We start from the raw sequence: 225640 nt of genomic DNA on the forward strand, positions 1-225640 counted from the left end.
TCTCGCTGGTCGCCACGGGAGAGCCTTTGCCACCGCCGCCCCCTGCGGACACATTGTCGTTTTCAGACGAAGCGGACGGCCGTCTGGTCGATCTGGGAAATGGCAGCTGGTCGATTCCGCTCAAATTTCTTCCGCTCGGTGACTCGATCACGTACGGGATCGAGATCGGGCCAGCACAAGCGAATGATACGAGCCTGGGCGGATATCGGGATGACCTCTGGCAAAGTTTTGTCGCACAGGGCATCCTGATCGATTATGTCGGACGTCAGGCGACCGGCCCTGACAATCTGCTGGACCAGAATCACGAAGGCACGCCGGGCATCCGGGCAGACCAGATTGCGAACTATCTGGCGGCCCAGCTGCCCAGCTTCGTACCGGACGTCGTCTTGTTGATGGCAGGCACGAATGACTCCTATCAGCAAGTGTCCAATGCGGGCGAGACCACGCCGCAGGATATCGAACGTCTCATCAACATCATTCTTGCGGAGAACCCGGATGCCCAGATCTTCGTGTCCACTCTGCTGCCGCAGGATCCGGTGAATCCGCGAAATGCAGAGGCGTTGCCCGGACTGGCGGTGGCCAATCAGGGAATTATGGATCTTGTGGCCCGGTTGAATGCGGACGGCCTGACCAACATCCACTTGGCGGACATGAGCGACCTGTCCCTCGACCTGATCAGCGATGTCGGCCCGGACAACCGGAACGATGATGGTCTGCATCCGACCGATGAGGGTTATACGGAAATCGCGAGCCGTTGGTATGACGCGATCAATCAAGCCTTTGCAGACCTGGGGCTTGTCCTGGAAGGGGATGGCAACGCTATTGATTCCATCATCCAAAATGTCATTGGGTCAACCGGGAACGACTATCTTATCGGAGATGCACGGGACAATGATCTCAACGGCCTGGCCGGCAATGACATCCTCGATGGCGGGGCAGGGAATGATTCATTGACCGGCAGTTTCGGCCGGGACCTGTTCCGCGTATCCGAAGGGAATGATGTGATCACCGATTTTGATCCCTCGTCTGACTTTATCGATCTGAAAGGTACAGGTTTTACCTCTTTTTCGGAGATTTTGGCCGCCGCCGAACAGCAAGGCTCAGATGTTGTTTTGTTTGGTGACGTTGCAGAGATGGGTATGTTGACACTGCAAGGCGTTCTGCTGGCGGATTTGTCAGAAGATCATTTTCTGTACGATTCCGGCGACACGGCAACCAGCGCAGTGACAATGGCGTCATCCTCAGGCAACACCATGACTGCCGTGTCCCATTCGGGCGAGGCGGAAGCGCATGGAGAGATTGTCGCTCTGTACAGTGATGCGGATTGGTTCGATTCCGACGGTGGCTCGCGCGAGTCCATGATGGATGACCGTGATTCAGGGGATTGGTCAGACAATGGAGTGGATGACTATTCCCAACCGCCGATCTGGGACGCCTGGACCTGACGAGCCCCTGCTTCGCTTGATGGAAGCTGGGTGGCCGTCAGTCACAAATCCAAGCTATATGGACGGTTCGTTCGTGTAGTGAATGGTGTAGTAGTGATGACAGAATGAAGGTGTGTCTTCGAAGCAGTCTTAGGCGCATCGGCGATAGTGCGCCGAACACGGTGCCCAAATCTCCCTGTATGTGGATCTTTCCGTGATCCATTCAGACCGCCGGACCGAAATGTCCGGGGTTTTTTCGTTTTCGGGCGCGGGCACCAAAGAAACTGTCATGCTGCGCAGGTAGGCGAGGGGCGGTTCGCACTCTCACCCGCGCCGGAGACACTTCATGATTCGTCTGCCCCGATCTATTCGCCTGCCAGCGGCGGCTTTTCTTGCCTCTTCAGCCATCTTGCTGTCCGCCTGCAGCGCGCCTGCGCCAGCCGAGCGGGTTACCGTCGCGACGCCGCCGGCGGAGCAGGTTGCCAATGCCGGGGCCGAGCAGGATTCTGGGTTCACGATTGCCGTTCTGCCGGATACTCAGAATTATCTGGACTACACCCATCAGATGGCAGAGGGCTTTCCGTTCGACGCCAATGAGCTGTTCCTGGAGCAAATGCAGTACATTGCCGACAATCTGGAAAGCGAGGGCGGTGATATCGCCTTTGTCACCTCTTTGGGTGATGTGTGGCAGCATCAGACACTGGCGATGGACCCGGAGCATGCGGCGCGGGGCTTCAAGTCTGTTCCCAACCCGATCATGGACGCGCACCTCGCCCCCAGTGACAAGACACTGACCGTGGAAATGCCGAAAGCCCATGAAGGCTTCAGCCTGATCGCGGGAAAGACACCCTTTTCTGTCGTTCCGGGCAACCATGATTACGACGCGATGTGGACCGATGCGAAGTTTCCGCCGAAGGCAACGAGCCCTGCAGAAGTCGACATGAATGATCTGGCGGGCTCGCTGGGAGTGCTTCATCCGGGCGGGTTGGAGAATTTCCGGTCCGTATTCGGGGCCGAAACCGAATTCTTCAAAGACAAGCCCTGGTACGTTTCCAGCCATGATGGCGGGGCCGACAGCGCACAGGTCTTCGAGGCGGGCGGGTATCGCTTCCTGCATATCGGCCTTCAGTTCGATCCCCCCAACGATACGCTGGCATGGGCTGCGTCCGTGATGGAGGCCTATCCCGGCTTGCCGACGATCATTTCTACGCATGACTATCTGAGACAGGATGGCGAGCGCGCACCGAACGCCATCGTGGACGGGCATGCGGTCGACCCAATCCACAATTCGCCTCAGATGGTCTGGGAAAAACTGATCAGCCAGAATGAGCAGATCTTCCTCGTTCTGTGCGGGCATCAGCACGGACAGGCGTGGCGTGTGGACGACAACGCCGCCGGTCGCAAGGTCTGGCAGGTGTTGGCGGACTATCAGGACCGGGGACAGACCGCGATTGAAGCGGGTGTGCAGTCCGCCTGGCCCGTTGGAATCGGTGATGGATGGATGCGTTTGATGCGCCTTGAGTTCGATGGCGAGACTCCACTGATGCGCGTGAAGACCTATTCCACCCACTACAGGAAGCTGAGCCGCGAAACCGAGCAATATGCAGACTGGTACAAGGCCCGCGAGCAGCCGCACCTTTCGGATGAGGCGTTCCATGACGAAGATGATTTCGTCATCGAGCTTTCTGATTTTGTTGATCGATTTGGGCAAAGCGCCCGCGTGGTGGCGGACTAGAATCGCCTGCATTGCCCTGGAGGGCTTTGTTCGGTCTGCGGATGACTTTCACGGCTGCGCAGACAGGTCTTGTGGAAGTGGTTCACACACTGAAACAAATTGTTTGCCTCAAAGGTTGACAACATGTCGCAGCGTGGTTTATACGCCCAATTCCTGTCAAGCCATTCATTCGTAAGCGGATGGTTTGGTGTATTTACCGGAAGAAACGAGATGAAGCTAAATTGTAGAAATACAAGCAGCTCCTCGCAGATGCGGGGAGTGCCATCAGCGGCGCCCGCGCAGTGGCCGGTCGCCTCCTGATATCGACAGTATCTGAACTTCGATGATTCCGCGCTGAAGAGATCAGCTTACGGATCGTATGAAAGGAGGTGGATCATGGGCGCGCCCATGACCCGCGCTGGCGTCTTGCTGTTTGGCAAGCCGTCGGCAGCGACGCCCTTGCTCGGCCATGTGGCCGGGCTCCACGCTGAACGGATCGCCCGTTTCTGGCCCGCGCCACACGGAGGGTTCCTGACCCTTCCCACGGCGCGTCGCCACGCGGCGGCTATCCTGCTGGAGCGCCGCTGGAACAGTTCCGCCGATGATGGCGTGGACATTGTTCACGCGGTGGAGCGCACCCGCGACGCGGATTTGGCTCGCATCCTGATGGGTGGCGAGGCCCCCGGTGGTCTGATGAAAGCATTGGGGCGGATCGGAGAAACTCTTTGGGATGCAGCGGCGTATGCCAATCTCCTGAAGCTGTTTTCCGATCCGGAATCGGTGAAAGTCCTGCGGCATATGCCGCGGATTGAAGCGGCTCGTTTGGGCCTGATCGCACAGATTCCCGCCGCGCTTCGTGTGCCGGGCATTCTGGCGAACTTGCCACATCGACCGGAGGCTGTGGAGGATCTGGCGGAAGCTTATGCTCTTGCCCTGCAGATCCATGGCAGCGGTGAAGCGGCCAGGATCGTGCAACGGTGGAGCCGGGCAACCAGCCCGCTAGCCTTGTTCGATATGGCAGCCGAAGCACTCCAGCCGGACGAGTTCGGTCTCGTGCTTGCGCCACCCGCTCTGCCGGACTGGTTCAAGCCCGTCCGGACACGCAAGGCCCTGAACGAGATCGCCCTGGAGTTTCGCAACTGTCTGCGAGACTTCTCAGCCGATCTCGCAATGGGGCGGATGGCAGTGTACGCAGTGCGAAAATCGTCCAGTCCGCCTGTGGTCATGGCCCTGCGCCAGGACGCAGCGGGCTGGCGATTGGCGGAAGCCTTGCTGCGGAACAATGATGATCTGAGTGACGCCCATTTGCGGAGCCTGGTCGATGTTGTGGTGGCATCCGGTATCCGGACAGGCGAGTCGGCCTGGAAGCTGGCGGATCGGCTGCACAATCATGTCTGTCCCGATTGTGGGCCAGCGCATGTACCACCGCGCAACACATGGCGGGAACGTCTCGCGCTCGGCTCCCTCTGGGACTAGGCGTCAGGCAAGCGTCGCAGTCGCGCCTCCGTTCCGAAAGGGCCGGGGGCGTTTCCATTTGTGACGCGCGCGTCATCGGTGTAGTCTCCGGTAAAACACAAGGGAGAGACAGACATGGCCGACGGGCACGAAATGGGCGACCGCGCGAAATTCCGGGAAATGCTGGAAGGCACGAAGGAAGACTGGGACATCATTGTTGAGCACTCGAAAAGCTTCAACAAGGGCCTCGCCAAGCGCGTGCTTGATCATCTTCGCTTGCTGGATGGGGACTTTGGCGGATTCCCGGTCGACCGGCTTGAACATTCGCTACAAACGGCGACACGCGCGCACCGCGACGGGCGGGACGAGGAATATGTCGTCTGCGCGCTGCTGCACGATATCGGCGACACGCTGGGCAGCTATAATCATCCGGATGTGGCCGCTGCGATCCTGAAGCCGTTCGTGTCAGAGGCCAATCACTGGATGGTCGCCAATCATGGTGCGTTCCAGGGCTACTACTTCTTCCACCATATCGGCCTTGACCGGAATTTGCGGGAGCATTTCAAGGACAGCCCGCACTACGAGCACTGCGCGCAATTCTGCCATCTCTATGATCAGGCCGCATTCGATCCTGACTATGAGAGCGAGCCGCTGGAGTTCTTTGTCCCAATGGTGGAGCGCGTCTTCTCGAAACCGGTAAATTCCATGTATCTCAAGGCGATGCAGGAATAAGTCCGAAACCGGATCAGGTGTTCGGGCTGGTTCCCGAGCGCTAGTCTGCCGCGGTTTCCTGCAGGCAGGGGCCCTCACTGGCGACGCTGGTCATGGCGGCGTGGGCTTCGCAGGCATTGCCATAGGTCTCGCCGTCGCAGCCGCAAACCGGGCGGTATTCGCGTGTGCACATCGGACGGACTTCGGAGCAGACGCCCGCAGCGTCCGCGATGTTACGGCAGGCACCGTCATCCATTTTGCAGAACAGGCCGTCTTCGCACGCAATGGCGGCGATGCCGCCACAGGTCTCACCGACCCCGGCGGTTTGGGGCAGGGTTGGCGCGTCATCCGGCGCTTCTGGAGCGGGAGGCGGTGCTTCCGCCTCAATGGGCGGCAGGTCTTCCGGGGGCTTCTCGAACCAGGCACAGCCGGCGAGAAGGGTCACGGACAGGACAAGAGCGATGAGGCGCATGGGAGTCTCCTTTCACGAGAGAACCCTGCGCCCCGATCGCGTATTTGGCAAGGCGTGAGCCTTAGCCTTTCATGCCAGCGGCAACGGCTGCGAAGATGTTCTGGCCGTGCTCGCCGCCAGACTGGAACGCCGGCTTCGTGGTGGCCACATCAGTGATCTGGTCCCATTTCGCGGCGACGGCTTCAGCGGACAGGCCTTCGCCCTGGCCGACAAAGACGCCTTCGGTCTCAACGATGCGAGCCATGGAGAATGCGCCGGCGCCTGCGGACAGGATCATGCCGGATGGGGCATCGTCTTTCACCAGATTCATCACGCCCGGCGTGACATATTCAGGCTTCAGCTGGGCCAGCACTTCATCTGGCATCAGGCCTTGCGTCATGCGGGTTGCAGCAATCGGGCAGACTGCGTTGATCTTGATGTTGTTTTTCGCGCCTTCGATCTTCAGCGTGTTCATCATGCCGACCACGCCGAGCTTGGCGGCGCCGTAGTTCGCCTGGCCGAAATTGCCATAGAGACCGGTCGAGGAGGTGGTGACCACGATGCGACCGAAATTCTGCTCCTTCATGATGTTCCAGGCTGCGTGAACCGGCATGAATGTGCCGCGCAGGTGAACGTCGAGCACGAGGTCGATGTCGCCCTGTGTCATCTTGGAGAAGGATTTGTCGCGCAGGATGCCGGCATTGGCGATGATGATGTCGATACGGCCCCATTTGGCCATCGTGTCATCGATCATCTTCTTTACGCCAGCTTCGTCGGAGACAGACGAGCCATTCGCGATGGCTTCGCCGCCGAGCGCTTCGATTTCCTTCACAACGGCTTCGGCCGCTTCGGAGTTGCCGCCGGTGCCGTCCAATGAGCCGCCAAGGTCATTCACGACCACTTTTGCGCCGCGGCGGGCGAGTTCCAGCGCATGACAACGGCCGAGACCGCCACCCGCACCAGTGACAATGGCGACGCGATCGTCGAAACGGATATCTGACATGGGAAGACTCCTCATTCCTTTGACTGTTTGCCCCAGTCTCTGACCAAACGCTGACGTAAACGTCAAGCATGCCCCTAGGGTCACCTCTTGCGCGCAATGACGCGGCATGATTGCGTTTCGTCAACACCAAGACGCATCCACGGAGGATACCCATGCTGGCTTATGTGACTTTAGGCTCGAACAACAAGGAACAGGCCCTGGAATTCTACGATGCCGTTCTCGGGGAACTGGGCGGGCAGCGCGTCTATGCCAATGACCGTCTGCAATTCTACGCAACGGGCCCCGGACAGCCGATGATCGGGATTGGTGGCCCCTATGATGGCGAGGCGGCGACTGTTGGAAATGGTGTCATGCCCGCGCTCTCATGCAAGGATCGCGACACGGTTGACCGGGCCTACAAGAAGGCGCTGGAATTGGGCGGCACGTGCGAAGGCGAACCGGGCGAGCGCATGCCAACCTTCTACGGTGCCTATTTCCGGGACCCGGACGGCAACAAGCTCTGCGTCTGCAAGGTGGGGTAGGTCAGCCTATCGCCGCCTGGAGTACTTCGAGCGCCTCTTTCGCAAAGAGGCGCATGTTCTTTGGGCGGTCGGTGAGGCCGGTTTCGAGTGTGGTGGAGATTTCAAACCGGTTCGGGCCAACCACCGCTACGCAGGTATGGCCCGCTGCGTCGCCATAGCCATTGCCGGTTGGGCCGGAGGCGCCGGTTTCGCACATGCCCCAATCGGCGGCGAGCTTTCCGCGGATCGTATTGGCAAGCAGGCGGGCATAGGGCTCCGTTGAGGAGCGCATGTCGCCAAGGTCTTCGCGGGTCAGGTCCAGCAAATGCTTGAAAGCCTTCGGCGTGTAGATGACGCCGCCACCGCGATAGTAGCGGGACGCGCCAGGAACGGCGAGCAGGGCGGCGGAGATCAGGCCGCCCGCCGAGGATTCCGAGACGGCGACGGTTTCGCCGCGCGTCATGAGCTTGTCGGCAATTTCGTGCGCGATGGGGATGAGCGTTTCCATGCGGGGCAGTTGAGCAGGCGCAATCGGGCGGCGCAAGCCGGACGTTGGGAGAGGGCCGGGCTCTGGTCTTCCGCGCCTGTGCTTCGACTTCGCTCGTCCTTCAACTTCGCTCAGGATGAGTCCGCACCCTGCTGCCAGATTGCAGCGCTCATCCTGAGCGAAGTCGAAGGATGGGCAGGCTCGGGGAGTTGCACCCGGTAGCGCACAAGAATGCTTCCCCTTCGGCCACGGCGCGGCTAAGCCTGAATGTGACACTTTGGGGAAAGGGAGCGGCGGATGCTTTCAATCGCGGGATATGAATGGGGTTGGGACAATGCGCGGGCGCTGATCGGCATCGTCCTGATCTATGGCGTGTGCTGGGTCTTGTCGGAGAAGCGCAAGCTGTTCCCGTTCAAGCTGGTCGTCGGCGCGACGATCATGCAATTCGTATTCGCGCTCATCCTGTTCGGCATTCCCTTCGTGCGTGCGATCCTGTTCAAGGCCAATGACGTGGTTGATGGCCTGCAGAATGCGACGCGGGCCGGCACCAGTTTTGTGTTCGGCTATGTCGGGGACAATGTGGCCGCGCAGCAATTGATGGATGGCTCGCCGCCGCCTCTGTTCTTTTTCCAGATCCTGCCGATCGTGATCGTTGTCGCTGCGCTGTCCGCCATTCTCTGGCACTGGCGTATCCTTCAATGGATCACGAATGGCTTTGCCTATATCTTCCAGCGCGCGATGGGGCTTGGCGGGGCAACGTCTCTCGCCGTATCGGCCAACGTATTCATGGGCATGACCGAAGCGCCCGTTCTGATCCGGCCCTACATCAAGGGGATGACCCGGTCTGAATTGCTGATCATGATGACGGCAGGCTTTGCGACCATCGCTGGCAGTGTGCTGGTCGTTTATGGATCATTCCTCGAAGGCAAGATGGAAAATCCGCTGGCACAATTGCTGACCGCCTCCATCATGGCAGCCCCTGCGGCAGTGGCTGTTGCACTCTGTCTGGTCCCCGAGACGACGCCCGCGACCGAGCGTATGAAAGAGCCGGATTTCAGCTATTCTTCGACTATGGATGCCTTTTCGACCGGCGCGTCTGACGGCCTGAAGATCGTTCTGAACATCACGACCATGCTGATCGCGGCGCTGGCCCTGCTTTGGCTGGTCAATGCCGGACTTGGACTGTTCCCGGATGTGGCGGGCGCGCCGCTATCCATCGAGCGGGTGCTGGGCTGGATCTTCGCGCCGCTAATGTACATGATCGGCGTGCCAATGGGAGAGGCGGCGCAGTCAGGTTCTCTCATGGGGGTGAAGACCGTGCTGACGGAGTTTGTCGCCTTCCTTCAACTGGCCGAAGTTCCGGTTGACGCAATGGATCCGCGCACACGCATGATCACGGCGCACGCCATTTGCGGCTTTGCCAATTTCGGTTCGATGGGCATCCTGATCGGCGGCCTGAGCATTGTGGAGCCAGCGCGGCGGGACGATTTCCTGGCGCTGGCATGGCGGACCCTGCTGGCGGGCACGCTGGCGACTTGTCTGTCCGGCGCAGTGGTCGGCGCATTGCCATATCAATTGTTCACGGGCGGCTGATCTTTTCCCTCGCCTGTCGCACGGTCAGGCCTAGACTTCAGGTCTGGGATTGGCACGAGTGCGAGACATGAGAATGAGACATATTTGGGCGGGCGTGTTCGCCGCGAGTGGTGCTGCCTTGGCGGCTGCAATGCCGGTAGCCGCGCAGGAGCGACTGGAGCCGGTCAATGTCTGGGGTGACCGGGCAGAGACCGATCCCGGTAGCCTGGCCGTTCTGGATAATGCCGAGATCGCGGACACGCTTGCGGACCATCCAGCCGAAATCCTGAACAAGCTGCCCGGCGTGAACATCCAGATGAATTCCGGGCAGGAGCACCTGATCGCCATCCGCAGCCCCGTCCTGACCGGCGGGGCCGGGCAGGGCAGCTTCCTGATCATGGAGAATGGCGTGCCGGTGCGCTCGCCCGCCTTCGGAAACGTCAACAGCCTGTTCGAGCCGCACCATGAAGTGGCGAGCGCCATTGAGGTCGTACGGGGGCCGGGCAGTGCGAAGTATGGCTCCAACGCCGTGCACGGACTGGTGAATGTCATCCTGCCGGACGTCGGCGCCGGCAGCGAGACCGTCGCAAGCTATGGCACGCTTGGCCGATGGCGCAGCGATGTGACGCTGGACCAGGGCGAGCATTGGCTAGCGGCAGTCTCGATCCAGAAGGATACAGGCTGGCGCGACAATACCGGTATGGACCAGCAGAAACTGACTGTGGTGGGAGACTGGGCGCTGGGCGGTTGGGACACGACAGGGTGGCTGACCGCATCCAACCTCAATCAGGAGACGGCCGGCTTCATTCAGGGCGCCGACGCCTACAAGGATGAGGACATAGCCAAATCCAATCCGAACCCGGAGGCCTATCGCGATGCCTGGTCGGCGCGCGCCGGGGCGCGGCTTTCCCGCGAAATGGGCGGCGGCACGTTGACCCTGACGCCTTATGCGCACACGCAGGCGATGATCTTTGCGCAGCACTTCCTGCCGAATGGCGGCGTCGAGAAGAATGGCTCGACCGGCGGCGGCGTCATGGCCCGCTTTCAGCGGGAGGTCTCTGAGGCGGTGACCTGGCGGGTCGGCGCGGATGTGGATGTGGCGAGTGGCTGGCTGAAGGAAATCCAGCCGGAGCCGTTCGGATTTTTCCCAGGCGACGCACGTTTTCCACAGGGCAAGCACTATGACTATACCGTCGACACGCTGACCGGCGCGCTGTGGGGCGAGCTGGACTATGCGCTTACGGATGATATGCGCCTGCTGGCGGGGCTGCGAGCGGAAACCCACGAATACGATTATTCGACGGATGTGGCCCCCGGAATCAATGGCCGGTTCAATGTGCCAGCGGACCGGACGGATAATTTTGACCTGCTGACGCCGAAGCTGGGCTTGATCTGGTCTGTGGCCGACGCAACCGATCTTTATGCGAATTATGCGCGGGGCGAGCGTGCACCTCAGGCGTCTGATCTCTATCGCCTGCAAAGCCTGCAAGTAGCCGGTGAGGTCGAGGAAGAGACGCTGGACAGTGTCGAGATCGGCGCGCGGGGCAGTGCGCTTGACGGGCGGCTGGTCTATGATGTGGCGGCCTACTGGATGGAGAAGGAGAATTTCTTCTTCCGCGATAGCGACGGGTTGAATGTTCCCAATGGATCGACCGAGCATGCGGGAATCGAAGCCTCGGCGGCTTTGGAACTGACCACCGCATTAAGTGTTTCCGGATCGACAAGCTGGTCAGACCAGACTTATACGTTCGACCGGATTACCAGTTCGGGTACGGAAACCATCCAGGACGGAAACGAGATCGACACGGCCCCGGAATGGCTGGCAAATGTCTCGCTCGACTGGAAGGCGACGGAGGCCATCAAGCTGTCCCTGAATGTGGATCATGTCGGCGAGTACTTTGTCGACCCGGCCAACACCACAGTCTATCCCGGTCACACAGTGCTCGGCGCACGCGGCGCATGGGTGTTTGCTGAGGGAACCGAAGTGTTCCTGATCGTGCGCAATCTGACTGATGAGCGCTACGCTGACCGGGCCGACCTCGCCTTTGGCAATGACAGATACTTCCCCGGCGAGCCAATCAATGCGACGCTGGGCATGAGAAAGAAATTCTAGGGAGGAAGCCAATGAAACTTTACCATACGCCAAACGCTCCGAACCCGGACCGGGTGACTTTTTTCTTGCGCGCCAAGGGCAAGCTCGATGCTGTGGAGCTGGAAGAAGTCTCCATCATGAAGCAGGAGCACAAGACGAAGGAATACCGTGACGTCTCGCCCTTCGCGCAGGTTCCGGCGCTGGTGCTGGACGATGGCACGAAGATCACCGAGAGCCGTGCGATCTGCACCTATTTCGAAAACCTCTTCCCTGAGCCTAATTTGATGGGATCAGACGCCAAGGAAAAGGCGCTGATCGAGATGTGGGATCGCCGTGTGGAGATGATGTTCTTCGTCCAGTTCGCCACATGGTTCCGGAACGCGCATGAGATGATGGCGCCGCTGGAAGTGCCGCAGAGCGCCGAGTCTGCCGCGAAGGGGGAAAAGGCCGCGCGCAAGATGGCCCAGCGAATCGACAAGCATCTGGCTCAGCATGAGTTTCTGGCGGCGGACCGCTTCTCGATTGCGGACATAACCCTGTTCATCACCTGCGGATTCTGCCGAGTGATGAAATGGGCGCCGCACAAGGAGCACGAGAATCTCGGCCGCTGGTACGACGCCATGAAAGTGCGGGGTTTTGCCAGTTAGGCGTTCTTGATCGTCAGGCCGCCATCGACCGGGATGTGCACCCCGGTCAGGAAGCTGGCGGCTGGCAGGACGAGCGACAGGGTCATGTTGGCAACTTCTTCCGGGATGCCATACCGGCGCAGCGGCACGCGGCGCTTGGCATAGATTTCCTTGTGCTCGTCCTTGATGCCTTCGGTGATGCCGGTGTGGATCGGGCCGGGGCAGATGCAGTTCACCGTGATGCCTTCGCGGCCAAGATCTACGGCAAGGCCGCGGGTCAGGCCGATGACGCCATGCTTGGCGGCGACATAGGGCGAATTGCCTGGCGTCGCGCCAAGCCCTTCGGTGGATGCAATGTTCACGATGCGGCCGAAGCCAGCCTTGCGCATGTGTGGAAGTGCTGCGCGGATGGCGCGCTGGTGTGAGGTCAGCATGACATTGATGCTCGGGCCCCAACTGTCCTCATAGCTCTCCTCGGCAATATCTGCCGGAAGGGCAAATCCGGCATTGTTGACCAGGATTTCCAGGCCGCCGAAATGCGCGGCAATTTCATCGACAACGCGTTTGATCGCGTCAGCGTCGCTCACATCCAGCGCCCAGCCATGAACATTGGAAAAGCCAGCGTCGCGGATCTCCTGAACCACGATGTCAACGTTCTCCTGTTTCAGGTCCGTGACGGCGACATTGGCCCCCTGCCGGGCAAAAAGGTGCGCGGTGGCGCGGCCCATGCCGCTGGCAGCGCCGGTGATCAGCGCGGTCTTGCCGTCGATAGAGCGGGACAGATCCTGATAGGGTAGGTTGCTCATGTCTTTTTCTTTCGCTTCTTGATCGTTCCGGAGAAATTCAGGACGGGGCGACCATTGGCCGTGATGATGCCCCGGACGAATGTCAGGGATCGGCCGCGACGCAGTACGTCTCCGCGCGCTTCCATGTATTCGCCTTCAAGGGCGCCATCGAGAAACTCGGATGTGAAAGCGACGGTCACGCCATATTCGCCCTCCATGCCGTCATGGGCGATAGCGAACAGGGAAAAGTCCGCGAACGACATCAGGCAGCCGCCATGCATGACGCCGCCCGCATTCATGTGCTTGCGTTCGGCGCGAAAGGCGGCGACGGGGCCTTGATCGTCAAACTTGAAATAGAATGGCCCTGCGGCGTCGTATTCAAAGGGCTCGTCGGGCCATGTCTGCCAGCCGGCAAATTCCCCGGATTCCACTGTATGTGCGGTCATTCCGCCTCCCTGCTGTTTTTGTGGGGCACGATACCGCACAGTCACCCTTCGACAAGCGTGCCGTTGGGGCATAGATTGGTCTGGCAAGAATATTCACCGGAGGAAATGGTATGGCATTCGATGCCGAAATCCGCGCGGCGCTGATCGAGCAGGTCCGCCGCTTTGTGACCGAAAAGTGCGTGCCGATCGAGGCCAAGGTCGGCGAGGAAGACGAAGTACCACAGGAAATCGTCGACGAGATGAAGAATCTCGGCCTGTTCGGCATCGCGGTGCCGGAAGAGTATGGCGGTCTGGCCCTGGATATGGAGACCGAGGCACTGGTTGCGATGGAACTGGGCGAGACATCCCCTGCTTTCCGGAGCGTGGCGGGCACGAATATCGGCATCGGCAGCCAGGCGCTCGTCTTGTTCGGAACGGATGCGCAGAAGGAAAGATGGCTGCCGGGTATTGCCTCTGGCGACCTGATCGCCAGCTTCGCGTTGACCGAGCCGGAAGCGGGGTCTGACGCAGGCAGCCTGACGACCAAGGCCATCCGTGATGGCGACCATTACGTGCTGAATGGCACCAAGCGCTACATCACCAATGCGAACAAGGCGGACCTTTTTACGGTCATGGCGCGGACGGATCCGGATACCCCGGGCCCGAAGGGCGTTTCGGCCTTCATCGTGGAGCGCGATACACCGGGCGTAACGGTGGGCGTCCCTGAAAAGAAAATGGGCCAGCAGGGCGCGCATATCTGTGATGTGATCTTCGAAGATGCGCGCGTGCCTGCCGAGAACATGATCGCGGGCGAGGGCGAAGGCTTCAAAGTGGCGATGAGCGTGCTGGACAAGGGACGCCTGCATATCTCCGCCGTTGCAACCGGCGTCTCCAAGCGCCTGATCCGCGAAATGGTAAACTATGCATTGGAGCGGCAGCAGTTCGGAAAGCCGATCATGCAGCATCAGATGATTCAGGCCATGATTGCCGACAGCCAGGCCGAAACCTATGCGGCCGAATGCATGATCATGGATGCAGCGCGTCGGCGCGATGCCGGTGAGGATGTCACCCTGCTCGCCTCATCGACGAAATTGTTCGCCACTGAGGCGTGTGGCCGGGTTGCAGATCGCGCAGTGCAGGTATTCGGCGGCGCGGGTTATGTCTCCGACTATGGCATCGAGCGCTTCTATCGCGATGTGCGCATCTTCCGCCTGTATGAAGGCACCAGCCAGATCCAGCAGGTGATCATCGCGCGGGAACTGGCCCGCGCCGCGAAGGCAGGGAGGCTTTAGGCCATGTTCGAACACGATCTGACAGACCCGCATGAGGTTGGACTGAATGCCGAGCGGCTGGAGGCCATTCCGGAGTATTTCCAGAGCAACTATATCGACACGGGCAAGCTGCCCTGTGTGGCGACACTGGTGTCGCGCGGCGGCGAAGTGGCGCTGGAGGATTATTCCGGCACGACCCATATCGGCGAAGGTGAGCCAATCGGTCCGCATACGATCTTCCGAATCTATTCTATGACCAAGCCGGTCACATCCCTGGCGGCGATGATGCTGTTCGAGGAAGGCAAGCTGAGGCTGGATCATGAAGTTGCCCGCTACATTCCGGAATTTGCGGACGTGCAGGTGTTCGATAGCGGCAATCGTGAGGACTACACGACGCGCGCGCCAGACCGGGCCATGACCCTGCTGGACCTGTTCACGCACACATCCGGGATTACCTATGGCTTCCTGATGCAGGATGAGCCGGACGCGATTTATCGCAAGGAAAAGATCGGCGCGCCGACCGAGACCCTGTTGGAAATGAGCCAGCGGATTGCGAAACTGCCGCTGGCCTTCTCCCCCGGAACGCAATGGGGCTATGGCCATTCGATCGATGTGCTTGGCGCGGTGGTCGAGATTGTATCCGGGCAACCACTGGACGAGTTCTTCCGGGAGCGGATTTTTGGACCGCTCGGTATGGATGACACTGATTTCTGGGTGCCTGAAAACAAGATTGACCGGCTGATGGCTTGCTACAGCAAACATCCGATCAGCGGAGAGATCACTCTGGCCGATGCGGCGGGCAAGGAGTCGAAGCTCTACAGCAAGCGCCCGAAACTGCTGAATGCGGGCGGCGGACTTGCCTCTACCGTGCGGGACTATCACCGGTTTTGCCTGATGCTGATGCGGGGCGGCACGCTGGATGGCGCGCGCATCATCAGCCCCAAGACGTGGGAGTTCATGCGCCAGAACCATTTGCCCGATGGTCAGACTATCAAGGCGATGGGTGACAAGACGTTTTCCGAGGCGCGCATGGAAGGCAACGGGTTCGGGCTTGGCGGCTCTGTACTGGTTGATCCGGTGGCAAGCATGCAGCCCTCCAGCCACGGTAATTTCAGCTGGGGTGGTCTTGCCTCCACTTTCTTCTGGATTGACCCGGTTGAAGAGATGATCGCCATTCAGGCGACCCAGATGATGCCGTCAGGCACCTATCCGATCCGGCCTCAGCTGCAACAACTTGTCTATGCGGCGGTGGACTGGTGAGTGAGGAGCATTCCAACCCAGTCCGCGACGCGATCCTGGACGTGACAGCCGCTTGTGGCGCGGGCAAGACGGTTGCGCCGGAGATTGCGGCGAAGGCCGTCAGCGAAAAGAACTTCCAGCGTGTGCTGAAGGATGTTCGGGCTGAAGCCGTACGTTTGCACAAGGCGGGCATCGTTCTGATCTATCGCAAGGGCAAGCCGGTCGAAGATCCGGATACGTTCAAGGGCGTTTATCGGTTGGGATTGCCGGCAGCCTGACCGGTCAGTTGCCGTAGCTGCGCAGCTCCGTGCGGTAGCGGCGGCCATTGGCGGTCAGTACGTAGAGCCGGTCATACTCCGTAGCTTCGACAATCGGCGCGCCGGGCTTGCCGCCCAGCGCTTTCACAAGCTCCGGCGTCGTATTGGAATGGCCGACCACAAGGATGTTGCCGGGCGTCGCGCGCAGCATGTTCGCGAACGTGTCCAGATTGCTTGCGTCGTAAGGGAGAACCGTCAGGCCGTACGCATTTGCCGTGGGCGCGGCGGTTTCGCGGGTGCGATTGGTATCTGTGGAGTAGATAGCGGAAAGGTTTGCGTCAGCCAGTTCGGCAGCCAGAATCTCCGCGCGGGCCCGGCCGACAATTGTCAGGTGAGGGTCCTGCCCGCTGGCTTTCTCTGCGTGGCGGACGAGATAAATCGTCTGGGCGTCAGGCTCCGGGGTTGAAGCGCAGGCTGCCAGCGTCGCAAAGGCGATCATGGCCAGAGCGACGCGTCGCGACAGCATCAGGCTGCTTCCGGTTTGGCTACTGGACGTTCCAGAGAGAACGCATCTTCAGTTGGGCCGTTCTGTCGGAGCGATTGCAGTCGGTCCCAGCCATCCTGCAACGTGAAGCGCTCACCCCGCTTTGCCCACCACAGGACAAAGCCCGCTCCAGCGCTCCGATCCAGTTGGCTCGACAAACGCCTCATGCCGGGGGGGTGCGTGCGGCCATCGTAGGTGAATTCGCGCAGCGCTTCGACGGACTTCCAGCCCGCCATCGTGCAGACATCAGGGGCCGCGAGTTCAGCCGGGTATGGGAACGCGAGTTCCATGCCGTACCACTCACCATTCGGGCGGCGAATACCGTGGGTGTGCCAGTGCATACCTTCGAAGGAATCTGCATCCGAAAATATGCGCGGCAAAATCGCCATGAAGACCCGAACGAACTCGTTCTCCATCGTGAACGCGCCCAGGGGGCGCGCGCAATTGAAGTGTATCAAACGATACTCGTCGGCCATCGAATTGTCCCCATCCAATGTTGACGGGATTAAGACAAAGCCGTTTCACAATTCTTAAGCGAATTCAGAATCGTCCTTAAAACCTTGTGAATTACTTGCCTTTGAACTCGGCGGGGCGCTTCTGAAGGAATGCGCTGACGCCTTCCTTGAAATCATCCGTGCGCCCCGCAGTCCTCTGCGCAATGCGTTCATCATAGATCGCTTCGTCAAAGTCGGACTCGCAGGCTTTCCAGATCAGGTCACGCGCAAGAGACAGGGCAACCGTTGGCCCCGTGGCAAGCTTTTCAGCCATTTCCATCGCTGTGGACATGAGTGCGTCATCAGCGACAATTCGGTTCACCATGCCCCATTCCAGCGCTTTTTCGGCCGGAACCTTGTCGCCAAACAAGGCCATTTCCATGGCGCGGACGCGGCCAATGGTGCGCGCCAGCAGCCAGGTTGACCCGCCATCCGGTACCAGGCCGATGCGGCGGAATGCTTGCAGGAAATAGGCGCTTTCCGCACAAAGTACGATATCACCAGCGAGCGCCAGAGAGCAGCCAACACCTGCGGCAGGCCCATTCACAGCGGAAATAACCGGGTGCGGATGTTCGCGTATGGCTTGCATAAGTGGATTGTAGTGCGTAGTCAGCGCGCGACCGGCATCTGGCTTGGACCCTTCATGGCTGAGCTGTACGCCCAATTGGCCGGGGCCGAGATTCGCGCCGGAACAGAACCCACGGCCAGCGCCTGTCAGTATGGTGCAGCGCGCCTCATCCGCCGCGACTTCAAATGCGTGCAGCATTTCCTGTGCTGTGTCGACGCCGCACGCATTCAGCGTCGACGGGTCGTTGAAACTGATGATGGCGATGTCGCCTTTCAACTCGTAGGAAATCTTCGTGTAGGCCATGCATTTCGCTCCCGGTGGATGTTTTTTGCCATCCTATGGCCTAGCCCCGCTCGCGTGAACGCCTGACCCAGCGGAAATGTTTTTTATTTTGTTCAACGCTCAATGCGCGTTACACTTTACGGAGGAAACGCCCCGGAGGAAAACAAATGGCTCTCGATAGCGCTGCCGGTTCCGGCATGAGTTCAATTCTTAGCCGCCAGAAAGCCGCGCACATTCGCGATGGCATTCCGAGCGCTGCGAAGCGGATCGAGTGGATCGACAAATCCATCGACTTGCTCGTTACCCACGGCGATGCGCTGGCGGAAGCGATGCGCGAGGATTTCGGACACCGGTCTGTCGATCAATCGGCGCTAACGGATATTGCCGGGTCCATTGGTGCGCTCAAGTTCTCGAAGAAGAATCTCGCCAAATGGATGAAGCCGGAGAAGCGCAAGGTGGAGTTCCCGCTCGGCCTGCTTGGCTCCAAAGCCTATATCCAGTACCAGCCCAAGGGTGTGATCGGGGTGATCAGTCCCTGGAATTTCCCGGTTAATCTGACCTTTGCGCCGCTAGCCGGCGTATTCGCGGCGGGTAACCGCGCAATGATCAAGCCGTCAGAGTTCACTGAGGCGACCTCTGAATTGATGAAGTCGCTCCTTGCGCAGTATTATGATGAGGAGGAAGTTGCGGTCGTAACCGGCGGGCCTGAAATTGGCGCGGAATTTTCCAAGCTCGCTTTCGACCACATGATCTTTACCGGCGCGACCTCTATAGCGCACCACGTCATGCGCGCAGCGGCGGACAATCTCGTGCCACTGACGTTGGAACTTGGCGGCAAGAGCCCAGTTGTACTTGGCCGGTCTGCGGATATGCAGAAGGCCGCCAGCCGTATCATGGCGGGCAAGACGCTGAATGCCGGACAAATCTGTCTGGCACCGGACTATGCCTTTGTGCCTCAGGAAAAAACCAAGGAATTCGTGGGCGCAGCGACCAAGGCTGTCGAAACGATGTTTCCAACCGGTCTGAAAGACAATGACGATTATACGTCCGTTGTGAACCAACGTCACTATGACCGGATCATGTCCTATATCGAGGAAGCCCGCGACAAGGGTGCTGAGGTAATAGAAATCAATCCGACTGGGGAGAATTTCTCCCAGCAGCCGCATTACAAGATCCCGCCGCACATCATTGTTGACCCAAGCGATGATCTGAAAGTGATGCAGGATGAGATCTTCGGACCCATCCTGCCGATCAAGTCCTACGGCGAAACGAAAGATGCGGTGAACTACATCAACTCACATGACCGTCCGCTAGGCCTCTACTATTTTGGCGAGGATGCCAGCGAAAAAGACTTTGTGCTGAATAATACGACCTCTGGCGGCGTGACTGTGAATGACGTGATTTTCCATGTCGCGCAGGAAGACCTGCCTTTTGGTGGCGTCGGACCATCCGGTATGGGCAGCTATCATGGTCTCGATGGCTTCATGGAGTTCAGCCACAAGAAGGCCGTCTACACGCAGACCGGCAGTGAGATGCTGGCCATGATGCGCCCCCCCTATGGCGACAAGTTCCGGGGCCAGGTCAAAGGCCGTATCAAGCGTTAGACGTCTACGAAACGACAAAAGAAAAGCCCGTCAGGAAAGACTGACGGGCTTTTTTCCGTGCGGTATTCCGGCTCTACCGCTTCAGGAAGGCCGGGATATCGTCGCCAAAGCCTTTGACGCGATCGGGCGCAGGCTCCAGGATCAAATCATCATCCTTGCGCTTGCGATCTTTTTCGCGCTTTGGCTTTGAGGCGCGCTCACGCTTTGGTTTGTCCTCTGAGCGCTCTTCTTTCTTGCGCTCCGGTTTCGGTTCGGACTTGGCCTTTTCTTCAGTGGCTTCTGTCGGAGCAACCTCTTCAACGCGATCGGTGTTTTCATCGCGGCGGCGACTGCGCGAACGGTCGCCGCGAGGTTTGTCATCGCGTCCACCGCGACGATTGCGGCCCCGGCCACGACTTTCTTCTGGTGGCAGGTTTTCGATCTCTTCGAGCAGGCCTTCCGGCATGAACTCTTCGACGTCCTGCTGGATCATCTTCAGGACGAAGCCCCACGATTTTGTATCATCCGGGGAGACGAGCGTGTACGCCTCACCCTTGCGTCCAGCGCGGCCTGTGCGACCGATGCGGTGCACATAGTCTTCGTCTTTTGGCGGTGGTGCATAGTTGAAGACGTGGGAGACATCCGGAATGTCCAGTCCCCGCGCGGCCACGTCTGAACCGACCAGCAGTTTCAATTCGCCATCACGGAATTTCTGAAGCACTTCGCTACGTACCGCCTGCGGCAGGTCGCCATGAATGGCGGCGGCGTCGTGACCGTGCTTGGAGAGCGATGCGGCTACGATGTCCACTTCGACCTTGCGGTTACAGAAGACAATGCCGTTGTTCACGTCACAAGTCTCAATCACGCGGCGCAGCGCAGTTCGCTTCGCCTTCGCGCTATCATTGGGAAGTTTGACTACGTACTGTTTGATCGTCTCGGCTGTTTGTGCCGGACGGGACACTTCGATCTTTTTGGGGTCTTTCTGGAATTTCTTTGCAAGGCTGGCGATTTCTGGCGGCATCGTTGCGGAGAAAAGCAGGGTCTGGCGACGTGGAGGAAGCAGAGCGCAGATTTTTTCGATGTCTGGAATGAAGCCCATGTCCAGCATGCGGTCGGCTTCGTCGATGATCAGGTAATCGACGCCCATGAGAAGCAGCTTGCCGCGCTCGAACTGGTCGATCAGGCGGCCCGGTGTCGCGATCAGAACGTCAACGCCGCGCTGAAGCAGGGCTTCCTGTTCCTTGAAGCTGACGCCACCAATCAGAAGTGCCATGCTGAGCTTGAGGTATTTGCCATACTTTTCGAATTGCTCCGCCACCTGAGCGGCCAGTTCGCGGGTCGGGCAAAGGATCAGGCAGCGTGGCATACGTGCACGGGCGCGACCGCGGGCGAGGCGGTGGATCATCGGCAGCACGAAGGCCGCGGTCTTTCCGGTGCCAGTTTGCGCTACGCCGGTAACGTCGCCGCCGCCAATCACATGCGGGATGGCTTCAGCCTGAATTGGGGTAGGGTGCGTGTAGCCGGATTCGGTAACGGCTTTGAGAATGTTGGGGCCGAGGCCAAGGTCGGCAAATGTAACTTCAGTCAATGTGTTCGTTCCTGGAATGGTTTCTAATCTAACCCGGCGGCCTTGATGGCCGCATTTCCCGCGTCCAGCGCCTCAGTGCGCATTCGGCGGGCCGGGCGAATCCATTGCCCGGAGCGTCGTGTTGCGCTGCACATAAGCCAAATTGTGGATAAATGGAAGAGGGCCACGCCAGCGGGCGCTTTTAGAGTTCGAATTCAATCCCGATAGCGTTTCACGTCGTCGATCAGATCCTGCAGCACGCGCTTCGAGCGCCCCCAGTCAAATGCCTGTCCGGGCACGGTGATGGTCGCCTTCAACAAGGTGCCTTCGCTCTGGCGTTCCAGCGTCACGATCATGTTGCCTTCCCAGGACAGGATGGAAGACGCCATTTTCGTATTCAGGATGCATCCGTCCCCTGCTTCGGAAATATCGACCAAGGGTTGGCTGCGGCTGGCGAGGGAGCAAAGGACGGCTGCGAGGGTCTCGCCAAACGTGTTCCGAAACCCCTGTGACATCTCCCGGTCCGTCTTCAGGCCCATGCGCGCATACATGGGCAGGGCAATGTCCTTGATAGCTCCCAGCGGAATTCCCCCGGCGCCTGCAGCAGCCATGACGGGCTCGGCATATTTGAAGAATTGCTCGGCGGTCATGCCCTGCGGCGTAGCCCCGGTGACCCGAACGATGCGGGCGCGTACGTCAGGGTGATTGACGATCTCTCCAACATTCATGGAGCTGCGCCAGTCTAGGCTTGGGTCAATTGTTTGCGGCGGAATGGATGGCGGTGTGGCGGGCGAAGCATTTGCAGCAGCTTCCGTTCCGCAATGGGCGCAGAAGCGGTGGCCATCCCCGAGCTTCTGTCCGCAATTCGTGCAATACATGGGCGGTCCCCTCGTCCATATGACGAAGGGACCATAGCCCGAATCAGGCGCCCGCGTCAGCGAGATTCTGGTTCACGAAATCCCAGTTGATGAGATTGTTGATGAAGCTGTCCATATAGTTCGGACGGCTGTTCTGGTAGTCGAGATAGTAGGCGTGCTCCCAGACATCCATGGTCAGGACTGGCGTTGCGCCCATATCGGTGACTGGCGTTTCGGCGTTTGGTGTCTTGGTGATGTGCAGTTTGCCATCCTTGTAAACGAGCCAGGCCCAGCCAGAGCCGAACTGGCCACCGCCTGCTGCCTTGAAGTCTTTCACGAACTGGTCGTAGCCGCCGAGATCGCGGTCAATCAGCTCTGCCACTTTGCCGTGCGGTTTGCCGCCGCCAGATGGCTTCATGCAGTGCCAATAAAAGGTGTGGTTCCAGACTTGGGCAGCGTTGTTGAACAGGCCTGCCTTGCCGCTATCAGCAGCGGCGGTCTTGATGATCGATTCCAGAGACTCGTTTTCGAGGTCTGTGCCTTCGATCAGGCCGTTGAGGTTGTTGACATAGGCAGCGTGGTGCTTGCCGTGGTGAAAGTTCAAGGTCTCCTCGGAGATGTGCGGCGCCAGGGCGTCGCGCTCATAAGGGAGATCAGGGAGGGAAAATGCCATTTTGGGCGTCCTTTCTTGCAGCAAAGTATCTGGCCTAATTACGCGTCTTCCCACATATGGGTTGCATGTCAAACCCGACCAACCCTCTTTCGGAAACTCAATGGGCCGCAATCGACAAGCGGATCCTTCGGGCAGACGAGGATCGCTGGATTTCAAGCCGTTATGCCGGGGCAAGTGAACGCCGTGCGCTGATCGCGCTTTATGCGCTGGCCTATGAGCTGGCGCGGGTGCGTCTGGTGGTCACCGAAGAGGGATTGGGACTGATCCGGTTCCAATGGTGGCGCGATGCCGTTTCAGAGATCGAAGCGGGCAAGGTGCGCGAGCATGATGTGGCAAAGGCGCTCAAGGAAGAGATCGACGCAGGGCGTCTGAAGCCGGGTGCGCTGCACAAGCTGATCGATGGCTATCAAGGTGCGTTCGAGGCCGAAGACCGCTCGCTTGAGCCCGAGGCGTGGCTCGCCCTGACGGCGGCAAATGTGCTAACGCCGATACATGACTGGGCCGAGGAGATTCGCGACGTTGCGCCCTATTTTTCCGCCGCGCGCCGTTCGGACTCGAAGGCGTTCGGTCCAATCCTGACGCCTGCTCCTAAACCCATCCGGCCCGCGATTGCGCACTTTCGCCTGCGTAAATTCTACATCGAAGGCAAGACACCGAACCCGCTTCAAAAGCGCCTTAGCGTTCTGCAGGCAATCCGCAGCGGGAAGGTTTAGCGCGCCTAAGTACCGCGCGTATCTCCGTAGAGATGGATGTGCAGGCGGTCGGTGAAATTGTAGCCGGCCCTCAGACAAGCCTCCGCCAACCAGCGTTCGCGCGACCGCAATTCTTGCGGCGTCCGGCCTTCCGGCATCAGCCAGACTCGCGCGGGTGGCATGCCGGAACTTGAAACCAATTCATGGACTTCTTCGAGGTCTGATGGCTCAGCGACGACAATCTTGAAATTCGCACGCGGGTCAGCGGCATAGAAGGCCAGCACGTCCGGTTTCAGGCGGATGGCGGCCGCATTGCCGGAATGGGCAAGTTTGGGGGAAACATTGAACTGATCAATCAGCTCTGCCGCGAGCCCGGCCGGTTTGATCGACCCATTTGTTTCAATCTCGATGTAGAAGTCTGGATCCGTCGCCTTCAACTGCTGGATAAGCACACCCAAGTCGCGCTGCTGCAGCAGAGGTTCGCCGCCAGTAAAGATGATGCGACGACAGGACTGCTCGATCAGGCGCGCAGCAAGCGTCTCAACGGATACATCGACCGTTTCGGCGGCGCGATCAAACTTTCGCGGCGCACCCGGTGCGTCGTCGCGGTGAATAAACTCCGTCCCCTGAAAATTCCAGGTATAGGCCGTATCGCACCAGACACAGTGAAGATTGCACTGGGAGAAGCGCACAAACACGCTCGGCTTGCCAGCCGAGATACCCTCGCCCTGCAGCGAATGAAATATTTCGGGCACGCCGGGTTCGGTAACGGCGAGGCGCATGACTATTCCGCCGGAACCAGGCTGGAAGCGGCAAGCCAGGTGTCGAAATCATTCAGAGCACGTGCGGCCTGAGCGCGTTTCTTGGCGCGGCCTTTGTCCTTGCCACGCAGGCGTTTGCCATCTGGCCCATGTTTCGGAAATTCGGTGATGTCAGGAAACAGGCCGAAATTCACGTTCATTGGCTGGAAAGTCGCCTTGCCTTCGAGGTGTCCGCCCGTGATGTGGCGGATCAGGGAGCCAAGCGCAGTCGTTTCCGGCGGCGGTGCCAAGGGGCGGCCAAGGCGCTCAGCCGCCGCAAACCGGCCTGCCAGCAATCCCATGCCAGCGCTTTCGACATAGCCTTCAACCCCGGTGACCTGACCAGCGAAACGAAGCCGTGGAAGGGACTTCATGCGCAATTGTTCATCCAGCAGCTTTGGTGAGTTCAGGAAGGTATTGCGGTGAATGCCGCCAAGGCGCGCGAACTCTGCTTTTTCAAGTCCGGGGATCATGCGGAAGATTTCGGTTTGTGCACCATATTTCAGCTTGGTCTGGAAGCCGACCATGTTCCAGAGCGTACCGTGGGCATTGTCCTGGCGCAGCTGCACAATGGCGTGCGCCTTGATGTCTGGCTGGTGGGGATTGGTCAGGCCGACAGGTTTCATCGGGCCATAGCGTAGCGTTTCGCGCCCCCGCTCCGCCATGACTTCGATGGGCAGGCAGCCTTCGAAATATGGCGTGTTCTTTTCCCATTCCTTGAACTCGGTCTTTTCGCCCGAGATCAGTGCGTCGATGAAGGCGTTGTACTGGTCTTCATCCAATGGGCAGTTGATGTAAGCGGCCGTGTCGCCTCCTGGGCCGGGCTTGTCATAGCGGCTCTGGCGCCACGCCTTGGTCATGTCGATGGAGTCAAAATAGACAATCGGTGCAATCGCATCGAAAAAGGCGAGATCGTCTTCGCCCGTGTGCGCATGGATGGCCTCGGCCAGCTTCAGCGAGGTCAGCGGTCCTGTCGCGACAATGACGCTGTCCCAGTCTTCCGGCGGAATGCCATCAATCTCTTCGCGCACGATAGTGACGTTCGGATGCGCTTCCAGCTTGGCGGTGACCGCTTCGGCGAAACCCTCCCGGTCGACGGCCAGTGCGCTGCCCGCAGGTACCTGATGGTCGTGCGCGGTGTGCATGATCAGTCCGTTCGCGCGGCGCATCTCTTCGTGCAACACGCCGACAGCGTTGGATTCATGATCATCCGAGCGGAAGGAGTTCGAACAGACGAGTTCGGCCAGCTTGTCGGTCTGGTGGGCATCGGTGCCTTTGACACCGCGCATTTCGTGCAGGATGACGGGAACGCCAGCATTTGCCGCCTGCCAGGCCGCTTCGGAACCGGCCATGCCGCCGCCAATGATATGAATAGGTTTGATGCTCATGCGCGGGATGTGCGGGGCAAGCGCGGCGGCGTCAAGATGGCGGTTGCCGTGATTCCCCGTGGCGAGGGCGCGGAGAGGCGTGTAAGGAGTCTGATATGACACGTGAACTCTCGATTCCTGCGCTCGTTTCTGAGGCTTGGTCACTGGCTGCCAAAGCTGCACGGCCCAGCCTGGTCATCATGTTGGCCTTGATCGTAGCGGGCGGGATCTACACGTTTGCCATCGGGCCGGGGTCTGCAATGGGCGATGCAGCGCCGGCGATCGCCGCGCTGGTCGTATTTTTCGTCGGCGTGGAGTTTTCGCTGGTCGTCTATCGCGCGATGCTGGAGACGCGGACCGGCGACAGGTTGCGACTGGCGCACGCCAATTTGTCGATTTATGTCGCCTTCCTGTTTGTTGGTGTCTTCATTGGTTTCTTCCTGTTGATCCTGCCCGGAATTCTACTCAAGGCCTCGGGCCGGGTGGATGTAGATGCGGAGACGCCGCCGGAAGTGGTGCAGGCCGCGCTGGTGGACATGTTGCCGACGGCCTATGGCGCCGTGCTGATCCTCGCCTGTCTGGCGGGCGCGGCGGTGTTGTTCTTCATGGCGCTCAGGCTCTTGCTCGTCGGATCAGCCACGGTTGCGACCGGGCAGACCCTTGTGTTTCGCACCTGGCCCTGGACGAAAGGGCATGCGCTGAAACTCGCTGTCGCCGGAATTGCTACGCACATCGTGCCGTTTTCTGTTGCGCTGGCGGTGAACTGGGCATTGCGGGATGTGTGGGGCGGCGGCGCTATTGGCTCATTCCTGTCAGGTGCGGTCGGAATGGCTCTGCTGGTGCCATTCCTGTTGTCAGGTCATGGACTGGCGGTGGCGGCGCTGTCCAAATTACACCCCGATATCAAAACCGACGAGTGATTGCGCCTGTCATATAAATCGCCCTATCGTGCGACAGGAATGGTCGTTCAGGGGGGTATGACACCTTATGCAAAGCCGGTTTTCGTTTGATGGGGCGCTTATGTTCGCGTTCCGCGCGCCGCATGTGCGGAGCTTTCCGTGGATCTTTTCGGCGGCGTTCGCAGGCGTGTTCACTGCGTTCTTGTTGCTCATCATGCTGCTCGCCAGCGGAGATGCGAGGGAAGTGATTTCCGCATTCGAGGCGCTGGATCAGGCTGGATTTGACGATGACGACCCGCGGGTCTTGATCTCTCTGGTTCTGGGCGCGTTCGAGCCGCTCATCGGCTGGGGCGTGTTCGCCATGCTGGGCAGTTGGGTCATCTGGGCAGTATTCGAATCGGCATCGCAGCGTCGCTATATTCGGGATGAGGGCTTTTCGCTCGGTTTTGGCGGCGATGAATTACGCATGATGGGCGTCGGTTTCTGCTGGGCCGTGTTGCAAGCCGTCTTTACCCTGTTGCCCCTTTTCATGATCTTTGGATCAATCATGGGCATTTTTGATCTGATCGATTCCGGTGCATCGGAAGACGAGATTGCGAGAAGCATCATCGGCCCGATCTTTGGCGCGCTGGGCGTCTGGTTCTTGCTCTTTCTTGTCTACATCTTTTTCGCGACCCGCCTGGCACCATGTTTTGCGCTGACCATCAAGGACCGTGAGTTCCGGTTCCTTGATGCGTGGAACGTGTCGCGTGGACGGTTTTGGCCAATCCTTGGAGCCTATGTGATTATCACGATTGTGGGCGGCATCGTGGTCAGCATCGCAGAGCAAATACTCGAGTTTGGCCTGATCGGCGTGCTGACGCCTGCGTTGGGTGATGCCGAGACGGGCGAGGATTTTCTGCGCGCTTTCATGAGCGGAGGCGTTCTGGTCGTGTTGGCGGTTTACTTCCTGATCCGCCTCTTCCTGTCTGGCCTATTGATGCACGTGGCAGGCGGGCCAGCAGCGCTGGCCGCGCGGCACGACCCACGCGGGGGTGTCGACGACGCATTGCAGGCAGACGTATTCAATTAGCGGGAGGGCAAGCTGATGAACCGATTGGAATTCTCGTTTGGAAATGCCGTGGGGCATTTTCAGAAAACTGGCGGGCCGAAAGGCTTTCTGTGGAAGTTCGCACTGACCTATGCCCTTTTCGCCATCATTGTTCAGGGGCTGAGCCTCTATCTGATGGCCCCAATCTATGCGGCGGCGTTCAATCCCATTGTGATGGAAGACCCAGACGTGATGGACCAGGTCATGCTGGAAAACATGGGGCGGGTACTTCTTGGATACCTCGTCTCGTTCGTGTTCGGCATCCTGATGTGGGTTCTGTTCGAAGCGGCCAGTCAACGGCGCTATATGCGTGCCGAAGGATTTGGCTTGAAGTTCGGTGGCGACGAGGGGCGGCTATTGGTGGTAGGCCTGTTCTGGCTGGGCCTGATAATCGCGCTCTACATCGTCATGTTCCTGCTGATGATTGTGCCGATTACGATTGGCGCGGTCCTGGGCAGTGACGGCGCGATCATAGCGGGGCTTCTGACTTTCGTTCTGTTCATCGCGTATTTTGTGGCGGCGATCTGGATCGTGGTGCGCTTCTCTCCTGCGGGCGCGATGACGATCCGCGATCGCAAGATCCGTTTCGGCAGCGCCTGGCGTGTCACAAAGGGCAAAGTCTGGACACTGATCGGCAGCTGGCTTGTTCTCGCGCTCATCATGATGGCAATCATCATGGCGCTGTATTTGGTTTTTGCGGTAATGGCGATGCTGGCGCTGATGCCTGCCTTCCAGAGCGGTTCGGATGATCCAGCGGTTGTGTTGGCGGCGTTCGCCTCACCGGCGTTTATCATTCCGGCGATCATCTTCGGTCTGGTCTACTTGGCATTCGCAGGCGGCATGATGCATGTCTTCGGCGGCCCCGCAGCACTAGCTGCGAAGACCGATCCGAATTGGGCAGATCCAAACGCGATGGACGACACGTTCGCCTAGAGGCGGCGTAAACTTACTTGGCAGGGCTCGGCGTACGCGGTTTCCGCTTGGCCGGGCTCTTTGCTTTCGCGGCTGGCTTGGCAGTCGTTTTGGCCCTTGGTTTTGCCGCTGCCTTTGCCTTGGCAGGCGTTTTGGTCGTCGCCTTCTTTGGCTTTGCAGCAGGCTTTGCTTTCGACTTTGCCGTAGGCGCTTCAGAGGCACGCAAGCGTTTGTTGCGGGCGGCGCGACGTTCATCCTGACGACGGAATGTCTCGGCCAAATGTTTGCCGGTCCAGCTGCGCTCGCAAGCGGCAATGTCTTCTGGCGTGCCCGAGGCGACGAGTTCACCGCCGCCATCACCACCTTCCGGACCAAGGTCCAGCACCCAGTCAGCGGTCTTCACCACATCCAGATTGTGCTCAATGACGACAACCGTGTTGCCCGTGTCGACGAGCGAGTGCAGGACTTCCAGCAGCTTGCGTACGTCCTCGAAATGCAGGCCCGTCGTCGGTTCGTCGAGGATGTAGAGCGTCTTGCCTGTCGCGCGTTTGGATAATTCCTTGGCGAGTTTCACGCGCTGAGCCTCACCGCCTGATAGCGTGGTGGCCTGCTGGCCAACCTTCACATAGCCGAGCCCAACCTGGTTGAGCGTTTCGAGCTTTGTCGCAATGGCAGGCACGGCAGAGAAGAATTTGGCGGCGTCTTCGACTGTCATGTCCAGCACGTCGGCGATGGACTTGCCCTTGAACAAGACTTCCAGCGTCTCGCGATTATAGCGTTTGCCTTTGCAGGTTTCGCACGTGACATACACGTCCGGCAGGAAGTGCATCTCGATCTTGATGACGCCGTCGCCCTGGCACGCTTCGCAGCGACCGCCCTTTACGTTGAAGCTGAATCGTCCGGGTGCATAACCACGCGCCTTGGCTTCCGGCAGGCCCGCGAACCAATCACGGATCGGGCCGAAGGCGCCGGTATAGGTGGCCGGGTTCGAACGCGGTGTGCGGCCGATCGGGCTCTGGTCAATGTCGATGACCTTGTCCAGGTGTTGCAACCCGTCAAGGCTTTCATAGGGCTGGGGTGGGCTGGAGGCGCCATTCAGCTTGCGGGCCAGCGCCTTGTAGAGTGTTTCGATGATGAGCGTCGACTTGCCGCCGCCGGATACGCCGGTGATGCAGGTGAAGCTGCCAAGTGGGATAGTGGCGGTGACATTCTTCAGATTGTTCCCGGTTGCTCCTTTCAGCGTAACCTTGCGCTTTGCCTTTTCGACCGGGCGGCGCGTCGGGATCGGGATTTCCTTTGTGCCGTTCAGATAATCAGCCGTCAGACTCTTCTCGTCTGCCATGACTTCATCCGGCGTACCCTGAGCAATGATCTGCCCGCCATGCACACCCGCCGCTGGGCCCATGTCGATGACATGGTCAGCGGTGAGAATGGCGTCCTCATCATGCTCCACAACGATCACGGAGTTTCCAAGATCACGCAGGCGTTTCAGTGTTTCCAGCAGGCGATCATTGTCGCGCTGATGCAGGCCAATGCTCGGCTCATCCAGAACATAGAGCACGCCGGTCAGGCCGGAGCCAATCTGGCTGGCGAGGCGGATGCGCTGGCTTTCACCGCCGGACAGCGTGCCCGAAGCGCGGCTGAGCGTCAGGTATTCGAGGCCGACATCATTGAGGAAGTCGAGCCGGTCATTGATCTCTTTCAGGATGCGCCCGGCAATTTCATTCTGTTGCTTGGTCAGCGTCTTGTGGACAGATGCGAACCATTCATGTGCCTGTTTGATGGAAAAGACCGACGTGTCAGAAATGTCGAGACTGTTGATCTTTACCGCCAGCGCTTCGGGCTTCAGGCGTTTGCCGCCACAAGCCGGGCAGGGTGCAGCTGCCTGGAATTTCGCGATCTCGTCGCGCACCCATTGGCTGTCGGTTTCGCGATAGCGGCGTTCAAGGTTCGGAATGACGCCCTCGAACGTCTTCTTCACCTCATAGCGGCGCATGCCATCATCATAGACGAAGTTGACCTCTTCCTCGCCTGTTCCGAACAGGATCATCTGGTGGATGTCTTCCGACAGCTTGTTCCAGGGCTTCTTGAGGTCAAACCGGTAGTGCGCCGACAGGGCCTGCAGCGTCTGCGTCTGGTAGGGAGAGGTTGATTTTGCCCATGGTGCGATGGCGCCATTCAGCAGGTCAAGATCCTTGTCCGGAACAACCAGGCCGACATCCACTTTCAGCTGTTCGCCAAGGCCGTCACAGGTCGGGCAGGCGCCAAAGGGATTGTTGAAAGAGAACAGGCGCGGTTCGATTTCCGGGATGGTGAATCCGGACACCGGGCAGGCAAAATTGGCGCTGTAGGTAATGCGCTTCGGTTCGGTCTCGCCCTCTTCCAGATCGGCATATTCACCGATGGCAATACCATTGGCGAGACCGATGGCAGTTTCAAAACTCTCTGCGAGGCGCTGCTCCATGCCTTCGCGCACGACGATACGGTCGACCACAACGTCGATGTCATGCTTGAATTTCTTGTCCAATTTGGGTGGGTTTTCAAGTTCGTGGAATTCGCCATCCACTTTTACCCGCTGATAGCCATTCTTCAGGAGTTCAGCGAATTCCTTGCGATACTCCCCTTTCCGGCCACGGACGATGGGCGCGAGCAGGTACAATCGCGTGCCTTCCGGCAAGTCCATCGTGCGGTCGACCATCTGGCTGACGGTCTGGCTTTCGATGGGCAGGCCGGTCGCGGGCGAATACGGAACGCCGACGCGCGCCCAGAGCAGGCGCATATAGTCGTAAATCTCTGTCACCGTGCCAACGGTGGAGCGCGGGTTGCGGCTGGTTGTTTTCTGCTCGATGGAGATGGCGGGCGAAAGGCCTTCAATACTCTCGACGTCGGGCTTCTGCATCAATTCCAGGAACTGGCGCGCATAGGCCGACAGGCTCTCAACATAGCGGCGCTGGCCCTCGGCATAGATCGTGTCGAACGCCAGCGAGGATTTGCCCGAGCCGGACAGGCCGGTCATCACGACAAGCTCGCCGCGTGGGATGTCCACGTCGACATTTTTCAGATTGTGTTCCTTGGCGCCGCGCACGCGGATGAAGGGGGACTCGGCCATTTCAGGAGCTCTCTGGCTGGGACAGTGTCTGTTTCGAACGCGAAACAGGCTTAATAGTTGCTAGGTCCTATGTGTGCCTTGAGTCCAGCTTGACGACAAGAACAAAATGTGAACATACAGCGGTCGCTGCATTTTCATGCCAAAGGCGGGGGAAATCTCACCGTCACGGGCGACAGGCCGCCTTGGGAAGAGTAAAAGCAGATTCGAATCGAAAGCGAAACAGATCGGAGCGGAGTTGGAACCATGGCAGGATCAGTGAACAAGGTCATTCTTGTCGGCAATGTCGGACAGGACCCGGAGGTCCGCCAGTTCCAGAATGGCGGCCAGGTCGCCAGTTTTTCGCTGGCCACATCTGAAACCTGGAAAGATCGCAATACGGGCGAGCGCAAGGAAAAGACCGAGTGGCACCGCATTTCTGTCTTTAGCGAAGGCCTTGTTCGCGTTGTGCAGAATTACATCAAGAAGGGCTCGAAACTCTATATTGAAGGCCAGCTCGAGACCCGCAAATGGCAGGACAAGGATGGCCAGGACCGCTACACGACGGAAGTCGTGCTGCGCGGCTTCAACTCTACCCTGACCATGCTGGATGGCCGCAATGACAGCGGCGGCGGCCGGTCTGCCGGCAATGATTTCGGCGGCTATCAAGGCCAGAGCGGCGGCGCGCGCCAGATGAGCGGCCCGCAGGAGAGCTTCAGCCAGGATCTGGACGACGAGATCCCGTTCTAGAATGGCGAAGGCAGGCTGGCATCCTGCGTATTTGCTGCTGGCGGCTTTTGCCGTCGTGTTGAGCGCTTGCCAGTCTCCTGTCGTTTCGGCGACGGGCAATCTGGATCACATTCTCGAAAACCAGGCGCTGTCGCCCGATGTCGCGGCGCTGGTGATCTATCGGCTGGAAGACGAGAGGGTTTGGACCAGCAGCGGCGACCGGCCCGCTGAGCGGTTCGTCGCGGCATCGACATCCAAGATTCCGCACACGCTGATTGCGCTGGAGACCGGCGCTGTCAGTGGGCCTGATGAATTGTTTGAGTGGGATGGCGAAGTCCGGTTTGTGCCGGGCTGGAATGAGAGCCAGGATTTCGCGACAGCCTTTCGGCGTTCCACAGTGTGGATTTACCAGACGATCACGCCGCGTATAGGCAGCGCGACACTGGGCGACTGGCTCGCCAAATTTGATTTTGGCAATGCAAATACCGGCGACGCCGACGATATCCAAACCTATTGGCTGAAAGGCCCTCTGGAGATTTCGGCGCACGAACAGATCGGATTTCTGGCAAAGCTGGCCGCGCGAACCCTGCCACTATCCGCAGAGACTTATACTCAGGCTTTGCCGATCATGTTGGAGAAATCCGGTGAAGGCTGGACGCTGTATGGCAAAACCGGCTGGACGAGTGTGAAGGGTGAGACGGATATTGGCTGGTATGTCGGTTGGCTGGAGCAGACAGCCGGTGAGGCGCCGGGAACTTATGCCTTTGCGCTGAACATGAATATGCGCGGCGACAATCCGCCCCTGCAGAAGCGCCGCGCAGCCGTGCATGAAGCGCTGATTGCGATCGGGGCGCTGGAAGCCCCTGCTGACCCCTAGGAATAGGGCGTTTTCGCCCGTAATTACTGCTATTTTGACCCTGTCGCATTTGTTTCAAGAGCGACGGGATGCTAGAGTCGTCGCTGTATCGGAACAGGTGATTCCCGCCGGTTTCACCCCAGCCAGGACGAATTCTCCATGAGCGACGAAACGACTCCTCCGGACGAGCCGGAAACGCCCGAAAATGGCGGTGAGGGCAGCGCGCCCCTGCCAGACGGCATCGAGCCGATTTCCATCGAATCCGAGCTGAAAAGCTCTTATCTCGACTATGCGATGAGCGTCATTGTCAGCCGTGCGTTGCCTGATGTGCGCGACGGCCTGAAGCCGGTTCACCGCCGTATCCTCTACGCTATGGATGTGGGCGGAAACACGCCGAGCAAGCCCTACAAGAAATCCGCCAACATCGTTGGTGCCGTGATGGGTAACTACCACCCGCACGGTGACTCCGCGATCTACGATGCGCTTGTACGTATGGCGCAGCCCTTCTCCATGGGCGTTACGTTGGTTGATGGTCAGGGCAATTTCGGCTCAATCGACAATGATCCGCCGGCCGCCATGCGTTACACTGAAAGCCGTATGACGAAGGAGGCGACTTACCTGCTCGCCGACATCGACAAGGACACGGTTGATTTCCAGGACAATTATGACGGGTCCCAGCAGGAACCGGTCGTTCTGCCTGCGCAGTTCCCGAACCTTCTGGTCAACGGCGCCGGCGGCATCGCGGTTGGTATGGCGACCAATATCCCGCCGCACAATCTGGGCGAAGTGATCGACGCCACGCTCGCCGTGATCGACGACCCGACGCTGGATGAAGATGCGTTGCTGGAGATCGTGCCGGGACCAGATTTCCCGACCGGTGGTCTGATCATGGGCATGTCCGGCAGCCGTAAGGCGCTGACCACCGGACGCGGCAGCGTCATCATGCGCGCCAAGACGGATATTGAGGAAGCGAAGAATGGCCGTCAGGCCATCATCGTGACCGAGATCCCGTATCAAGTGAACAAGGCGGCGATGATCACCAAGATCGCTGAACTCGTGCGCGAGAAGCGGATCGAAGGCATTGCCGATCTTCGCGATGAATCCGACCGGAACGGCATTCGCGTTGTTGTCGAGCTGAAAAAGGATGCCAGCGCCGAAGTCGTGCTGAACCAGCTTTACCGCTTCAGCCAGATGCAGACGAGCTTTGGTGTGAACATGCTGGCGCTGAATGGTGGCCGGCCAGAGCTGATGAATTTGCGCAAAGTGCTCGATTGCTTTGTCACGTTCCGTCAGGAAGTCGTCGTTCGTCGCACCAAATTTGAACTGAACAAGGCGCGCGACCGTGCGCACGTTCTTGTCGGCCTTGCCATGGCTGTGGCGAATATCGACGAAGTGATCCGCATCATCCGCTACTCGCCTGATCCGAATTCTGCCCGGGAAGCCTTGCTTGAGAAAGCTTGGCCGATCATGGATATGGGGCCGTTGCTTGACCTGATCGCAGACCGCCGGACTCGCAAGGGTGACGGCGATACGATCTTTCTGTCCGACGAACAGGCCCGTGCGATCCTGGCGTTGCAGCTCTCCCGCCTCACCGGCCTCGGTCGCGATGAGATCGGCAACGAAGCCAAGGGACTGTCCGAAAAGATCGAGGACTTCCTGGATATCCTGCGCTCGCGTCAACGCGTGATGGACATCATCAAGGGCGAGCTTTCCGAAGTGAAAGAGAAGTTCGCTGTACCGCGCCGCTCCGAATTTGCCTTCGGTGGCGTCGACATGGAAGACGAAGACCTGATCGAGGTCGAAGACATGGTCGTGACCGTGACGCATGGTGGCTACGTCAAGCGCACCCCGCTCTCGACCTACCGAACCCAGCATCGCGGCGGCAAGGGCCGTTCCGGCATGAACATGAAGGACGAGGATTTCGTCGTGAAAGTGTTCTCTGCCACGACACATACCGAGGTTCTGTTCTTCTCGTCGGCTGGCATGGTCTACAAGGAGAAGGTCTGGCGCCTGCCAATGGGCGGGCCGAACTCTCGCGGCAAGGCGCTGGTGAATATCTTCCCGCTGGCCGCTGATGAGCGCATAGAGAGCGTGATGCCGTTGCCGGAGGATGATGAGTCCCGTAACGAGCTCGACGTCATGTTTGCGACGCGTTCAGGCACCGTCCGCCGCAACAAGTTGCCGGATTTCGTGCGCGTAAACCGGAACGGAAAAATCGCCATGAAGCTCGATGAGGGCGATGGCATTGTGTCGGTGAAGATATGCTCCGAGAAGGATGATATCCTTCTGACCACAGCGCTCGGCCAGTGTATCCGCTTCGCGGTACCGGATGTGCGTGTGTTTGCGGGCCGTAACTCAACTGGTGTTCGCGGCATTCGCCTGGCGGATGGCGATGAGGTCATCTCGATGGGCATTCTGCGGCACATCGACGTTACGTCTGAAGAGGCGCGGGCTTATCTCAAGCACGCCGCCGCCATGCGCCGCGCGGCTACAGGTGAGGAAGAAGAAGTCTCTGACGATGATGACGAGGCCGTGGCAGAGGCCGCGCTGAGTGCCGAGCGTATTGCTGAACTGGGTGCCGCCGAAGAGTTCATCCTGACCATTGCCGATGATGGCATGGGCAAGCGATCTTCCGCCTATGACTACCGCGTCACCGGACGCGGCGGTAAAGGCCTTGTCGCCCAGAATATCTGGGGCCGCGACAAGAAGCAGGGGCCGGTCAAGAAAGTGGCCCAATCCTTCACGGTGGATGATGGTGATCAAGTCATGCTCGTCACCGATGCCGGCCAGCTGATCCGCACGCCAGTGGACCAGATCCGCATTGCGGGCCGCTCCACAGGTGGTGTCTGGGTTCTGCGCACGGCTGAGGGTGAACGGGTGGTTTCTGTCGCACGGCTTGTGGAAGACGCTGAAACCGCTATGGATGGTCCCGAAGAAGCAGCGGGAGAATAGATCCCGCGCCAGAAACACGAGCCGCTCAAGCGGGAGGACAGCTAGTGCATCGCGTCGGACTATACCCAGGAACCTTCGATCCACCCACCAATGGCCATATCGACATTATCGGTCGGGCCCGGAAACTGGTGGACACGCTGATCATCGGGGTGGCGGTCAATGAGGCGAAGAAGCCGTTGTTCAGCCTGCAGGAACGCGTCGATATGGTGCGTTCCGAGTGTGAGAAGCTGAACGGGCCTGGACTGGCTGAAATCAAGGTTATGCCGATGCATGGCTTGCTCATGAAGTTCGCTGAGGCCTGTGAAGCGCACATCATTGTGCGGGGCCTGCGAGCGGTTCAGGATTTCGAATACGAATTCCAGATGACGGCGATGAACGAGCAACTGAATCCCGACATTGAAACCGTGTTTCTGATGGCCGATGTTAAGCATCAGGCGGTCGCCTCCCGGCTCGTGAAGGAAATCGCGGCCTTGGACGGAGACATCACGCCATTTGTAACGCCCGACGTAAAACGGGCACTTTTGGAGAAGTACCAAAAATGAAGTTTGCCGCTTTTGCGCTCGCCGCTTCCGCCCTCGCCCTGACAGCAACGGCAGAGACTACAGACAGCGCAGCGCCAGCGGACGACACTGCCGTCGCGGCCTATACGGTGGAGCAGGCGAAGGCAGAGCCTGAGAATTGGCGCGCCGTGGACCCGGAGCGCCTGTTCATCTTCAATACGAACAAGGGGCGCATCCTTATCGAGGCTTTTCCGGAAGTTGCGCCAAAGCATTACGAACAGTTCGCGGCAATCGTCCGGTCTGGTGACTATAACGGCACGAAGTTTCATCGCGTGATCGAGGGGTTCATGGCCCAGGGCGGTGACATCCGCGCGATCAATGGCGTGGGCTCTGGCCTGCCGAACATTGAGGCTGAGTTCACCTTCCGTCGAAACCCGGCCGAGATGCCGCTCGATTATCCAATCGGAAACCGGGACGATGCCGATGGCGGCTTTATCAACGGGTTTCCGGTCGCGACCCGGCCACTCTGGCTTGCGCAGGATCTTGGCAACGAGACCATTCAGAGCTGGATTCCGCATTGCCCCGGCGTTGTGTCGACCGCGCGCCTTGGAAATGATGAGAATTCCGGCAACTCCCAATTCTTCCTGATGCGCGGCTATGCGGAACATCTGGATAAGGAATACACGGCCTGGGGCCGCGTGATTGATGGTCAGGATGTGGTCATGTCGATCAAGAAAGGTCCGGACGGAACCGATGGCGTGGTTGCAAAAGACCCGGACACACTGGAATCCACCGCAGTGGCGGCGGATCTGCCAGAGTCCGAGCGACCACAGGCGTGGGTGATGCGCACCGACAGCGACCTGTTCGCCAGCCAGATTACCGAGCCGGGCCGTCCACATGTTTGTGACCTGCCGGCTGTTCCGACGGTTGTGGCCAATTAGGGCAACTACCGAGGCTGGGGCCGATGGACCTTTCACAATTCCAGTTTGACTTGCCGGAAGAGCGGATCGCCTTGCGTCCGGTTGAGCCGCAGGATTCTGCGCGCCTTCTGGTCGTGCACGGAGATGGCAGGCTGGAAGATGCCCATATCCGGGACCTTCCGCGGTTTTTGTCGCCCGGGGATGTCATGGTGTTCAATGATACGCGGGTTTTGCCTGCCGCGTTGAAGGGGGTTCGTCCGGCAAGGGACGAGACGGGGCAGGATGTTGCCTGCGACGTGAATTTGACTGAGCGCATTGACGCCCGCTCATGGCGCGCGCTTGCCCGGCCGGGGCGCCGCTTGAAAGAGGGCGACCGTATTGTTTTTGCTGAAGGATTTTCCGCAGAGATTACCGGCCGCCACGAAGGCGGCGAGATCGGGCTGCTCTTTTCGCTCAGCGGCGATGAGCTGACGGCTGCGCTGGATGCGCACGGGGCCATGCCTCTGCCTCCCTACATCGCGCGTCGTCGCCCTGCAGACGCTAAAGACCGGCAAACCTACCAGACGGAGTTTGCAGGGGATGATGCCGCTTCAGTTGCGGCGCCCACGGCCGGACTGCATTTTACCCCCCGGCTGCTCGAAGAGATCGATACGGCCGGGATCGCGCGAGAGACGGTGCGCTTGCATGTGGGGCTTGGTACGTTCAAGCCGTTAGAGGCGGCGCAGTTGGAAGCCAACCGGTTGCATGAGGAGTGGCGACGCCTGACGCCGGAAGTTGCTGAGCGTCTGAACGCGGCGCGCTCTGGTGGACGGCGCGTTGTGCCGGTCGGTACGACTGCCATGCGCACACTGGAAAGCTGTGCGAATGCAGACGGCATGCTGCGCGCCGCCACGGGGCCAACTGACATTTTCCTGAAGCCGGGCGATGCTGTGCGCGCGACCGATGCTCTTGTAACAAACTTCCATTTGCCTGGATCGAGCCTGTTCATGTTGGTCTGCGCGCTTATGGGAACTGATGTGATGCAGGCCGCTTACGCCCACGCTATCGAAACCGAATACAGGTTTTACTCCTACGGTGATGCGTGTTTGTTGCTGCCATAGAAAAGCCCCCATGCTTGAAGCATGGAGGCCTCACTACTCGAATAATCAAGAATTAGCGAATTCGAACGGTTGCACGCACACCTTTCGGCTCGAACCGTTTTCCATTCTCTTTGTAGCAGAACATGGTGTCGTGGCGGACGCGCTCGCCATCTTCCCACGTGTACTGGAATGATTCGTAGCAATCATATCCGTTATAATCCGCGTACCAGCGGTGGGTACGCCGTACTTCATGGCGGGTGTGCCAATGGCCGGATTCGTAGCCATTATAGACATAGGTTTCATGCCGGTGACGAGGATGCGGATCCGCCGTGCGGACGCCCACACCAAGGTCAACATCGGCATCTACACCCAAGCCGAGCTGGGCGTATGCGGGAGCAGTTGCAAGCGCCGTCGCGAGACCAAACGCCGCAGTAGCGGCGATACATTTGACCGAGTTCAACATGGATCAACTCCTTTCAGCTAGCCAGCAAAACGGCTCGCTGAAGGCGTGGTTCCTGTTGTCCTGAAATGGCCTTATTTCGGTAGTGCGGGCTGTCCGAGTTCATCCCGCGTGCGGATTGCTTTGGCCGCGGTGATGCGAGCAAGCAGACGGCCTTTGTCGTCTTTCCAGTCAGCTTCGACGAGGCCGGTTGTTCGACCGCGGCTGACGAGGCGACCTTCAATGGTGATCAGGCCGTGACTGACTGGACGCAGGATACGGGTCTGCAATTCCATGGTCGTGAACCACTCGCCCTCTTCCAGAGCGCTGGCCATCGTGATCGAGACGATATGGTCTGAAAACCCGGCAACCCAACCGCCAAAGGCGCGGTTTTCGCTGATGTCGCGATCGCCGGTGTTTGGCCACTCGTACCGCGTATAGCCATAGTCGAATTCCTTCAGCCAAAGGTCTGGCCGAATGCCGAGATTCTTGAGGCCAATGGGGGGCTGCCAGGATCCGTCCTGCAGATTGCTGAGAAAGGTGCGAGCCTGGGGTGAGAGGGTACGTTCGGTCATGCGAGCCGAGCTCCATTGGGGACTGTGTGGTCGGGTGAGAAGAGGACAATCCTGTCTTTCTCATCCGGGAAGCCGAGGGTGAGGACTTCGGACATGAATTTACCAATCTGGCGAGGCGGGAAGTTCACCACACCAGCGACCTGCTTGCCGATCAGGTCCTCCGGCACGTAGTGATCCGTGATCTGTGCAGATGATTTCCTTGTTCCGACGCCGGGGCCAAAATCGATCAGAAGGCGAATAGAGGGTTTGCGTGCGCCTTCGAGCGGGGCAGCTTCGACGATTGTGCCGATACGGATGTCCACCTGTCGGAAAGTGTCAAAGCTGGTCTCTTCGGCGGGGGCCGAGTCCGGGGAATCTGTCAAATGCATGGATCAGGTAACCGTTGTGCCGCCATCGACAACAATCATCTGCCCGGCCATGTAGGCGCCAGCCTTCGAAGCAAGGAATACGGCTGCGCCAGCAATGTCTTCCGGATCACCTATACGGCGCATGGGGGTGCCTTTTTCGATACGCTCGGCCAGTTTCGGATTTTCCCAGAGCGCGCGGGCAAAGTCTGTCTTGATCAGGCCGGGCGCGACGCAATTCACGCGGATATTGTGCGGGCCTAGCTCAATCGCGTAGTTGCGGGCAAGTTGGAAATCTGCGGCTTTCGAAATGTTGTATGCGCCAATCGTGTCGGACCCTTTGAGACCACCGATTGACGAAATAATGACGATGGCGCCGTCGTTCCGTTCCTTCATTTCCGGGGCGACGAGCTGGATCAGCCAATGATTGGAGATGATGTTGTTGGAGAGGATTTTCTCGAAGGACTCATCGTCGATCTCCTCGATCTTTCCATAATACGGGTTCGAGGCTGCGTTGCAGACGAGGATGTCGATCTGGCCAAAGGAGTCGCGCGTCTTTTCGACAAGCGTCTTGAGCTCATCCTTGGAGGAGATGTTTGCCGGCACAGCAATCGCGGTCTCATCGCCATGCTTCGCGTTCAGGGCATCGGCGACTTCCTGGCATGGGCCGGGCTTACGAGACGAGATGACGACGCGGGCGCCCTGTTCCGCCATTTGTTCTGCGATGGCCTTGCCGATGCCGCGAGAAGATCCGGTGATAACGGCCGTTTTGCCGGAAAGGTCGAACAGGCTCATGATGGGGCTCCCTGAATTATGTTTTCCGGGAAATGGTTATCATAAGCGACCTTAGCGAACAGGGGTCACGCTAGGAAAAGCCGGATCAGGTGAGTTGCCATTCCATCATCAGGATTTCGGCCAGCCGCTCGGTGCGCTTGCGCACGACTTCTGACGTCCAGGCATCCTGATCGACGAGGTCACGCGTCAAGGCGAAGTCCTGGCCGCCACCACCATTGAAGTAGACATCCTTTTTTGCGCGGTAGTCCATCCGATCGGCTTTCTGGTTCACCTTGTTGGTGAGCAGCACGAAATTGCCCAGCGTGTCGCATTGTTCGCGTCGTTTTGCGGGGTCGGGCCAGACAATCATCCAATGGCTATCCTCGCTGATATTGCGGGGCAGCACATGCTCGACAGTCGCATCCGACTGGGGCGCAATGGTAAAACCACCATCCAGCGCCGCATTCAGGCGCAGCGCCATGGAGCGTCGTTGGCCGAACGTTGCAAACCGTCCCAGCATCCGGTCGAAGGCCCGACGGCTTTCATCCTTGGAGATGTTGAAGGGGCTGCCACGCCCATTCAGGGCGCGCTTGTTACCAATGTTCTCATTGACCTTGTTGAAGCGTTTCGTGCGCTGGTCGCGATCCGTCAATACGAGCATCACGATGTAGGACAGACGTTCGAGCTTGGTGAAAAATTCGGGGGCGTCTTCATGGTCAACGCCTTGCTCAACCAGGAATTTCAGTGCCGGCGCACGCCAACTGGTCTGATCAAGCGCGCGCATCTGGTTGAGCTTGTCACTGATCAGTTGCGCGTGGGGGCCCTCTTTCACGCGGGCCGTCGTGATGATCTTGTAGGCTTCGACATAGCGCGGCAGCAATTCGTCCAGAAAGCCGCGAGCAGTCACTTTGGGGATCACGTTCTTGAGGAAGCCGGTGATCAGTTCGCCTTTGGAGGATTTGTCGTAAATAGAGCGGATCTGGCGCAGCAAGTCATCGAAGGCGCTTCCACCCAGAACCGCCTCATGTTCGGCCCATTGTTCGGAATAGGTGGCGGCTTCCTTGGTGGTGAATTTTGACCGTTGGAACAATTCGGTCTTGATGATGTCATGTGCGCCAGGTTCTTTTCCCCGCGTATTCAACACACGGAACACTTTGAAACCCTGATCCTTGTCGTTGACGACCACACGTACGAGCGCGCAGCGGTTGATTGTGATGTCCGCCAGGGCGCGCCGGTCTTCGTCGGAAAGCTCGCGGACGCGTTTCAGCAGGGTGCGGGCGTTCTGTACCATGCGGCGCTGACTGTCGCTCTCACCGGACTCGCCATCCAGCGAAAGAGTCGCGCCGGGCGTTTGAATCATGTGCCGGAAAAACGGCCCGTCCATATGGTTGAGCTCCAGCCTCCAGCTTGCGGCTTCACCCAGCATCGGGCGGGCCTCATCCGCAATCAGAGCGTGAATTTCCTTGCTTTTCGCGGCGTCCGATTCGGTATCGCGCAGGACAGCGAGGAGAATGGTCAGGGTCGTCAGACGCTGTTGCCCGTCGACAATTTCCAACAGGCCTTCTTCGGTGCCTCGATTCAGTACGACCGCGCCGATGAAGTGTGGCGTGCCGGTCTCCGCAGCATCGAGCAGGTCCGTCAGCAATTCGCCCGCTTCGCGTTCGCCCCAGGAATAACTTCGCTGATAGGGCGGCATGCACAGCCGCTCGCTAGGGGCAAAAATGTTCTTGAGTGAGCTCTCTTGAGCACGTACGCCGAGATCCATGTTGGCATCCTCTATACAAGACTTGTGAGTAGCCCTTGCCAACAATGACCACAACGTCACATGAACCGTTTGCAAGGCGTTTCGGGAAAAAGTGTGACAGGAGAGTAACGCAATGAGGTTGGTTCGGTTCACAGGAAAAGATGGCGATCGCTACGGAATTCTTCGGGGCGAAAGCATCCGGCCAATCCCTGCAGAGACGCTGGAAGACGCACTGCAAACGACCGGGTCAGAAGCCCCTGAGATCGCGCTCGCGGATGTGGAGTTGCTTGCCCCTGTTGAGCGCCCGAGAAAAATTCTGGGGATTGGTGTGAACTACGCCGCTCATGCCGCCGAGAGCGTCAGTTTCGTGGATACGAAAGCGCCTCAGGTCCAGAAATGGTTCAACAAGCAGGCCACATCCGCCAATGCGCCCTTTGGTGAAGTGCATCTACCAAAGGTTTCGGAACAGCTGGACTATGAAGTCGAGCTCGTCGTGGTTATTGGCAAGCATGGCCGCCATGTGCCGCGCGAGCGGGCGATGGAGATTGTTGGCGGGTTTTGCGTCGGCTGCGATTACTCGGTGCGCGATTGGCAGAAGGCGAGCCAGACCATGATTATGGGCAAGGGGTTTGACACGCATGCGCCGTTCGGCCCGGCTATCGTGACACCTGACGAGATTGAGGATGTCTCGTCGCTCCAGCTTCGATCCTACATAAATGGGGAGCTGCGCCAGAGCGGGCATGTTCGGGACATGATTCACGACATTCCAGCTCAGATCGCGCATCTGACCGCCGCGTTCACGCTGGAGCCAGGTGATCTCATTTTCACCGGGACGCCTGCAGGTGTGGGGGCGGGACATACTCCGCCAAAATGGTTGAAGGCTGGCGACACGGTTCGGCTCGAGATCGACCAGATAGGCGTGATCGAAAACCAGATTATTGCTGAACCTGAGACGGCAAGAATCGGATAAGCCTCGCTGCGATGATTGTTCGGAGCTTGCTCGCTTTTGCCGCCCTTGTGAGCGCGGTAGCCTGTGGATCGGCGAATGACGCGCCGGTCGCGCCTCCGCCCGAACTTGCAATCCGTTCAACTGACTTCGCGCTTCTGCCTTGTTCCGAGCGCTTGCTGCCAGGCAAATGCGTGATCGTATTGGCGGGTGGAAAGCGTGTGATGTTCGGCGCGCCTGCAGGCGTGACCCTGGATCAGTCGAACGCAGACCTTCGAAACCTGGATGCAGTGATGCTGCTGTCGCTGCGTGGTGAAGATGTCGAGGGGCTGGATGAGTTGAGGAATGCCGCTTGGCGCGCGGGGCGTGAAAGCTCGCTACCGGTGGCCGGGCCTTCGGGCACAGGTGAATTCGCGGGCATTCTGAACAGGGCTTATGAAGTATCCGATGCGCTGATCTTTGTGGAAGAGAGACCGGCTGGGGGCTTTGATGCGGCTCTGCTTGCCGTATTGCCCGGTGAAGGTCAGGCTGAAGCGACAGTTTTCGACACAGGCGATTTGCGCGTGCGGAAATTCGAAACGGGCACAGACCGCGCGACATATATTGTCGATTATGCAGGTCACAATCTGATCCTGTCGTCATGCGGCGGGACGCCATTGCAGGAATTATCGGGCGGAGAGTTTCGTGTGCTTGATTGCGAATCGGAGTGGCCATTGGGGGCGCCGGAATTCGTATTTCGTGACGGCTCGTCTGATTGACCTCAGCATTCGCTGTTATTCCACAGCTTCCCCCGATGTCGCCGATCAGCTGTCATGGAGGCGATTATGCCGAATTGTCAGATGTCGCGCATAGCGCGCTGACACTATTCACCTTGTCCGGGAACGCGACGCCTGCCATGCTTTGAACCACTGGGATTGTGGCATGAGTGTAAACAAGCTGCGACAAGAAGGTCGCGCTTGGCAAATTCTTTCAATTCCTCGCAATTCGTTAACCAATTGGGCCTAGCTGTTAACATTCATGGGTTGTATCGGGTGCTGACGTAATGACTTTTGTTCTGTTCCTTCTCTACGCGGCAATCGGCGGGGGCGTCGGTTACGGCGTGTTCACGCTGACGGATGTCGGCATGCCCCTGTCCATCGCGGCGGGCGGTATCGCGACAGCGTTGCTCGGACAAATCCATATCCTGATCAAGTCTGACCGCTCCACCAAGGAGATCGACGAGCGCATCGACCGTGTGGAGCGCACGGTCCGTGATTCTGTTGAGCGTGTTGATGTTGTTGAGGCGCGCACCGAGGCCGTTGAGGCGACGATCAAGCATGAGCTCACCGAACGCCGTGATGCGTTGGTTACCGAAATGAAGCAGCTTGAAAGCCTCATCGACCGGCTGTCCAAGAGTTTCGAAAACAAGCTGGCCGAGACCAGCGAGAACGCAATTGTGGCACCGGAAGAAGACGCCATTCTGCGCGATGTGCGCGACGCGCTGAAAGACGGTCGCGTCGATCTGCACTTGCAGCCGATTGTCTCGCTGCCACAGCGCCGCGTATCGTTTTATGAGGGGTTCACCCGTCTGCGCCGTCCGAATGGCTCGCTGGTCCTGCCGGCCGAGTTCCTGGATGCCGCACGCCGGGCGAAGCTGATGGGGATCATCGACAACTTCACCCTGTTTCGGTGTGTCCAGATCGTGCGTCGCCTTGCGGAGCGGGATCGCCGCGTCGGCGTATTCTGCAACATCTCTGCATCCTCTTTGGAAGATTCGACATTCTTCCCATTGTTCCTTGAATTCATGACGGAAAATCGTGATCTTTCAGGCGCGGTTATTTTCGAGATCACGGCTGACCGTTTCGAGACGCGCTCTCGCACGATGCGGGACAATATGGACAAGCTGACGGCGCTTGGCTTTCGCTTCTCGATTGATCACGCAGACAGCCTTGCGCTGGATCTGCCGCGTCTTCAGTCAGCCGGTATTCGCTTTGTGAAGATGAATGGCACGCTGCTGATGGACCAGTTGCGCGATCCTGCTGGCCCGCGTCCCGTGTCGTCGATCAATCGCCGTGTGGACGGCGAAGAAGTCAGCGCTGTGTTCTCTCGCTATGGCGTTACCGTCGTAGCCGAGAAGATCGAAGACGAGGCCAGCGTGATCGAAATTCTGGAATACGATATTCCTTACGGTCAGGGTCATGTGTTCGGCGCGCCGCGTCCGATCAAGTCTTCGCTGATGGAAGAAACGGCCCCGCCACAGGAATTGGTCCAGCGCTTGTCCAATTTCGGCTGATCCCGACCACCTTCAATTTGCCTCATTGATGCAGTCCGATGCCTCCAATTGGTGGAGGACGGTATGAGATTTGTCGCGTTTTGTATTCCGGTAGTCGCCCTTTGTCGCGCAGCGGCGGCCGAGCCTCAAATGGTTCAGCGCATCACGGTGGAATTGCCGGGGCCAGCTGAGTTCGAGGCGCCGGACGCGTTGCAAGCCATGACAGAAGGTGTCGTCTTTCTGGACCTCCGCATTTCGCCGGAACTGGAACCCAACCTGCTGAACTCAGATGGCAGTGCAGCCAACCTGGAAGGGTGCGAATTCGGTGGCGTGGAAGCCGATACGGTCATGATCGGAACGGGGTCCAATCACATGATCCTGGAAGTGCTGATGGGCGATCCTGAAACCCATGCCGCAAACTTGCTGTCCTGCAACTACGCGCCAGAGCTGATTTCTGAAGACGGTTTCGGCCACATGACGCGTGTCAAAGGCTGCTTTCTTGCGCATTCCATTTCCATTCCAACGGCCGTTCATTGGCGTCTCCATCCATTGCCTGCGTCAGCCTGCGGATTTGGCGATTGACCGCCTCACTGGCCGGGCATAGGTCCATATGTATGACAGATTTGAAATTTCCGGGCGGCTTGTCCGATATCGCGGACAAGTATGATGCCGTTCTGTGCGACGTCTGGGGGGTCATTCACAATGGCCGCGCCAAATTCGACGAGGCTTGCGACGCGCTGGTGACTTATCGGTCCAAGGGCGGAAAGGTTTGCCTGATTACGAACGCACCTGTCCCGAAACAGCAGGTCATTGACTATTTCGAGCCACTGGGCGTTCCAGCGGATGCCTACGACGATTGCGTATCTTCAGGCGATGCGACCCGTGCGGAATTGAGCAAGCGCACAGACAAGGTGTTCTGGGCAATGGGGGCGAATGCCCGCTGGGAACGCGACCCATACCTGTATCAGGGACTGGACCTGAAATTCGGCGAGCCGGACGAATCGGACGTGCTGCTCTGTATCGGTTTGCGCGATTCACTGAATGACCACCCCAGCGATTATACGGACACGCTAAGACAGGGGATTGATCGCAACATTCCCATGATTTGCGCCAATCCGGACAAGCAAGTGAGAATCGGTGGACGCCTGCATTGGTGCGCCGGCGCGCTGGCGGAAATCTATGAGGATCTTGGCGGCAATGTCATCTATCCGGGCAAGCCTCACGCGGCGATATATGATCTGGCGGTTGAGCGGCTTGGCGATGCCGCGGCGAACAAATCCCGCGTGCTGTGTATAGGCGACAGCCCAACGACGGACATGCGCGGTGCGCGGCTTCAAGGCTTTCATGGCCTCTATGTTGGCACCGGCCTGAAGGAGCATGGCGACAATTTTGAAGCGGAGGTCGCAGACCTTCTGGCCGATTACGGCGAGCAGGCGACCTATGCGATGACTGGCCTCAGATGGTGACGTGTTGCGCTGCAGCGTGTAACCAAACTGCCGAAAAGCAATCAGGAGCCCAAACGGGATGAGTGAGTTCACCGGTTACAAGTACGAAGATCTCGATGTCGGCATGTCTCATGAGACGGTGCACGTGATCACCGAAAACGATATCCAGCGCTTTGCCGAAGTGTCTGGCGACTTCAACCCTCTGCACATGTCAGACGAGTTTGCCGCGAAAACGGTGTTCGGCAAGCGCATCGCGCATGGTGCGCTGACAGCGAGCTACATCTCCGGCATTCTGGGCAATAATCTGCCAGGACCAGGCGCGATCTTTGTGGGGCTCTCCATGCGGTTCAAGCGCCCGGTTCACATTGGTGACGAGGTGACGGTGCGGGCAGAAGTGGCCGAGAAGAAAGATCGCGGCAACCGCGTGACGCTGAAGGTCTCCTGTATTGTCGATGGCAAGCGCGTGATCACAGGTGAAGCGGAAGTGGTTGCGCCGCGCCGGGAGGATTGATGGGCGTTTTCGCCGACTATCGAGGCCTGCCGGAACGGGCGCGTGGTGCATCGATTGCCCTTGGCAATTTCGATGGGCTGCATGCGGGCCACAAGGCTGTGATGGCGGCGGCAAGAGAGGCGGGAGCCGGCAATTTCTCTGTGGCCACGTTCGAGCCGCCCCCGCACGCCTATTTTCGCCCGCAAGACCCTCCTTTCCGCATTTTCCGCCCGGAGCGCCGCAATGCTGCGATCTTGGCTGAAGGCGCAGACTCTGTGTTTGAACTGCCTTTCAATGGCGAAATGGCGTCCAAGACCGATGAGGAGTTCGTGCGCGAAGTTCTGGTCGATGGCCTTGGCGTGAGCCATGTGTCTGTCGGCTTTGATTACCGCTTTGGCCGGGGACGTATGGGCCATGCGCAGCGCCTGGCCAGTCTTGGGCGCGCACTTGGTTTTGGCGTGACCATTGTCGACGAAGTCCAGAACGAAGATGAGAAAGCCTCTTCAACAGCGATCCGTCAGGCATTGCGGGCCGGGGAGCCTGAACTGGCGGCGCAGATCCTGGGGCAGGTATGGGTTGCCGATGGCCCGGTTATCAAGGGCGAGCAGAATGGCCGGAAGTTCGGCTACCCGACCGCCAATACGAGCCTGGGCGAGCTGATCCATCCCAAGTACGGCGTGTACGCGGTGCGGGTTCGCATCGATCGGGCGGGTGAATGGTTGCCAGGTGTCGCCAATTTTGGACGCACGCCAACCACGGGTCTGCGCGATCCGCTGCTGGAGGCACACATCTTCGACTTTGATGGCGACATTTACGGTCGGTGGATGGAGGTTCAGATAATCTCTTACATGCGGCCAGAGCTGCATTTTGAGAGCCTGGATGCCATGGTGGTGCAGATGGGCAAGGACGTTATAGAAGCAAAGCAACGTCTGGCGGCAGCCTGATTCTACTTGGAGTGTTGCCCAGTCGCCGCCACAATCACTTTCTAGAAACTGAAGCACTGGTTTGAGGGACGACCATGTTGAAGTGTTTGATCGCCGCGGGGATTGGCCTTGCGGCTGTACCAATAGCGAGCGCGGATCCGGGGACGATGGATCCGCCTGTGCCAGAAGCCGGGACTATCGATCCGGCCTTGCTGGAGCCAATCCAGATCATCAAGACGGTGACGATGGACGATCTGCGTCTGATGCTGGATGAGGTCGGCGCGACCTTTATCGCGGCGGGGCGCACAGGCGATGGCGCACCTTTCGTGTTCGGCGAGTTCGAGGACGGTTTGACCTTCGGGGCTTATGCCGTCTGCGCGCTGCCGGATGGCAGTGATTGCCGCGGACTGGAGTTCATGGCGGTCTATGGCTCATCGGTCAGCGAGCAGGTGATTGCGGGAATAGACCGCGATTATCCCGCAATCTCCCTCTACAAATCCGACGCGCAGAAGGTGCGTGTGTCGCGCTATGTCATCCTCGATCACGGCATCGCCTGGGACAACATGATCGAGAACATGAACGTGTTCCGTACGCTTTGTGGCAAGGTGTCAGAACGCCTGGCCAATCTGGCGGAAACGCAAACCACCGCTGAATGGCAATAGTGACTCGTTAAGACGAGCCTGCTACGGAAATCGCATGGCACGGATAGACTGCATTCGAATTAGCCGCCCGGCTGCGCGCTGACCCGGAACGAACGGGGCCGCGAAGCCGGGAGCCCATGCTCTGAACGCATGAAAAAAAGCCGTGGCCATTGCCCGGCATTTCCGTAAAACACGCCAAAACTGCCATAGGCCCGACATGACCGATTCCCTGACCGACCGCGATTATCGCGACACGCTGTTTCTGCCTGCCACCGAGTTTCCGATGCGGGGCGGCCTGCCCAAGCGCGAGCCCGACTGGATCAAGCGCTGGGATGAGCTGAAGCTGTACGAAAAACTTCGCGCCGATGCGAAGGCGCGCGGGGCCAAACCGTGGATCCTGCATGATGGCCCGCCCTATGCGAATGGCCACATTCACCTCGGCACGGCGATGAACAAGATCGTCAAGGACATCATCGTGCGCTCGCACCAGATGACCGGTCTTGATGCCTCTTACCTGCCGGGATGGGACTGCCACGGCCTGCCGATCGAATGGAAGGTGGAAGAGGAGTTCCGCTCCAAGGGCAAGACCAAGGATGATGTCGCGCCTGGAGACTTCCGCGCCGCTTGCCGCGCCTATGCCGGCAAATGGGTGGACGTACAGAAGGCAGAGTTCCGCAATCTCGGCATCGAGGGTGAGTGGGACAATCCGTACCTGACGATGAAGTTCGAAAGCGAAGCCTCCATTGTGGGCGAGTTCCTGCGCATGGCGATGGGCGGCACGCTGGTGCGCGGCGCCAAGCCGATCATGTGGAGCCCGGTGGAACGCACAGCGCTGGCGGAAGCGGAAGTGGAATACCACGACCGCAAGGTGCCGGTGATCTGGGTGAAGTTTCCTTGGGCGGGCACGCATTTGGGAGATGGAGCAACGTTTCCTGATTGGGTAGCAGAAGCGAAGGGAGCATCGGTCGTTATCTGGACGACCACGCCTTGGACGATCCCAGCCAACCAAGCCGTCAGCTACAATCGTGAAATCTCATACAGCATCTACGAAGTTGAGGCTGTCATGAGTGAGGAAGAACTCGGATTTGCTCCGTATGCAAAAGTGGGCGAGCGACTTATCATCGCGGATAAGTTGGCACAAAGCGTCATGGATGGTGCGAAAGTTTCAAAGTTCCGGCCTGTCATCGCTGTCGATCCAGAAGGCTTGGTGAGTCTTCGGCACCCACTGGCTCAGGTGAGCGCATTTTTCGACAAACCCATCCCCATGCTCGCGGGCGATCATGTTACAGATGATGCCGGTACAGGCTTCGTGCATACGGCGCCGGCGCATGGTGAGGATGACTTCAATGTCTGGATCGCGTCCGGGCGCAAGGCGTCTGACATTCGCGACATCGTGAATCCGGATGGTGCTTATCAGCATCCGGAGCTTCCGGCCGCGCTGCAGGGGCTCGACATCATCCGCACGTCCGGCAAGAAGCGGGGAGAGCAGGGCAAGGCGAACCCGGAAGTCATCAAATTGCTGGCAGAGAGTGGAAACCTGCTCGCACGTGGCATGACGACGATCCGCGATGCGCATTCCTGGCGCTCCAAGGCACCGGTCATCCGCCGGGCGACGCCGCAATGGTTCATCTCGATGGACAAGCCCGGCCCGAACGGCAAGACGCTGCGCGAGAATGCGCTGAAAGCCATTGAAGATACCGAATTCTTCCCCGCTGTTGGCCGCAATCGCCTGCAGGCAATGGTGGAAGGACGCCCGGACTGGCTGATCAGCCGCCAACGCAATTGGGGCGTTCCGATCACGATTTTCGTCAACAAGGATGGACAACCTCACACGGCCACGCTGGCTGCCGAACAGGCTGAGCAACTGAACGAAGCGATCAAAGCGGCGATCGCACAGGGCGGCGTCGAAGCCTGGTTCGATACGCCTGCGGAAGACTTCCTGTCGCCCCTCGGTCTGGATGTGGGCGACTGGGACAAGGTGACGGACGTTCTGGACGTCTGGTTCGACTCCGGCACGACGCATGCCTTTGCCCTGCGCGAGCGCGGTATCATCGACCCGGAGACCGGGCAGGCGGATCTCTATATGGAAGGCTCTGACCAGCATCGCGGCTGGTTCCAGTCGTCCCTGCTGGAGAGCTGTGCAACACGCGGTATCGCGCCGTACAAGCAGGTGCTGACGCACGGCTTTATCGTGGATGCCGAAGGCAAGAAGATGTCGAAATCCATCGGCAACACGATCGAGCCGCAGGAGATCCAGAAACAGTACGGCATCGAAATCCTCCGTATCTGGACGGCCTCGGGCGACTACACTGAAGACCTGCGAATCTCTGACGAGATCATCAAGGGATCGGTCGAGACCTATCGCAAGCTGCGCAATACGGTGCGTTACCTGCTGGGCGCGCTGGATGGGTGGAGCGAGGCCGAAGCCCTGCCGCGCGACGAGATGCCGAGCCTTGAGCGCTGGGTGCTTCACCGTCTCGCCGAACTCGATGGCCAGATCCGTGCGGCTTACAATGTCTACGACTTCAAACGTGTCATGGCGCTGTTGATCAATTTCTGCGGCGTCGATCTGTCTGCGGTCTATTTCGATATTCGCAAGGATAGCCTGTACTGCGACCCGCGCTTCGATACGCAATCAGCCTGGGACAAGGACACGGCTGTCTTTGGCAATCGCCGCCGCGCCGCACGCACAGTCATGGCGGCTGTGCTGGAACGCCTGCTGACATGGCTGGCTCCGGTCATGCCGTTCACGATGGAAGAGGCGTTTCTTGAAAGCCATCTGAAGGACCGGGCTGAATCTGTGCATCTGCTGCAATTCGCAGAAACGCCGGAAGGCTGGAAGGATGACGTGCTGGCCGCGCGCTGGGCAAAGATCTTCACCGTCCGCCGCGTCGTGACCGGTGCGCTGGAAGTGGAGCGCCGCGAGAAGCGGATTGGTGCGTCTCTGGAAGCTGCGCCGAAAGTGCATATCGCGGACCAGGCTCTGATTGATGCCTTCAAGGGTGAGAGCGCCGCCGACATCTTCATCACGTCCGGCGCAGAGCTGATCCACACGTCCAACGGAAATGGCGGCGGGTTCACGCTCGACGATACCGACGGCGTGGTCGTGTACCCGGAGAAGGCAGACGGCATCAAATGTCGCCGTAGCTGGAAGTATTTCGACCCATCCACGGCTGACCCGGCCTTCCCGGACATTACGCCGCGTGACGCGCTGACCGTAAAGGCCTGGGACAAGGTTCACGGATGAGTGCGGGGAATCGCTTGATTGGCAGGGCTGAAGCTGCAATCTGCTCGGCATGAAACTGAAACTTGCCAATCTCTGGGCCCCGGCGCTCATTCCAGTGTTCCTGCTGGCGGACCAATGGTCCAAATGGCTGATTCTGAAGGACCCCCGGTTCAACGCCCTGGCTTGCCTGGATAACCCCTATCAGTGTGGGCATGTCCCGCTGCCGGGGCCGATTGACCTGACCATGTTGTGGAACCGCGGCATGAGTTACGGCATGTTCCAGTCTGAAGGCATTGGCCGCTGGTTGCTTGCCCTGGTGATGCTGGTAATCGCGCTCGGCTTTCTGTACTGGCTGGTGCGCCACGCCAGCAACTGGCTGTTGAAGCTGTCGCTGGCGATGGTCGTCGGCGGGGCCTTTGGAAATCTCATCGACCGGGTTCGGTTCGGGGCCGTGGTAGACTTCATCAACGCCAGCGACCTATACTTTCCGTGGGTCTTCAATGTGGCTGACGCTGCAATTAGTGTTGGCGCGGTCTTGCTGTTTGTCGACCAGTTCTTACTGTCGGGCCGGAAACAGGCTAAGACACAGTCTGAGTAGTTTAATCGTGATGGCGAGGACGCCCTGATATGAAAAAACAGTTGTTCCTGATGGCGGCCGGTGCCGCATTGGTTGCGTCAACGGCCTGTACATCTTCTGGCGGTGGCCAGCGTACGCCGGACGAGTTCCGCGTTGTCACCATGTCTCCGCTGACCGTTCCGCCGAACTACAAGCTGCGTCCGCCTTCTGCAGGTGGTGCCCTGCCACCTGAACTGGATGGCTCACGCACGGAAACCACGGCCGCATTCGGCGCGACGATCGGCCGGAATGCCAGCGCGTCTGAAAAGGCTCTCGTGGCTGCAGCGGGCGCGAACGCGGTTGATCCGATCATTCGCACCCAGGTCGACTATGAAGAGACCAAGACGATCCGCAAATCGACCAGCATTGCGGACCGGATCTTGTTCTGGCGCAGCGATGACGAGGCGGCAGAAGAGATCGCGCTGGACAATGCGACCGGCGGGAACCCCGTCGTGATTGAGCGCTCCAGCGAAGGCCCACGCATCAAGCTGCCGGGAACCTGATAAAATCAGAACCATGCGTCTGAAGAAAACCTGAGAGGAAACAAGCCCATGAAACGGATACTCACCGGGGGGCTTGTCGCGCTCTCGGTTTTCGCCTCCAGCGCCGTTGCCGAAGAAAGCACCTGGTCACCCAGCGTGTTCAGCCTCGACAATGGGATGGAAGTTGTCGTCGTGCCGGACCACCGCGCACCGGTCGTGACGCATATGGTCTGGTACAAGGTTGGCGCCGTGGACGAGGCCGAAGGCAAGTCCGGCATCGCTCACCTCTTCGAACACGTCATGTTCAAGGAAACCGACGACCTTGCGCCGGGTGAGTTCGACGATATCGTCTCTCGCAATGGTGGCGTCAGCAATGCGTTCACCAGCTGGGACTACACGGCCTATTTCGAGCGCGTTGCGAAGCAGCACCTCGGCACGATGATGGCACTCGAAGCCGAGCGCATGACCGATCTGATCATCAATGACGATCCGAACGGTCCGTTCATTTCCGAGCGCGATGTGGTGAAGGAAGAGCGTCGCCAGCGCATCGACAACAATCCCGGCGTAATCCTGCAGGAAATGGTCCTGTCGGAACTCTGGAAGGGCCATCCATACGAGATCACGGTCATCGGCAAGATGGACGAAGTCGCGGCGCTGACCCCGGAAGACGGGATGAGCTTCTACGAGGAGTATTACAGCCCCGAGAATGCGATCCTCGTTGTGGCCGGTGATGTGACACCTGACGAAGTTCGGGCGCTGGCCGAAGAGCATTATGGCGCGATTGAGCCGACTGGAACGGCACACGGTGAACGCAAATGGGCACCGGTTCCGCCGCTGAGCGAGACGAAGGAACTGGTCTATTCCGATCCGAAAGTGCGTCAGCCGAGCTGGAGTCGCTATTACTCCGGCACGTCTGAAACGCGTGATCGAGACCTGTCCTATGCGCTGGATGTCGGCCTGGAAGTGCTGGGCGGCGGCATGACAAGCCGTCTCTATCAGTCGCTTGTGGAAGGCCAGCAGCTCGCGATCAACGCCAACACTTTCGCCTGGACCACGCTGCATGATGAAGGCCCTGCCGTGATTATGGCGAGCCCGGCACCGGGCGTATCACTGGAGGATCTCGAAGCCGCTGTGATGGCAGAGGTTGAGAAGGTTCTGGCCGAAGGCTTCACGGACGCTGAAGTCGAGCGGGCTCGCAACAAGCTGGCGGCTCAGGCCATTTATGCCCGAGACAGCCAATCCAACATGGCGAATACATTTGGTTCAACACTGGCGCTCGGCGGTTCAATTGATGACGTTCTGAACTATCCGGATGCCATGCGGGCCATTACCACGGAGCAGGCAATCGCCGCCGTCCGCGAAGTATTTGGCGCGGATCGCCACTACATCGAAGCACACCTGCTGCCAGCAGAGGGAGAATTCTGAGATGAAACCTTTTGACCTCATCATCGGTGCTGCCCTCGGACTGGGGGTTGCAGCATGTGCGTCAGTCGAGCCCGCGCAAACGGACGCAGAAATTACGGCGGTTGCACCGCCTGTCGAGGCGAGTGCGGATGACGCAGGCCTGGATGTCGTCGTTCATGAAGGCGATTTTGCCGAGATCCAGCAATTCACGACGCCAGGCGGCGTGTCGGTCTGGTTGGTGTCTGAACCGTCCATTCCGATCCTGTCGGTTGCGATGGCCTGGGAGGGTGGCGAAGCGGCAGACCCGGACGGCCTCGAAGGGCTGGCGGATGCCGTGGCCTATCACATGAACGAAGGCGCGGGTGATCTCGATTCGCTGGCGTTCCAGACGCGGATGGAAGAGCTCAATATGAGCTTCGGGTGCAGCGCGTCCAATGAGTGGACATCCTGTTCCGCATCCATGCTGACGGATAATGCCACGGATGCGATGGACCTGGTGGCGATGGCGTTTGAAGCGCCCCGGTTCGATGAAGGCCCATTTGCCAGGTTCGTGCGTGAGCAGGAAGTTTCGCTGAATACGCGCGAAACCAATGCGCGTTATCTCGCGGGCCGGGCAGAGGCTGCAGCGCTTTACCCGGAGCATCCTTATGCGCGAGAAATTTCCGCCGAAAGCGTTGCTGCGCTGACGCCTGAACTCGCAAAGGCGCATATGCGCAAGCTGATGGTGAAGGATCGGCTTATCGTGACGGCAGTTGGCGCTGTCACGCCGGAAGAGTTGGCACCGATGATTGATGCGGTCGCAGCGCCCCTGCCTGAAAGCAGCGACCTGCCGAAAACGCCGAAGATCGCGTTCACGGCTGAGGACAAATTCGACACGATTGTCATTGACCTGCCCCAGCCTCAGAGCCTTGTGCGTTTTCTGGCGCCGGGTCTGGAGCGGGAGCATCCGGACTTCTTTACGGCCTATGTGCTGAACTACACCTATGGTGGCGGTGGATTTGGCAGTCGCCTGATGGAATCGCTTCGTGTCCAGAAGGGGCTAACTTATGGCGTCTATACCGGCCTGTCGTATGATGAGAAGTATCAGAACTGGGGCGGTGGGGGTCAAACGCGGAACGAAAGCGTTGGGGAGTTTGTTGCGGCGCTGAAAGAAGAGACCGCCTTGATCGCAGAGCAAGGCGTTACCGCTGAAGAACTGGCAGATGCCAAGGCGTATCTCACCGGGTCTTATCCGCTGGCGTTTGATTCCAACGCCAAGATTGCGGGCCAGATGATGGGCGTGCGTCAGGATGATCTGGGTGTGGACTATTTCGACCGTCGCAATGCGTTGATCGAGGCAGTGGCACTGGAAGACGTAAATCGCGTCGCCGCTGAATATCTGCAGCCAGATCGGCTCAGCTTCATTGTCGTGGGGCAGCCCGAAGGGCTGGAATAGCGATAGCCCGGCCTAGTCCGCAGTCTTTCGGGGTGCGGACAGGCCGGTCGTTGCCGCATCAAACACGCTCTCCCGATTGTATCGATAGAGCTCCGCCGGTCGGCCGCCGGTGCTGGTTTCCATTGCGCCGGTTCCGATAACAAAGCCGGTCTTGTCCAGAGCGCGCCGGAAATTCTGTGTGTGCAGGGACAGGCCCAGAATCCCCTCAACGGCGCGCTGAAGTGACGACAGAGTGAATTTGTCTGGCATCAGTTCGAAAACGACTGGCCGGTATTTGATCTTGCCGCGCAAACGAGAAATTGCCGTGGCCAGAATACGCCGGTGATCCGAGGCCATTGGCTCGCCGAGGCGGACATCCGGTTCTGGCAGGCCAGCATCGCGCGCGCATTCGATGACAAGCCCGGCCTCATACAGCAATTCGTAACGATCCAGAACGCGCTCCTCGATCCACCGGATTCCATCCAGAGCGAAAGCAGCGCGAGCACGTTCCAACCGACGTTCATTCCCGGCGGCCCACGTCATCAGGCGGGGCGCAATGTGTGCATCGATCAGCGCTGGACGGCCACTGCGATGATCTTCCCACGGAAAATATCGATACCAGGAGTGCCACCGCGCCTCGAAGGAATCATCCGCGGGGCGGGGCTCTGGGGTCAGGGCGAGGTAGCCAACCGAAATGACACGCGCATTCGGGGCTGAATCTGCCAGAGTGGCTTCGGGGGTTTCGCGATCCTTGTCCCCAAACGTGTAGAGTTGCTCGACATAGCCGAGTTCAAAGCCGGTTTGCTCACGCACCCAGCCCCGCAATGACAGGTCAAACGTGCGATGGCGGTCCGGGTCAAATGCACCAAAGGGCAGGGCGTCTTCGCCCGTCTCGCGCTGGGTGATCAATACGCGGGGTGCGTCGCCTTCGACAGCAACCATCACGGCGGACAGTCCAATCAGCAAAGGCGATGACAGCGGCATCAGGAGGGCTCCAGCAATTTGTTGATCTGTGCGTAGCGCTTCATGAACGCGGCTTGCGCATCTGGAACCGCTTTCGGAGAAAGTTTCAGCTTGGTTCCTTCAGGCGGCTTTCCAAACAAGCGGTTTGCTTCGTCTTCGGAGAAACCCGCCAGTTGAATCGCTTCTGCCCAGGCGCAGATGAGGTCGGCTTTCTTGATCAGGCGCTTCAGCTTCTGTGGAGTAACAGGCCGCAGGCCAAAGCGGATGTGGATCGCTTCCTGCAGGCGGGCCTCGATGGTCTTGTAGCTTTCACCCAGTAGCGCCTTGAAGGGCGATATCATGTCGCCAATCACGTATTCAGGACTATCATGAAGTAGCGCCGTCAGGCGTTGCTGCGGTGTCAGGTCAGGTTGAAGGCGGCGGCAGATATCTTCAACCAGAACAGAATGTTCGGCCACTGAGAATGCGTGTTCGCCGCGTGTTTGCCCGTTCCATCGGGCAACCCGGGCAAGGCCGTGGGCAATATCTTCGATTTCCACATCCATTGGGGATGGGTCGGCCAGGTCAAGCCGTCGACCCGACAACATGCGTTGCCAGACGCGGGGGGCCTTAACAGATTGCTTCACGCGAGAGGTCATCACCACCTTATTTAAAGCTTTGGAAACACAGGTAAAGAAACGAGGGCATTCCGGTTACGAACTCGTCCCTTTTTGGCCCCAATCGGCAAATGCGCTGTTAAGGCGTTTGGGGCAAAAGGGTCTCATGAACAAGGGCCGCGTTCAGAGATTCGCCGCCTTTCCTGCAAGTGAGGTGACCATGCTGGATTCTTTGACGACTGTTGTATCTTCCCAAACCATTGCGTTCGGGGTCCTGCTCATAGGGTGCAGCATTGTTGTCGTTGAAGCCGTTCGCGCCAGCAAGGAAATACTCTGGGGCGACATGTTCATGGACGATCTGGACGATTAGTCCGGCCGGGCCTGATTCAGGCCGTTTTCTCCACAAATACGGTTCCGGCGGAATAACCGGCTCCGAAAGAGCAGATCAAACCGCGATCGCCGGGCTTGAAGTCGCCTGAATATTTGTGGAAGGCGATGATGGAACCGGCCGAAGACGTGTTGGCATAGGTGTCCAGCACGGTCGGGCTTTCCTCATCGGTTGCTTCTCTCCCCAAGACCTTTGACGAGATCAGGCGGTTCATGTTTGCGTTCGCTTGATGCAACCACATGCGGCGCAAATCGGTTGGGGCGATGTTGAGTTCGCCGAGTTGTTCCCCAATCATCGTGGCAACCATTGGCACCACTTCCTTGAACACTTTGCGCCCTTCCTGGACAAACAGCTTGTCTGGCGCGTCAATGCCTTCCGGTGCGGCGCGGTTCAGGAAGCCGAAATTGTTCCGGATGTTATTCGAAAACTGCGTCTTCAGCTTGGTGCCGAGAATTTTCCAATGGCCGACCGGCGCTATGCTGACATCTTCCACCAGGACAGCCGTTGCGACGTCGCCGAAGATGAAGTGGCTGTCGCGATCCGTAAAATTCAGATGCCCCGAGCAGATTTCCGGGTTGACCATGAGGACCGATTTGGCGCTGCCAGAGCGCACGAAGTCTGCTGCGGTCTGGATGCCGAAGGTTGCGGAAGAGCAGGCGACGTTCATGTCGAATGCGAAACCGCCACATCCAAGCGCGTCCTGGATTTCCACGGCCATGGCAGGGTAGGCGCGCTGCATGTTTGAGGCGGCGCAGATCACGGCGTCCACGTCTTCGGGCTTGCGCCCGGCGCGCTCCAGCGCATCTTTGGCGGCTTTCACAGCGATTTCGGCCAGGACCGAAATCTGCTCGTTCGGACGCTCTGCAATACGGGGGGCCATGATGTCCGGATCCAGAACGCCAGTCTTGTCCATCACATAGCGGGATTTGATGCCGGACGCCTTTTCGATGAATTCGACCGATGAGTGCGTCTTTGGCTCCAGCAGGCCGGCGGCGATATCTGCTTCCCGCTCGCGGTTCCAGTTGTCGGCCCAAACATTGTAGCTGTCGACCAATTCCTTGTTGGAAATGGAGTTGGGAGGCGTCCAGAGTCCTGTCGCCGAAATGACTGGTGTATTCATGCCTGCCCTCTTTGTCCGATCCGGATAACCCAGACCGTTATCGCATTTTTCTACAATGGTTTGTGTCTGCGGGAAGTTTGGTCAACTTCCGGTGATTTGCAAGTACCGAGGCTGTTTAGTCTTTTGGGGCGCGTAGCCCGGAATCGACCGTTTCCCGAACTGCTTCGCGGGGCAGACCCTGAGCTTCGTTTATGGCCTCGCGTTCTTCCGCCGCTTTCATTCTTTCGGCGTAGGATGCAGCATTTCGCTCCTGCCGCGCTTCAAGCAGCGCGATCTCTGTTTCTATGCACCGGTCTCGCGTTTCAGGATCGGGGGCTGTCCGGCAGCGGCTCCAGGCTTCGGCGCGGTTTGCCTTGTCCATTGAAGACGTTGCGCAGCCAGCGAGAAATGGCACCGCGACCAGAAGGGCAGCGGTAATCATTGAGGCTTTCATCAATCACATCTCCTGAACGGCCTTGTGTCGCGGACAGGATACATCATGGTCATTGACCATGCCAACTGCCTGCGCCCATGCATAAACGATCGTTGGGCCCACGAATTTGAACCCACGTTTCTTGAGATCCTTTGACATTGCAGCGGACCAGTCGGTGTGAGTGGGCGCATCGCGGAAATGTTTCCACTGGTTCACAATGGGCTGGCCGCCCACAATTTGCCAGCAATAGTCGGAAAAGCTGTCGCCTGATTCTTCCATCGCAAGGAATGCCTGAGCATTGCCGATCACCGCGTCGACCTTTTTGGGGCTCCGGATGATGCCGGGGTTTTTCAGCGCTTTGGCTGCGCGGGCGGGCGTCCAGCGGGCGAGCTTTTCGGGGTCGAAATTGTCGAACTCTTCGCGGATGCTGTCGCGCTTGCGCAATATGGTGATCCAGGCCAGTCCGGCCTGCATGCCGTCCAGTTGCAGTTTCTCCCAGAGTGCGCGTCCATCGCGCTCCGGCACGCCCCATTCGGTGTCATGATAGGTCCGATAGAGCTCGTCAGACGGCGGGGCCCATGCGCAGGGATATGTGTCACTCACCGGCTGGCTCCGCATTGTGACTGTCCACCTCTGCGCGTTGCCATTCCGTCAGCTCGAACGTCACGGGTGCGCCGTTGCAGGTGAACGCCAGTCCATCCTGCTCAGCCTTGGCAAGCCGGTCCGTGCGGATCAGAGCGAGTCCAACTGATCCGGCCACGCTGCTGAGTGTGCCTATTGGGGTGGCCGCGAGAATATCGGCGCCTGTTTCCAGAGCCTCACCCGTTACCTTCACGGTGCGCTTGCGAATCTTGCCCTTGCGCTTCATGCGGCTGGCGACTTCCTGCCCGACAAAACAACCTTTCTTGTAGTCGATACCCGACATCATATCCATGTTGATATCGGTCGGGAAAACTTCGGCGGCGCGGTAATCTGAGCCCCATTCCGGTACGCCTGCTGCGAGCCGGGCAGCGTGCCATTCCTCTTCGGGCATTTCGATTCCAGAGACACCCGCCGGCGTGATTGCGCGATGCGGCAATTGCGGCGACCGGACGTCCACCCAACTTCCCTCGGTGACGACATCATCGGTCAGCCGTTCAATGGTCACATCATTGCGCATTCTGAACATTTTCAAGCGCTTTTCGAGGTCATCCGCCGCGTCGACATGGACATCCAGATAGATGTTTTCCAAGGACAGCATGGCCAGGTAGTCGGCGATCACCTTTCCTTGCGGCGTCAGCAACGCGCCGTACCGCATCTCGCCCGTCTGCCAATTGTCGACCGAGTGTGTGACCGTGCGGCCCAGCAGGTGAAGCATGTCAGGGCCGGTCAGGCGAATGATGGCGCGATGGGGGAGAATGCGTTTCATCTGCCTGTTGTAAGTATGGCAAGGTGGCTTCTCAAGTCCGACGTTCCATTCAAGGCTCGGGAAAACCACACTTGACTTAGGCCGCGCGGAGTCACACCCCATTTGCCATGACCTATGATCTGATCCTGAAAGGCGGCACCGTCGTTTCTCCCGGCGGCATGGCGCAAACCGACATCGGCGTGAAGGGCGAGCGTATTGCCCATATCGGCGACCTGACCGGCGTTGATGCCGGAGAAATCTATGACGCAACCGGCCTGCACATTCTGCCCGGTGTGATCGACAGCCAGGTTCACTTCAGGGAACCGGGACTGGAGCACAAGGCCGACCTCGAAACAGAAGCCCGCTCTGCCGCGCTGGGCGGCGTCGTGGCCGTGTTCGAGATGCCGAACACCAACCCGTCCACGATCACGCCCGATGCGTTGACTGACAAGCTGGCCCGCGCGAAGGGCCGGATGGACACCGATCATGCGTTCTATGCCGGCGCGACACATGACAACACGGACGTGTTGCCAGAGATGGAGCAGATGCTCGGTTGTTGCGGTGTGAAAGTCTTCATGGGCGCGTCGACCGGAGATTTGCTGATCCAGGACGATGAAGGCGTTGAAGCTGTGCTGCGCGCTATCAAGCGTCGCGCCGCATTCCACTCGGAAGACGAGTATCGACTCGAGGAACGCCGCAGCCTGGCCGTGCAGGGGGATTGGCAAAGTCATATTGTGGTTCGCGATGTTGAGGCCGCTGTCAGTTCTACGCGCCGCTTGTTGCGCCTTGCGCGCAAGACCGGAAAACGCATCCACGTGCTGCATATCTCCACCGCTGAGGAAATGGAGTTGCTGCGCGATGCGAAGGATCTGGCCAGTGTGGAAGTCCTTCCGAACCACCTCACGCTGGCTGCGCCCGACTGTTATGAGCGCCTCAAAGGCTTTGCCCAGCAGAACCCGCCCGTGCGCGAACAACGCCATCAGGACGCCCTCTGGCGGGCGCTGAATGCCGGGATCGTGGATGTATTGGCGACCGATCACGCGCCACATACGCGCGAAGAGAAGGAGCGGCCTTACCCTGCCTCACCATCCGGCATGCCGGGCGTGCAGACGCTCGTGCCGGTGATGTTGACCCATGTGAACAACGGAAAGCTCAGCCTTCAGCGTTTCGTCGAATTGACGAGCGCGGGGCCGCAGCGTGTCTTCGGGCTCGCAGACAAGGGCCGTATCGCGGAAGGCTATCATGCGGACTTCACGGTGGTAGACCTGAAGCGCAAGGAAACCATCACGCATGACTGGACGAAGTCCAAATGCGGATGGACACCCTATGATGGTTTCGAGGCGACAGGGTGGCCCGTTGCAACCATCATTCGCGGCGGGTTCGTCATGCGCGACGGTGAGATCGTGAAGAAAGGCGGCGGTCAACCAGTCCGCTTCAACGAGACACTGGAGCCGATCAGCTGAACCTGATGTGGGTGGAGCGGGGCGCATGAAGAAAGAGCGCAAGGGCCTGAACCGGATTCTATTCTGGCTGTATGAGGGCACAGGCAGGTGGCCGTTCCTGTTCCGCTGGGCCATGCTGGCGTTTGATTTCATCACGATCGGCTATTTCCTGTGGGCCCCGTTTGACCAACGGGACCGCGCGCATTTTGCAATCGACTACGTGATTGGCGGCGTGATCCTCGCGGATTTGCTGGCGCGGTTTTACATTGCGCGGCACCGATGGAACTTTGTCATCCGGCCCATAAACATTGCGGATCTTGTCGTCGTGGTGACCATGTTTGCACCGCTGCTTGTGTCGAACTTCGCGTTTCTACGCGTGTTGCGTGCGGTGCGCGCCATCAGGGCCTTTACATTTATCAAGCGCGTGAAGGTTCTGACGCCCTTTTTTCAGCGGCATGAGCGGATCATCGACAAAGTGACCAATCTGGTCGTGTTCGTCTTCATCATGGCTGCCCTGGTCTACTCCACGCAGGTCGGGATCAATGATGGCATACACACCTATATCGATGCGCTCTATTTCACGGTGACCAGCCTGACGACGACCGGATATGGCGACGTATTGATGGTAGGCCCCGGTGGGCGGTTGCTCTCCATCATCGTCATGGTGCTCGGCCTGACCCTATTCTTGCAATTGCTGCGAACGATTGTGGAGCCGCGCGACAAGGTGGAGCAGGAGTGCGAAGAGTGCGGTCTGCGCTTTCATGAACGTGACGCGGTGCATTGCAAGCATTGCGGAGAAGTGATCCATATTCCGACACCGGGGTTCGAATAACCGGAAAGATAAAAACACACGGGAAGAAACGCTCACATCATGCCAGATACGTCGGACATACCCTTCCGCGAAGTTCCTTACCTTCCTCAAAAGCTGAACGTAGACCGCAGACCGGATGGCACTATCTATCTGGATAATGGTCAGCCGCTGAAGGCCTGTCCGTCGCACATGCTGGCGCCATTGGTGCATTGGGCAGAGCATCGCCCGGATACGGTCTGGCTGGCTGAACGCGACCCGGAGAATCCGGCTGCGGAAGGCTGGAATACGCTGACTTATGCTGCCGGGCTGGACGCGGTGCGCCGTCTTGCTCAGGGGTTTCTGGATGCCGGCGCCGGGCAAGATGCGCCGCTGATGATCCTGTCACGCAACTCTATCGCCAACGCGCTGGTGATGTATGCGGCGATGTGGGCCGGCAGCCCGGCTGTGCCCGTGACCCCAGCTTATGCGCTGCTCAGCGAAGACCTGGGGCGCCTCAAATACATTGATGGCCTGACGCAGCCCAAATTCATCTATGTCGAGGATGGCGCAGACTATCAGCGCGCTTTGGACGGGCTGGATCTTCAGGGGCGGCTGGTCATCTATAGCGGACGTGCACCAGAGCGCTGTGATGCAGTCCGGCTGGAGCAGTTCATGCGCGCGCCAACCGAGGCGGTGCAAGCGGCGTATGACCGGCTGACTCCGGACACGGTCGCGAAGTACATGATGACGTCCGGCTCCACCGGAGAACCGAAAGCCGTCATCAACCTGCAAGGCATGGTGTCATCCAATGCCCGCATGATCCGATCGGTCTGGGATGAAGAACGTCTGGACGAAATGACCGGCGGGCCTCAGGTGATGTGCAACTTCTTGCCGTGGAGCCATACTTACGGCGCGCATTCCATCCTGCACAATATGCTCGATTGGGGCGGGACGCTCTACATTGACCATGGCGCGCCGACGCCCGCCCGCCTGCCAGAAATGTTACGAAATCTGAAAGAGGTTTCCACAACCCAGCATACGACTGTCCCCGCAGCGTGGGCGGCGCTGGCCACCGAGTTGGAGCGTGATGATCAGCTGGCGGAGGTGTTTTTCAGGCGTCTCGTCTGCATGGCCTATGGTGGCGCATCCATGGGGCAAGACATTTATGAGCGCATTCAGGCGGTTGCTGTGCGTATCACCGGCGAGCGCATTTCCCTGTCTGCCGGGTATGGTGCAACCGAGACGGCACCGACTGCGTCAAACGTGCATTGGCCGAATGACCGGATGGGCCTGATTGGTCTGCCTCTGCCGGGCAACACGTTCAAGATGGTGCCGAATGCGGAAAAGATGGAATTGCGCGTAAAAGGCGTGAATGTCACGCCGGGCTATTTCCGCAATGAGGAGAAGACAAAGGAGGCGTTTGACGAAGAAGGCTTCTACAAGCTTGGTGATGCGGTGAAGTTTGTAGACCCGGATGCGCCAGAGCGCGGGCTTGCGTTTGACGGCCGCACCGCCGAGGAGTTCAAGCTGGCAAACGGCACATGGGTGTCTGCGGGAACTGTGCGTGTACAGGCCGTTGCAGCGACAGGTGGCGCGCTGTCTGATGCAGTCGTTTGTGGCCTGAATCAGAATGACATCCGGCTTCTGGGTTTTGTGAATGAAGCATGGTGCAAGCGGCTTGTCGGCGATGACCTGCCCATAGAAGAGCTGATCCGGCACCCAGCAGTGCATGAAAAAATCAGCGCGGGACTGGCGGTGCACAACAAGGCACATCCAAATGTTTCGGCACGCGTAGCGCGGGTCCTGTTGCAGGCTACCGCTCCGCTGGCGGATAATGGAGAGATCACGGAGAAAGGATACATCAACCAGTCCCGTACGCAGGCCTTGCGGCAAGACCAGGTGGATATTCTCTATAAGGATACGGGCGACCTGCCTGACAATCTTCTGATCCTTTAACCAGCTCAAACCAGACAAAACAAAAAGGGATACCGGATGACTGAACAGCCAATACAAACCATGACGGGTGCGGAAGCGCTTGTTTCCACGCTGGCCGATCATGGGGTGACCGCCTGCTTTGCCAATCCGGGCACATCGGAGATGCACCTTGTTACTGCGTTGGATCATGAGCCACGTATCAAGTCGACGCTCTGCCTGTTTGAGGGTGTGGCAACAGGGGCGGCCGATGGTCATGCGCGTGTAACGGGCGCCCCGGCCATGACGCTGTTGCACCTCGGCGCTGGGTATCTGAATGGTGGTGCCAATATCCACAATGCACGCCGGGCCTGGACGCCGATGGTCAATGTGATCGGAGACCATGCCGTTCCACACCAGCGCTTTGACGCCCCGCTGGCGTCTGATGTGGTTGGAATGGCGGGGCCGAATTCCCGTTGGATCAAATCGGCTGATACGGTTGCGCAGGCGGGCGAACTTGCCGCGCAAGCCTGGGAAGCGAGCTTCGGACCAGAGCCCGGCCCTGTGTCACTGATCCTGCCTGCTGACACGGCTTGGCTGGAAGGTGGCAAGCCGGGCGCCACACGTGCACGGCCATCCTTGCGGGCACCAGATCCGGCGCGCATCGATGCCGCCGCCGCGGCGGTGAAATCCGCCAGCAAGCCCGTGATCATCATAAACGGCACAGCCTTGACCGAGGCAGGCCTGGCGCAGGCAGCGCGGGTAAAGGCGGCCGGAATCCGTGTGCTCACCGACACCTTCTTCCCGCGTCAGGCGCGTGGGGCCGGTCGCTTCGTGCCGGACCGGATGCAATACTTTGCCGAAGGCGCAATGGCGGATCTGGAAGGTTCGGATCTGATGTTGATTGCTGGCACGCAAGTGCCTGTGGCGTTTTTCGCGTATCCGGGCAAGCCGAGTGTTCTCGTCCCTGAAGGCTGCGCACCGATGGTGATTGGCGGGCCGGATACCGATAGCGCCGCGATCCTGGCAGCCTTGGCGGACGCACTCGGTACGAAAGAGGCGGCCCCTGTCGCAGAGCTTGATGTGCCGGGTGCGCCGACTGGTGCACTCAACGCGGCTGCCATCGGTGCGTCCATTGCGCGTCACATGCCAGAAGGGTGTTTCGTTTCGGACGATGGCGTTTCCAATGGACTGCCGAGCTTTCTGATGACGCAGCGTGCCCGCCCGCACGACTGGATGATGCTGACCGGTGGTGCCATTGGCCAAGGAATGCCGCTCGCGTTGGGCGCATCACTTGCCGCGCCTGACCGCAAGACCCTTTGCATCACCGGTGACGGCGCAGGCATGTATACAAATCAGGCGCTGTGGAGCATGGCACGGGAGGGCGCGAACGTGGTCAATGTCGTGTTCGTCAACCATTCCTACCGCATTCTGAACATCGAACTTGCGCGGACTGGCGCGGGCAATCCCGGCCCGGCGGCTCAGGAACTGCTTGGCCTTGGCCATCCGGAGATTGATTGGGTGAAACTGTCAGAAGCCCAAGGCGTACCGGCGGCGAATGCGACAACAGCTGAAGAGTTTGACGCGGCGCTTGAGCGCGCCTTTGCAGCTGATGGGCCGCGCCTTATCGCTGCGCATGTTCCAGCGCGCTAGACGTAAAAAGGGCGATACAACCGCCGGTCGTATCGCCCATTCTTCAAGTGCTCAGATGAGATTTAGTAGCGTGCCGAGAAACGAACGCCGTAGGTCTCCGGTGCGCCATAGAGCGACACTTCATCACCTGCGAACGGAATGATGCTGACGCGATAAAGCTCATCAGAGATGTTCTTGCCCCAGATCGTTGCCGTCCAGCGGCCATCGGCAGCTGCGATGCCAATACGGCCGTTGAGGAGGCCGTAGCCTGGTTCTTCATTGTGATTGTCCGGGCCCCAGAACATCTGGTCCTGATAGGAGTAGTTCAGAGCCGCAATGAAGTTCAGATTGTCTGTCAGACGGTGATCAATGTCCGCGCCAATCGTGTACTGGAAGTCAGGCGTTCTCTGAAGCTGGTTCCCGCTGTAGTCGATGCCGCGCAGAGGGTCGATATAGTCTTTGTACTCTGTGTCGAGGAAGGATCCGGCCGCGAAGAGCGTCAGCCATTCCGTCGGCAGGACACGTACTTCATACTCGACACCCTTGATCGCGGCGTCGGCGGCGTTGGCCACGACAAGCGTCAGATTGACATCGTCCAGCAATTCTACCTGGAGGTCGGTGAAGTCCGTGTAGAATGCAGCAAGGTTGGTGCGTAGGCGGTTGTTGAACCATTCGGCCTTCAGACCAATCTCGTATGTAGATGCCGATTCCGGATCATAGGGTGTGGCCGCTGCAACAGCGTTTGCCGTCGCACCCTGCCATCCGCCGCCTTTGTAGCCGCTGGCGTACGAAGCGTAGATGAGCGCGTCTTCGGTCGGGGTCCAGTTCACCGCCACTTTAGGTGTGAATTCAGACCATTCCTCGCTTTGCACGACATCATATTCTTCCTGTAGCGGGGCTGGAGACAGGATGTCGCCCGGCAGGCCGTAGTCCAGAATCACCGCGCGCGTGTCGAGATCTTTCTTGTCGTGCGTAAAGCGGCCGCCAACTGCAAGCGTCACATCAGGCGTGATATCGTACTCGACTTCACCAAAGGCTGCGTAGCTGGCCGTGTCGCTGTAGCCGAGATAGATGTTGTCGCCATCAAGGGAGTCCCGCGTGCCGCCTGGGCCGCCCGGCAGGAAGGATGTGGCTGTGTTCCGGGAAACGCGTTTCACGTTTTCATCGAGATAGTAGAGACCTGCCACCCAACGGAATGCGTTGTCCTGCGAAGATGCGAGGCGAAGTTCTTGCGTGACGCCTTGGTACAGTTCGTGCTGGGTCAGCGTACTATCCGTGATGGATGGCGGGGACGCCGCACCGGCTTGGGTCCAGCGGCCATCGCCTTGTCCATAGCGGTAGGCGGCCAGATAGACGAGCGACATTTCGCCGATGTCCCATTCGACACGGCCAGTCAGGCCAGCCGTATCGCGGTCAGCGTACTGATCATAGGGGGAAACGTTGACGCGTGGATCTTCCGGAATGTTCGGCGTGATGAAGCCAAAGCCGGGTGTTTTCGGATCGTCGACCGCGTGACGGGACGGGCCGCCGGCGCGATCCTGACTGTAATCTGCGACAACGGACACGAATACTGTATCCGACGCATCCCAATTCAGCGAAAGGCGTCCGGCTGTGGAGTCCTTGTCTTCAAGGTCTTGGCCAGTGACGATATTCTTCGCGTAGCCATCATGGGTTTCGCGGAACAGGGCGAGGCGCGCGGAGACCGTGTCAGTCACCGGACCTGTGACAAAGCCTTCGGCGAGGACACTGGAATAGTTGCCGATTGATACGGAACCACCCGCGTCAAACTCATCCTGCGGCGCGGCCGTGATAAGGTTGATGGCACCGCCGACAATGTTCTTGCCGAAAAGAGTGCCTTGCGGTCCGCGCAGAACTTCTACGCGGGACAGGTCGAAGATGGGAGGCGTGGCAGAACCGCGACGACCGACATAAACTTCGTTGAGAAATGTGCCGATTGATGGGTCAGCCGTAGCGCCATTCAGGCGAACGGATCCAACGCCCCGGATGAACATCTCCGATTCCATGCTGTTCTGAGACTGGAACGTGAAGCTCGGAACCTGGAGTGCGATCTCGGAAAGGTCCGTAATCTGTTCATCGCGAAGCTGGTCTCCACCAATACCGGTCACGGCGATCGGAACATCCTGCAGGCTCTCTTCGCGTTTACGCGCGGTGATAACCAATTCGTCCAGCATGAGTTGGCCCGACTCGGATGCTGTGGTGGTGTCTTCCTGTGCCCAACTGGCGGCGGGCATGAACATGCCAATGGCTGCCGAAGCGACGGCTGAATAAAGCACGCCTTTGGTCAAACGCGTTTGCGCCATAACTTACTTCCTCCCGATTTCTATCTGTAAGTTTTATTAAGCAAGCTTCTCAATCGGGCCGTGTTTCTTGTCAAGCCTGCTGTTATTGCAATATGGGGGCGTGCCGCGACGGAAATGGATTGCATAACCATTCCTTGTTGGCGCATCGGCTAAAATCGGTGAGCGTGGGACCGGAGGAGCGACGCGAGGTGGCACGTCGCGAACACCAGCATCATCTCTATCTGCGAAGCAAAGTATATGCGATGAATTGTACCGTCAGAGCAGGGGCTCTGGCGCCGTCATGAATCGCGATATCGCTAACAGGAGGCCGGGTGTTATTGTCTGCCGCGTTCGAGGTCTTCCTCGATCTTGATCTCGACAGGCTCACCAATCAGGCGATGACGATAGACCTGTGTGTTCTCAAGGACACGCTGGACATAATTCCGGGTTTCCGAGAACGGGATGAACTCAACCCAGTCAATCGGATCGACTTGGCCCGTACGCGGATCACCATAATCCTTGATCCACTGGCGCGGACGGCTAGGTCCGGCATTGTAGGCCGCTGCGGTCATGATGTAGCTGCCATTGAACCGGGAGAGCAGCGTATCGAGATGCTGTCCGCCCAGCGTCATGTTGTAGCCCGGATCATCCGTCAGCCAGGATGTACGATATGGCAAGCCGCGCAAACGAGCCTCGTTGCGGGCAGTTGCCGGCATGAACTGCATCAGGCCGCGCGCGCCAACATGGCTGATCGCATTGGGGTTCATCTCGCTTTCTTGTCGAGACAGGGCGAGCATTAGCGGGCGCTCCACTTGTGGCTCTCGCAGCAAGGGATAGGCAACGACCGGATAGGCGGCATCTGTCGAGACGATGCCTTTGGCAAGTCCGGCTTTTGCGCCACGAACGCCGACATCCGGCACCTGGTACTCCGTCGCAAGACGGGCAAGCAGCAGGTATTCCGCTTCCGTTTCCAGCAGATCGTCCAGATGGTAGGCGAACTCGCGGAACAGGCGTTCCTCGCCGCTTTCACCGAGCAGGCGAAGGGCTGCAACCATGGGGCGCGACTCGAACGCTTCGATCTCTTCAGCTGTCGGCTCGGTGGTTTTGGGGAAGGAGAGCTTCTTGTCCTCAAGACGTTCCGCAGCCAGCTGACCGTAGTAAGTGAATTTATGTTCTGCCGCTGCTGTGTAATCGGTTCGCGCAGCATCAGATTGGCCAAGTGCATCCCGCGCCCGACCTGCCCAATATTTGCCACGGGCGACGCTGATCGGGGTCGACACGCCATCGGCCATCGTTTCAAAATGCTGCAAGCTGCGATCGGCATCATTATTGAGGCGCAGGGCAATCCAGCCGGAGACCCATTCGGCTTCAGCAAAGTCACCGCCGCTATCCATGCCATGCGGTGAGGCGAGCTGATATGCGCGGGACCAGTTGCCGTCCTTCAGATCAGTGCGGATGGCGATGTTGCGCTCGTCCCAAAGTCGGGAGCGGCCAGCTTCGGGAACCTCATTCCCATCAATGCCTGTCAGCAGCGGGGTTGCTACGTCCTGATTGCGCAACTTCTGGCGACGCCACTTGGCACGCTCATAAAGAAGGCCGGGATTGTCCTGAAGGTGCGACGGCACCGCGTCGACCAGCGCATCCACATTACGGGAGCGGGCCGCCAGACCGATGCGGGCATCAACCAGCTTTCGATAGTCGTTTGTCAGCAGGTATTTCAGGTTTGATGCGGCCGTGCGCTGATTGGTCCAGAGCAGGAATTCCACGCGCGCACGGTGGTCGTCCTGTGTAAGTTGTTTGCCGTACGTGGCCAGCACTTCGCGCTCCACCGCGCGCTCCAGGGAATTGTTGTGCCAGGCGTCGCGGACGGCTTCCAGCGCCTTGCCCGGCTCACCAATGGCGCGCCAACTGTCGGCAAGGGCGATTTTGCCTGCGCCCGTGATTGGGCCGGACTCGGTCAGCCAGTCGATGCGTTCCTTGTGGCTGTAGGAAGATTCGCTGATGATTTCCTCGGCCCGGCGCCGCATTGATGTGCGTTTCGGCCAGTCTTCGAGTTTGTCGAGCGCGAAGGATACTTCCGAAAAATTCATGCCAGGCACGCCGCGGCTCGCCCGGATCCACATGATGAGGTTCCGAACATCCGCGTCAGAGGCCTGTGTCTGCAAATGTGCTACCGCGGGCCAATCGTATCCATCGGCCGCGCGCAATGCCTTGTGCAGGATTTCGGCATTCCGGGTGTCCGTGACCGACGACACGTAAGGACGGTCAGGTTTCAGGCTGGGGGTTTCCGGCACCGCAGCCGCCGCAGCGGCCTGGGACAGGGCGGCAAGTGAGGCAATAATGGCAACAGGTCGCATCATGAAACGGCTCAGCAGAGTTTATTTCTTGGCCAAAGCGTGAGAAGGCATTGGCGATTTATATTCGATCAAACCAAACAACACCTGAATCGCGGCAAATTTACGATGTTCCATGGCTCAATCCCAGCACTCGTCACCCCCTTCAAGAATGGGGCCGTTGACCGGGACGCATTTGTTGCACTGGTAGAGCGCCAGATTCAGGGCGGTTCCAGTGCACTTGTGCCGGTCGGCACCACGGGCGAGACATCCACACTTTCAACGCAAGAGCATAAAGATGTCGTAACGCTTTGTGTTGAAATTACCAAAGGCCGCGTGCCCGTGATTGCCGGGGCCGGGGCCAACGCCACAGATGAGGCGATCGAACTGGTCGAACATGCCAAGACGGTCGGCGCTGACGCAGCGCTTGTCGTCTGCCCTTACTACAACAATCCCAATCAGGATGGCCTTGAGGCCCATTTCCGCGCCATCAACGATGCCGTCGCGATGCCGGTGCTGCTATACAACGTTCCCGGCCGCACAGTCGTTGATCTGGCGCCAGACACCGTCGCGCGCCTCGCCCAGCTGCCGAATATTGTCGGTATCAAGGATGCGACTGGCGACATGGAGCGTGTCAGCCAGCACATGGCAGCGATCCCTGAGGGCACACAATTCGTTCAATTGTCAGGCGATGATCCAAGCGCGCTCGGCTATCTCGCCATGGGCGGGATGGGCTGCATCTCCGTCACCGCGAACGTCATGCCGGAGGCCTGCGCCGCGATGCACAAGGCTTTCCACGCCGGAAACCTGGACGAAGCCCGCGCCATTGAGCGCAAGCTGATCGCGCTGCACAAGGCGATGTTCTGCTCGCCTTCGCCGGGTCCGGCCAAATATGCCTTGTCGAAACTGGGGCTTTGCACCGATGAGGTGCGCTTGCCGATCACGGCGCCATCTGCAGAAAAGCGGGCCGAAATTGATCAGGCCATGGCGCTTGCGGGTTTGAACGCCTAAATCAGGGCGATGGCAAAGAAGAGTCAGACAAAGGGCCGCTCGGATGGGCTGGTCGCGGAGAACCGCCGCTCTCGCCGCGATTATGCGGTTGAGGACACGCTGGAGGCTGGCATCATGCTGGTCGGCTCCGAAGTTAAATCCCTGCGTCAGGGCAAAGCGAATATCGCCGAAGCCTATGTCAGCCCGGAAGATGGTGGGCTCTACCTGATCAATGCGGATATCCCGATCTACAATGCTGCCAACCGGTTCAACCATGAGCCGAAGCGCAAGCGGAAGCTGCTCGTGTCAAAGCGCGAACTTGCGAAGCTGTCCCAATCCGTAGATCGGGCGGGGCGCACGATTGTGCCGCTGAAGCTCTATTTCAACGAGCGCGGCCTGGCCAAGCTCCTCATCGGCCTTGCGACCGGCCGCAAGAGCCATGACAAGCGCGAAGTTGAGGCCAAACGCGACTGGCAACGACAAAAGGCGCGGATTCTGAAAGAGGGCTGAGGCCTACCTCTCAGGCAGTGCGAAGTTTTCTGCCGCGAAGCCTCAGCAGGCCTTGCCAGACAATCAGGGCGATCAAGGGCGCAAACGCCAGCAGGAACGGCCAGGCGGTCTGGTTGAAGCTTTCGGGAAACACTTGCGGTTGCCCCAGGAAAAGTGAGCCGGATGCGATGAACATCGAGAAACACATGCGCCAGAGGTGGCGGGAAATGCGCGCCGTGTAGGACAGCGCCTGTCGCAGGATCACATTCAATTCGCCGAATGCGGCGATACTGCCAGCCACAATGAACAGGATGAAGGCCTGGGGCGGCGAGCCATCCACGGTGCCGGTTGCGCTGTTCGCGCCCATATACATGAACACCACGCCCATCAGCGTTATGCCGAGCGCCGTCGCCAGTCCCACATAATGCCGCCAGTTGGTTCGGACAGGCCCACGCTGGCGAACTGTGATCAAAGCTGTGATGAGCAGGTACAAGGCGAGAATACCTGCCACGAAGTTCGGTCGTTGGCCCTCCTCAAGGAACGGCGCAACGCCCGCACCAATCAGATAGGTGACGAACATCGAAACGAAGAAGACTTTCCCCGCAAGGCGGTGCAAGGCTTGCCCTTTACGCGCTGCAATCGCTGCGACGCCGGATGCGAGTCCCACCGCGCCGCCGCCAATATGGGCATAAAGCAGAGCGTCCGTGGCAAGTTTGATCCATAGGGGCGCGTCCGGATCAACTTCGAGCTTTGCAGCATGCGCGACACCTGTGCCGAGAAAAACCAATGCGAAAACGCATGTGAGCAGCGGAACAGCATATCTAGGCATCGGGCATCCCCTTATCGAATAACAATATTATCGATAAACGGAAAACGCTTCGATGGCAACTCCCTTAGGCCGTATCGGTCACGCCCTTTGCCAATGCGAACACACCCTCGAACATCTCCGGAGTCAGGCGGCCGGTATTCGTGTTGTAGCGGCTGCAATGATAGGACGAGATCAGCGCCAGCGGCCGACCTGCGAACTCCACATCATAATGCGTGCCGTGGCCGAAGGGGTAATCCTTCAGCTTCAGCCCCAGCGTCCGCACCGTGGAATCATGGGAAATCTTGCCGAGGCAGATCATGGCCTTCAGCTTTGGCAGCGCCGCGATGCGCGCTGACAGGAAAGGCCGACACTGGTTGATCTCCGCGCCAACCGGCTTGTTCTGCGGAGGCACACAGCGCACAGCATTGGTGATCATGGCGCGTTTCAGTTCCAGCCCGTCATCCGGCCGCGCATCATAAGTGCCGGTCGAGTAGCCGAACTTGTCGATGGTCGCGTAGAGCAGGTCCCCGGCCCAGTCGCCGGTGAATGGTCGGCCCGTCCGGTTTGCCCCGGTCACGCCGGGTGCAAGGCCGATGATCAGCAATTCGGCATCCTCCGGCCCGAAGCTCGGCACGGCGCCGTTGAACCAATCCGGCTCTTTCGCCGCGACCTCTTCCCGATACGCCACAAGGCGAGGGCAAAGAGGACAATCGGCCGGGGCTTCTGGACTCATACCCCTCTCCCCCCGGGGAGAGGGGCAGGGGTGAGGGGGCACACAGTTGAAGTCATAGTCCCAATCTCTCCTGCACAAGACCCATCAGATGGTCTGCATCAAACACGTCGCTAGCTGGAACTCGCAGGAAATCCCAGCCAAGTCCACGCAGCGCCTGCTCACGGATGTCATCCCGCGCCTTCACCTCCGGCAGCTTGTGGATGCCGCCATCGATCTCGATGATCAGCCGCACTTTCGTGATGGCGAAATCGACGATGTAGCCGTTGATCGGGTGCTGTCGGCGGACCGGGAAGCCCTGCTTGCGAAATTGGCGCAATATCTGCCATGCGACCTGTTCAGGCGCATTGGCGTCCTGCCGCAGGCGACGGGCGCGCGGCGTGGACAAGTCACGTGTCATCGGCTTTGCGCTCCCTCACCCCCGGCCCCTCTCCCTCAAGGGAGAGGGGAGTCTAGTACCCATCCGCGCTGCCATCCTTGCGCATTTCGGTGGCGGCGATCCAGGCGCCGGTCTCGAAGTCGCGCATGATGGCCTGATAGCCGCCTGCATTCGCCTTGCAGCACTCGACCGTGTGACCGCGCGCTTCCAGTTCGGCGCGAGTTTCCGGCGGGATGCCGCTTTCCAGATGCACGACGCCCATGTCGCTCTCACATTTGTCGCCGTTCAGATCATCCGTTGGCTCGCAGCCGCCGACATGTTCCCAGCGCGCGGCGTCGCCGGCCTCCTGAAGGCCCATGTCGAAATCGACGAGGTTCAGGATGACCTGCACATGGCCCTGCGGCTGCATGCCGCCGCCCATCAGGCCAAAGCTAAGCCAAGGCTCGAACGGGCAGGCCTGTTCGATCGGTTCGGCGCGCACCTGACAGCCCGGCATGTCCTTCTTGAAAGCAAAGGCGGGGATGATCGTGTGGAAGGGGCGCTTGCCCGGCTCGAACACGTTCGGATGGGCCGGGTCGAGGCTGAACAACTGGCCCCGGTCCTGGAACATGAAGCCGAGGCCATCCGCAACGAGCCCTGTGCCCATGCCGCGATAGTTTGACTGGATAAGGGAGACCATCATGCCGTCCTTGTCGGTGACGGTGAGATAGGTGGTGTCGCCGTCGTTCAGCTTGGCATCTGCGTCTGCGAAGCCGGGGGCAGGAGGTGCCATCGCCTGACCGAGGTCAATCGTGTCTGCCCGTTCAGCATTGTAGCCGGGGCGAACAAAGATAGCGGGATCAATTCCGGACGTTTCTGGATCAGCATAGCCAGCCGCCCGGTCTGCAAAGGCGAGCCGTTTCGCTTCCACCTGCGCCATGATGCTGTCGGCCGAGCCGAAGCCCATGCCGCGCAGGTCAAACCGTTCCAGCATCTGCAGCATCTGAAGCGCCGCGATGCCCTGCGTGTTCGGCGGCAATTCGCAGACCTTGTAGTCGCCGCGATAGGTCACACAGATCGGCTCGACCCATTCGCCGGTATGGGCGGCAAAGTCCTCATAGGTCAGGAAGCCGCCGATCCGTTCGAAATAGTCGCCCATGATGTGGGCGGTTTCGCCGGAATAGAATTCGTCCCGGCCCTTGTAAGCGATCCGCTCCAGCGTGTCGGCCAGATCAGGATTGCGGAACAGGCTACCTTCCTTCGGCGCGGGCGAGAAATAGGTCGCCTTCGCATTGTCGAACTCTTCCAGCATGCCGCTGTCAGCCGCTTCCTGCAGGCGCGTTGCGTTGCGGCCCCAATAATAGGCGATGACCTCAGGAATCGGCGCGCCGTTGCGAGCGTACTGAATGGCCGGTTCGAGGTTCATGTTCATCGGCTGCTTGCCGAACTTGTCATGCAGCGCGTACCAGCCATCAACCGTGCCGGGCACGGTTACCGGCGCAGCGCCGAAGGGCGGAATCTCTTCGCCTTGCATGAATTCGTCGGCTTTCGCCTGCATGTCGTCCAATGTCGCGCTCATGGGTGAGCGGCCGGAACCATTATAGCCGTAGAGCTGCTGCGTTTCCGGGTCCCAGACGATGGCAAACAGATCGCCGCCGATGCCGTTTCCGGTCGGCTCGACCAGGCCGAGCATCGCATTTGCGGCAATGGCAGCGTCCACGGCTGAGCCGCCCGCTTTCAGCACATCAAGCGCCGTCTGCGTGGCGAGGGGATGGGCCGTGGCGGCCGCGCCATTGGGGGCCACCACTGAGGAGCGGGTGCCAAGGTCCCGCCCGGTAATCATCCGGTCACCCGGCCCCGGCGGGGTAGCTTCGGCATCCTTTTCGACGGATATCCGGACCACTTTCTTCTGCGTGACCTTGGCGGTCGCGTCTACTTGCGTTTCATCCGGTGCTGGCGGTGTAGCGCACGCGTACAATCCGATAGCCAGCGCTGTTGCGGCGATTGCCTGAATGGGTCTCATCAGCCTCTCCTGTCCTCGTTTGAGGAGAGCTTAGCGCGCTTCGGGGCAGAAGCGAGTCCCAGTCGGTGTCGGGGAAGTCGTCGCGCGGTCGCCAGCCCTGGCCGAACGCGTCCAGGTAGGAATGGATCAATCCGTCAAGCATAGCTCACAACCTCCCACTCGATGTCGTCATGGTCGTGGAAATAGAAGCGACTGCCGGGGTCATAGGTCTGGTGGCTGTGGGTGCGATAACCGGCGTCGAGGATCTTCCGCTCGGTCGCGTCCAGATCATCCACCAGAATGCCGAAATGATTGACGGCGCCTGTCCGGTAATAGCTTTCCTGTTCCGGCTGGTCCTGCTGGGGCAGGGCATAGAGCGCGATGTAATCCTCGTCCGTGCCGACATGCACCGTGTATCCATCATACTTCGCTGGCCCCTCCCAGCGCACTTTCCAGCCGAACAGTTTCGTCAGCATGGACGCGGTTTTCTTCGGGTCGCGAACCGTTACGTTCACGTGTTCAAACTTGGCAATGCTCATTGTTTTCGACTCCGTTTCGTCTTGATCAAATCTCTGATATGGCTGTCGTAATTCCTCAACTTAAGTTGAGGTCAAGCGCGAAATGGAAGGTTTTTTCATGGCGGTTCAGACGGGGCTGACAATCGGCGAAGTGGCTGCGCGGACCGGCCTGTCGGTCTCGGCGATCCGGTTTTATGAGGGACGCGGGCTCGTGCATCCCGAGCGTTCACCGGGTGGTCAGAGGGTTTTCCTGCGGTCGGATATCCGCCGCTTGTCGTTCATTCTGATTGCCCAGCAGATCGGGCTGACAATTGAGGAGATCGGCCAGCTTCTGTCGTCACTGCCTGACCGACGGACGCCAACGAAGCGGGATTGGACGCGGATCAGTACCGCCTTCCGGCATTTGCTGGACGAGCGCATCGCGCTGATGGAGCGCACACGGCGGAAGCTGGATGGGTGTATCGGGTGTGGGTGCCTGTCGCTGAAAAAGTGCCAGCTATACAATCCGGAGGACCGCGCGCGCGGGCTTGGCACCGGGCCGCGTTTCCTGCTGGACGATGTCAGCGTGGTATCGACCGAATCCTAGTCGTTGCGCGCTGGGGGCTGAGGGAAATAGTGGGTCGCCATGCGGGTCGCAATTTCCTGGCCTTTCACGGCGAAATCCGCTTCCGCTTCAACCGCGCGATTGTCACAGGACTGGTAGATGCGGCCAGCGCTGGTGAAGGCTTCGTTGAAAGCCTCGACAAGTGAGCTGCGTACCGCACCGCGATTGGGCGCTTCATATTTCAACATGTCGGACATGTAGCGCCGCCAGTACTGGTCGCCCCGGCCATTGCACTCGACCCGAATGGCGTGCGCGGCGCCCAATGTGGCGGCCAAATCCTTGGCATCACGGAAGTAATCCGGCCCGCGCATTGGCAGATCGGACTGCGCCACGCTTGCGCCGCAGAAGGCGAGCGCGCTAAGCAGGAGGACATGAAAACCTGTTTGCTTCATGCGAAGACTTTTGCGCGCATTCGCGAAAGGCTCAAGGGCCTTGAACACAAGGTCGAGTTCATTGTGATGGACGAAGATGGCCTGTTTTCCCATGCCGGGGACGGCACCGTGGTGCATGACATCCGCCCGGACATCGTGTTCGGCAATACAGATGTCTGGTTCGGGGATCATGTCCGCGATTTCATGATCGCTGTTCTCAAGACTGGTGGGATTGACTGGTTCCAATCGTCTGCGGCAGGTCTCGACAATGCTGCATTGATCTCCGTTGGGAAAATTTCGCGGCTCTACACCACGAACCACACCCAGTCTGAAGCGATGGCGGAGTGGGCGTTGTGGCAGGCATTCGACTTTCTGAAATGTGGCCCCCAACATCGCGCTCAGCAGGCCGACGGAAACTGGAGCCGACTGGAGATGCGCGAGATGATGGGGTCGCGCTGGCTGATCGTCGGGTATGGCTCTATCGGCTCGGCGGTTGGCAAACGCGTGCAGTTGCTTGGCGGACATGTTACGGGGGCGCGTCGCTCTCCCGGCCCGGCCGAGGGCGCCGATCACATTGTTCCGATGGCGTTGGTTAAAAGTGAGCTGGCGCAGGCGGATGTGGTGTTGCTCAGCCTTCCGCTTACGGACGAGACCGAGGGGCTTGTGGACGAAGAATTTCTATCTGCGATGAGACCCGACGCTCTTCTGATGAATTTGGGCCGTGGACAACTGATTGACGAGGGCGCGCTCGTTGCGGCGCTTGATGCAGGCCGTCCAGCCTTCGCCGCTGTTGATGTAACAGCTGAGGAGCCGCTGCCGAAAGACAGCCCGCTCTGGCACCATCCGAAGATCGCCATTACGCCGCACAACAGCGCCATGACCCAGGCAACCTACATTCGCGCGGACGAGACCTTTCTCGACAATCTCCAGCGTTATCTGGCGGGCGAGCCGTTAAAGCATGTCGTCCCGCCGGAGACATTTGCGAACGAATAGCGGGGAACCCTTTTCGCCGCCCCGCGTTTTCCGGAGCAGATATCTGCCTCCGGAGGAATTTTCATGTCATCATTCATTCTGCGCTGTTTGGTCAGCGCCAGCGCCGCTTCATTGCTGATCGGTTGCGCGAGTGCCGAACATCACGAGCAAGCCCCCGAGCCGATTAGCGTCACCGGAACGGCAGGAACGGCACTTACTGTGACACCGCTTGAAACATTCGATAGCGCATGGGCGATGACCTACCTGCCGGACGGGCGTTCGCTTGTCTCCGAAAAGGATGGCAATCTGTGGCTGTTGGGAGCAGACGGTAAGAAGCTCGGAGAAATCGCAAATGTGCCATCCGTTACAGCGCGGGGCCAGGGCGGTCTGGGAGATATAATCGTTCATCCCGACTTCGCCGACAACAGCACCGTTTTTCTGTCCTATGTCGAGCGCGATGCAGAGGATGACAATTTAAGCGGCGCGGCGGTTGAACGGGCAACGCTCAATCTCACGGCTGAAGGCGGCGCTCTGGAGAACCGCGAAGTCATCTGGCGACAAACGCCGAAAATGACTGGCAATGGTCACTATGGGCATCGACTGGCTATCGCGCAGGATGGGCATTTGTTCATTGCGTCCGGCGAACGCCAGAAATTTACGCCAGCCCAAAACATGGCGATGAATCTGGGCAAGGTCGTGCGCATCAATCAGGATGGTTCGGTTCCGGAAGACAACCCGTTCTATGGAAATGGGGCAATGGCGGATCAGATATGGACGCTCGGCCACCGAAATCCGCTCGGAATTGCGTTTGATGGAGAGCAACGTCTCTGGGTCGTGGAGATGGGCCCAAAGGGCGGAGACGAGTTGAACCTGATCGTGCGATCCGAAAATTATGGCTACCCGGAAGTGTCAGAGGGTGATCACTATAGCGGCAAGCCGATCCCGACACATGAAAGCAATCCGATCTTCGAAGATCCGGCCATCGCCTGGGTTCCGGCCATCAGCCCGGCCGGGTTGGTCTTTTATGACGGAGATATGTTCGCAGACTGGAAGGGGAATGCCTTCATAGGTGGCCTGTCTTCACAAGCATTGATCCGCGTATCATTCGAAACGCAGCCGACGGACAATCTTGGCCAGCCACCAAAGGGCGGACAAACCGAGCCAGTGGCAAAGGAAGCGGAACGGTTTGAATGGGGCAAGCGCATTCGTGAAGTTGAGCAAGGTCCTGACGGCGCGCTCTATGTGCTGGAAGACAAGGAGGGCGGTCGCCTCATCCGCCTGACGCCAGCAGAGTAGCGATCGAACAGAAAAAGCCGGACCATACAGGTCCGGCTTTTTACTTGGGAACTACGTGTTGATCAGGCTGTAGCCTTGGCCTTTAGGGACGATACGCGATCAATGGCCGCCTCGGCGTCGCGCATGATGTCGCCCACGATTTCTGCCACTGGCTTCACCTCTTTCACACCGCCTGCTGATTGACCCATCGCGAAACAGGACGTGTCCGGATTGAGTTTCTCTTCATCCGTGATGCCGCCGATGCCGCCGATCACACCCGTCTGGTGGGAATGGATTGCCTGATGCGGGAAGGGCTGGATGTCTTCTGGGCGGCCTTCCCAATCCTTGATGTAATCGTTCGTACGGCAACGCATTGGCTTGCCCGAATAACAACGCGTGCGAGTTGTGTCCGTGTCGCCAGCTCCGACCACGGTGTCCTTATACATCTGAGCGGCATGCGCCTCGGTTGAGGCGATAAAGCGAGTGCCCATCCAGACGCCACAAGCGCCAAGCGACAAGGCCGCTGCGAGGCCGCGCCCGTCATAGATGCCGCCGGCTGCGATCACCGGTATGTTCACGGCTTCCACGGCTTGCGCGACAAGGGGCATGGTGCCGACGAGGCCCGTATGTCCCCCGCCTTCGCCGCCCTGCAGGATCACTGCGTCACATCCAGCCTGTTCGGCCTTGATGGCATGCTTCACAGCGCCGCCGACAACCATGACTTTTACATTGGCTTTCTTGAGCCGCTCCATGATTGGCATGGGCACGCCAAGTCCTGCGATGAAGCTGTCCGCACCATTGTTGATGATGACATCGACGCTTTCTTCCAGGCTTTCGGGGCTCGCGGCCAGCAGGTCGACGCCGAACGGCCTGTCGGTCAGTTCCCGAACGCGCTTCATCTGGCCTTCGATAAAGTCTGGTGTGGTGCCCGCCATGCCCAGCACGCCATAGCCGCCCGCATTGCACATGGCAGCGCAAACCTCCGCATAGGACACGCCGCCCATGCCTGCGAGCATGATCGGATGTTCGATATTGAGCATTTTCGTGAGTGCAGTCTGCAAGGCCATGTTTATGTCTCCCGGATCAGTCTTTTCGGTTTTGAGGGACCGTAAATTGCCGTCCTTGCGTCAACGCAAGGCGGATTGCGCGAGATTGACCGGGCAGGGGGAAATCAATCGCTGCGCCTCATGGCTGATTCGGTCAGCTTCTTCGATTCTGCACAAGATTCGAAGAAATCCTGAGTTTCGCGCGCCTGGTGATAGGAGAAGCGAACGCGCAGATCAGGCCTAAACAATGATGAAGAAGTGCCCGAAACCGCCCGAAATTGCCTCAGCAGGGCGCGAAGTCGCACTAATTCTAGAATAATCGTCCGAACGGGCTGCATTCGCGCCTCAGCTGAAACCATCTTTGCGTCATGGTCGGCAGATGGTAAACCTCTGCCCGGTCATCTTTGGCCTGAAGTAGGGGAAAAGGTATGAAACAACTCCTGATTATTGGTGCGTCTGCGCTTGTTCTGGCTGCCTGTGCAGCGGAAGAAACGACGGCTCCTGAAGAAACCACGACGGTTGAGTCCATCGAAGAAGCTGCGGATGACGCTGCTGAAGCGGTTGACGAAGCTGTCGATGATGCTGGCGAAGCGCTTGAAGAAGCAGGCGACAACGTCGACGCCGCGATGGATGATGCCAGCGAAGCTATGGACGACGCCATGTCCGATGCGGAAGAAGCTGCTGAAGACGCTGCGGACGAAGCAGAAGCAGCTGCCGACGAAGCAGAAGAAGCTACTACGGAAGAGCCAACCGAATAATCGGTTTGTCTTGAACACATAAGAAAAGGGCTGCCTGCGGGCAGCCCTTTTTTGTTTGTCGCGTTCTGGTGCGGATCAGAATTTAGCATACCCCCCATCGACGATCAGCGTGTCGCCGGAATGATACTTCGAGGCGTCTGACGCCAGATAGACGGCGATACCCCCAAAATCCTCCGGTTCTCCCCAACGTCGGATCGGCACGCGGGAGATGACTTTTGTGTTGAACACTTCGTTCGCTTGGCCACCTTCTGTCATATCTGTAGCAATCCAGCCTGGCAGAATGGAGTTTGCCCGGATCAGATAGCGACCATACTCAACCGCAATCGCGTTCATCATGGCAATCAGCCCGCCCTTGGTATGGCCGTAAGCCTGATTGCGGCCTGCGCCTTCAATACCAGCAAGCGAAGCTGTCCCCACCAGACTGCCGCCCGGGTCGCCGGCTTTGGCACGCTTGACCATCGACTTGGCCGCCTCCCGCAATGTAAGAAAGGCGCCTTCAGAATTGATGCGTTGATTGTAGCGCCATGTGTCGAGCGTCATGTCGCCAAAATTTGCCGCGCCGCGTCCGACACCGGCATTGGCGATACAGGTGTCGATGCGGCCAAACTCTTCTTCCGCTTCGGCCATGGCCTTTACGACCTGGTCTTCCTCACCGACATCGACTTGCCAGGCTTTTGCCTTGCCGGTGCCGAGAGCTTCCAGCTTCTTGACGGCTTCGGCGTTATCGTCTGCCTTGCGGCCCCAGATCACAATATCTGCATTCGATGCGGCCAGCGCTTCAGCCATGCCTAGGCCAATGCCCTTGTTCCCGCCGGTTATGACGCAGACCTTACCTGCGAGATTGAAAGGTGCATAAGTCATCTGGTGTCCTCCGCTATGATTTGTCTGATCAGCAGATCAAGCGGGTGACGTAGGGGCGGTCAAGTCTCAGTTTGGTTGAGTGATCGCGAGCCGGGCCGCATGGATGATGCGGCGGGTCTCTTCCCAAAGGTCCAGCTGGTTCAGACGACTTGGGCTCATCCATTCGGCATGTGCGGCATCGTCTCCGGCATTTGGTTCGCCCGAGATCCAGACGGCAGCGTAGTCGAACAGAAGGTAGTGTCGGGTGACGTCACCACTTTGGCGTGATCTGAAGATCGCATCGACCACATCGACCAGAGTAACGATCCGCGCCGTGATACCAGTTTCTTCTTTCAGTTCGCGCAAGGCGGCAACGTCAGCATGTTCTCCGCGCTCGATGCGGCCACCCGGCAGGGACCACTGGCCCTGAAGTGGTTTGGTTCCACGCTGGATCAGCAGAACATCGTCGCCTTTGAAACATACCGTACCCACTGCGGGTGCAACCCTGTTCATAGGAGTGTCGGTCATGCGCTGATGTGACAGAGTGCGCGAAGCTCGCTCAACTGAACTTCAAGGTCGGTCTCGTATCGTGCGAGAGGGTTTCCGGTCCGGCGCTGGATGCGGCTGATCACCGGCATTCGCAGGAGGGGAATTACGGAGGGTTCCGTTCCGACCAGTTTTGCGGCGCCCAACACGTCTTTCTGTTTCAGCGCTGTCATGACTTTATCGAACACGACCGCGCGTTGAATAGACTTTAGTCGGGCAACGTGCGCTGCTGTAACTTCTGCATGCGGATTAGGTTGGCGCAGGGCTTCATTGGCCGTATGGGCCAGCGCATCAAGCGATATGGCGTCAAGCCTGTGCGAAATGGATTGGCCATGCTTGCGATAGAAATACATGACATCCGGGATGCTCATCATGCGCGCGCCTGCTGACAGTAGGCGGACGATAAGGTCGTAATCTTCCCCGATTCGCATGGATTCGTTGTAGCGGATGTTGTTGGTTTCCAACGATGCCCGCCGGATCAGTGGTTTTGCATAGCCGAGCTTACTGCCACGCCCATACATCATGTTTGCCTTGATGTACTCACTCTCCATGATGCGAGCCGGGCGCTCACGCAAATCGCCTTCGAACATGGTCGTGATATTTGGCGGACCATCAGACTGGAATATGGCAAGATTGTCGATCAGGATGTCAGCGTTGGCCTCTTCGGCGGCAAACAGCATGCGCTCCAGACGATCGGGAACGATCAAGTCGTCACTGTCGACAATGGCGATCCAGTCGCCCTTGGCGTCTTCCAGTCCACGATTGCGCACAGGCGCGGGGCCGCCATAACGCGTTCCGCTGACGATGCGCAGGCGAGGGTCAGTGACAGCAATCCGTTCAGCGATCTTCACGCTATTGTCGCTGGAGCCGTCATCGACAAGTATCAGTTCGAGTGCGACCTTGGTTTGGTTCAGCACCGAATGGACTGCGCCAGCGAGGAAGGCCTCACTGTTGTAATTCGCCATGATGACTGAGATCACGGGCTTTGGCGGAATCTCGTACGGCATCGCGGATACCTGCTTTTCCAGTTGGTTACCGGGCATTTTAACGCAAACTCTGTGCCAAAATCGACCAGATTCGACAAAGCCTGCGTTTTCGCGTCACGATGGGGAGACCCAAGGCATTTGTGTCATATGTCTGAGCGAACAACGCACTAAGCCAGAAACCGCAATGTGAGTTTCATCAAGACTGAAGACGGGATTTCCAGAATGGCAAAGCAGACCTCGCGATCCCTCAGCCTCGCCCTACAAGGTGGCGGCGCACATGGTGCTTACACCTGGGGTGTTCTGGACAGGCTGGTTGAAGAGGAATCACTGGAGATTTCTGCGATTACGGCAACTTCGGCTGGGGCCATGAATGCGGTGGCGCTAGCGGCTGGTATGGCGGAAAACGGGGCTCAAGGTGTGAAGGATACGCTGGAAGCGTTGTGGCGCGGCATTTCCCGCTCGGGCCGCAGCTTGACGCCCTATGGTGCGCTCAGCCCCATCGCCTTCGCTTACGCCAGTGCGGTACAGAGCCTCGCCAGCCCGTACGATCTCAATCCGTTCAACATCAACCCATTGCGGGATGTCGTGAAGGACGTGATCGACTTTTCGAAAGTGGATGATTCCGGCATCCAACTGTTTCTGTCGGCGACCAATGTTGAGTCCGGTCACGTCACTGTTTTCGAGGATGGCGATATCTCGCTCGATACAGTGCTCGCCTCTGCCTGCTTGCCTCAGACCTTCCAGGCTGTGGAAATTGATGGCGAGGCCTATTGGGATGGCGGATTCATGGGCAACCCGAGCCTGTTTCCGCTTATCTATTCCGGAGCGCCGCGCGATGTGCTGCTGGTGATGCTGAACCCCATTCGTCGGGATGGCGTCCCGAAACGGGCTGGCGAAATTCAGGACCGTATGAATGAGATCAGCTTCAATGCGGCCCTGATCGGAGAGTTGCGTGCCATCGCCTTTGTCCAGCGTCTGCTGGATGACGGCATGCTTAAGGAGCCGATGCTCAAGAAGTACCGTCGTCTCAATATTCACGCGATCAAGGGTGGGCAGGATCTTCTGGAATTCAGCCTACGTACAAAATATGATACGAGTTGGAGCTTCCTTACAAAACTCAAGGAAATGGGCCGCGCTGCGGCTGAAAGCTGGTTGGCAGAGTGTGGACAAATGATCGGCACGAACCAGACGCATCTGGATTTGCGCAAGGAATTCTTTGAAGGCTAGCTTTGCGTCAGGAACCAGATCCGCGCTGCGCCATAGTCGCGTGTTTGAATAACATCCCACCCTTGCGGCGCGATCATCTCGTCCGATCCGGTCTCGACGACCGCAACAGCCTTCTCGGTCAGCCAGTTGCCAGAAACGAGACACGCCAGAGCCGGTTCGGCGAGGCCCTTGTGATAGGGCGGATCCAGAAAGGCCAGCGTGAAGGGCTGGCCGACGCCGGCGGGCTTCTCGCCCAGATCGGTCGCGGACCTGCGATGCAGGCGCGTGTTCCCGTATAGTCCGAGCGTCTCGATATTGTCGCGGATCGCGCCGCGCGCACCGTGATCGGTCTCGACGAACAGGCAGAAGGCCGCGCCCCGGCTCATCGCCTCCAGGCCCAGCGCGCCGGAGCCTGCGAACAGGTCAATCACGCGGGCGCCTTCCATCTCGGGCGCCCAGTCGGCATGGGCCAGCATGTTAAAGATGGACTCGCGCGCGCGATCCCCGGTCGGCCGCGTACCCTGTCCCTTTGGCGCAGCAATGGCGCGTCCCTTGTGCTGTCCGGCAATAATGCGCATTCGACAAGCCATCCCTTTACTTTGGGCCCGTGTAAGGCGATCCCATTCTCATGACAATTCCTTCTGATCCGATGACCCGCGCGCTGGAGCTGGCGCGGCAGGCTGCTGAGGCCGGTGAAGTGCCGGTCGGCGCTGTGGTCGTGGATCCGGAGACGGGCGCTATTGTGGGCGAGGGGGCCAATTGCCCGATTGCCGGGCATGATCCGACGGCGCATGCTGAAATCATTGCCTTGCGCGCAGCGGCGGCGGCCAGGGGGAATTACCGGCTGACCGGTTTGCATCTCTATGTGACACTGGAGCCGTGCGCGATGTGCGCCGGGGCGATCAGCTTTGCCCGTATCGGCAAGCTCGTATTCGCAGCGTGTGATCCAAAGGGCGGCGCGGTGATTCATGGCGCGCGCTTCTTCGAACAGCCGACCTGTCATTGGCGGCCGGACGTGGAGCAGGACGAGGCGACGGGTGAGTTGGCCAGCGCCCTGCTGAAAGACTTCTTCCGCGCTCGGCGGGGCTGAGGCTGGATAATTTAGAGGGTGTGAGCGAGGCATGACAGAACCGGGTCACGAGATACTCATCAAGGATGCGGTCGTCTTCCTATTTGCCGCGGGTGTCGTCGTACCCGTGTTCCGGTATCTCAAACTGCCCGCCGTGGTCGGCTTCATGCTGTCCGGCATTGCGCTCGGCCCGTATGCGTTGGGCCAGTTGGCGCATCAGTACCACTTCCTCGAATACTTTTCGATTTCAGAACCTGAAGCCGCTGCGCCGTTTGCTGAGCTTGGCGTGCTGTTCCTCTTGTTCCTGCTGGGCTTGGAATTTTCGTTCGAAAAACTCTGGGGACTAAGGCGCGCTGTGTTTGGCGCAGGCGGTTTGCAGGCCGGGGTCAGTGCGCTCGCCATAGGCCTGATCGCCTGGCAGGTGGGGCTGCCAGCAGAAGCGGCCATCATCTGCGGTCTTGCGCTCGCACTTTCGTCCACTGCCATCGTCATGCAGTTGCTGATCGAGCAGAAACAGGCGGCCCAGCCGGTCGGACGCGCCGCGCTGGCGGTTCTGCTGTTTCAGGACATTCTCGTCGCGCCAATCCTGATCTTCGTGGGCTTCGTGAACATCGAAGCGGGTACGAACCTTACTGCCGTCCTTCTGGAAGCATTGGTCAATGGCGTCATCGCAATTGTGGCGATCATGATCATCGGTCGTTTCGGATTGCGCCGCATGTTCAGTCTCGCCGCTGCTGCCGGGGGACGAGACTTCCTGATGGCGTTGACCTTGCTGACTGTGGTCGGGGCAGCGGCCATTACCGCGACGGCTGGTCTGTCGCTTGCGCTTGGGGCGTTCCTTGCGGGGCTGTTGCTGGGCGAGACAGAGTTCAAGCACCAGACCGAAGTGGACCTTGAGCCATTCAAGGGCATCCTGCTTGGCCTGTTCTTCATGACGGTCGGCATGGGTCTCGACTTGCCGTCGATCCTGTCCCAGCCTTGGGTGATCCTGGCTGGACTGGGCGCATTGCTGTTGCTGAAACTGTTTATCGGATTTGGTGCCCTGCGCCTTTTTGCTGGCAAGACGCCGATGTCGATCGAGGCGGCATTTCTTCTCGCGCCTGCGGGGGAATTTGCCTTTGTCGTGATTGCGGCAGCAACGGCTGTTGGTGCGTTGGCGCCCGAGCCCGGAGGGATGATGGCCGCGATTGCGGGCCTTTCCATGCTGTTGATCCCGATCCTGGGCAAGGTCGGTACGTTCATTGCGGATCGCCTGAGAGCGCAGGAACCGGCGCACACGCTGGAGGAAGACTTCTCTGACCTTGAGGGCCACGTCATCATTGCGGGCTTTGGCCGGGTAGGGCATGCGGTTGCCCGCATTCTGGCGGCGGAAGAGGCTGATGTGGTGGCGCTGGAACGCAGCGCGGTCAACGTCTCCCGCGCCCGAAACGCTGGCTGGCGTGCCTATCTGGGCGATGCGGCTCGCCAGGAAATCCTTCACAGCGCAGGCGCAGATGGCGCGCGCCTCTTCGTCGTCACCGTGGATGATGTGAGCGCCGCTGAGGGTATGGTGCGCGCATTCCACAAATTGCGGCCGGAAGTGCCAATCATTGCCCGCGCGCGGGACCACGAGCATGCCCAGCGCTTGATCGACGCCGGGGCCAAGGAAGTTATTCCGGATGCGGTCGAATCCGGCCTGCAAATGGCCGGGCGCACACTTCATGAGTTCGGCTATAATGATGAGACGATCCGTGACCGGTTGGCTGCGGAACGTGATGAGGAATATCACCGCATCGGAACCTGATGGTCTGCTACAGCCATCCCGCCGTTTCGGCGATCAACCAAATTCCAAGCGCGAGGAATAACAGTGCCGCGAGCCGCCTGACGACGCTGAGGGGCACGCGCCGGATTACCGCTTCGCCAAAATAAACCGCTGGCACATTGGCCAGCATCATTCCGACTGTCGTGCCGAGCGTGACCAGCGCAACTTGCTCAAACTGGGCGCCTAGCGCGATTGTCGCCACCTGCGTCTTGTCACCCATCTCCACCAGGAAAAAGGTGATCAGTGTCGTGAGGAAGGCGCCGTTTCGCATGCGAGGGCGCTCATCTTCGTCCAGCTTGTCGGGGATCAGCGTCCAGGCCGCCATCAACAGGAAAGATGCGGCTATCAGATACCGAAACCAGTCTCCTTCAAGAAATGCGGCGGCTTGCGATCCGATCAGTGCTGCGAGAAAGTGATTTGCGATTGTGGCAGCGAATATCCCGGCAATAATCGCGAGCGGCTTTCGAAATTGCACAGCCAGCAGGATGGCGAGTAATTGTGTTTTGTCGCCGATTTCCGCGAGCGCGACCACGAGTGTGGAGGTGAGAAGGGCTTCCATGAATGGCGGTCTCCAGGCCGGGCAATACTAACGCAATGACACCAGCTTCCCGTGCCCGGCCCGAGCAGGAAAGCGGCGTCATTGGTCTCGCCCGAACGGTTGCCCGCTCCCTTCGCGCCACGACCTGTTGGCCGAGTATGTTGACGCGGAGGCCCGATCATCAGACCGGCTGGCTACTCCCCAAGTGACGGGGCTCTCGTATCGCCTGCTCAGGTGGAAGGCAAGCGCGGCAGAATATCCTCCACCGTTTCCAGAATAAGCGACCGCAACCAGGACAAGGCAGCATCCTCAGAATTCTCTCGCCGCCAGTAGAGTTCGCTGTCCAGCGGCGGGAACACGCCTGGCAATTCATGAGTCACCAAACCCGGTGCCGGGGCCATCAGTGCCGGCAGGGTGAGCGCCAGATCGGTCTGACGCACAATCTCCATCGCGGGCATGTAATGGGGCAGTCGCATGACAGGCGTGATGCGGGCGCCATGCGTCCGCGCGACCTCCTCAACGTAGGAGCGGCCCTCCCGGCGACTGGACACGACAACATGGCGAAGCTCCAGATAGGTTTCAAAACTCATCTCTGTGCCAGCCTGCGGATGGTCTTCCGAGACGACGCACACATAGGGCGTCGTCATCAATTGCTCGCGTTCGAGGTCAGTGCCGCGAATGCCAGGCACATCGATCGCCAGGTCCAGGCGACCTGAGGCGAGTTCGGAAGAGATTGCCCCGCGATTGAGTTGTGTCCAAGCGATCCGAACCCCAGGCGCATCGGCTTGCAGGCGTTGGGCAAGGCGAGGCGCGATCATGAACGCGCCTGCATCCCGCGCCGAGATGTTGAACACACGCGTTGACCGGGAAGGCTCGAACGCCGATCGGGGCTCTAGCCCGGCGCGCAATCTGTCCAGCGCGTCGCGTACAGCGGGCATCAGCGCTTCGGCCATTGCGGTTGGCTTCACGCCGTGCCCTTCGCGCACAAACAGCGGATCCTCGAAATGCGTGCGCAGCCGCGCCAGGGCATTGCTGACGGCCGGTTGGGTGATGTGCAGGAATTCGCTCGCCCGTGTCAGGCTGCGTTCAGTGTAGACAGCCTCCAGTACGGGCAGCAGGTTCAGGTCTAGCGATCTGAGGTTCATGGCGCGCTCCAACTCATCACCAGTGGTGATGTGAAGTCTTCATATAATAAATTTCCCGAATGATCGAGCGCGCGTTATCGTCACCGCCAGAATAGAGGTGGTGAATGAACGCGGCGAGAACGCCCACACAATTGGAAAGCCTGTGCGCGGCGGCTCTAGAGCCAGCCCGCGGCGCGAATCAGCAGCACCACGCCCACAGCCGTCACAAGATACTTCATACCGCGTTTGAAGTTCACATCGCTCATCCGGTCCAGCACCTTGCCGCCCAAAGTCGTGCCCAGCATGGAGAGCGGCACCGCCGCAAGGATCAGCCAGGCTGGCGGCAGCATCTTGATGCCGGACGCCATGATGACGGGTACACTCCAGAAGATGATCTTCACAAAATGCGCCAGGACCTGCGTCACGGCCTTTGTCGCAACGATCTGATGGCGCGTCATCGCCGTGTTCACGAAGAACTGGTCCATCAGTGGCCCGGCAACCCCGGCGACGGTGTTCAGCGCCTGCACGACAAATCCGGCACCCTCGGCCTGGAACCGTTTCTGGATATTGAGATCCGCGACCGATTTCGGCAGCCATACCAGCAGGGTCACGAGACCCAGCATCAGGTAGACCATCTGCTTGTCCGGTCGCCAGCTCAGCGCGAAGAGCAATCCAATCGCCGCGACCGAGCCGAGCGCGTAGCGCCGGAAAATGGTCCAGTCGATATGCTCTCGCCAAAGATAGGCCCGGTAGCCATTCGCCACCATTTGCACGGTGCCGTGTATGATCATGGCGGTGGCCACGGGAACCAGCGCAGCCAGCACACCCATGAAGATGATGCCGCCAGCCATGCCAAATATGCCCGACAGGAAACTCGTGGCCAACACAGTGACGAGAATGATGGCGGCAGATATCGGGCTCATGGTGCCGACCTAGACCCGTTTGTCGGAAAACGCGACCCCGGACGCAGGTGGGCAGCCACCGACACAAAACATTTCATAGAAACAATTTGCGGTGCTGCAGCCGCAAGGCGTACCATTCCCCCAATAACACAGTCTGAGAGGAGACACCGAAATGGCGGATACTGAAACGTCCATGGACGTCCAGAATGACCTGAATGATCTGCGCATGTCGGATGCGGCCGTGCCGCTTTACGAGCATGTGAAGACCTTCATTCGTGACGTCGTCAACCCAATGAGCGAGGAATTTCATCGCCTCGGCGAAGGCAAGACCGACATCTGGTCCTATGCACCCGGCCAGTTGGAAGCGCTGGAAAAGGCCAAGGACGAGGCCAAGAAACAGGGCCTCTGGAATTTCTTCCTGCCCGACGCCGAAACCGGCGAAGGCCTGAAGAACCTTGACTATGCCTATATCGCGGCAGAGCTGGGCAAGAACCCGCTGGCGTCAGAGACGATGAACTGCTCCGCGCCGGATACCGGCAATATGGAAGTTCTGGAGCGTGTCGGCACGCCGGAACAGAAAGAGCGCTGGCTGAAGCCATTGCTGAATGGTGAGATCCGTTCCGCCTTCGCGATGACAGAACCAGCCCTGCCATCATCCGACGCCAAGAACGTGTCCATGAGCGCCGTTCTGGAAGGTGATGAATGGGTCATCAATGGCGAGAAATTCTATATTTCCGGCGCTGGCGACCCGCGCTGCAAGATCATGATCTGTATGGTGAAGACCAGCCCGGACGCAGAGCCGAACAAGCAGCAAAGCCAAATCCTCGTGCCGTTGCCGCATCCGGGTGTTACGATCCTCGGCCCGATGCACGTCTTCGGTGATCCGGACGCGCCGCATGGCCACATGCACATCCGTTTTGAAAACGTTCGTGTGCCAAAGGAAAACATTCTGCTCGGCGAAGGGCGCGGCTTCGAAATTTCCCAGCTGCGTCTGGGGCCAGGCCGCATCCACCACTGCATGCGTTCGCTCGGCGCAGCCGAAAAGGCGCTGGACATGATGGTTGTGCGCGGCATGACCCGTCAGGCCTTCGGCCGTGACCTGATCAAGCTGGGCGGCAACATCGAGAAAGTTTCTCGCGCACGTATCGAGATTGAATCCATGCGCATGATGGTGCTGAAAGCTGCCAAGGCGATGGACGTTCTGGGCAACAAGGAAGCCCGCGTCTGGATTTCCATGGTCAAGGCGATGGTGCCGGAGCGCGTGTGCGCCATCATCGATGATGCCATCCAGATGCACGGCGCTGCCGGTGTGTCGCAATGGACGCCGCTGGCGCGCATGTATGCCAATCAGCGGACCCTGCGTCTCGCGGACGGCCCGGACGAAGTGCACCACATGGTCGTCGGCCGCGCCGAAACCCGCAAATACACGGGCGAAGAAGAAGATCCGGCGATGGCCGCTGTCTGGCGGAAGTAAGCCCGACGCAATTTGAATTGATGGGCGCGGTTCCTTGCGGGACCGCGCCTTTCTTGTATGCGGGTGGATGATCGTCGCTATCTAGCCCAAATTCGTCTAGCATTGTCCTCTTGGTAGGGAGGACGCCATGATAAGACTGTCGAAAATAATGCTCATCGTGTTTGTCGGGCTACAGGGCCTGTTTTACGCGCTCAACAACATCGTGAACTTTGGGGCCGCGAAGGGATTCGTTCAGGGCGTCCTGCCAATGGAAGGGAATGAGGCCTATCCAAATGCGTTCGGGCCAGGAATTTCATCACCCGCTCTCATCACAATTATCCTGTGTTTCATAATTGTCGGAGAATTGCTCGTGGCCGCCTTCTCGCTGAGAGGGGCGTTCGACATGGTCCGCGTGCGTAGTGGATCGGCTGAGCGATTCAACGATGCGAAAACTTGGGCGATCATGGGCTGTGTCATGGCGCTGCTCGTCTGGTTTGGGCTGTTCATGGTGATTGGCGGTGCGTACTTCCAGATGTGGCAGACCCCGCTGGGCGCCGCCGCGCAGGGAGGCGCTTTCCAATATGCCATCTCCAGCGGTATCGTTCTCTTGTTCGTGAACGCGCCGGACTGACGCCGCCTAAAACGGCACGTTCGGATCGTCTTCGCCCGGATCGCCAATTTCCAGACCGGCGAAGTCGAACACACGCGGATCATGCAGATGGCTCGGCCGCACGGTGGCGAGCGCATGGGCCATCACCTGCCGCACGCCCGGCTTCTTCTTCTCCCACTCGTCCAGCATTTGCTTCATCGCCACGCGCTGCAAACCGTCCTGGCTGCCGCAGAGATTGCAGGGGATAATCGGGAACGCCATCGCCTCGGCAAACTTCGCAAGATCGTCTTCCGCCGCCGTAATCAGCGGGCGGAGCACAAAGACGTCGCCCTCGTCATTCAGCAGTTTTGGCGGCATCGCGGCGAGCCGCCCGCCATGCACGAAATTCATCATGAAGGTTTCCAGCGCATCGTCCCGGTGATGGCCGAGCACGATGGCATCACAGCCTTCCTCCCGCGCGATGCGATAGAGAATGCCCCGGCGCAGGCGGGAGCACATGGCGCAGAAGGTCCGTCCTTCCGGCACCTTCTCGGTCACGATGGAATAGGTGTCCTGCGTCTCGATCCGGTAGCGCACGCCAACCGTGTCCAGCCAGTCAGGCAGGACATGTTTCGGAAAGCCCGGCTGGCCCTGGTCCAGATTGCACGCGACCAGGTCCACCGGCAGCGCGCCCTGCCATTGAAGATCCAGCAGCACGGCCAGCAGGCCATAGGAATCTTTGCCGCCGGACAGGCAGACCAGCCATTTCGGCCGTTTCGCCTCACCGGCATCCACCGCCCGTCGGTCGACCATCTTGTAGTCATCAATTGCTTTCAGCGCGCCGCGCACCAGCCGCTTGCGCAGCTTCTTGAAGCTGACACCGGACGGCGCATCTGCGAACAGCGGCGGTGCCGCGGTGAAGGTGGACGTATCATCTGCCATGCGCGCCCTATCTCACGGGCCGGGTTTCCCGCGCAAGCGTTTCGCGCGGTTGGCCGGTCAATCCGCAGCGCTTACCTGTTGCTGGTAACGCGCGGTAAGTTCGACCATGGCGAGCGCCAGGGCGTGGCCCGCAAGGCCGACCGTCCACCAGATTGTCGGCGTCAGCATGGCATAGCGCTCTCCGCCAATGCTCAGGCTGATTCCCGCGAAGACGATCATGCCGAACAGATAGCTGGCCAGATGGATGAAGAAGCCGAGCCGCATCGCGGCGGTCGCCTTGGCGTTCTTTTCGCGGATCATGGCCTCTGCTTCGGTCTTCGCATCCACCGTCAGCGCCATGACATCGACGTTGAACGCCGCCGCCAACGCCTTCAGGGAGTCGCCAGAGGCCTTTTCGCCCGTCTCGATCCGCTGCACCGTGCGCACGCCAATCCCTGCGAGCTCGGCCAGATGTTCCTGTGACCAGTGGCGCTCTTCGCGCCAGCGTTTGATTTTAGCGGCATCAGCATCGAATTGCATGTGTGTTCCCCTTCCATGGGCTGTTTGTAACCGCGTTCAGAATGGGGAGAAAGCCCTTGTCCAGCCACGTCATGACGCCGTCACGAGCCTGCCAGAGGCCCGCCAGCGACCCGTCACAGGGCCGCCAATCGACTGAATTGTCAGGAAATTCGGGAGGACGCCGCGCTAGCGCGCCAGAAACGGAATCCGGAACATGCGTTTCAGCTTCCACCAGAAGCGCAGGCGCGCATTGTTCGGTGCATCATTGTGGCCGCGCGGGATGAGGATGTCATTCATGCGCGGCTGGTAGCGGCGGATCAGGTCTTCCTCGATCCGCGCGCGATCGGATTCCTTCTTGATCACCAGCACGTGCCGCTCGGTCGCGCCGCGCTTCCACCAGGCTTCCCACCAGCGTTCATGGCCGATCAGCCGGTTCTTGAAGTTCGCGGCCTTGCCGATGTAGAGCGGGAACAGGAAGAAGACGAAGCGGCGCTGCACGAACACATAGACGCCGCCCTGATCCGGCAGGCCCTTGGGCGTCAGCGTGATCTTGAAGCGATACGGCCTCCCGGATTCGCCCCACCACGTATGCCATCCGAACAATATCCACATGAGCCTGACCCTCCACAATTGCGCGAAGCTCTCCTGCAACGGTTAATCAGCCGTTAAATTGTGGCCGGATCAGGGGCCTGCGGAGGAGATTTGCTTACAGGATCGCCCAATTGGTTAAGACCGGGCCGACCACGGGTTCAGGCGCGCGCTCAGGCCCGCGTCAGGGCCCGTTTCACCGGGGCAAAGCTCTGGCGGTGGTGCGGGCAGGGCCCGTGCTCTGCCAGCGCTGCGGCATGGGCCGCCGTGCCATAGCCCTTGTGCCGGGCAAATCCATAGGCCGGGAAGGCGGCGTCCAGTTCCTTCATCAGCGCGTCGCGCACCGTCTTCGCCAGGATCGACGCGGCGGAGATTGCCGGCTCCGTCAAATCGCCCTTCACGATGGCCTCCGCGCTGCAGGGGAAGCCCGCGGGCAGGGCGTTGCCATCCACCAATATGTGCCCCGGCACCAGGCCGAGCCCCGCCACGGCCCGCTCCATCGCCAGGAAGGTCGCCTGTCTTATGTTCAGCCGGTCGATCTCTTCCGGTGTTGCATGTGCCACGCTCCACGCCGCCGCACGCTCTCGGATGAGGGGGGCCAGCGCGTCGCGCCTTGCCTCGGTCAGCTTCTTGGAATCGGTCAGGCCCTCAATGGGCTGTGCCGGGTCCAGGATCACCGCGCCGGCCGTCACCGGCCCGGCCCAGGGCCCCCGGCCCGCCTCATCCACACCGGCAATGATCAGCGTTGTGTTCGTCATGGCGCCAGAGAAACGCGAGTCGCTCTTGCGCTCCAGCGCGCCTCGGGTCTCTATAGCAGCCATGACCCAGCCTTATCGCATCCAGATGCACGAAACCGGTGGCCCGGACGTGCTGCAAGTTGAAGACTTCATCCCCCGCAAGCCCGGCCCCGGTGAGGTCACCGTTCGCCAGAGCGCGGCGGGCCTGAACTTCATTGACACCTATCACCGCACCGGGCTGTACCCCGTGCGCTTTCCCTTCACGCCCGGACAGGAAGGCGCCGGCGCCGTGCAGGAAGTGGGCGAGGGCGTCACCCATCTGAAGCCCGGCGACAAGGTGGCCTATCTGGCCAGCGGCACCTATGCCAGCCACTTCACCGGCCCGGCCGAGCGGATGATTCCCCTGCCGGACAGCATCACCCCGCAGGATGCCGCCGCCGTTCTGCTGAAAGGGCTCACCGCCTGGGCGCTCTTGTTCGAGGTGCGCCCGCTTCAGGCCGGGGAGACGATCCTGGTCTGGGCTCCTGTGGGCGGCGTAGGCAGCCTGCTGGTGCCGTGGGCGGCCAGCCTTGGCGCGCGCGTCATCGCCGTCACCTCAACGGAAGCGAAGGCCGAAAAGGCCAGGGCGCTGGGCGCGTCAGATGTGATCATCGGCTATGAAGGCGTGGCCGACAAGGTGCGGGAGCTGACCGGCGGGCGCGGCGTGGACGTGTCCTATGACAGTGTCGGCCGCATCAGCGCGGAGGAAAGTCTGAACAGTCTGCGTACGGCAGGCTGGTTCGTCACCTATGGCAACGCCTCCGGCCCGGTTGAGCCGATCCCGCCCGGCCGTCTGGCGCAGGGCGGCTCGCTCGTCATGACGCGGCCAACCCTGTTCAGCTTCATTCAGGATGCGGAAAGCCTGACGCGCGGCGCCAGCCTCCTCTTCAGTGCCCTGAGCTCTGGAATCCTCAAAGCCGACATCGGCCAACGCTTCCCGCTCTCCGAAGCCGCGAAGGCCCACGAAGCGATAGAGAGCGGCACGACAACCGGGGCGACGGTGCTGGTGCCTTAGGAGAAATACAGCTTTTCAAGAAACGCGGATCGGTGCAACCTGCCCCCTACTTTAAGTGGAGGTGCTTGTGGGTAATGTTGGCGAATTTGCAGGTGTAGAGGAATACATAAATGTTCGGCGAAAGCGGGCGAGGAGATTATTGAAGCAGGTCAACGCTGACTTCGTCGAGACTGTCATAGACTCTCCTAAAATTCAATCTGCAGAAAAGCTATGGCAAGAGCTGCGCTCTTTAAACTCCGCGGTCCCTTGCGAACTTGTGCCCAAGCTTGAAGAGGCGCTTCAATGCGCTTGGTACGCTCTTTGGAAAGCACGCAATTATTCAGTGATGGGATGGAAGAAGCGGCTGGCACCAAAGCTCACGAATTTCGGTCCGGGTAATCTGAACTATCTCATCCAAGAAATGATGCAAACCGGAGTTGAGGTAGATGGCGTGGTTTGGCCGCGTACGCATCAGGTGCCCTTCGACTCGACTGGCCAAGTGCGAGAGTTGAAAAGCGGAAGTATATCTCAAGAATTCGAACAGATACTGCGGACTATGGGTCTGGAATTTTCATTAATCTCCGAAGGATTGGTTGCGGGGTCGGAGTCCGTATTTAATTTTTTGCCGGACCACACTTCATTGGAATACGCGGCGCTTTTCAGCAACGTTCCCGCTCGGCAATCGAAAGTTAGTAGACTTAGTAACTGCCTCATTTTGAATGTCGAACTGTTTCATTTAAAAGCCGCTAGTATCAAGGATTCAGCCGCACTTTCCAGCACTTCTGTTCAGGTCAGATCTGTGCCGATTGCGTCCGACGCTTTCGAGAATAGTCTTTTCTTGGGTGGGCTGGTTCTGAACAAAGTCGTCGCGTCACCAGACCCTAGCGGAGAAGTTTCTTTTTTAAGAAACAGTACGGTTTTCGGTAGGCTGACACTTAAGAGTGTCGATTTGAAATCTAGTTTTGTCGTGCCTAAGAATAGGGCGTTTTCTGAGTTTTGCATTCTCGATTCCGAGCTAAAACATCCAATTCGCGTTGAAAGATGTTCACAAGGTATCGAGCCGTTAGTATTGAGAGTTTCTTCTGAGGCAAACTCGATCAGTAAGTTAGCGGACTTTATTTTGGAGGGTGTTGAGCTTCGATCACTATCGATAAAGGATGCAGTTTTTTCAGGCGAAGTGAACCTGAACGACACTTACTGGCTGGAGTCCTGCTCCATACTCAAGAGCACATTCGCGTCGAACTTTTCCTGCGAAGATATGAGATTTGGTCCGGAGGCCAACGATGTCTGTTTTGAGGTTCTCGATTGTGCATTCATTCAAGGCGAGACAGAGGTAGCAGGAACATCTCAAGCGATATTCCGAAATTCGACGTTTCCTAAACGTGTGGATTTTTCTAGAAGCAAGTTCGAGGTCCCTGTAAGTTTCGAGGGAGCAGAATTTCATCAAGAAGCCGCTTTCACTTGTGCTCTGTTTGAAAAGCATGCGAATTTCGGTTCAAGCGATAGGCGGGCTACCATATTCTTTAAGGACGCTGACTTCAGCTTTCCAAAGCTTGATAGTGAATCTTCCACAGGGGCTATTACTTTCTTGAACGCGGAGTTTCGGTCAAATGTAGACTTCAGCAATCGTAGGTTTGACAACTTGACCGAATTCGAATCGGTCAAGTTCAACAGCGCCCCCAGTTTCCACGGAGCAACGTTCCACCAGAATGTCAGCTTCAGGAATTCAAGATTCCAATGGCGCAGATCACGTCCTCTGCATCCCATTGCGATCGGAATCAAATTTCGTTGTCTAGTCTGGATCGGCAAAGTTTGGCGTTTTGCGACGGCTTTATGGACGCGTGGTATGGCGTCTTACACGCTCCCTCCGGAGCTCGAGCGACATAATCGATACTGTAAGAAAACCACAAGTAGTTTTCGAACGTTGCGGCAAGCTATGCAGTCCAATGACGATACGAGACAGGCGGCCATATTTCACAGAGAGGAGTTAAGAGCGAGGCATAGCCGGTTCGGTGATCGAGAGGTGACTAGGTTCGAGGTTTGGGTCGGAGCAATTTATAGCTTAGTGTCAGACTATGGAGAAAGCGTGTTTCGTCCGCTGGCAGTTATGATTGCTTCTCTTTGCATATCGGCGATTTTTCTGGCTGAATTTTCAGGTGCAGGGGGGAGATTTATACGCCCGGCATTTGGTAACGCGATAGAAATTCAGTTTCGGCCCTTTTACCACTTAAATCCAACCTTTGGACGAGCAGAGGCTATGGGGGTAAACGATCCCTGTAGCAATGATATTAACGCGGCGCTACATGCGAAAGATGCCTCAGGTCTCACAACCTATTGTTTTTCGATTATGGCGATTAGAAACAATGAATTCGCATTCAAACTTACGGTAATCGTACAGTCGCTGATAACGCTTATGTGCCTCTTTTTGGTACTATTAGCGGTGCGCCGAAAGCTACAAATGTAAGCTCTAGACTCTCTAACATTTGATTCCTTATCCGTCGCACAAACCCGCCCCATATCCTTGCGGGCATGTTCGAGCTGGAGGATCTTACCAAGCGTGCGCTGGCCTCGGCCTGGCCTTTTGTGGCCGGGCGGATGGCGGCGGTGCGCGAGGCGCTGAGCCCCGGCGAGGATGGAACTGTGCCGCGTGCGGTATATTTTGCGAGCCTGCGCACGCTGCGCGCTCTGGAATCCCTGGTCCGCCGCATGCTCTATCTCATGTCGCTGGAACTGGCGGTTCAATGGGCCGCGCCAAAGCCACGCGCGGCGGGCCCGCTCGTCCCCGGCCCGGCTGGCGAAGCGTCTGGCATCCCGGCGGGCGACCCGCCACCGCGCAAGCTGGCGCTGGCCGATCCGATAAGTCTCTATATTCCGCCGCCGGACCCGCCGGTGAAATACGGCCCGCGCCCCTATATCACCATCATCGGCATGCCCCGCGCGCCAGAGCCGGAAGGGCCGCCAGACTGGGTGGAGGCAGCGCCTCTTCTGGCGCGGCTCTCCCGTCTGGTCGAAACCTGCGCCGCGCGGGATAAGGAGGCCGGGCGCATGGCGCGCTGGCAGGCGCGGCGACTGGCCCTGATGAAGGCGGGCCAGCGCGGGCGCATTCATCCGCTGCGCACGGGGCGCCCACCGGGCTATGCCACGGCCCGGATGCGGCGGGATGATCTTCAGAAAAAGCTGAAGGATTTCTGGTGCTTCTGCCATTGGGCGGATGAGGCGGCCTATGCCTCCGCGCGTGCCGCCGATGGGGCATCGGCCCCGGCCTGACCGGGGCGTCTTTCCTGAAAATTACTGTGTCATCGGGCCCGCCTGGGCCCTGCCTGCTCGGGTGCGTGAGGGTGGGCAGGCAGGGCTATGGGCGGCGGGGTGCAGTTGATGGGAACCGCCCATTTTCATCTCGAAGGTCATGGGAATTTGCAGGTGCCATGACGCCCGGGAGGGGGTGACGCGCATTCCGGGAGAGGGGAAAGGTGTTCGCGCCACAGGGGAAATATGCCCCATGACGGATGAAGGGATGTTTGCCGGATCGCGTGGAATTGACGGCGTACGCGCAAGGCAGCGCTAACCATGCCGGTGGATTATGGCGTATCCTGTAGCTGCAGCAACAGCGCCGGGTCTATGTAGAAGTCTCCGCCGCGATTGTCGGAGTCCGGATTTCGCCATTTCACGGCCCAGTGCAAATGCGGCCCGGTCGTGCGGCCGGTGTTGCCTGTCTTCGCCAGCAGGTCTCCGGTCTGGACGATGTCGCCCGCCGCCACGTCGACAGAAGACAGGTGCATGAAGACCGAGACCAGGCCATGCCCGTGATCAAGGAACACGGTGCCGCCCTCATAATAGAGATCCGGATCGGCCAGCACGACCACGCCCGGCGCCGGCGCGATCACCTCCGTGCCCACCGGCGTCGCCATGTCATATCCGCGATGCACTGAAGTGCTCTCGCACGGCTCCCCGGTCACCTTTGAGACGCCAACATATTTCCGCGTCGGCCCGAACGGCGAAGATGTTGGTGCATCAGAGGGCTTCACGAACCCCTCCAGCGCGCCGGGGCCGGGATTGAAGCTCGCAAACGCTTCCTGCTTCTTCACCCAGCTGCGCGAGGCATGTGCCTTCTGCTCGGCAGAGCGGGCGTCCACCTTGTCACAATCAAAGCCCGAGATTTCGCGATAGTCATCCTTGCGCGGGGCGATGGCCAGATCTCCGAACGCGCCGCTATCATGCGACCAGCCAATGACGCTTGGGGCCGACGTGCTGATCCCGAATTGGGCCGAGCCCATGTCACTGACCGTCAGCTTCGTGCCCGCTACCGTGAACACGCTGCCCGGCGCGCCGGAGCAGATCACCAGTCCGCCTTGGGTCAGTACCCCATCGCACATCGGCGCAGGCGTGATTGCGGTATTGTCCTGACTGGCTGTGGGGGCAGGCGTCTCTGCCACCGCGCAGCCCATGATCAGTGTCGATAGCCCGGCCAGCAGCGCGCGCCGCATCAGCTGCCCGCCTTGACCATGCGCTGGCTCGCCGCCTCTGCATCCCAGTAGGCTTCCTGAAGGTCGACGCTCCAATAGCGCAGGGCCTGCAAGGGAATTTTGCGGCCCGTCACCGCGCAGGTGACGTAGTCTCCGGGCGAGATCATTTCGATGTCGGCATCAAGATAGCGAAGACGGGCTTCGCCGGCGGGGCGGCTGGATCGATCTAGCATGCGCGCGAGCATGCCTGAAATGGGCAGAAAAGAAAAGATGCGCCGCGCAGAAAGTTTCCTCTTTGTTCCGCGGAACAAATATGGTACATCCGAGTCAGAGATGGCAAAAGGGGGCCTTGCCAAATGCGGCCTCATGGTAGACCTAAGGAGACGACTCATGGCCAAAGCGGCGCTTCAACTCGTGGACAAGGACTCAGGCGTGGATAAGCAGAAGGCTCTCGAAACAGCGCTCGGCAATATTGAACGATCCTTCGGCAAGGGCTCGGTCATGCGGCTCGGCGACAAGAAGGTGATGGATGTCGAAGCGGTTCCCACCGGATCGCTCGGCCTGGATATCGCACTCGGCATTGGCGGTTTGCCCAAGGGCCGCATCATTGAGATCTATGGTCCGGAAAGCTCGGGTAAAACGACGCTGTCGCTGCACAGCGTAGCCGAGGCGCAGAAGAATGGAGGCGTCTGCGCCTTTATTGATGCCGAACACGCGCTGGACCCGGTATATGCTGGCAAACTTGGCGTGGATCTGGATGATCTTCTCGTGTCCCAGCCTGATACCGGCGAGCAAGCGCTGGAAATCGCGGATACGCTGGTGCGTTCCGGCGCGGTGGATTTGCTGGTCATCGACTCGGTCGCTGCCCTGACGCCGCGCGCTGAACTTGAGGGCGAGATGGGTGATTCCCTGCCGGGGCTTCAGGCCCGCTTGATGAGCCAGGCGCTTCGCAAGCTGACTGGCTCCATTTCCAAGTCCAAATGCATGGTGATCTTCATCAACCAGATCCGGATGAAGATTGGCGTCATGTTCGGTAGCCCGGAAACCACGACGGGCGGTAATGCCTTGAAATTCTACTCATCTGTTCGTCTGGACATCCGCCGTATCGGCGCGATCAAGGATCGTGATGAAGTGATCGGTAACCAGACCCGCGTGAAAGTCGTCAAGAACAAGGTGGCGCCGCCTTTCCGTCAGGTCGAATTCGACATTCTTTATGGCGAAGGCATTTCCAAGACGGGTGAGTTGATTGATCTCGGTGTGAAGGCTGAGGTGATTGAAAAGTCTGGTTCCTGGTACTCCTATAAGGGCGAACGCATGGGCCAGGGCCGCGAGAAGACACGGAATTTCCTCAAGGAAAACCCCGCTATCGCGGATGAGGTCGAGGACGCGATCCGGCGCAATGCGGGCCTGCTCGCAGACGAACTTCTCAATGCCGGCATGGAGTCTGAGCAGGATGACGATCTGCCGGACGCCGCCGAAGGGTGATCTGATATGCTCTGAAATCTGGCAATTCAGGGCATGATCTCTCACATTTCAGGTCAATGAACTGTCCCTTTGTGGCGCACCCCGCTTGGCGCGCCGCGAAGGGACCTTTATATCGCCGGTGTAATATTTGTGCCGATTCATTCGGCCCAACCCTCATCGCAAGGACACAGTGTTGCCCATGACCGGCGTAAACGAGATTCGCGAGACCTTTCTCTCCTTCTTCGAGAAGCGAGGTCATTTGCGTCAGGCGTCCGCGCCGCTCATCCCACAGAACGACCCGACGCTTCTGTTCGTGAATGCCGGCATGGTCCCGTTCAAGAACATATTCACCGGGGCCGAAACGCCTCCGGGGCCGCGGGCAACCACGTCCCAGAAATGCGTGCGCGCGGGCGGCAAGCACAATGATCTCGACAATGTCGGATATACTGCGCGTCACCACACATTCTTCGAGATGCTGGGTAATTTTTCATTTGGCGATTATTTCAAGGAAGACGCGATCGCGTTCGGATGGGAGCTGTGCACCAAGGAGTTCGCGCTCGATCCGAAAAAACTGCTCGTCACAGTCTATGCCGAAGATGACGAAGCCGCCGCGATCTGGAAAAAGGTTGCCGGATTTGATGACAGCAAGATCATCCGGATCGGCACATCCGATAATTTCTGGTCAATGGGCGATACCGGCCCGTGCGGCCCGTGCTCGGAAATATTCTACGATCATGGCGAAAGCGTTCCTGGTGGCCCTCCCGGTAGCCCGGATGAGGATGGCGACCGGTTCATCGAAATCTGGAACCTCGTCTTCATGCAGTTCGACCAGCAGGCCGACGGCACACGCAAGAACCTGCCCAAGCCATCGATCGATACGGGCATGGGGCTGGAGCGGATCTCTGCCGTGCTTCAAGGCTTGCACAATAATTACGACATTGACCTGTTCCGCAATCTGATCGCCGCCGAGGAAGACCTCTATGGCTCGAAGGCCGCTGGCGATCAGCTGGCATCCTTCCGCGTGATCGCAGACCATTTGCGTACGTCGGCGTTTTTGATCGCCGATGGCGTACTGCCGTCCAATGAAGGTCGTGGTTATGTCCTGCGCCGCATCATGCGCCGTGCCATGCGGCATGGTCATCTGCTCGGCGCGCGCGCGCCGTTGATGTACAAACTGGCGCCAGCACTGATATCCGAAATGGGCGCGGCCTATCCTGAGCTTGGCCGGGCCAAGGCGGCAATCGAGTCCGCTCTGGAGCAGGAAGAAGCCCGCTTCCAGCGTACGCTGGGCAACGGACTGTCCTTGCTCGACAAGGAAACCGCGAACATGAAGGCGGGCGATGCGCTACCGGGCGATGTGGCTTTCAAATTGTCGGACACGTACGGATTTCCACTTGATCTGACGCAAGACATTCTGCGTGGGCGAGATATGGGTGTCGATGTCGCCGGGTTCGAGGCTGCACTGGAGCAACAGCGCCAAGACAGCCGCGCAGCGGGTTTCTCCTCGGGAGATCAGGCTGCGGAGGATATCTGGTTCCGTGTTCGCGATGATGCTGGTGCCACCAAATTTACCGGTTACGACAGCACAGATGGAAAGGGGAAGCTGGTTGCGATTGCGGCCGGCGGAGCGCGCGTGGATACATTGTCACCAGGCGCAGCCGAGATCGTGTTCGATACAACCCCATTTTATGCCGAGTCTGGAGGGCAGGCGGGAGATCATGGTGAAATCGTCTTCGCGAACGGAGCGCGCTTCATCGTGCGTGATGTGCAAAAGCGTGCTGCTGATCTACATGTGCATATTGGCGAACTCGTTTCCGGTGAAGTGAAGCTGGGTGAGTCCGCAGACCTTCGCGTAGATGCGGAGCGTCGACGCGCCATCATGGCCAATCATTCGGCCACTCACATCATGCATGCGGCCCTGCGCAAGGTGCTGGGTGAGCACGTCACGCAGAAAGGGTCCCTCGTCGAGGCAGATCGATTCCGGTTTGACTTCTCCCACAATGGCCCAATGAGCCAGGCTGAGATCGAGGCCGTGGAAGACGAAGTCAACGCCCAGATCCGTGAGAACATGCCGACGGGAATTCAGGTGACTTCGCCGGACAAGGCCATCGAAGCAGGTGCCTTGGCTCTGTTTGGTGAGAAATATGGCGATGAAGTTCGTGTGCTGTCCATGGGCACGGGCGATGCGCGGCGCTACTCGGTTGAGCTGTGTGGCGGAACGCATGTGGAGCGGTCTGGCGATATTGGCCTTTTTGTCATTACGTCAGAGAGCGGTGTATCGGCAGGTGTGCGCCGGGTGGAGGCCGCAACAGGCGCAGAGGCAGTTGCCTTCCTGAAAGGACGTGCGCAGATCGCGGTCGATCTGTCTGAAAGCCTGAAAGTTCCGCTCAAGGATGTTCCGCGGCGCGTGGCGGCTCTGGGAGACGAGCGCAAGGCGCTGGAGAAAGAGCTTGCCGAAGCCAAGCGCAAGCTCGCCATGGGCGGCGGCGGGGCTGCTCCTGCCGGACCGGAAGAGATCAATGGCGTCAAGCTGATGGCACGTATTGCCGAAGGTGTCGGCGGCAAGGAATTGCGTACGCTGGTCGATGAGGCCAAGGCGCAGATCGGTTCCGGCATTGTCGTTTTCGTGGGCGTCGCGGACGGTAAGGCGGGCGTTGCCGTTGGCGTAACCAAAGACCTGACCGACACTTACTCTGCTGTCGACCTGGTGAAAGCGGCCAGCGAAGCCCTCGGCGGCAAGGGCGGTGGCGGCCGACCTGACATGGCCCAGGCCGGGGGGCCGGATGCGGACAAGGCAGACGAGGCGCTGGCAGCCGTGCGTGCCGCGCTCGCAGGCTAGGCGGCCAGGCCAGCAATTGACTCAAACGGCGGAGCCCCTATGTAGGGGCTCCGTGGTGATTTGGTCGGTCGGCTTGCAGCCACGTTAAACAACTTGCTAAAAGGCTGCGCGGATATTCCGAACACCCTCACGGCAAGAGTCCGGCTGGCCAGAACTTGGTAGCGGAGTATTGCGTATGCCCATTCGAATTCCTGACGGCTTGCCCGCGCGCGAAACGCTTGTGCGCGAAGGTGTGCAGGTGCTGGATGAATCCATTGCCACACGGCAGGATATCCGCCCCATGCAGATCGGCCTTCTGAATTTGATGCCCAATAAGATCGAGACCGAAGCACAGATTGCTCGGCTTGTCGGCGCAACTCCGCTGCAGGTGGAGCTGACGCTCGTCCGGATCGGCAGCCATGTTGCCCGCAACACGTCGGAAGAACATCTCATCTCTTTTTATCATACCTGGGATGAGGTGAAGGATCGGAAGTTCGATGGCTTCATCATAACCGGAGCGCCAGTTGAGCGGTTGCCATTCGAAGACGTGTCGTACTGGGACGAGTTGAAACAGATCTTCGATTGGACAGAAACCCATGTGCATTCCAGCTTTTTCATTTGCTGGGGTGCCATGGCGGCGGTCCAGCATTTTCACGGCGTTCCAAAGCATGAACTGAAAGAGAAGGCTTTCGGCGTTTATCGTCACCATAATCGCAAGCCGGAATCTCCTTTCCTCACGGGGTTCTCGGACGACTTTTCCGTTTCGGTGTCGCGCTGGACGGATGTGCGGCGGGAAGACATTCCCGAAGACAGTGGTCTGAGCATTCTTATGGAGAGCGATGAGACCGGTCTGTGCCTGCTACATGAAGCGCACGGAAACCGGCTCTATATCTTCAATCATATTGAATATGATTCTACATCGCTCGGCGCAGAGTATCAGCGAGATGTGTCGGCGGGGAAATCCATCAATGTACCGGCCAACTACTTTCCGGATGATGATCCCACCCGGACCCCGAAAAACCGGTGGCGCTCGCACGCGTTTCTATTGTTCGGGAACTGGATAAACCAGATGTATCAGACAACGTCCTATAATCTCAAAGATATAGGAACGGAGCGCGGCGGCGACAGTAAGGTCCGGCAGGCCAAGTAATCTTTGTTTCGCCAAGGGGCTCTCAATATCCGGCCAAGCCGGACAATAAAGAATGGTCGGAGTGAGAGGATTCGAACCTCCGGCCCCTGCCTCCCGAAGACAGTGCTCTACCAGGCTGAGCTACACTCCGCGCCGAAGAACGGGGCTTTTACGCCTGCCCAAAAATTTTTCAAGGGGGCAATCTGAGGTTCGAGGATTCAGGCTGCAACCGGCAATGTCGGCTCGTCGGCGCCGGGGCTCCATTGGGCGTATTTCTTCATCACGCCCTTGAAGAGCGAGCTCTGCTTATGCCCCTCCAGCCATGCCTGCAGCGCGGGCAAATCCTGCGCGTTGAACCAGTCCATGTCGGTGTGAGCGAACTGGCGGATGAACGGAAAGATCGCAATGTCGGCCAGGCTCCGTTCAGCCCTGACAAGCTGGCCCCCCTGCGCTGTGATCCGCGCGTCCAGATCCTGAAGCATTTCGAGACCACTGGCGCGCGCGGCGCCGGGCACGAGATCTTCGTCGGAATAGCGATTGGGGTATTTGTATCTGTCCAGCGCGCGCTTGAATGGACCATCATTGCGTGCGATCAATTCATGCGTCGTGTCGGGATCGGCGTCCAGCCAGCCTTCCGGATCGTTCTGCGCCAGCGCCCAGCGCATGACATCGAGGCTTTCATCCACAATGTCGCCAGAGGAGGTCAGCAAGACCGGCACAGTCCCTTTCGGGCTTGCCTCCAGCATCTCGGCCGGCTTGTCCCGCAGGACGACTTCACGGACCAGCACCGGGACACCGGCTATGGAGAGGCCCATCCGGCCACGCATGGCATAGGGGCAACGTCGAAACGTGTAGAGCGTATGCGCCGCGCTCATGCGTCTTCGCTCCGGCGTGCCTCCGGGCCCATATGTTCCTGGCCACGCTGGCGGGCGAGGTCGATCTGCTTCTGGCGCTCGGCAAAGCGGGCGCGTTGCTCATCGCTCATTTCGTCGATGCAGTGAGGGCAGGAAACGCCAGGCACATAGCTGGCCTCCGCCTTGTCCGCATCCGTGATGGGACGCTTGCAGGCATGGCACATGTCGTACTCGCCGGGCGTCAGGTCGTGCTTTACTGACACGCGCTCATCGAAGACGAAGCATTCGCCGCGCCATTTGCTGTCTGTCTCGGGCACGGTTTCGAGGTATTTCAGTATGCCGCCTTTCAGGTGGAAGACATCCTCGATGCCCTCCGATTTCACAAAGCTGGTCGCTTTCTCGCAGCGGATGCCGCCCGTGCAGAACATGGCGACCTTGGGTGAGCGGCCTTCGGCTTCAAGCTTGGCGCGGAATTCGCGGAACCATTCCGGGAACTCCCGGAACGTCTTGGTCTCGGGGTCAATCGCGCCTTCGAAGGTGCCGATGGCGTATTCATAATCATTGCGCGTATCAATCAGCACAGTGTCCGGATCGCTGATCAGCTCGTTCCACTCATTCGCCTCGACATAGGTCCCGACCAGCGCATTTGGATCCGTGCCGGGCACACCCATTGTGACGATTTCCTTCTTCAGGCGCACTTTCAGGCGCAGGAACGGCATCTCGTCGGCTTCGGAGAATTTCGCTTCAAGATCTGCCGCCCCCGGGATTGCGCGAAGGGCAGACAGCGCAGTCTCAATGCCATCAGCCGTGCCGGCAATCGTGCCGTTCACGCCCTCGGCCGCCAACAGGACGGTGCCCTTGACACCGGCACCACAAAGAAGCTGGGCGAGATCCGCCTTGCGGGCTTCAAAGTCCGGGAAGGAAAAGAACTTGTAAAAGGCTGCAATCGTGTAGGTCATGACGCGCCTTATGCCAGAATGCGGGGCAGATTTGAATATTGGCCGCGCAGGCTCGTGTCAGACCGGCTCAGACAGGATGCGCGGCAGTTTGAAGGTCACCGTTTCTCGGGCCGTCTCGATCTTGTCGAGTGAGACATCGAACCGCTCACCGCAGGCATTGATCACACCCTGCACAAGGTCTTCCGGCGCGCTGGCCCCGGCGGTCAGGCCGAGGGTTGAGACGCCATCAAACCAGGCCCAGTCGATGTTCTCCGCGCTCGCCACCAGTTCCGCCCGTGCGGCACCGGCGCGCTTGGCAACTTCGACCAGTCTGACCGAATTGGAACTCGTCGTCGCGCCGATAACGAGCACCAGATCTGTGCCCGGCGCCAGAACTTTCACGGCGTCCTGACGGTTTGTGGTGGCGTAGCAGATGTCTTCCTTGTGGGGGCTCGAAATGCCGGGGAAACGAGCCTGTAGTGCGGCGACAATGTCTGCGGTGTCATCGACCGACAGGGTCGTCTGGGTAACGAAGGCGACATTGTCTGGATCGTTGGGCTCAAACGCGGCGACGTCCTCGACGGTTTCGATCAACGTGATCGTATTGCCGGGCAATTGTCCCATCGTACCGATGACTTCGGGGTGTCCTGCATGACCGATCAGCACGATCTCACGGCCTTCGCGATGATGGCGTTCGGCTTCGACATGAACCTTGGAAACAAGCGGACAGGTCGCGTCGACATAAATCATGTTCCGGCGTTCGGCTTCGGCGGGCACGGATTTCGGTACGCCATGCGCGGAAAAGATGACCGGGCGGTCTTCCGGGCATTCGTCCAGTTCCTCGACGAATATGGCCCCAAGCTCCTCAAGACGACTCACCACATGCGCATTGTGGACGATTTCGTGGCGCACATAGACTGGCGCGCCCCATTTGCCGAGGGCTTCTTCGACAATCTGAATGGCGCGATCAACGCCCGCGCAGAAGCCCCGCGGGGCGGCAAGGCGGATTGTAAGTGGCTGCCTGTCGGTCATTTCATCCTATCTCCTGCCTGTGGGCGTTGCGCCGAGACGTCTGGGCCTTTAACACATCTGCAGCAACAGATGGACAGGCCTTTGCATCAGGCCAAGAAGGACACGCCGACGCATGATTAAATATGCCCCACTTCTCGCCGCGGTCATCCTCTCTGGCTGTGGAGGCAGCAAGCTCGCAGAGACTTTTGATACGCGCCAGAATGCCGGGCCATGCCCGCCAGTTGGCGCGCTGTATGATTCGTCGCGTTATATCGAACTTGATGGTGGCGGTGAACTCTACACCAATATTGAATATACCGGAGAGGTGATCGATGTTCGCCTGTTCTGTCGGTATGTCGGAACAGACCCACTGAAGGCGGAACTCGAGATCGATTTTGCGTTTGGCAAAGGTCCAGCGGCTGACGCGTCCACGCACACCTTCCCGTATTATGTCGCGGTGATCCGGCGCAGTGGTAAGGTACTCGCCAAGGAATACTTCAATGTCGATGCGAATTTCGGCGGTAACAAGCTCGCAGGTGCCACGGAAGTGATCCAGACCATCGAGATCCCGCGCGTAGACGAGTCGATCTCAGGCACGAACTTCGAAGTGATTGTCGGGTTCGAGCTGACCGAAGAGCAATTGGAATTCAACCGCGCGGGCAAACGTTTCCGCATGGATGCCGGGCAGTAACATCATGGCCAGTCTGATCAATGAATTGTCGGCGGCCGCCAGCGCCGCCTTTGAAGCTATGGGGCTGGAGGCGAAATGGGGGGCTGTGCGCCGGTCTGACAAGCCCGAATTTGCTAACTTCCAGTGCAATGGCGCGATGGGCGCTGCCAAGTCCGCGGGTCGTAACCCACGCGAGATCGCTGGCGAAATTGCTGCGGCGCTGAAAGAGCATTCGATGATCCTGTCGGCGGAAGTCGCCGGGCCGGGCTTCATCAATATCCGCGTTTCGGACGAGGCCATGTCTCAGCGCGCAGAATTCATTCGGACAGACGACATGGCAGGTGCGGAGCCTGCGCCGGACCCGAAAGTGACCGTGATCGACTTTGGCGGCCCGAATGTCGCCAAGCCGATGCATGTCGGCCATCTGCGCTCGGCCGTGATCGGCGACACGCTGGTGCGTCTCCTGCGCTTTCTTGGCGACAAGGTGACAGGCGACACTCATCTCGGCGACTGGGGGCTTCAAATGGGCCACTTGGTTACCGAGCTGTATGACGAGCAGCCGGACCTGATCTATTTCGACGAGAGCTTTGAAGGCCCGTATCCGGAAGAGCCGCCAGTCACGATTGATGATCTGGCACGCCTGTACCCTGCTGCGAGCGCCAAAGCGAAAGCAGATGCTGCGCGCAATGAGCGCAGCCAGAAAGCGGTCGCAGAGCTACAGGCGGGTCGGGCCGGCTATCGCGCCTTGTTGCGCCATTTCATCAATGTGTCCGTCGAGGCGTTGAAGATCGATTACGAATTCCTGAACGTGCATTTCGACCTCTGGAAGGGCGAAAGCGATGTGGATCACCTGATCCCGGGACTGGTCGAGAAGTTCAAGACGGCGGGTCTCTCTGAAGAGGATGATGGTGCCGTCATTGTTCGCATTGAGCGTGACAGCGACAAGAAGGACATGCCGCCCATCATGCTGGTCAACAGCCGCGGCGGCACCGGGTATCACACCACAGACCTCGCGACGATCGAAGACCGGATGGAGAATATGGAGCCGACGCCGGAGCTGATGCTCTATGTCGTCGACCAGCGCCAGGCGCTGCACTTCGAACAGGTCTTTCGTGCGGCGGAGATGCTCGGCCTGATCGATGAAGGCCATATGGAGCATATCGGCTTCGGCACGGTGAATGGCGACGACGGCAAGCCCTTCAAGACCCGCGAAGGCGGCGTACTACGCCTGGCGGACCTGAACACGATGGCGTTTGAAGAGGCGCAGAGAAAGATTGTGGAAGCCGGCAAGCTGCCCGAAGACATGTCGGAACAGGAGCGTCATGAAGTGGCTGCCGCTGTGGCCCTGGCTGCGCTGCGTTTCTCGGATCTGCACAATACGCGTACCAGCAATTACGTCTTTGACCTCGACCGCTTTACCAGCTTCGAAGGCAAGACCGGGCCCTACCTGCTTTACGCGGCCGTGCGGATCAAATCCGTTCTGCGCAAAGCTGCGGAGGCCGGTTTCAAGCCGGGCGACATCAAGATTGGCCATGATGCAGAGCGCGCCCTCGTTTTACAGCTGGATGCCTTTGCAGCCGCGCTCCTTCAAGCGCGAGAGAAACGCATGCCGCATGTCCTGTGTGAGCATGTGTACAACCTCGCCCAGGGGTTCAGCGCGTTCTATGCCGCCCTGCCGATCGCCTCAGAAGAGGATGCAGATTTGCGCGCCAGCCGTCTTGCCTTGTCAGCGGCTGTCCTGAACCAGCTGGAGACCGGGCTGGACCTCCTCGGCATCCGTATACCGGAGCGCATGTAGTCTCTACAGCGGTGTAGCTTGCCACTGAGCAGATCCTCCCTGATCTTTCGTTGAGAGATCAGTAGAGGAGTTATCAGATGGCCAAGAACGTGCCCGCGCCCGTGGACGCACCTGTGGAGCCTGCGCCGCAATGGGAGTTCGCGTCCCAATGGTCCAAGGCATGGAAAGTGCTAAAATGGTCCGGCGTCGCCCTGCTGACCATCGCATTCCTGACGGTGATCGGGCAGGGATTTCTGTTCTATCGCATCTTCGATGATGTGCACCCGGTGCTGGGATACAGCTTCATCCTGATTCTCGCCGCGCTGTTGCTGTTGCTGGTTGGCCGACCGCTGGCGTCATTTCTGTCGATGCCTGTCGCGGCGAAGCCACCGCACACGCCGTTCGATATAGAGAAACCAGACATCTCGCTCCTCTCCCAGCGCCTGAAATATGATCTGAAATATCTTGCCATGCTGAAGCGGAATCCGCTGCTGGCTGATGAAGTGTCCGCGATGGAAGAGGGTATCGCTATCGGTCGCGCCTTGCTCGCGCGATTTGCGATTGCGGGCGAGGAGTCTGCGGCCAATGTCGCTGCAGATCTCGAAGCTTTCCAGAAGGACCATATTGAGATTCATTTGAAGAAGCTGGATACGAAGGTCGACAAGCTGATCCATGCGGAGGCTGTCGGCGTGGGCGTAGCCACAGCATTTTCGATGAATGGCACTGTGGACGCTTTCGTTGTGCTCTGGCGCAACGCCAATCTCATCGCACGTATCTCTCAGATCTATTTCGGGCGCCCGCATCTTGGCGGCACGCTGCTGATCTTGCGCGATGTGGCCGCAATCGTGATCGTCAGTCGCGCGCTGGAGGATGTGACCGACATGACAGGCGATGTCATTGGCGGCTTGCTCGGTCGGATGGGTGGGCTGATCGCCGGGCCGGTCATGGATGGCGCGGTGAACGCGATGCTCACTCTGAAGATGGGCTATCTGGCCAAGCGGCGGTGCCGCGCCTTTGAGGGCTGGTCCGCACGGCAGGCCCGGTCGATTTCGGCAGAGGCGCTCGAGCGGGTGAAAAAGGAATCCGGTTCGGTCGCGACAGACCTGCTGAAACGGTGTGGCGGTCTGACGTCTCGCGCTGCCTGGGCGGCGGAACAGACCATGTCCGGCTCGCGCAATGCCTGGTCGATGGTTCAGGGCTGGTTCGGCCGCAAGCCATCGGAAGCATGATCCCCGCTTGGTTGCCCAAACATCTGGCAGGCGGCGTGGCAAGACAGGGGGGTGCTGACTCTCTGCTTGCTGGCCACCAGAATCCGCGCTAGTTCGACACTCATAGACGACCTCCTCCCGGGAGAGAGCGGGTAACCAGCCCCGCCGCCGAAGGCGCAACCGCCCCGGAAACGCTCAGGCAAAAGGACCGGGGGAGAGACAACACGCTGGAAAGAGGCGGGCCTTGTGGTGCCGTCTCGCCGAAGGAGCAAGCCCGTACATCGGGCGGAATCTCTCAGGCGCCCAAGACAGCGGGGGCGACGATGCGCAGCTTCGGGCTGCCCCGTCTCCTCATGAAAGGGCGTCATGGCCGAACCGACAACTGATAATCTGAAGCGCACTCCGCTTCATGACCTGCACGAAGAACTTGGTGCGAAGCTGGTTCCGTTTGCGGGCTATGAAATGCCGGTTCAGTATCCGATGGGCGTCAAGGACGAGCATCTCTGGACCCGGTCCGAGGCAGGCTTGTTCGATGTGTCTCATATGGGACCGTGCTTTCTCTCCTTGGCAGATGGCATTGGTGGTGGAGACGAGGCGCACGCGAAAATCGCTGCGCTGATTGAAACGTTGGTGCCCTCCGATATCGCCGGACTGAAAGAAGGTCAGGCGCGTCTGACCGTGCTGCTCAATGATGAGGGCGGCATTCTCGACGACCTGATCATCACACGACCAATCGGCGAAGAGGCGCAGGGGTCACTTTACATCGTTGTCAATGGTGCGGTGAAGGAGGCGGACTGGGCCCTCTTTGAGCGGACATTCGAAGGCAAGGCCGTGTTGACACGCGCCGATGATCGCATCTTGTTTGCTCTGCAGGGACCAAAGGCCGCCGAGGTAATGCAGGACTTTTTCCCGGGCTGTGCAGAGCTCAAATTCATGCGTCACATGCCGTTCGAGCTGAATGGGACTCGCTGCATCGTATCGCGCTGTGGGTATACGGGTGAAGATGGTTTTGAAGTGCTGGTCTCTCCCGAGGCGGGCGTGCCGCTGATCAAGGAGATGTTGACGGATGAGCGCGTGAAGCCGATTGGTCTCGGCGCACGGGACTCCCTGCGCCTGGAAGCGGGATTGTGCCTTTATGGTCACGATATGGATACCACCCGCGATCCGGTGGAGGCGGACCTTGCCTGGGTCATCCAGAAGAAGCGTCGTGAGCAGGCCAATTTTCCGGGAGCGGAGCGTATTCTGAAGGCGCTTTCCGATGGGCCGGCTGAAAAGCGCGTTGGCATCAAGCCACTTGAAAGGGCCCCCGCGCGCGAAGGCACAGTGATCGAGATCGGCGGCGAACCTGTGGGTGTTGTGACATCCGGCGGTTTTGGCCCCAGTGTCGATGGGCCAGTAGCCATGGGCTATGTGCGCGCGGATCTGGCCGAACTTGGCACGAAGATTGACCTGATGGTGAGAGGCAAAGCGCGCGCTGCAGAAGTTTGCGAGCTGCCTTTTGTGAAACCGAATTACAAACGCTAAGAGGGAAACGGGCGATGACAACTTACTATACTGAAGATCATGAATGGATCACGGTTGAGGGCGATATCGCCACGGTCGGGATCACGAAATATGCGGCGGACCAGCTCGGCGATGTGGTCTTTGTCGAAGTACCGGAAGCAGGCGCCAGCTTTGGAAAGGGCGACGACATGGCTGTTGTTGAAAGCGTCAAGGCGGCGTCTGACGTTTACGCGCCTGTGGCTGGCGAAGTGACCGAGGGCAATGGCGCGCTGGCCGATGCTCCGGAAACCGTCAACGAAGATCCGGAAGGCGCAGGCTGGTTCTGCAAGATGAAACTGTCCGATTCCGGAGAGCTTGGCTCTTTGATGAATGTGGATGCGTACAAGGCTTTCTGCGACGGCCTGTAGGGGCCTCCTGACACTCTGATGGAGTAACTAGCATGAGATACCTCCCCCTGACACCGGAAGACCGCGCAGACATGCTGGGCACGGTCGGTGCCAATTCGGTCGATGACTTTTTCACCGATGTACCGGAATCGGCTCGCTTGAGCGGTACAATCTCCGGCCTGCCGGACCATCAGGGGGAGCTCGCCGTTGAGCGCCATATGACGAAACTGGCCGCGAAGAACCGCTCGGCGTCGTCAGGGCCGTTCTTTGTCGGCGCTGGCGCCTACAAGCACCATGTTCCGGCCACGGTCGACATGGTGATCCAGCGCTCCGAGTTTCTGACAACCTACACGCCCTACCAGCCGGAAATTGCGCAGGGCACGCTACAGACCTTGTTCGAATTCCAGACTCAGGTCGCCGCGATGACCGCAATGGATGTGGCAAACGCCTCCATGTATGACGGCTCTACGGCCTGCGCCGAGGCGGCCATCATGGCCACCCGCGTAACGCGCCGGAAAAAGGTGATTCTGTCAGGCGGTCTGCATCCGCACTATGCCGCCGCCACGAAAATGGTGTGCGAGGCGCAAGGGTTCGAGGTCGTCCAGTTGCCAGTCGCCGTGGATGGTGAGAATGCGCTGGCCGATGCCGTCGACGACCAGACAGCCTGCGTGATCGGCCAGAGCCCGAACATTTTCGGAACGGTAACCGACCTGTCGAAAACTGCCGACGCCGCGCATGACAAAGGCGCGCTGCTCGTCTCCGTCTTCACTGAAGCCGTTTCGCTGGGCCTTGTCACGCCGCCCGGAGAGATGGGCGCGGACATTGCCGTGGGCGAGGGCCAGTCCATCGGCAACGGCCTCAATTTCGGCGGGCCCTATGTTGGCCTGTTTGCCTGCACGCAGAAACTGGTCCGCCAAATGCCAGGGCGTCTGTGCGGGGAGACCGTTGACGCCAACGGAGATCGCGGGTTCGTGCTGACGCTGTCGACCCGCGAACAGCATATCCGCCGTGACAAGGCGACGTCCAATATCTGTACCAATTCCGGCCTGTGCGCGCTGGCCTTCACGGCGCATATGACGCTGCTGGGAGGCAAGGGGCTGGAACAACTGGCCCTGCTGAACCATGAGGCGGCCTGCGATCTTGCCGATGCGCTGGAGGCAGTGCCTGGTGTCGAAATCCTGACGCCGCGCTTCTTCAACGAGTTTGCCTTCCGGACCCCGATGGATGCCGAAGCTGTTCTGGCCATGCTGGATGAGGCCGGTGTGGTCGGCGGCGTTCGCGCCAGTCGCCTCTTCCCCGATGGACATATGGGCGACGTCATCCTCTGCGCAGCTACAGAATGCACGACGGCGGAAGATATAGCCGCCTATGCTGCCGCCCTGAAGGAGATCATCTGATGACCGAGGTATGCGTGGAGCGCAGGATCGAATGCCTCGTTGAGGGCAAATGGAGATCTGGCCGTATCGCGGTCATGCAGCCGGAGCTTGATGGCGAGGACTGGCGTTGTGAACTGGATCTTGATTGGCCAGGTTACAAGAAATCATATCCGGTGATGGGCGTGGATGCTTACCAAGCTCTCGAATTGGCGCTGAGAGTTGTACCAGTCGAGATTATGGCCAGTGAGAGTTTTTGCCGCGGTCAGCTGCGCCTTTATGCCGAACAGGATCTACTCAACGAAGAGCGCCTCTACAAAGCCTTTCACGCTCAGCCTTATGGAAAGCCGTCATGACCATGAACACCCAAGGCCGCCCGACATCTCCCGTTTCAGCTGCCAACCAGTCCGTGGACACCGTGTCCGGTTCGAAAGGCTTGCTGCAAGCCGAGGGCCTGATCTTCGAGATCGGCACACAAGACACGACGGGCGTTGACCTGCCCACGCCGAAGAACCGCACCGGTCGCCTTGGCGGCGTTGCGCGCAAGCAGCCGACCGGCCTGCCGGGCCTGTCGGAGCCGCAGACGGTGCGCCACTATATGCGCCTCAGCCAGAAGAATTATGCCATCGATCTTGGCCTGTTCCCGCTGGGCAGCTGTACGATGAAACACAATCCGCGCCTCAATGAGAAACTGGCGCGCCTGCCGGGCTTTGCGGATATCCATCCGCTGCAACCGCAGGCGACCGTGCAGGGCGCGCTGGAATTGATTGACGAATTGGCCACCTGGCTGAAGACCCTGACCGGTATGCCTGCGGTCGCGATGAGCCCCAAGGCCGGAGCGCATGGAGAGTTCTGCGGCATGATGGCGATCCGCCAGGCTCTGGTGGCGCGCGGCGAGGCCGAGGCCCGAAAGCGCGTCCTGGTGCCGGCCTCCGCCCACGGAACGAACCCGGCAACTGCGGTTCAGTGCGGCTTCATCGTGGACGAGATCAAGGCCAATGCCCGCGGCCGCGTCGACATGGAGTCTCTGAAGGCGAAGCTTGAAAAAACCGACGATATTGCCGGCATCATGCTGACCAACCCCAATACGTGCGGCCTGTTCGAGACCGACATCAAGGAGATTGCCGACCTCATCCATGCGGCGGGCGGATATTTCTATTGCGACGGTGCGAACTTCAACGCCATTGTCGGCCGGGTCCGCCCGGGGGATCTCGGCGTCGATGCGATGCATATCAATTTGCACAAGACGTTCTCCACTCCACATGGCGGCGGCGGCCCGGGCTCCGGCCCGACCGTCCTGTCCGATGCGCTGGCGCCTTACGCTCCGGTGCCCTTTGTCGTGAAGGATGAAGATGGCGTTTTCCGTCTCGTTGAGGATATGGAAGGTGACGCCAAAGAGAGCTTCGGCCGCATGGTCGCCTTCCACGGCCAGATGGGCATGTTCGTCCGGGCCCTGACCTATATGCTCAGCCACGGCGCAGATGGCCTGAAACAGGCCTCCGAGGATGCGGTCCTCAACGCGAACTATATTCAGGCCCGCCTCAAATCCGTGATGACCCCGGCCTTTGAGGGCTATTGCATGCACGAGGCATTGTTCTCCGACGCCTTCACGGCAGACGGGATCGAAACCATCGACATTGCCAAATCGCTGATCGATGAAGGCTATCACCCGATGACGATGTACTTCCCGCTGGTTGTGCACGGGGCGATGTTGATCGAGCCGACCGAGTCGGAATCGAAGGCGGAACTCGACCGGTTCTGTGACTCGCTTGAGTCGATTGCCCGCCGCGCCGCGCAGGGCGACGAGACGCTGAAAGGCGCGCCTTACCTAGCCCCGATGCGTCGTCTGGACGAGACACAAGCGGCCCGCAAGCCGGTTTTGAAATGGACACAGCCCGACGCCAATTCCGTCGCGGCAGAATGAGCGAGCCCTATGGTGCAACCCGGCCGAGTGGTTTTGGCTGCTCGCGCCGGAAGATTGCGCTCCGTGCCTTGGCAAAGCCGACAATCATCGGTCGTTCAATGAAGCGATAGGTCATCGCCGCAACGAAGAGCGTGGCAAACAGCGCTGTGGCGTAGAGAATGATATTGTCCAGCGGTCCGGCATGTCCTGCCTGGAAGAGCGGCCTGAGCGCCGGAACCTTGGATAATTCCGCGAAGCCAATCCGGATCGGCGCCAGAATGATCGGGTGACACAGGTAGAGTGAAAAAGACCAGTCGCCGACACGCGCAAGGGCGCCATGCACTCTCATGAAGCCAGGTTCTATTGCGCGAATCCTGTCCGGCATGGCCTGTCCGCCCAGCCAGCCAATCCAGAAGACGATTGCGGCAGCGATCGCCCCGACAATGAGCGACACTATCAAGGCATCAAGGCGCTGGCTGAACGGCGCAGCTTCAGTGAGATCGAAACCGAGAATTCCGAGCGTCGCAACGAGTGCGCCGATACCGGCCGGAATGAGCCAAGCTTGCCGACGGTACAACTCCAGCGTGGCGAAGCCGTAAACAAGCAGCGTGCATGGCAGACCGAACCAGAACACGCGGCCCCACATCATCAACTGATCATCTTCGACGCCCTGAAGGCCGAGACTGGCCATCAGCCAGAACACAGCTACCAGGGTGAGCGCACCGCTGCGCCAGGCTACGCCAGAGCTGACCAGCAAGCCGACCACGGCACCCATGATGAACTCCATCGTCATTGGATAGAAGACCAATGAAACTATATCGGCTCCAAAAGGCTTGGTTAGTCCGAAGAATGTGCCCGCCGCGATTGCGCCGCCCCACCCCAACAGGACCCACAGCCAAAAGCGCCGCGGCAGCAGAATGATCAGTGTGAAGGCGAGATAGAAATAGATCTCGTGAACCAGCGTCCAGCCGACACCAAGCACCGGATGCGCGTTCTGGGGTACCAGAAAGTAGGATTTGATGAGGAATGGAAGAAGCGGTTGTCCTTGGCTGACCCGGTTCCAACCTTCGCCCAGACCAAAATCATTATACAGGAAGAACATGCCAGTCATGATCGCGGCGAACAGCCACCAGAGCGGGTAAATCCGGGTAACGCGGGCGAACAGGAAGTCCAGGCTGGAACGTACACCTGACCTCATGCCTTGGGTTACATGCACCATGATGAAGCCGGATATCACGAAGAAGAGGTCAACTCCGGCATATCCATTCGTGACAAAGCCATTCAGGAATGGCGTCTCCGAAAGGCCATTGTTGCCGATCGCCAGCATTTCCATTGCGCGAATGTGATAGACGACAACCAGCATGGCGGCCAAGCCGCGTAGGATCTGGATGGACTGAAGTTTCATGCCGTCCTCTAGCCAAGTTGCCGTTCATGACAGCAAGAATTCGCAAAATGTAGCAATCAGGTAACGCAGACACCAGACTTTGAACACATGCTGTCGATACCACTGGCGACACTCGATAATTTTACCATATTCAGCAGCATGGCAGACGACGAACCCTCATTGTCAAAACGAGCAGATGCTATGCCAAAGCCCTCAACAGGGCTTCGGAATGGCGTGAATGTGGCATTCCGCCAGATTCTCGCGCTGACGGGTCTCATCATGATCGTGGTCGCCATTCCAATAGCGTTTGTGACGCCAATCATACCGGTCGGTTTGCCCATTGCCATTGTGGGCGTCGTATTGCTGGGGCGTAATGCTGTTTGGGGGCGGCGCTGGATGGAGAGCGTGCTGGATCGGCATCCGCGTGTCGAACGGTTTGCGCCGAACTGGTTAATGCGTTTGGTTTTCGGTCGAGACAAGAAAGACCCGTTCAAGCCAGATCTTTAGCATTGCATTGCACTTTTATGCGTGCGGCGAGGAACAAATAAGCGTTTGCGCATCAGCCAACCCTTGAAGCCGCAGCAAATCTCAGCAGTATGCGCGTCTTGTATTTGCGGAAACGGGGCAAGACGAAATGCGAAGATTCCACGGGCTGGCAGCAGCCTGCACAGCTGCGCTTTTGCTGGCAGCATGCGGCGGCGATGATTCTAAAAAGGCTGACTCGAGCGCGAAGGAAGGGTTTGACCGCAATCCGTATCCTTCGACCTATCAGCCCTATCCAAATGATCCGGTCCTGATCACCAATGCGACCATTCTGGACGGCGAGGGAAATCTGATCGAAGACGGCAGCCTTCTGCTGAAAGACGGCAAGATTTCCGCCATCGGCAGCGATATCAAGGCGCCTGACGGTGTTGAGACCATTGACGCAAGTGGGCGTTGGGTCACTCCCGGCATCATCGACAATCACAGCCATCTTGGTGTTTACCCGTCGCCAGGTGTCAGTGCGCATGGTGATGGCAACGAGATTTCTGCCCCCGTTACGGCAGAGGTTTGGTCAGAGCACGGCGTCTGGCCGCAGGATCCCGGCTTTACGCGCGCTATTGCCGGCGGCATCACCTCCATGCAGGTTCTGCCCGGTAGCGCCAATCTGTTTGGAGGGCGCGGCGTAATTCTCAAGAATGTGCCGAGCCGCACGGTGCAGGGCATGAAGTTTCCAGATGCGCCCTACACGCTGAAAATGGCCTGCGGTGAAAACCCGAAACGTGTTTATGGCTATGGCGCCGGTCGTTTCCCGGGCGGGGCTCCCTATTCGCGCATGGGCAACGTCGCCGGGTATCGCCAGGCCTGGATCAAGGCCGCTGAGTACAAGCGTAAATGGGACAAGTTCGCAGATGAAGGCGGAGAGCCGCCTGCGCGGGATCTTGAGCTGGATACGTTGGCGGGTGTGCTGAATGGCGACATCCTCGTGCACATGCACTGCTACCGCGCCGACGAAATGGCTCAGATCATGGATATGTCCAAGGAGTTTGGATACAAGGTTGCCTCGTTCCACCACGCTGTCGAAAGCTACAAGATTGCCGACAAGCTGGCAGACTATGGCGCGTGTTCGTCCATGTGGGCTGACTGGTGGGGCTTCAAGATGGAAGCCTATGACGGAGTTCGGGAGAACATCCCCCTCGTACACAAGGCGGGTGCATGTGCCATCGTCCACTCAGACAGCGATGTTGGCATTCAACGCTTGAACCAGGAAGCGGCCAAGGCCTGGTCCGACGGCCAGAAAGCCGGGATCGACATTCCGAAGGAGGTCGCATGGACCTGGCTGTCGCTGAACCCGGCGAAATCCCTCGGCATTGAGGATCGCACCGGCAGCTTGAAGCCGGGCAAGATGGCGGATGTCGTCATTTGGTCTGGTGATCCGTTCAGCGTGTACACGAAAGCGGACCAAGTCTTCATTGACGGTGCGTTGATGTTTGACCGCGACCATCCTGAAACCAATCCTGTCATGGACTTTGAACTCGGCCAGCCTGGCGAAGGAGATCGAAAATGATCCGTACACTATTTGCAAGCGTCGCTGCGATCGGTCTGGCCGCAGCACCCGCCCTCGCCGAAACGATTGTCCTTCGCGGTGAGACTGTCTGGACCGGCACGGCGCAGGGGACAATTCCGAATGGCGTTGTCGTGATTGAGGACGATCGTATTGTCACGGTCGGCGGCGAGAATACCGAAGTGCCAGATGGCGCAACCGAAATCTCCGCGGCATGGGTTACGCCCGGCCTGATTGCGGCCTTCTCGCGAACAGGGCTTGTCGAGGTCAGCGCAGAAGATTCGACCAATGACACGATGGCCGCGAATTCCAAATTTTCGACATCGCTGAACGCGGCTGATGGCTTCAATCCCGATGCGACAGCAGTGGACATCACACGTATCGAGGGTTTTACCCGACTGGTCGTCGCGCCGAACACCGGCAACACCATTTTCGCGGGTCAGGGGTTCGTGGCTGACACAAGCGGTGATCTGGATGCGGACATTGATGCGCAAGCTTTCTCCTTCATCAAACTCGGCGAGTCCGGCGCAGGGCTGGCGGGCGGGTCGCGGCAGTCGGCCATGGCTATGCTTCGCGCCGCTCTGGACGATGCGCGGACGTATCCGGCCAGATACCTGACCCACAATGAAGGCGCTGCGCTGAACCGGCTGGATGCCTTGTCCTTCTCTACCGCCGCCCGGGGTCAACAATTGATGGTCATTCAGGCCAGCCGTGCGAGTGACCTGAACGCGGTGATGGATTTGGCGGAAGAATATCCCAATCTGGACATCATCATTGTGGGGGCAGATGAGGCTTGGCGCGTGGCAGACCGTTTGGCCATCATGGATATTCCGGTCATCATCAACGCATTTTCAAATCTTCCATCTTCATTCGAACAATTGGCTGCGACGTCAGAGAATGCTGCGCGGTTGGCGGATGCTGGCGTGACCTTTGCGATTGCAAATATCGGGGATGAAAGCCATCAGGCCCGGTTGGCGCCGCAATTGGCAGGAAATGCCGTTGCCAATGGCCTTTCATCCGACGATGCGCTGGCCGCGCTCACAACGGCGCCGGCAGACATTTTCGGTCTGACCGGGTTCGGACGGCTTGCGCCGGGCGCCCATGCGGATGTTGTTGCATGGGATGGAGACCCGCTGGAAGTAGTCTCCTCGCCCACAGCCGTGATTATCGCTGGTGAAGCGCAATCTCTGGAGTCTCGTCAGACTCGTCTTCGCGACCGGTATCTCAGCCTGGACGAATCCGAACGCCCACGCGCTTATTCACGTCCATGAGGATAAGGCTGGCGCTCAGGCGCCAGCCTTTGCATTCAGGCTTTCGATCAGTCCGCTGGTCACGGTGCCGGTCTCCGGAAGTCCGTGGTCGGCCTGGTAGGCACGAATGGCCGCGGCCGTGCCGGGGCCAACTGCGCCATCCGGAGTGCCGGGCTGATAGCCCAGCGCGGTCAGGGCCAGTTGGATGGACATCACCTGTTCAGGATTTCCGAGCTCCCAGGCTTGCGGCTCGAACTGGCCATTGGCTGGGCCATTGGCGCGCGAAGCAGTCCACGCATCCGTTTGCGCTTGGGCCAACGCGGCAGCTTCCTTTGAAACCGATGCTTTCAGCTCCATGACTTTTGCGGGGGCGCCAGCATCACCATTCTTGGCTGCAACCATAAACCAGTAAAGCGCTTCGGTGAGGTTGGGGCTGATACCCAGACCCTGCTCATACAGAATGCCCAGATTGTACTGGCTGTCGACGATGCCGTACTCAGCGCCCTTGCGGAACCATTCGACGGCGCCAGCATAGGATTGCGGACCGCCTTCGCCTTGCGCCATGAAGACAGCAAGGTCGTGCATGGCCTTTACATTCCCGTTCTGAGCGGCCTTTTCCGTCCACTGACGTGCGAGGTTCAGATCCTTGGGCACACCCGTGCCGCGCTCATGCAGCTTGGACAGAGTGTATTGCGCGATGGGAAGGCCTTTGTCGGCCGCGCTCTGCATCAGGGGCGCAGCCTCGCGCAGATTGTTCTCGGCGAGGTATTGCTGGGCAACATAATACTCAGCGACCGCATCGCCGGATGCGGCAAGGGTGGCAAGAGATTCTACTGCGGGGATCGGTGCGTAACTTACAGCGGTTTCGACCACCGGCGCTGTCTCTACCGGAGCAGGCAGTGCAGGGGTAGGCTGCGTTTCAAGCTCAGTGCCTTCGGGATCGGCCTGAGCGACAGCCGCCGGTGTGTCCTCTTCGAACAACATGGCGTCCGCATCCGTTGTCATGCTCGCGACCGTGATGTCCTCCGCGGCCTCTGCGGGCTGCTCAACAGCGTCTGCTGAGGTTGTCGCGGTTGGCGCAACTGGCGCAGCGGCAACGCTCGGCGTGGACTGTTTTCCGCGCAGATACAGATATCCGCCGACGGCAGCCCCGGTAATCACGACGGCAGACGCTGCGGCATACAGAGGAAGCTTGCCATTGCTGAACATGCCGGAGCTGCTGTCACGGCTCGCTATCCGGATAGGTTGAGATGGGCGTCCTGACGACGCAGCGATTGCGGCTTGCCGCGCGGCGCTCATGAAGTCCAGCTTTTCCTCTTCTTGCGGAGCCTCTTCAATGAGTGGATCGAACTCTGCTTCGTCGCTGTCGGAATGGTCCGCCAGAATGGCATCAGCTTCAACTTCTTCTTCCGTCGGGGTGTCTTCTTCGAACGGAGATGATGACAAGTCGAACTCGTCATCTTCGAAGATGTCGGATTCTCTCGCTTCGGTATGGCTGTCATCATACTCGTCGAGATCGACCAGAGGGTCGATTCCGTCGCCCGTGAGCGAGTCCGGCCCTGCGGTCAGGCTTTCATGGAAGTCATCGTCTGCGTCGACCGGGCCCGGTTCGGCCTCCGGCTCAACGAGTTCGTCAACAAGCTCAAAATCTTCTGTGTAAGCACTTTTCGCCGGTGCGGATGCGAGATTGTCTTCGGCGACTGTGTCGCTTTCATTTTCCGTCTCGACGTCGTCCGAAAAGAAGTCTTGCGGATCGTCAAACGCGGTCGAATCTTGCGGCAGGCCCGGCTCGAATTCCGCGTCATAGTCTTCTGATAACAGGCTATCTGAATCTTCCGTCTGAAACTCTTCGAGCAGACTGTCCGCATCAATGAAGCTGTCTTCTGCGCCAAGACCTTCAATCGGATCGCGGCTTGCTTGAGCCGGGTTGATCGTATCTTCCAGATTTTCCAGTCGCGTTGCGAGCGATGCCATCGCCTTCTGGATTGGCGACAAGGATGCGCTGGTCTGGGTCTGGATCTGGTCGAGCCTGTCGGACATGCCTGTCAGGGCGTCTGATAGATTGGCATCCGCGCGCTTGCGAGTTTCTTCAATTTCTGTCGCCAGGGTCTGGAGGGCCTTGTCCTGACGAGACTGAAGGCGACCAGCGACATTGGCGACTTGCTCGCCGATTTGCGAGATGGCTTCCGCTGTGCGTTGTTCACTTGCATTAACGCGCTTGTCGATCTGCTCACCAAACTCTTCGATCCGGTCTCCGACAAGTCCACCAATGCGTTTGATTTCAGAAGATACAGATTGGATGTCGTTGCTCTGACGCTCCTTGTCCTCGGAGACAGTACGGCGTACACTGTCAATCTCTGAGCGGATGTCCTCGAACACGTCATCAGCAGGCGCAGCAGCCGCCTTGCTGATCTCTTCTGCCAATTCCCGGCGCGTCGTGTCTACTGACTGGCGCACGGTTTCCATGATCTGCTCAAACCGGGATTCGAATTCAGCCCGCAACTTGTCGGCCATATCTGGCTCAACAGACCGGGACAGTGAGCCGATTTTCACGTCCAGATCGTTCAGCGTGGATTCCAGGCTTAGCAGCGCGGCGTCGGTGGTCGATTCCGCGCGATTGAGGCGATCCTGGGTTTTATCCAGCGCAGCGTTGACTGAATTCAGGGACTCGCTCATGCGCGCTTCAGCGGCGCTCAGGCGTTCCTCGGTCCTGTCGATGCCGGACAGTTTCAGGTTCACATGGGTTTCGAGATCGGACAGGCGGTCCGTGAACTCGCGCGACTGGGTCTCTGCTCGCTGCTCTGCTTCGCTCACCGCTGTGTCGATGCGGGAGGCTGTCTCGGCGAGCGTTTTCTCGACTTTGACCTCCATACCCTCGACGCGGTCGTTCAGCTCCGCAAAGCCGGTTTCCACGCGACCCTTGACTGCGAGGGCTTCATTCTGGGCGAGTTCGTTCTCTTCGAATACGTGGCTGGCCAGTTTACCGAGCGCCTGTTCCAGAGACTTCAGGGCTTCAAGGTTCTCCCGTGAGGAATCGTCATTCTCAAGCTTCTGAACCTTCGCCTGTAGCGCTGCGTAGGTTTCCTGCAGTTCCTCGATGAGGCCATCGACACGTGAGGCGACCGTCGACGAACTCTGTTCTGCATCTTCCAGTCGGGCCACGAGGCCGAGAATGGTGTGATCCATCCCTGTGATGGCAAGGGTTGAGCGGGCTTCAGTCGCTTCGATGCGGCGCGTCAGCTTGTCGATCGTATCATTGGCGGCGTTCGGGGCAGGGCGGCGATGTTCGAAGGGGGCGGCAACTTCGTTTGGCTTGGACGATTCGACCGACATGAGGAGACGGTTCAGGTATTCCCCGAGCGTTATCCCCTCTGCATGTGCAGCTTCTCGCGCGGCATCGCGCGCGCGTTGGTCAATTCCTTTGACGCTCCAGGGCCCCGTCTGGCTCATCACTGCTCTCCTAAGCACGCTCAGATTGCCCGTGGATACTGAGAATCCGGGCAAGTTTATCCATCTTCACGAACTTTGATGGCAGGCGCCGGATTAAGGTGAGGTTAAAGGTAAAGAAAACCCGTAAATTTGGTAACCTTGGGCCAAGACGCGGGAGTGACGGGATACGAAAATAAAAGTTTACGTTGACGTTCGCGTAAGCCGTGATCTAGATTTGCGTCATGATGAACAACAAGCTCTCCAAAATTTCCGCTGCGGACTCCCGCACCTACACAATTTCCGAGCTTGCTCGCGAGTTCGGCGTAACGCCACGGGCGCTCCGGTTTTATGAGGACAAAGACATGCTCCATCCCGCGCGGGATGGGATGACGCGTGTCTATTCCAACCGGGACCGCGCGCGGCTGACTATCATTGTCAGGCTGAAACGTCTCGGCCTGCCACTCGCGGATATCCGCGAAATTCTCGATCTCTACGTTCTGGACGATGGGCAACGGGCCCAGATGCGGATGTCGCTCGACAAGTTCCGCAAGCAGGTCAAGGAACTGGAAATTCAGCGCGGCGATATCGATACCGCGCTGACCGAGCTGCGAAAGGGTATTGCCTGGCTTGAAACGCAGATCGCCAATACCGGGCCGTCTGACGAAAATAAGCGACAATTGGCGGCATATGACGAGATTGCCCGCCGACAGCTCGACGAAGTTTGATCTGAGCCAACCCAATTCTCGCCCCACCCAGCAGATGCCGCGGTGGGGTTAAATCATTTAGACAGGCGCTGCACGGGAGCAATCCAGTCGAGCGCCGGATTTACAGGAAGCACACAATGCCCCGTTACGACGCGCCAATTCGCGACATGCAATTCATCCTGCAGGAACTGCTGGAGATTCAGAACTATTCAAACCTTCCCGGCTTCGAGGAGGCTACGCCTGACCTTGTGAATGCGATCCTGGATGAGGGAGGCAAGTTCGCCAAGGAAGTCCTGTTCCCACTCAATACAATTGGCGACAAACAGGGCTGTGTTCGCAGTGACGATGCCAGTGTGAAAACGCCAGATGGCTTTCCAGAGGCCTATAAGCAGCTGGTTGAGAATGGCTGGCCGCTTCTGTCGGCGCAGCCTGAAATGGGCGGTCAGGGCCTGCCGCATGTCGTCAATATTGCGTGGACGGAAATGGTCTCGTCCGCGAATATGGCGTTCGGCATGTATCCGGGCCTGACGCACGGCGCATTCCAGGCGCTGATGGCGGGTGGATCTGAAGAGCTGAAAGCGAAGTACGGCCCGAAAATGGCCTCTGCCGAATGGGCCGGTACGATGAATTTGACCGAGCCGCATTGCGGAACGGACCTCGGCCTGATGAAGACTAAGGCCGTGCCGCAGGGCGACGGCACCTACAAGATTTCCGGCCAGAAGATCTGGATTTCCGGCGGCGAGCAGGATCTCACCGAGAATATCATTCACCTCGTGCTTGCGCGTATCGAAGGCGCGCCGGAGGGCATCAAGGGTGTGTCGCTTTTTGTCGTTCCGAAATTCCTCGTCAACGAGGACGGTTCACTGGGTGAGCGCAATGCGTGTTCCTGTGGTGGCCTTGAAGAGAAGATGGGCATTCACGGCAATGCGACCTGCGTCATGAACTATGATGGCGCCACCGGCTGGCTGGTCGGCGAAGAACACAAGGGCATGCGCACCATGTTCGTCATGATGAATGAGGCGCGCCTTGGTGTTGGCCTGCAGGGGCTCGCGCAGGCTTCCATCGCTTATCAGAACGCCGTCGACTTCGCGAAAGACCGACTGCAAGGCCGTTCCTTGACCGGGCCGAAGGCGCCAGAGCAGCCAGCTGATCCGATCATCGTGCACCCGGATGTGCGCCGCATGCTTATGGACCAGAAGGCCTTCATCGAGGGTGCACGGGCGCTGACCTACTGGACCGCATTCCAGGGCGACCTGCAGCACAAGTCGCCGGATGAAAAGGTTCGCGAAAAGGCTGGCGACTATATGGCTCTGCTGACACCCGTTATCAAAGCCTACCTCACCCATATGGGGTTCGAGAAAGCCAATCAGGCGCTGCAGCTTCATGGTGGATCAGGCTTCACTCAGGAATGGGGCCTTGAGCAATACGTCCGCGATTGTCGCATTACACTGATCTATGAGGGCACCAATGGCGTGCAGGCGCTGGACCTGGTCGGTCGCAAGCTTGCCGCCAATGGCGGTCGTGCGGTGTTCAGCTTCTTTGCCGAAGTCGATGAATTTGTCAGCGCGATTGAGGGTGACGCAGATCTTGCTCCATTCGCGGAGGGCCTTTCGACCCTGAAGGGACAGCTCCAGGAAGCGACAACCTGGCTGATGCAAAACGGCATGACCGATTTCAACAATGCCGGCGCGTCGAGCCATGATTACCTGCATCTTTTCGGCCTGACCGGGCTGGCACTGATGTGGGCAAAAATGGCGAAAGTCGCGTTGGAAAAGAAGGCTGAAGCCGACCCTTATTATCAGGAGAAGCTGGCAACTGGCCATTACTTCCTGGATCGTATGGTGCCGGATGGCGCAGCGCATCTCGCAAAGGTGAAGACCGGCGCGAAAACGATGATGGCTCTGCCGGCTGAGGCGTTCTAGGCGCGGATCGGAATTTTGATGGCGCGCAGGCCTGCTGAGTCAGGTTTGCGCGCTATCACACAAATAATTCATGGAAATCCCGCCGTTTTGACGTTGGGATAGGGCTGGGAATCCGGCGGTTCCGTCGCTACATGTTTACGTGAACGTAAGCGGCAACCGATCGCCGTGCAAAGTGGAGGAACACAAAAAATGCAAGCCAGCCCCCTAGATGTCCCAAAGGCTGCATGGCGCCAGGACGAAGAGATCGAGATTTTCTCCGATGCCGTCGGGCAATTCTTCGAGAAAGAATGTGTGCCGCACGCTCCGCAGTGGCGCAAGGATGGCATTGTTCCGCTGGAAATCTGGAAGAAGGCTGGTGAGATGGGCCTGTTGGGCGCGTCCATTCCTGAAGAGTATGGCGGCGCGGGCGGTGACTTCCGCCATGAGGCCATCATCATTGAACAACAGCAGTGGAAAGGCGTCGACGGGTTCGGCATCACGTTGCACAACGCCATCATCGCGCCTTACATCGTGTCTTACGGGACAGAGGAGCAGAAGCGTCGCTGGCTGCCCGGTATATGCTCGGGCGAATTGGTCACTGCAATTGCAATGACCGAGCCGGGCGCTGGCTCGGACCTGCAAGGCATGAAGACGACGGCAAAACGCGATGGAGACGAGTACGTAATCAACGGCTCCAAGACGTTCATCTCGAACGGTCAGACCGCGAATTTGATTCTTCTCTGCGTAAAGACAGATCCGACGCAGGGCGCCAAGGGGATCTCGATCATCGCTGTCGAGACCGACAAGGTTGAGGGCTTCCGTCGCGGACGCAATCTTGAAAAGGTCGGCCAGCACGCGGCGGATACGTCTGAACTTTTCTTCGATGATGTCCGTGTGCCCGCGTCCGCCCTGTTGGGTGAGGTCGAAGGCAAGGGCTTTATCCAGTTGATGCAGAAACTGCCTCAGGAGCGCCATATCATTGGCCTTCAGGGCGTTGGCATGATTGAGCGGGCCATTCACGAGACAGTGGAATATGTCAAAGGACGCAAGGCCTTCGGTCAGACCATTTTTGACTTCCAGAACACGCAGTTCAAACTGGCCGAGTGCAAAACCGAGGCAACGGTCGCCAAAGTGTTTGCAGATCACTGTACGGAGCGCCTTCTGAAAGAGGAGCTGGATGCATCCACGGCGTCCATGTCCAAATACTGGATCTCGGATTTGCAGTGCAAGATCATCGACGAGTGCCTGCAGCTTCATGGCGGCTTTGGTTACATGGATGAGTACCCAATCGCGCAGATGTATGCGGACGCACGCGTCCAGCGCATCTATGGTGGTGCCAATGAAGTCATGAAAATGCTGATCGCCCGAACATTGTAATGGATCGATCAGGCAAGGTGTAGACGGGAAGGGTGATGAAGAACGGATTGGCATGGCTGGGCATTACGGTCGCGGTGATCGCCGTGAACCTTGGCCTGTCCATGTTTCAACCGTACTCGGAATCCAGAATTTTGGGATTGCCCCTTCATCTGAGCCTTGCGGCGTTGGCATTTGTGTTCGGTCTGGTGATGTTCGCTTCGCATCGCGTTTATGCGTCGTCGGTGAAGAAGCTCCGGGCTGCCGGGCTGACCGACGCTGAAATTGAGATGGTCTCTCAAGAGAAAGATCCCGAGGCTAAACTGCGCGAAATACTTGGGCGCAAGAAGGGTGATCATGCCTGACAGCCATCTCATCCGTGACGTATTCCCGACGCCCAGCCCGTCATCAACTTCGCTTGGCTTCGAACTTCTGGCGCTTGACATGACGGCGTTGACGACACGAGTGCGGTTTGAAGGGCGGCCCGAATTCTGTAACCCGGCCGGCGTCATTCAGGGTGGCTATCTCGTAGCCATGATGGATGATACAATCGGGATGCTCGCCGGGATGAAGGCGGGCAAGACCAAACTGCCTTCGACGGTCGATCTGCATACGCATTTTCTACGCCCTGTTCGCAAGGGCGTGATCGAAGTTTCGGCGCGCCTGCGCAATGTCGGCAGGGCCATGGTATTCGCCGAAGCTGAACTCTACGATTCCCGCGGCAAGGAAGCAGCCCGCTCCACCGCGAGTCTAACCCTCAATCCGGTTTTGAAGCCGGCCACTTGAATATTCGTTTAAAAGGGAGCTACTCCAATGACTGAAGCCTATATCTACGATGCGGTGCGTACGCCCCGCGGCAAAGGCAAGAAAAGCGGATCACTGCACGAGATCACCTCGCTCAGCCTCGCTACGCAAGTTCTTCAGGCCATCCGTGACCGGAATGAGCTTGACACCTCCAAAGTTGATGATGTCGTGCTCGGGTGCGTCAGCCCGGTGGGAGAGCAGGGCGCAGACATCGCGCGCGTTGCCGTACTGAACGCCGAGTATGCCGAGACGACAGCCGGTGTGCAGGTTGACCGGTTCTGCGCCTCCGGCCTTGAAGCCTGCAACATGGCCGCTGCGAAGGTCATGACCGGCGAGGCTGACATGGCCATCGGCGGCGGGGTCGAAAGCATGAGCCGCGTGCCAATGGGCGCATCCGGCGGGGCATGGTCTTCTGACCCTCAAGTTGCCCTGAAGACCTACTTTGCCCCACAGGGCATCGGCGCTGACACGATCGCCACAAAGTATGGTTTTTCGCGCGATGACGTGGACGCTTTCGCTGTTGAAAGCCAGAAGCGCGCAGCAAACGCCTGGAAAGAAGGTCGCTTTGCCAAGTCCATCGTTCCGGTGAAAGACCAGATGGGCGGCATCCAGCTCGATCACGACGAACATATGCGTCCTGACGCAGACATGCAGTCTCTGGCAGCGCTGAACCCGTCTTTTGCTGGCATGGGCGCCATGGGTTTTGATGAAGTCATCAAGCAGCGTTACCCGGAGCTGGAAGCCATCAATCACGTTCACCACGCCGGTAACTCATCCGGTATTGTGGATGGTGCATCGGCTGTGCTGTTTGGCTCAAAGGAAATGGGCGAAGCCCTCGGCCTCAAGCCGCGTGCCCGCGTTCGCGCGATGGCCTCTATCGGTTCCGAGCCTGGCATCATGCTGACCGGACCGACCTATGTGACCCAGAAGGTTCTGAAGAAGGCAGGTATGGAGGCCGGTGACATTGACCTCTACGAGCTGAACGAAGCTTTCGCATCGGTCGTCTTGCTGATGATGCAGAACCTGAACATCCCGCATGAGAAAATGAACGTGAATGGCGGCGCGATCGCAATGGGTCACCCGCTCGGCGCGACCGGCGGCATGATCCTTGGCACGATGGTGGACGAGTTGGAACGTTCCGGCAAGGAAACTGCTCTCGTCACGCTGTGCGTCGGCGCCGGCATGGGCACCGCCACGATCATCGAGCGCGTTTAATCCAGATACAGACGAACGGAATATACGATATGAAACTCGAAACATTCGGTTGGGACGTCGACAGCGACGGTATTGCCCACGCAACATTCGACGTGCCAGGTCGCAGCATGAATACGCTGACGGCAAAAGCAGTCGCCGACATCATCGCGATCTCCAAAGAGGTTGCCACAAACGATTCTATCAAGGGGCTCGTCTTGTCCTCGGGCAAGCCAAGCGGCTTCTGCGCCGGGGCAGACCTTGGCGAAATGAATGAAAACGCTGGCGGCGGCAAAAGTGCGTCGGACATGTCTGAAGCGGAGCTGAAGAAGGCGCAGTTCGAACGCGGCTTCTCCCTCAACAAGACGCTCCGCGAGCTGGAGACCTGTGGCAAGCCGGTGGCTGTTGCGCTGAACGGCCTCGCCCTTGGCGGCGGTCTCGAAGTAGCGCTTGCCTGCCATTACCGCGTTGCGGCCAATGACAATCCAAAGCTGCAATTCGGTCTGCCGGAAGCCAAGATCGGTCTTCTGCCCGGCGCTGGCGGCACGCAGCGTCTGCCGCGTCTCGTTGGCGTGCAGGCGGCGCTACCGCTGATCCTGCAGGGCGAAAGCTTCAATGCAGAAAAAGCGCTCGCCATGGGTGTGGTGCAGGAACTTGCTCCGTCTGCTGAAACCGTCGACAAGGCGAAAGCCTGGGTCAAGGCAAATCCGAACGCCAAAGCGCCTTGGGACGAAAAAGGCTTCAAGGTTCCAGGCGGTGTCGTCCACCGTCATCCGGGGGCTGGCCAGGTTGCGACCATGTCGAACGCAATGCTGATGTCCAAGACCTATGGCAACTATCCGGCACAGAAGAACATTCTGTCCTGCATCTATGAGGGCATTCAGGTGCCGATTGATGCAGGCCTTCGCATCGAAACGCGTTACTTCATCAACACGCAGCAGCGCCCGGAAGCGAAAGCCATGATCCGTTCGCTGTTCCTCTCGATGCAGGAACTGTCCAAGGGCGGCAACCGCCCGGCAGGGTATCCGAAGACAGAGTTCAAGAAGATCGCTGTCATCGGCGCCGGTCTGATGGGGGCAGGCATCGCCTATGTTCAGGCAAAAGCTGGCATCCCGACCGTTCTCGTGGACGTGTCCAAGGAGAATGCCGAAAAGGGTAAGGACTATTCCCGTCGCCTCGTCGAGAAAGCTGTGTCTCGCGGCAAATCGTCGAAGGAGAAGGGGGATGCCCTGCTCGACCTGATCACGACGACGGACAATTATGATGACGTCAAAGGGGCTGACCTGGTCATTGAGGCCGTGTTCGAGAATGTCGAACTGAAGGCCAAGATCACCAAGATGGCGGAAGACGTACTGGACGCGGATGCTGTGTTCGGCTCCAACACGTCTACGCTGCCGATCACCGGTCTTGCGGAAGCCTCACAGCGCCCGGAAAACTTCATCGGCATTCACTTCTTCTCGCCAGTCGAGCGGATGGGGCTCGTTGAGATCATCAGTGGTGAGAAGACGAGCGAAGCGACGCTTGCCAAGGCGGTTGACTATGTTCTTACCATTCGCAAGACGCCGATCGCCGTCAACGACAGCCGCGGCTTCTACACATCCCGCTGCTTCGGCACGTATACACGGGAAGGCATGGAAATGCTGGCCGAAGGCATCAAGCCGGCCATCATCGAGAATGTCGGCCGTCAGTCCGGCATGCCGATGGGACCGCTGGAGGTGTCTGACTCTGTCGGTCTCGATACCGCGCTGAAGGTTACGCGAGCCACGGCTGAAGCGGCCGGTATTGATCTGCAGTCCGATGACCGTACGCAATTCCTGGCTTGGCTGGTCGAGGATCAGGAGCGCGTCGGCCGCAAGGCGGGCAAGGGCTTCTACGACTATAATGAAAAAGGCAAGCCGGAACGTCTCTGGCCAGACCTGAACAGCCGTCTGGAAGTGAAGGTGGACGAATGCCGGCCGGACCTGAAGCAGCATCTGAAAAATCGTTTCCTCGTGCGCCAGGCCATCGAAGTGGCCCGCTGCTTTGAGGAAGGCGTCATCACAGATGCGCGGGATGCGGACATTGGCTCGATCCTCGCTTGGGGCTTTGCGCCGTATACGGGTGGTTGCTGCTCCTATGTCGACCTCGTCTGGGGCATCAGGGAGTTCGTTGCCGAGGCTGACCGTCTGGCGGCCAAGTATGGCGAACGCTTCGAGCCACCAGCGCTGCTACGCGACATGGCCGAGAAGGGAGAAGGTTTCTACGATCGCTTCCCGCCAGCCGGAAAAGCAGAGAAAGCAGCTGCGTAAGAATTCCACAAGGAATTGAACCAAAAAATATTAGGGTCAATAGTGTTTATTACACTATTGACCCTTTTTTCTATTGATTGCCGCAACCAAAGCGGGAATGATTTGTCCCCGCGATCAATTTTGGTTGCGGGAATACAGGGGAAATATATGCTAAAATACGTTGCGGTCGCGGTGGCCGTTGTTTCGTTGGCTGCGTGTGAGACCACTTCGAGCCGTCCGTACACACCATCTACAGACAATATCATGGCTTTTCAGTCTGCTCTCACTGATGGGGGAGAGAAAGTGCAGCTTAGTGCATTCACGACTGCGGCTGGCGTGGAGAGTGATATGACGTGTCGTGCGCTAGGGGCCCTAGAAGTGGCGCCTGGCAAAACGCCCGTTTCATTCATCGAAGGGGCCATGCGTGACGAGCTTTTTGCGGCTGGTGTCTACGATCAGAAAGACGGATCCGTAATCAATGGTAAGGTTACGAACTTGGAGTTCAACTCATTCGGAACCGGTTCTTGGAAAATCGCTCTTCAGCTTTCTTCAGATGCATTTCCTCAGGGGTACGAAGTTTCAACTGATTACAGCTTCAAGACGAGTTATTCAGCATTGAAGGCATGCCAAAACGTAATCGACGCCTTTACGCCAGCAGTTCAGGATCTCATTGGTAAGGCCGTTGCGGATCCAAATTTCGGCTCACTGGTGGCTGAGTAACTCAGCTAAAGAGCTGTATCGCCAAACTATGAGGCCGGAGCATTACTGCTCCGGCCTTTTTTGTTCAGCTCTCTGATTGTCCTAGCGTTTGGCGCGGGACCACCAGCCGGTGCGTTTGGGTTCGGCCTTCTTGGCGGGTTCCGGCGCAGGCTCCGGCTCAGGCGTTGCGGCAGGCTGTTCTGCCATGACAGGTTCAGCTTCCGGCTCCGGAGCAGGGGCCTCTACGGACGGTTCAACCACCTCAGCAACTGGCTCCGCCGCGTCTTCCCTGGCAGCAGGTTCCGCCTGTTCAGGTTCATCGGAGCTTGCTTCGGGCGCTGCGTCGTCAGTGCTCTCTGCAGCGTCTTTCTTCCGGGACCGGGAGCGACGACGCTTGAGCTTGGCGGGCTTTTCGTCTTCGCCAGCAGGTGCTTCGCCTGAGGTTTCGTTTGCGGCTTCACTGGAGGAGTCACTCGGTGTGTCCGAGGTGGCTTCCGCTTGTTCGGCCTCCGCCGGTGCGGGCGTTGGCTCGGCCTCTACTTTCGCTTCGCTGGACGGAATATCGTCCAGCATTTCCGCAGCACTCGCAGCGAGGCCGTCCAGATAGGCGCCGCCATCTGTTGGCGCTCCATCGGCTGCCTCGGTGCGGTTGTCGGAAGACCGGCGCCGCCGGCGACCTCCGCGACGGCCCCGGCGGCGGCGCTTGCGAGGCGCGCCATCCTCTGTGTCTCCGTCCCCTGACTCCGCCGAGGCGTCGGAGGTCTCGTCATCCTCGTCGCTGGCGTCGTCCTCATCGGTATTTGGTTCTGTATCCTGGGACTCGGCGGCATCCTGTTTGCGGCCACGACCACCACGGCGTCTGCGTCGCTTGCGACGGCTGCCACCGGCTTCTTCTTCCTGATCGGAGGAAGCCTCGACTGTCTCTTCGTCGGCTTCGTCCTCATCCTCCTCCGTGACGACCTGTTTGGTCGGCTTGGCGAGGGAGCGAGGGGGCTTGCGTTTCTTGGGCTTGCCGTTCGGGTCGCGCTCCGCATCAATGACGAAATCGCCGGGCAGCATGTCTTCGGAGGAATGGATGGAGACGGCAAAGCCGGCCATCTGCTCCACCTCGATCAGGGCTTCCCGCTTGTTGTTGAGCAGGTAGAGCGCCACATCGGTTGGCGCCTTCACGGAGATTGCCTTGAGGCCGCCCATCGACGCGCGCGCTTCGATGGCCCGGATCAGCTGCAATGCCGCTGACGGAATGGAGCGGCGACGGCCTGTGCCGTTACATGCCTCACACGGATCTGAGGTTGCCTGCAGCACACCCTGACGACGACGCTGACGGGAAATTTCCATCAGGCCGAATTGCGAGATCCGGCCATGCTGTACGCGGGCGCGGTCTACCTTCAGGTGTTCTTTCAGCTTTTTCTCGACGGCGCGATTGTTCTTGTTCTCGTCCATGTCGATGAAGTCGATCACGACGAGACCAGCCAGATCGCGTAGGCGCATCTGACGGCAGGCTTCCTCTGCGGCTTCCAGATTGGTGCGCAGGGCTGTCTGTTCGATGTTGCGTTCGCGTGTGGCCTTGCCGGAGTTCACGTCAATCGCCACCAGTGCTTCGGTCTGGTTGATGACGAGATACCCGCCGGATTTCAGCTGTACGGTCGGGGAGTAGATGGAATCAAGCTGCTGCTCGACGGCTTCGGCCACGAAGAGCGGATCTTCTTCCTTCCATTGCTGAACCTTCTTAGACTGGCTCGGCATGATCAGCTTGGCGAGATCTTTTGCTTCGCGATAGGCGTCTTCGCCCTGAACCAGAACTTCCTCGATCTCCTTGTCGAACATGTCCCGCATGGCTCGGTGGACCAGTCCGCCTTCGGCGTTGATCAGCGTCGGGGCTTCAGAGGTCAGCGTTTTCTCGACAATGGTTTCCCAGAGTTTCGAGAGGTATTCGTAGTCACGCTTGATCTCGCCCTTGGTGCGCTTGGCGCCAGCCGTGCGGACGATCAGGCCCATGCCTTCCGGCACGTCCAGCTCGGATACGATGGATTTCAGGCGCTTGCGGTCTGCGCCATTCACGATCTTGCGGGAAATACCGCCTCCGCGCGGTGTGTTTGGCATCAGAACGGAATAGCGTCCGGCGAGGGACAGGTAAGTCGTGAGCGCCGCGCCCTTGTTGCCGCGTTCTTCCTTGACGACCTGAACCAGCATCACCTGACGACGGCGAATGACTTCCTGGATCTTGTAGCGCTTGGAAATGGACGCACGGCTGGCCTTCTTGCGGCGCGGCGCAGCTTCGGCTTTCGCCTCGCCATTCTCGTCTTCAGAGTTATCCGAGTCGTCAGACTCGTCGTCGGCGTCGTTTTCCGATTCGTCGAAGTCTGAATCGTCGGCGTCTGTTGCGTCGCCATCGTCATCATCGTCTTCGTCGTCGATTTGCGCCGCAGCTTCTTCCGCGGCCTCTTTCAGAAGGGCCTCGCGATCTTCCGCTGGCAATTGGTAATAGTCGGGGTGGATCTCGCTGAAGGCGAGAAAGCCGTGGCGATTGCCACCATATTCAACAAAAGCGGCCTGTAGAGACGGCTCTACACGCGTGACTTTTGCTAGATAGATATTTCCTCGAAGTTGTTCATTGCCGGTGGTTTCAAAGTCAAAGTCGTCCACCTGACCATTGTTGACGATCGCGACACGGGTCTCTTCCGTATGCGCGGCGTCGATTAGCATGAGTTTGCTCATGTAAAGGAACCTTGTGAGCCGGCGCAGCAGCTCTGGACGCGACATGGCGCCTTGAGCCAGCCGCAGGGCCGGACTGGAAATTTAAGGGGAGGATGCGGTCACACCGGCCCGACTGCCCCTTGGGCAGTACAGGAAAACCGGTTTTGACTACTGCACCCGCGTACATATTCTCTGCTTTCCGGAGCGCGGCGCCCGCTTGCCTTTTCGGTGAAGCCGGGATCGCTGTCGCGACGTTGGGAAACTTGCTTGGTAGGCCTGATTGGCTACTACCGTCTGATACTGCCCAATTTTGACTCTCAAGAAAAGACCAAAAAGGACGCTGAGGCTGTGTAATACGTATCCTATGGTCAATGCTGGGTTAATAAACGGTCTGATAGGAAGTGCCTTCAATCCGGACAATGTGGGTTCCTGATGACGCTTTTACGCCTTGTTTTCCTTGTGATCGCCTTTGCGGGTGGGGGATTTGCCGCTTCGGCCGATATCAGCCGTGTGCAAGTCGTCGGCAATGGTGAGCCAACGCGAATCACCGTTTGGGCCGATAGTGAGCAGGAAGGACGTGCATTCCTCGCACAATCAGATGAAGCGCGCAGCCTGATCGTTCCGATTCAGGGGGATGTAACGCCTGCTGCCGGGGATGGTCGCGGCGGTGTCGCGACCTGGGCGCTTTCCGAAGGCACACTTAGTTTCGCCCTTGATCGCCCATTGATGGTTGCGCGCGTCCTGGCACTGCCTCCGGCCGGGAATGAGCCTTCACATCGAATCATTATCGACCTTCAGGCCGTTTCGGATGCCCGCTTCAGCAGCGTGGCCAAACGCGATATGCGCAAACTCGCATCCTATCAGGACAACCGGCGCAAGAGCGAACTGGCTGCCGAACTCGCGGCATTGCGTCCCGATGCTCCTTTGCCAGCATCCAGCCGCGTCTCCGAGAAGACCTATACGGTGGTCATTGATGCCGGGCATGGGGGCAAGGACCCCGGCGCGATGGCGATAACCGGTGGCAGGGAAAAGGACATCACGCTCCGCGCCGCCCTCACGCTCAAGAAAATTCTCGAGTCCGACCCGCGCTACACGGTGCGCCTGACCCGAGACACGGATGTCTATGTGGATCATGAAGTGCGGGTCAGCATGGCGCGCGACTGGGGCGCGAACCTGTTCATTTCGCTGCATGCGGATGCAGCGGGCAGCCGGACGGTGTCAGGCGCATCTGTCTACACGATCAGCGCCAGCGGCGAACGCCGGATCGACAAGGAAGCCAATCGCAACAATTGGCGAATTCCTCTGGAAGACGGCGCGCCCCAACGCGTGAGCAGCATCCTCGAAGACCTGGTCAAGCGCGAGACCAAGACGCGCTCTTCCGAATTCGCGGAGATGCTGTTGCCGGAATTGGAGAAATCAGGACCAGTCCTGCGGAATACCCACCGCGAGGCTGGCTTTTACGTACTGCTCGCCCCTGATGTGCCCGCAGTTTTGTTGGAGATGGGCTTCCTGACGAACAGGGAAGATGCCAAGCGCCTTCAATCCGAACAGGGCATTCGCAAGGCCATGAGCGCTGTGAAACGCGGCATCGACCGTTTCTTTGACAAGCAGGACATTCTGATGGCCGGGCAAGAGGCCAACGGGTGAATCTCCTTGCGGCGTGGCGTTGTAGCTGAGAAGCTTGCAGGATGAATTTGTTTCGTTTCCTTGCGGCATCTACAGTTCTGGCGGTTTCGACGGCTTGCGCGAGCATGGGTGGCCATTCGCCTTTCGACTCGTCTCTGATCAAGGATGCGCGGCCCGACGAAGCAAAAGCCTATAGCGATTTCCTGATTGCTCGCTTTGCGGCGATGACGAACGATCCCCAGATGGCGGCGGAGCGTTATTCATCCGCGATTGATACTGCGCCGGAGAAGTCCGGTATCGCGGACCGGGCCTTGTTCGCTTCACTTCTTTCCGGTGAATATCAGGAAGGCGTGCGTGTCGCCCAGCGGGCCAATCTGCTTGGCAGTGACGCGGCTCTGGTACGGCTTACTCTGGCGGTTGATGCCTTGCGACGAGGCAGGGATGCCGATGCGCAAACCATGCTGGAGCAGAGCCGGTTTGGCCCGTTCAATCGCATGATCGCGCGCGGTCTTTCTGCCTGGCGCGTGGTGGAATCGGAAGGAACCGGCGCGGCGGTTCGCTACCTGGAAGACGGTTTGAGCGGAGACCCGCGACTGGATAGCGCTGCGCTCTACATGATGGGCCTGATTGAATTGTCAGCCGGCAATGATGATCAGGCGCTTGCCGTGTTTGAGTCGCTTTGGGAAACAGGGTCGAGGCTGGCGGTCGGTGTCGAAGCGCATGCGCAACTTTTGGCCTATCGAGGACAGCGCGCCGAAGCGTTGGCGATGCTTTCTGAATTTGACCGGGAAATTGGCCACAACGCCGCTATTGCGCGTCTTCATGAAGCGATTGAGCGCGGAGACAAGATCAAGGTTCGCCGACTGAAGCCGGAAGAGGGCGCTGCGCTGGCGATCTACGTGCCTGCGGCGGCGCTGATGAGCCAGACTGATGATGACGTCTCGGCAGTCTATTTCGTTCTCGCGCTGGCACTGGACCCGGATCTCCATGTGGCCCGATCACTCTGGGCCCAGTCGCTCGCAAATGCAGAACGATGGGAAGAGGCCATTTCAGTCCTCGTGCGCATTCCGGACAGTTCAGCCTTTTACGGAACGTCTCGCGGCCAGATCGCCTGGGCCCTGCACAATAGCGGGCGCGATCAATCCGCACTTGCTGTTGCCCAGGATGCCCTGGAGAATTCGTCGGATCGTGGCCTCAAGGTCCAGATCGCTGATCTCTATCGCACGCTCGGGCGACAGGAGGCGGCAGATCGTCTCCTCACTCGCACAATAAGCGACGATGCACGACAGGGGCGAGAAGACTGGCGACTGTTCTTTGCGCGCGGCGCGTCTCGTGAATCTCTGGGAAAGTGGCATCAGGCCGAACAGGATTTGCTGAAGGCACTTGCCCTGCAGCCCGACGATCCGTCTTTGCTCAACTATGTTGGCTATCTCTATGTGGATCGGGGCGAAAATCTTGATCAGGCCATGAACATGATCCAGCGCGCTGCCGAGCAGGCACCAAATTCCGGTCACATCATCGACAGTCTCGGCTGGGCTCACTATCGGCTGGGCAACTATGACCTGGCTGTCGAACATCTGGAGCGGGCCGTGGAGCTAGAGCCGGGTGATCCGGTGCTGAACGACCATCTCGGAGACGCTTATTGGCAAGCGGGCCGCAAGCTGGAAGCAAAGTTCCAGTGGCGGCGTACCTTGTCGCTTGATCCTGCCGCTGAGCAGCGGGACGTCATTGAAGCGAAACTGACTGCGGGTCCGCTTGAGCCGGTGGTGAAGCAGGCAGAATCCGACAAGGGCTCAATGCTTCTCCCCCTCCAACCACGATAGAACGCCAACAGATCGAATGCCAACAACGCTTGCCCCCGCCAAGGTCAATCTTTTCCTGCATGTCGGTGAGGTTCAGGCGAATGGGCGCCACCCTCTCGATTCGCTTGTCATGTTTGCCGGTCCTGAAGCCGCAGATCGGGTGAGCGTGGAGACCGCAGACAAATTGACCTTGAATGTTACGGGCCCTCGGTCCGCAGGGCTTGAGATCGATGAGCGCAATCTGGTGCTTCGCGCAGCGAATGCCCTGCTTGAAGCCAGCGGGAAAATGCGCGGTGCTGCCCTGACCTTGGACAAGCACTTGCCCGTGGCCGCCGGGATCGGTGGCGGATCGGCGGATGCCGGGGCAACGCTTCGATTGTTGCGGGACCTCTGGTCGCTTGATGCCGACCTTGTTCAACAGGTGGCTGTGCCGCTGGGGGGAGATGTTCCGGTGGCTTTGACTAGACGCACAGCTCTGATGCAGGGCGAAGGCGAGCGCGTTCTTGTTCAGGAAGAAATGCCGACCCTCCCGGCAGTTCTGGTGAACCCCGGCGTGGATTGCCCGACAGGTGCGGTGTTTAAAGCTTTTGACGCAGCAGGTGCAGGCGCTGGTTTCTCCGAGTTGGCCCGCATTCCCCGGTTCGAAACCGCGACCACGATGATCGACTGGCTTGAATCCCAGCGAAATGATCTGGAGCCCGTGGCAATCGACCTTGTTCCAGTGATTGGAAAAGTTCTGGCAGCCATGTCGGAACTTCCGCAGGCGCGCCTTGCGCGGATGAGCGGATCGGGCGCGACCTGTTTTGCCCTGTTCGACACGCGAGATGCCGCGGACGTTGCAGCGGAAGATATTGCTGCGACGTATCCCGACTGGTGGGTTCGGGCGACGGGACTGGGGGATACCGCGTGACGGTCACCTACCTGTCTCTTGGCGCCGCATTGATCTCATTTGTCCTCTGCGGCGTGGCTCGGAAACTCCCTTTGCTCGACGCGCCGGATGGTGGCCGCAAACAGCAAAAAGCGCCCGTCCCACGCACCGGTGGCCTCGGCATTCTTGGCGCTCTAATTTTGGCCTTCGCGGCCTTTATGCTCACGTCAGATGTGGACCTGTTGAACGGAGCTTCACCGGCATCCCTTGGCGGTGCGATCGTGCTTGTGTTGGCCCCCTGGATAATCGGTTTTCTTGATGATTGGCTTGGGCTGTCTGCCAAGGTGAAACTGGTTCTTCTGATCGTTTGGGCCATCGCGGCGGCCCTGCCGTTTTTCCTGTCAGGCGAGCCGTGGGCATGGCTGATCGGGCTCGGCGTGGTGCTCTGGCTGATCGTGATTACGAATGCCGTGAATTTCATGGACGGTGCCAATGGACTGGCTTTGGGCACGTCAGCAGTCATGACTGTTGGGCTGTTCCCACTCTATGCGATTTTGATGCTCTGTCTCGGCAATTGTGTTCCAGACCCGTTGGGCGAGTTCGCTATCGTCGCGCAATTTGCGTTCTTTGGCGCAGTGCTCGGATTCCTCGCCTGGAATTTGCGCGGGGTTCTCTATGCCGGCGACTGCGGATCACTCGGCACAGGGGGCCTGTTTGGTCTTATGGCCGTGTACCATCTCGACGTCAGCATGGACGGCGTACGCACGGCTCTTCTTGGAGTGACGTTGGCCTTGCCGTTCCTCATTGATGTTATTCTCACGCTGGCCTGGCGCAGTCTGAAGGGGCGCAATGTGCTTCAGGCGCATACCGATCATGCCTATCAGCGACTGATCGCACGGGGGTGGGGCCACATCAGCGTAGCGGCATTCTGGTGGGCCATGTCGCTGATTTGCGCTGTGATGGGCGTTGTGACGCTCTTCGGTGGAGCAGAGGCGTCGCCGGATGGTTTTCCGACGTTGCAATTTGTTGCGCTGGCTGCGCTCGCTGCCATCGGCTCGGCATTCTGGTGGCTGGAACGGTCCCGACCGGTTCAGTAGGCGCGGCTGACGCAGAAATCTGCAAGGTCTTCCAGCGCTGAACGGTATGGTGAACTTTCCAGAGACCTCAGCGCGCCTTTGGCGAGTGCGGCGTAGGCTTCAGCTTCTTGTATGGTAGCTTCTGCTGCTCCCGTGGCGCGGATCAGGTGAACTGCATGGGCCAGATCTGCGTCCTGCTGGGTTTCCGGATTCATGGCCCGGTCCCAGAACAGGCGGTCTTCATCAGAACCGCGACGCTTCGCGATGATCACGGGCAGGGTGATCTTGCACTCGCGGAAGTCGTCGCCGACGGACTTGCCAATAACGGATGTCGTTCCGCCATAATCCAGCGCGTCGTCGACGATCTGGAATGCGAGGCCCAGATTTTTGCCATATGTCGCCAGCGCATGCGCGTGTTCGTCACTGCCCGCAGACATTGCGCCGGTCTCAGCAGCCGCTTCGAACAGGGCGCCGGTCTTTGCTTCGATGATTGCGAGATAGTCTTCTGTCGGCAGGTCACGGGCTTGCATCGCTGCCAGCTGGCGTACTTCACCTTCGGCAATGATGGTCGAGGCCGTGGCGAGACGATTCAGGATTTCCAGGCTGTTGGTTTCAACAAGCAGGTTGAACGCGCGGGCAAACAGGAAGTCTCCCACGAGAATCGATGCCTTGTTGCCCCAGATGGCCTTTGCAGCAGGCTTGCCCCGGCGCAAATCGCTTTCATCCACCACGTCATCATGGAGAAGGGTGGCCGTGTGGATGAACTCCACCGCAGCGGCCAGCGCGTGCGTTGCCGTATTCGGTTTACCGACAGCGTAGGCCGAAATGAGAGTGATGAGAGGGCGCAGGCGCTTTCCGCCTGCCGACACGATATAGCCGGACAGGTCGGGAATCACGGAGATCGGGCTGGCGGCGCGAGTCGCAAGTAGGTGCTCGACCTGGGCAAGATCGTCGGCGACCAATGATTGCATGCGATCCACAATGGAACCGATGGCCTCTTTGCCTCTTGGTTTTGGCGAAAGGGTCACGTTGTTCAAGGGCTCCCGTCATTTCTCTGTCGGAATGGGAAATAGTCTTACGAGACGTTCGCATCAAGCGCGCCGTGTCACCCGGACGCATCTATATCAGAAGTTGTGGCGCAACCAGACCCAGATCAGGTCGTTGGATAAGCTATCTATTTGCCAAACAGGAAAAAACCGGGAAAGGTCTGACTCATGAAGCCGTATGTAATGATCGTTGCGGCAGCGATGCTTGCCGCATGCACGTCAACCCAGTCCTATGGGCCCGCTTCGGGCACTGGGAAGATGGGGTATTCCAGCCAGCAGATCGAAACCGGTCGGTATCAGGTTTCCTATACTGATTCCGATGCCTCTCGAGCCCGTGATCGGGCTTTGCTGCGCGCGGCCGAGCTGACGCTTCAGGAAGGTGCTGACTGGTTCGAAATCGTCAACAGCTACACCGAGCAATCGGCAGATGGCCGACGGACCGGTTCCAGCGTGTCCATAGGAGGGTCTTCTGGTTCCTATGGCCGCAGCAGCGGTGTCGGCGTAGGCGTCGGGATTGGCTTCCCCCTTGGAGGCGGGAGCGGCCCAGCCGTCACCGAAGTCCTGGAAATCCTGACGGGCACGGGCGAAAAGCCCGATCGACCAAACGCCTATGATGCGCGGTCGGTAGACATAAATCTGCGCGGGACGGTGACTGAATGAAGGAAGTCTTTCGTACCAATGACCTCGTCAAGCTGAGCTTTATTGAACATCTGCTTCAGGAAGCTGGTGTTCAGTATTTTATCGCGGACCAGCATATATCGGCAGTTGAAGGGAATATCGGTGCATTTCCCCGCCGCGTAATGGTTGCGGATGATCTGGCGGCCGCGGCGCAAACCGCCCTGGCAGAAGTCGAACCGGGCTAGTGCCGGGGGTCACAGAAGACACGCTATACCAGGGACGGGTAAAATTGTTCCAACCCGAGAAAGGGTTTCGGGCCAGCACGGATTCGCTCGTGCTCGCAGCGGCCCTCCCGGAAAAACTGAATGGGTCAGCTCTCGAAATCGGGTGCGGATGTGGCGGGGCGCTGCTCACGGCGGCCTACCGATTGTCGTCCATGCAGCTAACGGGTGTCGATATCGATGCCGGCATGACGGCGCTCGCCAGCCAGTCGGTGACCGCGAACGGGTTTCAGGATCGCGTGAACATCGAAACCGGAAATGCCGCAGAATGGGTGCGTGACAAGGAAAACCAGTTTGACGTGGTGTTTGCCAACCCCCCGTATTTCGAGCCGGGCCGAATTTCCGCGCCGGGTGCGGAGAAGGCGGCGGCCTACCTCGAATCCCTCAGCCTGGACGGCTGGATCAAGGCGATGGCGTTTGCTGCCAAGCCCAGGGCGCCGATCGTGATTATTCACCGGGCCGCAGAGCTGGCGAGAATCCTGTCGGTGCTGGACCGACTGACGGGTGAAATCCGGGTTCTGCCGATCGCTTCGAAACGCGATGAAGAAGCCCGGCGTGTGCTCGTGCGCGGACGTAAGGGGCTGAAACGCGGGCAGGTTCATTTGCTGTCGCCATTGATCACACACACAGAGGATGGCCAGCCCAGTGCTCGCCTCGCCGCTATCCGTCAGGGCGATGCGATAGACTGGTAGTCCGGTTTCTCTGGGAATTGCCACATTTGCGGGTTAGGCTCCGAAATGAGGAGGGGGCGCAGAAAGGGAGATGGTCATGTTTGGCCTGTTATTCTTTGGCTTCCTGACAGTCGGCCTGCTCGTGGCGATGCTGGGTCATGGCGGCTTTTATCGTCTGGTCACCGGGCGCGGCGGTGTCAGCAATGACCACGACGAATCCCGTGGGTCGTTCTGATCGCATTCCCATGCTTGCCTCGTTCCGCGCGCGGCTGTAACCCGGCACGATATTGATATCCGGACTTCTGCCATGACTGCACCAAAGGCACATGCCAAACCGAAATCCTTTCAGGATCTTATCCTGACGCTCCAGAATTACTGGGCCGAGAAAGGCTGCGCGATCCTGCAGCCCTATGACATGGAAGTCGGCGCAGGCACGTTGCACCCCGCTACGGTTCTCCGGGCGCTTGGGCCGAAAGAGTGGCGCGCCGCCTATGTCCAGCCTTCCCGGCGCCCAAAGGATGCGCGCTACGGTGAGAACCCGAACCGGCTTGGCCATTACTATCAGTTCCAGGTTATCCTGAAGCCGAACCCGGCCAACCTTCAGGACCTTTATCTGGAAAGCCTGTACGCCATCGGCATTGACCCGACCGTCCACGACATTCGCTTTGTCGAGGATGATTGGGAGAACCCGACGGTAGGGGCCTGGGGCCTTGGTTGGGAAGTCTGGTGCGACGGGATGGAAGTCAGCCAGTATACCTATTTCCAGCAGGTTGGCGGCCTCGACGTGTTTCCGGTGTCCGGCGAGCTGACCTATGGTCTCGAACGCCTCGCCATGTATGTGTTCGGCGTCGACAATGTTTATCATCTGCCATTCAACGATCCGGACAGCGAAGTGCCGCTGACGTATGGCGATGTCTTCCTCGAGAATGAGCGCCAGCAATCGGCCTTCAATTTCGAGCATTCGGATGTTGAAATGCTGAAGCGCTGGTTTGCAGATTGCGAGAACCAGTCAAATGCCCTGCGCGAAGCGGGTAAGCCGCTGCCGGCCTACGACTATGCCCTGAAGGCGAGTCACACCTTCAACCTGATTGATGCGCGCGGCGCGATCAGCCCGACGGAGCGTCAGGCCTATATCGCCCGTGTTCGCGACCTTGCCCGAGGCGCCGCAGCGCAATGGGCTGAGCAGGAAGGCGCCGGCGCCTAAGGGCGAAGACCCGCGCATTTGTCCATTGCGGCCCGTGGGAGTAGAGTTTCTCCCGTGGGAGGACGCGTCATGTTTCGCGGGATATTGATTTGCCTGATGTTTCTGGGCGTTGCGCTCGGCGCTGATGCCAAGACCAAACGCGCCTTGATTGTCGGCGTGGGCGATTATGAGCAACTGCCCGACCTTCACAAAACAACTGGCGACGCGACCGGATATTCCGAGGCTTTCGAGGGGCAGCTGGGCTTTGAGGTCACCCGCCTGATCGATCCGGGTACGATAGAGTTTCTGGAGGCGTTGGATGGTTTCCTTCAATCCATAGAGCCGGGGGATGAAGTTGCCTTTATCTTTTCCGGGCATGGCTGGTCAGACGGCGCTGACAATTTCCTTGCCCTGAGGGATGCCCCGCTGGAATCATCAGAGTTCGCGCTACGCCGCCAGACGGTGTCTTTGTCGAATGACGTGCTGGCAGAGATCAAGGCGCGAAGGCCCGGCCTGTTGTTCGCCATCATCGATGCCTGCCGGGACAATCCCTTCGACACGGGTACGCGCAGCGTAACGCGAGGCCTGTCGCGGCTGGAGATCGTGCCGGGCACACTCGTTGTCTATGCGGCGGGCGCCCGGCAGAAGGCGCTGGACCGGCTGGGGCCTGAGGATGACTCGCCCTATTCGGTCTTCACGCGCAGCCTGTTGCCGCGCCTTGGCGACCCGGAGATTCCACTTCTGCGTAGCGTCGACGAGACGCGCAGCGAAGTTGCCGTGCTAGCGTCGAGTATCAATCATGAGCAGCGCCCGGCCATCTACTCGGACGTGTCACTGGATTACTGCTTCGCGGGTGAATGTCGCACCGATGTCGCCCTTGATCAGGAAACGGTCGACTGGGTGGAGATTTCCAGTGTCGGCTACACGGCGGTTGATCCCTGTACCAAATATGCGCGGCACCTTGAGAAGTATCCTGATGGGAAATTTGCCGAGGTGGCGCGCCGAAATCTCGCCAATCCGCCCTGCGCCCGCACGCGATTGCAGTTGAAGTCGGTGTCCTGGTTCGGAGACCTGAGCGGCCACACGGATGAAGTCTACGGTGTGGACTACAGCCCGAGCGGTCGGTTCGTGGCGAGTGCCTCAGCAGATCACACCGCGCGTCTCTGGATCGTCGGCATGACGCCAAGCCTTTATGGCCAGTCGACCGAACTGAACGGCCATACCGCGCCGGTCCTGACTGTGCGGTTCAGCCCAAATGAAGAGCGCCTCATCACGGCGTCTGAAGACGGCACGGCGCGCATCTGGAGCTCGCTGGGCGAGGAGGCGCGGCTTGTTCTGGACGGGCATGACAATGTCGTCGCCTATGCGGAATACAGTCCGTTCGGGGACCGGGTGGTCACGGCCTCCTATGACAAGACCGTTCGGGTGTGGAATTCTCGATCAGGCGAGGAAATTTTGCGACTGTCAGGGCATTCGGCTGCGGTTCGCTCCGCCAGATACAATGCCGATGCCAGCCAGATCGTTACGGCGTCGAATGACGGCACGGTGCGCGTATGGGATGCGGAAACAGGTCAGCAGGTGCGCATGGTCGAATCCGGCGAATTGCCCGCGACCTATGCCACGTTCAGCGCGAATGGTGACCGTATTCTCGTAGCCTCTGCCGACAAGAGCGCGCGTGTCTGGGATGATGACGGCAATATGCTGGAACTGACGGGACACGAAGCGCCCCTGTGGAACGCAACCTTCAGCACCGATGGGGAATTCGTTGCGACCAGCGCGATGGATCTGTCCGGAAAGATCTGGGACGCGGAGACGGGAGCCTTTCTGGCGGGTGTGCAGGATCTCAGCATGTATGGCGCGAACTGGGTTGAGTTCTCGCCAGACGGAAAGCGGCTGCTCGTCTCCATGAAAGGGGGCGGCCTGCAATTGTGGGAGTTGACCTTCGGTGCGGACTGATCCGCCCATCTGCACGTCTGGCGCTTGACCCTGACGCCCGCGCTAGTATGCCGTGCAAGCTTGTAGTTACTGGCTGGACCCCTTCATGGCAGACCTGATTCTCGAACTCTTCTCAGAGGAAATTCCCGCACGGATGCAGGCCAAGGCCGAGCAGGACCTGGGTGCGGCGCTGGAAAAGGCGCTTGGCGAGGCCGGGCTGAGCTGGGCGTCGCTGGAAACAGCATCTGGGCCGCGCCGCCTGACAGTGTTTGTGGATGATTTGTCCGAACGCTCAGCCGATGTGAAGGAAGAACGCAAGGGCCCCAAGGTTGGCGCGCCTGACAAGGCAGTCGAAGGCTTCCTGCGCGGTGCGGGGCTCAGCGACATCAACCAGGCTGAAGTGCGCTCAGACCCGAAAAAGGGCGACTTCTACGTGGCCGTGATCGAGACGCCAGGCCGGGATGCGACAGACATCATTGCGGAGGCTGTGCCTGCCATCATTCGCGGCTTCCACTGGCCCAAGAGCATGCGCTGGGGGACAGGTGAGCTGCGCTGGGTGCGCCCGCTGCAGCGGATTGTCTGCGTTCTGGACGGCAAGATTGTGCCGTTCGAGGTCGACGGCGTGGCCAGCGGCAACGAAACCGAAGGCCACCGCGTGCACGGCCGTGGGCCCTACAAGGTGCTCGATCGCCAGGATTATGAGGAATCCCTGTCCGGTGCAGGCCATGTGAAGTTGACGCGTGATGCCCGCCGCGAAGTGATCCTATCCGGTATTGAGAAGGTTTGCACAGACGCTGGCCTCGAGTGGATCGAGGATAAGGGGCTTCTGGAAGAAGTGGTTGGTCTCGCCGAATGGCCTGTCGTCGTGCTGGGCGACATGGACCCGGCCTTCCTGAGCCTGCCGCCGGAAGTGATCCAGCTGTCCATGCGCACGCACCAGAAGTATTTCGCCGTCAACGACAAGAAGACCGGCAAGCTCGCGCCGAATTTCATCGTAGTTGCGAATATCGAAGCGACAGATGGCGGCAAGAAGCTGGCCGAAGGCAATTCGCGTGTCCTGTCGGCGCGTCTCGATGATGGCCGCTTCTTCTGGGAGAAGGACAAGGCGACGCCGCTTGAAGACATGGCCGCGAAACTGTCCACGATTGCGTTCAAGGCGGAGCTTGGCTCGCTGGGCGACAAGGTGGAGCGCGTTGCGGCGCTGGCCCGTGAACTTGCTCCCAAAGTTGGCGCCGATCCGGACCTTGCCGAACGCGCAGCACGTCTCGCCAAGGCAGACCTTGTATCAGAAATGGTCGGCGAATTCCCGGAACTGCAGGGTGTCATGGGCCGCTACTATGCGCTGGAAGAGGGCGAGCCCGAAGCGGTCGCCGATGCCATCCGCGACCATTACAAGCCGCAGGGCCCGAGCGATTCCGTGCCGACCGATCCGGTGGGCATCGCTGTCGCGCTGGCTGACAAGCTGGATACGCTGGTTGGATTCTGGGCGATTGACGAGAAACCGACGGGTTCAAAAGATCCGTTCGCGCTGCGCCGTGCGGCGCTGGGCGTGGTTCGGATTGTGTTGGAGAATGAAGTGCGACTGAAACTTCATTCCAACTTGGAAGTGTCGAGCGACCTCCTCTCCTTCTTCGCTGACCGCCTCAAGCAAGTCCTCCGTGATCAAGGCCAACGCCACGACCTGATCGATGCGGTCTTCGCCCTCGGCGAGGATGATCTCGTGCTCATCACGCGCCGTGTCGAAGCGCTGGGGGCGTTTCTGGATACCGAGGACGGCGCGAACCTACTCGCGGGCTACAAGCGCGCCGCGAACATCCTCAAGGCCGAGGAGAAGAAGGGCGATTTGCCGTCCGATCTCTCAGTCGATGACGCGCTGATCGCGAAGGGCCCCGCCGAGGAGCAGGCGCTGGGCAAGGCGTTGGCGGATGTTGAGGCAGCAATCGAAGGGCCTCTGGCGGCGGAAGACTTCACCGGCGCAATGGCCGAGCTGGCCAAGCTCCGCGCGCCGGTCGACGCGTTTTTCGAGGCCGTCATGGTCAACGATGATGACGCCGCTGTCCGGGCGAATCGCCTGGCCCTGCTGACCAAAATTCGCGCAACGCTGCATTGCGTAGCTGATTTCTCCCGTATCGACGGTTGATCCAGATCAAGGCGTTTTTGGGTCAATGTCTCAGTTTGGAACGCGGCGCCTGAGCGCCAACGCGCCAATGTGTCACGAACAACGTTGTCACGCTGAGTGTACCCTTTCTGGTACTGGCCAATGGCGCTGCGATGCAGCATAGAAATTGCAAATCGCCCCCGAGTATCCTTGGGGGACTCGACTTATGTATCGGAAGGCAGAATTCATGGGTGAAGCAGCACTGAAACCAGCAGACGAAACCTGGGTGTATGCTTTTGGCGGCGGTAGCGCAGATGGCGACGCCTCAATGAAAAACCTGCTGGGTGGCAAAGGCGCCAACCTCGCAGAAATGGCCAAGCTTGGCCTGCCGGTACCGCCGGGCTTTACAATCACGACCGCCGTTTGCACGGCGTATTACGAACTCGACCGGAAGTATCCGGAAACGCTGGAAGCGCAGGTGGATGCCGCGCTGGAAGCCATCGAGAAAGAAACCGGCAAGGGCTTCGGCGATCCCGAGAACCCGCTGCTCGTGTCCGTTCGTTCCGGCGCGCGCGCCTCGATGCCTGGCATGATGGATACGGTCCTGAACCTCGGCCTGAACGAGACCGCTGCGGCGGGGCTGGCGAAGAAGGCTGGCGAGCGGTTCGCCTATGATTCCTATCGCCGCTTCATTCAGATGTATTCCAACGTCGTGCTGAACATCAGCCATGACGAGTTCGAGCATATCCTCGACGACTACAAGGATCGCGAGGGCTACGAGCTCGACACCGAGATGACGGCGGATGACTGGAAGAAGATCATCTCACTCTACAAGGACGCCGTTCAGTACAATCTTGGCCGCCCGTTCCCGGATGATCCGAAGGAACAGCTTTGGGGCGCGATCACGGCCGTGTTCGGTTCCTGGATGAATGACCGCGCGATCACATACCGAAAGCTCAACGACATTCCGGAGGAATGGGGCACGGCGGTTAACGTGCAGGCGATGGTGTTCGGCAATCTGGGCGAAACGTCAGCGACCGGCGTCGCCTTTACGCGTGACCCGTCAAATGGCGATCCGGTTTTCTACGGCGAGTACCTGATCAATGCGCAAGGTGAAGACGTTGTTGCCGGTATTCGCACGCCTGCACCAATCTCTCGTGAGCGCGCTGATACGCTGGGCTCAACCGACGCACCGCTCGAGGAGTCGATGCCGGAAGTCTACACCCAGCTGCGCGACGTCGCGAACACGCTGGAGCAACACTACAAGGACATGCAGGATCTGGAGTTCACCGTTGAAGACGGTCGTCTTTACATGCTGCAGACCCGGAACGGCAAACGCACTGCCGCCGCCGCGCTGAAGATCGCAGTCGACATGGCGCGTGAGGGCCTCGTGACGGAAGAAGAGGCCGTGCTGCGCCTTGAGCCGTCCCAGCTCGACCAGTTGCTGCACCCGACCATTTCCGAAGATGCCAAGCGCGACGTGATCGTGATGGGCCTTCCGGCCAGCCCCGGCGCAGCCGTTGGTAAGGTCGTGTTCGAATCCGAAGATGCCTGGGCCATGGCTGAAAAGGGCGAGGATGTGATCCTCGTTCGCGTCGAAACCAGCCCGGAAGACATCAAGGGCATGCACGCCTCCCGCGCCATCGTCACGGCGCGCGGCGGCATGACCAGCCACGCCGCAGTTGTTGCGCGTGGCATGGGCCGTCCATGTGTCTGTGGCGCTGGTGGCCTGCAGATCGACTACAAGGCCGGCGTGTTCCGCGTCATGGGCCGGGAGATCAAGAAGGGTGACGTAGTTACTGTCGACGGCGCGACCGGTCAGGTCATGATGGGCGCTGTTGAAATGGTTCAGCCGGACTTGTCTGGTGATTTTGGTCTACTGATGGGCTGGGCGGACAAGGCCCGGAAGCTGAAAGTGCGCGCCAATGCGGAAACGCCGCTCGACACGCGTACCGCTGTTGAGTTTGGCGCAGAAGGCGTTGGCCTCTGCCGTACCGAGCACATGTTCTTCGAAGAAAAGCGTATCCCGGAAGTGCGTGCCATGATCCTCGCCGATGGCGAGACCGGCCGCCGCGCGGCGCTCGACAAGCTCCTGCCAATGCAGCGCAGCGACTTCGAAGAGATTTTCCGCATTCTGGAAGATCGCCCGGCGACGATCCGTCTGCTGGATCCACCGCTACACGAGTTCCTGCCGCATACCGATGCGGATATGGAAGATGTGGCCAAGGCGTCCGGCGTGAATGTGGACGAGCTGCGCCGCCGCGCTGCAGAGCTGCACGAGAGCAATCCAATGCTTGGCCACCGTGGTTGCCGCCTCGGCATTACCTATCCTGAAATCTACGAGATGCAGGCTCGCGCCATCTTTGAGGCAGCTGTGAACGTGTCCAAGGAAACCGGTCGCAAGCCGATTCCTGAAGTCATGATCCCGCTGGTCGCAACGCATAAAGAGCTGGCGATCCTGAAGGCCGTGGTGGATGAAGTGGCCCAGTCGGTCTTCTCTGAAACCGGTGTGACGCTGGACTACCTGGTCGGCACGATGATCGAACTGCCACGCGCAGCCCTCCAGGCGGGTGAAATCGCCCAATCGGCAGCATTCTTCTCATTCGGCACGAATGATCTGACGCAAACCACGCTCGGTATTTCCCGTGATGATGCGGGGCGGTTCCTCAAGGCTTATGAGGACAAGGGCATCTACGAAAAGGACCCGTTCGTAACGCTGGACCAGGTTGGCGTCGGTGAATTGGTCAAACTGGCCGCCGAACGTGGCCGCAGTACCCGCCCTGGAATCAAGCTCGGAATCTGCGGTGAACATGGTGGCGACCCGGCTTCCATTAACTTTTGTCACGTTACGGGACTCGAATACGTATCCTGCTCTCCGTACCGTGTGCCAATCGCGCGGCTCGCCGCGGCACATGCTGCGCTGAAGAACGCATAAGCGGGCAGGATTCGCTCGAATCGTTCAAAATTTGGGTGTTGCGGCGACGCAACACCCTTTTTTGTGCAGTGCGGTGAATTTCATAAAATTTGCAGAAATATTCCGCGTAATTACAGCGACTTGGCGGCTCTTTCCTCATGTGGCGGTTTAAATCGCCAGAAGGCGCTGTATCTATCCTGACAGAAAAGTCATTCACGTATCTGGCCAGCTTCTTGCTAGGTAGCGTGAGAGATGGATATCGAAGTCCAAATCAGGCCCTGATCGGGGTCATCAATTTAAGACAAACCAACAACACCCGGGTTGCATATGGCGGAAATTATATCGCCTGCCGGGGGATTGGGGAGCGGTGATGTTAAGGGTTCTTCAACCACGAAGGGCGACTCTGTCGCCAATGCGTGGGCTCCAAGAGCAGCTCAAGCGTTGGTGGATGGCCATGACGAACGAAGAGCAGAGAGATATTGTTGTGCGCGGGGCGACCATTGCGGTCTGTGCCGTCGCTGCGACTGTGACCCTGCCTGTAATCGGCGAACTCCAGTTGGAGAAGCGCGCCGAAGCTGATTTCCGTGCAGAGGCGATGCGCTTGGCCACCATTGAGGATGGCGGCGTGACTGTGCGCTCTGACCCCATGACGCCCAGCCTGCTGGATACGCCATGGATTCGCACGGTGGAGTACACGCTCAAGCGCGATACCGATTCTTCCATGAGCCGCTATGCGATGCGCGACCGTGATGGTGCAGCGCTTTCATCGCTGGTTTCGTTCCGTCCGGAACACATCAAACGCGCTGAAAAGATCAATGACGAGGCGAAATGCCTGTCGCAGGCCATTTATTATGAGGCCGGCACGGAATCGCTGGGCGGCAAGATGGCTGTTGCTGAGGTCATCGCGAACCGCGTTCGTGATCACCGCTATCCCGACAGCATCTGTGATGTGGTTTTCCAGGGTGCCACGCGCACAACGGGCTGCCAGTTCACTTTCACCTGTGACGGGGCCATGAATCGCGCGCCGCGTGGCCGCAATTGGGATACATCCCAGAAGGTTGCTGCCCACGTCCTGATGAACCTCAATGAGGAGCGCACGGGCGGTGCCACGCATTATCACGCGACCTATGTCGACCCGATCTGGAGCGCAGGCCTCATCAAGACTGACAAGATCGGCCTGCACATCTTCTATCGCTTCCCGCGCGGAGCGGAATGGGCCCAGGTCCGCCAGAACTACAATAACAAGCGCGCGCGTGTGATCACCGCCGCTGCTGACCGTGACGTGAACGCGGCCGCGACTTCCGTCATCAAGACACAGGACGAGGCCAAGGTTCAGAAAGTTGCAATGGACGCACCCGCGCCAACGCTTGCGCCTGCATCCGTGACGACATCGACGCGCACGATCACCAATGGCGCGCCAAAGTTCAATGCGGTTCGCAAATCGTCGAACGTATCTTCTTACCAGACCGCACAGGTCACCCGCGCGGCCGCTGGAGCGGGCGCAACAGGCGGCCTGAACTGAAGATCTAGTCTCGCGGGGGCACGCTCTCGCGGACTCGCTTCATGATCGCGCCTGGCATCCAGCGCGACATGAATCTGGCCCGTTCTGCATCTTTTCCGACCATGTAATGCCGATCCTTGCCGTGAGCGGCCTCCCAGGCGCGTTCCGCGGCCATCGAAACCGGATACACGTTCATTCCGTTTTCCCGTAGCTGATCGGACATCTTGTGGTTGGAGCCGTCACGATCTCCCATTTCAAGAATTGGGGTTTCGACGAACCACGGCATCAGGCTGGTGACACGAATATCAAGATCCCGGAACTCGGCATCAAGCGCCTCGGTCAGCCCGCGAACGGCAAACTTTGTTGCAGAATAGACGGCGAGTTGCGGCGATCCCACGATTCCCGCAGTTGAGGCGGTGTTCACAATGCGCGCGCCTGATGTTGCCTTGAGGAGTGGCAGGGACACCTGCACGCCATTCACGACGCCTTTCACATTGATGTCGATGATCGCATCGTTGTCTTCGCCGGTGATGTTTTCAAACCAGCCATGACGGCCGATACCGGCATTGTTGAACAGGACATTCATCGCCCCTTCGGTCGCGTCGCCGAAGTCTTTCACCGCGCCTGCCCAGTCGTCACGGCTGCGCACGTCTAGCTTGGCCTTGATGCAGTTTTTGGCGCCGATTTCGGCTTCCACTTCATCCAGCCCGTCCGTGTTCACGTCGTAGAGACCACAGAACCAGCCGCGCTTTGAAAAATAACGTGCGGTCTCTGCCCCGATTCCGGATGCTGCGCCTGTGATGAATATGCTCTTTCGGCCGCCCGCCTGACTCATGGGCAATTTCCTCCTGCTGTTAGGGACTGATCGCCCTTTTCAGCAGTGTCAGACGACATCCATGCCGACGTCAAGATTGGGAGCCGAATGGGTGAGTGCGCCCACAGAGATATAGTCCACGCCCGTCTCGGCAATTGACGCAACGGTATCCAGATTGACGCCGCCGGAAGCTTCCAGCGTCACGCGGCCTTCATTCATGGTGACCGCGCGGCGCAGCGTGTCCGGGCTCATATTGTCTAGCAGGACAGCGTGCGGACCGTGTTTCAGGGCTTCTTCAAACTGTTCGAGCGTGTCGACCTCAATCTCGATCATGCGGAGATGCCCGGCATAGGCTTTCGCGCGCTCAAGTGCCAAGGCAACGGATCCGTCGCAGGCGGCAATGTGGTTGTCCTTGATCAACACCGCATCATCCAGGCCGTAACGGTGGGCTGTCCCTCCGCCGCAGCGAACAGCGCGCTTTTCCAACGCGCGATGGCCAGGCGTTGTCTTCCTTGTGCAGACAATCGTGGCGGACGTGTGCGAGATTTTCTCCACATAGGCGCGCGTCATGGTCGCAACAGCGGACAGCCGCCCAATGAAGTTCAGCATGGTGCGTTCCGCGGTCAGGATGGATCGGGCGCTGCCGTCCAGACGCGCAACCACGTCTCCAGGCTTCACAGCGGAGCCGTCGCCCATCTGGACGTCCAGTTTCACACTGGAATCAATGAGGGAAAGCGCATGGCTTGCGACATCGATGCCTGCGATCACACCGTTCTGGCGAGCGGCAATGACAACGCTCAGCTGCGTGTCTGGTGCTATGGTTGCATCCGTAGTCAGATCACCGGCGCGGCCAAGGTCTTCAGACAAGGCCAGGCGGACGATGGGGTCAAGGATGATGGCGGGCAGTGGCGGTGGGACGGGCGTCATGGGTGCGCAGTCTCCTCAAAGCTTCTGATCAGGAATTGACGTTCCGGGGCAGTCGTATCCGGATAATCCGAACGATAATGGCCGCCTCGACTTTCTTTGCGGTTGAGTGCAGACTGCACGATCAGGCGCGCAGTTGTCAGGGCGCGGGCAGACCCGTGCGTGGATTGAAGTCGCTCGACCAGTTCCAGAACGCGTGTCATGCCGGCTTCGTCTCTTACGACGCCGCATTTTTCGGACATCGCAGCGCGTAGATCTTGCAGGGCGGCTGTCGGCAGGGTCGCCGGAACATGGCCAGTCGAAGATTGCGGGTCTTTCAGTGTTGCGTCCCGTAAACGTGCTGCAATCCTGTGGGCGAATACAACCGCTTCGAGAAGCGAGTTCGATGCCAGCCTGTTTGCGCCGTGCACACCGGTTGATGTGCATTCGCCGCACACGGACAATCCGTCGAGACTGCTGCGTCCCCAGAAGTCCGGCACGATCCCGCCCATGTGGTAGTGGGCGGCTGGAGCAACGGGGATCATGTCTGTGCGCGGGTCTATACCGGCGGATCGGCACGCCCCGAAGACGGTCGGGAAATGATCCGGGAAATGATCGCCTACGGCCTTCCGGCAATCGAGAAATGCGCCGCGACCAGACAGGCGCTCGGTGTGCACCGCGCGCGCAACTTCATCCCGTGGCGCAAGTTCCGCGAGTTCGTGATAACGGTCCATGAACGCAGCGCCGTCGCGATTGTGCAGTGTGGCGCCTTCCCCGCGCAGGGCTTCTGTCGCGAGCGGTGCGGGATCGCGCCCAATATCAATGGCCGTCGGATGGAATTGCACGAATTCCAGATCTGCCATCAAGGCGCCTGCCTCCCACGCCATTGCTATCGCGTCGCCGCGGGCTTCGGGGGGATTGGTGGTCACTTGGAAAAGGCCGCCGGAGCCACCGGTGCAGAGCACGGTCTCGCGGGCGGTGCGTGTCGAGAGGTTTCCGGAGGTGTCGCGAAGTATCGCGCCAGCAACCTGCAAATTCTTGTCCTGTAGCAGGCCCGTTGCACGCACCCCTTCGATGATGGTGATGTGTGGCGCGGCAGCAACCGCAGCCACCAGCGCGTCCATGATTGCCTTGCCAGCAAGATCACCGGCGACACGAGCGACACGCGGATGGGAATGTGCCGCTTCGAGGGAGAGGGCGAGCGCGCCGTCTGGCGTACGATCGAACGGCACGCCCAGTGCTACCAGATCCCGCACCCTCGCCGGGCCTTCCTCAGCAATCAGGCGGGCAATGATCGGGTCGACCAGTCCAGCCCCGGCCGCGACGGTGTCGGCGGCATGTTGTTCGGGACTGTCTTTCGGGTGGAGCGCTGCGGCAAGGCCACCTTGCGCCCAGGCGGATGAAGCCGCTTGCCCGAGGGGGGCCGGTGAGATGACGGTACAAGGCCGCGGCGCCAATTGTAATGCCAGGAACAGGCCAGCAAGGCCTGCGCCAATGATCAGAACATCGTCATCGCTTGGCCGATCGGCCGTCAGGGTTTGCGGAAACGTCACGGCCACGGATCAGGAGATGCCGTCGGTTGCCCGGCGAAACTCCGCCGGTGCCGTTACAGCTGAAACGAGCGCGCCGAACATTCGGTCTGCGGACTGGACGGTCAGTGTGAAATTGTCAGGGACGTAAACAAGGCCTTCCACTTTCGCTTCCAGCATTTCTTCGATCTGTGAGCGAATGGAGATCTGGTTGCCGAAGCGGCGCGCCTGACAGGACTGGCGTACGACCGAACGGCCCCACATGGAGCACACCTCAACGGCCGTTAGTTCACACGCATACTGGCCGTCCTCCGGATGGGGGGACAGGTACATCGTGCCAGACATCATGCACTCACCACCGCGATAGGGTTTCGTCTGGAAACTCCACGTCCCGATCACGTCGGTCGGGTCAGTTTCGCTCTTGCTGTCGGCATAGGCCGGCGCGCAGGCGAGGAAGCCTGCAAACACCATTGCCGCAAGACCAAGCTTGGCCTGGAACATCCTACCACTCCTCGCACCTGCCGGGCACATTACGCTGTGCCCAGGCATTTGCACACCCCGCAGGGCTGTTAGACCACCATTTCCAGTTCCATGGGTTTCAGCCCGGTTTCGAACGCCAGCGGCTTCTCCATTTTCGGCAGGGCCATCATGGCATCGAGCGCTTCCTTGGCGCGTACGCGAACATCTTCCGGAATGGTGACTTCATACTCGCCGGTCACGAGGCAGTCATAGATGTTTTCCAGCGTGATGCGTTTCATGTGCGGGCAGAGATTGCACGGACGGATGAAGTTCACATTCGGGTTTGCCGAGGCGACATTGTCGCTCATTGAGCATTCCGTCAGCAACACCACCTTGTTCGGGCTTTCCTCCGCCACATAGTTGGCAAGTGCAGACGTCGAGCCGGCAAAGTCAGCGGCTTCCAGCACGTCCGGCGGGCACTCCGGGTGGGCCAGGATGACGACGCCCGGATGCGCCTCGCGAAGTTGGTCAACGTCATCGGCGCTGAACAATTCGTGCACTTCACAGGCGCCAGGCCACGTCATGACGCGAATGCCGGTTTGCGCGGCCACATTCTTCGCCAGATACTGATCCGGGACGAGGATCACTGTGTCGGAATTCCATTCCTGCGCGATGGCTTCCACAACCTGAGCCGCATTGGAGCTGGTGCAGGTGATGTGACACTCGGCCTTCACCTCGGCTGTGCAGTTCACATAGGTGACGATCGGATAATTCGGGAATTTCTCCTTGATCAGGCGCACGTCCGCGCCGGTGATCGACGCTGCAAGTGAGCATCCGGCGCGGGTGTCCGGGATCAGCACCGTTTTCTCAGGCGCCAGGATCTTGGAGGTCTCTGCCATGAAGTGCACGCCAGCCTGAACGATGATGTCGGCATCGACGTTGGCGGCTTCACGGGCGAGCTGAAGACTGTCGCCCCGAAAGTCACCGACCAGTTGGAAGATGTCAGGCGTCATGTAGTTGTGCGCCAGGATGACGGCATTCTTCTCTTTTTTCAGGCGATTGATCGCCGCGACGAGCGGCGCAATCGCGGGCCATTCCATCGGCGTGATGAAATCCTGCACCAATGGGTACAGCGCGTCGGTCTCGGCCTTTACGGCGTCGTCATATGCCAGTCCGCGCGCTTCAGCAGCGGATGCGCCGCGCAGCGGGGTTGGGGTGGGGCAGCCAGGGCCAGAGTCGATAAGACGTGCCATTTGTCGTCCTCCTTGGTTCAGACCGACTTATGCTCGATCTGAGTATAATATGGGCCTGAAGCCTCGCGTTTCAAGGGAATTGACCTTCAAACGTCCGGAGACAGGAGCTCGTGCGACAGAAACTTGAAGCTTATGCGCAGTCTGAGCAAAAGGGGGTTTAGCGCTTTCGGCTCCTTCGGGCAAGTTCAAACTCGTGTGAACGCCACGTCAGCTTTCGTCAAACAGCTCCAACGCCGCCGCTGTCATGGCCTCAACGCCCGTTGCGATGGTGGGGTCATAGTCTGGCGCGAAAAACGGCGAATGCAGCGAGGGCAGGGGTAGGGAACTGTCCTGTGAGGCCTGGTATTTGTCAGGCGAAACTGCGCCGACCCAGAACAGGAGACCAGGAATGTTCTCTTCCGTGCGGCCGAACTGGCTGAAATCTTCGCCGCCCATGACGGGTTGGACTTCTTTCACATTGTCGCTGCCAATCGCGTCGGCCACCGCTGTCATCGCCTTGTCGGCCAAGTCGGCATTGTTGAACAGCGATGGTGTGTAGTCCTGCTCGACCTTGATGATGGGTTCCGGTGCGCCGAACGCGTCGGCCTGCGCTTTGGCGATGCGCTCAATGCCATCGAGCAGCATTTGTCGCGTCGAGTCGTCATAGGAGCGCACGGTGAGCAACAGGGTCGCTTCATCGGAGATGATGTTGTGCTTCGCCCCGGCCTTGAAGGAGCCGACGGTGACAACGGCAGAATCCTGGGGGTTCGTGTTGCGTGAGACGAGACTTTGCAGTGCGACGACAATATGCGACGCGACGAGCACAGGATCCCGCGTGGTGTGCGGGTAGGCGCCATGCCCGCCGACACCTTTCACCGTTATGTCCACGCTGTCGACGTTCGCCATCGCATACCCCTTCGTGTAGACGATCGTGCCTGCTGGCGCAGACGCGGAAACGTGCAGGGCAAGGTTGTAGTCCGGCTGAGGAAAGCGGCTGTAGAGGCCATCGGCCAGCATGGCCTGAGCGCCAAGACCGATCTCTTCAGCGGGCTGGGCAATCATGACCAGCGTGCCACTCCATTCGTCCTTGCGGGCGGCGAGGGCGCGCGCCGTGCCGATCCAGCTGGTCATGTGGATGTCGTGGCCGCAGGCGTGCATCACCGGGCTTTCAACGCCGGTCCAGGTCGTTGAGACGACTTCAGAGGCGAATGGGAAGCCGGTCTGGTCCGGCACGGGCAGGGCGTCCATGTCGGCGCGGATCATCACCGTAGGCCCGTCGCCATTGCGCAACACGCCAACCACGCCATGGCCGCCAACGCCGTCCTTCACTTCGCCGACGTCCTTCATCGCCTTGTCGACGACCCAGTCCTGGCCGATGCCGGTGGTCACCTCGAAGCCAAGATTCTCCAACTCCGATGCCATCAGGGCGGCAGATTTGGCTTCCTTGAAGGACAGCTCCGGATTGGCGTGAAGTTGTTTGTAGATTTCGATCAGTTCCGCGTCGGCCTTGGGCATTGCGGCATTCACTGCTGCGGCGGGTGTCGCCGGGGTGTCGCCATCTGTCGCGGGGCTGGTTTCTGATCCGGTGTCCGAGGCGAGCGTTTGAGGCGTTTCGGTCGAGTCGTTTCCATTCCCGCAGGCAACCAGCGCGAGAGCGAATGAGGAGATGGCAGCAGTGCGAAGCATGAGTTTTGACCCCTGTGTTTATATGGGATTCAGCCTAACCGCCTTTTGCGCGCTGTGAAGGGGGCTAAAATCCCTGCATACAACGGCAATCGCCGGGTTGCGCCGCTGTGCTGCGCTGCATATAAGGGGCGGTCCAAAGGAGATAATCTGCTCATGGCCCGCGTTACTGTTGAAGACTGCGTCGATAAGGTTCCAAACCGCTTCGAGCTCGTCCTGCTTGCCGCACACCGTTCCCGCATGATCCGCGAAGGTTCGCCGATCACTGTGGACCGCGACAATGACAAGGATCCAGTCGTCTCCCTGCGCGAGATTGCCGATGAGTCGGTTGACCTGAAAGTGGTCAAGGAAGCGCTGATCTCCAACCTTCAGGACATTCGCCCAGGCGAAGAGAACGAGCGCGAAGCAGACCGTATGGCTCTGGAGTCCGCACCTGCTGCGACCGAAGAAGACGTCATGCGCGCCTATCAGGCTGAGCTGGAGTCCGGACGGGACGACCGGCTGTAGGAGGCCCAATGGACGGCAGCACCCTTTCCGCAAAGGATGAAGGGGCTGGCGACACGGCTGGCGCAGAAACAACGGCTGCAGAAAAACCTGAGCCGCGCGAAGTACTTACTCGCGCGCAGCTGATTTCAAAAGTCAGGGCCTATCATCCGCGGGTGAAGTCCGAGCTGCTGGGCGCCGCCTACGATTTCGCCAAGAAACATCATGGCGAGCAGATGCGCGATTCCGGAGACGCGTACTATTCCCACCCCGTCGAGGTCGCCAGCCTGCTGGCCGATGTGAAGCTGGACGAGATCACGATCGTCGCCGGCCTGCTGCACGATGTGGTCGAGGATACCGAAATTGACATCGGTGATGTCGAAGTGCGGTTCGGCGCGGATGTCGCCGAACTCGTCGATGGCGTCACCAAGCTCGACAAGCTGGAATACAGCTCCAAGGAATTGGCGCAGGCCGAAAACTTCCAGAAATTCATCCTGGCGACAACCAGCGACATTCGTGTCCTGCTGGTGAAGCTGGCCGATCGTCTGCACAACATGCGCACATTGCACTTCCGCAAGAAGGCATCAAGCCGGGAGCGGACCGCGCGGGAAACGATGGATATTTACGGCCCGCTGGCGCGCCGGGTTGGCCTGTACCAGATCGCTGCCGAAATGGAGGATCTGGCGTTCCAGGAACTCAATCCCGAAGCGCGTCGGGCCATTCTGTACCGACAGGAAGAGCTGGCGCTGGAAAATGCGGGTGACCTGGAACGTATCCGCGAAGCGCTGCAAGAGCTGATGGAAGAGTCCGGCATTGCCTGCCGGATCAAGGGCCGGAAGAAACAGCCCTATTCGCTGTGGCGGAAGCTGGAGAAGAAATCCATTTCTTTCAGGGATGTGGCCGATCTGTTCGCATTCCGTGTGATCGTCAGCTCGGTTGAGGATTGCTACCGTGTGCTGGGCAAGGTTCACGCGCTCTGGGCCTGCATTCCGGATCGGTTTCGGGACTATATCTCGGTGCCGAAACCAAACGGCTATGCGAGCCTTCACACCACTGTGCGCGCGTCCGGCAATCGCCGAGTGGAGTTGCAGATCCGCACCGAAGAGATGGACCGCACGGCCGAGTTCGGCGTCGCAGCGCATTGGGGCTACAAGAATCATTCCTATGGGTTTGATGTCGATTCTGCGCGCGCGGCAGGACTAGACCCCGCAGCCAACCTGGAAGCGTTCGCCGAGCTCATTCAGGATGGCGGCGATCCGAGCGAGTTCATGGAACACGCCAAGCTGGAGATGTATCGCGAGCACGTGTTCGCGTTCACGCCGAAGGGCAAGTTGATTATCCTGCCGGCCGGCGCGATGCCGCTGGACTTCGCCTATGCGGTCCACTCGGCTGTCGGCGACACATGCGTCGGCGCGAAGATCAATGGTGAGATCAAGCCGCTGCGCCGTCCATTGAAGAATGGCGATGTTGTCGAGGTCATCCGGGGCAAGGCCCCACAGGCCATCCACGGCTGGGAGGCGCTGGCCATTACCGGACGGGCGCGCTCTGCCATGCGGAAGCTGGTGCGCGATAAGGAAACAACCGAATTCCGCCGTCTCGGCCAGGGCCTCATCAACATGGCGTTGCGCCGTGCCGGGATTGATCCGGTTGATGTGAAGATGAACCATACGGCACGCCTCGCCGGGTTTGAAAACCTTGAAGAAATGGCCGAGGCGCTTGGGCGCGGGCGCATCTCTTCAAACGATGTGATCGTGGCGGCGTTTCCGGGCTATCGCCCCGAACGCGAGGATGACCCGAGCAAGGTGCGGATGGACAGCGAGCACACGCCGCTGATGGTGTCTGGCAATGATTTGTCGCCGGGTGTCACCCTGCACCTGGGCAAATGCTGCTGCCCATTGCCAGGCGACCGGATTATGGGGGTTCATGAGCCGGGACAAGGCATTGTCGTACACGTCGCGAGTTGCCCGAAACTGGCTGAATATGACGACAAGCCAGACCTGTGGGTCGACCTGCGCTGGACGGAATTGGCGCGGACCGGAGCAATTGCGATTGGCCGGATTCGCATCAATGCCTCGAACGAACGCGGCGTGTTGGCGAAGCTGTGCGCAGCTGTGGCTCAGGCCGGTGGAAACATCACCAGCATCCACACTGTCGACCGTCATGAGGATTTTACCGAGATCCTGATGGAAATTGAGGTTGAAGACCTGAAGCGCCTGACGCAGATACTGGCCGCGCTCCGGTCGATCGCGGTGGTCGACCGGGCAGTTCGCGACCAGGAGGGCGAAGATGACGAATGATGATGTGCTGAACGTATTCCGCGAGGCCGGGGCTTTGCTGGAGGGGCATTTCATCCTGTCATCCGGTCGCCGCAGCCCGGTATTCCTTCAGAAGGCGCTGGTGTTTTCGCAGCCTGACCTGTCGGAAAAGCTGTGCAAGGCGCTGGCAGAAAAGCTGACGGCAGAGTTTGGCAAGATCGATGTCGTCGCCGGGCCGGCGGTCGGTGGCATCATTCCAGGCTATGAGCTGGCGCGCCAGTTGGGCGCTCGCTCGATCTTTGCGGAGCGGGTCGATGGCCAGCTTCAGTTCCGCCGGGGCTTCTCGATTGCGGAGGGTGAGCGCGTCCTGATCGCTGAAGACATTGTGACCACGGGCTTGTCGTTCCGCGAGACGGTCGAGGCGCTGGACAAGCTGCCCGGTGAGGTCGTCGGTGGCGCTTGCATCATTGACCGTTCGAATGGCCGCGCCGATGTCGGCTGCAAGCTGGTCTCGCTCGCGGCGGTGGATTTCCCCGACTATGACGCCAATGATTTGCCGCCAGATCTCGCGGAGATTGAGGCAGTCAAGCCTGGCTCGCGGGGCCTTGCCTGATGGCAGACCGGCTTCGCCTGGGTGTGAACATTGATCACGTCGCGACCATTCGCAACGCGCGCGGCGGGGATCATCCAGACCCCATGCGGGCGGCGGAAATCGCAGCGGCAGCCGGGGCCGACGGCATCACGATCCATCTGCGCGAGGATCGCCGACATATTCGCGATGGCGATCTGGAGGCCATCCGCGCCGCGTCCAGCCTGCCGATCAATCTGGAGATGGCGGCTACGGAAGAAATGACGGATATCGCCTGCCGATTCCGTCCGCATGCCGCCTGTATCGTTCCGGAAAAGCGCGAAGAGCGCACCACCGAAGGCGGCCTGGATGTGGCCGGCCTGCACAACCAGATTGCACCTGTGGTTCGTCGACTGAATGAGTCCGGCGCGCGTGTATCACTCTTCATTGAGCCAGACCCCGTCCAGATTGCGGTGGCGGAAGTCCTGCAGGCGCCTGTGGTAGAGTTGCACACCGGGAAATATGCCGAACTCTGGATCGAAGGTGGGTTGGAAGCCGCAGCGCCGGAGCTGGAGCGTCTGAAGATTGCCGCCGCAGAAGCGCGCAAGCGCGGTGTCGAGCCCCATGCCGGTCATGGTCTGACCTTCGAGAATGTCGGTCCGGTGGCTGCCATTCCGGAAATCGCGGAGCTCAATATCGGCCACTTCCTGATTGGTGAGGCTATCTTCATTGGTCTGGACGCGGCGATCAAGGAGATGCGGCGCCTGATGGACGAAGCCAGAGACAAGGCTGACGCATGATCATCGGTATCGGGAATGATCTTTGCAATATCGAGCGGATCGAGAAGACGCTCGAGCGCTATGGCGAACGGTTCGAGAACCGGGTCTTCACGGAAACAGAGATTGCGCTTGCACGGCGGCGTCGCCGTACGGCGGAGACCTATGCCAAGCGGTTCGCCGCGAAGGAAGCCTGCGCCAAGGCGCTGGGCACGGGCGTGCCGCGCCGCGGGGTGCACTGGAAACATTTGGGCGTGGTGAACCTGCCGACGGGAAAGCCGACGCTGGCGCTGACGGGCGGTGCGGCCGAGCGGCTCGCCACAATGGTTCCGGAAGGTCATGAAGCGGTTATCCATTTGACGATCACGGACGATCACCCCTGGGCTGAGGCCCAGGTGATCATCGAAGCACTTCCGGTGCAGAAGCCATGACCCCAACCCGTCCGAAACGCACGCGCCTACGCAGCAAGGGAAAGGCCAATCAGCCGTCCTTGACAGACGCAGACCTGAAATCTGTCGAGGCGATCCTTGGCCACAAGTTCAAGACACCTGACACATTGATCCGGGCCCTGACGCATCCAAGTGCGGTATCCTCGGCAGACTCTGTGCGGCTTTCCAATCAGCGCCTGGAATTCCTGGGCGACCGTGTGTTGAATCTGGTTATCGCGGACCGGTTGATTGATCGCCGGCGCCTTGAGAGCGAAGGCGATCTTGCCCCACGTCTCAATGGATTTGTGAAGAAGGGCGCCTGCGCCGAGGCGATGCGCCATCTGGGGCTGTCGAAATATCTCATCATGTCGGATGGAGAGATTGCTTCCGGCGGGCGCGAGCGAGAGTCGACCCTTGGCGACGCATGCGAGGCGATCATCGGCGCGATCTATCTTGATGCCGGGCTGTCCACTGCGCGAAAATTCATCGAAAAAGGCTGGGCCCCACAGTTTCAGGCACCATTGGCAGAAGCCAAGGATCCCAAGACGCTGCTGCAGGAATGGGCGCAGGGGCAGGGCCTGCCACTGCCGGATTATGACGTGCTCAACCGCTCCGGCCCGGATCATGCGCCGACCTATGAAATCCAGGTGCGAGTCGATAACCGGGGCAGCGCTGTTGCCGTGGGCTCGTCAAAGCGCGATGCTGAGCGTAATGCTGCGGCCCTCCTTCTGAAAAGTCTGACCGAACCGAAATGACAGATATCCCCATCACCCGTGCCGGATTTGCCGCCATCATCGGCGCGCCGAATGCCGGCAAGTCCACTCTGACCAATCGCCTTGTCGGCACCAAGGTCGCCATCGTGACCCACAAGGTGCAGACAACGCGCTTTCCCGTGCGCGGCGTGGCGCAGCTGGACGGCACCCAGATCGTGCTGGTTGATACGCCGGGGATCTTCGCTGCGAAGCGGAGGCTTGACCGTGCCATGGTCAAGGCGGCCTGGAGCGGCGCAGAAGACGCGGATGCCATCGTGCACCTGATCGATGCGTCGGCTTGGGTTGCAGAGCGTGAAAACAAGGTGGACGGTGCGCAGAAGAAGTCTCTCGAAGACGACCGGCGCGTAATCGAGCAACTGAAACAGAGCGGTCGCAAGGCGTTTCTGGCGCTGAACAAGATTGACCTCTTCCCGCACGACCAGATCCTGCCGATCATCGCGGAGCTGAACGAGACGGGTGTCTATGATGAGATCTTCATGATCTCGGCCGAGAATGGCGACGGTGTGGAGGCGCTGGAAAAAGCGGTCGCAGCGCGCATGCCCGAAGGCCCGGCGCTTTATCCGCCAGATCAAATCGCAGACTTGCCGATGCGCCTGCTGGCGGCGGAAGTGACGCGCGAGAAGTTGATGCTGCGACTGCATCAGGAGCTGCCGTATCAGCTGATGGTCGAGACCGAGAGCTGGGAAGAGCGCAAGGATGGGTCTGTCCGTGTGCAGCAGGTTGTGATCGTCGGGCGGGAAAACCACAAATCCATGGTGCTGGGTAAAGGCGGCGCGGCCATCAAGGATGTTGGCCGCAAGGCGCGCGAGGAATTGTCCGAGATGCTGGGGCGGAAGGTGCATCTGTTCCTGTTCGTCAAAGTCGATGAGCGCTGGCAAGAGCGCCGCGAGAGCTATCAGGGGTTGGGTCTGGAGTTTGATGTTTGAACTGGTCCGATGACGGCATAATCCTCGGCGGTCGCCGTTTCGGGGAAGGTGGCCTCATCCTCGATGTTCTGACCCGTACACGCGGTCGCCGATCAGGCCTTGTCTATGGCGGATCATCCCGCAAGCGCCGGGCGCAATATGAAGCCGGGAACTCTGTTTCGCTTAGCTGGACAGGCCGTTTGGAGGACTCGCTCGGGCGCTTTGACGTGGCAGAGGCGAGCCGCGAGCGCGCCGCGCGCGTGCTGGACGATCCGGCGGCACTTGCCGCCATCTCCGCGATTACGGCCATATTGCGCGGCGGGCTAGATGAGGGCGACGCTGCGGGCTCTGCCCTGTTTGATGCGACGGAATTGCTGCTCGACCAGATCGAGGCGCGGGAAATCTGGCCCGCGCTCTATGTGCGTTGGGAGCTCGGCCTTCTGTCTGCCCTGGGCTTTGGGCTGGATCTGGATGAGTGCGCGCTGTCTGGCGCGAATGATGGCTTGACCCATGTGTCGCCGAAGACAGGGCGCGCCGTGCGCGGGTCCGAAGCCGAAGAATATGTCGACCGCCTGCTGCGCCTGCCTCTTTTCCTGACAACGCCCACTGCCCACGTCGCGCCAGACGACATTGCAGACGGGCTGACGCTGACAGGATATTTCATGGAAGAGCGGTTGTTCGGCGGGCTTAATCGCGGCATGCCGCCAGAGCGCACGCGGCTCGTGGGGCGTATCCTGAAATCGCGCCAGTCCTAGACTGCCATGTTCAGAAGCCATTCATTTTCCAGTGTGCTAGGTAGCGCGTGAGGAATGGGGCGTTCCGTGCGAATGAAAAAGGCTGATGCCATGAAGAAAACACTGTTTGCCGCAACCGCCATTGCCACTTTGGGACTGGCGGGCTGTATCCATGTTGATGCAGATGAACATGGTCGCGACGCGATCTATGAAAATACCGAGACCGCGCTGCGTGTCTGTGGCGGCGAGGGCCGAGTAAAGGAAGTCAACGAAGACGGCTTCAAATGCCTTGACTGATTAGGTCACCGGCACACTTTTCCCCCGCCCATGTCGAGATGAAAATGATCGGCATGGGCGGCATTGTATTCAGGCCCCAGCGTCACTGAGAACAGGTCACACGCGCCTTCATGCAGGCGGCGCAGGAATTTCTGTTCGGCCCCGCCGCCACCCCAATGGGTTTTCACATTGATGTGGCGACCATCTTCCAGCCGAAACCCTGCAATGTCGATTGCATTGCCGAGCCCGTGCTGGGACATGCGCCCCGTGCCAGCAATGTTACGACAGGAAAAGCTGCCATAGGTTTCCACCCGCGCGATGGGTGAGCCGAGGATCTCCACCGCCGCGGGGCGGGCGACATGACGCTCCCATGTATACAGCGCAGCGGCCTGAGCGCACGTCATGCGCAAGGTGGCAGAGTACGGCGTGAGTGTCTGGTCTAGTGTTAGCGCATCATAGAGGCCGCAACTGCCGGCCATGTCCTGATCTTCCAGTGGCGTATACAGCACGCCCGCCTCGTCCAGCGCGGTGAAGCAGAGTTCCCGGTTCTTCTTGGCGCGTGTCAGCTTGTGCCATGTGCCCATGCCAGGTGGCTCGGTCAGGTCAATCGGGGCAAAGGGGTTATGGCGCGGCGGGGCGAGCCAGAAGAATGTCAGAACGCACAGCACGGGTACGCCAATCAGGATGATCCATGCCTTGATTGCATTCATCTGCAGCTGTGCCCTTTTCCTTTCCTTAACCAAAGTCTCGTTTGTGTTAACGTGCTCCGGCCCGTGAGTCGCTGACTTTAATCAAGGGCCTGCACCAGAATGTGGCACGAACTGCAATGAGGCCAGAATGTCCGATTTGATTGACGGCACGCCGGAAGACCGGATCATCAACGAGCCGATGAGCGAGGCGCTTTCCAAGCGCTATCTCGCCTATGCGCTCTCGACGATTACCGCCCGGGCTCTGCCGGATGTGCGCGACGGCCTGAAGCCCGTCCAGCGCCGTATCCTGTATGGTATGCGTGTCCTGAAGCTCGACCCTGAAGGCGGCTATCGCAAGTGCGCCAAGATCGTCGGCGACGTGATGGGTAACTTCCACCCGCATGGCGACAGCTCGATCTATGACACGCTGGTGCGCCTCGCACAGGATTTCACCGTCCGCTATCCGCTGGTCGATGGACAGGGCAATTTCGGCAATATCGACGGTGATAGTGCCGCTGCCTATCGTTATACCGAAGCACGGATGACGGTTGCCGCCGAGTTGCTGCTGGATGGCCTCAACGAGAACGCAGTCGATTTCCGCGCCAATTATGCCGAGAATGATGAAGAGCCGGTCGTTCTGCCTGCCGGTTTCCCGAACCTGCTGGCCAATGGTGCGAGCGGCATCGCGGTCGGCATGGCGACGTCGATTCCACCTCATAATGCGGCGGAATTGATTGATGCGGCACGGCTTCTGATCGAGAAGCCGAAAGCCACGACCGAAGAATTGATGGATTTCGTGAAGGGGCCTGATTTCCCGACGGGCGGCATCATCGTCGAGACCAAGGAAGCGATGATCCAGGCCTATGAGACCGGTCGGGGCAGCTTCCGCATGCGGGCGCGCTGGGAAGTCGAGGACACAGGCCGGGGCACCTATCAGATCGTCGTGACCGAGATCCCGTATCAGGTGCAGAAATCCCGCCTGCTTGAGAAGCTGGGCGAGTTGATCGAAGCCAAGAAACTGCCGCTTCTGGACGATGTGCGCGATGAGAGCGCTGAGGATGTGCGGCTTGTGCTGGTGCCGCGCTCCAAGACGGTTGAGCCGGAAGTGCTGATGGAAAGCCTTTACAAGGTCTGCGATCTTGAAACGCGCTTCAGCCTGAACATGAACGTCCTGCACAAGGGCGCGCCGCAGGTAATGGGCCTGAAGGACGTATTGCAAGCCTATCTGGACCACCGGCGCGAAGTCGTGGTGCGCCGTGCGGAATTCCGCCTCGACAAGATCGAGAAGCGCCTGCACCTGCTCGATGGTTACCTGATCGCCTATCTCAATATTGATGAGGTGATCCGGATCATTCGGTATGAGGACGAACCAAAAGAGGTTCTCATGTCGACCTTCAACCTGACTGACACGCAGGCTGAAGCGATCCTCAATCTCCGTTTGCGGGCATTGCGCAAGCTGGAGGAAATGGAAATTCGCGGCGAGCATGATCGCCTGATGAAAGAGCGCGAAGAGCTGACCAAGCTGATCGGCTCCACGCGTCGCCAATGGAGTAAGGTGTCCAAGGAGCTGAAGGAAGCGCGCGATGCGTTCGATCCGGAGTCCGAGCTTGGCCGCCGCCGCGCGACGTTCGGGGAAGTCGCGGAAGTTGATCTCGCCGCCGCGCTTGAAGCCACCCTGCCGAAGGAGCCCCTGACGATTGTGCTGTCCCAGCAGGGCTGGATCCGCGGCATGAAGGGGCATGGCCTCGATCCGGAATCCGCCAAGTTCAAGGATGGCGATGCGCTCTATCTCGCTGAAGAGGTGATGAGCACGGACAAGATCATCTTGATGGCGTCGGATGGCCGCGCGTTCACCTTGCCGGCAGACAAGCTGCCTGGCGGGCGCGGGCATGGCGAGCCGATCCGCCTGTCAATCGATCTGGAAGACAGTGTCGACATCGTCGCCATGTTCCGGTTTGAGCCGGAGCGCAAACGCGTTGTCGCATCGACCGAAGGCTATGGCTTCGTGGTCGAGGAAAAGGAACTGGAGTCCAATCGGAAAGCCGGCAAGCAGGCGGTAAATACGGGTAAGGGCGAATTGACGGTCTGCACGCCGGTTGAAGGCGACATGCTGGCCGTGGTCGGATCAAATCGCAAATTGCTGATCTTCCCGCTGGACGAGCTGCCGGAGATGGCACGCGGCAAGGGCAACAAGCTGCAATCCTATAGCGGCAAGCACACGCTGAAAGACCTGATGACCTTCGACAAGCGCGATGGCCTGATTGTCATGACCGGTGGTCGCCACCGTGCCTTCCCGGAATGGGAAGAATGGATCGGCAAACGCTCACAGGCCGGCAAGACGGTTCCGAAGGGTTTCCCACGCAGCGGAACGTTCAACGGCTAGCTCGAAGGAGCGAGACCGAAGGCTTTGTAGGCGTCCTTCCGATTGCCCCAATAGGGCGTGATGTGATCGGGAATTTGCAGGCGGCTTGTCGGCTGCCCCTCGAACGGCGCTGTGGGCGCCGGGCCAACCAGTACGGCATTGAATTGACCGCCACGGGCATTATTCAGTATCCAGTGAGGGCGTTTGCCGACCAGCCTTTTGACATCCTGACGGAAGAAACGGCTTGCGTCGCGATACTCCTGCTCCCATTGCTCCTTGTAGTGACTAAGGTCCACATTGGGGTTGAGCTTCCTGGCAGACGCAACGCGTTCCTTCACTGGAATAGCGCGCCCTTTACCACCGACATAGCACTTCTGCGTTGGGGAGTTGTCATAGGAGATAAAGCCAGTGCGAGCTGCGTCGACGCCATTTGCGATCGCGCCTGCATTATACGAATTCACCACAACGCCATCTATCTCGACGCCCGGCGCGCGCTGGATGTTCCATAGGACGGAATCATATGAGGTGAGGTATAGGAATACCGGCGCGCTGGTATCCGTAACGAGCACATCTATCTGTCTGGAATTAGCAACAGCATTTCCTATCGCCATGCCAATAGCTTCCCGCTGCATGGCCGTCTTTGCTTTCTTCTTTTGCTCCCGAACCAATGCTTCACGTTCGGCGATCGCCTCCGGCGTATCCTTGCGGTCGATGTGGTGGAGGGGTGTGGTGATGCCGCCGCCATAGGTGTAGACATAGGCGGCCTTGGCGCGGGAACTGGCCTTTGGAGTTCTGCAGGATGCGCTTGTGCGTACTGCCTCTAGCGGGGCGGGCTGTGTGCTCGGACGTAGTGAAGGCGTGCCGGAGGAGACTGCTCCGTAAACTGTCGGGGCGACGTCGTCGGTTACCACAAGCGGCATGGACGGATCCATCGATGCGCTGCCGCCATTGCCGCATGCCGAGATGATCACAAGGGCCGATGCCCAGATGAGATGGCGCATATTCACCCTCCCTACAGTTCGGTCTTTCGAAGACGATAGGACTGTAAAGTTTCGATAGGGTTGATTTGAAGGAGGCAAATTCCACCCGCCGGCGCAATCTGCTCAGCGGCACGCGCCCGGTTACTTTTCCAACAGCGCCATTGTGTCGGTCATCAGGGGGCCGATTTCTGTGTGGAGGACGAGGTCAGCAAACGGATCCTGATCGGTAGGTTCGCGGTTGATGATCACCATCCTGGCGCCATTGCGTTTGGCCTCCATCGGGATGGCGGACGCCGGATACACGACAAGCGACGATCCGAGCACGATCACGAGGTCGCAGAGCAGGGCCTCTTCGCTGGCTTGCAGCATTTTGTCTTCCGGCATGGCCTGGCCAAAGGAAATCGTCGCATTTTTGATCAGGCCGGTGCAGAAGATGCAAGTAAGATCTTCATCATTCTCCCAGCGCGCCTTGAGTGTTTCGAATTCATATCGCTTGCCGCATTGAAGGCATTTGCCATAGCTCGCATTGCCGTGGATCTCGATCACCTTGTCATCCGGCACGCCGGAATCCTGATGAAGGTTATCGACATTCTGTGTGACTACGGAAGAAACCTTACCGCTCTTCACGAGGTCAGCAATTGCAAAGTGGCCGACATTCGGTTTCGCGCCGGTCCAGCCTTCGGTGCGGTTGAACACGCGGTTCCAGGATTCTCGCCGGGCTTCACGGGACGAGACAAAGTCCTGAAAATAGATGGGAGACATCTTGCTCCACACCCCGCCAGGGCTGCGGAAATCCGGAATGCCGCTTTCGGTCGAGATGCCTGCGCCAGTGAAAATCATCACGCGGCGAGCGTCTGAAATCATTCGAGCGAGTTTGCCTGCATCCGTCATGAGCGTCGTCTACGTAATCCTGTCGTTTCCGGTCCTTCTAGCAGCTAACCACTTGAACAGATTTGTAAAGCGCTTGCCCGGCGTGAAACAGTGTGCGGCCTAGACGATTGTGCCAAAAGCCGCGCCGATCAGGCCGGTGACTAGCATGGCCGCAGTGCCCCAGAAGACGATCCGCACAACCGCCTTCAGCTTGTGCGCGCCGCCTGCCTTCGCTGACAAAATGCCGAGAAGGACGAGCGCCAGCAGCGACACGATGGCGACGACCGGCGTGACGAGGCCGGATGGCGCGGCGACCCCGGCCAAGAGAGGCAGGATCGCGCCCGCCGAGAAGCTGACGGCAGAACTGACAGCGGCCTGAACGGGGCGTGCGGTGACAATCTCGTTGATGCCCAACTCGTCGCGAGCATGTGCCTCCAGCGCATCTTTCGCCATCAATTGGCGCGCCACATCATAGGCGGTGTCCTTGGCGACGCCGCGATTCATGTAGATATGCGCAAGTTCGACCAGTTCGGCTTCGGGATGATCCCGCAAGGCTACCTTTTCAATTTCCAGATCGGCTTGCTCGGTATCGGCCTGGGATGAGACTGAAACATACTCCCCCGCCGCCATGGACATCGCACCGGCGGCAAGACCCGCAAGGCCTGCGGTCAGGATCGCGGATTGGCTCGCATCGGCAGAGGCGACCCCGATCATCAGGCTGGCCGTGGACAGGATGCCATCATTCGCACCGAGAACGGTCGCGCGCAGCCATCCGATCCGGTGGCTGTAATGGTGTTCTCCGAGGGGGAATTCGGTCGACATGGCGTGTCTCCTGATCCCGTAAGCAGGCGACAGTTAGCGCGCCGGGTCAAGTCCACAGCATATCGCAGGCTGGGCGTGGTGTTCAGGCGTACATGCCGTCTCGCAGATTGATGCCGTGCTCCACCCAGGCCTTCATGGCGCAGATCATCTGCGACCAGCCCATGCAATTGCCGTAGGAATTCTTGAGTCCGTCCTCAGTTGATGGCCAGCCTTCTTCAGCGATGGAGACAATTGTCCGGCCATCATCCGTCGGCTCAAACCGCATCGTCACCAGCGTGGCCGTGCTGCCATCCTCGCCGCCCCATTTGAGGACGATGCGCTTGTTGGGTTCGACTTCGACCACATGGACAGGAAACGCGCCGGGAAAGTCATGGAAGTCCCACGTAACAGTTGCGCCCGTTTCGAGTCGTCCTTTTGCGCCGCCAGTCGTGAAGTAGCTGGACAGTTTTGCCGGATCGGCGACTGCCTCAAACACGTCTTCAACAGGGCGATTGATGCGCCCGCTCACCTCGAATTTGAGATCCATCACAGCCTCCCAGCGCTGCTTGTCACGCCAGAATTAATGTTATAAAAAACCAACATGTCAAGCGATGATAAAACCGACCTTGTTTTCAAGGCTCTGGCCGCGCCGATCCGGCGGGATATTCTGGACGTGCTGCGAGACACACCTCAGACGACGGGTGAGATCTGCGCGCGCTTCAGTCATCTCAATCGGTGCACAGTGATGCAGCATCTCGGCGTGCTGGAAGAGGCGGAGCTGGTCCTGGTGCGCCGCGCAGGCCGCCAGCGCTGGAATTACCTCAACGCCTTGCCGATCAAACATATCCATGACCGCTGGATCGGAGACTATGCAATGGGGGCAGTCAGCATGATCGACCGCCTCAAGACCGGTCTGGAAACGGAAACCGTTGCATGAGGGGCGAACGCTCCCTTGCGCTCTGCGGCGGGCGCGGATACCCCTTTTAAATCTGGTTCTTATGGAGGGACGCCCGATGAGCCCCATTCTAATTGTTCTGGCCGCAATCGTTGCGATCGCCGGTTTTGTCATCCTGATCTACAACGGCCTCGTGATGAAGCGCCAGCGGGTCAATCAGGCCTTTGCTGATGTGGATGTCCAGCTGAAGCAACGCCAGAATTTGATCCCCAACCTCGTCGAAACCGTGAAGGGCTACGCTGCCCACGAGAAAGAGACACTGGATGCGGTGATCAAGGCGCGCAGCGCGGCGCAGAGCGCCAACACGCCCGGCGAGATGTCAGCTGCCGAAGGCATGCTCACCGCATCGCTTGGCAAGCTGTTCGCGCTCGCCGAGGCCTATCCGGACCTGAAAGCCAACACGAACTTCCAGCAGCTGCAGACCGAACTCTCGACCATCGAGGACAAGCTGGCCGCCGCGCGGCGTTTCTACAATTCCGCGGTTCAGGACTACAACACGTCCCGCGAGCAATTCCCTGGTTCCATTGTGGCTGGCATGTTCAATTTCGAAGGCCGCGACTTCTTCGATGTGGGCGTCGAAGGCCGCGAGGCGCTTTCGACGGTGCCGGAAGTCAAATTCTAGGATAGATTGGCCCTCTCGATACGGAGGTGGGACCATGAAATATGTATTGATCAGCGCGGCGCTTGTCCTTGGGGCTTGCGCCGCGTCTTCTTCCGGCTGGAGTGCGTCGACCTGGAACGGGTTGCCTGACCGGACTGTTGCTGGTGGCGGCTACAGCTTCTTTGCTTCACCCGCCGAGGGCCAGGGCTTCAAGCTGAAATTCTCCGTGAAGTCTGATGGAACATTCGGCGTGGCTGAGGCCCCGACCGAAGACGCCTTGCTGGAGGCAGCAAAGGCCGCGACGCCAGAAGGCTGCAGCTTCGTCTCTCTGGAGCGCACACCGGATGGCGGGGCTGTCGCAGACTATGACTGCGGCTGAGCCGCGAACCAGGGTTCCAACAGGCTGATGGCCTCCTCAATCTGCGGCGTGGACAAGGCAAACGAGAACCGCATGAATCTGTGCCCTCCGACCGGGTCGAAATCGACGCCGGGCGCTGTGGCGATGCCGGTGTCCTCAAGCAGCTTCAGGCAGAAGGCGAGGCTGTCGTTTGTGTATTTGGAAATGTCCGCATAGATATAGAAAGCGCCATCGGGTGGAGCGATCCTCTCAAGCCCCAGCCGAGGCAGCGCTTCAAGCATCAATTCGCGGTTCTTGCGATAGACCTCGACATGGCCATCCAGCTCTTCCGCGCTGTCCATTGCGACCAGTCCGGCGTGTTGGGAGAGCGAAGGCGGCGTCAGGAAAAGATTGCCGACATAGGCGCTGGTCCGCGCTGCGCCATCTTCCGGGGATACAAGCCAACCAAGGCGCCAGGCAGGCATGGAGAAGTATTTCGAAAACGAATTCACGATGTACGCGTCAGGCGAAAACTCCAGCATCGAACATGTGTCCGGGCCATAGCTGAGCCCGTGATAGATTTCGTCAGAGATCACACGGATGTTCTTTGCTTTTGCGACAGCGGCAAGCTCGGCGAGTTCGCTGGCCGGAATGATCGTGCCGGTCGGATTGGCGGGGCTGGCGATGATGACGCCAGCCGGTACCGGGTCAATTGCGTCCAGCGCCGCAGCGGTCAGCTGGAACCGGACATCCGCCCCGCAGGCGATCTCCACAGGCTCCAGGTTCAGGGCACGCAACGTATTGCGATAGGCAACATAGCCCGGCCGGGCCAGGGCGATCCGGTCTCCCGGATTGAACGCCGTGGACAGGGCCAGAACGAGCGCCGGGGAGGCGCCACAAGTCAGCGTCACGCGGCCAGGCGGCAGGTCGATGCCGTATTCATCCTTGTAGTGGCGGCAGATACGTTCCTTGAGCGGACGGCTCTCCCAATAGCCCATCGGGTCGGTGTCGAGCACGTCATGGGCTTTTGCAATGGCGCCGCGCGGTGCTGGCGTAGAGGGCTGACCGAATTCCATATGCAGGATGCGGCGGCCCTCGGCCTTCAGGTCATGCGCGCGACGACTCACCGAAATGGCGCGAAATGGATCGATATCTTGTCCCATACTAGCGGGCGGTAACGGCTGGTAGCCAGGTTGCCAAGGCGGGAATTGCCGCAACCAGACCGATGAGGATCAACTGGAGCATGATGAATGGGATCGCACCCTGCCAGATCTGCATCGTTTTGATGCTGGGCGGCGCCGCTCCACGCAAATAGAACAAGGCAAAGCCAAAGGGCGGCGTCAGGAAACTCGTCTGAAGGTTGAGCGCCATAAGGATGGCCAGCCAGACCGGATCAAAGCCGAGAATGATCAGCGGCGGCGCGACGAGTGGCACGACGACGAACACAATCTCGATGAAGTCCAGGAAGAAGCCGAGGACGAACATGACCAGCATGGTTATGACCAGTGCGCCCCATCTGCCGCCGGGCATGGCGTGCAGCACATCGGCCACAATGTCGTCGCCGCCATAGCCGCGGAAGACGAGACTGAACAGCGAGGCCCCGATCAGGATCAGGAACACCATGCTGGTGATCTGCGTCGCGCTTTTGAGTGCCGGCAACAATTGGCGAACCCGTCGCAACACGATGAGACCCGCGGCGACACCGGCGAAGAACACGATAGACGCCAGGATCGTGAGCACGATGCCGAATTCGTTTGCGAGACCAATCTCCGCGACGCCGGTGCGCAGGTCGAACATGTTGCGCAACACGATGATGGTCACCACGCTGGCGAGGCCCGCTATCAGAAGCCATGACACGCGCTGTTCATGCTCATCATCGGCAAGGCGCAGGCCAGCAAGCAGGATGGCGCCGGCAACGCCGATGGCGGCCGCTTCTGTCGGTGGGGCGACGCCCCCAAGGATTGCCCCCAGCACAGCGATGATAAGCAGCAAGGGCGCGCCGAGGCCAAATGCGATCTCCCTGGCCGTCAGGGGCGGGCTGTCATCGTCCTGAACCGGTGGGCAACGATGCGGCTTGCGGATGGCCGTCAGAGCAATCCAGCCGAGATAGAGGCCGACCAGCAGAAGGCCGGGGATCAGCGCGCCGGCAAACAAATCACCCACGGACACGACAAAAGAGCCAGCAGCCCCTGTTGCCTGGCTTGCCTGGCTGGCGGCGTTCGAGATGGCGTCGGCAAGCAGGATTAGCACGATGGAGGGCGGGATGATCTGGCCGAGCGTGCCGGAGGCGGCGATTGTGCCGGTGGCAAGGCGCGGATCATAGCCCTGACGGATCATGGTGGGCAGGGCGATCAGTGTCATGGTGATGACCGTCGCGCCCACGATGCCTGTTGAGGCGGCCAGCAATGCGCCGACCAGAACGACGGCATAGCCAAGCCCGCCGCGCACCTTGCCAAGCAGCCTGCTGGCAATGTGAAGCAAGTCTTCCGCCACGCGGGAGCGTTCAAGGATCACGCCCATGAGCACGAAGAGCGGAACGGCGATCAGCGTCTGGTTCTGCATGATCGAGCCGCCGAGGATGCGACTGGGCAGGTTTCGGAGAAAGGCTTCGTCGAACACGCCGATGCCGATGCCGACGAGGGCGAAAAGCAATGCGACACCACCGAGCGTGAGCGCAACCTGATAGCCCGCCAGCAGCGCCAGTACAGCGCAGACGAACATCGAGATGGCAAGGATGACTTCAAGCTCCATGGATGCCTCCATGCGGGGCTTCGTCGGGGGCATCCTCGAGCTTGCCGGTCAGGCGCAGAGCGGCCTTCAATGCTTCGGACAATCCCTGTGTGACCATCAGCATGGCGAAGGCCGGAAGCAGCGTCTTGAACAGGAAGAGCAGGGGCAGACCGTCCGACTCGCGTGAGCCTTCGAACAGTGCCCAGCTGCGAGCGAGGCCCTGCTCGGTCATTGCCAGCAACCGGATGCAGATCGGGAAGAGGAAGAGGTAAATGCCAGCCAGCTCGACCCAGTTTCGCCCCCGCGTGCCGAAACGTGGGCGAAGAATATCTACGCGCACATGTGCGTCGTCTCTCAGGGCTGAGGCAGAGCCCAGCATGAACATGGCCGCAAAGGCATAGACGACAATCTCGTTCAGCCAGGTGAAAGAAAGGCCGAAAGCGTAGCGCAGCAGCACGACCAGCAACTGCGCGCCAACCAGAATGATGGCGCTAGCGATCGCGCCACCCAGCGCCCAGCCGGACACCGCGTCTATGCGCGAAATCAACCATTTGGCCGCGCGCTCAATCGGCTCAGGCCAGATCAGCAGGAGCAGCGGCAATGCGAGCAAAGGCGACAGGGCAAGGCCCAGCCATTTCATGGCACCTCCCACTGACAGGAAAATATCCGGTGACATGCTCTGCGTGCCCCCCGGTCTATTTGTTTGAATTGCGGGCGGCGTAGTACGGCCCTTCGGACACATCGGCCCAGCCGCGCATCAGCTTCAGGCTGGCCTCGAAGCTCTCATAGATGCGCTTCTCGATTCCGTCGCGCCCGGAGTCCGCGCGCACATCCCATGCCGCCTCAGCCATTCGGCTGACAACTTCATCCGGGAAACTGCGCATCTGTACGCCGTGTTCACGGGTCAGCAGGTCCAGGTGCACCGCATTCTGGTAGGTGAATTCGCCGAGGGAGGTGTGGTTTACGCTCTCGCAGGCCGCTTTGATGATGGCCTGCTCGCCGGGAGTGAGATCTTCCCAGATGCGGAGGTTCATGCCGACCGCGAGGCTGGCGCCGGGCTCATGGAAGCCGGGGCCATAGTAAAAAGGCGCTTCCCGATAGAAGCCGAGATAGTAGTCATTCCACGGGCCGACCCATTCGGTGGCGTCGATCGCGCCGGTCTGGAGGGATTGATAGATTTCCCCGCCGGGCAATGCGATGGACGATCCGCCCAGGGCGCGCAGCACATCGCCACCCTGGCCGGGAATGCGCATTTTCAGGCCGACAAGATCGTCCAGACTGTTGATCTCCTTGCGGAACCAGCCGCCCATCTGGTGACCGGTGTTCGCTGCCTGTATCGATTTGACGCCGAATTGCGCCGAGAGTTCGTCCCAGAGTTCCTGTCCGCCGCCAAAGTCGATCCACCCCATCAGTTCTTGCGCCGTCATGCCGAAGGGCACGGCGGTGAAGAAGGGATAGGCGCTGGACTTGGCGGTCCAGTAGTATTCCGCGCCATGATACATGTCCGCCGAGCCATTCGACACGGCGTCGAAGGATTCGAAAGGTGGCACCAATTCGCCGGCCGCGAAGACTTTCACCTCCATCAGCCCATCTGACATTTGCTGGATACGCTCGGCCACGCGCTCGGCGGCTTCGCCAAGACCGGGCAGGCCCTTGGGCCAGGTGGTGACCATATTGAAGCGGCGACGATTGCGCGCAATGGCCGGGGCAGCAAGGTCTGCAGCCTTTTCCGGATTGGCGAAAGCAGCGGCCGCCCCGGCAAGGCCGAGGGCACCCGCACCCAGCAGGTTGCGTCTATGGATCATCCAGTCCTCCCCCTGCCTTTTCCCGATCTCCCGTCCGGATCAAAGGCGGTATTGTGTCACTCGTCGTCGCCCAGTGGTCGCCAGACGTCGCCATCGAGCACTTCTAGCGGTTTGTAGCGACGTTTGTAGTCCATTTTCTGGCTACCTTTGACCCAATACCCCAAATAGACATGCGGCAGGCCGAGGTCCTGGGCATGAAGAATATGATCCAGGATGAGGTAGTGCCCGAGACCCCGGGCGCTGAGGTGGGGATCGAAGAAGGTATAGACCATCGAGAAGCCGTCGCGGAGAATGTCCGTGATCGAGGCAGCGACCAGCGGCGAATCCTCGTCCGGTCCGTCGCGATACTCGAAGATCAGGCTCTGCACCGGGCTGCCGCCAACCATCGCGCTATAGTCGCGATAGGACATGTCCGACATGCCGGCGCCGTTATGGCGGGAGCGCAGATAGGATTTCAGCAGGCGATATTGCTCGCGGCTTGGCTGGGCCTTAACCGGGCGGCGGATGATCGAGTCATTCCGGTTCAGGGCGCGGCGATCATTTCGTGATAGTTCAAAATCCCGCGTGGCGACGCGCACACTGCGGCAGGCATTGCAGCGTGGGCAGGCCGGGCGATAGGCGATGCTCTGGCTGCGCCGGAAGCCTGCCTGGCTCAGCGAATTGTGCACCAGATCCGCTTCCCCGATGGCCAGGTTGGTAAACGCCTTGCGTTCCTGCTTGCCCGGCAGGTACGGGCACGGGCTGAGATTCGTCACGTAGAAACGCAGCGAGCGCTCAAGACCAGGCGGCAGGATCTGGGAGTCGGTGAATTTCATGCCGCAGACGATACACTCACAAATCGAACCGCCAAGGGGCGAATATCGTAAACACGGCCCAAAGCAGAATGACGAGCGGGCCGCCGAACTTCATGAAATCCCCGAATTTGTAGTGTCCCGGGCCCATGACCAGCATGTTGGTCTGGTAAGCAATCGGCGTCGCGAAACAGCAATTAGCGCCATAGATCACCGCCAGGAGGAAGGGCAGCGGATCTTCCACCTTCAGCTCCGCCGCCGCAGATAGGGCGATGGGCGAGAACAGGATGGCCGTCGCGGCATTGCTGAGCAGATTGGTCAACAAGGCAACGGCCAGGAAGATCGCAGAGAGAACCGCCAGCGTGCCATAAGGCGAAGCGATATTGACCACGGCATGGGCAATTTCGCCCGCTGCGCCTGTTTTCTCCAGCGCCATACCCATCGCGAGCGCTGCGCCGATCACAAGGAAGATGCGCAGATCCAGCGCCCGGCTGGCCTGACGTGTGTTCAGGCAGCCCGCGACCAGCATTCCGACACCCGCAAGAACCGACGCATGCAGGATGGAGAGAAGGTTCGTAGCGGCCGCAATGACCATGGCGATGGATATGACCCGCGCGGCGAGGGCCTTGGTCGTGAGTGGGATTTCGGTCTGGGACCATTCGAGCAGGATGAGGTCGCGGCTGGAACGCAATTCCCGGAACGCATCAACCGGTCCACACAGGAGCAGCGTGTCGCCAGACTCCAGGCGGATCTCGCCCAGCTTGGTGCGGATCATGCGGCTGCGGCGCTGGATGCCGAGTGTCACGGCCCGCGTCAGGCGGCGGAAGCCGAGCATCTCAACCGTTCGGCCAACCATGCGGGAGCCGGGGGCGATCACCGCTTCAGTCAGGGCCAGCGTTCCGGGGCGGGGCGATTCTTCAAGGTCCGCTCCGGAGGCCTGCCAGACCTGCTGCAGGAAGTCTGGCTGGCGAGCGAGCACATTCTGAAGCGCCGCGCGGGTGGCGGCGATAATCACCAGATCACCCACTTGCAGGCTGATATCTTCATAAGGCGGCAGGAAGGCGCGCTCGCCGCGCTGGATCATGCGCACAGTCATGTCCGGCAAGTCTGTAAACATGCCCGCAATGGGTTTCTTGCCGAGCAGGAAATGTCCTTGTGTGACTTCGATCTGCGCCACGAATTGCTTGCCCGAAGGCTGGACGATGTCGTCAGACAGGCCCCGGCGGTTGGGCAGCATGAATTTGGAGAAGATCAGAATATAGAGCAGGCCCGCCGCGGCGAGGATCAGCCCCATTGGGGTCTGGTCAAAGAAGCCGAGTTGTTCGCCTGTGATCCGGTCATAGGATTCTGCAGCCAGCAAATTGGTCGAGGTGCCGATCAGGGTCGTCATGCCCGCAAAGATCGATGCGAAGCTGAGCGGCATCATCAGGCGCGATTGCGGCGCGTTCATGCGCATGGCGATGGCGGTCATCACAGGCAGGAACATGATGACAATGGGGGTATTGTTCACAAAGGCGCTGGTCACGAATACGGCGAGAAAGGCCAGTATCAGCGTCGTGACCGGTCGCTTGTCATATCCTGCAAGCAGGGCCTTGGTGGGGCCTTCCAGCGCGCCGGTCTGAAACAGGCCCTGGCCAACGACAAGCAGCGCCATGATCGTGATGAGGGCGGGGTTTCCGAAGCCCGACAACAGATCAGAGGCGCTGATCGCGTTGCCGTCCACATCGCTCGCCCCCGGAATGGCAAAGACGAGCAGGAGGGCCGCGATCACGCAAACGGAGACAAATTCCATCGACCAGCGGTCGAGCATGTAGAAGGTGATGGCTGCACACACGACGGCGAGGCTCGCCCACATCGGCCAGGTTTGGACCAGCTCAGATAGCATTGCGGCTCCGGGTCTTGAGTGTGCTTTGGCCCGGTCCGCAGGGACTAGCCGTCAAGATCAAGCAATATGCTTATCCGGCGATTGACTGACAAGTGCGGCTCACCCGGTTTAAGCGGTTGGGTATCCGCCAATCCTGTTACAGCGCGTACACGTTCGGGGGATATACCGGCATTTGAGAGCACCCGTCTCGCTGCGTTGGCGCGTTCGGAAGAGATATCCCAATTGCTCCGATTCGGAATCAGGCTCGGAAAGGCATCGGTGTGGCCCTCAATCGTGATCGCGCCTGGCATGCCCCCGAGGGCGACGCCAAGATCGCGTGTGAGTGCCTCACCTGAATCGGTCAGGGTGCCGCTTTCACTGTCAAAGAGAGGGCGCGCGTCGCCATCGACCAGGTCGATACGGATGCCGTTTGCCTCCTGGGTCAGGATCAGGCTCGTGCCAGCGGCGCTCAAGGCCGGGTTCGATTTCAGGGCATGGAACGCACGGGCGGATTCCGAAGGGCGCAGATCGACCAGCGTGCTCGATTGCGTTGCGGTGGTGTCTTCACCCGTGAAGAAGTCCGCGATCGCTGTGCGGGAGTCTGGTGACACACCACTGACGAGCCACATGACCAGGAAAAAGGCCACGAGCGCTGTCAGGAAGTCGACATAAGCCATCTTCCACGTGCCCATCTTGCGCCGAGGCGCGGCGGGCCTTCTGCCCGGAAAGCGTTGCGAGGTGGTGGTGGCAATCGCCATGCGCTTCAGTTCCCATCATTCTGTCAGGAATGGCGGTTCTACCAGAGCTTGGTTTATGCCGGTTGAGAACAAAGGGTGGGATTTGCGTCAAATTTCAATGAAGTGGCGGCGCTCTATCAGCTCGGTGATTTTAGTATTCGCGCGACTAGTTCGAATATTGGAGAAGAGTACTCCAAGGTCGTTGCGAAGAGTGCAACATAGAGAGCGTACCTAATCTCCCGATTGGGATGAAACAGATAGTGCCGCACATCCCACCAGCGAACTTCACGCGCAAAAATATCGAATTGGCCGTCTACGCCAACACTGTCGCTGGTGCCATCATCAGCTTTGCTTGCGGATCCGATCTTCAGCTTCGTCAACGTTTCCGCGTCGACGCGAACTTCATTTCTGTCCTGCCCAAAGTAAGCGGCCTTTAGTCGTATTTCTGTTCTGCAGACGCTGTTTCCGCCTTCTTGGAACTGAACAACGAAATACTTGTCACCGTATGCTTCGTTTAGTTTCGAGCCGGCTTCACGATACCCAAGGCCGCTATAACCAGTTTCCCCTACCAGCTTGGCCATCGTGTACGGATTGAGACGCATAAGTCGCTTTTCAGGTAGAGCGCCAGCAGGAACTCTCATTTCGAAGACTTGGTCATGTGTCTCCAAGCCCTTGTATCGCGCAATCAGACGAACAATGACGAACGCGGCAATTCCCAAAATTAAACTAAGTACCAAATTCCATACATTGATCACTAGTAGTGGTTGATCGCAGGCCAAGCCCCATTCTTTTGTAGTCGTGCATATGTAAGACGGCACCTTTCCAATTTGCTCCAGCATCCTTGTCTTCCCCCTCATGTAATCTAGTAGTGATCTCTCTCAGTCGGACTATCTAACGACAAGATAGCAACCGCTTTCAACTAAGGGGCGATACAGAATGGCGAAAACAGCGTTTCTTGGCCTTGGGGTCATGGGGTTTCACATGGCTGGCCATCTGGCGGCCAAGGGCCATCAGGTGACCGTCTGGAACCGGAGCGAGGCCAAGCGCGGTGACTGGGCGGCCCAGCACAAGGGCGAGGTGGCGAAGAGCCCGGCGGATGCCGCGTTCGGCGCGGAGTTCGTGTTCCTGTGCCTGGGGGATGATCCGGACGTCCGCGACGTGTTCGACCAGCTGGAGCCGAGCCTTGGCGCGGGCATGATTGTCGTGGACCACACCACTGCGTCTGCCGGACTGGCGCGGGAGCTGGACGAGCGCTGCCGCGTGAAGGGTGCGCGCTTCCTGGACGCGCCGATCAGCGGCGGCGAGGCCGGGGCCATCAATGGCAAGCTGACCATCATGTGCGGCGGCGAGGAGAAGGCGTTCAAATCTGCCGAGCCCGTCATGGCGGCCTATGGCAAGAGCATGACGCTGATCGGTGAGAGCGGCGCGGGCCAACTCGCCAAGTCCGTGAACCAGATCTGTATTGCGGGCATTGTGCAGGGCCTCTCCGAAGGGCTGCACTTTGCCGAGCAGGCGGGGCTGGACGCGGAGAAAGTGATCGCGGCCATCAGCGGCGGCGCGGCGCAAAGCTGGCAGATGGACAATCGCTGGAAGACGATGGTCGAGGGGCAATTCGAGCATGGCTTCGCCGTGGACTGGATGCGCAAGGATTTGCGGATCGCGCTGGAGGCGGCGCGGGAGAATGGCGCGAGCCTGCCGCTGACGGCGACTGTGGACCAATACTACGCCGATGTTCAGGCGATGGGCGGGCAGCGCTGGGATACGTCCAGCCTGATCGCCCGGCTTACGCGGGACTGATCGGCCATGCGCCTGCTTGAAGTTCACCTGCCAGCCGATGACCGGTTCGATACCGTGATCCGTGCCGTGAAGGCCGCGGACCCGATCGACTATTATGTTCAGAATACAGAACGCAAGGACCGGAAGCTGATCTCCGTCTTCATCCGCGAGGGGACCGGGCAATCGCTGATCGACAACATCCAGACGGCGCTGGAGACGTGTGATGATTTCCGCATCACCGTCCTGCCGGTTGAGGCCACGGCCCCGAACATTGAAGAGGCCACTGACCAGAAGGCCCAGAAACAGATTCAGGCCACGCGGGAAGAGATCTATTCCGATGTTTCCACCGGGGCCCGGCTGGACCGCGACTTCGTCATTATGGTGGTGCTGTCCACCATCGTGGCGGCGATTGGCCTGAACTCCGATGGCATTGCGGCCGTGATTGGTGCGATGGTGATTGCGCCACTGTTGGGGCCGGTGCTTGGCTTTTCCATGGGCGCTGCGCTGGGAGATTTCAAACTGCTGAAGCGCGCCTCGGTGACGCTGGCGTCGGGCATCGGCATCGCGCTGCTTTGTGCGTGGCTCTTGTCCTTCGTGTTGCAGATTGATCTTCAGAGCCGGGAACTTATGTCCCGCGCAGAAGTGCGGCTGGACGGGCTGGCGCTGGCAATGGCGGCGGGCGGCGCGGCGGCGCTGTCTCTGACGCGTGGACAGGCCTCGGCGCTTGTCGGCGTCATGGTGGCCGCGGCTCTGTTGCCGCCGGGCGCAGCGCTGGGCCTGTTCGTTGGAACGGGGCACTGGACGCTGGCCATGCGGGCCGGATTGCTGTTGGCGCTCAACGTCGTCGCGCTGGTTCTGGCAGCGTTGATCGTGTTCCGGCTGCGGAAGATCCGGCCACGTGCCTGGATCGACCAGAAGAATGCGCAGCGTGCGGTGTGGATCAATGCGGTCCTGTCCATCCTGTTGTTGACCATCGCCACCGCCCTGATCATCTGGCTGGATCTTGGCTCGGAAGTGTCTGTCGGCTAGGCTTTCCGGGACGGAGAGGCGCGCATGGCGAAGAACGAGAACAAGACCCAGCCGACCGACGTGTCGCCAGCCGATTTCATTGCCAGCGTTGAGCATGATCGCAGGCGCGAAGATGCCGAAGTTCTGCTGAAATGGTTTGAGGATGTCACAGGCTACGCGCCGAAAATGTGGGGGCCGAGCCTGATCGGTTATGGCCGCTATCACTACAAATATGACAGCGGACGCGAGGGCGACATGCTGGTCACGGGCTTTTCCCCGCGCAAGGCCAATCTGGTGATGTATATCATGCCGGGCTATCGCGACATGAGCGAGAAGCTGGCGCGGTTGGGCAAGCACAAGCTGGGCAAGAGCTGTCTTTACATCAACAAGCTGGCCGACATCGACATGGATGTGCTGCGGGAGATCGTCGAGGACGGCGTGGCCTACATGAAGGCGAATTATCAGACGTGGGACGCATGATAGACCACAGTCTGACGGGAATGTGATCGGAACTGTCTGAGGGGGCGGCCCGTTCAGTCTGGGAACACCAGATTGGAGTATCCCCCGATGAACGACCCCCTCAAGACAATCAATCCAGCGACCGGCGAGTTGCTGAACACGTATCCGCGCATGAGCAATGCCGAGATGCAGACCGCCATCGAGCAGTGCCACGCCGCCTATCAGGACTGGCGTCAGCGCAGCCTGGAAGACCGTGCCAAGGTGATCAAGGCCATCGGTGATGAGCTGCGCAAGCATGTCGATGACTATGCCGAGTTGATGACCAGGGAGATGGGCAAGCTCTATCGCGATGGCCAGGAAGAGGTGAAGCTCTGCGCCGGGATCTGTGACTACACCGCCGAGCAAGGACCGAAAGAGCTGGCCAGCGAAGAACGGGAGATTATGACCGGCAAGAAGGGCATCGTGACCTACTCTCCGATCGGGATTGTCTATGGCATCCAGCCCTGGAACTTCCCGCTCTACCAAGCCATCCGCTATTCCATTTCGAATTTGATGGCAGGCAATGGCGTGCTGCTGAAGCATGCAGAAGCGTGCACCGGCAGTGGGCTGATGCTGCGTGATATCTATGAGGCGGCGGGCCTGCCGAAACATCTGTTTACGGTCTTGTTGATCTCGCATGACCAGTCCGAGAAGGTGATTGAGCATGATCTTGTGCGCGGCGTGACCCTGACGGGCAGCGATGGCGCGGGCAAGATTGTGGCGGAGCAGGCAGGCAAGGCGCTGAAGAAGACCGTGCTGGAGCTGGGCTCCAACGACGCCTATCTGGTGCTGGACGATGCCGATCTGGATCTGGCGGTGAAAAAGTCCGTCGAAGGCCGCCTGTTCAACAATGGTGAGACCTGTGTGAACGCGAAACGGTTCATTGTGACAGACAAGAATTATGACGCCTTCACCGAACGGTTCGTAGAAGCCATGTCGAACATCAAATCCGGCGATCCGTTCAGCGAGGATACGGACATCGGTCCAATGGCCCGCGCCGATTTGCGGGAGACGCTGCACGAGCAGGTTACAGAGAGCGTCAGGAATGGCGCGAAGATCCGCTGTGGTGGCGAGGTGCCGGACGGCGAGGGCGCATATTATCCTGCCACCGTGCTGACCGAGGTTGAACCCGGCCAGCCGGCCTATGACGATGAATTGTTCGGCCCCGTGGCCTCGGTCATCCGCGCGAAGGATGATGAAGACGCCATGCGCATCGCCAATGACAGCCGTTACGGCCTCGGTGGTGGCATCTTTTCGGCCAATGAAGACCGGGCAATCGAGCTGGCCTGCAATCATTTCGACACCGGCATGGTGATGATCAATGGCTATGGCATTGCCACGCCCAACATGCCGTTCGGCGGGGTGAAGGATTCCGGTTACGGCCGCGAGCATGGCGGCTTTGGCATGAAGGAATTCGTCAACATCAAAGCAGTTTTCGTATACTGATCAATGCACTGGCCCGGCTCATCGCCGGGCCTTTTCCCACCGCTCGGGTTTACATCTGCCTCAGATCGCCTAGGTATGGCGTGAGTTCGACAGAGCACCCGTGCGCGCGCCGCGGCCTCTGAAATCCACCTACCAAATCCTGGAGAGAGACCATGACGCAAGTGAAAACGGGCGATACCGTACACATTCATTACACAGGCACGCTGAATGACGGCACCACATTCGACAGTTCCGAGGGCCGCGAGCCGCTGAGCTTTCAGGTCGGATCCGGCCAGATCATTCCGGGCCTCGATTCTGCCATTCCGGGCATGACTGTCGGCGACAAGAAGACCGTCAACGTGGCCTGTGACGAAGCCTATGGGCAGGTTAATCCGGAAATGACGCAGGCCGTGCCGCGCGCGGACATTCCGGCTGACATCCCGCTGGAAACCGGCACCCGCCTTCAGATGCAGACGCAGAACGGACAGGTCATCCCGGTCACGGTTACCGCGGTTGACGACAGCACGGTGACGCTGGACGCGAACCATCCGCTGGCCGGTCAGGACCTGACCTTCAACATCGAACTGGTGAAGATCGACGCAGCGGCGTAGTTTTCCCCGCATCAGACTTAAAGACGGCGGCGTTCCAAAGAGGAGCGCCGCCGTTTTCGTTTCAGGCAGCACATTTGCCCGGACTGGCGAGGCCATCCGGTGAGGTGTGACTGAGTTCAGATGAAAATCCGTGTCAGGACGTGTCGTGCAGGATGAATGGGGCCGTCGCTGCAATTTGGGTCTGCGGAGCCCCGGCCCATGCGCCATGTACGGTTTCCAAATGTGCCATGTCATCGACAATGGTCTCAGGCAGGTCGCTCCAACGCGAAGGGCGCTGCCATGCCGGAACAGCAGGCGGCGTATACCGGTAGCGGCCGGGATTTGGCGCATCAGCCATCGCCTGAATGGTAAGATTGCCACAGCGGTCGATGCGAATGAGAACAACGCGGCGCGTTCGTTTCTGCCAAGCGGTAAGCCGGCGCAGATTGAGCCACAGGACCGGCCAGAACAGGGGCCAGACAAAGGCGTAGTATCGAAGATGACGCGGCTCAATCATGGCGCTGACTATAGGCCGGGTTCGGACGGTGTGGGATGAGTTTATTTTTTGCGCAATGATTTCAAGGCGAATTACCCATGAAAGTGGGGATAGGGCGGGATATTCAGAACACGCCCATTTCAATTCCTGCGCCCAGGGCGGCGCCAAGCTCCCGGCATTTGGCAAGGTCTGCGTCAGGGATGGTTTTCTCTGCCAGGATCTCAGCTTCGGTTTGCGCATGCGTGCAGATGATCAGGGGCGGCTGCACCTGTTTCAGGCGCCAGCCCGTGGCGATGCGTGCGGCCTGTTTCGCGGCATTTTCCCCGTCAGAGCCGGCACAGATCATCAGGCCATAGGCGCGGCCTTCGATCTTGCCCAGAACCGGATAGTAGCAGCGGTCAAAGAATTCCTTCATCGCGCCAGACAGGGCGGCGAGGTTTTCCGGCGCTGCGAAAAGATAGCCGTCTGCGCTCAACAGGTCTTCCGGCCCGGTATCTTCGGCGCGCTTCAGCAATGTGTCCGTCTCTGCGCCCGCGGCGTCGGCAGCGGCCTCTGCCATCTGGCGCGTGCCGCCTGTGCGGGAATGATAGATGATGAGCAGCTTGGTCATACCCCTACATTCCAAGCCTCACCGCCTTCGGCAAGGTCGGATCAGCCGTCTCGCGCATCAAACCGCTGGCGATAGGCAAGCGGCGAGGTGCCCGAAACCTGGCGGAAGACAGCGCGGAATGTGTCGGTGGCGCCAAAGCCACATTGATGGGCAATGTCTGCAGGATCCATCTGGGTAGATTCCAGCAAGCTCATGGCTCTGAACACTCTTTCACTGCGCAGCCATTTGAGCGGTGTGGTTCCAGTGCCGTCGCGAAAGCGCCGGAGGAATGTCCGATCGCTCATGCCGGCATGTTGGGCCAGTTCGGTCACGGTCAAGGGTTTGTCCAGATTCTCGCGGGCCCAATCCAGGACAGACGCAATCGATGTGCCTGGCCGTTCCTGTATCGGGGCTTCAACATATTGGGACTGGCCTCCATCCCGATGAGGGGGCGCAACCAGGCTGCGGGCAATTTTGTTCGCGATGGCCGAGCCGTGGTCACACCGAATGACGTGAAGGCTCGCATCAATTGCAGCGCTGCTGCCAGCGGATGTGATGATGTTGGCATCGTGGACGTAGAGCACGTCTTCCTGCGTCTCGATCAGGGGAAACCGGTCTCTCATCATCGGCAGGTAGCGCCAATGTGTTGTCGCGCGTCGCCCATCCAGCAAGCCGGCATGTGCGAACACGAACGCGCCGCTGCAATAGGAAACGAGTCGTGCCCCCCGCTCATGAGCCGAGATCAGGGCATTCTGGATTTCGGCCGGAGGGGGCTCTCCGACATTGCGCCACCCCGGAACGATAATGGTGTCCGCGTCCTGCAGGCTGTCCAGCCCGTAAGGCGAGGTAAGCGTGAATCCCCCCACAGCCCGGGATACGTTTTCTGAACAGACTACCCGGAAATCGTACCAGTCGGTGTCGAGTTCCGGCCGGGACCAGCCAAATATCTCTGCCGCAATGCCGAATTCGAGCGGCCACAGCCCCTCATACGCAAGCGCGACGATACAATGAGGGGCCTGTTGGGTCATGTCTGGCAAGCGCGCCTCCGATTTGGCGGAAATCAACCATATATTGTCATTATTGCCAATTCGGTTCGGTCAGGCAATCCCCTAGGTTTTGGTCTTCCAACAAAAAGGCACAGGAGTCCGGACCGATGAATTGGAGACAAATTTTGCTCAAGACAGGTGGGCTCTGCAGTGTCGCAGCGGCTCTGGCCACGCAAGCCGCGATCGCAGACCCCGCAGGCGTGTATGTGCGTTCACTGATGGGAGAGGCGTCGCATGTGGAGAGGTGCTTCGATGCGGTCCAGAAGCCTGGAGCGGCTGGTCTGCGGGGCATAGAGGCGTGTACGGAGCTTGTGGAGGGCGATCCGCCGCGTGACCGATTGCTCATGGCGGGGCTGACCAATCGGGCAATACTCTACCGGCGCGCGGGGCAGCTCGACCTGGCACAGCAAGACTGCGTCCGCGCACTGGCTTATCATGATGCGGGGGCGGACACGGCGACAAGCTGCGCGGCAGTCTATCTTAGCTCCGGCAAGCCCGAATTGGCCTTGCGGGTGCTGACTGAATCCGAGGCACCGGCCTCGGAAAACCGCGCGCAGTATTTCCACAATCTGGCGCTCGCCCATCATGATCTCGGGCAATATGCGCTTGCCTATGAAGCGATGGAGCGTGCCCTCGACGCTGAGCCGGGTTTTGCTCCGACCGTTGAGCTGAAGGCGTTGTATCGCGTAGAGGCGGCAAACTGAAAAAAGGCCGGTGCGGGAGGGGGACCGCACCGGCCAGCTCAAGGCGGCGGGTTAGCCGGCCTTGTGCCATTCGAATTTCGCGAACGGCGCATCCACCGGCGTTTGTGCGAGGTGGTTTGTGTAGTTCGAGATCGTCTTCTGGGCGACGCCGAGCACGACTTCGAGGATCTGTCGCTGGGTGTAGCCTGCATCGAGGAAGGCTTTCACAGCGGCGTCGTCGACATTGCCGCGATTGCGTACGACGCTGAGCGTGAAGGTGCGCAGCGCTTCCAGCTTGTCGCTTGGCAGGGGCGTTTCGTTGCGCAGGGCGTCTGTGATGTCCTGGCTAACCCCCATGCTGCCTGCGATCGCGGTGTGCGCGGGAACGCAATAGTGGCAGCTATGCTCGACATTGATGGCTTGCCACACCACGGTCAGCTCGTCCTTGTCGAAGCTGGACGCCTGGAACAGATCGCCGAGTTCCTTGTAGGCTTTCAGCAGGCCCGGCGCTTCGGCCATGACGGCGTAGAGGTTCGGGACGATGCCCATGCTTTTCTTGGCGCCAGCGAGGATCTCGCGGCTTTCTGTGGGGGCGGTGTCTTCGGTGTGGAGGGTGAAATCGGTCATCTGGGGGGCTCCTTGCGTTGAGTGTTTGTGTGCCCGTTCGTCGGGGCCCACCTCATCTGGGAGGCCGCGCCGCGAAACCAAGATCTTTTTTGAGTGATCACTCAAATGTGAGCGGCGGGGCAAGACAAGCGCGCCTGAAGGCCCTATCTTGAGGGCATGACACGTATGCCTGCCTATGACCGGGATGCCGCGCTGGAGGCCGCCGTTCGCCTGTTCTGGTCGAAGGGCTATCACGCGACATCGCTGAAGGATCTCGAAGCCGCGCTGAACATGCGGCCGGGCAGCATCTATGCCGCCTTCAAGAGCAAGCAGGCGCTGTTCCTTGCGGCGATGGAGCGATATTTCGAAAAGATGCAGGCTGGCTTTCGCGCGCATATGGAAGGGGTGGACGTGCCTCTTGCGGGGTTGACCAGCTTCCTGCGGGCCTATGCCGAAGATGCGCCCGGCGCGCGGGTGCATGCTTGCTTGCTGCTCAAGACCCTGCTGGAAGCCACGGCGACCGATTCAGAGATTTCAGGCCCTGCGCGGGACTATCTGAACCGGATGAAGGCTGAGTTCGAGGCAGGATTCAACGCGGCGAAGGAAGCCGGGGATTTGCCGCACACGGCGGATGCAGCCCGGCTGGCCCGGCGTTACCAGGCTGCGCTGACCGCCCTGCAGATTGAGCTGCAACGGGGGCTGTCCGGCGCAGAGCTGACAGCCTTTGTGGATGATTTGATCGAGCCGTTCGAGCAATTGGCGCGCGAGGACGCCAGCTGACGGATCATTCTGCCGGGACAGGCGTGAGCGCCTCTTTCCAGTCATCCATTGCGTGGCGATTGTCATGGTCCCAAGGGTGGAAGCCGGGCTTGAACCAGGACAGCCAGACCTTCCAGCCGCGTCCGAACAGGGCCGGTTTCTTCCAGAGGAATTCCTTCACGGCCCGGTCGGCCTCTTCGCGCGTATAGCCGTCAGCCTCCAGCAGCATGGCGGAGAAATTGGCGATATTGGCGGTGAAGTGTTTCGTGATCAGCAGCATGGACAGGCTGCGCCGGAAATAGCGCTTCAGCGAAGGCCACCCTTTGGTGACCTCAAGGAACACGTCGTAGGCGACGGCCTTGTGTTCGGTCTCTTCCATGGCATGCCAGCGCCAGAGGCGTTCCAGCGCCGGGTCGGTCTGGCTGAAGATCGGTACACCGTCAATGTCGGCATCGAACATTAAATCGGCCATCATTGAGGTGAAATGCTCCAGACAGATCGTGGCCATCAGCATGCGCATCGGCCCACCGGCGCGGCCGAAATTTACCCGCTCCAACACCTCCGCTTCGATGTCAGCGACGGGGTATTTCTCGCGGTCGATCTTGTTGTTCAGCAAATGGTGTTCACGCGAATGAATGGCTTCCTGCGTGATGAAGTCCTGCACATCGTCGGCCAGCTTGCCCGAAACCTCTCCGCGATACGCCTTTACCGCGTCCATGAACATGCGCTCGCCCTCCGGGAAGGTCAGCGACATGGCGTTGTAAACGGCGGTGGCGACGGGGTTCCCGTCCAGCCAGGGGCGGCCATCCTCCGCGGCGGTCATGTCAAAGCGCAGATTGCGCGGCTGGATCGTGATGTCTTCGGGGGTGCGTTTGCGCGTCATTGTGTTTACTGCTTTCTGGTACAGAACTGGCAATCGTCTTGTCGCAACAGGTAACACTACTGACAAAAATGTCAATAAAGAAAAAAGACACCTCACCCCGAATCCGTCGCACGCCGGAGGAATCGCGCGCCAATATCCTTGCGGCGGCGGAGACGCTGCTCGTGGAACAGGGGCCGCAGACGCTGCGCCTGGCGGATGTGGCCAAGGCGGCGGGTGTGGCGAATGCCACCGTGCTGCATCATTTCGGCTCCATCGACGCCGTGCAGCAAGCCCTCATGGAGCGGATGATTGCAGACCTTGTGGACGCGATCATGGCTATCGAAATTCCCGTCGATGCCCCGGCAAAGGCGCGGGCCGAGGGCCTGAAGACCCTGTTCGATGCGCTGGAGTCACGCGGCGCGGCGCGGCTTGCCGCCTGGCTGGAATTGACGGACGAGACCAGCCGCCTGACCGTGGTGCGCGAGGCGGTTCGGGATGTCGCGCAGAAAAAGATCTCGCAGGGCGGCATCCCGTCAGAGCTTGCCGAAGACATGATCCTGATGAGCGTTACCCTCGCCCTCGGCACCGGCCTGTTCGGCCCCTCCCTCGGTACACTGATCGGAAAACCGCCAGAGCGCGCAAGGGAGCTGACGCTGCAAATGCTGATGGGATATTTTGAGGGATTGGCGGAATAAGCCGTCAGATCGTTACAGCTTCGAGCTGGGCGGCCTGGGCGAACCGGACCGCCAGCCCGGCAACGCGCTGACCCAGCAGGCGGGCGGTTTCCCGGTCTGCCGCTGGCGGCGCAACATCCCCGCCCTGATCCGCATTCGCCTGCGCCATTACGCCTAGAGATCCGCCTATCCGGTTGATGTCATTGATCGAGGCGGTGGAGGCGTTGTTGCCTGGCGCAAGGCCGAGGCTGACCCAGAGCATGCCGTGTTGGGCGGCCAGCGTGGCAAGCTGACTGAGCGTGGCGAACTTGTCGCCGGCTTGTGAGCTGGACACGGTAAAGCCGGCGGCGAGCTTGTCCTGCCAGCCTCGCTGGAACCAGATGCCGGACGTCTTGTCCATGAAGGTTTTAAAGGGGCCTGAAACTGCGCCCATATAGGTGGGCGAACCGAAGATGATGGCATCGGATGCTTCCAGGATTTCCCAGCACCGGTCGGTCATTTGTGTGACATCGATGAGGTGCGGGTCAGCGCCGTCCGTGGCGACGACGCCGGACTCAACGCTCCGGGCCAAGACGGATGTGTGGCCATAGCCGGAATGGTAGACGATGGAAACAAGTATAGGCATGGGGTTCTCCAGATTGACTAGAGGCCAAACTAAGCATTGGCGCACGCGGCAAAAGCGGCCATCGCGGAACAAGACTCTTCACCACGAGCGAACAATCGCGTCAGGCTCGGGCCGATGTAAGCCCGGCGAATTCCTCGACGAGGAAATCGATCAGGAGCCGGTGCTTCAGGGATTGCTCACGATGGGCGGGATAAAGGGCGAACAGAGCGTGCGGCGCGCCGTCCCAATCTGGAAGTATCCGGACCAGATCGCCAGACGACAATGCATCGCGGACATAGAGGTCCGGCACCAGCGCAATGCCAAGGCCGGACCGGGCGGCCTCGCGCACAGCCAGCGAACTGTTGGCGCGAAACACGGACCTGACCGGGATGGCGGCCTGATCCGCGCCGTTGTGCACATGCCAGATGTCGGGGGATTGTGCCCCGGAATAGACGAGGCAGGCATGGTGGACGAGGTCTTTCGGTGTGGCGGGCGGTGTGTGGCGGGACAGATAGTCTGGCGCCGCGCAGAGGATGCGACGAATGTCGAGCAGCTTGCGGGCCCTGAGGCTGGAATCCGCCAACGCACCGCCGCGGATTGCCAGGTCGAATCCCCCATCGACGACATCAACGAACTGGTCATTCATGACCAGATCGATCCGGATGTCCGGATAGCGCGCCGCAAAGCGCGGCAGCATGTGCGCCACCGTGGCGAGCCCGAAGGACATGGGCGCCGCAATCCGGAGCCGTCCGCGCGGCGTGCCGGTGTCGGCGCGGACCTGTTCATCGGCCGCAGCGAGCCCGTCCAGCAGGTCCGACACCTGGTCGAAATAGGTCTGGCCGATCTCGGTTAGGTGCAGCGACCGGGTGGTGCGCACGATCAGCTGCGCGCCAAGCTCGGCTTCGAGATCCTTCACCATCTTGCTGACAGCTGCATTGGAATAGTTCAGGTCACGCGCGGCGGCGCTGAAACTGCCGCGCTCGACGACGCGCCGGAACACCGTGAGGCTGGAGAAACGGTCCATTGTCCACCCAAAGGAAATAGTCTTTCGATAATATCAGCAATTATCACCTGACACGAAAAGCTCCAACTTCCCGCCAAGCGAAGACACAGGAGCCTGACATGAGCTTTCGGACTATCAAACACATCCTGGCCTCCCTGTTAGTGGGATCGACCTTGAGCGGCGTCGCCTCGGCGCAGAACCATGTGGGCGAAAGCCCCTGGGGCGCGGACGATGAACTCGGTCGACTGAATTTGATCACGCCCGCCTCGCGCGCCGACATTATGTCCCGCGTGTCTGCCGAGCGGGTCTATGATCTTTCAGTCGATTATTTTGTCGGCATGCCGAGTTGGCAGGCTGCGGGGGACCCGCATTACCAGATCTGGATGACCCACACGCCACATGGCACGGAGATCGACGATCCGATGGGCGTGGGCCGGGAGATGAATGGGCATGTTGGTTACACCGGCTCGGCTATTTCCATGTACACACATACCGGTACGCATATCGACGCGTTCAACCATTTCGGCATTGGCGGGCAAATCTACAATGGCTTCCGCGCCGAGGAACATCTGGGCGACCGGGGATGGATGAAGACCGGCGCCGAGACGATCCCGCCAATCGTGGCGCGCGGCGTGCTGGTGGATGTCGCCGCCGCAAAAGGCCTCGACATGCTGCCGGATGGTTACCGTATCACGCGGGCCGACATCGAGGCTGCGCTTGACCGGCAGGGTACGGATCTTCGCAGCGGGGATGTCGTGCTGATCCGGACCGGTCGGATGCAGGTCTATGAAGAGGCCCAACGCTACATGGCCAACCCGCCGGGCCTCGGCCTGGAGGCTGCGAAATTCCTTGTCGAAGAGGGCGGCGCGATGATCCTCGGGGCGGACAATCTGAGCTTCGAGGCGTTTCCGTCCGAGATCGAAAACAATTACGTGCCGCTGCACACCTATCTGCTGGCGCAAATGGGCGTGCCGATCATGGAGCTGGTCTTCCTCGAAGACCTGGCACGGGACGGAGTGTTCGAATTCGCCTTTGTCGGTGGATCTCTCAAGCTGCGCGGCGCGGATGCCGCCCCCATGCGCCCGGTCGCCTTCCCGCTGAATTCAGACCACTGACAAGGCCGATCCTGCGTCCCGATTTGCCCCGAGAACCCTCACCATGCCAACGAAATCCGATATCCTGCTGACAGCGACTGCGCCCGTCATATGGGGCAGCACCTATATCATCACTACCGAATTCCTGCCGCCGGATATTCCGCTGACGATAGCGGCGCTGCGGGCCTTGCCGGCGGGGCTGCTGCTTCTCCTGCTGGTGCGGCAATTGCCCGAGCGGGACTGGATTGTGCGCATTCTTGTACTGGGCGCGCTGAACTTTGCGATCTTCTGGGCCCTGTTGTTCGTGTCAGCCTATCGCCTGCCGGGCGGTGTTGCGGCCACGGTCGGGGCGGTGCAGGCGCTGGCCGTCGTGTTCCTGTCCCGCCTGATGCTGGGCATCCCGATCCGAATCTTGGTCGTGTTTGCGGCGGTGCTTGGCATGGGCGGCGTCGCGCTGCTCCTGCTGACGCCGACGGCGGCGCTGGACCCGGTCGGCATCGCGGCAGGGATCGGCGCGGCTGTCGCCATGGCAGGCGGCACCGTGATGAGCCGTCGCTGGCGTCCACCCGTGCCGCTGCTAACCTTCACGGCCTGGCAGCTGACGGCGGGCGGCCTGTTGCTGGTGCCGGTGGCGCTGGTGTTCGAGCCGGATGTGCCGGTCTTCACCGCGCGCAACTGGAGCGGCATGGCCTATCTCAGCCTGATCGGCGCGGCGGTGACCTATGCGGTCTGGTTTCGCGGCGTGGACCGGATCGCGCCGTCGGCCATCTCGACGTTGGGCTTTCTCAGCCCTGTGTCCGCTGTGGTGCTGGGGTGGGTGTTTCTCGGTCAGGCGCTCAGCCCCGGCCAGGTGGCGGCCACCGGCATCATCCTCGCTTCGGTTCTGATCAGCCAGCGCGCCGCGACGCTGCCGGACCAGCCGAAGCGCCTGCGTCTGGCGGGGTGAAGAGATGAGCGCTGTGTCCCTCGCATCCTTCGACTTCGCTCAGGATGAGTCCGCGTAAGGCTACCCGCCCAATTTCTCCGCCGCCTCTTCCGCAAAATACGTGATCACGCCGCTGGCGCCGGCGCGTTTGAAGCACATGAGCGACTCCATCATGACGCGGTCGCCGTCGATCCAGCCATTCTGGGCGGCGGCCTTGATCTGGGCGTATTCGCCGGAGACCTGGTAGGCGATGGTCGGCACACCGAAGGTGGAGCTGACGCGCTGCACAATGTCCAGATACGGAAGGCCGGGCTTGACCATCACCATGTCGGCGCCCTCGGCCAAGTCGAGCGCAACTTCGCGCAGGGCCTCGTCTGAATTGGCGGGGTCCTGCTGATAGGTCTTCTTGTCGCCCTTCAGCGCGGTGGCCGAGCCGATGGCGTCGCGATAGGGGCCGTAAAAGCCGCTGGCATATTTGGCGGCATAGGCGAGGATCATCTGGTTGGTGAAGTTTTCCTCCTCGAACGCGGTACGGATCGCGCCGATGCGCCCATCCATCATGTCTGACGGCGCGACGATATCGGCGCCCGCGCCAACATGGACCAGCGCCTGCTGGACCAGTTTTTCCGTGGTCGCATCATTCGGGATTGTGCCGTCTTCATCCAGCAGGCCATCATGGCCGTGGCTGGTATAGGCGTCGAGCGCGACATCGGTGATCAGGCCGACTTCCGGCGCGGCATCTTTCATGGCCTTCAGGGCCCGGGGGACAAGCCCGTCCGGGTCCAGCGCGCCAGAGCCGGTCTCGTCCTTGCCGTCCGCGCCGATATAGGGGAACAGCGCAATGGCCGGGATGCCAAGCTCTCGCGCGCGAATGGCGGCCCTGGCGGCGTCCTTCACGCTCAGCCGGTCAATGCCGGGCAGGGAGCCGACCGGCATGCGGTCTTCGCCATCATGCACGAACACGGCCCAGATCAGGTCTGCCGGGGTGAGGACGTTCTCGCCAGCGAGCGAGCGAATCCAGGGTGCCTGACGCAGGCGGCGCATGCGGGTGGCCGGGAAGGCCTGGGGAAAATGGGTCATGCGAGTCTCAATGATGGAAAAACGGCGCGTCTACAACCAGCCAAGTTTACGCACCATGAAACAGCGCTTCGTGATGTCCAGATCCTGCGCCTGAATGCGTTCCAGTTCCAGCATCCACTCGGCCATGTCATTGCGCTTGATCTCGCGAAAGCCGTGGCGGGCATAGAAGGGGCCGTTCCACGGCAGGTCGCGGAAAGTGGAGAGCGTGATGCGGCGGATCTTGCGCTTCTTGGCCTCATCCACGACACGGCCCAGCAGCGCCGCGCCAAGCCCCTTGCGTCCGTGGTCCGGGTGAACGCTGATCTGGTCCAGATAGAGCGTGCCGCCCCGCGGGGAGACGAGCGCGAATCCCACCGGTTCGCCCTCGGCGGCGCGGACTGTGAACAGGTCGCCCGTGTCCGCGGCGTGGGTGAGCACTTCGGCGGGGACATGATCGCTCAGCGCCTCTTCAGACAACAGGCCCGTGGGCGCAAACAGCGTGCTGGCGGCACAATCCACGTCGATCAGCGCGTCGACATCCGACGCGCGCGCGTCGTCGATTCCATATGCTGTGATGGCCTGTTGCATTGACTTTATGTGCCGCTCAATCAATTCCGTTTGAAACTTATTAAGCGAAAAAACGAGTCATTAACAATGAGTGCTTTGTTTTCCGACGAACAATTGATGATCCAGGACATGGCCCGGAAGTTCGGAGAGGCGCAATTGCAGCCCCATTCCGAGGCCTGGGACCGCGACAGCCATTTTCCTGTGGATGTGATCAAACAGGCCGCAGAACTTGGTTTTGCGGGCATCTATGTGTCGGAAGACGTGGGCGGCAGCGCACTGACGCGCACCGATGCGGCGCTGATCTTCGAACAGCTTTCCTATGGGGATGTGTCCACGGCGGCGTTCATCTCGATCCACAATATGGCGAGCTGGATGATCGACACGTTCGGTTCTGATGCGCAGCGTCAGGCCTGGTTGCCGCGGCTGACCTCGATGGAGCTGATCGCGTCTTACTGCCTGACAGAGCCGGGCGCAGGCTCGGATGCCGCCAGCCTGAAGACGCGGGCGGTGCGCGAGGGCGACGACTATGTCATCACGGGCACGAAGCAATTCATCTCCGGCGCGGGCACGTCCGATGTCTATGTGCTGATGGCGCGCACCTCTGATGATGGCGCAAAGGGGGTCTCTACCTTCATCATCGAGAAGGACACGCCCGGCCTCAGCTTTGGCGCGAATGAGCGCAAGATGGGATGGAAGAACCAGCCAACCGCGCAAGTCATTCTGGATGGCGTGCGCGTGCCAGCCGCAAACCGGATTGGCGAGGAAGGCCACGGTTTCCGTTTTGCGATGGCCGGGTTGGATGGCGGCCGGCTGAATATCGCCGCCTGCGCGCTGGGCGGGGCGCAATTGGCCCTCGACAAGGCGGTCGCCTATGCCAAGGAGCGTGAGCAGTTCGGCAAGCCGATTGCGAGCTTTCAGAACGCGGCGTTCAAACTGGCAGATATGGAGACCGAGCTGCAGGCCGCGCGGGTAATGCTGTATGAGGCTGCCGGGCGGCTGGACCGAAAGGCGCCGGATGCGACGCGCTGGTGCGCGATGGCGAAACGCTTCGTGACAGACACGGCGTTCAAGGTGGCCAATGACGCGCTGCAGATTCATGGCGGATATGGCTATCTGGCCGATTATGGCGTGGAGCGCATTGTGCGGGACCTGCGCGTGCACCAGATCCTGGAAGGCACGAACGAGATCATGCGCGTCATCATCTCGCGGGATATGCTGAAGGACTAGGCCTTTCGGGCAATTTCCCGAACATTACCGATATTTATAGCGTTTTCGCGTGTGCGGAGCCTGAATTCATGCCGTCCGTGTCTGGACAAGGCGCGGTGGCTGCGGTGTTCTTGAGTCCTGGTAGAGTGCAGGAACAGGAGGGGCCGCAATGCGTATGGTCCGTAAGCTGTCGGTTGTGGCCGGATTTACAGTGCTGGGCGCGTGTGCCAGTGCGCCGCCCAATCTGAATGACAATCAAATCGTCCGGGGTGAGCGCGTTGGAGAGGTCGAGTTAGGCATGAGCCTGATCGAGCTGTTTGCCGTGAAGGGCACGCCGCGCCATACGACCCCCATCGAAGGCACGCGTGCAACGACTTACACCTATGATGGCCTCGTCATCGCAGCGGATGAAAAGGTCTATTGGATCATCGCGCGTGACCCGCGCTATCGCACGGATATAGGTGTCGGGACCGGCGCGGAGCAGATCCTGGCGCGCGGGGCCTATGGCAAGCCGAAATGCGTTGTCACCAAGGGCGATGAGACACTCTACGACTACAGCGACATCTATTTCGGCGTCGACAACAAGAGCGGCAAGGTGACAAAGGTCGGCATCATGCGCGATACGCAGACCTGTGATGGCTGAACTGGCGGGCTGAACGATTAAAAACTCTATGGGTTGAATTAGACATTGCGGAGTTGGATGCCGTCTAACGCTCTTTTTGCCTTGGCGACTGCAACGGAATTGGGTCGTTGGCCCATTTCAGCTTCAAAGTCAGCGTACACTTGTTCTATTAATTCGGATATGTTCGAATTTGAGCTTCCTCCGAGCTTGTGGAAGACCCAGTTTGAATTTCTTTCATTGGCAAGTGCAGCAACTATGAACGTTTTCTTGGTGATGATAGAGTATTCGTCCGCGTCTGTAGGTGGATTTTTTCTTAACAAATAGACGGGTGTGATCTTTGTTTTGCTATCAGATAATGCAGCAACAACATCTGTGAGACTTTGCCGAGCAAGAAAGAATGTTTCGACGTCCAACGACTCTGGTGGGAGGACGGCGCCATCAATTTTGGGACCTTGAAGACCTCTTACTTGCATGGTCCAACTAGCTTCTAATCGCCCTAGTTGCGCTTCAGCTGCGATGAACGGCAGAGCAATAGATGTATCTGCATTGATCTTACTCACAGTCACGCAAAATCGTATAGCGTATCCCCAGCGGTCGAAACCACCACCGTCATCTTCGATTTCTTTAAAGCGGGTCCATTCATAAACTACAACTCTCCGCGCCGCGCCTCCTGACACGCTTCCAATGACTGGTATTTTGAGTTTTGCAGCCGCTTCGATCGACAATTCATAAGTACTTACTAACAGTTCCCCTAAATCATCAGCGTTAGGAGGAGCTTTTAATAAGTCGGTATTCTGAAGAAAGTCGGCAGCCTCCAGCGAAATTAAACTCTCGTCGATATCCACCGAGTTCGACAGTAGGGTTGGAGTGCTTTCGTTCAGTCCCAAGTCAACTAAGAGTTCCGCTTTTACATCAACCACCACCTGCTCCATCGCCGATCTATCATTGAATGCTACCAAAGATATTAGATAAAATCAACCAAAGGGGGTGTGGATTGGGGCAATAGGGTAAGTGACTTGAGGTGAGCGCAAATACGTTCCAATCTGCCATCGAACTTAACGAACTCGGAAGAGGTGTCGCGTGCGGGGATTGAAGGGAATTGGATTGGCGCTGGTTGCGGCGCTGTTCGTGCCGTTTGCATGGGCGCAGACGGGCGATTGGTCGGAAGAGACCGCGGCGCTGGCCTACAAGGACGGCTTTGTTGACCTTTACCTCGATGCGGAAGGCGGGCGCGTTCTGGTCGCGCTGCCTAAGCCTGATGAAGACGGCGTATCCCTTCGCGCCATTCAGGCGACGGGGCTGACGGCGGGCCTCGGCTCCAATCCGATCGGCCTAGACCGGGGACGCGCCAATGCCGGCGAGATCGTGGCCTTCCGCAAGGTTGGTGAGAAGGTCGTTGCGGAGATCGAGAACTGGGCCTATCGCGCGAGCGCGGACAATCCGCTGGAGCGCAAGGCGGTGAGGGATTCCTTTGCGCGGAGTTTTGTCTGGTCGGGTGAGATCCTCGGCACCGGGCCTGAGGGCGAATTGCTGGTGGACCTGTCGACCTATCTGACGCGCGACACGATGGATGTGCGCGCCACCCTGAAACAACACCCCAAGGGCGGCGCGTTTCAGGTGTCAAAGGATCTGTCCATGCCGGATGTGTCGGCTGCGCTGGCCTTTCCCGATAATGTCGAGTTAGACGCCTTCCTGACGCTGACCAGTGATGAACCAAAAGCAGAAGTCTGGGCGACGGCGGCGGATGCGCGGTCCGTGACCCTTGTGCAGCACACCTCGCTCGTGCGCTTGCCGGATGATGGTTACGCGCCGCGCATGTTCGATCCGCGCAGCGGCGCGATTGACGTCGGCTATTATGATTTCTCTGCGCCACTGACCGGGCAAGTCGGCCAGTCCTTTGCTCGCCGGTTTCGCCTGCAGAAACAGGACCCGACCGCAGAGTTCAGCCCGGCGAAAGAGCCGATCGTCTTCTATGTCGACTCAGGGGCACCGCAGGAAATCCGCGACGCTCTGACTGAGGGGGCGTCTTGGTGGGCCGACGCTTTTGAAGCGGCGGGCTTCCCCGATTCCTACCGTGTTGAAGTGCTTCCAGAGGGCGCGCATCCATTGGACGTGCGTTACAATGTGATCCAGTGGGTGCACCGCCAGACGCGTGGCTGGTCTTATGGGGGCGGCCTGACCGATCCGCGTACGGGCGAAATGCTGAAGGCAAACGTTATCCTCGGCAGTCAGCGCGTGCGGCAGGACCGCATGATCTTCGAAGGTCTTGCTGGCGCGGAAAAGACCGGCACAGGCGAGGCGAATGATCCCGTGCAAATTGCGCTGTCACGCATTCGGCAACTGTCGGCGCATGAGGTGGGCCATACGCTCGGCTTCGCGCATAATTTCGCGGCGTCGTCGAATGATCGCGCTTCGGTGATGGATTATCCCGCGCCATTCGTGCGCGTCGGGCAGGGCGGTGATCTCGATTTCTCCGCTGCCTATGATGTGGGTATCGGTGAGTGGGACAAGGTTACCACGATGTGGCTCTATCGGCAGTATCCGGAAGGTGTCGACGAGAATGCGGCGGGGGACGCCCTGCTTGAGTCCGCACGCGCCAGCGGGCTGCGCTATATTGATGATCCGCAAGGGCGCGGCGTCGGTACGGCGCATCCCTATGCCAGCGTTTGGGACAATGGCGCAGACCCCGTCGCGTCGTTGTTGAATGTGATGCAGGTGCGCGATGTCGCACTGGAAAACTTCGGTTTGAACGTGTTGCAGTCCGGGGAGCCGACCTCACGCCTGCGCGCGGTGATCGTGCCGATCTACCTTTACCATCGGTATCAGGTGAATGCGGCCGCCAAGATGATTGGCGGGTATGAGTTCCATTATGCCGAAACCGGTGAGGCGGATGCCGCCGGTGCGCCGGTCCCGGCCAGTCAGCAACGCGCAGCGCTGGACGCGCTGGTGGCGACGCTCGACCCAGTGGTGCTGGACCTGCCGAACGATACGCTCGACCTGTTGACGCCGCCGCTTGTGTCTTTCCGAGGCGCGGGTGCGGGGGCCGAGTATTTCCCGGGCGAGACGGGCGCGATGTTTGACCTGCTGACGGCAGCGGATACGTCCGCGTCGCAGACTTTGAGTGCGCTCTTTCATCCCCAGCGTGTCGCTCGCCTGATTGAAACGCAGCGACGAGATGCGGGCGCGCTTGGCTATGGCGAGGTTCTCGCCAAGGTCGAGGCGACGCTGTTCGTTGGTGCGGAGACACCAAGACAAGCGGGCATTCTCCACCGGGAGCAAATCCGCTATGTTTCTACCCTGATTGAACTGTCTGCATCATCAGCAGCGACGCCCGCGGCGGTAGCTCAGACAAATGCGTATCTGAGTTCGCTGAAAGACCGACTCTCGAAACGTCAGCGCCGGATGGCGGCCAGCGACACTGCTGTGCGCGCTGAGCTTGGCCGTCGTATCGCGGCGCATCTGGATCGGCCGTCACCTGCTGCGTTGCCGTCGTCGTCAGCGGTGGACATTCCACCGGGCAGCCCGATTGGGGCTGGCAGTGCGGAATCGTGCTGGCATTGCAATACGGTGCTTGGGCCTCTCCAGTGATGCTTCCCTTGCGGAAGGCGTTTCCCGTTTTGGTGAGCCGCTGTAAACTTCCCGTATAGAGGCCAAAAGGCCCGACGGGAGGAAAGCATGAACATCGAGGAACTGCCCGGCGTCGGCGCAGAGATTACCGGCGTCGATCTGCGTCGTCTCACCGAACATGAATTCGAGAATATCCGCACAGCCTATGCAGAGCATGGGGTGATCTTCTTCCGGGATCAGGAGCTGACCGAGCGGGACCATATCCGGTTTGCCGAGCGCTGGGCTCCGATCAATGTGAATCGGTTCTTCGCGGCCCACCCCGAGCATCCGCAGATCGCGATGGTGGTGAAAGAGAAAGACCAGAGAGACAATATCGGTGGCGGATGGCACACGGATCATTCCTACGATGTCGAGCCGGCGATGGGTTCGATCCTCGTTGCGCGTGACCTGCCAGAAACCGGTGGGGACACGTTCTTTGCCAGCATGTGCCGCGCCTATGATGCCCTGGACGAGGATATGAAAACGCGTCTGAAAGACATGAGAGCCGTTCATTCTGCGCATCATATCTTCGGGACCGGAAGGGAGACCTATTACAACACAACCGATGCGGGCGGGAACCGGATTGGCAATGCGGCGGCCGCAGATGTGCTGGAAGACGTGACGCATCCCATCGTGATCACGCACCCGCTCAGCGGCAAGAAGGCGCTCTACGTCAATCCAGCCTTCACGACCGGTATCGTCGGCATGGCGCAAGAGGAATCGAAGGAATTGCTCTCCACACTCTACGCGCATGCGATGCAGCAGGAATTTGCGCATCGGTTCAAATGGCAGCCCGGATCGGTTGCGTTCTGGGACAATCGCGCGACCTGGCACTGGGCCCTCAATGACTATCACGGCCAGCGGCGCGTCATGCATCGTATCACGCTGGAAGGCTGTGCTCTGCATTGACCCCGCGCTGACAGGAGCCTTCGCTCCGGGCTTGATCGGCGGCCCGACGCCTGTAGGGGTAGTGTCGCAGATACGAGACCAGCGAGGGCTGGCGGAGACGAAGGGATAGACTATGTCGAATGAGGTATCGGTCAGCGTCCGTCGCGGCGTGGGCCGCATCACGCTGACGCGTCCAAAGGCGCTGCATGCGCTGAATGCTCCAATGTGCGAGACAATTCTGGCGGCGCTGGAGCGCTGGGCCGACGATCCGACTGTCTATCTTGTGATGATTGACCATGAAGCCGATACGCGTGGCTTCTGTGCAGGCGGCGATATTCGCATGCTGGCCGAAAGCGGCGCCGGCGATGCCAGCGAGGCGCGTGCCTTTTTCAACGTCGAGTATCGCATGAACGCCGCGCTGAAGACGTTCCCGAAGCCTGTGCTGGCCGTAATGGATGGCGTGACCATGGGTGGAGGCGTCGGCTTGTCTGTGCATGGCTCGCACCGCGTGGCGACCGAGCGCACCCTGTTTGCCATGCCCGAAACCGGAATTGGCCTGTTTCCTGATGTCGGGGGTGGTTGGTTCCTGCCGCGCCTGTCCGGCGAACTCGGTACCTGGCTGGCGCTGACCGGCGCGCGCCTCAAGGGCAGTGACGTCGCCGCGGCGCGCGTTGCGACGCACTACTTGCCATCGGAACTGATTGCGAACCTAAAGAAGCAGATCGACGCCGCCGATTTCTCAGTCGGCGCTGCCGAGATGCTGAACGAGATCCTGCGCGGACTGACCCATGCCGTGCCGCCCGGCAGTTTCGAGGCGCACCGTGATGTCATCGATACATGTTTTGCCAAGGACACTGCCGAAGAGATTGTTGCAGCGCTTGAGGCCAATGGCGATGACTGGGCCGCCGAGCAGGTCGCCACGCTGCGCACGAAATCCCCGGAGACCGTGAAGGTTGCGCTACGCCAGGTACGTGAAGGCGGCAAGATGGCGACATTCGAAGACAATATGCGCATGGAATACCGTATCGGGTGGCGCAAGGTGCAAAGCCATGACTTCCTTGAGGGCGTGCGCGCCGTGATCATCGACAAGGACAATGATCCGAAATGGCGGCCTTCACGGCTCGAAGATGTCAGCGACGAAGACATCGCCAAGTATTTCGAGCCGCTTGGCCCCGATGAATTGACCTTCGGGGATTGAGCTTTACCGCCGGGTCAGAGTACTCACACTTCTGGGTAAATGGCTGATCAGGAGTGACCATGCGCGGGCAAGTATTGAAAGCAGACACGGCTGACGGGCTCGGCATCATCCTTGGTGATGATGGCCAGCGCTATCGCTTCTCGCAGGCGCAGGTCCGTGACGACAGCCGATTGGCTCAAGGCCATGTGGTGGATTTCATTGGCATGGGAGATGAGGCGCGCGACATCTACATGCTGAAGGCGGCGGCTGATACACCTGCGCCAGCCGCTTCGGCGCCTCAACGGGCGGCGGCGTCCGCGACATATGCCGCGCCAGCCTATGCTCACACACCGGCAGTGAAGAGTGACGGCATCTGGACCTATTTCCTGAGAACTCTTTCGAAGAACTATTTCCAGTTCAATGGCCGCGCCCGCCGTCAGGAGTATTGGGGCTATATTCTCTTCTATCTACTTGCATTCATTGTCACGATTATTCTGGATACGATCCTGACACTCTCGATCTTTGGAATTGAAGATGCGGATGATGGTTACTTCCTGCCGCTCTTCACCGGGCTCTGGCTGCTCTACAACATCATTCCCGGCATCGCTGTAACCGTGCGGCGGTTCCACGACCAGGATCTGTCCGGTTGGATGTATCTGCTGAACTTCATTCCGTATGTCGGTGGCCTCGTCGTGTTTGTCTTCATGTTGATCGACAGCCGGGCTGAAGAAAATGTTCACGGCCCGAGCCCCAAATATCAGGGCCACAGCGCCGCAGACGCGTTCGCCTGAACGAATACGCTCAATATTGAACATCGCAGGCGGGCCCAATTCGTTACGCAAAAGTAACGGTTAATGTATTCGGCCGTTTGTTAACCTTCTACTCTTGTAGAAAGGGTATGCTTATCAATTCATTAGGAATGATCATGTACTTCTACTCAAACTACAACAAAAGTTGAGTGAATAATTGAGTGGTGGTGAAAATGATGATTGCTGAAACGCAGGAAACTGCGAACTCTTCGTTGGGCGAATCTTTCCTGAAGTCTTTGTCTTTGCTTGAACAGGCGCACCGTCGTCTTCATGATGTTGTGAAGGACGATCTGGAGCGCGGTGGCGAACGGTCGCTGACAGGCGTTCAGGCGCTGCTGCTGTACGAAATTGGCGAAGGTGAAGCCCCGGCTTCCGTTCTGCGTGCCCGCGGTGCTTTTGCCGGAACAAGCCTGTCTTACAACGTCAAGAAGCTTCAGGAAGGCGGCTATCTGATCCAGACCCGCTCTGAGGATGACAAGCGCACCGTGACGCTGAGCCTTACCGAGCGCGGCCTGAAAGTGCGCAAGCGCGTAGAGGCCCTGTTTGAAAAGCAGGCTGGCGCGCTGGAGCCAACCGCCAGTGTCCGTCCGGATGACCTTTCGCAACTCAACAAGACCATCTCGCGCCTGGAGCGCTTCTGGTCTGACCAGATCCGTTTCCGCCTCTAAGGCTCGGATCGAAGATACACTGACAAGAGCCCTCGTCTTGATCCGCGAGGGCTTTTTCATGCGCGCAACGAGAAAGAAAGTGGTTTTCAACCGGTGATTTCTTGCTATTCCCAATTGAATGAGGGCGTTCGGGGTATTGGGATTGGTGCTGGCTTGGCCAGACGTGGCATTTGCCGGGCCATGGGCTCAGGCACCTGGCGATTGGTATGCTTCTGCTACGATCACTCAGGAAGAGCTCGAAGGCATTCGTGGCAACCGGGTTGAGTTGTACGGCGAGTATGGCTTTGCGCGCAATTGGACCGTCACGGCGAAGTCAGAGGCCGTCGCCTATGAACTTGGCGGTCAGTTCGACAAGGAATTCTGGCGCGGCACGCTCCGCCGCCAGCTCGTCTCCCATAAGGGGTGGGCTGTGGGCGTTGAAGGCGGTGTGGTCCACGGCAATTCTCTGGGCGGCGTGTTTGCGTGCGATGAATGGGGCGCTGAGCTTCGCGTGAGCGGCGGCCTGTCCGGTGTGCGCGGCGGACGAAACTTCTACACGTTCGCGGATCTCGTCACGATCCGGCATGAAGATGGCTGCGCACGGCAACGCGCAGAGTTTGGCTATGGTGTCGATCTCTGGCGCAGCATCTTCCTCAGCCAGCAACTCTGGATCGAGCGCGGCAACAAATCTGCTGATTCAAACAAGTATGAGACGAAGCTAGGCTACCATTTCGATTGGGCAGACCTGGCTGTCGGATATCGGGAAGAGTTCGCCGGAGACTTTGATGAGCATTCTGTGTTGCTCTCCATCGTCTTCCGGCGCTGACTCTCCCCTGTCGCTCCCCTATTCGGCAGGGGCCTCTTCCGCTGCAGGGGCGGCCTCTGGCACGTATCCTGTCTCGCTCATCAAATAGGCAACCACGGCGATCCGGTCGTCAGGCTTGCGGACGCCTGCAAACGTCATGCGGTTGCCGGGCAGGAAAGTGCGCGGGTTTTCCAGCCAATGTTCCACCTGATCCGGGGTCCAGGTGAAATCGGCTTCCTGAAGTGCGGGAGAATAGGTGAAGTCTTCCAGCGCGCCAGCTTCGCGACCGAACAGGCCGTGAAGGTTTGGTCCGACGAGGTGTCCGCCACCTTCGGCGGTGATGTGGCAAGACTGGCAGAGTTTCCAGGTGCGGCGACCGCGCGCATAATCGGCCGTGTTGTACGGCGCGGGCAGGGCGGCGAATGGCGACGTTGCATCGGCAGCCGCTTCGGTGACCGCGGCAGGCGTTGTTTCTGGGGCAGTGGATGCAGCGGGGGCTTCAGCTTGCGGTGCTGCCGGGGCTGCGTCCGATGCGGGCGCATCAGAGCCTCCGCAGGCTGTCAGCAGAAGTGCGGAGGCAAAAGCGAGGGAAATAGTCGTCTTCATGAGAGAATAGGGCTCCAGGATATATCCAGCCGCACTTTGTGGGGTAACCAAGCGTAAAGCAACCGGCCTGCGTCAACTGGACGCCCGATGGCAGATGCTGTCATACAAGCAGGTGTCTGAGGCGGGGCAGGGACAAAGCCCCTGCACCGCGTTATCCTGAGCAGATGGCTGATTCCCTTCGATCCCGCCCGGAAATTCGCAAACTTCCCCCCGACGTCGTGAACCGTATCGCGGCGGGCGAGGTCGTTGAGCGCCCGGCAGCAGCGGTTAAGGAATTGGTGGAGAATGCGCTCGACGCAGGTGCGCGGCGCATTTCTATTTCGATCGAGGCTGGAGGCCTGAAGCGCATCATCATCGAGGATGATGGCTGTGGCATGTCCGCCGACGATTTGCTGGTCGCGCTGGAACGGCATGCAACCTCAAAACTCGTGCCGGATGCGGGCGGGCGTGTTGACCTGCTGAACATCCATACGATGGGCTTCCGGGGCGAAGCGCTGCCGTCAATTGCGTCAGTCAGCCGGTGTAGCATCTCGTCCCGTGCGGCGGGTGAGGATGCTGCCGAAGTTTTTGTCGAAGCGGGACGAATGGAAGGCCCCCGCCCGGCGGCCTTCACGGGGCGCGGTGAAACGGGCACGCGGATCGAGGTGCGCGATCTGTTTTACGCAACCCCCGCCCGCTTGAAGTTCATGAAAGGCGAGCGCGCCGAGAGCATGGCCGTGACGGATACGGTCAAGCGTCTGGCGATGGCGAATCCGCATGTCGCGTTCTCTTTGGAGAATAACGGGCGCAACTCGCTCAGATACGGCGCCGAGGCTGAAGGTGCGTCTGGTCAACTTGCCCGTTTGGGCGCCATCATGGGACGGGATTTCCGCGAGAATGCGCTGGAGATTGATGCCGAGCGCGAAGGTGTACGTCTTAGCGGCTTTGCAGGGCTGCCCACGCTGAACCGTGGTAATGCGCAGATGCAATTCCTGTTCGTGAATGGACGGCCCGTTAAGGACCGCATGCTGAATGGCGTGATCCGCGCGGCCTATCAGGATTTTCTTGCGCGGGACCGGCATCCGCTCGCAGCGCTGTTCGTGGACCTTGATCCGGAATATGTGGATGTGAACGTGCACCCGGCGAAGACCGAAGTACGCTTCCGCGACGCCGGGAATGTGCGGGGGCTGATGATTGGGGCACTGCGCCATGCGCTTGCCGCCGCCGGACATCGCGCCTCGACCACGGTGGCGAACTATGCGCTCGGCAAGGTTAAGATTGAAGAGGCGACCTCGCCCAATCTCTGGTCGGTCCCGTCCGCGCCGGAGCGTCAGGCGTCGCCCTCTTCCTATTATCGCCAGCCGGTCGGACCGGATCTGGATCAGCCGCTTCCGCCTTCTGGCATGGAGACACCACCGCCCCATATGCATGGTCTGAGTGAAGCGCCGCCGCCGATCTACCGGCACGATGCGGCACCTTCGGCGCGGGTTGAGCCCGATGCAGGCGCTACGCATGGGGCGCAGCCGGACTTTCCGCTCGGTGTCGCACGGGCGCAGCTGCATGAGACCTATGTAATCGCACAGACGGCAGATGGAATTGTCATCGTTGACCAGCACGCTGCGCATGAGCGCCTCGTCTACGAAGACATGAAGCGCCAGATGGCGGCGGGCGGTGTGAAACGACAGGCGCTGCTGATTCCAGATGTGGTGGAGCTCTCTGAGGATGAGGCCGCCCGGGTGCTGGAGCGTGCAGAGGAACTGGCTGAACTTGGCCTGGAGATCGAGCCATTCGGTTCAGGGGCGATCTGTGTGCGGGCGACCCCGGCCCTGTTCGGTGAGATGGATGCGATGGGATTGATCCGCGACCTTGCTGACGATTTTGCGGAGTATGATGCGGGTCTAGCGCTCAAGGAGCGGTTTGAGGAAGTCATGGGCAACATGGCATGCCGCGGATCGGTCCGGGCCGGGCGTCGTCTGAACGGTGAAGAGATGAATGCGCTGCTTCGTCAGATGGAGGCCACTCCACATTCCGGGCAATGCAATCATGGCAGGCCCACCTATGTGGAACTGAAGCTTGCGGATATCGAACGCTTGTTTGGGCGTCGTGGTTAGGAAAACGAGCGGCATGGACGCGCTGATCTTTGACTGTGATGGCGTGCTGGTCGATTCCGAGACAATTTCCATTGCCGTAGAGCGGGAGATGCTGTCTGGCTGGGGGCTGGACTATCCGTTTGAGACGTTCGTGTCGCGTTTTGTCGGGCTTCACAATCGGGATTTCCATGCTGCACTTGCGGCAGACGCGATTTCCAATGGACGTCCGTTGCCGGAGGATTTTGCGGACCAGTTGCAGGCGCAGATATGGCGTCGCTTCGAGACCGATTTGACCGCAATTGGAGGCGTGTTGGACGCAGTCGCCGCATTTGCGGGCGCAATAGCGGTGGCCTCCTCGTCAGAGGCGGCAAAGCTCGTGCGGAAGCTTCAGCTGACCGGGCTCCATGCGGCGTTTGCCCCGCATGTTTATTCATCCGACCTGGTCACAAACGGAAAGCCTGCGCCTGACCTGTTTCTCTATACGGCAAGGCAAATCAATGCGCGCCCCGAAAATTGTGTCGTGATTGAAGACAGTGTGAACGGCGTGAAGGCCGCACGTGCCGCCGGAATGACGGCCTGGGGGTTTGTTGGTGGCGGTCACGCGGATGCAGGCCTCGGAGAGCGCTTGTTGTCAGCAGGCGCACATCGCGTGTTTGCCTCTCATGCCCAGATTGCTGCTGCGCTCAGCTAGGTCAAGCGTTCGGGAATACATCTTTCAGCGCGGTCCAGTCTGCTTCATGTGATCCAGCATGGTTCGGTTTGGTCGGGTCAGTCAAGCGCCCGCGGGGCTTGGTATAGCTGTCGATCTTGCGTTCCGGTTTTTCATGCCACTGAATGTTCACGGCCCAGAGTTTCGGGAAGAAGTACAGGGTTGAGTAAGGCAAATGGTCGTGAATCCACCAAGCCAGTTTCTGCCAGTCCCCTTCTGCATGAAACGCGTCATAAAATGCGGGGATCACGATGCAGGCCGTCGCGCCCATATGCCCGTTTGAGTCGCGGCGATCCCAGATATGGTGTCCGAAATTGCTTTCATTCGATGCGCAATTGTAGCCCTTTTTCCTTTCGCGCTGCATCTGGTTTCCGAAACCATTGACTTCAGGAGATCTGTAGGCGGACCGGATGGCAATGCGACCGAATACGTCCTGCAGGGGCTCTAGCAGTTCCGTGCAAAGCTTCGTGCCAGCCGCGATGGCAAGGTCGGGATCGTCGGGGGCGTTTGAAAAGCCATGAACTGCAGCGATATCCGAAAACAGAAAGTCGCGCATGAAAAAGGATTTTGACAAACGTGTGCGTCCGAACTCTGACAAGCTTTCGACGCTGTTGGGCGGTTTCATGGGGCAGACTAGTCCTGATCGCTGGTGTCAGCATCCACAACCCAATACATTTCCGGTGTGCATGTGCCTTCGGTAATCTGGTCGCGCTTCAGAGTAAGGGTTTCACCGACTTCCGGCAGGCTGCCAAGATATTCGTCAGAGACCCAGAATTCTCCGTCATCGCCCTCAAACAGTGCGCCATCCTCATCGACTTCCGTGACAATTGCCGTGATGACGGACGTCTCATAGCTGCACGGCCCTCCGGCCATGGGCGGCGAAGGCTGATTGCAAGCAGTCGTCAGTGCCAGCGTGCCAGCGTAAAAATCGTGTAGCGCATAAGATACGTCTCCCCTTCCGAGGGAAGGCTATCGGCATTTCCAGCGAACTCAAGCAGAAATCAGGTGTTGATGACGCGGCCGGGATTCATGATATTGGCCGGGTCGAGTGCGCGCTTGATGGCGCGCATCGTTTCGGTGGCGGCCTTGGGGCGGATACGTTCCAACTCGTCCCGCTTCAGGCGCCCGACGCCATGCTCGGCGCTGATGGAGCCGTCGAAGCTCATCACCTGATCATAGATGATACGAAACACTGCCGCATCCTGTCCGCGCAGAACAGGCTGGGCCGCATTGCCCGGTTCGCAGACGGAGTAATGCAGGTTCCCGTCACCCACATGTCCGAAAATCACGAACTCCGCTGTTGGCACTTGCTCAAGCACCGCTTGATTGCAGGCCTTGATGAAGTCCGGAATACGGCTGATCGGAACGGAGATATCCTGATTGAGCGCTGTGCCATAGGCGCGCTTGGAAAGCGGGATGGTTTCGCGAATGTGCCAAAAGCTATCGGCCTGCGCGACGCTTTCGGCAATCACGGCATCGGCGACGAGATTGGATTCATAGGCCGACGCCAGTGCGCCTTCCAGTACGTCGCGGGCATGATCTTCCCGCGACATGGAAACTTCCATCAACACGCGCCATGGCAGGTCCGAAGGTAACGGGTCGCGCGTGTCCGGTACGTCTGCCTGCACCATGGCAACGGCATTTGCCGGAATGATCTCGAAACTGGTCACAGTGTCGCCCGCATGATCACGGACAAGAGCGAGCAGCTTGACGATATCGTCCGTAGACGCGCAGGTCACCCAGGCGCTGGCGCGTTGCACCTGCGGGAAGAGTTTGAGGGTTGCCGCTGTGATGATGCCCAGCGTGCCTTCCGCGCCTGCGAACAGCTGCTTGAGATCATAGCCGGTATTGTTCTTGCGCAAGCCGGACAAGCCATTCCAGATTTCGCCGGTAGGTAAAACAACTTCAAGCCCGAGGATCAGGTCTCGCATCATCCCATAGCGCAGCACCGCTACACCGCCAGCGTTGGTAGAGATAAGACCGCCAATGGTTGCCGTGCCTTCAGAGCCGAGCGAGAGCGGGAAGAGCCGTTTGGCGTCTTCGGCCGCCTGCTGCGCAGTGACGAGTGGCGCGCCTGCTTCGATGACCATTGAGTTGTTGAAGGCATCCAGCGACCGAACCGCATTCATACGTTGCATGGAAATGCAAATTTCGCCGTGGGGCGTGCCTGCATCGACCAGACCTGTATTGCCACCTTGCGGTGTGATCGCAACGCCGTGCTGATTGCAGAGCTTCACCAACTCTGCCGTCTCGACGGTTGTCGCAGGCCTCGCGAGGAACGGTGTTTCGCCCTTGTAGGTCCCGCGCCAGGGGCTGACGACCTTTTCGAGGTCTTCTGCCTCCGTGCTCCACCCTTTCGGACCGAGCAGGCTTTTTGCGGCAGAGAGAAAGTCGGGGCTGAGCTGTGTCATGTGGGACAATCTAACCATTCTGAAGCGTGAATGCGATGACCAAACAGTGGGGTATTGGGTCAGTCGCGATGAGCGGCGCGCGCGAGACGGTCATTGATGGCTTCGCCCAGACCTTCATTGGGAATGCGGGCTACGGCGATCCTGTCAGCCACCGCATCGAGTTGGCGCAATATGGCGAAGAGATTTGCCGCCGCTTCGGAGAGGCTTCCTTCTGGTGACAAATTCGCGCCGCCGTGGGTGTCTGAGCCGAAGCCGAGCCAGGCCTCCCCTTCTTCAGGGGCGTCGGCGTCGAGGCGCATGCGGGCATTTGGCGCGTAGTGGCTTTTCAACTGACCTGGCGCAGTAATGCCGTCCTCCTCGCCCGCACGGGCAAGCGGAGCGCCGAGGAAAGCCTCAAGTGCGGAGGTTTCAACGGCGCCAGCTCGAAGCAGGACGGGGCGGTCGCCGACGAAGGACACAATGGTGGACTCGATGCCTTGTTTGCACGGGCCGCCATCCAGAATCAGATCCAGCTTGCCATCAAGGTCAGCTTTGACGTGATCCGCGCGGGTCGGGCTGATATGCCCTGACCTGTTGGCGGACGGCGCGACGACAGGACGGCCGAAGCCGGAGATCAACTGGCGCGCGCCGGGATGCGCCGGCATGCGGAGGGCAATGGTCTCCAGGCCGGAGCGGGCAAGGTCGCAGACGGTCCCCGTTGGCGCGACGGGAAGCACGATCGTCAACGGACCTGGCCAGAAGGCGCTTGCCAGCGCGAGCGCCGCTTCGGAGAAGACCGCTTCCTTTTGCGCCATGTCGAGGCTTGCGACATGGGCGATCAGCGGATTGAAGCGCGGCCTGCCCTTGGCCGTGTAAAGGCGGGTTACGGCGTCAGGGTTCGCCGCATCACAGGCCAGCCCGTAGACTGTCTCTGTCGGCATGGCGACGAGACCGCCCTTGCGCAGGAAGCTGATCGCAAGGTCGATGGGGCCGGAACTGATGGGCGCGATGGCTGTCATGCGCGGGACTTAGCATTGGCGCGGCGGCCCCGGAAGCCGCCGCTGCACTATTTGCGGGTCGCGGTCCCAGTCACCGTGACGGTGATATCTTCTCCGACCCATGTTGCTGCCGGATCAGACGCCTGGCCGAGATTGAAGGCCTTTCGGCTCATCACCGCGGAGGCATCGAGGCGTGCTGTGTCGCCGTCAATATCCAGCGTGAAGGTGAGCGGGATGGTGACCAGCTCTGTTTTCAGCGTGATGACGGCATCAGCGGTGTAGCCCTCGCCGGTTTCCTGGAAGTCTGTCAGACGAATGCGCGCAGTCGGAAAGGTGTTCGTGTCGAACCATTCCGGCCCTTTCAGGCTGTCATTGTAGAGCTTCTTGCCAGCGTCAGCTGTCGCCGTTTCGACCATGACCAGAACTTGCGATGAAGCGAGGTCGTCCGGGTAGAACTCTACATCGGCCGTCCAGCTGCCAAAGGTGCCGGTGAACTCGTTGCCATCATAGATACCGGTGAAGCGGATTTCAGAGGCGTCGTAGTTGACGTCCCAATTTGGCTCCAGCGGCGCGTCAGTCGTCGCCGAAGAGTCATTGTTTGAGGATTCTGAGCTTCCGGATGGAGCGGAAGTTGCCAGCGGGATGAGCGCGATCAGCGCGAAGGCGACAGCGGAAACACCGAACGCGCGTACATAGCCGCGAGCGGTTTTCGGTGCGGCGGGCTTTCCGAACAGGCCCGGCAGCATTTTCTTCAGTACGCCATCCTCACCGCCAATTTCATGTTTCACAGCTCCTGCGACATGCAGAACCAACAGGATGATCAGCAGCCAGGCCCCTTTGGAGTGAATGGTCTCGATGATCGTGTGAGCAATTTCGCCACGCAGGAAATCCGGTGCGGGCAGGTGCGGCCAGCTGATCGACCCGAACAGAACGGTGGGCACTTTGAACTTGGAGGTCGAGACAAGTACCCAGCCTGCGAGTGGCAGGATGAGCATCAGGCCATAGAAAGCCATGTGGACTAGGTGCGATGCCAGTTTCTCGTGCGCGGGCATTTCTTCCGGCAAGGGCGGCGGCGGATTCGCGGCGCGCCAGAGGATCCGCGTGACTGTCAGGAACAGCAATGTGATCCCGATGGATTTGTGAAGCTGATAGCGCGCTTCGTTGCCATCCATGTTCCAGCCGAGCCAGATCATGAACAGGATGAGGGCCGCCATCACCCAATGAAGGATGATGGCGACGGTCGTGTATCTGGCAGATACTTTTTTCATCGGGTCTGTCGGTCGACTTATTCAGCAGCCGGTACGGCCATTGCGAACTCGGTTTCGATCGTGAGATTGACCTCGTCGCCCACATTCGGGACCAGTTTCTCAAGACCGAAGGCTGACCGGTTGAAAGAGCCTGTTGCGGAGAAGCCGATTTTCGGTTGTTCCGGCGCCCATGGGAAGGTGGCGGTGCCATTGTAGGTCACGTCCAGGGTGACAGGCTTGGTCACGCCCAGGAATGTCAGGTCTCCGGTGACCGTGCCGGTGGATGGGCCGGTCTGGGTGATCTCTGTCGATGTGAAGGTGATTTCCGGATATTCGCCAGCGTTGAAGTAACCGGCGTCCTGAGCGATCTCCTCATCAAATGTGTCGTACGGCGAGTCGGCATGAGTCGCCTTGAAGTCACCCGGGTAGTCTGTTTCGACGGATGTCGGGTCGATTGTGACGGTCAGCGAAGTCGCGCTGGCATCATCCGGATTGAATTCAAGCGTTGCGTCGAATTTTGTGAAACGGGCGGTATAGTTCGACAGGCCGAAATGGTTGACTGTCCAGACGAGTGAGGCGTGTGTCGGGTCCAGGGTGTAGGTGCCAGCAGGGCCGATTTCCGGAGCGACTTCTTCCGCCGGCGCTGCCGTGGCTTCAGCGGTTTCGACAGTTTGCGCTTCAGCCTCGGCTGCGGGGGCGGTGGTTTCAGCCGCCCCACAGGCGGCGAGGGCGAAGAGAGATACCGTAAGAAGGGATTTGCGCATGGATGAAGTCTCCTGGAGTTTCTGGTAGAGGGTAACCGTGATTATAGGGCGCAGTTGGCGTCGTGCCATCCCCGCGCTAAATGCTCATCTAGATATGACCTATTCGGATTCTGGGAGAAATGCATGGCTTATGAAGCGCCGCTAAACGACATGGCGTTCGCGCTGCAATCTGTAGCGGACCTGTCCCGGCTTGAAGGTTTGGAGCCATTTGGCAATTACGACCCGGAATTGATCTCGCCAATCCTCGAAGAAGCAAACAAGCTGGCGCGGGATGTCCTTGCGCCGCTCAATACCGTGGGCGACGCGCATGGCGCACAACTGACCGATGATGGCGTGAAGGCTGCGCCAGGCTTTGCCGATGCCTATGCCCAGTTCCGCGATGGTGGCTGGATGGGCTTGTCCGCACCCGAGGAATGGGGCGGGCAAGGCCTCCCAAAGGCGCTCGCTCTGGCGGTCATGGAAATGTTTCACGCGGCGAACATGTCCTTCGGCCTCTGCCCGATGCTGAGCTTCGGAGCGATCGAAGCGCTGATCGCGCACGGCATGGACGAGCAGAAACAAACCTATCTGCCAAACCTTGTTGCCGGAAACTGGACCGGCACGATGAATTTGACCGAGCCGCAGGCCGGATCAGATGTCGGCGCGCTGAAGACGAAAGCGATTCCGAATGAGGATGGCAGCTACGCGATCACAGGCCAGAAGATCTATATCACCTGGGGCGATCATGACGTGGCCGAAAACATCATCCATCTGGTGCTTGCCCGCTTGCCGGACGCGCCTGAAGGGTCTCGCGGAATCTCGCTGTTCATCGTTCCCAAAATGATGGTCAATGCCGACGGCAGTCTAGGCGAACGGAACGCAGTGAAGTGTATTGGCCTTGAAAAGAAGATGGGCATTCACGCCTCGCCGACCTGCGTGATGGAGTATGATGGCGCAACAGGCTGGTTGATCGGTCAGGAGAACAAGGGCTTGGCCTGCATGTTCACCATGATGAACTCAGCCCGTCTGAATGTCGGCCTTGAGGGTGTCGCTGTGGGTGAAGCCGCTTATCAGACGGCGTTTGACTATGCGCAGGAACGCAAGCAGGGCAAGGCGACTGGTGTGGATGGCCCCGCCCCGATCCTTCACCACGCCGATGTGCGCCGTACCCTGACGACAATGCGCGCCCGCGTGGCGGCGGCTCGGTCCATCTGTTATGCGTGTGGTGTAGCGGCAGACCTCGCAGAGGCGGCGCCGGATGAAGAGACCCGCGCTGCGGCAAAGATGCGGGAAGATCTGCTGACGCCCATCGCGAAAGCGTGGTGTACGGACATGGGCGTCGACGTGGCGAGCCTTGGTGTGCAGATTCACGGCGGCATGGGGTTCATGAACGAAACGCTGGCGGGCCAGCTTTATCGGGACTCGCGCATTGCGCCCATCTATGAGGGTACAAACGGTATTCAGGCGATTGACCTGGTCGGGCGCAAACTGTCCGGCACGAATGGTGAATCCATGCGTGTCATGTTAGGCGAAGTCGAGGCGACGGCGGCGTCTGCGCGTGCGACGAATGATCCGCAGCTGGTTCAGATTGCGGACCGTCTGCGGGCGGGCGCTGATGCGCTGCGTGAAGCGAGCGACTGGATGCTGGAGGCGATGAAGGATCGCGATCAGGAAAAAGCCCTCGCTGGAGCAACAGCCTATCTTGCGCTTGCGGGCGACGTGATCGGGGGGCATTTCCTGACGCGGGCAGCCGTTGCGGCACGTGGCGAGGAAGGCAGCTTCCGGGCGCGGCAACTGGCCTTGGCGGGGTTCTTTGCCGAGACCGTTCTGGCGACGGCACCGGGACGTGTGTCTGGCATTACCGACGGCGGCTCCCCTTTCCTGGAAAACAGCGAAGCCTTGTTCGGCATCGCCTGATCAGGCTTGCAGGCGCAGCTTCGGCAAAGCGATCAGGCAGAGCACCGAGGCGCACGATACCGCTGCTGCGACGGCGGCCAGTGGTGCCATGCCAAGCGTGACAACCGGTGCGGCAATCGCCGTTCCGGCCGCTGCCGTGACGAGAATGGCCACGAGCACGAGCGCCGTTCCGCGAGCATCATCTCCGCGCGCAGCGATCACGGCTCGGAAAAATCCCGGGGGGCCGCGAAAGCCAAGGCCAAGGTTTACGGGGATAAACAAGAGCGCCAGAAAGAGAGGTTCCGAACCGCCGATAAGCGCGAACAGGAGGACACCCAACAGTCCGCACGCCGACATGGCGGAGCCGAACAGGATCATTGGTTCCGGACCAAATTTTTGCGTCATCCTGCCCGCAAGGTTTGATCCTGCAATGAAGAAGGAAATGCCGGTCACCTGCATGATGATGAAATCGTTCAGGGTGCCGTCCAGTCCTTTCGTGATCATGGCTGGTGCGCCGAAAACGAAGATGAGCAGACCACCCAGAGTGAAGGCCTGGCTGAGCGCATAGCGCAGGAATGTCGGATTCGTGAGATGTCGCAGATAGCTGCCCGGCACGCGGGTCGAGGGCGGCGGTGGCATGCGGTGGCGCAGAAGCGCGACGAGGCCTGCGACGGTCAGGCTAAGCACACCGAGCACAAGGAATGAGCTTTTCCATCCAAAGCCGATCAACAGCCAGACGCCGACAACGGGCGCCAATGCCGGAATCAGGGATTCGATGCTCGCCATGAAGCCGAGCGCACCAACAGCTTTTTCTTCCGAGTACAATGCGCGGATCATGCCCGGAGCAAACACGGCAGCGGCTGCGCCGGTAAGACCCTGGACGAAGCGGAGACAGACAAGCGCAGGCAGGCTGGGGGCGAACATGCAGGCGAGAGAGACAATCGCATAGGAAACCAACGACCAGACCAGAAGCGTGCGCTGGTCGACACGTGCCCCAAGCTCACCGAACGCCAGCAGTCCGATGCATCCGCCTGCCACAAACGCTGCCAGCACGAGTTGGGCCATTGCCTGGCTGCCGCTCAACGTTTCGGGAAGCGACGGAACGGCCGGCAAGACAAGGTCGGTTCCCGCAAGGCTCAGGATCGTGCCCATCACAATGAGGGCGAACGCAATTCCGGGCGCTGCGTATTGCGTGTTCGGCATGAGGCTGGCTTCTCGATCGGGCGCCCGCCTATGCCGGAAATGCTGCAGAATGTCGACCGCGAGTTGCGACGCGTCTGACAGGTCGATATGACGGGCAGCAACCCTGCAGGAGGCGCAGTACGCAATGGCTTGGACGAAAACCTATTCCGGCGACGAGCCTTTGCGGATCAACAAATGGTTGGCTCTGGAAGGCGTATGTTCTCGCCGGGAAGCGGACTCGCTGATTGAGCAGGGCCTGGTAAAGGTGGATGGCGAGCGTGCCGTGTCCGGGCAAAAGGTTGAGACGGGGCAAACCGTCTTCCTGGCGCAAAAGGCGTCACGCCGCCTTGATAATCAATTGTCCATCCTGTTCCACAAGCCGGTCGGCATCGTATCGGGTACGCCGGAAGGTGACGAGATTCCAGCGGTGCGCCTGCTGACGGCAGACAGCCTGTCGGGAAAAAGTCACGCCATTCCGGGGCGTTACAACAAGCTCGCTCCGCTTGGGCGGCTCGACAAGGATTCCCGCGGATTGCTTATCCTGTCAGAGGACGGCGTTCTGGCGAAGGCCGTGATCGGGCCGGAAAGCGAGTTGGACAAGGAATACCTGGTCAAGGTGAAGGGCGATGTGACGCCCGAAAAGCTGGACAGGCTGCGCCACGGATTGGAGCTGGATGGTCGTCAGTTGAAGCCAGCTATTGTTGAGCAGGTAAAGCCTAAGGAACTGAAATTCATTCTTCGTGAAGGCCGCAATCGACAGATCCGGCGAATGTGCCAATTGGTGGAGCTACGGGTTGTGGACCTGATGCGGGTGCGCGTTGGGCCGCTTGAATTGGCGGGGCTGCCGGAAGGCAAATGGCGTCCGATCAGCAGCCGCGAACGCTCAGCTTTGCTGAATGGTGACGCGCCCCGTGCCCGCAAGCCGAGGCCAGACAAACCAGAGCGGTCGGAGCGGCCCGCGAGGGATGAGCGTCCCCAAGGCGCCGGCAAGCCGCCGCGGCGGGCTGGAGCCTCTGCGCCCCGGCGCGACAGCAAGCCCGGTGCGACAACGGGCGACAAGCGCGTATCTCCGCTGAAGGGAGAAAAGTTCAAGCGTACCAAGCTGAAACCGCGCAAGCGTACCCCCATCAAGTGAGAGACCTGATCGTCATCATGGGGGTTGCCGGCAGTGGCAAATCCTCGATTGCCGAGGCGCTGTCCGCCGCGACCGGGTGGCCTTTCATGGAAGCGGACGAGTATCATTCAGCGGCAAACAAACAGAAGATGGCGTCGGGCACACCGCTAACCGATACTGACCGTGAAGACTGGGTGCGGGACATGTGCCGCGCATCAGCGGACATGCGCGCTGAACGTGTCGTTCTGGCTTGCTCTGCGCTGACTTCTTTTGTGCAGAATGGCTTGAAAGCCCAAAGCGGGCGGCGCTGCCGGTTCGTATTGCTAGACGTTCCAAAGGAAGAGCTGGCACGGCGGATTTCGGCCCGCGCAGACCATTTCATGCCGGTCTCGCTGCTCGATAGCCAACTCGAAGCGCTGCAGCTGCCTGAAGATGTTCTGCGCGTGGATGGAACGGCGAGCCCCGAAGACTTGGTGGCGGCGATTCAGGAGCGTCTTGCGCAGGGATGACCTTGCGGTACGGCTCGACGGGGCTGAGACGCTGGGTATCCTCCCATCATGGACGGTACAGAAATCAGCAAGCCGAAACGGCCACGACTCGAATATCCTTACGGGCAGTCGCCGCCAGCGCCAGGTGAGGTGAAGGAAATAGCGCCCGGCCTTTTCTGGCTCGCCATGCCGCTGCACTTCTCTCTCAAATTCATCAATGTCTGGCTGGTTGATGACGGCGACGGCTGGACCATTATCGACACCGGGATTCCCTATGACGAAACCCGCGATGTCTGGCGCAACCTGCTCGCTGACCGGGTAAGCGAGCAAAAGCCGCTGAAGCGCGTGATCGTGACCCATATGCATCCCGACCATATCGGCACAGCGGGGTGGCTCTGTCACAAATGGGGCGCTGAACTTTGGATGACGCGGCTGGAGTACACGACGTGCCGCATGCTGGTGTCTGATACTGGGCGTAGCGCCCCGAAGGCGGGGCTCGATTTCTACCTTCGTGCCGGTTGGAACAAGGCGCAACTGGACCAGTACAAGGAAAAGTTCGGCGGCTTTGGGCGGGGCGTGATGCCTTTGCCGGATTCATTCCGTAGATTGGTCGATGGCGACACGTTCGAGATGGCGGGCGAGGTTTGGGAAGTTGTTACCGGCAGCGGTCACTCCCCTGAGCATGCGTGTCTCTACTCTCCCTCCTTGAATATCCTGATATCGGGTGACCAATTGCTGCCCAGGATTTCGTCGAATGTCTCCGTGCATCCGAC

At 59.5% G+C, this 225640-nt stretch carries 217 protein-coding genes, 1 tRNA gene and 3 riboswitches (1 of these 221 cut by a window edge); of the genes, 126 read left to right on the forward strand and 92 right to left on the reverse strand.

Translation table 11 applies throughout. The annotated features are described in order from the left end of the window. The 4 genes from HY36_RS18750 to HY36_RS11430 all read left to right on the forward strand — a co-directional run. Window positions 1–1445: GDSL-type esterase/lipase family protein (locus HY36_RS18750; protein WP_035552818.1), on the forward strand; the 1445-nt coding region annotated here is incomplete at its 5' end. A 325-nt stretch (window positions 1446–1770) separates the two neighbouring features. After that, window positions 1771–3159 carry a metallophosphoesterase gene (locus HY36_RS11420; RefSeq protein ID WP_035552827.1) on the forward strand — a complete coding sequence of 463 codons (1389 nt, stop codon included), beginning with the start codon at window positions 1771–1773 and terminating at the stop codon, window positions 3157–3159. A 375-nt stretch (window positions 3160–3534) separates the two neighbouring features. Further along, complete coding sequence (locus tag HY36_RS11425) at window positions 3535–4614, forward strand: hypothetical protein (protein WP_035552830.1); 1080 nt, start codon at window positions 3535–3537, stop codon at window positions 4612–4614. A gap of 114 nt (window positions 4615–4728) precedes the next feature. After that, window positions 4729–5325, forward strand: a complete 597-nt coding sequence (locus tag HY36_RS11430; protein ID WP_199285771.1) for an HD domain-containing protein — start codon at window positions 4729–4731, stop codon at window positions 5323–5325. 40 nt (window positions 5326–5365) lie between these two features. Here the strand turns inward: HY36_RS11430 and HY36_RS11435 are convergent, their stop codons facing one another. Continuing rightward, entirely contained in the window at window positions 5366–5776 is a 411-nt protein-coding gene (locus HY36_RS11435) for a Kazal-type serine protease inhibitor family protein (protein WP_035552833.1), read from the reverse strand. A gap of 61 nt (window positions 5777–5837) precedes the next feature. Further along, window positions 5838–6758, reverse strand: a complete 921-nt coding sequence (locus tag HY36_RS11440; RefSeq protein ID WP_035552836.1) for an SDR family NAD(P)-dependent oxidoreductase — start codon at window positions 6756–6758, stop codon at window positions 5838–5840. A gap of 152 nt (window positions 6759–6910) precedes the next feature. On the opposite strand from HY36_RS11440, the gene HY36_RS11445 reads away from it, so the two are divergent. Continuing rightward, window positions 6911–7279, forward strand: a complete 369-nt coding sequence (locus HY36_RS11445) for a VOC family protein (RefSeq protein ID WP_035552838.1) — start codon at window positions 6911–6913, stop codon at window positions 7277–7279. Between the two features lies 1 nt (window position 7280). Here the strand turns inward: HY36_RS11445 and HY36_RS11450 are convergent, their stop codons facing one another. Further along, on the reverse strand, window positions 7281–7766 hold the full coding sequence (locus tag HY36_RS11450) for a CinA family protein (protein WP_035553333.1): 486 nt from the start codon (window positions 7764–7766) through the stop codon (window positions 7281–7283). Between the two features lie 276 nt (window positions 7767–8042). On the opposite strand from HY36_RS11450, the gene HY36_RS11455 reads away from it, so the two are divergent. The 3 genes from HY36_RS11455 to HY36_RS11465 all read left to right on the forward strand — a co-directional run bounded on the left by HY36_RS11455 (window position 8043) and on the right by HY36_RS11465 (window position 12056). Continuing rightward, a complete protein-coding gene (locus HY36_RS11455) occupies window positions 8043–9338 on the forward strand; it encodes a NupC/NupG family nucleoside CNT transporter (RefSeq protein ID WP_035552841.1) in 1296 nt (431 codons plus the stop codon). Window positions 9339–9411: 73 nt separating this feature from the next. Then, window positions 9412–11430: a TonB-dependent receptor gene (locus HY36_RS11460; protein ID WP_155841885.1), complete on the forward strand. Its 2019-nt coding sequence runs from the start codon at window positions 9412–9414 to the stop codon at window positions 11428–11430. A gap of 11 nt (window positions 11431–11441) precedes the next feature. Further along, a complete protein-coding gene (locus HY36_RS11465) occupies window positions 11442–12056 on the forward strand; it encodes a glutathione S-transferase family protein (protein ID WP_035552846.1) in 615 nt (204 codons plus the stop codon). Here HY36_RS11465 and HY36_RS11470 read toward each other — a convergent pair. Together HY36_RS11470 and HY36_RS11475 are read right to left on the reverse strand one after the other, a co-directional pair. Continuing rightward, window positions 12053–12841 carry an SDR family NAD(P)-dependent oxidoreductase gene (locus HY36_RS11470; protein WP_035552849.1) on the reverse strand — a complete coding sequence of 263 codons (789 nt, stop codon included), beginning with the start codon at window positions 12839–12841 and terminating at the stop codon, window positions 12053–12055. The two genes, HY36_RS11465 and HY36_RS11470, sit on opposite strands and share 4 nt — an antisense overlap. After that, on the reverse strand, window positions 12838–13266 hold the full coding sequence (locus HY36_RS11475; RefSeq protein WP_035552851.1) for a PaaI family thioesterase: 429 nt from the start codon (window positions 13264–13266) through the stop codon (window positions 12838–12840). Before HY36_RS11475 ends, HY36_RS11470 begins: the two co-directional genes overlap by 4 nt. A gap of 110 nt (window positions 13267–13376) precedes the next feature. On the opposite strand from HY36_RS11475, the gene HY36_RS11480 reads away from it, so the two are divergent. The 3 genes from HY36_RS11480 to HY36_RS11490 are packed head-to-tail and all read left to right on the forward strand — an operon-like array spanning window position 13377 to window position 16033. Beyond that, window positions 13377–14537, forward strand: coding sequence for an acyl-CoA dehydrogenase family protein (locus HY36_RS11480; RefSeq protein WP_035552853.1), 1161 nt, complete (start codon window positions 13377–13379; stop codon window positions 14535–14537). A gap of 3 nt (window positions 14538–14540) precedes the next feature. Next, on the forward strand, window positions 14541–15776 hold the full coding sequence (locus HY36_RS11485) for a serine hydrolase domain-containing protein (protein WP_035552856.1): 1236 nt from the start codon (window positions 14541–14543) through the stop codon (window positions 15774–15776). Beyond that, on the forward strand, window positions 15773–16033 hold the full coding sequence (locus HY36_RS11490) for a DUF3253 domain-containing protein (protein ID WP_081806166.1): 261 nt from the start codon (window positions 15773–15775) through the stop codon (window positions 16031–16033). Before HY36_RS11485 ends, HY36_RS11490 begins: the two co-directional genes overlap by 4 nt. 4 nt (window positions 16034–16037) lie before the next feature. On the opposite strand, the gene HY36_RS11495 is transcribed toward HY36_RS11490, so the two are convergent. The 3 genes from HY36_RS11495 to HY36_RS11505 all read right to left on the reverse strand — a co-directional run bounded on the left by HY36_RS11495 (window position 16038) and on the right by HY36_RS11505 (window position 17921). After that, window positions 16038–16538, reverse strand: coding sequence for a SixA phosphatase family protein (locus tag HY36_RS11495; RefSeq protein ID WP_206741191.1), 501 nt, complete (start codon window positions 16536–16538; stop codon window positions 16038–16040). Further along, a complete protein-coding gene (locus HY36_RS17855) occupies window positions 16538–17032 on the reverse strand; it encodes a DUF3291 domain-containing protein (protein WP_051602744.1) in 495 nt (164 codons plus the stop codon). The genes HY36_RS11495 and HY36_RS17855 overlap by 1 nt, the downstream gene beginning before the upstream one ends. Window positions 17033–17123: 91 nt before the next feature. Next, window positions 17124–17921: an enoyl-CoA hydratase/isomerase gene (locus HY36_RS11505; RefSeq protein WP_035552861.1), complete on the reverse strand. Its 798-nt coding sequence runs from the start codon at window positions 17919–17921 to the stop codon at window positions 17124–17126. 146 nt (window positions 17922–18067) lie between these two features. Here HY36_RS11505 and HY36_RS11510 point away from each other — a divergent pair, with 146 nt between their 5' ends. Then, entirely contained in the window at window positions 18068–19504 is a 1437-nt protein-coding gene (locus tag HY36_RS11510) for a coniferyl aldehyde dehydrogenase (RefSeq protein WP_035552863.1), read from the forward strand. A gap of 73 nt (window positions 19505–19577) precedes the next feature. Here the strand turns inward: HY36_RS11510 and HY36_RS11515 are convergent, their stop codons facing one another. The 3 genes from HY36_RS11515 to HY36_RS11525 all read right to left on the reverse strand — a co-directional run bounded on the left by HY36_RS11515 (window position 19578) and on the right by HY36_RS11525 (window position 22580). Then, window positions 19578–21071, reverse strand: coding sequence for a DEAD/DEAH box helicase (locus tag HY36_RS11515; protein ID WP_035552867.1), 1494 nt, complete (start codon window positions 21069–21071; stop codon window positions 19578–19580). 194 nt (window positions 21072–21265) lie between these two features. Then, window positions 21266–21928 (reverse strand): zinc ribbon domain-containing protein, encoded by a 663-nt coding sequence (locus tag HY36_RS11520; RefSeq protein WP_035552871.1) that lies wholly within the window; start codon window positions 21926–21928, stop codon window positions 21266–21268. A gap of 43 nt (window positions 21929–21971) precedes the next feature. Next, a complete protein-coding gene (locus HY36_RS11525; RefSeq protein WP_035552873.1) occupies window positions 21972–22580 on the reverse strand; it encodes a superoxide dismutase in 609 nt (202 codons plus the stop codon). A gap of 65 nt (window positions 22581–22645) precedes the next feature. Between HY36_RS11525 and HY36_RS17860 the strand changes: the two genes are divergently transcribed. Next, entirely contained in the window at window positions 22646–23293 is a 648-nt protein-coding gene (locus tag HY36_RS17860; protein WP_162175988.1) for a squalene/phytoene synthase family protein, read from the forward strand. Window positions 23294–23298: 5 nt separating this feature from the next. On the opposite strand, the gene HY36_RS11535 is transcribed toward HY36_RS17860, so the two are convergent. Together HY36_RS11535 and trmFO are read right to left on the reverse strand one after the other, a co-directional pair. Beyond that, window positions 23299–24054, reverse strand: a complete 756-nt coding sequence (locus tag HY36_RS11535) for a 7-carboxy-7-deazaguanine synthase QueE (protein ID WP_206741192.1) — start codon at window positions 24052–24054, stop codon at window positions 23299–23301. A 2-nt stretch (window positions 24055–24056) separates the two neighbouring features. After that, window positions 24057–25460, reverse strand: a complete 1404-nt coding sequence (trmFO, locus tag HY36_RS11540; protein WP_035553342.1) for a methylenetetrahydrofolate--tRNA-(uracil(54)-C(5))-methyltransferase (FADH(2)-oxidizing) TrmFO — start codon at window positions 25458–25460, stop codon at window positions 24057–24059. A gap of 95 nt (window positions 25461–25555) precedes the next feature. Here trmFO and HY36_RS11545 point away from each other — a divergent pair, with 95 nt between their 5' ends. From HY36_RS11545 to HY36_RS11555, 3 genes are all read left to right on the forward strand, one after another. After that, the gene (locus HY36_RS11545; protein ID WP_035552878.1) at window positions 25556–26359 is read left to right on the forward strand and encodes a hypothetical protein; all 804 of its coding nucleotides are present in this window, start codon (window positions 25556–25558) and stop codon (window positions 26357–26359) included. Between the two features lie 100 nt (window positions 26360–26459). Further along, window positions 26460–27410 (forward strand): hypothetical protein, encoded by a 951-nt coding sequence (locus HY36_RS11550; RefSeq protein ID WP_155841889.1) that lies wholly within the window; start codon window positions 26460–26462, stop codon window positions 27408–27410. 15 nt (window positions 27411–27425) lie between these two features. After that, window positions 27426–28361: a hypothetical protein gene (locus HY36_RS11555; protein ID WP_035552883.1), complete on the forward strand. Its 936-nt coding sequence runs from the start codon at window positions 27426–27428 to the stop codon at window positions 28359–28361. A 13-nt stretch (window positions 28362–28374) separates the two neighbouring features. On the opposite strand, the gene uvrA is transcribed toward HY36_RS11555, so the two are convergent. Beyond that, window positions 28375–31449, reverse strand: coding sequence for an excinuclease ABC subunit UvrA (gene uvrA / locus HY36_RS11560; protein ID WP_035552885.1), 3075 nt, complete (start codon window positions 31447–31449; stop codon window positions 28375–28377). Between the two features lie 243 nt (window positions 31450–31692). Between uvrA and ssb the strand changes: the two genes are divergently transcribed. From ssb to queA, 6 genes are all read left to right on the forward strand, one after another. Further along, entirely contained in the window at window positions 31693–32175 is a 483-nt protein-coding gene (ssb, locus tag HY36_RS11565; protein WP_035552888.1) for a single-stranded DNA-binding protein, read from the forward strand. A gap of 1 nt (window position 32176) precedes the next feature. Beyond that, the gene (gene blaOXA, locus HY36_RS11570) at window positions 32177–33031 is read left to right on the forward strand and encodes an OXA-1090 family carbapenem-hydrolyzing class D beta-lactamase (protein ID WP_051602746.1); all 855 of its coding nucleotides are present in this window, start codon (window positions 32177–32179) and stop codon (window positions 33029–33031) included. Between the two features lie 138 nt (window positions 33032–33169). Then, the gene (gyrA, locus tag HY36_RS11575; protein ID WP_035552891.1) at window positions 33170–35962 is read left to right on the forward strand and encodes a DNA gyrase subunit A; all 2793 of its coding nucleotides are present in this window, start codon (window positions 33170–33172) and stop codon (window positions 35960–35962) included. Between the two features lie 44 nt (window positions 35963–36006). Next, the gene (gene coaD, locus HY36_RS11580) at window positions 36007–36504 is read left to right on the forward strand and encodes a pantetheine-phosphate adenylyltransferase (protein WP_035552893.1); all 498 of its coding nucleotides are present in this window, start codon (window positions 36007–36009) and stop codon (window positions 36502–36504) included. After that, complete coding sequence (locus HY36_RS11585; protein WP_051602747.1) at window positions 36501–37403, forward strand: peptidylprolyl isomerase; 903 nt, start codon at window positions 36501–36503, stop codon at window positions 37401–37403. Before coaD ends, HY36_RS11585 begins: the two co-directional genes overlap by 4 nt. A 23-nt stretch (window positions 37404–37426) precedes the next feature. Beyond that, entirely contained in the window at window positions 37427–38482 is a 1056-nt protein-coding gene (gene queA / locus HY36_RS11590; protein WP_035552895.1) for a tRNA preQ1(34) S-adenosylmethionine ribosyltransferase-isomerase QueA, read from the forward strand. 52 nt (window positions 38483–38534) lie between these two features. On the opposite strand, the gene HY36_RS11595 is transcribed toward queA, so the two are convergent. The 5 genes from HY36_RS11595 to HY36_RS11615 form a co-directional block, all read right to left on the reverse strand. Then, the gene (locus HY36_RS11595) at window positions 38535–38924 is read right to left on the reverse strand and encodes a hypothetical protein (protein ID WP_035552897.1); all 390 of its coding nucleotides are present in this window, start codon (window positions 38922–38924) and stop codon (window positions 38535–38537) included. Between the two features lie 71 nt (window positions 38925–38995). After that, on the reverse strand, window positions 38996–39475 hold the full coding sequence (locus tag HY36_RS11600) for a PaaI family thioesterase (protein WP_035552900.1): 480 nt from the start codon (window positions 39473–39475) through the stop codon (window positions 38996–38998). Next, window positions 39472–39843 carry a tRNA-binding protein gene (locus HY36_RS11605; protein WP_035552903.1) on the reverse strand — a complete coding sequence of 124 codons (372 nt, stop codon included), beginning with the start codon at window positions 39841–39843 and terminating at the stop codon, window positions 39472–39474. The genes HY36_RS11600 and HY36_RS11605 overlap by 4 nt, the downstream gene beginning before the upstream one ends. Before the next feature lie 3 nt (window positions 39844–39846). Further along, on the reverse strand, window positions 39847–40614 hold the full coding sequence (locus tag HY36_RS11610; protein ID WP_035552906.1) for an SDR family NAD(P)-dependent oxidoreductase: 768 nt from the start codon (window positions 40612–40614) through the stop codon (window positions 39847–39849). 85 nt (window positions 40615–40699) lie between these two features. After that, window positions 40700–42358, reverse strand: a complete 1659-nt coding sequence (locus HY36_RS11615; RefSeq protein WP_081806167.1) for a DUF262 domain-containing protein — start codon at window positions 42356–42358, stop codon at window positions 40700–40702. A 112-nt stretch (window positions 42359–42470) separates the two neighbouring features. Here HY36_RS11615 and HY36_RS11620 point away from each other — a divergent pair, with 112 nt between their 5' ends. The 13 genes from HY36_RS11620 to HY36_RS11680 all read left to right on the forward strand — a co-directional run bounded on the left by HY36_RS11620 (window position 42471) and on the right by HY36_RS11680 (window position 56196). Beyond that, entirely contained in the window at window positions 42471–43307 is an 837-nt protein-coding gene (locus tag HY36_RS11620; RefSeq protein WP_035552912.1) for a fumarylacetoacetate hydrolase family protein, read from the forward strand. Window positions 43308–43477: 170 nt separating this feature from the next. Beyond that, window positions 43478–44041 carry a hypothetical protein gene (locus HY36_RS11625; RefSeq protein WP_206741193.1) on the forward strand — a complete coding sequence of 188 codons (564 nt, stop codon included), beginning with the start codon at window positions 43478–43480 and terminating at the stop codon, window positions 44039–44041. A gap of 284 nt (window positions 44042–44325) precedes the next feature. Further along, window positions 44326–45555: an EAL domain-containing protein gene (locus HY36_RS11630; protein WP_035552917.1), complete on the forward strand. Its 1230-nt coding sequence runs from the start codon at window positions 44326–44328 to the stop codon at window positions 45553–45555. A 63-nt stretch (window positions 45556–45618) separates the two neighbouring features. Beyond that, the gene (locus HY36_RS11635) at window positions 45619–46116 is read left to right on the forward strand and encodes a hypothetical protein (RefSeq protein WP_035552919.1); all 498 of its coding nucleotides are present in this window, start codon (window positions 45619–45621) and stop codon (window positions 46114–46116) included. Between the two features lie 32 nt (window positions 46117–46148). Continuing rightward, a complete protein-coding gene (locus tag HY36_RS11640) occupies window positions 46149–47000 on the forward strand; it encodes a TIGR01459 family HAD-type hydrolase (RefSeq protein ID WP_035552922.1) in 852 nt (283 codons plus the stop codon). A 58-nt stretch (window positions 47001–47058) separates the two neighbouring features. Beyond that, window positions 47059–47490: a MaoC family dehydratase gene (locus HY36_RS11645; RefSeq protein WP_035552925.1), complete on the forward strand. Its 432-nt coding sequence runs from the start codon at window positions 47059–47061 to the stop codon at window positions 47488–47490. Then, complete coding sequence (gene ribF, locus HY36_RS11650) at window positions 47490–48413, forward strand: riboflavin biosynthesis protein RibF (RefSeq protein WP_035552928.1); 924 nt, start codon at window positions 47490–47492, stop codon at window positions 48411–48413. The genes HY36_RS11645 and ribF overlap by 1 nt, the downstream gene beginning before the upstream one ends. A gap of 74 nt (window positions 48414–48487) precedes the next feature. Next, entirely contained in the window at window positions 48488–49054 is a 567-nt protein-coding gene (locus HY36_RS11655; protein ID WP_035552930.1) for a hypothetical protein, read from the forward strand. Window positions 49055–49250: 196 nt separating this feature from the next. Beyond that, window positions 49251–52280 (forward strand): isoleucine--tRNA ligase, encoded by a 3030-nt coding sequence (gene ileS, locus HY36_RS11660; protein ID WP_035552932.1) that lies wholly within the window; start codon window positions 49251–49253, stop codon window positions 52278–52280. Between the two features lie 49 nt (window positions 52281–52329). Further along, on the forward strand, window positions 52330–52857 hold the full coding sequence (gene lspA / locus HY36_RS11665) for a signal peptidase II (protein WP_035552935.1): 528 nt from the start codon (window positions 52330–52332) through the stop codon (window positions 52855–52857). A 29-nt stretch (window positions 52858–52886) separates the two neighbouring features. Further along, entirely contained in the window at window positions 52887–53378 is a 492-nt protein-coding gene (locus tag HY36_RS11670; RefSeq protein ID WP_035552938.1) for a DUF3035 domain-containing protein, read from the forward strand. Window positions 53379–53426: 48 nt separating this feature from the next. Then, entirely contained in the window at window positions 53427–54782 is a 1356-nt protein-coding gene (locus tag HY36_RS11675) for a M16 family metallopeptidase (RefSeq protein WP_035552940.1), read from the forward strand. Window position 54783: 1 nt separating this feature from the next. Next, entirely contained in the window at window positions 54784–56196 is a 1413-nt protein-coding gene (locus HY36_RS11680) for a M16 family metallopeptidase (RefSeq protein WP_035552942.1), read from the forward strand. Between the two features lie 12 nt (window positions 56197–56208). Here the strand turns inward: HY36_RS11680 and HY36_RS11685 are convergent, their stop codons facing one another. Further along, window positions 56209–57159, reverse strand: coding sequence for an NUDIX hydrolase (locus HY36_RS11685; protein WP_051602748.1), 951 nt, complete (start codon window positions 57157–57159; stop codon window positions 56209–56211). After that, entirely contained in the window at window positions 57159–57776 is a 618-nt protein-coding gene (locus HY36_RS11690; protein WP_081806168.1) for a YfbR-like 5'-deoxynucleotidase, read from the reverse strand. Before HY36_RS11690 ends, HY36_RS11685 begins: the two co-directional genes overlap by 1 nt. A gap of 124 nt (window positions 57777–57900) precedes the next feature. Between HY36_RS11690 and HY36_RS11695 the strand changes: the two genes are divergently transcribed. Further along, on the forward strand, window positions 57901–58104 hold the full coding sequence (locus HY36_RS11695) for a hypothetical protein (protein ID WP_035552952.1): 204 nt from the start codon (window positions 57901–57903) through the stop codon (window positions 58102–58104). A gap of 16 nt (window positions 58105–58120) precedes the next feature. On the opposite strand, the gene HY36_RS11700 is transcribed toward HY36_RS11695, so the two are convergent. The 4 genes from HY36_RS11700 to HY36_RS11715 form a co-directional block, all read right to left on the reverse strand. Beyond that, window positions 58121–59242, reverse strand: coding sequence for a beta-ketoacyl-ACP synthase III (locus HY36_RS11700; protein WP_035552954.1), 1122 nt, complete (start codon window positions 59240–59242; stop codon window positions 58121–58123). 115 nt (window positions 59243–59357) lie between these two features. Further along, window positions 59358–59675, reverse strand: a complete 318-nt coding sequence (locus tag HY36_RS11705) for a hypothetical protein (RefSeq protein ID WP_035552956.1) — start codon at window positions 59673–59675, stop codon at window positions 59358–59360. A gap of 3 nt (window positions 59676–59678) precedes the next feature. Then, window positions 59679–60257 carry a DNA-3-methyladenine glycosylase I gene (locus HY36_RS11710; protein ID WP_081806179.1) on the reverse strand — a complete coding sequence of 193 codons (579 nt, stop codon included), beginning with the start codon at window positions 60255–60257 and terminating at the stop codon, window positions 59679–59681. Further along, entirely contained in the window at window positions 60250–61062 is an 813-nt protein-coding gene (locus HY36_RS11715; RefSeq protein ID WP_051602749.1) for a YgfZ/GcvT domain-containing protein, read from the reverse strand. Before HY36_RS11715 ends, HY36_RS11710 begins: the two co-directional genes overlap by 8 nt. Before the next feature lie 107 nt (window positions 61063–61169). Between HY36_RS11715 and HY36_RS11720 the strand changes: the two genes are divergently transcribed. Genes HY36_RS11720 through HY36_RS11735 form a run of 4 tightly spaced genes read left to right on the forward strand, consistent with a single transcriptional unit; the run spans window position 61170 to window position 66837 of the window. Continuing rightward, the gene (locus HY36_RS11720; RefSeq protein WP_035552962.1) at window positions 61170–62504 is read left to right on the forward strand and encodes a dihydroorotase; all 1335 of its coding nucleotides are present in this window, start codon (window positions 61170–61172) and stop codon (window positions 62502–62504) included. Between the two features lie 25 nt (window positions 62505–62529). Then, entirely contained in the window at window positions 62530–63315 is a 786-nt protein-coding gene (locus HY36_RS11725; protein WP_035552965.1) for an ion transporter, read from the forward strand. Between the two features lie 39 nt (window positions 63316–63354). Next, window positions 63355–65229: a feruloyl-CoA synthase gene (locus HY36_RS11730; protein ID WP_035552968.1), complete on the forward strand. Its 1875-nt coding sequence runs from the start codon at window positions 63355–63357 to the stop codon at window positions 65227–65229. Window positions 65230–65289: 60 nt separating this feature from the next. Beyond that, complete coding sequence (locus tag HY36_RS11735; protein ID WP_035553351.1) at window positions 65290–66837, forward strand: acetolactate synthase large subunit; 1548 nt, start codon at window positions 65290–65292, stop codon at window positions 66835–66837. Between the two features lie 62 nt (window positions 66838–66899). On the opposite strand, the gene HY36_RS11740 is transcribed toward HY36_RS11735, so the two are convergent. Together HY36_RS11740 and HY36_RS11745 are read right to left on the reverse strand one after the other, a co-directional pair. Then, window positions 66900–69137, reverse strand: coding sequence for a TonB-dependent receptor (locus HY36_RS11740; RefSeq protein ID WP_035552970.1), 2238 nt, complete (start codon window positions 69135–69137; stop codon window positions 66900–66902). Window positions 69138–69451: 314 nt separating this feature from the next. Continuing rightward, window positions 69452–71476, reverse strand: a complete 2025-nt coding sequence (locus HY36_RS11745) for a lytic transglycosylase domain-containing protein (protein WP_035552972.1) — start codon at window positions 71474–71476, stop codon at window positions 69452–69454. Between the two features lie 102 nt (window positions 71477–71578). On the opposite strand from HY36_RS11745, the gene dapA reads away from it, so the two are divergent. Next, window positions 71579–72460 (forward strand): 4-hydroxy-tetrahydrodipicolinate synthase, encoded by an 882-nt coding sequence (gene dapA / locus HY36_RS11750; protein WP_035552976.1) that lies wholly within the window; start codon window positions 71579–71581, stop codon window positions 72458–72460. 9 nt (window positions 72461–72469) lie between these two features. After that, window positions 72470–72949, forward strand: a complete 480-nt coding sequence (gene smpB, locus HY36_RS11755) for an SsrA-binding protein SmpB (protein WP_035552979.1) — start codon at window positions 72470–72472, stop codon at window positions 72947–72949. A gap of 10 nt (window positions 72950–72959) precedes the next feature. Here smpB and HY36_RS11760 read toward each other — a convergent pair whose 3' ends face one another. The 5 genes from HY36_RS11760 to HY36_RS11780 all read right to left on the reverse strand — a co-directional run bounded on the left by HY36_RS11760 (window position 72960) and on the right by HY36_RS11780 (window position 77365). Then, the gene (locus HY36_RS11760) at window positions 72960–73757 is read right to left on the reverse strand and encodes a hypothetical protein (RefSeq protein ID WP_035552981.1); all 798 of its coding nucleotides are present in this window, start codon (window positions 73755–73757) and stop codon (window positions 72960–72962) included. Window positions 73758–73821: 64 nt separating this feature from the next. Then, entirely contained in the window at window positions 73822–74469 is a 648-nt protein-coding gene (locus HY36_RS11765; protein WP_035552983.1) for a uracil-DNA glycosylase, read from the reverse strand. A 52-nt stretch (window positions 74470–74521) separates the two neighbouring features. Continuing rightward, entirely contained in the window at window positions 74522–74866 is a 345-nt protein-coding gene (locus HY36_RS11770; RefSeq protein ID WP_051602750.1) for an endonuclease domain-containing protein, read from the reverse strand. A 52-nt stretch (window positions 74867–74918) separates the two neighbouring features. Further along, complete coding sequence (locus HY36_RS11775) at window positions 74919–76847, reverse strand: gamma-glutamyltransferase family protein (protein WP_081806170.1); 1929 nt, start codon at window positions 76845–76847, stop codon at window positions 74919–74921. Between the two features lie 134 nt (window positions 76848–76981). Continuing rightward, a complete protein-coding gene (locus HY36_RS11780; protein ID WP_035552986.1) occupies window positions 76982–77365 on the reverse strand; it encodes a VOC family protein in 384 nt (127 codons plus the stop codon). Window positions 77366–77462: 97 nt separating this feature from the next. Between HY36_RS11780 and soxR the strand changes: the two genes are divergently transcribed. After that, window positions 77463–77930, forward strand: coding sequence for a redox-sensitive transcriptional activator SoxR (soxR, locus tag HY36_RS11785; protein WP_035553356.1), 468 nt, complete (start codon window positions 77463–77465; stop codon window positions 77928–77930). On the opposite strand, the gene HY36_RS18540 is transcribed toward soxR, so the two are convergent. After that, window positions 77927–78340: a TIGR02301 family protein gene (locus HY36_RS18540; RefSeq protein WP_162175990.1), complete on the reverse strand. Its 414-nt coding sequence runs from the start codon at window positions 78338–78340 to the stop codon at window positions 77927–77929. The two genes, soxR and HY36_RS18540, sit on opposite strands and share 4 nt — an antisense overlap. On the opposite strand from HY36_RS18540, the gene HY36_RS11795 reads away from it, so the two are divergent. After that, a complete protein-coding gene (locus HY36_RS11795; RefSeq protein ID WP_081806171.1) occupies window positions 78320–79312 on the forward strand; it encodes a D-2-hydroxyacid dehydrogenase in 993 nt (330 codons plus the stop codon). The two genes, HY36_RS18540 and HY36_RS11795, sit on opposite strands and share 21 nt — an antisense overlap. Before the next feature lie 63 nt (window positions 79313–79375). Next, a complete protein-coding gene (locus HY36_RS11800; RefSeq protein WP_035552991.1) occupies window positions 79376–80587 on the forward strand; it encodes a PQQ-dependent sugar dehydrogenase in 1212 nt (403 codons plus the stop codon). 62 nt (window positions 80588–80649) lie between these two features. Here HY36_RS11800 and HY36_RS11805 read toward each other — a convergent pair whose 3' ends face one another. Beyond that, complete coding sequence (locus HY36_RS11805) at window positions 80650–81633, reverse strand: NAD(P)H-dependent flavin oxidoreductase (protein WP_035552994.1); 984 nt, start codon at window positions 81631–81633, stop codon at window positions 80650–80652. A 407-nt stretch (window positions 81634–82040) separates the two neighbouring features. Here HY36_RS11805 and HY36_RS11810 point away from each other — a divergent pair, with 407 nt between their 5' ends. Further along, the gene (locus tag HY36_RS11810; RefSeq protein WP_035552996.1) at window positions 82041–82370 is read left to right on the forward strand and encodes a hypothetical protein; all 330 of its coding nucleotides are present in this window, start codon (window positions 82041–82043) and stop codon (window positions 82368–82370) included. A gap of 75 nt (window positions 82371–82445) precedes the next feature. On the opposite strand, the gene HY36_RS11815 is transcribed toward HY36_RS11810, so the two are convergent. From HY36_RS11815 to HY36_RS11825, 3 genes are all read right to left on the reverse strand, one after another. Continuing rightward, the gene (locus HY36_RS11815) at window positions 82446–83231 is read right to left on the reverse strand and encodes an SDR family NAD(P)-dependent oxidoreductase (protein WP_035552998.1); all 786 of its coding nucleotides are present in this window, start codon (window positions 83229–83231) and stop codon (window positions 82446–82448) included. A 66-nt stretch (window positions 83232–83297) separates the two neighbouring features. Beyond that, entirely contained in the window at window positions 83298–83738 is a 441-nt protein-coding gene (locus HY36_RS11820) for an NUDIX hydrolase (protein ID WP_206741194.1), read from the reverse strand. Beyond that, window positions 83735–84799, reverse strand: coding sequence for a glycosyltransferase family 2 protein (locus tag HY36_RS11825; protein ID WP_051602752.1), 1065 nt, complete (start codon window positions 84797–84799; stop codon window positions 83735–83737). Before HY36_RS11825 ends, HY36_RS11820 begins: the two co-directional genes overlap by 4 nt. Before the next feature lie 165 nt (window positions 84800–84964). Between HY36_RS11825 and HY36_RS11830 the strand changes: the two genes are divergently transcribed. Next, window positions 84965–85969 (forward strand): patatin-like phospholipase family protein, encoded by a 1005-nt coding sequence (locus HY36_RS11830; protein WP_035553003.1) that lies wholly within the window; start codon window positions 84965–84967, stop codon window positions 85967–85969. On the opposite strand, the gene rsmD is transcribed toward HY36_RS11830, so the two are convergent. Continuing rightward, window positions 85966–86526 carry a 16S rRNA (guanine(966)-N(2))-methyltransferase RsmD gene (gene rsmD / locus HY36_RS11835; protein WP_035553006.1) on the reverse strand — a complete coding sequence of 187 codons (561 nt, stop codon included), beginning with the start codon at window positions 86524–86526 and terminating at the stop codon, window positions 85966–85968. The two genes, HY36_RS11830 and rsmD, sit on opposite strands and share 4 nt — an antisense overlap. 50 nt (window positions 86527–86576) lie before the next feature. Between rsmD and HY36_RS11840 the strand changes: the two genes are divergently transcribed. Next, window positions 86577–87038, forward strand: coding sequence for a nucleoside deaminase (locus HY36_RS11840; protein WP_035553009.1), 462 nt, complete (start codon window positions 86577–86579; stop codon window positions 87036–87038). 31 nt (window positions 87039–87069) lie between these two features. Further along, window positions 87070–88800, forward strand: a complete 1731-nt coding sequence (locus HY36_RS11845) for a cation:proton antiporter (protein WP_035553013.1) — start codon at window positions 87070–87072, stop codon at window positions 88798–88800. Window positions 88801–88807: 7 nt separating this feature from the next. Here the strand turns inward: HY36_RS11845 and HY36_RS11850 are convergent, their stop codons facing one another. The 3 genes from HY36_RS11850 to HY36_RS11860 all read right to left on the reverse strand — a co-directional run bounded on the left by HY36_RS11850 (window position 88808) and on the right by HY36_RS11860 (window position 91403). Beyond that, window positions 88808–89377, reverse strand: a complete 570-nt coding sequence (locus HY36_RS11850; RefSeq protein ID WP_035553016.1) for a TMEM165/GDT1 family protein — start codon at window positions 89375–89377, stop codon at window positions 88808–88810. Between the two features lie 4 nt (window positions 89378–89381). Continuing rightward, window positions 89382–89572, reverse strand: a riboswitch (yybP-ykoY riboswitch). A gap of 14 nt (window positions 89573–89586) precedes the next feature. Beyond that, window positions 89587–90501 (reverse strand): LysR family transcriptional regulator, encoded by a 915-nt coding sequence (locus HY36_RS11855; protein WP_035553363.1) that lies wholly within the window; start codon window positions 90499–90501, stop codon window positions 89587–89589. A 155-nt stretch (window positions 90502–90656) separates the two neighbouring features. Beyond that, window positions 90657–91403: a sulfite exporter TauE/SafE family protein gene (locus HY36_RS11860; RefSeq protein WP_035553018.1), complete on the reverse strand. Its 747-nt coding sequence runs from the start codon at window positions 91401–91403 to the stop codon at window positions 90657–90659. 151 nt (window positions 91404–91554) lie between these two features. Between HY36_RS11860 and HY36_RS11865 the strand changes: the two genes are divergently transcribed. Continuing rightward, window positions 91555–92856, forward strand: coding sequence for an acyl-CoA dehydrogenase family protein (locus HY36_RS11865; RefSeq protein ID WP_035553019.1), 1302 nt, complete (start codon window positions 91555–91557; stop codon window positions 92854–92856). A gap of 127 nt (window positions 92857–92983) precedes the next feature. Then, a complete protein-coding gene (locus tag HY36_RS17865; protein WP_081806172.1) occupies window positions 92984–93466 on the forward strand; it encodes a DUF2165 family protein in 483 nt (160 codons plus the stop codon). A gap of 6 nt (window positions 93467–93472) precedes the next feature. On the opposite strand, the gene ttcA is transcribed toward HY36_RS17865, so the two are convergent. The 4 genes from ttcA to rnhB all read right to left on the reverse strand — a co-directional run bounded on the left by ttcA (window position 93473) and on the right by rnhB (window position 96210). Beyond that, window positions 93473–94366 carry a tRNA 2-thiocytidine(32) synthetase TtcA gene (ttcA, locus tag HY36_RS11875; protein WP_051602755.1) on the reverse strand — a complete coding sequence of 298 codons (894 nt, stop codon included), beginning with the start codon at window positions 94364–94366 and terminating at the stop codon, window positions 93473–93475. Between the two features lie 57 nt (window positions 94367–94423). Beyond that, the gene (locus tag HY36_RS11880; protein ID WP_035553022.1) at window positions 94424–94885 is read right to left on the reverse strand and encodes a helix-turn-helix domain-containing protein; all 462 of its coding nucleotides are present in this window, start codon (window positions 94883–94885) and stop codon (window positions 94424–94426) included. Window positions 94886–95050: 165 nt separating this feature from the next. Beyond that, window positions 95051–95476 carry a GIY-YIG nuclease family protein gene (locus tag HY36_RS11885; RefSeq protein WP_035553025.1) on the reverse strand — a complete coding sequence of 142 codons (426 nt, stop codon included), beginning with the start codon at window positions 95474–95476 and terminating at the stop codon, window positions 95051–95053. A gap of 149 nt (window positions 95477–95625) precedes the next feature. Next, the gene (rnhB, locus tag HY36_RS11890; RefSeq protein ID WP_035553370.1) at window positions 95626–96210 is read right to left on the reverse strand and encodes a ribonuclease HII; all 585 of its coding nucleotides are present in this window, start codon (window positions 96208–96210) and stop codon (window positions 95626–95628) included. Window positions 96211–96271: 61 nt separating this feature from the next. Between rnhB and HY36_RS11895 the strand changes: the two genes are divergently transcribed. The 3 genes from HY36_RS11895 to HY36_RS11905 all read left to right on the forward strand — a co-directional run bounded on the left by HY36_RS11895 (window position 96272) and on the right by HY36_RS11905 (window position 100489). After that, on the forward strand, window positions 96272–97243 hold the full coding sequence (locus HY36_RS11895) for a quinone oxidoreductase family protein (RefSeq protein WP_035553028.1): 972 nt from the start codon (window positions 96272–96274) through the stop codon (window positions 97241–97243). Window positions 97244–97310: 67 nt separating this feature from the next. Next, entirely contained in the window at window positions 97311–99686 is a 2376-nt protein-coding gene (locus tag HY36_RS11900) for a pentapeptide repeat-containing protein (RefSeq protein WP_155841891.1), read from the forward strand. A 65-nt stretch (window positions 99687–99751) separates the two neighbouring features. Continuing rightward, window positions 99752–100489 carry a hypothetical protein gene (locus HY36_RS11905; RefSeq protein WP_035553033.1) on the forward strand — a complete coding sequence of 246 codons (738 nt, stop codon included), beginning with the start codon at window positions 99752–99754 and terminating at the stop codon, window positions 100487–100489. Between the two features lie 311 nt (window positions 100490–100800). On the opposite strand, the gene HY36_RS11910 is transcribed toward HY36_RS11905, so the two are convergent. Together HY36_RS11910 and HY36_RS11915 are read right to left on the reverse strand one after the other, a co-directional pair. Beyond that, a complete protein-coding gene (locus tag HY36_RS11910) occupies window positions 100801–101706 on the reverse strand; it encodes a M23 family metallopeptidase (protein WP_035553035.1) in 906 nt (301 codons plus the stop codon). Continuing rightward, complete coding sequence (locus HY36_RS11915; protein ID WP_035553373.1) at window positions 101706–101918, reverse strand: DUF2093 domain-containing protein; 213 nt, start codon at window positions 101916–101918, stop codon at window positions 101706–101708. The genes HY36_RS11910 and HY36_RS11915 overlap by 1 nt, the downstream gene beginning before the upstream one ends. A gap of 157 nt (window positions 101919–102075) precedes the next feature. On the opposite strand from HY36_RS11915, the gene recA reads away from it, so the two are divergent. The 3 genes from recA to metA all read left to right on the forward strand — a co-directional run bounded on the left by recA (window position 102076) and on the right by metA (window position 107117). Beyond that, the gene (recA, locus tag HY36_RS11920) at window positions 102076–103170 is read left to right on the forward strand and encodes a recombinase RecA (RefSeq protein WP_035553375.1); all 1095 of its coding nucleotides are present in this window, start codon (window positions 102076–102078) and stop codon (window positions 103168–103170) included. A 178-nt stretch (window positions 103171–103348) separates the two neighbouring features. Continuing rightward, window positions 103349–105988, forward strand: a complete 2640-nt coding sequence (gene alaS, locus HY36_RS11925; RefSeq protein ID WP_035553037.1) for an alanine--tRNA ligase — start codon at window positions 103349–103351, stop codon at window positions 105986–105988. A 42-nt stretch (window positions 105989–106030) separates the two neighbouring features. Further along, a riboswitch (SAM riboswitch) is annotated at window positions 106031–106108 on the forward strand. 55 nt (window positions 106109–106163) lie between these two features. Next, window positions 106164–107117: a homoserine O-acetyltransferase MetA gene (gene metA / locus HY36_RS11930; RefSeq protein ID WP_035553040.1), complete on the forward strand. Its 954-nt coding sequence runs from the start codon at window positions 106164–106166 to the stop codon at window positions 107115–107117. A 53-nt stretch (window positions 107118–107170) separates the two neighbouring features. Here the strand turns inward: metA and HY36_RS11935 are convergent. The 4 genes from HY36_RS11935 to ispH all read right to left on the reverse strand — a co-directional run bounded on the left by HY36_RS11935 (window position 107171) and on the right by ispH (window position 109920). Continuing rightward, window positions 107171–107247 (reverse strand) — tRNA-Pro (locus HY36_RS11935). 67 nt (window positions 107248–107314) lie between these two features. Next, window positions 107315–107971, reverse strand: coding sequence for a glutathione S-transferase (locus HY36_RS11940; protein WP_035553043.1), 657 nt, complete (start codon window positions 107969–107971; stop codon window positions 107315–107317). After that, the gene (locus tag HY36_RS11945) at window positions 107968–108909 is read right to left on the reverse strand and encodes a rhodanese-related sulfurtransferase (protein ID WP_051602756.1); all 942 of its coding nucleotides are present in this window, start codon (window positions 108907–108909) and stop codon (window positions 107968–107970) included. Before HY36_RS11945 ends, HY36_RS11940 begins: the two co-directional genes overlap by 4 nt. Before the next feature lie 57 nt (window positions 108910–108966). Then, entirely contained in the window at window positions 108967–109920 is a 954-nt protein-coding gene (ispH, locus tag HY36_RS11950; protein ID WP_035553048.1) for a 4-hydroxy-3-methylbut-2-enyl diphosphate reductase, read from the reverse strand. Between the two features lie 112 nt (window positions 109921–110032). On the opposite strand from ispH, the gene HY36_RS11955 reads away from it, so the two are divergent. The 8 genes from HY36_RS11955 (at window position 110033) to gcvPB (ending at window position 118740) form a co-directional block, all read left to right on the forward strand. Then, complete coding sequence (locus HY36_RS11955) at window positions 110033–110590, forward strand: hypothetical protein (RefSeq protein ID WP_241764193.1); 558 nt, start codon at window positions 110033–110035, stop codon at window positions 110588–110590. A gap of 4 nt (window positions 110591–110594) precedes the next feature. Next, the gene (argS, locus tag HY36_RS11960; RefSeq protein ID WP_035553379.1) at window positions 110595–112367 is read left to right on the forward strand and encodes an arginine--tRNA ligase; all 1773 of its coding nucleotides are present in this window, start codon (window positions 110595–110597) and stop codon (window positions 112365–112367) included. A gap of 77 nt (window positions 112368–112444) precedes the next feature. Next, window positions 112445–113575 (forward strand): DUF697 domain-containing protein, encoded by a 1131-nt coding sequence (locus tag HY36_RS11965; RefSeq protein ID WP_035553051.1) that lies wholly within the window; start codon window positions 112445–112447, stop codon window positions 113573–113575. Window positions 113576–113683: 108 nt separating this feature from the next. Next, window positions 113684–113775, forward strand: a riboswitch (glycine riboswitch). Between the two features lie 145 nt (window positions 113776–113920). Continuing rightward, the gene (gene gcvT, locus HY36_RS11970) at window positions 113921–115078 is read left to right on the forward strand and encodes a glycine cleavage system aminomethyltransferase GcvT (protein WP_035553054.1); all 1158 of its coding nucleotides are present in this window, start codon (window positions 113921–113923) and stop codon (window positions 115076–115078) included. A gap of 14 nt (window positions 115079–115092) precedes the next feature. Beyond that, entirely contained in the window at window positions 115093–115464 is a 372-nt protein-coding gene (gene gcvH, locus HY36_RS11975; protein WP_035553057.1) for a glycine cleavage system protein GcvH, read from the forward strand. A 32-nt stretch (window positions 115465–115496) separates the two neighbouring features. Further along, window positions 115497–116840 carry an aminomethyl-transferring glycine dehydrogenase subunit GcvPA gene (gcvPA, locus tag HY36_RS11980; protein WP_035553060.1) on the forward strand — a complete coding sequence of 448 codons (1344 nt, stop codon included), beginning with the start codon at window positions 115497–115499 and terminating at the stop codon, window positions 116838–116840. After that, window positions 116840–117172 carry a DUF6968 family protein gene (locus HY36_RS11985; RefSeq protein ID WP_035553062.1) on the forward strand — a complete coding sequence of 111 codons (333 nt, stop codon included), beginning with the start codon at window positions 116840–116842 and terminating at the stop codon, window positions 117170–117172. Before gcvPA ends, HY36_RS11985 begins: the two co-directional genes overlap by 1 nt. Next, window positions 117169–118740, forward strand: coding sequence for an aminomethyl-transferring glycine dehydrogenase subunit GcvPB (gcvPB, locus tag HY36_RS11990; protein WP_035553064.1), 1572 nt, complete (start codon window positions 117169–117171; stop codon window positions 118738–118740). The genes HY36_RS11985 and gcvPB overlap by 4 nt, the downstream gene beginning before the upstream one ends. A 7-nt stretch (window positions 118741–118747) precedes the next feature. Here the strand turns inward: gcvPB and HY36_RS17870 are convergent, their stop codons facing one another. Beyond that, the gene (locus HY36_RS17870) at window positions 118748–120124 is read right to left on the reverse strand and encodes an acyltransferase family protein (protein WP_051602757.1); all 1377 of its coding nucleotides are present in this window, start codon (window positions 120122–120124) and stop codon (window positions 118748–118750) included. A 138-nt stretch (window positions 120125–120262) separates the two neighbouring features. Here HY36_RS17870 and HY36_RS12000 point away from each other — a divergent pair, with 138 nt between their 5' ends. From HY36_RS12000 to HY36_RS12010, 3 genes are all read left to right on the forward strand, one after another. Continuing rightward, window positions 120263–120610, forward strand: coding sequence for a hypothetical protein (locus HY36_RS12000; protein ID WP_035553385.1), 348 nt, complete (start codon window positions 120263–120265; stop codon window positions 120608–120610). A gap of 127 nt (window positions 120611–120737) precedes the next feature. Continuing rightward, window positions 120738–122150 carry an amidohydrolase gene (locus HY36_RS12005; RefSeq protein ID WP_035553067.1) on the forward strand — a complete coding sequence of 471 codons (1413 nt, stop codon included), beginning with the start codon at window positions 120738–120740 and terminating at the stop codon, window positions 122148–122150. Continuing rightward, window positions 122147–123418, forward strand: coding sequence for an amidohydrolase family protein (locus HY36_RS12010; RefSeq protein WP_035553070.1), 1272 nt, complete (start codon window positions 122147–122149; stop codon window positions 123416–123418). The genes HY36_RS12005 and HY36_RS12010 overlap by 4 nt, the downstream gene beginning before the upstream one ends. 15 nt (window positions 123419–123433) lie before the next feature. On the opposite strand, the gene HY36_RS12015 is transcribed toward HY36_RS12010, so the two are convergent. Next, on the reverse strand, window positions 123434–126847 hold the full coding sequence (locus tag HY36_RS12015; protein WP_035553072.1) for a peptidoglycan-binding protein: 3414 nt from the start codon (window positions 126845–126847) through the stop codon (window positions 123434–123436). A 221-nt stretch (window positions 126848–127068) separates the two neighbouring features. On the opposite strand from HY36_RS12015, the gene HY36_RS12020 reads away from it, so the two are divergent. From HY36_RS12020 to HY36_RS12055, 8 genes are all read left to right on the forward strand, one after another. Beyond that, complete coding sequence (locus HY36_RS12020; protein WP_241764195.1) at window positions 127069–127551, forward strand: MerR family transcriptional regulator; 483 nt, start codon at window positions 127069–127071, stop codon at window positions 127549–127551. 116 nt (window positions 127552–127667) lie between these two features. Then, window positions 127668–129452, forward strand: a complete 1785-nt coding sequence (locus tag HY36_RS12025) for an acyl-CoA dehydrogenase C-terminal domain-containing protein (protein ID WP_035553075.1) — start codon at window positions 127668–127670, stop codon at window positions 129450–129452. Window positions 129453–129641: 189 nt separating this feature from the next. Further along, window positions 129642–130808, forward strand: coding sequence for an acyl-CoA dehydrogenase family protein (locus tag HY36_RS12030; protein WP_035553078.1), 1167 nt, complete (start codon window positions 129642–129644; stop codon window positions 130806–130808). A 35-nt stretch (window positions 130809–130843) separates the two neighbouring features. Then, on the forward strand, window positions 130844–131149 hold the full coding sequence (locus HY36_RS12035) for a hypothetical protein (protein ID WP_035553080.1): 306 nt from the start codon (window positions 130844–130846) through the stop codon (window positions 131147–131149). Further along, window positions 131142–131570: a PaaI family thioesterase gene (locus HY36_RS12040; protein WP_051602758.1), complete on the forward strand. Its 429-nt coding sequence runs from the start codon at window positions 131142–131144 to the stop codon at window positions 131568–131570. The genes HY36_RS12035 and HY36_RS12040 overlap by 8 nt, the downstream gene beginning before the upstream one ends. Before the next feature lie 27 nt (window positions 131571–131597). Next, window positions 131598–132803 carry an acetyl-CoA C-acetyltransferase gene (locus tag HY36_RS12045; protein ID WP_035553082.1) on the forward strand — a complete coding sequence of 402 codons (1206 nt, stop codon included), beginning with the start codon at window positions 131598–131600 and terminating at the stop codon, window positions 132801–132803. Between the two features lie 29 nt (window positions 132804–132832). Then, window positions 132833–135067 (forward strand): 3-hydroxyacyl-CoA dehydrogenase NAD-binding domain-containing protein, encoded by a 2235-nt coding sequence (locus tag HY36_RS12050; RefSeq protein WP_035553085.1) that lies wholly within the window; start codon window positions 132833–132835, stop codon window positions 135065–135067. 147 nt (window positions 135068–135214) lie between these two features. Continuing rightward, the gene (locus HY36_RS12055; protein WP_035553087.1) at window positions 135215–135766 is read left to right on the forward strand and encodes a hypothetical protein; all 552 of its coding nucleotides are present in this window, start codon (window positions 135215–135217) and stop codon (window positions 135764–135766) included. Window positions 135767–135847: 81 nt separating this feature from the next. On the opposite strand, the gene HY36_RS12060 is transcribed toward HY36_RS12055, so the two are convergent. Beyond that, entirely contained in the window at window positions 135848–138463 is a 2616-nt protein-coding gene (locus tag HY36_RS12060) for a ribonuclease E/G (RefSeq protein ID WP_035553395.1), read from the reverse strand. Between the two features lie 411 nt (window positions 138464–138874). Between HY36_RS12060 and HY36_RS17875 the strand changes: the two genes are divergently transcribed. The 4 genes from HY36_RS17875 to HY36_RS12080 are packed head-to-tail and all read left to right on the forward strand — an operon-like array spanning window position 138875 to window position 143835. Beyond that, on the forward strand, window positions 138875–140089 hold the full coding sequence (locus tag HY36_RS17875; RefSeq protein WP_051602759.1) for an N-acetylmuramoyl-L-alanine amidase family protein: 1215 nt from the start codon (window positions 138875–138877) through the stop codon (window positions 140087–140089). A gap of 41 nt (window positions 140090–140130) precedes the next feature. Next, complete coding sequence (locus tag HY36_RS12070; protein ID WP_035553090.1) at window positions 140131–141891, forward strand: tetratricopeptide repeat protein; 1761 nt, start codon at window positions 140131–140133, stop codon at window positions 141889–141891. A gap of 16 nt (window positions 141892–141907) precedes the next feature. Next, window positions 141908–142780: a 4-(cytidine 5'-diphospho)-2-C-methyl-D-erythritol kinase gene (locus HY36_RS12075; protein WP_035553092.1), complete on the forward strand. Its 873-nt coding sequence runs from the start codon at window positions 141908–141910 to the stop codon at window positions 142778–142780. A 53-nt stretch (window positions 142781–142833) separates the two neighbouring features. Next, window positions 142834–143835, forward strand: coding sequence for a glycosyltransferase family 4 protein (locus tag HY36_RS12080; protein ID WP_206741195.1), 1002 nt, complete (start codon window positions 142834–142836; stop codon window positions 143833–143835). Here the strand turns inward: HY36_RS12080 and HY36_RS12085 are convergent. Further along, the gene (locus tag HY36_RS12085; protein WP_164473917.1) at window positions 143829–144785 is read right to left on the reverse strand and encodes a polyprenyl synthetase family protein; all 957 of its coding nucleotides are present in this window, start codon (window positions 144783–144785) and stop codon (window positions 143829–143831) included. The genes HY36_RS12080 and HY36_RS12085 overlap by 7 nt on opposite strands. 243 nt (window positions 144786–145028) lie before the next feature. Between HY36_RS12085 and HY36_RS12090 the strand changes: the two genes are divergently transcribed. The 9 genes from HY36_RS12090 to HY36_RS12125 all read left to right on the forward strand — a co-directional run bounded on the left by HY36_RS12090 (window position 145029) and on the right by HY36_RS12125 (window position 156082). Then, window positions 145029–145520 carry a CC0125/CC1285 family lipoprotein gene (locus tag HY36_RS12090; protein WP_035553099.1) on the forward strand — a complete coding sequence of 164 codons (492 nt, stop codon included), beginning with the start codon at window positions 145029–145031 and terminating at the stop codon, window positions 145518–145520. Beyond that, window positions 145517–145723, forward strand: a complete 207-nt coding sequence (locus tag HY36_RS12095; RefSeq protein ID WP_035553102.1) for a DUF2007 domain-containing protein — start codon at window positions 145517–145519, stop codon at window positions 145721–145723. Before HY36_RS12090 ends, HY36_RS12095 begins: the two co-directional genes overlap by 4 nt. Before the next feature lie 44 nt (window positions 145724–145767). Continuing rightward, on the forward strand, window positions 145768–146451 hold the full coding sequence (locus tag HY36_RS12100; protein ID WP_162175993.1) for a tRNA1(Val) (adenine(37)-N6)-methyltransferase: 684 nt from the start codon (window positions 145768–145770) through the stop codon (window positions 146449–146451). Between the two features lie 76 nt (window positions 146452–146527). Then, a complete protein-coding gene (locus HY36_RS18425; RefSeq protein WP_155841893.1) occupies window positions 146528–146665 on the forward strand; it encodes a hypothetical protein in 138 nt (45 codons plus the stop codon). Window positions 146666–146737: 72 nt separating this feature from the next. Beyond that, the gene (locus tag HY36_RS12105; RefSeq protein WP_035553106.1) at window positions 146738–147634 is read left to right on the forward strand and encodes a glycine--tRNA ligase subunit alpha; all 897 of its coding nucleotides are present in this window, start codon (window positions 146738–146740) and stop codon (window positions 147632–147634) included. Window positions 147635–147703: 69 nt separating this feature from the next. Then, window positions 147704–149569 carry a caspase family protein gene (locus HY36_RS12110; RefSeq protein ID WP_035553109.1) on the forward strand — a complete coding sequence of 622 codons (1866 nt, stop codon included), beginning with the start codon at window positions 147704–147706 and terminating at the stop codon, window positions 149567–149569. 85 nt (window positions 149570–149654) lie between these two features. Further along, on the forward strand, window positions 149655–151688 hold the full coding sequence (gene glyS / locus HY36_RS12115; protein WP_035553110.1) for a glycine--tRNA ligase subunit beta: 2034 nt from the start codon (window positions 149655–149657) through the stop codon (window positions 151686–151688). A 205-nt stretch (window positions 151689–151893) separates the two neighbouring features. Beyond that, on the forward strand, window positions 151894–154581 hold the full coding sequence (ppdK, locus tag HY36_RS12120) for a pyruvate, phosphate dikinase (protein ID WP_035553404.1): 2688 nt from the start codon (window positions 151894–151896) through the stop codon (window positions 154579–154581). A gap of 433 nt (window positions 154582–155014) precedes the next feature. Further along, complete coding sequence (locus HY36_RS12125; RefSeq protein WP_241764196.1) at window positions 155015–156082, forward strand: cell wall hydrolase; 1068 nt, start codon at window positions 155015–155017, stop codon at window positions 156080–156082. Window positions 156083–156086: 4 nt separating this feature from the next. On the opposite strand, the gene HY36_RS12130 is transcribed toward HY36_RS12125, so the two are convergent. From HY36_RS12130 to HY36_RS12155, 6 genes are all read right to left on the reverse strand, one after another. Further along, entirely contained in the window at window positions 156087–156896 is an 810-nt protein-coding gene (locus HY36_RS12130) for an SDR family oxidoreductase (RefSeq protein WP_035553112.1), read from the reverse strand. A gap of 48 nt (window positions 156897–156944) precedes the next feature. Beyond that, window positions 156945–157802, reverse strand: a complete 858-nt coding sequence (nadC, locus tag HY36_RS12135; protein WP_035553115.1) for a carboxylating nicotinate-nucleotide diphosphorylase — start codon at window positions 157800–157802, stop codon at window positions 156945–156947. Further along, window positions 157799–159337, reverse strand: a complete 1539-nt coding sequence (locus HY36_RS12140; RefSeq protein WP_241764197.1) for an L-aspartate oxidase — start codon at window positions 159335–159337, stop codon at window positions 157799–157801. The genes nadC and HY36_RS12140 overlap by 4 nt, the downstream gene beginning before the upstream one ends. Window positions 159338–159340: 3 nt before the next feature. Beyond that, on the reverse strand, window positions 159341–159808 hold the full coding sequence (locus HY36_RS12145) for a hypothetical protein (RefSeq protein WP_035553118.1): 468 nt from the start codon (window positions 159806–159808) through the stop codon (window positions 159341–159343). A gap of 68 nt (window positions 159809–159876) precedes the next feature. Beyond that, window positions 159877–161019: a quinolinate synthase NadA gene (nadA, locus tag HY36_RS12150; RefSeq protein ID WP_035553120.1), complete on the reverse strand. Its 1143-nt coding sequence runs from the start codon at window positions 161017–161019 to the stop codon at window positions 159877–159879. A gap of 207 nt (window positions 161020–161226) precedes the next feature. Further along, entirely contained in the window at window positions 161227–162513 is a 1287-nt protein-coding gene (locus HY36_RS12155) for an amidohydrolase (protein WP_035553412.1), read from the reverse strand. A gap of 324 nt (window positions 162514–162837) precedes the next feature. On the opposite strand from HY36_RS12155, the gene rpoZ reads away from it, so the two are divergent. From rpoZ to HY36_RS12200, 9 genes are all read left to right on the forward strand, one after another. After that, a complete protein-coding gene (gene rpoZ / locus HY36_RS12160; RefSeq protein ID WP_035553123.1) occupies window positions 162838–163188 on the forward strand; it encodes a DNA-directed RNA polymerase subunit omega in 351 nt (116 codons plus the stop codon). Window positions 163189–163196: 8 nt separating this feature from the next. Continuing rightward, window positions 163197–165461 (forward strand): RelA/SpoT family protein, encoded by a 2265-nt coding sequence (locus HY36_RS12165; protein WP_035553125.1) that lies wholly within the window; start codon window positions 163197–163199, stop codon window positions 165459–165461. Next, the gene (pyrE, locus tag HY36_RS12170) at window positions 165451–166032 is read left to right on the forward strand and encodes an orotate phosphoribosyltransferase (RefSeq protein WP_035553127.1); all 582 of its coding nucleotides are present in this window, start codon (window positions 165451–165453) and stop codon (window positions 166030–166032) included. The genes HY36_RS12165 and pyrE overlap by 11 nt, the downstream gene beginning before the upstream one ends. After that, on the forward strand, window positions 166032–166787 hold the full coding sequence (locus HY36_RS12175) for a pyridoxine 5'-phosphate synthase (protein WP_035553130.1): 756 nt from the start codon (window positions 166032–166034) through the stop codon (window positions 166785–166787). Before pyrE ends, HY36_RS12175 begins: the two co-directional genes overlap by 1 nt. Beyond that, entirely contained in the window at window positions 166784–167194 is a 411-nt protein-coding gene (gene acpS / locus HY36_RS12180; RefSeq protein ID WP_035553132.1) for a holo-ACP synthase, read from the forward strand. The genes HY36_RS12175 and acpS overlap by 4 nt, the downstream gene beginning before the upstream one ends. Then, window positions 167191–167946 carry a ribonuclease III gene (rnc, locus tag HY36_RS12185; RefSeq protein WP_081806175.1) on the forward strand — a complete coding sequence of 252 codons (756 nt, stop codon included), beginning with the start codon at window positions 167191–167193 and terminating at the stop codon, window positions 167944–167946. The genes acpS and rnc overlap by 4 nt, the downstream gene beginning before the upstream one ends. Next, complete coding sequence (gene era, locus HY36_RS12190) at window positions 167943–168890, forward strand: GTPase Era (protein WP_035553134.1); 948 nt, start codon at window positions 167943–167945, stop codon at window positions 168888–168890. Before rnc ends, era begins: the two co-directional genes overlap by 4 nt. Beyond that, window positions 168887–169624 carry a DNA repair protein RecO gene (gene recO, locus HY36_RS12195; RefSeq protein ID WP_035553137.1) on the forward strand — a complete coding sequence of 246 codons (738 nt, stop codon included), beginning with the start codon at window positions 168887–168889 and terminating at the stop codon, window positions 169622–169624. Before era ends, recO begins: the two co-directional genes overlap by 4 nt. A 72-nt stretch (window positions 169625–169696) precedes the next feature. After that, window positions 169697–169900 (forward strand): hypothetical protein, encoded by a 204-nt coding sequence (locus HY36_RS12200; RefSeq protein WP_035553140.1) that lies wholly within the window; start codon window positions 169697–169699, stop codon window positions 169898–169900. A gap of 5 nt (window positions 169901–169905) precedes the next feature. On the opposite strand, the gene HY36_RS12205 is transcribed toward HY36_RS12200, so the two are convergent. Then, on the reverse strand, window positions 169906–170589 hold the full coding sequence (locus tag HY36_RS12205; protein ID WP_035553143.1) for an extensin family protein: 684 nt from the start codon (window positions 170587–170589) through the stop codon (window positions 169906–169908). 127 nt (window positions 170590–170716) lie between these two features. Here HY36_RS12205 and parC point away from each other — a divergent pair, with 127 nt between their 5' ends. After that, window positions 170717–172951, forward strand: a complete 2235-nt coding sequence (gene parC / locus HY36_RS12210; protein WP_035553146.1) for a DNA topoisomerase IV subunit A — start codon at window positions 170717–170719, stop codon at window positions 172949–172951. On the opposite strand, the gene HY36_RS12215 is transcribed toward parC, so the two are convergent. The 4 genes from HY36_RS12215 to HY36_RS12230 all read right to left on the reverse strand — a co-directional run bounded on the left by HY36_RS12215 (window position 172948) and on the right by HY36_RS12230 (window position 176128). Further along, the gene (locus HY36_RS12215; protein ID WP_035553149.1) at window positions 172948–173931 is read right to left on the reverse strand and encodes a hypothetical protein; all 984 of its coding nucleotides are present in this window, start codon (window positions 173929–173931) and stop codon (window positions 172948–172950) included. The genes parC and HY36_RS12215 overlap by 4 nt on opposite strands. A gap of 120 nt (window positions 173932–174051) precedes the next feature. Further along, window positions 174052–174801 (reverse strand): SIR2 family NAD-dependent protein deacylase, encoded by a 750-nt coding sequence (locus tag HY36_RS12220; protein ID WP_035553151.1) that lies wholly within the window; start codon window positions 174799–174801, stop codon window positions 174052–174054. 99 nt (window positions 174802–174900) lie between these two features. Next, entirely contained in the window at window positions 174901–175602 is a 702-nt protein-coding gene (locus tag HY36_RS12225) for a VIT1/CCC1 transporter family protein (protein ID WP_035553154.1), read from the reverse strand. 82 nt (window positions 175603–175684) lie between these two features. Further along, entirely contained in the window at window positions 175685–176128 is a 444-nt protein-coding gene (locus tag HY36_RS12230) for an SRPBCC family protein (RefSeq protein WP_035553157.1), read from the reverse strand. Between the two features lie 54 nt (window positions 176129–176182). Between HY36_RS12230 and HY36_RS12235 the strand changes: the two genes are divergently transcribed. The 3 genes from HY36_RS12235 to HY36_RS12245 all read left to right on the forward strand — a co-directional run bounded on the left by HY36_RS12235 (window position 176183) and on the right by HY36_RS12245 (window position 177516). After that, on the forward strand, window positions 176183–176518 hold the full coding sequence (locus tag HY36_RS12235) for an ArsR/SmtB family transcription factor (RefSeq protein WP_035553160.1): 336 nt from the start codon (window positions 176183–176185) through the stop codon (window positions 176516–176518). Between the two features lie 76 nt (window positions 176519–176594). Beyond that, complete coding sequence (locus HY36_RS12240; RefSeq protein WP_035553163.1) at window positions 176595–177158, forward strand: LemA family protein; 564 nt, start codon at window positions 176595–176597, stop codon at window positions 177156–177158. 34 nt (window positions 177159–177192) lie between these two features. Continuing rightward, window positions 177193–177516: a hypothetical protein gene (locus tag HY36_RS12245; protein ID WP_035553165.1), complete on the forward strand. Its 324-nt coding sequence runs from the start codon at window positions 177193–177195 to the stop codon at window positions 177514–177516. Here the strand turns inward: HY36_RS12245 and HY36_RS12250 are convergent. The 8 genes from HY36_RS12250 to HY36_RS12285 all read right to left on the reverse strand — a co-directional run bounded on the left by HY36_RS12250 (window position 177501) and on the right by HY36_RS12285 (window position 186240). Then, window positions 177501–178637 carry a pyridoxal phosphate-dependent aminotransferase gene (locus tag HY36_RS12250; protein ID WP_035553167.1) on the reverse strand — a complete coding sequence of 379 codons (1137 nt, stop codon included), beginning with the start codon at window positions 178635–178637 and terminating at the stop codon, window positions 177501–177503. The two genes, HY36_RS12245 and HY36_RS12250, sit on opposite strands and share 16 nt — an antisense overlap. A 1-nt stretch (window position 178638) precedes the next feature. Next, complete coding sequence (locus tag HY36_RS12255) at window positions 178639–180225, reverse strand: TRAP transporter large permease (RefSeq protein WP_035553415.1); 1587 nt, start codon at window positions 180223–180225, stop codon at window positions 178639–178641. After that, window positions 180215–180880: a TRAP transporter small permease subunit gene (locus tag HY36_RS12260; protein WP_035553170.1), complete on the reverse strand. Its 666-nt coding sequence runs from the start codon at window positions 180878–180880 to the stop codon at window positions 180215–180217. The genes HY36_RS12255 and HY36_RS12260 overlap by 11 nt, the downstream gene beginning before the upstream one ends. 19 nt (window positions 180881–180899) lie before the next feature. Beyond that, window positions 180900–182009, reverse strand: a complete 1110-nt coding sequence (locus HY36_RS12265) for a TRAP transporter substrate-binding protein (RefSeq protein ID WP_035553173.1) — start codon at window positions 182007–182009, stop codon at window positions 180900–180902. Between the two features lie 56 nt (window positions 182010–182065). Next, entirely contained in the window at window positions 182066–182824 is a 759-nt protein-coding gene (locus tag HY36_RS12270; RefSeq protein ID WP_051602761.1) for an arginyltransferase, read from the reverse strand. Window positions 182825–182840: 16 nt separating this feature from the next. Next, entirely contained in the window at window positions 182841–184685 is a 1845-nt protein-coding gene (locus HY36_RS12275; protein ID WP_035553175.1) for an SLC13 family permease, read from the reverse strand. Window positions 184686–184729: 44 nt separating this feature from the next. After that, window positions 184730–185356, reverse strand: a complete 627-nt coding sequence (locus tag HY36_RS12280; protein ID WP_035553177.1) for an OmpA family protein — start codon at window positions 185354–185356, stop codon at window positions 184730–184732. 182 nt (window positions 185357–185538) lie between these two features. After that, on the reverse strand, window positions 185539–186240 hold the full coding sequence (locus tag HY36_RS12285; protein WP_035553180.1) for a hypothetical protein: 702 nt from the start codon (window positions 186238–186240) through the stop codon (window positions 185539–185541). Between the two features lie 97 nt (window positions 186241–186337). On the opposite strand from HY36_RS12285, the gene HY36_RS12290 reads away from it, so the two are divergent. From HY36_RS12290 to HY36_RS12310, 5 genes are all read left to right on the forward strand, one after another. Continuing rightward, window positions 186338–187198, forward strand: coding sequence for an NAD(P)-dependent oxidoreductase (locus HY36_RS12290; RefSeq protein ID WP_035553182.1), 861 nt, complete (start codon window positions 186338–186340; stop codon window positions 187196–187198). Window positions 187199–187204: 6 nt separating this feature from the next. Continuing rightward, window positions 187205–188206: a TIGR00341 family protein gene (locus HY36_RS12295; protein WP_035553184.1), complete on the forward strand. Its 1002-nt coding sequence runs from the start codon at window positions 187205–187207 to the stop codon at window positions 188204–188206. A 24-nt stretch (window positions 188207–188230) separates the two neighbouring features. Then, the gene (locus tag HY36_RS12300; protein ID WP_035553187.1) at window positions 188231–188665 is read left to right on the forward strand and encodes a DUF1801 domain-containing protein; all 435 of its coding nucleotides are present in this window, start codon (window positions 188231–188233) and stop codon (window positions 188663–188665) included. Between the two features lie 87 nt (window positions 188666–188752). Beyond that, the gene (locus tag HY36_RS12305) at window positions 188753–190129 is read left to right on the forward strand and encodes an NAD-dependent succinate-semialdehyde dehydrogenase (protein WP_035553191.1); all 1377 of its coding nucleotides are present in this window, start codon (window positions 188753–188755) and stop codon (window positions 190127–190129) included. 152 nt (window positions 190130–190281) lie between these two features. Then, window positions 190282–190719: an FKBP-type peptidyl-prolyl cis-trans isomerase gene (locus HY36_RS12310; RefSeq protein WP_035553193.1), complete on the forward strand. Its 438-nt coding sequence runs from the start codon at window positions 190282–190284 to the stop codon at window positions 190717–190719. Window positions 190720–190852: 133 nt separating this feature from the next. Here the strand turns inward: HY36_RS12310 and HY36_RS12315 are convergent, their stop codons facing one another. The 3 genes from HY36_RS12315 to HY36_RS12325 all read right to left on the reverse strand — a co-directional run bounded on the left by HY36_RS12315 (window position 190853) and on the right by HY36_RS12325 (window position 192811). Next, window positions 190853–191215: a hypothetical protein gene (locus tag HY36_RS12315; protein WP_035553196.1), complete on the reverse strand. Its 363-nt coding sequence runs from the start codon at window positions 191213–191215 to the stop codon at window positions 190853–190855. Between the two features lie 103 nt (window positions 191216–191318). Continuing rightward, window positions 191319–191804 (reverse strand): flavodoxin family protein, encoded by a 486-nt coding sequence (locus tag HY36_RS12320; protein ID WP_035553199.1) that lies wholly within the window; start codon window positions 191802–191804, stop codon window positions 191319–191321. A gap of 41 nt (window positions 191805–191845) precedes the next feature. Beyond that, the gene (locus tag HY36_RS12325; RefSeq protein ID WP_035553421.1) at window positions 191846–192811 is read right to left on the reverse strand and encodes a helix-turn-helix domain-containing protein; all 966 of its coding nucleotides are present in this window, start codon (window positions 192809–192811) and stop codon (window positions 191846–191848) included. 125 nt (window positions 192812–192936) lie between these two features. On the opposite strand from HY36_RS12325, the gene HY36_RS12330 reads away from it, so the two are divergent. After that, on the forward strand, window positions 192937–193533 hold the full coding sequence (locus HY36_RS12330) for a tetratricopeptide repeat protein (protein ID WP_035553202.1): 597 nt from the start codon (window positions 192937–192939) through the stop codon (window positions 193531–193533). A 51-nt stretch (window positions 193534–193584) separates the two neighbouring features. On the opposite strand, the gene HY36_RS12335 is transcribed toward HY36_RS12330, so the two are convergent. After that, entirely contained in the window at window positions 193585–194139 is a 555-nt protein-coding gene (locus tag HY36_RS12335) for a carboxymuconolactone decarboxylase family protein (protein ID WP_035553204.1), read from the reverse strand. Between the two features lie 156 nt (window positions 194140–194295). Here HY36_RS12335 and HY36_RS12340 point away from each other — a divergent pair, with 156 nt between their 5' ends. Further along, window positions 194296–194898 carry a TetR/AcrR family transcriptional regulator gene (locus tag HY36_RS12340; RefSeq protein WP_035553206.1) on the forward strand — a complete coding sequence of 201 codons (603 nt, stop codon included), beginning with the start codon at window positions 194296–194298 and terminating at the stop codon, window positions 194896–194898. 4 nt (window positions 194899–194902) lie between these two features. On the opposite strand, the gene HY36_RS12345 is transcribed toward HY36_RS12340, so the two are convergent. After that, complete coding sequence (locus tag HY36_RS12345; RefSeq protein WP_035553209.1) at window positions 194903–195760, reverse strand: metal-dependent hydrolase; 858 nt, start codon at window positions 195758–195760, stop codon at window positions 194903–194905. 68 nt (window positions 195761–195828) lie between these two features. Here HY36_RS12345 and HY36_RS12350 point away from each other — a divergent pair, with 68 nt between their 5' ends. Continuing rightward, on the forward strand, window positions 195829–196434 hold the full coding sequence (locus HY36_RS12350) for a TetR/AcrR family transcriptional regulator (RefSeq protein WP_035553212.1): 606 nt from the start codon (window positions 195829–195831) through the stop codon (window positions 196432–196434). Window positions 196435–196438: 4 nt separating this feature from the next. Here the strand turns inward: HY36_RS12350 and HY36_RS12355 are convergent, their stop codons facing one another. Then, the gene (locus HY36_RS12355; RefSeq protein ID WP_035553215.1) at window positions 196439–197038 is read right to left on the reverse strand and encodes a flavodoxin family protein; all 600 of its coding nucleotides are present in this window, start codon (window positions 197036–197038) and stop codon (window positions 196439–196441) included. Between the two features lie 100 nt (window positions 197039–197138). Further along, window positions 197139–198041, reverse strand: a complete 903-nt coding sequence (locus HY36_RS12360; protein WP_035553216.1) for a LysR family transcriptional regulator — start codon at window positions 198039–198041, stop codon at window positions 197139–197141. A gap of 98 nt (window positions 198042–198139) precedes the next feature. On the opposite strand from HY36_RS12360, the gene HY36_RS12365 reads away from it, so the two are divergent. Together HY36_RS12365 and HY36_RS12370 are read left to right on the forward strand one after the other, a co-directional pair. Beyond that, complete coding sequence (locus HY36_RS12365; protein ID WP_035553218.1) at window positions 198140–199135, forward strand: cyclase family protein; 996 nt, start codon at window positions 198140–198142, stop codon at window positions 199133–199135. A 43-nt stretch (window positions 199136–199178) separates the two neighbouring features. After that, window positions 199179–200060 carry an EamA family transporter gene (locus HY36_RS12370; protein ID WP_035553222.1) on the forward strand — a complete coding sequence of 294 codons (882 nt, stop codon included), beginning with the start codon at window positions 199179–199181 and terminating at the stop codon, window positions 200058–200060. Window positions 200061–200120: 60 nt separating this feature from the next. On the opposite strand, the gene hemB is transcribed toward HY36_RS12370, so the two are convergent. Then, window positions 200121–201119 carry a porphobilinogen synthase gene (gene hemB / locus HY36_RS12375; RefSeq protein ID WP_035553225.1) on the reverse strand — a complete coding sequence of 333 codons (999 nt, stop codon included), beginning with the start codon at window positions 201117–201119 and terminating at the stop codon, window positions 200121–200123. Between the two features lie 30 nt (window positions 201120–201149). Beyond that, on the reverse strand, window positions 201150–201686 hold the full coding sequence (locus tag HY36_RS12380; protein ID WP_051602762.1) for a GNAT family N-acetyltransferase: 537 nt from the start codon (window positions 201684–201686) through the stop codon (window positions 201150–201152). A gap of 66 nt (window positions 201687–201752) precedes the next feature. Here HY36_RS12380 and HY36_RS12385 point away from each other — a divergent pair, with 66 nt between their 5' ends. Together HY36_RS12385 and HY36_RS12390 are read left to right on the forward strand one after the other, a co-directional pair. Then, entirely contained in the window at window positions 201753–202892 is a 1140-nt protein-coding gene (locus HY36_RS12385) for an acyl-CoA dehydrogenase family protein (protein ID WP_035553227.1), read from the forward strand. 148 nt (window positions 202893–203040) lie between these two features. Next, complete coding sequence (locus HY36_RS12390; RefSeq protein ID WP_035553230.1) at window positions 203041–203514, forward strand: hypothetical protein; 474 nt, start codon at window positions 203041–203043, stop codon at window positions 203512–203514. 38 nt (window positions 203515–203552) lie between these two features. On the opposite strand, the gene HY36_RS12395 is transcribed toward HY36_RS12390, so the two are convergent. Then, window positions 203553–204413, reverse strand: a complete 861-nt coding sequence (locus HY36_RS12395) for a hypothetical protein (protein ID WP_206741196.1) — start codon at window positions 204411–204413, stop codon at window positions 203553–203555. A 160-nt stretch (window positions 204414–204573) separates the two neighbouring features. Between HY36_RS12395 and HY36_RS12400 the strand changes: the two genes are divergently transcribed. The 6 genes from HY36_RS12400 (at window position 204574) to HY36_RS12425 (ending at window position 211446) form a co-directional block, all read left to right on the forward strand. Then, window positions 204574–207081, forward strand: a complete 2508-nt coding sequence (locus HY36_RS12400; protein WP_035553234.1) for a zinc-dependent metalloprotease — start codon at window positions 204574–204576, stop codon at window positions 207079–207081. 87 nt (window positions 207082–207168) lie between these two features. After that, window positions 207169–208008, forward strand: coding sequence for a TauD/TfdA dioxygenase family protein (locus HY36_RS12405; protein ID WP_035553237.1), 840 nt, complete (start codon window positions 207169–207171; stop codon window positions 208006–208008). Between the two features lie 112 nt (window positions 208009–208120). Next, on the forward strand, window positions 208121–209185 hold the full coding sequence (locus tag HY36_RS12410; protein WP_035553240.1) for an enoyl-CoA hydratase/isomerase family protein: 1065 nt from the start codon (window positions 208121–208123) through the stop codon (window positions 209183–209185). A gap of 59 nt (window positions 209186–209244) precedes the next feature. Then, the gene (locus tag HY36_RS12415) at window positions 209245–209955 is read left to right on the forward strand and encodes a DUF805 domain-containing protein (protein ID WP_051602763.1); all 711 of its coding nucleotides are present in this window, start codon (window positions 209245–209247) and stop codon (window positions 209953–209955) included. A 191-nt stretch (window positions 209956–210146) separates the two neighbouring features. Beyond that, on the forward strand, window positions 210147–210641 hold the full coding sequence (locus tag HY36_RS12420) for a MarR family winged helix-turn-helix transcriptional regulator (protein ID WP_155841897.1): 495 nt from the start codon (window positions 210147–210149) through the stop codon (window positions 210639–210641). Between the two features lie 118 nt (window positions 210642–210759). Next, window positions 210760–211446, forward strand: a complete 687-nt coding sequence (locus HY36_RS12425) for a hypothetical protein (protein WP_155841899.1) — start codon at window positions 210760–210762, stop codon at window positions 211444–211446. Window positions 211447–211464: 18 nt separating this feature from the next. Here HY36_RS12425 and HY36_RS12430 read toward each other — a convergent pair whose 3' ends face one another. Further along, a complete protein-coding gene (locus tag HY36_RS12430) occupies window positions 211465–212031 on the reverse strand; it encodes a c-type cytochrome (RefSeq protein ID WP_035553247.1) in 567 nt (188 codons plus the stop codon). A 164-nt stretch (window positions 212032–212195) separates the two neighbouring features. Between HY36_RS12430 and mutL the strand changes: the two genes are divergently transcribed. Both mutL and HY36_RS12440 read left to right on the forward strand, forming a co-directional pair. Then, the gene (mutL, locus tag HY36_RS12435; protein WP_035553250.1) at window positions 212196–214121 is read left to right on the forward strand and encodes a DNA mismatch repair endonuclease MutL; all 1926 of its coding nucleotides are present in this window, start codon (window positions 212196–212198) and stop codon (window positions 214119–214121) included. A 13-nt stretch (window positions 214122–214134) separates the two neighbouring features. Continuing rightward, entirely contained in the window at window positions 214135–214791 is a 657-nt protein-coding gene (locus tag HY36_RS12440; protein WP_035553254.1) for an HAD family hydrolase, read from the forward strand. 1 nt (window position 214792) lies between these two features. On the opposite strand, the gene HY36_RS12445 is transcribed toward HY36_RS12440, so the two are convergent. From HY36_RS12445 to HY36_RS12470, 6 genes are all read right to left on the reverse strand, one after another. After that, the gene (locus HY36_RS12445) at window positions 214793–215434 is read right to left on the reverse strand and encodes a hypothetical protein (RefSeq protein ID WP_035553257.1); all 642 of its coding nucleotides are present in this window, start codon (window positions 215432–215434) and stop codon (window positions 214793–214795) included. 8 nt (window positions 215435–215442) lie between these two features. Then, a complete protein-coding gene (locus tag HY36_RS12450) occupies window positions 215443–215682 on the reverse strand; it encodes a hypothetical protein (RefSeq protein ID WP_035553260.1) in 240 nt (79 codons plus the stop codon). 128 nt (window positions 215683–215810) lie between these two features. After that, window positions 215811–217220, reverse strand: coding sequence for an FAD-binding oxidoreductase (locus HY36_RS12455; RefSeq protein ID WP_035553263.1), 1410 nt, complete (start codon window positions 217218–217220; stop codon window positions 215811–215813). Between the two features lie 59 nt (window positions 217221–217279). Continuing rightward, window positions 217280–218218: an L-threonylcarbamoyladenylate synthase gene (locus HY36_RS12460; protein WP_035553265.1), complete on the reverse strand. Its 939-nt coding sequence runs from the start codon at window positions 218216–218218 to the stop codon at window positions 217280–217282. A gap of 47 nt (window positions 218219–218265) precedes the next feature. Continuing rightward, window positions 218266–219465 (reverse strand): cytochrome b/b6 domain-containing protein, encoded by a 1200-nt coding sequence (locus tag HY36_RS12465; protein WP_035553267.1) that lies wholly within the window; start codon window positions 219463–219465, stop codon window positions 218266–218268. Window positions 219466–219482: 17 nt separating this feature from the next. Next, window positions 219483–220208 (reverse strand): YceI family protein, encoded by a 726-nt coding sequence (locus HY36_RS12470; RefSeq protein WP_035553270.1) that lies wholly within the window; start codon window positions 220206–220208, stop codon window positions 219483–219485. 123 nt (window positions 220209–220331) lie between these two features. On the opposite strand from HY36_RS12470, the gene HY36_RS12475 reads away from it, so the two are divergent. Further along, window positions 220332–222104 carry an acyl-CoA dehydrogenase gene (locus HY36_RS12475; protein ID WP_035553272.1) on the forward strand — a complete coding sequence of 591 codons (1773 nt, stop codon included), beginning with the start codon at window positions 220332–220334 and terminating at the stop codon, window positions 222102–222104. Here HY36_RS12475 and HY36_RS12480 read toward each other — a convergent pair whose 3' ends face one another. Continuing rightward, window positions 222105–223286 (reverse strand): MFS transporter, encoded by a 1182-nt coding sequence (locus HY36_RS12480; protein ID WP_035553274.1) that lies wholly within the window; start codon window positions 223284–223286, stop codon window positions 222105–222107. A 124-nt stretch (window positions 223287–223410) separates the two neighbouring features. Between HY36_RS12480 and HY36_RS12485 the strand changes: the two genes are divergently transcribed. The 3 genes in view from HY36_RS12485 to HY36_RS12495 are tightly spaced (at most 48 nt apart) and all read left to right on the forward strand, a layout consistent with a single transcriptional unit that may run on beyond the window. Beyond that, window positions 223411–224400, forward strand: coding sequence for a pseudouridine synthase (locus HY36_RS12485; protein ID WP_081806177.1), 990 nt, complete (start codon window positions 223411–223413; stop codon window positions 224398–224400). Then, window positions 224397–224888, forward strand: coding sequence for a gluconokinase (locus HY36_RS12490; RefSeq protein ID WP_035553277.1), 492 nt, complete (start codon window positions 224397–224399; stop codon window positions 224886–224888). The genes HY36_RS12485 and HY36_RS12490 overlap by 4 nt, the downstream gene beginning before the upstream one ends. A 48-nt stretch (window positions 224889–224936) precedes the next feature. Further along, window positions 224937–225640: the 5' portion of an MBL fold metallo-hydrolase gene (locus tag HY36_RS12495; RefSeq protein WP_035553279.1), read on the forward strand. The gene runs 361 nt beyond the window's last position; the window shows 704 of its 1065 coding nt (coding positions 1–704); it begins with the start codon at window positions 224937–224939; the stop codon falls past the right edge of the window.

Source organism: Hyphomonas atlantica corrig. (assembly GCF_000682715.1).
GTDB classification, from domain to species: domain Bacteria; phylum Pseudomonadota; class Alphaproteobacteria; order Caulobacterales; family Hyphomonadaceae; genus Hyphomonas; species Hyphomonas atlantica.

Excerpts from the sequence above, each read along its gene's own strand:
- HY36_RS11420 (WP_035552827.1), top strand. The coding sequence starts at position 1,771 with ATGATTCGTCTGCCCCGATCTATTCGCCTGCCAGCGGCGGCTTTTCTT.
- HY36_RS11425 (WP_035552830.1), top strand. The coding sequence starts at position 3,535 with ATGGGCGCGCCCATGACCCGCGCTGGCGTCTTGCTGTTTGGCAAGCCG.
- HY36_RS11430 (WP_199285771.1), top strand. The coding sequence starts at position 4,729 with ATGGCCGACGGGCACGAAATGGGCGACCGCGCGAAATTCCGGGAAATG.
- HY36_RS11435 (WP_035552833.1), bottom strand. The coding sequence starts at position 5,776 with ATGCGCCTCATCGCTCTTGTCCTGTCCGTGACCCTTCTCGCCGGCTGT.
- HY36_RS11440 (WP_035552836.1), bottom strand. The coding sequence starts at position 6,758 with ATGTCAGATATCCGTTTCGACGATCGCGTCGCCATTGTCACTGGTGCG.
- HY36_RS11445 (WP_035552838.1), top strand. The coding sequence starts at position 6,911 with ATGCTGGCTTATGTGACTTTAGGCTCGAACAACAAGGAACAGGCCCTG.
- HY36_RS11450 (WP_035553333.1), bottom strand. The coding sequence starts at position 7,766 with ATGGAAACGCTCATCCCCATCGCGCACGAAATTGCCGACAAGCTCATG.
- HY36_RS11455 (WP_035552841.1), top strand. The coding sequence starts at position 8,043 with ATGCTTTCAATCGCGGGATATGAATGGGGTTGGGACAATGCGCGGGCG.
- HY36_RS11460 (WP_155841885.1), top strand. The coding sequence starts at position 9,412 with ATGAGACATATTTGGGCGGGCGTGTTCGCCGCGAGTGGTGCTGCCTTG.
- HY36_RS11465 (WP_035552846.1), top strand. The coding sequence starts at position 11,442 with ATGAAACTTTACCATACGCCAAACGCTCCGAACCCGGACCGGGTGACT.
- HY36_RS11470 (WP_035552849.1), bottom strand. The coding sequence starts at position 12,841 with ATGAGCAACCTACCCTATCAGGATCTGTCCCGCTCTATCGACGGCAAG.
- HY36_RS11475 (WP_035552851.1), bottom strand. The coding sequence starts at position 13,266 with ATGACCGCACATACAGTGGAATCCGGGGAATTTGCCGGCTGGCAGACA.
- HY36_RS11480 (WP_035552853.1), top strand. The coding sequence starts at position 13,377 with ATGGCATTCGATGCCGAAATCCGCGCGGCGCTGATCGAGCAGGTCCGC.
- HY36_RS11485 (WP_035552856.1), top strand. The coding sequence starts at position 14,541 with ATGTTCGAACACGATCTGACAGACCCGCATGAGGTTGGACTGAATGCC.
- HY36_RS11495 (WP_206741191.1), bottom strand. The coding sequence starts at position 16,538 with ATGCTGTCGCGACGCGTCGCTCTGGCCATGATCGCCTTTGCGACGCTG.
- HY36_RS17855 (WP_051602744.1), bottom strand. The coding sequence starts at position 17,032 with ATGGCCGACGAGTATCGTTTGATACACTTCAATTGCGCGCGCCCCCTG.
- HY36_RS11505 (WP_035552861.1), bottom strand. The coding sequence starts at position 17,921 with ATGGCCTACACGAAGATTTCCTACGAGTTGAAAGGCGACATCGCCATC.
- HY36_RS11510 (WP_035552863.1), top strand. The coding sequence starts at position 18,068 with ATGGCTCTCGATAGCGCTGCCGGTTCCGGCATGAGTTCAATTCTTAGC.
- HY36_RS11520 (WP_035552871.1), bottom strand. The coding sequence starts at position 21,928 with ATGTATTGCACGAATTGCGGACAGAAGCTCGGGGATGGCCACCGCTTC.
- HY36_RS11525 (WP_035552873.1), bottom strand. The coding sequence starts at position 22,580 with ATGGCATTTTCCCTCCCTGATCTCCCTTATGAGCGCGACGCCCTGGCG.
- HY36_RS17860 (WP_162175988.1), top strand. The coding sequence starts at position 22,646 with ATGTCAAACCCGACCAACCCTCTTTCGGAAACTCAATGGGCCGCAATC.
- HY36_RS11535 (WP_206741192.1), bottom strand. The coding sequence starts at position 24,054 with ATGCGCCTCGCCGTTACCGAACCCGGCGTGCCCGAAATATTTCATTCG.
- trmFO (WP_035553342.1), bottom strand. The coding sequence starts at position 25,460 with ATGAGCATCAAACCTATTCATATCATTGGCGGCGGCATGGCCGGTTCC.
- HY36_RS11545 (WP_035552878.1), top strand. The coding sequence starts at position 25,556 with ATGACACGTGAACTCTCGATTCCTGCGCTCGTTTCTGAGGCTTGGTCA.
- HY36_RS11550 (WP_155841889.1), top strand. The coding sequence starts at position 26,460 with ATGTTCGCGTTCCGCGCGCCGCATGTGCGGAGCTTTCCGTGGATCTTT.
- HY36_RS11555 (WP_035552883.1), top strand. The coding sequence starts at position 27,426 with ATGAACCGATTGGAATTCTCGTTTGGAAATGCCGTGGGGCATTTTCAG.
- uvrA (WP_035552885.1), bottom strand. The coding sequence starts at position 31,449 with ATGGCCGAGTCCCCCTTCATCCGCGTGCGCGGCGCCAAGGAACACAAT.
- ssb (WP_035552888.1), top strand. The coding sequence starts at position 31,693 with ATGGCAGGATCAGTGAACAAGGTCATTCTTGTCGGCAATGTCGGACAG.
- blaOXA (WP_051602746.1), top strand. The coding sequence starts at position 32,177 with ATGGCGAAGGCAGGCTGGCATCCTGCGTATTTGCTGCTGGCGGCTTTT.
- gyrA (WP_035552891.1), top strand. The coding sequence starts at position 33,170 with ATGAGCGACGAAACGACTCCTCCGGACGAGCCGGAAACGCCCGAAAAT.
- HY36_RS11585 (WP_051602747.1), top strand. The coding sequence starts at position 36,501 with ATGAAGTTTGCCGCTTTTGCGCTCGCCGCTTCCGCCCTCGCCCTGACA.
- queA (WP_035552895.1), top strand. The coding sequence starts at position 37,427 with ATGGACCTTTCACAATTCCAGTTTGACTTGCCGGAAGAGCGGATCGCC.
- HY36_RS11595 (WP_035552897.1), bottom strand. The coding sequence starts at position 38,924 with ATGTTGAACTCGGTCAAATGTATCGCCGCTACTGCGGCGTTTGGTCTC.
- HY36_RS11600 (WP_035552900.1), bottom strand. The coding sequence starts at position 39,475 with ATGACCGAACGTACCCTCTCACCCCAGGCTCGCACCTTTCTCAGCAAT.
- HY36_RS11605 (WP_035552903.1), bottom strand. The coding sequence starts at position 39,843 with ATGCATTTGACAGATTCCCCGGACTCGGCCCCCGCCGAAGAGACCAGC.
- HY36_RS11610 (WP_035552906.1), bottom strand. The coding sequence starts at position 40,614 with ATGAGCCTGTTCGACCTTTCCGGCAAAACGGCCGTTATCACCGGATCT.
- HY36_RS11615 (WP_081806167.1), bottom strand. The coding sequence starts at position 42,358 with ATGGATCTCGGCGTACGTGCTCAAGAGAGCTCACTCAAGAACATTTTT.
- HY36_RS11620 (WP_035552912.1), top strand. The coding sequence starts at position 42,471 with ATGAGGTTGGTTCGGTTCACAGGAAAAGATGGCGATCGCTACGGAATT.
- HY36_RS11630 (WP_035552917.1), top strand. The coding sequence starts at position 44,326 with ATGACTTTTGTTCTGTTCCTTCTCTACGCGGCAATCGGCGGGGGCGTC.
- HY36_RS11635 (WP_035552919.1), top strand. The coding sequence starts at position 45,619 with ATGAGATTTGTCGCGTTTTGTATTCCGGTAGTCGCCCTTTGTCGCGCA.
- HY36_RS11640 (WP_035552922.1), top strand. The coding sequence starts at position 46,149 with ATGACAGATTTGAAATTTCCGGGCGGCTTGTCCGATATCGCGGACAAG.
- HY36_RS11645 (WP_035552925.1), top strand. The coding sequence starts at position 47,059 with ATGAGTGAGTTCACCGGTTACAAGTACGAAGATCTCGATGTCGGCATG.
- ribF (WP_035552928.1), top strand. The coding sequence starts at position 47,490 with ATGGGCGTTTTCGCCGACTATCGAGGCCTGCCGGAACGGGCGCGTGGT.
- HY36_RS11655 (WP_035552930.1), top strand. The coding sequence starts at position 48,488 with ATGTTGAAGTGTTTGATCGCCGCGGGGATTGGCCTTGCGGCTGTACCA.
- ileS (WP_035552932.1), top strand. The coding sequence starts at position 49,251 with ATGACCGATTCCCTGACCGACCGCGATTATCGCGACACGCTGTTTCTG.
- lspA (WP_035552935.1), top strand. The coding sequence starts at position 52,330 with ATGAAACTGAAACTTGCCAATCTCTGGGCCCCGGCGCTCATTCCAGTG.
- HY36_RS11670 (WP_035552938.1), top strand. The coding sequence starts at position 52,887 with ATGAAAAAACAGTTGTTCCTGATGGCGGCCGGTGCCGCATTGGTTGCG.
- HY36_RS11675 (WP_035552940.1), top strand. The coding sequence starts at position 53,427 with ATGAAACGGATACTCACCGGGGGGCTTGTCGCGCTCTCGGTTTTCGCC.
- HY36_RS11680 (WP_035552942.1), top strand. The coding sequence starts at position 54,784 with ATGAAACCTTTTGACCTCATCATCGGTGCTGCCCTCGGACTGGGGGTT.
- HY36_RS11685 (WP_051602748.1), bottom strand. The coding sequence starts at position 57,159 with ATGCCGCTGTCATCGCCTTTGCTGATTGGACTGTCCGCCGTGATGGTT.
- HY36_RS11690 (WP_081806168.1), bottom strand. The coding sequence starts at position 57,776 with ATGACCTCTCGCGTGAAGCAATCTGTTAAGGCCCCCCGCGTCTGGCAA.
- HY36_RS11695 (WP_035552952.1), top strand. The coding sequence starts at position 57,901 with ATGAACAAGGGCCGCGTTCAGAGATTCGCCGCCTTTCCTGCAAGTGAG.
- HY36_RS11700 (WP_035552954.1), bottom strand. The coding sequence starts at position 59,242 with ATGAATACACCAGTCATTTCGGCGACAGGACTCTGGACGCCTCCCAAC.
- HY36_RS11705 (WP_035552956.1), bottom strand. The coding sequence starts at position 59,675 with ATGAAAGCCTCAATGATTACCGCTGCCCTTCTGGTCGCGGTGCCATTT.
- HY36_RS11715 (WP_051602749.1), bottom strand. The coding sequence starts at position 61,062 with ATGAAACGCATTCTCCCCCATCGCGCCATCATTCGCCTGACCGGCCCT.
- HY36_RS11720 (WP_035552962.1), top strand. The coding sequence starts at position 61,170 with ATGACCTATGATCTGATCCTGAAAGGCGGCACCGTCGTTTCTCCCGGC.
- HY36_RS11725 (WP_035552965.1), top strand. The coding sequence starts at position 62,530 with ATGAAGAAAGAGCGCAAGGGCCTGAACCGGATTCTATTCTGGCTGTAT.
- HY36_RS11730 (WP_035552968.1), top strand. The coding sequence starts at position 63,355 with ATGCCAGATACGTCGGACATACCCTTCCGCGAAGTTCCTTACCTTCCT.
- HY36_RS11735 (WP_035553351.1), top strand. The coding sequence starts at position 65,290 with ATGACGGGTGCGGAAGCGCTTGTTTCCACGCTGGCCGATCATGGGGTG.
- HY36_RS11740 (WP_035552970.1), bottom strand. The coding sequence starts at position 69,137 with ATGGCGCAAACGCGTTTGACCAAAGGCGTGCTTTATTCAGCCGTCGCT.
- HY36_RS11745 (WP_035552972.1), bottom strand. The coding sequence starts at position 71,476 with ATGATGCGACCTGTTGCCATTATTGCCTCACTTGCCGCCCTGTCCCAG.
- dapA (WP_035552976.1), top strand. The coding sequence starts at position 71,579 with ATGTTCCATGGCTCAATCCCAGCACTCGTCACCCCCTTCAAGAATGGG.
- smpB (WP_035552979.1), top strand. The coding sequence starts at position 72,470 with ATGGCAAAGAAGAGTCAGACAAAGGGCCGCTCGGATGGGCTGGTCGCG.
- HY36_RS11760 (WP_035552981.1), bottom strand. The coding sequence starts at position 73,757 with ATGCCTAGATATGCTGTTCCGCTGCTCACATGCGTTTTCGCATTGGTT.
- HY36_RS11765 (WP_035552983.1), bottom strand. The coding sequence starts at position 74,469 with ATGAGTCCAGAAGCCCCGGCCGATTGTCCTCTTTGCCCTCGCCTTGTG.
- HY36_RS11770 (WP_051602750.1), bottom strand. The coding sequence starts at position 74,866 with ATGACACGTGACTTGTCCACGCCGCGCGCCCGTCGCCTGCGGCAGGAC.
- HY36_RS11775 (WP_081806170.1), bottom strand. The coding sequence starts at position 76,847 with ATGAGACCCATTCAGGCAATCGCCGCAACAGCGCTGGCTATCGGATTG.
- HY36_RS11780 (WP_035552986.1), bottom strand. The coding sequence starts at position 77,365 with ATGAGCATTGCCAAGTTTGAACACGTGAACGTAACGGTTCGCGACCCG.
- soxR (WP_035553356.1), top strand. The coding sequence starts at position 77,463 with ATGGCGGTTCAGACGGGGCTGACAATCGGCGAAGTGGCTGCGCGGACC.
- HY36_RS11795 (WP_081806171.1), top strand. The coding sequence starts at position 78,320 with ATGAAAACCTGTTTGCTTCATGCGAAGACTTTTGCGCGCATTCGCGAA.
- HY36_RS18540 (WP_162175990.1), bottom strand. The coding sequence starts at position 78,340 with ATGAAGCAAACAGGTTTTCATGTCCTCCTGCTTAGCGCGCTCGCCTTC.
- HY36_RS11800 (WP_035552991.1), top strand. The coding sequence starts at position 79,376 with ATGTCATCATTCATTCTGCGCTGTTTGGTCAGCGCCAGCGCCGCTTCA.
- HY36_RS11805 (WP_035552994.1), bottom strand. The coding sequence starts at position 81,633 with ATGGCCTTGCAGACTGCACTCACGAAAATGCTCAATATCGAACATCCG.
- HY36_RS11810 (WP_035552996.1), top strand. The coding sequence starts at position 82,041 with ATGAAACAACTCCTGATTATTGGTGCGTCTGCGCTTGTTCTGGCTGCC.
- HY36_RS11815 (WP_035552998.1), bottom strand. The coding sequence starts at position 83,231 with ATGACTTATGCACCTTTCAATCTCGCAGGTAAGGTCTGCGTCATAACC.
- HY36_RS11820 (WP_206741194.1), bottom strand. The coding sequence starts at position 83,738 with ATGACCGACACTCCTATGAACAGGGTTGCACCCGCAGTGGGTACGGTA.
- HY36_RS11825 (WP_051602752.1), bottom strand. The coding sequence starts at position 84,799 with ATGCCCGGTAACCAACTGGAAAAGCAGGTATCCGCGATGCCGTACGAG.
- HY36_RS11830 (WP_035553003.1), top strand. The coding sequence starts at position 84,965 with ATGGCAAAGCAGACCTCGCGATCCCTCAGCCTCGCCCTACAAGGTGGC.
- rsmD (WP_035553006.1), bottom strand. The coding sequence starts at position 86,526 with ATGCGCATTATTGCCGGACAGCACAAGGGACGCGCCATTGCTGCGCCA.
- HY36_RS11840 (WP_035553009.1), top strand. The coding sequence starts at position 86,577 with ATGACAATTCCTTCTGATCCGATGACCCGCGCGCTGGAGCTGGCGCGG.
- HY36_RS11845 (WP_035553013.1), top strand. The coding sequence starts at position 87,070 with ATGACAGAACCGGGTCACGAGATACTCATCAAGGATGCGGTCGTCTTC.
- HY36_RS11850 (WP_035553016.1), bottom strand. The coding sequence starts at position 89,377 with ATGGAAGCCCTTCTCACCTCCACACTCGTGGTCGCGCTCGCGGAAATC.
- HY36_RS11855 (WP_035553363.1), bottom strand. The coding sequence starts at position 90,501 with ATGAACCTCAGATCGCTAGACCTGAACCTGCTGCCCGTACTGGAGGCT.
- HY36_RS11860 (WP_035553018.1), bottom strand. The coding sequence starts at position 91,403 with ATGAGCCCGATATCTGCCGCCATCATTCTCGTCACTGTGTTGGCCACG.
- HY36_RS11865 (WP_035553019.1), top strand. The coding sequence starts at position 91,555 with ATGGCGGATACTGAAACGTCCATGGACGTCCAGAATGACCTGAATGAT.
- HY36_RS17865 (WP_081806172.1), top strand. The coding sequence starts at position 92,984 with ATGATAAGACTGTCGAAAATAATGCTCATCGTGTTTGTCGGGCTACAG.
- ttcA (WP_051602755.1), bottom strand. The coding sequence starts at position 94,366 with ATGGCAGATGATACGTCCACCTTCACCGCGGCACCGCCGCTGTTCGCA.
- HY36_RS11880 (WP_035553022.1), bottom strand. The coding sequence starts at position 94,885 with ATGCAATTCGATGCTGATGCCGCTAAAATCAAACGCTGGCGCGAAGAG.
- HY36_RS11885 (WP_035553025.1), bottom strand. The coding sequence starts at position 95,476 with ATGTGGATATTGTTCGGATGGCATACGTGGTGGGGCGAATCCGGGAGG.
- rnhB (WP_035553370.1), bottom strand. The coding sequence starts at position 96,210 with ATGACGAACACAACGCTGATCATTGCCGGTGTGGATGAGGCGGGCCGG.
- HY36_RS11895 (WP_035553028.1), top strand. The coding sequence starts at position 96,272 with ATGACCCAGCCTTATCGCATCCAGATGCACGAAACCGGTGGCCCGGAC.
- HY36_RS11905 (WP_035553033.1), top strand. The coding sequence starts at position 99,752 with ATGTTCGAGCTGGAGGATCTTACCAAGCGTGCGCTGGCCTCGGCCTGG.
- HY36_RS11910 (WP_035553035.1), bottom strand. The coding sequence starts at position 101,706 with ATGCGGCGCGCGCTGCTGGCCGGGCTATCGACACTGATCATGGGCTGC.
- HY36_RS11915 (WP_035553373.1), bottom strand. The coding sequence starts at position 101,918 with ATGCTAGATCGATCCAGCCGCCCCGCCGGCGAAGCCCGTCTTCGCTAT.
- recA (WP_035553375.1), top strand. The coding sequence starts at position 102,076 with ATGGCCAAAGCGGCGCTTCAACTCGTGGACAAGGACTCAGGCGTGGAT.
- alaS (WP_035553037.1), top strand. The coding sequence starts at position 103,349 with ATGACCGGCGTAAACGAGATTCGCGAGACCTTTCTCTCCTTCTTCGAG.
- metA (WP_035553040.1), top strand. The coding sequence starts at position 106,164 with ATGCCCATTCGAATTCCTGACGGCTTGCCCGCGCGCGAAACGCTTGTG.
- HY36_RS11940 (WP_035553043.1), bottom strand. The coding sequence starts at position 107,971 with ATGAGCGCGGCGCATACGCTCTACACGTTTCGACGTTGCCCCTATGCC.
- HY36_RS11945 (WP_051602756.1), bottom strand. The coding sequence starts at position 108,909 with ATGACCTACACGATTGCAGCCTTTTACAAGTTCTTTTCCTTCCCGGAC.
- ispH (WP_035553048.1), bottom strand. The coding sequence starts at position 109,920 with ATGACCGACAGGCAGCCACTTACAATCCGCCTTGCCGCCCCGCGGGGC.
- HY36_RS11955 (WP_241764193.1), top strand. The coding sequence starts at position 110,033 with ATGATTAAATATGCCCCACTTCTCGCCGCGGTCATCCTCTCTGGCTGT.
- argS (WP_035553379.1), top strand. The coding sequence starts at position 110,595 with ATGGCCAGTCTGATCAATGAATTGTCGGCGGCCGCCAGCGCCGCCTTT.
- HY36_RS11965 (WP_035553051.1), top strand. The coding sequence starts at position 112,445 with ATGGCCAAGAACGTGCCCGCGCCCGTGGACGCACCTGTGGAGCCTGCG.
- gcvT (WP_035553054.1), top strand. The coding sequence starts at position 113,921 with ATGGCCGAACCGACAACTGATAATCTGAAGCGCACTCCGCTTCATGAC.
- gcvH (WP_035553057.1), top strand. The coding sequence starts at position 115,093 with ATGACAACTTACTATACTGAAGATCATGAATGGATCACGGTTGAGGGC.
- gcvPA (WP_035553060.1), top strand. The coding sequence starts at position 115,497 with ATGAGATACCTCCCCCTGACACCGGAAGACCGCGCAGACATGCTGGGC.
- HY36_RS11985 (WP_035553062.1), top strand. The coding sequence starts at position 116,840 with ATGACCGAGGTATGCGTGGAGCGCAGGATCGAATGCCTCGTTGAGGGC.
- gcvPB (WP_035553064.1), top strand. The coding sequence starts at position 117,169 with ATGACCATGAACACCCAAGGCCGCCCGACATCTCCCGTTTCAGCTGCC.
- HY36_RS17870 (WP_051602757.1), bottom strand. The coding sequence starts at position 120,124 with ATGAAACTTCAGTCCATCCAGATCCTACGCGGCTTGGCCGCCATGCTG.
- HY36_RS12000 (WP_035553385.1), top strand. The coding sequence starts at position 120,263 with ATGGCAGACGACGAACCCTCATTGTCAAAACGAGCAGATGCTATGCCA.
- HY36_RS12005 (WP_035553067.1), top strand. The coding sequence starts at position 120,738 with ATGCGAAGATTCCACGGGCTGGCAGCAGCCTGCACAGCTGCGCTTTTG.
- HY36_RS12010 (WP_035553070.1), top strand. The coding sequence starts at position 122,147 with ATGATCCGTACACTATTTGCAAGCGTCGCTGCGATCGGTCTGGCCGCA.
- HY36_RS12015 (WP_035553072.1), bottom strand. The coding sequence starts at position 126,847 with ATGAGCCAGACGGGGCCCTGGAGCGTCAAAGGAATTGACCAACGCGCG.
- HY36_RS12020 (WP_241764195.1), top strand. The coding sequence starts at position 127,069 with ATGATGAACAACAAGCTCTCCAAAATTTCCGCTGCGGACTCCCGCACC.
- HY36_RS12025 (WP_035553075.1), top strand. The coding sequence starts at position 127,668 with ATGCCCCGTTACGACGCGCCAATTCGCGACATGCAATTCATCCTGCAG.
- HY36_RS12030 (WP_035553078.1), top strand. The coding sequence starts at position 129,642 with ATGCAAGCCAGCCCCCTAGATGTCCCAAAGGCTGCATGGCGCCAGGAC.
- HY36_RS12035 (WP_035553080.1), top strand. The coding sequence starts at position 130,844 with ATGAAGAACGGATTGGCATGGCTGGGCATTACGGTCGCGGTGATCGCC.
- HY36_RS12040 (WP_051602758.1), top strand. The coding sequence starts at position 131,142 with ATGCCTGACAGCCATCTCATCCGTGACGTATTCCCGACGCCCAGCCCG.
- HY36_RS12045 (WP_035553082.1), top strand. The coding sequence starts at position 131,598 with ATGACTGAAGCCTATATCTACGATGCGGTGCGTACGCCCCGCGGCAAA.
- HY36_RS12050 (WP_035553085.1), top strand. The coding sequence starts at position 132,833 with ATGAAACTCGAAACATTCGGTTGGGACGTCGACAGCGACGGTATTGCC.
- HY36_RS12055 (WP_035553087.1), top strand. The coding sequence starts at position 135,215 with ATGCTAAAATACGTTGCGGTCGCGGTGGCCGTTGTTTCGTTGGCTGCG.
- HY36_RS12060 (WP_035553395.1), bottom strand. The coding sequence starts at position 138,463 with ATGAGCAAACTCATGCTAATCGACGCCGCGCATACGGAAGAGACCCGT.
- HY36_RS17875 (WP_051602759.1), top strand. The coding sequence starts at position 138,875 with ATGACGCTTTTACGCCTTGTTTTCCTTGTGATCGCCTTTGCGGGTGGG.
- HY36_RS12070 (WP_035553090.1), top strand. The coding sequence starts at position 140,131 with ATGAATTTGTTTCGTTTCCTTGCGGCATCTACAGTTCTGGCGGTTTCG.
- HY36_RS12075 (WP_035553092.1), top strand. The coding sequence starts at position 141,908 with ATGCCAACAACGCTTGCCCCCGCCAAGGTCAATCTTTTCCTGCATGTC.
- HY36_RS12085 (WP_164473917.1), bottom strand. The coding sequence starts at position 144,785 with ATGCAATCATTGGTCGCCGACGATCTTGCCCAGGTCGAGCACCTACTT.
- HY36_RS12090 (WP_035553099.1), top strand. The coding sequence starts at position 145,029 with ATGAAGCCGTATGTAATGATCGTTGCGGCAGCGATGCTTGCCGCATGC.
- HY36_RS12095 (WP_035553102.1), top strand. The coding sequence starts at position 145,517 with ATGAAGGAAGTCTTTCGTACCAATGACCTCGTCAAGCTGAGCTTTATT.
- HY36_RS18425 (WP_155841893.1), top strand. The coding sequence starts at position 146,528 with ATGTTTGGCCTGTTATTCTTTGGCTTCCTGACAGTCGGCCTGCTCGTG.
- HY36_RS12105 (WP_035553106.1), top strand. The coding sequence starts at position 146,738 with ATGACTGCACCAAAGGCACATGCCAAACCGAAATCCTTTCAGGATCTT.
- HY36_RS12110 (WP_035553109.1), top strand. The coding sequence starts at position 147,704 with ATGTTTCGCGGGATATTGATTTGCCTGATGTTTCTGGGCGTTGCGCTC.
- glyS (WP_035553110.1), top strand. The coding sequence starts at position 149,655 with ATGGCAGACCTGATTCTCGAACTCTTCTCAGAGGAAATTCCCGCACGG.
- ppdK (WP_035553404.1), top strand. The coding sequence starts at position 151,894 with ATGGGTGAAGCAGCACTGAAACCAGCAGACGAAACCTGGGTGTATGCT.
- HY36_RS12125 (WP_241764196.1), top strand. The coding sequence starts at position 155,015 with ATGACGAACGAAGAGCAGAGAGATATTGTTGTGCGCGGGGCGACCATT.
- HY36_RS12130 (WP_035553112.1), bottom strand. The coding sequence starts at position 156,896 with ATGAGTCAGGCGGGCGGCCGAAAGAGCATATTCATCACAGGCGCAGCA.
- nadC (WP_035553115.1), bottom strand. The coding sequence starts at position 157,802 with ATGACGCCCGTCCCACCGCCACTGCCCGCCATCATCCTTGACCCCATC.
- HY36_RS12145 (WP_035553118.1), bottom strand. The coding sequence starts at position 159,808 with ATGTTCCAGGCCAAGCTTGGTCTTGCGGCAATGGTGTTTGCAGGCTTC.
- nadA (WP_035553120.1), bottom strand. The coding sequence starts at position 161,019 with ATGGCACGTCTTATCGACTCTGGCCCTGGCTGCCCCACCCCAACCCCG.
- HY36_RS12155 (WP_035553412.1), bottom strand. The coding sequence starts at position 162,513 with ATGCCCAAGGCCGACGCGGAACTGATCGAAATCTACAAACAACTTCAC.
- rpoZ (WP_035553123.1), top strand. The coding sequence starts at position 162,838 with ATGGCCCGCGTTACTGTTGAAGACTGCGTCGATAAGGTTCCAAACCGC.
- HY36_RS12165 (WP_035553125.1), top strand. The coding sequence starts at position 163,197 with ATGGACGGCAGCACCCTTTCCGCAAAGGATGAAGGGGCTGGCGACACG.
- pyrE (WP_035553127.1), top strand. The coding sequence starts at position 165,451 with ATGACGAATGATGATGTGCTGAACGTATTCCGCGAGGCCGGGGCTTTG.
- HY36_RS12175 (WP_035553130.1), top strand. The coding sequence starts at position 166,032 with ATGGCAGACCGGCTTCGCCTGGGTGTGAACATTGATCACGTCGCGACC.
- acpS (WP_035553132.1), top strand. The coding sequence starts at position 166,784 with ATGATCATCGGTATCGGGAATGATCTTTGCAATATCGAGCGGATCGAG.
- rnc (WP_081806175.1), top strand. The coding sequence starts at position 167,191 with ATGACCCCAACCCGTCCGAAACGCACGCGCCTACGCAGCAAGGGAAAG.
- era (WP_035553134.1), top strand. The coding sequence starts at position 167,943 with ATGACAGATATCCCCATCACCCGTGCCGGATTTGCCGCCATCATCGGC.
- HY36_RS12200 (WP_035553140.1), top strand. The coding sequence starts at position 169,697 with ATGAAAAAGGCTGATGCCATGAAGAAAACACTGTTTGCCGCAACCGCC.
- HY36_RS12205 (WP_035553143.1), bottom strand. The coding sequence starts at position 170,589 with ATGAATGCAATCAAGGCATGGATCATCCTGATTGGCGTACCCGTGCTG.
- parC (WP_035553146.1), top strand. The coding sequence starts at position 170,717 with ATGTCCGATTTGATTGACGGCACGCCGGAAGACCGGATCATCAACGAG.
- HY36_RS12215 (WP_035553149.1), bottom strand. The coding sequence starts at position 173,931 with ATGCGCCATCTCATCTGGGCATCGGCCCTTGTGATCATCTCGGCATGC.
- HY36_RS12220 (WP_035553151.1), bottom strand. The coding sequence starts at position 174,801 with ATGACGGATGCAGGCAAACTCGCTCGAATGATTTCAGACGCTCGCCGC.
- HY36_RS12225 (WP_035553154.1), bottom strand. The coding sequence starts at position 175,602 with ATGTCGACCGAATTCCCCCTCGGAGAACACCATTACAGCCACCGGATC.
- HY36_RS12230 (WP_035553157.1), bottom strand. The coding sequence starts at position 176,128 with ATGGATCTCAAATTCGAGGTGAGCGGGCGCATCAATCGCCCTGTTGAA.
- HY36_RS12235 (WP_035553160.1), top strand. The coding sequence starts at position 176,183 with ATGTCAAGCGATGATAAAACCGACCTTGTTTTCAAGGCTCTGGCCGCG.
- HY36_RS12240 (WP_035553163.1), top strand. The coding sequence starts at position 176,595 with ATGAGCCCCATTCTAATTGTTCTGGCCGCAATCGTTGCGATCGCCGGT.
- HY36_RS12245 (WP_035553165.1), top strand. The coding sequence starts at position 177,193 with ATGAAATATGTATTGATCAGCGCGGCGCTTGTCCTTGGGGCTTGCGCC.
- HY36_RS12250 (WP_035553167.1), bottom strand. The coding sequence starts at position 178,637 with ATGGGACAAGATATCGATCCATTTCGCGCCATTTCGGTGAGTCGTCGC.
- HY36_RS12255 (WP_035553415.1), bottom strand. The coding sequence starts at position 180,225 with ATGGAGCTTGAAGTCATCCTTGCCATCTCGATGTTCGTCTGCGCTGTA.
- HY36_RS12260 (WP_035553170.1), bottom strand. The coding sequence starts at position 180,880 with ATGTCACCGGATATTTTCCTGTCAGTGGGAGGTGCCATGAAATGGCTG.
- HY36_RS12265 (WP_035553173.1), bottom strand. The coding sequence starts at position 182,009 with ATGATCCATAGACGCAACCTGCTGGGTGCGGGTGCCCTCGGCCTTGCC.
- HY36_RS12270 (WP_051602761.1), bottom strand. The coding sequence starts at position 182,824 with ATGAAATTCACCGACTCCCAGATCCTGCCGCCTGGTCTTGAGCGCTCG.
- HY36_RS12275 (WP_035553175.1), bottom strand. The coding sequence starts at position 184,685 with ATGCTATCTGAGCTGGTCCAAACCTGGCCGATGTGGGCGAGCCTCGCC.
- HY36_RS12280 (WP_035553177.1), bottom strand. The coding sequence starts at position 185,356 with ATGGGCACGTGGAAGATGGCTTATGTCGACTTCCTGACAGCGCTCGTG.
- HY36_RS12285 (WP_035553180.1), bottom strand. The coding sequence starts at position 186,240 with ATGCTGGAGCAAATTGGAAAGGTGCCGTCTTACATATGCACGACTACA.
- HY36_RS12290 (WP_035553182.1), top strand. The coding sequence starts at position 186,338 with ATGGCGAAAACAGCGTTTCTTGGCCTTGGGGTCATGGGGTTTCACATG.
- HY36_RS12295 (WP_035553184.1), top strand. The coding sequence starts at position 187,205 with ATGCGCCTGCTTGAAGTTCACCTGCCAGCCGATGACCGGTTCGATACC.
- HY36_RS12300 (WP_035553187.1), top strand. The coding sequence starts at position 188,231 with ATGGCGAAGAACGAGAACAAGACCCAGCCGACCGACGTGTCGCCAGCC.
- HY36_RS12305 (WP_035553191.1), top strand. The coding sequence starts at position 188,753 with ATGAACGACCCCCTCAAGACAATCAATCCAGCGACCGGCGAGTTGCTG.
- HY36_RS12310 (WP_035553193.1), top strand. The coding sequence starts at position 190,282 with ATGACGCAAGTGAAAACGGGCGATACCGTACACATTCATTACACAGGC.
- HY36_RS12315 (WP_035553196.1), bottom strand. The coding sequence starts at position 191,215 with ATGATTGAGCCGCGTCATCTTCGATACTACGCCTTTGTCTGGCCCCTG.
- HY36_RS12320 (WP_035553199.1), bottom strand. The coding sequence starts at position 191,804 with ATGACCAAGCTGCTCATCATCTATCATTCCCGCACAGGCGGCACGCGC.
- HY36_RS12325 (WP_035553421.1), bottom strand. The coding sequence starts at position 192,811 with ATGACCCAACAGGCCCCTCATTGTATCGTCGCGCTTGCGTATGAGGGG.
- HY36_RS12330 (WP_035553202.1), top strand. The coding sequence starts at position 192,937 with ATGAATTGGAGACAAATTTTGCTCAAGACAGGTGGGCTCTGCAGTGTC.
- HY36_RS12335 (WP_035553204.1), bottom strand. The coding sequence starts at position 194,139 with ATGACCGATTTCACCCTCCACACCGAAGACACCGCCCCCACAGAAAGC.
- HY36_RS12340 (WP_035553206.1), top strand. The coding sequence starts at position 194,296 with ATGACACGTATGCCTGCCTATGACCGGGATGCCGCGCTGGAGGCCGCC.
- HY36_RS12345 (WP_035553209.1), bottom strand. The coding sequence starts at position 195,760 with ATGACGCGCAAACGCACCCCCGAAGACATCACGATCCAGCCGCGCAAT.
- HY36_RS12350 (WP_035553212.1), top strand. The coding sequence starts at position 195,829 with ATGTCAATAAAGAAAAAAGACACCTCACCCCGAATCCGTCGCACGCCG.
- HY36_RS12355 (WP_035553215.1), bottom strand. The coding sequence starts at position 197,038 with ATGCCTATACTTGTTTCCATCGTCTACCATTCCGGCTATGGCCACACA.
- HY36_RS12360 (WP_035553216.1), bottom strand. The coding sequence starts at position 198,041 with ATGGACCGTTTCTCCAGCCTCACGGTGTTCCGGCGCGTCGTCGAGCGC.
- HY36_RS12365 (WP_035553218.1), top strand. The coding sequence starts at position 198,140 with ATGAGCTTTCGGACTATCAAACACATCCTGGCCTCCCTGTTAGTGGGA.
- HY36_RS12370 (WP_035553222.1), top strand. The coding sequence starts at position 199,179 with ATGCCAACGAAATCCGATATCCTGCTGACAGCGACTGCGCCCGTCATA.
- hemB (WP_035553225.1), bottom strand. The coding sequence starts at position 201,119 with ATGACCCATTTTCCCCAGGCCTTCCCGGCCACCCGCATGCGCCGCCTG.
- HY36_RS12380 (WP_051602762.1), bottom strand. The coding sequence starts at position 201,686 with ATGCAACAGGCCATCACAGCATATGGAATCGACGACGCGCGCGCGTCG.
- HY36_RS12385 (WP_035553227.1), top strand. The coding sequence starts at position 201,753 with ATGAGTGCTTTGTTTTCCGACGAACAATTGATGATCCAGGACATGGCC.
- HY36_RS12390 (WP_035553230.1), top strand. The coding sequence starts at position 203,041 with ATGCGTATGGTCCGTAAGCTGTCGGTTGTGGCCGGATTTACAGTGCTG.
- HY36_RS12405 (WP_035553237.1), top strand. The coding sequence starts at position 207,169 with ATGAACATCGAGGAACTGCCCGGCGTCGGCGCAGAGATTACCGGCGTC.
- HY36_RS12410 (WP_035553240.1), top strand. The coding sequence starts at position 208,121 with ATGTCGAATGAGGTATCGGTCAGCGTCCGTCGCGGCGTGGGCCGCATC.
- HY36_RS12415 (WP_051602763.1), top strand. The coding sequence starts at position 209,245 with ATGCGCGGGCAAGTATTGAAAGCAGACACGGCTGACGGGCTCGGCATC.
- HY36_RS12420 (WP_155841897.1), top strand. The coding sequence starts at position 210,147 with ATGATGATTGCTGAAACGCAGGAAACTGCGAACTCTTCGTTGGGCGAA.
- HY36_RS12425 (WP_155841899.1), top strand. The coding sequence starts at position 210,760 with ATGAGGGCGTTCGGGGTATTGGGATTGGTGCTGGCTTGGCCAGACGTG.
- HY36_RS12430 (WP_035553247.1), bottom strand. The coding sequence starts at position 212,031 with ATGAAGACGACTATTTCCCTCGCTTTTGCCTCCGCACTTCTGCTGACA.
- mutL (WP_035553250.1), top strand. The coding sequence starts at position 212,196 with ATGGCTGATTCCCTTCGATCCCGCCCGGAAATTCGCAAACTTCCCCCC.
- HY36_RS12440 (WP_035553254.1), top strand. The coding sequence starts at position 214,135 with ATGGACGCGCTGATCTTTGACTGTGATGGCGTGCTGGTCGATTCCGAG.
- HY36_RS12445 (WP_035553257.1), bottom strand. The coding sequence starts at position 215,434 with ATGAAACCGCCCAACAGCGTCGAAAGCTTGTCAGAGTTCGGACGCACA.
- HY36_RS12450 (WP_035553260.1), bottom strand. The coding sequence starts at position 215,682 with ATGGCCGGAGGGCCGTGCAGCTATGAGACGTCCGTCATCACGGCAATT.
- HY36_RS12455 (WP_035553263.1), bottom strand. The coding sequence starts at position 217,220 with ATGACACAGCTCAGCCCCGACTTTCTCTCTGCCGCAAAAAGCCTGCTC.
- HY36_RS12460 (WP_035553265.1), bottom strand. The coding sequence starts at position 218,218 with ATGACAGCCATCGCGCCCATCAGTTCCGGCCCCATCGACCTTGCGATC.
- HY36_RS12465 (WP_035553267.1), bottom strand. The coding sequence starts at position 219,465 with ATGAAAAAAGTATCTGCCAGATACACGACCGTCGCCATCATCCTTCAT.
- HY36_RS12470 (WP_035553270.1), bottom strand. The coding sequence starts at position 220,208 with ATGCGCAAATCCCTTCTTACGGTATCTCTCTTCGCCCTCGCCGCCTGT.
- HY36_RS12475 (WP_035553272.1), top strand. The coding sequence starts at position 220,332 with ATGGCTTATGAAGCGCCGCTAAACGACATGGCGTTCGCGCTGCAATCT.
- HY36_RS12480 (WP_035553274.1), bottom strand. The coding sequence starts at position 223,286 with ATGCCGAACACGCAATACGCAGCGCCCGGAATTGCGTTCGCCCTCATT.
- HY36_RS12485 (WP_081806177.1), top strand. The coding sequence starts at position 223,411 with ATGGCTTGGACGAAAACCTATTCCGGCGACGAGCCTTTGCGGATCAAC.